Annotated in this window: 209 protein-coding genes, 3 tRNA genes, 15 pseudogenes and 1 riboswitch (1 of these 228 cut by a window edge); of the genes and pseudogenes, 117 read left to right on the top strand and 110 right to left on the bottom strand. The window is 70.5% G+C overall.

Annotated features, from left to right (window positions below):
• The 4 genes from ACZ6ZQ_RS12750 to ACZ6ZQ_RS12765 form a co-directional block, all read right to left on the bottom strand.
• The coding region (locus tag ACZ6ZQ_RS12750; RefSeq protein WP_469768556.1) for a TerD family protein at positions 1-474 on the bottom strand (474 nt) is incomplete at its 3' end.
• Between the two features lie 92 nt (positions 475-566).
• A complete protein-coding gene (locus ACZ6ZQ_RS12755) occupies positions 567-1,142 on the bottom strand; it encodes a TerD family protein (protein ID WP_469768557.1) in 576 nt (191 codons plus the stop codon).
• Positions 1,143-1,463: 321 nt separating this feature from the next.
• The gene (locus ACZ6ZQ_RS12760) at positions 1,464-1,922 is read right to left on the bottom strand and encodes a peroxiredoxin (protein WP_469768558.1); all 459 of its coding nucleotides are present in this window, start codon (positions 1,920-1,922) and stop codon (positions 1,464-1,466) included.
• Between the two features lie 113 nt (positions 1,923-2,035).
• The gene (locus ACZ6ZQ_RS12765) at positions 2,036-2,464 is read right to left on the bottom strand and encodes a DUF3052 domain-containing protein (protein WP_453658658.1); all 429 of its coding nucleotides are present in this window, start codon (positions 2,462-2,464) and stop codon (positions 2,036-2,038) included.
• Between the two features lie 339 nt (positions 2,465-2,803).
• Between ACZ6ZQ_RS12765 and aceE the strand changes: the two genes are divergently transcribed.
• A complete protein-coding gene (gene aceE, locus ACZ6ZQ_RS12770; protein ID WP_469768559.1) occupies positions 2,804-5,551 on the top strand; it encodes a pyruvate dehydrogenase (acetyl-transferring), homodimeric type in 2,748 nt (915 codons plus the stop codon).
• Positions 5,552-5,602: 51 nt separating this feature from the next.
• Positions 5,603-6,379: a potassium channel family protein gene (locus ACZ6ZQ_RS12775; RefSeq protein ID WP_469768560.1), complete on the top strand. Its 777-nt coding sequence runs from the start codon at positions 5,603-5,605 to the stop codon at positions 6,377-6,379.
• On the opposite strand, the gene ACZ6ZQ_RS12780 is transcribed toward ACZ6ZQ_RS12775, so the two are convergent.
• Positions 6,360-6,746 carry a peptidase inhibitor family I36 protein gene (locus ACZ6ZQ_RS12780; RefSeq protein WP_469768561.1) on the bottom strand — a complete coding sequence of 129 codons (387 nt, stop codon included), beginning with the start codon at positions 6,744-6,746 and terminating at the stop codon, positions 6,360-6,362. The genes ACZ6ZQ_RS12775 and ACZ6ZQ_RS12780 overlap by 20 nt on opposite strands.
• A gap of 210 nt (positions 6,747-6,956) precedes the next feature.
• On the bottom strand, positions 6,957-7,565 hold the full coding sequence (locus tag ACZ6ZQ_RS12785) for a hypothetical protein (protein WP_469768562.1): 609 nt from the start codon (positions 7,563-7,565) through the stop codon (positions 6,957-6,959).
• A 575-nt stretch (positions 7,566-8,140) separates the two neighbouring features.
• Between ACZ6ZQ_RS12785 and ACZ6ZQ_RS12790 the strand changes: the two are divergent.
• From ACZ6ZQ_RS12790 to ACZ6ZQ_RS12825, 8 genes and pseudogenes are all read left to right on the top strand, one after another.
• Positions 8,141-8,458 (top strand): annotated as a pseudogene (locus tag ACZ6ZQ_RS12790) (acyl-CoA-like ligand-binding transcription factor); the annotation flags it as partial.
• Between the two features lie 87 nt (positions 8,459-8,545).
• A complete protein-coding gene (locus ACZ6ZQ_RS12795) occupies positions 8,546-9,760 on the top strand; it encodes an alpha/beta hydrolase (protein ID WP_469768563.1) in 1,215 nt (404 codons plus the stop codon).
• An 86-nt stretch (positions 9,761-9,846) separates the two neighbouring features.
• Positions 9,847-10,734, top strand: a complete 888-nt coding sequence (locus ACZ6ZQ_RS12800) for a DUF4429 domain-containing protein (protein WP_469768564.1) — start codon at positions 9,847-9,849, stop codon at positions 10,732-10,734.
• Positions 10,735-11,009: 275 nt separating this feature from the next.
• The gene (locus tag ACZ6ZQ_RS12805) at positions 11,010-12,311 is read left to right on the top strand and encodes a sensor histidine kinase (protein ID WP_469768565.1); all 1,302 of its coding nucleotides are present in this window, start codon (positions 11,010-11,012) and stop codon (positions 12,309-12,311) included.
• Positions 12,308-12,988: a response regulator gene (locus ACZ6ZQ_RS12810; protein WP_469768566.1), complete on the top strand. Its 681-nt coding sequence runs from the start codon at positions 12,308-12,310 to the stop codon at positions 12,986-12,988. The genes ACZ6ZQ_RS12805 and ACZ6ZQ_RS12810 overlap by 4 nt, the downstream gene beginning before the upstream one ends.
• Before the next feature lie 36 nt (positions 12,989-13,024).
• Positions 13,025-13,120 (top strand): annotated as a pseudogene (locus ACZ6ZQ_RS12815) (deoxyribonuclease IV); the annotation flags it as partial.
• 205 nt (positions 13,121-13,325) lie between these two features.
• A complete protein-coding gene (locus tag ACZ6ZQ_RS12820; protein ID WP_469768567.1) occupies positions 13,326-14,366 on the top strand; it encodes an alpha/beta hydrolase in 1,041 nt (346 codons plus the stop codon).
• Positions 14,363-15,619, top strand: a complete 1,257-nt coding sequence (locus tag ACZ6ZQ_RS12825; RefSeq protein ID WP_469768568.1) for an acyltransferase family protein — start codon at positions 14,363-14,365, stop codon at positions 15,617-15,619. Before ACZ6ZQ_RS12820 ends, ACZ6ZQ_RS12825 begins: the two co-directional genes overlap by 4 nt.
• Before the next feature lie 92 nt (positions 15,620-15,711).
• On the opposite strand, the gene ACZ6ZQ_RS12830 is transcribed toward ACZ6ZQ_RS12825, so the two are convergent.
• Both ACZ6ZQ_RS12830 and ACZ6ZQ_RS12835 read right to left on the bottom strand, forming a co-directional pair.
• Entirely contained in the window at positions 15,712-16,740 is a 1,029-nt protein-coding gene (locus ACZ6ZQ_RS12830) for an aldo/keto reductase (RefSeq protein WP_469768569.1), read from the bottom strand.
• A 5-nt stretch (positions 16,741-16,745) separates the two neighbouring features.
• A complete protein-coding gene (locus tag ACZ6ZQ_RS12835; protein WP_469768570.1) occupies positions 16,746-17,201 on the bottom strand; it encodes a MerR family transcriptional regulator in 456 nt (151 codons plus the stop codon).
• A 101-nt stretch (positions 17,202-17,302) separates the two neighbouring features.
• Between ACZ6ZQ_RS12835 and ACZ6ZQ_RS12840 the strand changes: the two genes are divergently transcribed.
• Together ACZ6ZQ_RS12840 and ACZ6ZQ_RS12845 are read left to right on the top strand one after the other, a co-directional pair.
• On the top strand, positions 17,303-17,767 hold the full coding sequence (locus ACZ6ZQ_RS12840; RefSeq protein WP_469768571.1) for a GNAT family N-acetyltransferase: 465 nt from the start codon (positions 17,303-17,305) through the stop codon (positions 17,765-17,767).
• A gap of 10 nt (positions 17,768-17,777) precedes the next feature.
• Positions 17,778-18,593, top strand: coding sequence for a serine hydrolase domain-containing protein (locus ACZ6ZQ_RS12845; RefSeq protein ID WP_469768572.1), 816 nt, complete (start codon positions 17,778-17,780; stop codon positions 18,591-18,593).
• 284 nt (positions 18,594-18,877) lie between these two features.
• On the opposite strand, the gene ACZ6ZQ_RS12850 is transcribed toward ACZ6ZQ_RS12845, so the two are convergent.
• From ACZ6ZQ_RS12850 to ACZ6ZQ_RS12875, 6 genes are all read right to left on the bottom strand, one after another.
• The gene (locus ACZ6ZQ_RS12850) at positions 18,878-19,369 is read right to left on the bottom strand and encodes a hypothetical protein (protein WP_469768573.1); all 492 of its coding nucleotides are present in this window, start codon (positions 19,367-19,369) and stop codon (positions 18,878-18,880) included.
• 252 nt (positions 19,370-19,621) lie between these two features.
• Positions 19,622-20,233 carry a hypothetical protein gene (locus tag ACZ6ZQ_RS12855; protein ID WP_469768574.1) on the bottom strand — a complete coding sequence of 204 codons (612 nt, stop codon included), beginning with the start codon at positions 20,231-20,233 and terminating at the stop codon, positions 19,622-19,624.
• Positions 20,230-21,675, bottom strand: a complete 1,446-nt coding sequence (locus ACZ6ZQ_RS12860) for an ATP-binding protein (protein ID WP_469768771.1) — start codon at positions 21,673-21,675, stop codon at positions 20,230-20,232. The genes ACZ6ZQ_RS12855 and ACZ6ZQ_RS12860 overlap by 4 nt, the downstream gene beginning before the upstream one ends.
• Before the next feature lie 179 nt (positions 21,676-21,854).
• Positions 21,855-22,538, bottom strand: coding sequence for a response regulator (locus tag ACZ6ZQ_RS12865; protein ID WP_469768575.1), 684 nt, complete (start codon positions 22,536-22,538; stop codon positions 21,855-21,857).
• 31 nt (positions 22,539-22,569) lie between these two features.
• On the bottom strand, positions 22,570-24,432 hold the full coding sequence (murJ, locus tag ACZ6ZQ_RS12870; RefSeq protein WP_469768772.1) for a murein biosynthesis integral membrane protein MurJ: 1,863 nt from the start codon (positions 24,430-24,432) through the stop codon (positions 22,570-22,572).
• Between the two features lie 77 nt (positions 24,433-24,509).
• Positions 24,510-25,715 (bottom strand): lipid II:glycine glycyltransferase FemX, encoded by a 1,206-nt coding sequence (locus ACZ6ZQ_RS12875; RefSeq protein WP_469768576.1) that lies wholly within the window; start codon positions 25,713-25,715, stop codon positions 24,510-24,512.
• A gap of 200 nt (positions 25,716-25,915) precedes the next feature.
• On the opposite strand from ACZ6ZQ_RS12875, the gene ACZ6ZQ_RS12880 reads away from it, so the two are divergent.
• A complete protein-coding gene (locus ACZ6ZQ_RS12880; protein WP_469768577.1) occupies positions 25,916-27,094 on the top strand; it encodes a L,D-transpeptidase in 1,179 nt (392 codons plus the stop codon).
• 578 nt (positions 27,095-27,672) lie between these two features.
• Entirely contained in the window at positions 27,673-27,972 is a 300-nt protein-coding gene (locus ACZ6ZQ_RS12885; RefSeq protein WP_469768578.1) for a hypothetical protein, read from the top strand.
• 167 nt (positions 27,973-28,139) lie between these two features.
• Here the strand turns inward: ACZ6ZQ_RS12885 and ACZ6ZQ_RS12890 are convergent, their stop codons facing one another.
• Positions 28,140-28,796 carry a pirin family protein gene (locus ACZ6ZQ_RS12890; RefSeq protein WP_469768579.1) on the bottom strand — a complete coding sequence of 219 codons (657 nt, stop codon included), beginning with the start codon at positions 28,794-28,796 and terminating at the stop codon, positions 28,140-28,142.
• Between the two features lie 504 nt (positions 28,797-29,300).
• Between ACZ6ZQ_RS12890 and ACZ6ZQ_RS12895 the strand changes: the two genes are divergently transcribed.
• The 5 genes from ACZ6ZQ_RS12895 to fabF all read left to right on the top strand — a co-directional run bounded on the left by ACZ6ZQ_RS12895 (position 29,301) and on the right by fabF (position 34,193).
• Positions 29,301-30,497: a PucR family transcriptional regulator gene (locus tag ACZ6ZQ_RS12895; protein WP_469768580.1), complete on the top strand. Its 1,197-nt coding sequence runs from the start codon at positions 29,301-29,303 to the stop codon at positions 30,495-30,497.
• Between the two features lie 89 nt (positions 30,498-30,586).
• A complete protein-coding gene (locus ACZ6ZQ_RS12900; protein WP_469768581.1) occupies positions 30,587-31,501 on the top strand; it encodes an ACP S-malonyltransferase in 915 nt (304 codons plus the stop codon).
• A gap of 17 nt (positions 31,502-31,518) precedes the next feature.
• A complete protein-coding gene (locus tag ACZ6ZQ_RS12905; RefSeq protein WP_469768582.1) occupies positions 31,519-32,520 on the top strand; it encodes a beta-ketoacyl-ACP synthase 3 in 1,002 nt (333 codons plus the stop codon).
• 81 nt (positions 32,521-32,601) lie between these two features.
• A complete protein-coding gene (locus tag ACZ6ZQ_RS12910) occupies positions 32,602-32,850 on the top strand; it encodes an acyl carrier protein (RefSeq protein WP_453658626.1) in 249 nt (82 codons plus the stop codon).
• Between the two features lie 80 nt (positions 32,851-32,930).
• On the top strand, positions 32,931-34,193 hold the full coding sequence (gene fabF, locus ACZ6ZQ_RS12915) for a beta-ketoacyl-ACP synthase II (protein WP_469768583.1): 1,263 nt from the start codon (positions 32,931-32,933) through the stop codon (positions 34,191-34,193).
• A gap of 137 nt (positions 34,194-34,330) precedes the next feature.
• Here the strand turns inward: fabF and ACZ6ZQ_RS12920 are convergent, their stop codons facing one another.
• A complete protein-coding gene (locus tag ACZ6ZQ_RS12920) occupies positions 34,331-34,825 on the bottom strand; it encodes a DUF3145 domain-containing protein (protein ID WP_453661097.1) in 495 nt (164 codons plus the stop codon).
• A 257-nt stretch (positions 34,826-35,082) separates the two neighbouring features.
• Between ACZ6ZQ_RS12920 and ACZ6ZQ_RS12925 the strand changes: the two genes are divergently transcribed.
• Positions 35,083-36,009, top strand: coding sequence for a GDSL-type esterase/lipase family protein (locus ACZ6ZQ_RS12925; protein ID WP_469768584.1), 927 nt, complete (start codon positions 35,083-35,085; stop codon positions 36,007-36,009).
• A gap of 12 nt (positions 36,010-36,021) precedes the next feature.
• Here ACZ6ZQ_RS12925 and ACZ6ZQ_RS12930 read toward each other — a convergent pair whose 3' ends face one another.
• Complete coding sequence (locus ACZ6ZQ_RS12930; RefSeq protein ID WP_469768585.1) at positions 36,022-36,480, bottom strand: fibronectin type III-like domain-contianing protein; 459 nt, start codon at positions 36,478-36,480, stop codon at positions 36,022-36,024.
• On the opposite strand from ACZ6ZQ_RS12930, the pseudogene ACZ6ZQ_RS12935 reads away from it, so the two are divergent.
• Both ACZ6ZQ_RS12935 and ACZ6ZQ_RS12940 read left to right on the top strand, forming a co-directional pair.
• Positions 36,419-36,971: pseudogene (locus ACZ6ZQ_RS12935) on the top strand (TetR/AcrR family transcriptional regulator); the annotation flags it as partial. The gene ACZ6ZQ_RS12930 and the pseudogene ACZ6ZQ_RS12935 overlap by 62 nt on opposite strands.
• A 130-nt stretch (positions 36,972-37,101) precedes the next feature.
• Positions 37,102-38,313, top strand: a complete 1,212-nt coding sequence (locus tag ACZ6ZQ_RS12940; RefSeq protein ID WP_469768586.1) for a pyroglutamyl-peptidase I — start codon at positions 37,102-37,104, stop codon at positions 38,311-38,313.
• A 3-nt stretch (positions 38,314-38,316) separates the two neighbouring features.
• Here ACZ6ZQ_RS12940 and ACZ6ZQ_RS12945 read toward each other — a convergent pair whose 3' ends face one another.
• Positions 38,317-39,132, bottom strand: a complete 816-nt coding sequence (locus tag ACZ6ZQ_RS12945) for an EI24 domain-containing protein (RefSeq protein WP_469768587.1) — start codon at positions 39,130-39,132, stop codon at positions 38,317-38,319.
• A 98-nt stretch (positions 39,133-39,230) separates the two neighbouring features.
• On the opposite strand from ACZ6ZQ_RS12945, the gene ACZ6ZQ_RS12950 reads away from it, so the two are divergent.
• Entirely contained in the window at positions 39,231-41,780 is a 2,550-nt protein-coding gene (locus ACZ6ZQ_RS12950; RefSeq protein WP_469768588.1) for a M14 family zinc carboxypeptidase, read from the top strand.
• Positions 41,781-41,913: 133 nt separating this feature from the next.
• Here ACZ6ZQ_RS12950 and ACZ6ZQ_RS12955 read toward each other — a convergent pair whose 3' ends face one another.
• Both ACZ6ZQ_RS12955 and ACZ6ZQ_RS12960 read right to left on the bottom strand, forming a co-directional pair.
• Complete coding sequence (locus tag ACZ6ZQ_RS12955) at positions 41,914-42,336, bottom strand: organic hydroperoxide resistance protein (protein ID WP_469768589.1); 423 nt, start codon at positions 42,334-42,336, stop codon at positions 41,914-41,916.
• 61 nt (positions 42,337-42,397) lie between these two features.
• A complete protein-coding gene (locus tag ACZ6ZQ_RS12960) occupies positions 42,398-43,417 on the bottom strand; it encodes an NADP-dependent oxidoreductase (protein WP_469768590.1) in 1,020 nt (339 codons plus the stop codon).
• Between the two features lie 92 nt (positions 43,418-43,509).
• Between ACZ6ZQ_RS12960 and ACZ6ZQ_RS12965 the strand changes: the two genes are divergently transcribed.
• On the top strand, positions 43,510-43,944 hold the full coding sequence (locus ACZ6ZQ_RS12965; RefSeq protein ID WP_469768591.1) for a MarR family winged helix-turn-helix transcriptional regulator: 435 nt from the start codon (positions 43,510-43,512) through the stop codon (positions 43,942-43,944).
• Between the two features lie 176 nt (positions 43,945-44,120).
• Here the strand turns inward: ACZ6ZQ_RS12965 and ACZ6ZQ_RS12970 are convergent, their stop codons facing one another.
• Positions 44,121-44,837 carry an SCO2400 family protein gene (locus ACZ6ZQ_RS12970; protein WP_469768592.1) on the bottom strand — a complete coding sequence of 239 codons (717 nt, stop codon included), beginning with the start codon at positions 44,835-44,837 and terminating at the stop codon, positions 44,121-44,123.
• Between the two features lie 138 nt (positions 44,838-44,975).
• Between ACZ6ZQ_RS12970 and ACZ6ZQ_RS12975 the strand changes: the two genes are divergently transcribed.
• The 10 genes from ACZ6ZQ_RS12975 to ACZ6ZQ_RS13020 all read left to right on the top strand — a co-directional run bounded on the left by ACZ6ZQ_RS12975 (position 44,976) and on the right by ACZ6ZQ_RS13020 (position 55,132).
• Positions 44,976-45,524 carry a hypothetical protein gene (locus tag ACZ6ZQ_RS12975; protein WP_469768593.1) on the top strand — a complete coding sequence of 183 codons (549 nt, stop codon included), beginning with the start codon at positions 44,976-44,978 and terminating at the stop codon, positions 45,522-45,524.
• Positions 45,525-45,906: 382 nt separating this feature from the next.
• Positions 45,907-46,944, top strand: coding sequence for a rod shape-determining protein (locus ACZ6ZQ_RS12980; RefSeq protein ID WP_469768594.1), 1,038 nt, complete (start codon positions 45,907-45,909; stop codon positions 46,942-46,944).
• Between the two features lie 183 nt (positions 46,945-47,127).
• Positions 47,128-47,745, top strand: coding sequence for a LysE family transporter (locus ACZ6ZQ_RS12985; RefSeq protein WP_469768773.1), 618 nt, complete (start codon positions 47,128-47,130; stop codon positions 47,743-47,745).
• A gap of 300 nt (positions 47,746-48,045) precedes the next feature.
• Entirely contained in the window at positions 48,046-49,272 is a 1,227-nt protein-coding gene (locus tag ACZ6ZQ_RS12990; RefSeq protein ID WP_469768595.1) for a nitrate/nitrite transporter, read from the top strand.
• A 202-nt stretch (positions 49,273-49,474) separates the two neighbouring features.
• On the top strand, positions 49,475-50,932 hold the full coding sequence (locus ACZ6ZQ_RS12995; protein WP_469768596.1) for an acyl-CoA synthetase: 1,458 nt from the start codon (positions 49,475-49,477) through the stop codon (positions 50,930-50,932).
• Positions 50,925-52,298: a carboxyl transferase domain-containing protein gene (locus tag ACZ6ZQ_RS13000; RefSeq protein WP_469768597.1), complete on the top strand. Its 1,374-nt coding sequence runs from the start codon at positions 50,925-50,927 to the stop codon at positions 52,296-52,298. Before ACZ6ZQ_RS12995 ends, ACZ6ZQ_RS13000 begins: the two co-directional genes overlap by 8 nt.
• A gap of 91 nt (positions 52,299-52,389) precedes the next feature.
• Positions 52,390-52,641, top strand: coding sequence for a DUF6400 family protein (locus ACZ6ZQ_RS13005; RefSeq protein ID WP_469768598.1), 252 nt, complete (start codon positions 52,390-52,392; stop codon positions 52,639-52,641).
• The gene (locus tag ACZ6ZQ_RS13010) at positions 52,625-52,846 is read left to right on the top strand and encodes a hypothetical protein (RefSeq protein WP_469768599.1); all 222 of its coding nucleotides are present in this window, start codon (positions 52,625-52,627) and stop codon (positions 52,844-52,846) included. Before ACZ6ZQ_RS13005 ends, ACZ6ZQ_RS13010 begins: the two co-directional genes overlap by 17 nt.
• Before the next feature lie 182 nt (positions 52,847-53,028).
• Positions 53,029-53,364: a hypothetical protein gene (locus ACZ6ZQ_RS13015; protein ID WP_469768600.1), complete on the top strand. Its 336-nt coding sequence runs from the start codon at positions 53,029-53,031 to the stop codon at positions 53,362-53,364.
• Between the two features lie 514 nt (positions 53,365-53,878).
• Positions 53,879-55,132: a S8 family peptidase gene (locus ACZ6ZQ_RS13020; protein WP_469768601.1), complete on the top strand. Its 1,254-nt coding sequence runs from the start codon at positions 53,879-53,881 to the stop codon at positions 55,130-55,132.
• Between the two features lie 115 nt (positions 55,133-55,247).
• On the opposite strand, the gene ACZ6ZQ_RS13025 is transcribed toward ACZ6ZQ_RS13020, so the two are convergent.
• Positions 55,248-56,510 carry an MFS transporter gene (locus tag ACZ6ZQ_RS13025; protein ID WP_469768602.1) on the bottom strand — a complete coding sequence of 421 codons (1,263 nt, stop codon included), beginning with the start codon at positions 56,508-56,510 and terminating at the stop codon, positions 55,248-55,250.
• Between the two features lie 114 nt (positions 56,511-56,624).
• Positions 56,625-57,317: pseudogene (locus ACZ6ZQ_RS13030) on the bottom strand (GlxA family transcriptional regulator); the annotation flags it as partial.
• Between the two features lie 140 nt (positions 57,318-57,457).
• Between ACZ6ZQ_RS13030 and ACZ6ZQ_RS13035 the strand changes: the two are divergent.
• The gene (locus ACZ6ZQ_RS13035; protein ID WP_469768603.1) at positions 57,458-57,631 is read left to right on the top strand and encodes a CsbD family protein; all 174 of its coding nucleotides are present in this window, start codon (positions 57,458-57,460) and stop codon (positions 57,629-57,631) included.
• Between the two features lie 221 nt (positions 57,632-57,852).
• The gene (locus tag ACZ6ZQ_RS13040; protein WP_469768604.1) at positions 57,853-58,512 is read left to right on the top strand and encodes an NADPH-dependent FMN reductase; all 660 of its coding nucleotides are present in this window, start codon (positions 57,853-57,855) and stop codon (positions 58,510-58,512) included.
• A gap of 90 nt (positions 58,513-58,602) precedes the next feature.
• On the opposite strand, the gene ACZ6ZQ_RS13045 is transcribed toward ACZ6ZQ_RS13040, so the two are convergent.
• Positions 58,603-59,607, bottom strand: a complete 1,005-nt coding sequence (locus tag ACZ6ZQ_RS13045) for a TolB family protein (RefSeq protein ID WP_469768605.1) — start codon at positions 59,605-59,607, stop codon at positions 58,603-58,605.
• Complete coding sequence (locus ACZ6ZQ_RS13050; protein ID WP_469768606.1) at positions 59,604-60,872, bottom strand: MFS transporter; 1,269 nt, start codon at positions 60,870-60,872, stop codon at positions 59,604-59,606. Before ACZ6ZQ_RS13050 ends, ACZ6ZQ_RS13045 begins: the two co-directional genes overlap by 4 nt.
• A 345-nt stretch (positions 60,873-61,217) precedes the next feature.
• Here ACZ6ZQ_RS13050 and ACZ6ZQ_RS13055 point away from each other — a divergent pair, with 345 nt between their 5' ends.
• Positions 61,218-62,615, top strand: a complete 1,398-nt coding sequence (locus ACZ6ZQ_RS13055; RefSeq protein ID WP_469768607.1) for a CBM96 family carbohydrate-binding protein — start codon at positions 61,218-61,220, stop codon at positions 62,613-62,615.
• Between the two features lie 149 nt (positions 62,616-62,764).
• Here ACZ6ZQ_RS13055 and tgmB read toward each other — a convergent pair whose 3' ends face one another.
• A complete protein-coding gene (gene tgmB / locus ACZ6ZQ_RS13060; RefSeq protein ID WP_469768608.1) occupies positions 62,765-63,697 on the bottom strand; it encodes an ATP-grasp ribosomal peptide maturase in 933 nt (310 codons plus the stop codon).
• A gap of 7 nt (positions 63,698-63,704) precedes the next feature.
• Positions 63,705-63,893 (bottom strand): putative ATP-grasp-modified RiPP, encoded by a 189-nt coding sequence (gene tgmA, locus ACZ6ZQ_RS13065; protein WP_469768609.1) that lies wholly within the window; start codon positions 63,891-63,893, stop codon positions 63,705-63,707.
• 565 nt (positions 63,894-64,458) lie between these two features.
• A riboswitch (cyclic di-AMP (ydaO/yuaA leader) is annotated at positions 64,459-64,614 on the bottom strand.
• A 473-nt stretch (positions 64,615-65,087) separates the two neighbouring features.
• Between tgmA and bfr the strand changes: the two genes are divergently transcribed.
• Positions 65,088-65,567, top strand: a complete 480-nt coding sequence (bfr, locus tag ACZ6ZQ_RS13070; RefSeq protein WP_469768610.1) for a bacterioferritin — start codon at positions 65,088-65,090, stop codon at positions 65,565-65,567.
• Between the two features lie 11 nt (positions 65,568-65,578).
• Here the strand turns inward: bfr and ACZ6ZQ_RS13075 are convergent, their stop codons facing one another.
• Positions 65,579-66,409, bottom strand: a complete 831-nt coding sequence (locus ACZ6ZQ_RS13075) for a ZIP family metal transporter (protein ID WP_469768611.1) — start codon at positions 66,407-66,409, stop codon at positions 65,579-65,581.
• 206 nt (positions 66,410-66,615) lie between these two features.
• Entirely contained in the window at positions 66,616-67,104 is a 489-nt protein-coding gene (locus ACZ6ZQ_RS13080) for an ATP-binding protein (RefSeq protein WP_469768612.1), read from the bottom strand.
• A 112-nt stretch (positions 67,105-67,216) separates the two neighbouring features.
• Between ACZ6ZQ_RS13080 and ACZ6ZQ_RS13085 the strand changes: the two genes are divergently transcribed.
• Positions 67,217-67,897 (top strand): TetR/AcrR family transcriptional regulator, encoded by a 681-nt coding sequence (locus ACZ6ZQ_RS13085; protein ID WP_469768613.1) that lies wholly within the window; start codon positions 67,217-67,219, stop codon positions 67,895-67,897.
• Positions 67,898-68,194: 297 nt separating this feature from the next.
• On the opposite strand, the gene ACZ6ZQ_RS13090 is transcribed toward ACZ6ZQ_RS13085, so the two are convergent.
• The 10 genes from ACZ6ZQ_RS13090 to ACZ6ZQ_RS13135 all read right to left on the bottom strand — a co-directional run bounded on the left by ACZ6ZQ_RS13090 (position 68,195) and on the right by ACZ6ZQ_RS13135 (position 77,067).
• The gene (locus tag ACZ6ZQ_RS13090) at positions 68,195-69,154 is read right to left on the bottom strand and encodes a PDR/VanB family oxidoreductase (RefSeq protein ID WP_469768614.1); all 960 of its coding nucleotides are present in this window, start codon (positions 69,152-69,154) and stop codon (positions 68,195-68,197) included.
• Positions 69,147-70,628 carry a purine-cytosine permease family protein gene (locus tag ACZ6ZQ_RS13095; protein ID WP_469768615.1) on the bottom strand — a complete coding sequence of 494 codons (1,482 nt, stop codon included), beginning with the start codon at positions 70,626-70,628 and terminating at the stop codon, positions 69,147-69,149. The genes ACZ6ZQ_RS13090 and ACZ6ZQ_RS13095 overlap by 8 nt, the downstream gene beginning before the upstream one ends.
• Positions 70,625-70,939, bottom strand: a complete 315-nt coding sequence (locus ACZ6ZQ_RS13100) for a Rieske (2Fe-2S) protein (protein ID WP_469768616.1) — start codon at positions 70,937-70,939, stop codon at positions 70,625-70,627. Before ACZ6ZQ_RS13100 ends, ACZ6ZQ_RS13095 begins: the two co-directional genes overlap by 4 nt.
• Positions 70,939-71,781: an iron-containing redox enzyme family protein gene (locus tag ACZ6ZQ_RS13105; RefSeq protein WP_469768617.1), complete on the bottom strand. Its 843-nt coding sequence runs from the start codon at positions 71,779-71,781 to the stop codon at positions 70,939-70,941. The genes ACZ6ZQ_RS13100 and ACZ6ZQ_RS13105 overlap by 1 nt, the downstream gene beginning before the upstream one ends.
• Positions 71,778-72,566: a dihydrodipicolinate synthase family protein gene (locus ACZ6ZQ_RS13110; protein WP_469768618.1), complete on the bottom strand. Its 789-nt coding sequence runs from the start codon at positions 72,564-72,566 to the stop codon at positions 71,778-71,780. Before ACZ6ZQ_RS13110 ends, ACZ6ZQ_RS13105 begins: the two co-directional genes overlap by 4 nt.
• An 11-nt stretch (positions 72,567-72,577) precedes the next feature.
• Positions 72,578-73,081: a DUF6190 family protein gene (locus ACZ6ZQ_RS13115; RefSeq protein WP_469768619.1), complete on the bottom strand. Its 504-nt coding sequence runs from the start codon at positions 73,079-73,081 to the stop codon at positions 72,578-72,580.
• A complete protein-coding gene (locus ACZ6ZQ_RS13120; RefSeq protein ID WP_469768620.1) occupies positions 73,071-74,282 on the bottom strand; it encodes an aminotransferase class I/II-fold pyridoxal phosphate-dependent enzyme in 1,212 nt (403 codons plus the stop codon). The genes ACZ6ZQ_RS13115 and ACZ6ZQ_RS13120 overlap by 11 nt, the downstream gene beginning before the upstream one ends.
• Positions 74,283-74,512: 230 nt before the next feature.
• Positions 74,513-75,205, bottom strand: coding sequence for a DsbA family oxidoreductase (locus ACZ6ZQ_RS13125; RefSeq protein ID WP_469768621.1), 693 nt, complete (start codon positions 75,203-75,205; stop codon positions 74,513-74,515).
• A 76-nt stretch (positions 75,206-75,281) separates the two neighbouring features.
• The gene (locus ACZ6ZQ_RS13130; protein ID WP_469768622.1) at positions 75,282-76,088 is read right to left on the bottom strand and encodes an oxygen-binding di-iron domain-containing protein; all 807 of its coding nucleotides are present in this window, start codon (positions 76,086-76,088) and stop codon (positions 75,282-75,284) included.
• 40 nt (positions 76,089-76,128) lie between these two features.
• Complete coding sequence (locus tag ACZ6ZQ_RS13135; protein WP_469768623.1) at positions 76,129-77,067, bottom strand: DMT family transporter; 939 nt, start codon at positions 77,065-77,067, stop codon at positions 76,129-76,131.
• Positions 77,068-77,174: 107 nt separating this feature from the next.
• Here ACZ6ZQ_RS13135 and ACZ6ZQ_RS13140 point away from each other — a divergent pair, with 107 nt between their 5' ends.
• Positions 77,175-77,822, top strand: a complete 648-nt coding sequence (locus ACZ6ZQ_RS13140; RefSeq protein WP_469768624.1) for a TetR/AcrR family transcriptional regulator — start codon at positions 77,175-77,177, stop codon at positions 77,820-77,822.
• Positions 77,823-78,122: 300 nt separating this feature from the next.
• Here the strand turns inward: ACZ6ZQ_RS13140 and ACZ6ZQ_RS13145 are convergent, their stop codons facing one another.
• On the bottom strand, positions 78,123-78,761 hold the full coding sequence (locus ACZ6ZQ_RS13145; protein ID WP_469768625.1) for a TetR family transcriptional regulator: 639 nt from the start codon (positions 78,759-78,761) through the stop codon (positions 78,123-78,125).
• A gap of 130 nt (positions 78,762-78,891) precedes the next feature.
• Between ACZ6ZQ_RS13145 and ACZ6ZQ_RS13150 the strand changes: the two genes are divergently transcribed.
• The 3 genes and pseudogenes from ACZ6ZQ_RS13150 to ACZ6ZQ_RS13160 form a co-directional block, all read left to right on the top strand.
• Positions 78,892-79,506, top strand: a complete 615-nt coding sequence (locus ACZ6ZQ_RS13150; protein ID WP_469768626.1) for a helix-turn-helix domain-containing protein — start codon at positions 78,892-78,894, stop codon at positions 79,504-79,506.
• A 252-nt stretch (positions 79,507-79,758) separates the two neighbouring features.
• A pseudogene (locus tag ACZ6ZQ_RS13155) lies at positions 79,759-80,373 on the top strand (heparan-alpha-glucosaminide N-acetyltransferase domain-containing protein); the annotation flags it as partial.
• Positions 80,374-80,947: 574 nt separating this feature from the next.
• Positions 80,948-81,331 (top strand): annotated as a pseudogene (locus ACZ6ZQ_RS13160) (heavy metal translocating P-type ATPase); the annotation flags it as partial.
• Between the two features lie 166 nt (positions 81,332-81,497).
• Here ACZ6ZQ_RS13160 and ACZ6ZQ_RS13165 read toward each other — a convergent pair.
• The 3 genes from ACZ6ZQ_RS13165 to ACZ6ZQ_RS13175 are packed head-to-tail and all read right to left on the bottom strand — an operon-like array spanning position 81,498 to position 85,149.
• Entirely contained in the window at positions 81,498-82,544 is a 1,047-nt protein-coding gene (locus tag ACZ6ZQ_RS13165; RefSeq protein WP_469768627.1) for an ABC transporter ATP-binding protein, read from the bottom strand.
• Complete coding sequence (locus ACZ6ZQ_RS13170) at positions 82,541-84,130, bottom strand: ABC transporter permease (RefSeq protein ID WP_469768628.1); 1,590 nt, start codon at positions 84,128-84,130, stop codon at positions 82,541-82,543. The genes ACZ6ZQ_RS13165 and ACZ6ZQ_RS13170 overlap by 4 nt, the downstream gene beginning before the upstream one ends.
• Before the next feature lie 2 nt (positions 84,131-84,132).
• The gene (locus tag ACZ6ZQ_RS13175; RefSeq protein ID WP_469768774.1) at positions 84,133-85,149 is read right to left on the bottom strand and encodes an iron ABC transporter substrate-binding protein; all 1,017 of its coding nucleotides are present in this window, start codon (positions 85,147-85,149) and stop codon (positions 84,133-84,135) included.
• Positions 85,150-85,471: 322 nt separating this feature from the next.
• Between ACZ6ZQ_RS13175 and ACZ6ZQ_RS13180 the strand changes: the two genes are divergently transcribed.
• Entirely contained in the window at positions 85,472-88,186 is a 2,715-nt protein-coding gene (locus ACZ6ZQ_RS13180; RefSeq protein WP_469768629.1) for an AMP-binding protein, read from the top strand.
• An 80-nt stretch (positions 88,187-88,266) separates the two neighbouring features.
• On the opposite strand, the pseudogene ACZ6ZQ_RS13185 reads toward ACZ6ZQ_RS13180, so the two are convergent.
• Together ACZ6ZQ_RS13185 and ACZ6ZQ_RS13190 are read right to left on the bottom strand one after the other, a co-directional pair.
• Positions 88,267-88,359, bottom strand: a pseudogene (locus ACZ6ZQ_RS13185) (ATP-binding protein); the annotation flags it as partial.
• Positions 88,360-88,470: 111 nt separating this feature from the next.
• On the bottom strand, positions 88,471-88,701 hold the full coding sequence (locus ACZ6ZQ_RS13190) for a hypothetical protein (protein WP_469768630.1): 231 nt from the start codon (positions 88,699-88,701) through the stop codon (positions 88,471-88,473).
• Between the two features lie 88 nt (positions 88,702-88,789).
• Here ACZ6ZQ_RS13190 and ACZ6ZQ_RS13195 point away from each other — a divergent pair, with 88 nt between their 5' ends.
• Complete coding sequence (locus tag ACZ6ZQ_RS13195) at positions 88,790-89,227, top strand: cupin domain-containing protein (RefSeq protein WP_469768631.1); 438 nt, start codon at positions 88,790-88,792, stop codon at positions 89,225-89,227.
• Between the two features lie 69 nt (positions 89,228-89,296).
• Here ACZ6ZQ_RS13195 and ACZ6ZQ_RS13200 read toward each other — a convergent pair whose 3' ends face one another.
• The 4 genes and pseudogenes from ACZ6ZQ_RS13200 to ACZ6ZQ_RS13215 all read right to left on the bottom strand — a co-directional run bounded on the left by ACZ6ZQ_RS13200 (position 89,297) and on the right by ACZ6ZQ_RS13215 (position 91,168).
• On the bottom strand, positions 89,297-89,803 hold the full coding sequence (locus ACZ6ZQ_RS13200; RefSeq protein ID WP_469768775.1) for a cupredoxin domain-containing protein: 507 nt from the start codon (positions 89,801-89,803) through the stop codon (positions 89,297-89,299).
• Between the two features lie 445 nt (positions 89,804-90,248).
• Positions 90,249-90,431 (bottom strand): annotated as a pseudogene (locus ACZ6ZQ_RS13205) (IS5/IS1182 family transposase); the annotation flags it as partial.
• Positions 90,414-90,614: pseudogene (locus tag ACZ6ZQ_RS13210) on the bottom strand (DUF2267 domain-containing protein); the annotation flags it as partial. The pseudogenes ACZ6ZQ_RS13210 and ACZ6ZQ_RS13205, both read right to left, overlap by 18 nt.
• A 122-nt stretch (positions 90,615-90,736) precedes the next feature.
• Complete coding sequence (locus ACZ6ZQ_RS13215) at positions 90,737-91,168, bottom strand: Hsp20/alpha crystallin family protein (protein WP_469768776.1); 432 nt, start codon at positions 91,166-91,168, stop codon at positions 90,737-90,739.
• A gap of 129 nt (positions 91,169-91,297) precedes the next feature.
• Here ACZ6ZQ_RS13215 and ACZ6ZQ_RS13220 point away from each other — a divergent pair, with 129 nt between their 5' ends.
• The gene (locus tag ACZ6ZQ_RS13220; protein WP_469768777.1) at positions 91,298-91,921 is read left to right on the top strand and encodes a type III effector protein; all 624 of its coding nucleotides are present in this window, start codon (positions 91,298-91,300) and stop codon (positions 91,919-91,921) included.
• Positions 91,922-92,095: 174 nt separating this feature from the next.
• Here the strand turns inward: ACZ6ZQ_RS13220 and ACZ6ZQ_RS13225 are convergent.
• Positions 92,096-92,563 (bottom strand): annotated as a pseudogene (locus ACZ6ZQ_RS13225) (GNAT-like putative antirestriction protein); the annotation flags it as partial.
• Positions 92,564-93,492: 929 nt separating this feature from the next.
• On the opposite strand from ACZ6ZQ_RS13225, the gene ACZ6ZQ_RS13230 reads away from it, so the two are divergent.
• The 8 genes from ACZ6ZQ_RS13230 to ACZ6ZQ_RS13265 all read left to right on the top strand — a co-directional run bounded on the left by ACZ6ZQ_RS13230 (position 93,493) and on the right by ACZ6ZQ_RS13265 (position 104,045).
• Positions 93,493-94,371 (top strand): universal stress protein, encoded by an 879-nt coding sequence (locus ACZ6ZQ_RS13230; RefSeq protein WP_469768632.1) that lies wholly within the window; start codon positions 93,493-93,495, stop codon positions 94,369-94,371.
• A 185-nt stretch (positions 94,372-94,556) separates the two neighbouring features.
• Positions 94,557-94,961 carry a hypothetical protein gene (locus ACZ6ZQ_RS13235; RefSeq protein ID WP_469768633.1) on the top strand — a complete coding sequence of 135 codons (405 nt, stop codon included), beginning with the start codon at positions 94,557-94,559 and terminating at the stop codon, positions 94,959-94,961.
• A gap of 26 nt (positions 94,962-94,987) precedes the next feature.
• Positions 94,988-95,347 (top strand): DMT family transporter, encoded by a 360-nt coding sequence (locus ACZ6ZQ_RS13240; RefSeq protein WP_469768634.1) that lies wholly within the window; start codon positions 94,988-94,990, stop codon positions 95,345-95,347.
• Between the two features lie 154 nt (positions 95,348-95,501).
• Positions 95,502-97,187 (top strand): NAD(P)H-dependent oxidoreductase subunit E, encoded by a 1,686-nt coding sequence (locus tag ACZ6ZQ_RS13245; protein ID WP_469768635.1) that lies wholly within the window; start codon positions 95,502-95,504, stop codon positions 97,185-97,187.
• Positions 97,184-99,868, top strand: coding sequence for a formate dehydrogenase subunit alpha (gene fdhF, locus ACZ6ZQ_RS13250; protein WP_469768636.1), 2,685 nt, complete (start codon positions 97,184-97,186; stop codon positions 99,866-99,868). The genes ACZ6ZQ_RS13245 and fdhF overlap by 4 nt, the downstream gene beginning before the upstream one ends.
• A gap of 106 nt (positions 99,869-99,974) precedes the next feature.
• Complete coding sequence (locus tag ACZ6ZQ_RS13255; protein ID WP_469768637.1) at positions 99,975-102,728, top strand: cation-translocating P-type ATPase; 2,754 nt, start codon at positions 99,975-99,977, stop codon at positions 102,726-102,728.
• Positions 102,729-102,732: 4 nt separating this feature from the next.
• Positions 102,733-103,392: a potassium channel family protein gene (locus ACZ6ZQ_RS13260; protein WP_469768638.1), complete on the top strand. Its 660-nt coding sequence runs from the start codon at positions 102,733-102,735 to the stop codon at positions 103,390-103,392.
• Entirely contained in the window at positions 103,389-104,045 is a 657-nt protein-coding gene (locus tag ACZ6ZQ_RS13265) for a potassium channel family protein (RefSeq protein ID WP_469768639.1), read from the top strand. The genes ACZ6ZQ_RS13260 and ACZ6ZQ_RS13265 overlap by 4 nt, the downstream gene beginning before the upstream one ends.
• 479 nt (positions 104,046-104,524) lie before the next feature.
• Here ACZ6ZQ_RS13265 and ACZ6ZQ_RS13270 read toward each other — a convergent pair whose 3' ends face one another.
• Complete coding sequence (locus ACZ6ZQ_RS13270) at positions 104,525-105,097, bottom strand: rhodanese-like domain-containing protein (protein WP_469768640.1); 573 nt, start codon at positions 105,095-105,097, stop codon at positions 104,525-104,527.
• Positions 105,098-105,177: 80 nt separating this feature from the next.
• Here ACZ6ZQ_RS13270 and ACZ6ZQ_RS13275 point away from each other — a divergent pair, with 80 nt between their 5' ends.
• Complete coding sequence (locus ACZ6ZQ_RS13275) at positions 105,178-105,465, top strand: metal-sensitive transcriptional regulator (RefSeq protein WP_469768641.1); 288 nt, start codon at positions 105,178-105,180, stop codon at positions 105,463-105,465.
• Between the two features lie 47 nt (positions 105,466-105,512).
• On the opposite strand, the gene ACZ6ZQ_RS13280 is transcribed toward ACZ6ZQ_RS13275, so the two are convergent.
• The 8 genes from ACZ6ZQ_RS13280 to ACZ6ZQ_RS13315 form a co-directional block, all read right to left on the bottom strand.
• The gene (locus ACZ6ZQ_RS13280) at positions 105,513-106,262 is read right to left on the bottom strand and encodes a sulfite exporter TauE/SafE family protein (protein ID WP_469768642.1); all 750 of its coding nucleotides are present in this window, start codon (positions 106,260-106,262) and stop codon (positions 105,513-105,515) included.
• On the bottom strand, positions 106,259-106,621 hold the full coding sequence (locus ACZ6ZQ_RS13285; protein ID WP_469768643.1) for a rhodanese-like domain-containing protein: 363 nt from the start codon (positions 106,619-106,621) through the stop codon (positions 106,259-106,261). The genes ACZ6ZQ_RS13280 and ACZ6ZQ_RS13285 overlap by 4 nt, the downstream gene beginning before the upstream one ends.
• A 23-nt stretch (positions 106,622-106,644) precedes the next feature.
• Positions 106,645-108,042 carry a rhodanese-like domain-containing protein gene (locus ACZ6ZQ_RS13290; RefSeq protein ID WP_469768644.1) on the bottom strand — a complete coding sequence of 466 codons (1,398 nt, stop codon included), beginning with the start codon at positions 108,040-108,042 and terminating at the stop codon, positions 106,645-106,647.
• Positions 108,043-108,325: 283 nt separating this feature from the next.
• Entirely contained in the window at positions 108,326-110,929 is a 2,604-nt protein-coding gene (locus ACZ6ZQ_RS13295; RefSeq protein WP_469768645.1) for a cation-translocating P-type ATPase, read from the bottom strand.
• Positions 110,930-110,999: 70 nt separating this feature from the next.
• A complete protein-coding gene (locus tag ACZ6ZQ_RS13300) occupies positions 111,000-111,572 on the bottom strand; it encodes a fasciclin domain-containing protein (protein ID WP_469768646.1) in 573 nt (190 codons plus the stop codon).
• Between the two features lie 265 nt (positions 111,573-111,837).
• Entirely contained in the window at positions 111,838-112,503 is a 666-nt protein-coding gene (locus tag ACZ6ZQ_RS13305) for a potassium channel family protein (RefSeq protein ID WP_469768647.1), read from the bottom strand.
• A gap of 436 nt (positions 112,504-112,939) precedes the next feature.
• Positions 112,940-115,339 carry a glycoside hydrolase family 65 protein gene (locus ACZ6ZQ_RS13310; protein ID WP_469768648.1) on the bottom strand — a complete coding sequence of 800 codons (2,400 nt, stop codon included), beginning with the start codon at positions 115,337-115,339 and terminating at the stop codon, positions 112,940-112,942.
• Between the two features lie 62 nt (positions 115,340-115,401).
• Entirely contained in the window at positions 115,402-116,277 is an 876-nt protein-coding gene (locus tag ACZ6ZQ_RS13315; protein WP_469768649.1) for a universal stress protein, read from the bottom strand.
• A 271-nt stretch (positions 116,278-116,548) separates the two neighbouring features.
• Between ACZ6ZQ_RS13315 and ACZ6ZQ_RS13320 the strand changes: the two genes are divergently transcribed.
• Both ACZ6ZQ_RS13320 and ACZ6ZQ_RS13325 read left to right on the top strand, forming a co-directional pair.
• Positions 116,549-117,319 carry a CBS domain-containing protein gene (locus ACZ6ZQ_RS13320; protein ID WP_469768650.1) on the top strand — a complete coding sequence of 257 codons (771 nt, stop codon included), beginning with the start codon at positions 116,549-116,551 and terminating at the stop codon, positions 117,317-117,319.
• 87 nt (positions 117,320-117,406) lie between these two features.
• Complete coding sequence (locus ACZ6ZQ_RS13325; protein ID WP_469768651.1) at positions 117,407-118,084, top strand: CBS domain-containing protein; 678 nt, start codon at positions 117,407-117,409, stop codon at positions 118,082-118,084.
• 35 nt (positions 118,085-118,119) lie between these two features.
• Here ACZ6ZQ_RS13325 and ACZ6ZQ_RS13330 read toward each other — a convergent pair whose 3' ends face one another.
• Together ACZ6ZQ_RS13330 and ACZ6ZQ_RS13335 are read right to left on the bottom strand one after the other, a co-directional pair.
• Positions 118,120-119,112, bottom strand: a complete 993-nt coding sequence (locus ACZ6ZQ_RS13330; protein ID WP_469768652.1) for an Acg family FMN-binding oxidoreductase — start codon at positions 119,110-119,112, stop codon at positions 118,120-118,122.
• 38 nt (positions 119,113-119,150) lie between these two features.
• Positions 119,151-120,068: a DUF1918 domain-containing protein gene (locus ACZ6ZQ_RS13335; protein ID WP_469768653.1), complete on the bottom strand. Its 918-nt coding sequence runs from the start codon at positions 120,066-120,068 to the stop codon at positions 119,151-119,153.
• Between the two features lie 232 nt (positions 120,069-120,300).
• On the opposite strand from ACZ6ZQ_RS13335, the gene ACZ6ZQ_RS13340 reads away from it, so the two are divergent.
• Complete coding sequence (locus tag ACZ6ZQ_RS13340; protein ID WP_469768654.1) at positions 120,301-120,975, top strand: CBS domain-containing protein; 675 nt, start codon at positions 120,301-120,303, stop codon at positions 120,973-120,975.
• Between the two features lie 114 nt (positions 120,976-121,089).
• On the opposite strand, the gene ACZ6ZQ_RS13345 is transcribed toward ACZ6ZQ_RS13340, so the two are convergent.
• The 3 genes from ACZ6ZQ_RS13345 to ACZ6ZQ_RS13355 all read right to left on the bottom strand — a co-directional run bounded on the left by ACZ6ZQ_RS13345 (position 121,090) and on the right by ACZ6ZQ_RS13355 (position 124,098).
• Entirely contained in the window at positions 121,090-122,481 is a 1,392-nt protein-coding gene (locus ACZ6ZQ_RS13345) for a nicotinate phosphoribosyltransferase (RefSeq protein WP_469768655.1), read from the bottom strand.
• 40 nt (positions 122,482-122,521) lie between these two features.
• Positions 122,522-123,142 carry an Rv1733c family protein gene (locus ACZ6ZQ_RS13350; RefSeq protein WP_469768656.1) on the bottom strand — a complete coding sequence of 207 codons (621 nt, stop codon included), beginning with the start codon at positions 123,140-123,142 and terminating at the stop codon, positions 122,522-122,524.
• 134 nt (positions 123,143-123,276) lie between these two features.
• Positions 123,277-124,098 (bottom strand): universal stress protein, encoded by an 822-nt coding sequence (locus ACZ6ZQ_RS13355; RefSeq protein ID WP_469768657.1) that lies wholly within the window; start codon positions 124,096-124,098, stop codon positions 123,277-123,279.
• 190 nt (positions 124,099-124,288) lie between these two features.
• On the opposite strand from ACZ6ZQ_RS13355, the gene ACZ6ZQ_RS13360 reads away from it, so the two are divergent.
• Together ACZ6ZQ_RS13360 and ACZ6ZQ_RS13365 are read left to right on the top strand one after the other, a co-directional pair.
• On the top strand, positions 124,289-125,164 hold the full coding sequence (locus ACZ6ZQ_RS13360; RefSeq protein ID WP_469768658.1) for a universal stress protein: 876 nt from the start codon (positions 124,289-124,291) through the stop codon (positions 125,162-125,164).
• A gap of 103 nt (positions 125,165-125,267) precedes the next feature.
• Positions 125,268-126,743, top strand: a complete 1,476-nt coding sequence (locus tag ACZ6ZQ_RS13365) for a bifunctional aminoglycoside phosphotransferase/ATP-binding protein (protein WP_469768778.1) — start codon at positions 125,268-125,270, stop codon at positions 126,741-126,743.
• 186 nt (positions 126,744-126,929) lie between these two features.
• Here ACZ6ZQ_RS13365 and ACZ6ZQ_RS13370 read toward each other — a convergent pair whose 3' ends face one another.
• Positions 126,930-129,623 carry a bifunctional acetate--CoA ligase family protein/GNAT family N-acetyltransferase gene (locus tag ACZ6ZQ_RS13370; RefSeq protein WP_469768659.1) on the bottom strand — a complete coding sequence of 898 codons (2,694 nt, stop codon included), beginning with the start codon at positions 129,621-129,623 and terminating at the stop codon, positions 126,930-126,932.
• A gap of 277 nt (positions 129,624-129,900) precedes the next feature.
• Positions 129,901-130,890 carry an Acg family FMN-binding oxidoreductase gene (locus ACZ6ZQ_RS13375; protein WP_469768660.1) on the bottom strand — a complete coding sequence of 330 codons (990 nt, stop codon included), beginning with the start codon at positions 130,888-130,890 and terminating at the stop codon, positions 129,901-129,903.
• A gap of 270 nt (positions 130,891-131,160) precedes the next feature.
• On the opposite strand from ACZ6ZQ_RS13375, the gene ACZ6ZQ_RS13380 reads away from it, so the two are divergent.
• Positions 131,161-131,712 carry a hypothetical protein gene (locus ACZ6ZQ_RS13380; RefSeq protein ID WP_469768661.1) on the top strand — a complete coding sequence of 184 codons (552 nt, stop codon included), beginning with the start codon at positions 131,161-131,163 and terminating at the stop codon, positions 131,710-131,712.
• Positions 131,713-131,766: 54 nt separating this feature from the next.
• A complete protein-coding gene (locus ACZ6ZQ_RS13385) occupies positions 131,767-132,144 on the top strand; it encodes a hypothetical protein (RefSeq protein WP_469768662.1) in 378 nt (125 codons plus the stop codon).
• 107 nt (positions 132,145-132,251) lie between these two features.
• On the opposite strand, the gene ACZ6ZQ_RS13390 is transcribed toward ACZ6ZQ_RS13385, so the two are convergent.
• The 3 genes from ACZ6ZQ_RS13390 to ACZ6ZQ_RS13400 all read right to left on the bottom strand — a co-directional run bounded on the left by ACZ6ZQ_RS13390 (position 132,252) and on the right by ACZ6ZQ_RS13400 (position 133,578).
• Positions 132,252-132,875: a hypothetical protein gene (locus tag ACZ6ZQ_RS13390; RefSeq protein WP_469768663.1), complete on the bottom strand. Its 624-nt coding sequence runs from the start codon at positions 132,873-132,875 to the stop codon at positions 132,252-132,254.
• Positions 132,872-133,135, bottom strand: coding sequence for an SHOCT domain-containing protein (locus tag ACZ6ZQ_RS13395; protein WP_469768664.1), 264 nt, complete (start codon positions 133,133-133,135; stop codon positions 132,872-132,874). The genes ACZ6ZQ_RS13390 and ACZ6ZQ_RS13395 overlap by 4 nt, the downstream gene beginning before the upstream one ends.
• A 149-nt stretch (positions 133,136-133,284) precedes the next feature.
• Positions 133,285-133,578 (bottom strand): hypothetical protein, encoded by a 294-nt coding sequence (locus ACZ6ZQ_RS13400; RefSeq protein WP_469768665.1) that lies wholly within the window; start codon positions 133,576-133,578, stop codon positions 133,285-133,287.
• A 533-nt stretch (positions 133,579-134,111) separates the two neighbouring features.
• Here ACZ6ZQ_RS13400 and ACZ6ZQ_RS13405 point away from each other — a divergent pair.
• The 6 genes from ACZ6ZQ_RS13405 to ACZ6ZQ_RS13430 all read left to right on the top strand — a co-directional run bounded on the left by ACZ6ZQ_RS13405 (position 134,112) and on the right by ACZ6ZQ_RS13430 (position 141,330).
• Positions 134,112-134,360: a hypothetical protein gene (locus tag ACZ6ZQ_RS13405; RefSeq protein WP_469768666.1), complete on the top strand. Its 249-nt coding sequence runs from the start codon at positions 134,112-134,114 to the stop codon at positions 134,358-134,360.
• 34 nt (positions 134,361-134,394) lie between these two features.
• Positions 134,395-134,871 (top strand): hypothetical protein, encoded by a 477-nt coding sequence (locus tag ACZ6ZQ_RS13410; protein WP_469768667.1) that lies wholly within the window; start codon positions 134,395-134,397, stop codon positions 134,869-134,871.
• Positions 134,872-135,686: 815 nt separating this feature from the next.
• Positions 135,687-138,161 (top strand): heavy metal translocating P-type ATPase, encoded by a 2,475-nt coding sequence (locus tag ACZ6ZQ_RS13415; protein ID WP_469768668.1) that lies wholly within the window; start codon positions 135,687-135,689, stop codon positions 138,159-138,161.
• A 669-nt stretch (positions 138,162-138,830) separates the two neighbouring features.
• Entirely contained in the window at positions 138,831-139,724 is an 894-nt protein-coding gene (locus ACZ6ZQ_RS13420) for a F510_1955 family glycosylhydrolase (RefSeq protein ID WP_469768669.1), read from the top strand.
• A 129-nt stretch (positions 139,725-139,853) separates the two neighbouring features.
• The gene (locus ACZ6ZQ_RS13425; protein ID WP_469768670.1) at positions 139,854-140,300 is read left to right on the top strand and encodes a hypothetical protein; all 447 of its coding nucleotides are present in this window, start codon (positions 139,854-139,856) and stop codon (positions 140,298-140,300) included.
• 100 nt (positions 140,301-140,400) lie between these two features.
• Positions 140,401-141,330: a hypothetical protein gene (locus ACZ6ZQ_RS13430; protein WP_469768671.1), complete on the top strand. Its 930-nt coding sequence runs from the start codon at positions 140,401-140,403 to the stop codon at positions 141,328-141,330.
• Between the two features lie 105 nt (positions 141,331-141,435).
• On the opposite strand, the pseudogene ACZ6ZQ_RS13435 reads toward ACZ6ZQ_RS13430, so the two are convergent.
• Positions 141,436-141,869, bottom strand: a pseudogene (locus ACZ6ZQ_RS13435) (winged helix-turn-helix domain-containing protein); the annotation flags it as partial.
• 94 nt (positions 141,870-141,963) lie between these two features.
• On the opposite strand from ACZ6ZQ_RS13435, the gene ACZ6ZQ_RS13440 reads away from it, so the two are divergent.
• Together ACZ6ZQ_RS13440 and ACZ6ZQ_RS13445 are read left to right on the top strand one after the other, a co-directional pair.
• Positions 141,964-142,401, top strand: coding sequence for a DUF6153 family protein (locus tag ACZ6ZQ_RS13440; RefSeq protein WP_469768672.1), 438 nt, complete (start codon positions 141,964-141,966; stop codon positions 142,399-142,401).
• Between the two features lie 86 nt (positions 142,402-142,487).
• Entirely contained in the window at positions 142,488-143,150 is a 663-nt protein-coding gene (locus ACZ6ZQ_RS13445; RefSeq protein ID WP_469768673.1) for a hypothetical protein, read from the top strand.
• 158 nt (positions 143,151-143,308) lie between these two features.
• Here the strand turns inward: ACZ6ZQ_RS13445 and ACZ6ZQ_RS13450 are convergent, their stop codons facing one another.
• Positions 143,309-143,563 (bottom strand): hypothetical protein, encoded by a 255-nt coding sequence (locus tag ACZ6ZQ_RS13450; protein ID WP_469768674.1) that lies wholly within the window; start codon positions 143,561-143,563, stop codon positions 143,309-143,311.
• A 220-nt stretch (positions 143,564-143,783) separates the two neighbouring features.
• On the opposite strand from ACZ6ZQ_RS13450, the gene ACZ6ZQ_RS13455 reads away from it, so the two are divergent.
• Complete coding sequence (locus ACZ6ZQ_RS13455) at positions 143,784-144,041, top strand: hypothetical protein (RefSeq protein WP_469768675.1); 258 nt, start codon at positions 143,784-143,786, stop codon at positions 144,039-144,041.
• A 168-nt stretch (positions 144,042-144,209) separates the two neighbouring features.
• Here the strand turns inward: ACZ6ZQ_RS13455 and ACZ6ZQ_RS13460 are convergent, their stop codons facing one another.
• Positions 144,210-144,515: a cation transporter gene (locus ACZ6ZQ_RS13460; RefSeq protein WP_469768676.1), complete on the bottom strand. Its 306-nt coding sequence runs from the start codon at positions 144,513-144,515 to the stop codon at positions 144,210-144,212.
• Between the two features lie 1,089 nt (positions 144,516-145,604).
• On the opposite strand from ACZ6ZQ_RS13460, the pseudogene ACZ6ZQ_RS13465 reads away from it, so the two are divergent.
• The 4 genes and pseudogenes from ACZ6ZQ_RS13465 to pspAB all read left to right on the top strand — a co-directional run.
• Positions 145,605-146,363: pseudogene (locus tag ACZ6ZQ_RS13465) on the top strand (PspA/IM30 family protein).
• Entirely contained in the window at positions 146,360-146,638 is a 279-nt protein-coding gene (gene pspAA, locus ACZ6ZQ_RS13470; RefSeq protein WP_469768677.1) for a PspA-associated protein PspAA, read from the top strand. The pseudogene ACZ6ZQ_RS13465 and the gene pspAA overlap by 4 nt, the downstream one beginning before the upstream one ends.
• Before the next feature lie 5 nt (positions 146,639-146,643).
• Entirely contained in the window at positions 146,644-147,537 is an 894-nt protein-coding gene (gene htpX, locus ACZ6ZQ_RS13475) for a zinc metalloprotease HtpX (RefSeq protein WP_469768678.1), read from the top strand.
• Between the two features lie 51 nt (positions 147,538-147,588).
• A pseudogene (pspAB, locus tag ACZ6ZQ_RS13480) lies at positions 147,589-148,098 on the top strand (PspA-associated protein PspAB); the annotation flags it as partial.
• A gap of 533 nt (positions 148,099-148,631) precedes the next feature.
• Here pspAB and ACZ6ZQ_RS13485 read toward each other — a convergent pair.
• The 4 genes from ACZ6ZQ_RS13485 to ACZ6ZQ_RS13500 all read right to left on the bottom strand — a co-directional run bounded on the left by ACZ6ZQ_RS13485 (position 148,632) and on the right by ACZ6ZQ_RS13500 (position 151,241).
• Positions 148,632-148,925: a hypothetical protein gene (locus ACZ6ZQ_RS13485; RefSeq protein ID WP_469768679.1), complete on the bottom strand. Its 294-nt coding sequence runs from the start codon at positions 148,923-148,925 to the stop codon at positions 148,632-148,634.
• Complete coding sequence (locus ACZ6ZQ_RS13490; protein WP_469768680.1) at positions 148,925-150,001, bottom strand: cytochrome b N-terminal domain-containing protein; 1,077 nt, start codon at positions 149,999-150,001, stop codon at positions 148,925-148,927. Before ACZ6ZQ_RS13490 ends, ACZ6ZQ_RS13485 begins: the two co-directional genes overlap by 1 nt.
• Complete coding sequence (locus ACZ6ZQ_RS13495) at positions 149,998-150,537, bottom strand: hypothetical protein (RefSeq protein ID WP_469768681.1); 540 nt, start codon at positions 150,535-150,537, stop codon at positions 149,998-150,000. The genes ACZ6ZQ_RS13490 and ACZ6ZQ_RS13495 overlap by 4 nt, the downstream gene beginning before the upstream one ends.
• Positions 150,538-150,803: 266 nt before the next feature.
• Positions 150,804-151,241: a class F sortase gene (locus ACZ6ZQ_RS13500; RefSeq protein WP_469768682.1), complete on the bottom strand. Its 438-nt coding sequence runs from the start codon at positions 151,239-151,241 to the stop codon at positions 150,804-150,806.
• Between the two features lie 152 nt (positions 151,242-151,393).
• Between ACZ6ZQ_RS13500 and ACZ6ZQ_RS13505 the strand changes: the two genes are divergently transcribed.
• On the top strand, positions 151,394-151,543 hold the full coding sequence (locus tag ACZ6ZQ_RS13505) for a hypothetical protein (protein WP_469768683.1): 150 nt from the start codon (positions 151,394-151,396) through the stop codon (positions 151,541-151,543).
• 246 nt (positions 151,544-151,789) lie between these two features.
• Here ACZ6ZQ_RS13505 and ACZ6ZQ_RS13510 read toward each other — a convergent pair.
• Positions 151,790-151,951 (bottom strand): annotated as a pseudogene (locus ACZ6ZQ_RS13510) (multicopper oxidase domain-containing protein); the annotation flags it as partial.
• Positions 151,952-152,193: 242 nt separating this feature from the next.
• On the opposite strand from ACZ6ZQ_RS13510, the gene ACZ6ZQ_RS13515 reads away from it, so the two are divergent.
• From ACZ6ZQ_RS13515 to ACZ6ZQ_RS13560, 10 genes are all read left to right on the top strand, one after another.
• Positions 152,194-152,460, top strand: a complete 267-nt coding sequence (locus ACZ6ZQ_RS13515) for an SHOCT domain-containing protein (protein WP_469768779.1) — start codon at positions 152,194-152,196, stop codon at positions 152,458-152,460.
• 26 nt (positions 152,461-152,486) lie between these two features.
• Positions 152,487-152,729: a DUF2933 domain-containing protein gene (locus ACZ6ZQ_RS13520; RefSeq protein ID WP_469768684.1), complete on the top strand. Its 243-nt coding sequence runs from the start codon at positions 152,487-152,489 to the stop codon at positions 152,727-152,729.
• A gap of 42 nt (positions 152,730-152,771) precedes the next feature.
• The gene (locus tag ACZ6ZQ_RS13525; protein ID WP_469768685.1) at positions 152,772-153,044 is read left to right on the top strand and encodes a hypothetical protein; all 273 of its coding nucleotides are present in this window, start codon (positions 152,772-152,774) and stop codon (positions 153,042-153,044) included.
• Positions 153,044-153,751 carry a methyltransferase family protein gene (locus ACZ6ZQ_RS13530; RefSeq protein ID WP_469768686.1) on the top strand — a complete coding sequence of 236 codons (708 nt, stop codon included), beginning with the start codon at positions 153,044-153,046 and terminating at the stop codon, positions 153,749-153,751. Before ACZ6ZQ_RS13525 ends, ACZ6ZQ_RS13530 begins: the two co-directional genes overlap by 1 nt.
• A gap of 7 nt (positions 153,752-153,758) precedes the next feature.
• Positions 153,759-154,070 carry a hypothetical protein gene (locus tag ACZ6ZQ_RS13535; RefSeq protein ID WP_469768687.1) on the top strand — a complete coding sequence of 104 codons (312 nt, stop codon included), beginning with the start codon at positions 153,759-153,761 and terminating at the stop codon, positions 154,068-154,070.
• The gene (locus tag ACZ6ZQ_RS13540) at positions 154,067-154,819 is read left to right on the top strand and encodes an ATP-binding cassette domain-containing protein (protein ID WP_469768688.1); all 753 of its coding nucleotides are present in this window, start codon (positions 154,067-154,069) and stop codon (positions 154,817-154,819) included. The genes ACZ6ZQ_RS13535 and ACZ6ZQ_RS13540 overlap by 4 nt, the downstream gene beginning before the upstream one ends.
• Entirely contained in the window at positions 154,816-156,309 is a 1,494-nt protein-coding gene (locus ACZ6ZQ_RS13545; RefSeq protein ID WP_469768689.1) for an ABC transporter permease, read from the top strand. Before ACZ6ZQ_RS13540 ends, ACZ6ZQ_RS13545 begins: the two co-directional genes overlap by 4 nt.
• 169 nt (positions 156,310-156,478) lie before the next feature.
• Positions 156,479-156,883, top strand: a complete 405-nt coding sequence (locus ACZ6ZQ_RS13550; RefSeq protein WP_469768690.1) for a cupredoxin domain-containing protein — start codon at positions 156,479-156,481, stop codon at positions 156,881-156,883.
• Between the two features lie 53 nt (positions 156,884-156,936).
• A complete protein-coding gene (locus ACZ6ZQ_RS13555) occupies positions 156,937-157,338 on the top strand; it encodes a DUF6153 family protein (RefSeq protein WP_469768691.1) in 402 nt (133 codons plus the stop codon).
• Between the two features lie 88 nt (positions 157,339-157,426).
• Positions 157,427-158,065 carry a DUF305 domain-containing protein gene (locus ACZ6ZQ_RS13560; RefSeq protein WP_469768692.1) on the top strand — a complete coding sequence of 213 codons (639 nt, stop codon included), beginning with the start codon at positions 157,427-157,429 and terminating at the stop codon, positions 158,063-158,065.
• A 452-nt stretch (positions 158,066-158,517) separates the two neighbouring features.
• Here the strand turns inward: ACZ6ZQ_RS13560 and ACZ6ZQ_RS13565 are convergent.
• The 3 genes from ACZ6ZQ_RS13565 to ACZ6ZQ_RS13575 all read right to left on the bottom strand — a co-directional run bounded on the left by ACZ6ZQ_RS13565 (position 158,518) and on the right by ACZ6ZQ_RS13575 (position 158,922).
• Positions 158,518-158,594: transfer RNA gene (locus ACZ6ZQ_RS13565), tRNA-Ile, on the bottom strand.
• A gap of 177 nt (positions 158,595-158,771) precedes the next feature.
• Positions 158,772-158,844, bottom strand: a tRNA-Asn gene (locus tag ACZ6ZQ_RS13570).
• 5 nt (positions 158,845-158,849) lie between these two features.
• A tRNA-Asn gene (locus tag ACZ6ZQ_RS13575) sits at positions 158,850-158,922 on the bottom strand.
• A gap of 239 nt (positions 158,923-159,161) precedes the next feature.
• Here ACZ6ZQ_RS13575 and ACZ6ZQ_RS13580 point away from each other — a divergent pair.
• The 5 genes from ACZ6ZQ_RS13580 to ACZ6ZQ_RS13600 all read left to right on the top strand — a co-directional run bounded on the left by ACZ6ZQ_RS13580 (position 159,162) and on the right by ACZ6ZQ_RS13600 (position 165,166).
• Positions 159,162-159,461 (top strand): YtxH domain-containing protein, encoded by a 300-nt coding sequence (locus tag ACZ6ZQ_RS13580; protein WP_469768693.1) that lies wholly within the window; start codon positions 159,162-159,164, stop codon positions 159,459-159,461.
• 190 nt (positions 159,462-159,651) lie between these two features.
• Positions 159,652-161,091 carry an FGGY family carbohydrate kinase gene (locus ACZ6ZQ_RS13585; RefSeq protein ID WP_469768694.1) on the top strand — a complete coding sequence of 480 codons (1,440 nt, stop codon included), beginning with the start codon at positions 159,652-159,654 and terminating at the stop codon, positions 161,089-161,091.
• A 120-nt stretch (positions 161,092-161,211) separates the two neighbouring features.
• On the top strand, positions 161,212-162,945 hold the full coding sequence (locus ACZ6ZQ_RS13590; protein ID WP_469768695.1) for an ABC transporter ATP-binding protein: 1,734 nt from the start codon (positions 161,212-161,214) through the stop codon (positions 162,943-162,945).
• The gene (locus ACZ6ZQ_RS13595) at positions 162,945-164,870 is read left to right on the top strand and encodes an ABC transporter ATP-binding protein (RefSeq protein WP_469768696.1); all 1,926 of its coding nucleotides are present in this window, start codon (positions 162,945-162,947) and stop codon (positions 164,868-164,870) included. Before ACZ6ZQ_RS13590 ends, ACZ6ZQ_RS13595 begins: the two co-directional genes overlap by 1 nt.
• A gap of 89 nt (positions 164,871-164,959) precedes the next feature.
• Entirely contained in the window at positions 164,960-165,166 is a 207-nt protein-coding gene (locus tag ACZ6ZQ_RS13600) for a glycine zipper domain-containing protein (protein WP_469768697.1), read from the top strand.
• Here the strand turns inward: ACZ6ZQ_RS13600 and ACZ6ZQ_RS13605 are convergent.
• From ACZ6ZQ_RS13605 to ACZ6ZQ_RS13630, 6 genes are all read right to left on the bottom strand, one after another.
• On the bottom strand, positions 165,154-166,386 hold the full coding sequence (locus ACZ6ZQ_RS13605) for an RNA polymerase sigma factor (protein WP_469768698.1): 1,233 nt from the start codon (positions 166,384-166,386) through the stop codon (positions 165,154-165,156). The two genes, ACZ6ZQ_RS13600 and ACZ6ZQ_RS13605, sit on opposite strands and share 13 nt — an antisense overlap.
• Before the next feature lie 320 nt (positions 166,387-166,706).
• Positions 166,707-168,605 carry a DNA primase gene (dnaG, locus tag ACZ6ZQ_RS13610; protein WP_469768699.1) on the bottom strand — a complete coding sequence of 633 codons (1,899 nt, stop codon included), beginning with the start codon at positions 168,603-168,605 and terminating at the stop codon, positions 166,707-166,709.
• A gap of 50 nt (positions 168,606-168,655) precedes the next feature.
• Entirely contained in the window at positions 168,656-169,924 is a 1,269-nt protein-coding gene (locus ACZ6ZQ_RS13615) for an NAD(P)/FAD-dependent oxidoreductase (protein ID WP_469768700.1), read from the bottom strand.
• Positions 169,925-170,083: 159 nt separating this feature from the next.
• Positions 170,084-171,391 carry a deoxyguanosinetriphosphate triphosphohydrolase gene (locus ACZ6ZQ_RS13620; protein WP_469768701.1) on the bottom strand — a complete coding sequence of 436 codons (1,308 nt, stop codon included), beginning with the start codon at positions 171,389-171,391 and terminating at the stop codon, positions 170,084-170,086.
• Between the two features lie 36 nt (positions 171,392-171,427).
• Positions 171,428-172,465: a sirohydrochlorin chelatase gene (locus ACZ6ZQ_RS13625; RefSeq protein ID WP_469768702.1), complete on the bottom strand. Its 1,038-nt coding sequence runs from the start codon at positions 172,463-172,465 to the stop codon at positions 171,428-171,430.
• Positions 172,466-172,676: 211 nt separating this feature from the next.
• Positions 172,677-173,393 (bottom strand): hypothetical protein, encoded by a 717-nt coding sequence (locus tag ACZ6ZQ_RS13630; RefSeq protein ID WP_469768703.1) that lies wholly within the window; start codon positions 173,391-173,393, stop codon positions 172,677-172,679.
• A gap of 420 nt (positions 173,394-173,813) precedes the next feature.
• Between ACZ6ZQ_RS13630 and ACZ6ZQ_RS13635 the strand changes: the two genes are divergently transcribed.
• Entirely contained in the window at positions 173,814-174,434 is a 621-nt protein-coding gene (locus tag ACZ6ZQ_RS13635) for a SanA/YdcF family protein (protein ID WP_469768780.1), read from the top strand.
• A gap of 99 nt (positions 174,435-174,533) precedes the next feature.
• Positions 174,534-176,648, top strand: coding sequence for a molybdopterin oxidoreductase family protein (locus ACZ6ZQ_RS13640; protein WP_469768704.1), 2,115 nt, complete (start codon positions 174,534-174,536; stop codon positions 176,646-176,648).
• 41 nt (positions 176,649-176,689) lie between these two features.
• Here ACZ6ZQ_RS13640 and ACZ6ZQ_RS13645 read toward each other — a convergent pair whose 3' ends face one another.
• Both ACZ6ZQ_RS13645 and cutA read right to left on the bottom strand, forming a co-directional pair.
• Positions 176,690-177,139 carry a gamma-glutamylcyclotransferase family protein gene (locus ACZ6ZQ_RS13645; protein WP_469768705.1) on the bottom strand — a complete coding sequence of 150 codons (450 nt, stop codon included), beginning with the start codon at positions 177,137-177,139 and terminating at the stop codon, positions 176,690-176,692.
• On the bottom strand, positions 177,103-177,441 hold the full coding sequence (gene cutA, locus ACZ6ZQ_RS13650) for a divalent-cation tolerance protein CutA (protein WP_469768706.1): 339 nt from the start codon (positions 177,439-177,441) through the stop codon (positions 177,103-177,105). Before cutA ends, ACZ6ZQ_RS13645 begins: the two co-directional genes overlap by 37 nt.
• 492 nt (positions 177,442-177,933) lie before the next feature.
• Between cutA and soxR the strand changes: the two genes are divergently transcribed.
• The 4 genes from soxR (at position 177,934) to ACZ6ZQ_RS13670 (ending at position 180,770) form a co-directional block, all read left to right on the top strand.
• A complete protein-coding gene (gene soxR / locus ACZ6ZQ_RS13655) occupies positions 177,934-178,389 on the top strand; it encodes a redox-sensitive transcriptional activator SoxR (protein WP_453660119.1) in 456 nt (151 codons plus the stop codon).
• Between the two features lie 20 nt (positions 178,390-178,409).
• Positions 178,410-179,210, top strand: a complete 801-nt coding sequence (locus tag ACZ6ZQ_RS13660) for an aminotransferase class IV (protein ID WP_469768707.1) — start codon at positions 178,410-178,412, stop codon at positions 179,208-179,210.
• Between the two features lie 249 nt (positions 179,211-179,459).
• Positions 179,460-179,972: a hypothetical protein gene (locus ACZ6ZQ_RS13665; RefSeq protein WP_469768708.1), complete on the top strand. Its 513-nt coding sequence runs from the start codon at positions 179,460-179,462 to the stop codon at positions 179,970-179,972.
• 189 nt (positions 179,973-180,161) lie between these two features.
• Positions 180,162-180,770, top strand: a complete 609-nt coding sequence (locus ACZ6ZQ_RS13670) for a class F sortase (RefSeq protein WP_469768709.1) — start codon at positions 180,162-180,164, stop codon at positions 180,768-180,770.
• A gap of 42 nt (positions 180,771-180,812) precedes the next feature.
• Here the strand turns inward: ACZ6ZQ_RS13670 and ACZ6ZQ_RS13675 are convergent, their stop codons facing one another.
• Positions 180,813-181,592: a sulfite exporter TauE/SafE family protein gene (locus ACZ6ZQ_RS13675; protein WP_469768710.1), complete on the bottom strand. Its 780-nt coding sequence runs from the start codon at positions 181,590-181,592 to the stop codon at positions 180,813-180,815.
• Between the two features lie 463 nt (positions 181,593-182,055).
• On the opposite strand from ACZ6ZQ_RS13675, the gene ACZ6ZQ_RS13680 reads away from it, so the two are divergent.
• The 4 genes from ACZ6ZQ_RS13680 to ACZ6ZQ_RS13695 are packed head-to-tail and all read left to right on the top strand — an operon-like array spanning position 182,056 to position 186,934.
• Entirely contained in the window at positions 182,056-183,483 is a 1,428-nt protein-coding gene (locus ACZ6ZQ_RS13680) for an NAD(P)/FAD-dependent oxidoreductase (RefSeq protein ID WP_469768711.1), read from the top strand.
• Position 183,484: 1 nt separating this feature from the next.
• On the top strand, positions 183,485-186,013 hold the full coding sequence (gene nirB, locus ACZ6ZQ_RS13685) for a nitrite reductase large subunit NirB (protein ID WP_469768712.1): 2,529 nt from the start codon (positions 183,485-183,487) through the stop codon (positions 186,011-186,013).
• Positions 186,010-186,378: a nitrite reductase small subunit NirD gene (nirD, locus tag ACZ6ZQ_RS13690; protein WP_469768713.1), complete on the top strand. Its 369-nt coding sequence runs from the start codon at positions 186,010-186,012 to the stop codon at positions 186,376-186,378. The genes nirB and nirD overlap by 4 nt, the downstream gene beginning before the upstream one ends.
• A 43-nt stretch (positions 186,379-186,421) precedes the next feature.
• The gene (locus ACZ6ZQ_RS13695) at positions 186,422-186,934 is read left to right on the top strand and encodes a DinB family protein (RefSeq protein ID WP_469768714.1); all 513 of its coding nucleotides are present in this window, start codon (positions 186,422-186,424) and stop codon (positions 186,932-186,934) included.
• 182 nt (positions 186,935-187,116) lie between these two features.
• Here the strand turns inward: ACZ6ZQ_RS13695 and ACZ6ZQ_RS13700 are convergent, their stop codons facing one another.
• A complete protein-coding gene (locus tag ACZ6ZQ_RS13700; protein ID WP_469768715.1) occupies positions 187,117-187,605 on the bottom strand; it encodes a pyridoxamine 5'-phosphate oxidase family protein in 489 nt (162 codons plus the stop codon).
• A gap of 365 nt (positions 187,606-187,970) precedes the next feature.
• Between ACZ6ZQ_RS13700 and ACZ6ZQ_RS13705 the strand changes: the two genes are divergently transcribed.
• Both ACZ6ZQ_RS13705 and ACZ6ZQ_RS13710 read left to right on the top strand, forming a co-directional pair.
• Positions 187,971-188,744, top strand: a complete 774-nt coding sequence (locus ACZ6ZQ_RS13705; RefSeq protein ID WP_469768781.1) for an AraC family transcriptional regulator — start codon at positions 187,971-187,973, stop codon at positions 188,742-188,744.
• 119 nt (positions 188,745-188,863) lie between these two features.
• Positions 188,864-189,799, top strand: a complete 936-nt coding sequence (locus tag ACZ6ZQ_RS13710; RefSeq protein WP_469768716.1) for an oxidoreductase — start codon at positions 188,864-188,866, stop codon at positions 189,797-189,799.
• 40 nt (positions 189,800-189,839) lie between these two features.
• Here the strand turns inward: ACZ6ZQ_RS13710 and ACZ6ZQ_RS13715 are convergent, their stop codons facing one another.
• The gene (locus ACZ6ZQ_RS13715; protein WP_469768717.1) at positions 189,840-190,250 is read right to left on the bottom strand and encodes a VOC family protein; all 411 of its coding nucleotides are present in this window, start codon (positions 190,248-190,250) and stop codon (positions 189,840-189,842) included.
• 474 nt (positions 190,251-190,724) lie between these two features.
• Between ACZ6ZQ_RS13715 and ACZ6ZQ_RS13720 the strand changes: the two genes are divergently transcribed.
• Positions 190,725-191,882 carry an alkaline phosphatase PhoX gene (locus tag ACZ6ZQ_RS13720; RefSeq protein ID WP_469768782.1) on the top strand — a complete coding sequence of 386 codons (1,158 nt, stop codon included), beginning with the start codon at positions 190,725-190,727 and terminating at the stop codon, positions 191,880-191,882.
• Here ACZ6ZQ_RS13720 and ACZ6ZQ_RS13725 read toward each other — a convergent pair.
• The 3 genes from ACZ6ZQ_RS13725 to dusB all read right to left on the bottom strand — a co-directional run bounded on the left by ACZ6ZQ_RS13725 (position 191,848) and on the right by dusB (position 197,731).
• Positions 191,848-192,897 carry an ArsR/SmtB family transcription factor gene (locus ACZ6ZQ_RS13725; RefSeq protein WP_469768718.1) on the bottom strand — a complete coding sequence of 350 codons (1,050 nt, stop codon included), beginning with the start codon at positions 192,895-192,897 and terminating at the stop codon, positions 191,848-191,850. The genes ACZ6ZQ_RS13720 and ACZ6ZQ_RS13725 overlap by 35 nt on opposite strands.
• Positions 192,898-193,439: 542 nt before the next feature.
• Complete coding sequence (gene ppdK, locus ACZ6ZQ_RS13730; protein ID WP_469768719.1) at positions 193,440-196,148, bottom strand: pyruvate, phosphate dikinase; 2,709 nt, start codon at positions 196,146-196,148, stop codon at positions 193,440-193,442.
• 425 nt (positions 196,149-196,573) lie between these two features.
• Entirely contained in the window at positions 196,574-197,731 is a 1,158-nt protein-coding gene (gene dusB, locus ACZ6ZQ_RS13735; protein ID WP_469768720.1) for a tRNA dihydrouridine synthase DusB, read from the bottom strand.
• A 52-nt stretch (positions 197,732-197,783) separates the two neighbouring features.
• Here dusB and ACZ6ZQ_RS13740 point away from each other — a divergent pair, with 52 nt between their 5' ends.
• Positions 197,784-199,253 carry an MFS transporter gene (locus tag ACZ6ZQ_RS13740; RefSeq protein WP_469768721.1) on the top strand — a complete coding sequence of 490 codons (1,470 nt, stop codon included), beginning with the start codon at positions 197,784-197,786 and terminating at the stop codon, positions 199,251-199,253.
• 63 nt (positions 199,254-199,316) lie between these two features.
• A complete protein-coding gene (locus ACZ6ZQ_RS13745; RefSeq protein ID WP_469768722.1) occupies positions 199,317-199,967 on the top strand; it encodes a Uma2 family endonuclease in 651 nt (216 codons plus the stop codon).
• A 111-nt stretch (positions 199,968-200,078) separates the two neighbouring features.
• Here the strand turns inward: ACZ6ZQ_RS13745 and ACZ6ZQ_RS13750 are convergent, their stop codons facing one another.
• The 5 genes and pseudogenes from ACZ6ZQ_RS13750 to ACZ6ZQ_RS13770 all read right to left on the bottom strand — a co-directional run bounded on the left by ACZ6ZQ_RS13750 (position 200,079) and on the right by ACZ6ZQ_RS13770 (position 204,252).
• Positions 200,079-200,306 carry a DUF6243 family protein gene (locus ACZ6ZQ_RS13750; RefSeq protein WP_469768723.1) on the bottom strand — a complete coding sequence of 76 codons (228 nt, stop codon included), beginning with the start codon at positions 200,304-200,306 and terminating at the stop codon, positions 200,079-200,081.
• Positions 200,307-200,522: 216 nt separating this feature from the next.
• Positions 200,523-200,738, bottom strand: a complete 216-nt coding sequence (locus ACZ6ZQ_RS13755; RefSeq protein WP_453666052.1) for a hypothetical protein — start codon at positions 200,736-200,738, stop codon at positions 200,523-200,525.
• Between the two features lie 98 nt (positions 200,739-200,836).
• A pseudogene (locus tag ACZ6ZQ_RS13760) lies at positions 200,837-201,245 on the bottom strand (response regulator transcription factor); the annotation flags it as partial.
• Between the two features lie 103 nt (positions 201,246-201,348).
• The gene (locus ACZ6ZQ_RS13765; RefSeq protein WP_469768724.1) at positions 201,349-202,731 is read right to left on the bottom strand and encodes a glycine--tRNA ligase; all 1,383 of its coding nucleotides are present in this window, start codon (positions 202,729-202,731) and stop codon (positions 201,349-201,351) included.
• A 66-nt stretch (positions 202,732-202,797) separates the two neighbouring features.
• The gene (locus ACZ6ZQ_RS13770; RefSeq protein ID WP_469768725.1) at positions 202,798-204,252 is read right to left on the bottom strand and encodes a peptidase M16 family protein; all 1,455 of its coding nucleotides are present in this window, start codon (positions 204,250-204,252) and stop codon (positions 202,798-202,800) included.
• A gap of 109 nt (positions 204,253-204,361) precedes the next feature.
• On the opposite strand from ACZ6ZQ_RS13770, the gene ACZ6ZQ_RS13775 reads away from it, so the two are divergent.
• The 4 genes from ACZ6ZQ_RS13775 (at position 204,362) to ACZ6ZQ_RS13790 (ending at position 207,506) form a co-directional block, all read left to right on the top strand.
• On the top strand, positions 204,362-205,348 hold the full coding sequence (locus tag ACZ6ZQ_RS13775) for a metal ABC transporter substrate-binding protein (protein ID WP_469768726.1): 987 nt from the start codon (positions 204,362-204,364) through the stop codon (positions 205,346-205,348).
• A 26-nt stretch (positions 205,349-205,374) separates the two neighbouring features.
• On the top strand, positions 205,375-206,133 hold the full coding sequence (locus ACZ6ZQ_RS13780; RefSeq protein WP_469768727.1) for a metal ABC transporter ATP-binding protein: 759 nt from the start codon (positions 205,375-205,377) through the stop codon (positions 206,131-206,133).
• Between the two features lie 2 nt (positions 206,134-206,135).
• On the top strand, positions 206,136-207,029 hold the full coding sequence (locus ACZ6ZQ_RS13785) for a metal ABC transporter permease (protein ID WP_469768728.1): 894 nt from the start codon (positions 206,136-206,138) through the stop codon (positions 207,027-207,029).
• A 66-nt stretch (positions 207,030-207,095) separates the two neighbouring features.
• Positions 207,096-207,506 carry a Fur family transcriptional regulator gene (locus tag ACZ6ZQ_RS13790; protein WP_453668320.1) on the top strand — a complete coding sequence of 137 codons (411 nt, stop codon included), beginning with the start codon at positions 207,096-207,098 and terminating at the stop codon, positions 207,504-207,506.
• A gap of 57 nt (positions 207,507-207,563) precedes the next feature.
• Here the strand turns inward: ACZ6ZQ_RS13790 and ACZ6ZQ_RS13795 are convergent, their stop codons facing one another.
• Genes ACZ6ZQ_RS13795 through ACZ6ZQ_RS13810 form a run of 4 tightly spaced genes read right to left on the bottom strand, consistent with a single transcriptional unit; the run spans position 207,564 to position 209,938 of the window.
• Entirely contained in the window at positions 207,564-208,121 is a 558-nt protein-coding gene (locus ACZ6ZQ_RS13795; protein WP_469768729.1) for a YcxB family protein, read from the bottom strand.
• A 45-nt stretch (positions 208,122-208,166) separates the two neighbouring features.
• Positions 208,167-209,006, bottom strand: coding sequence for an isoprenyl transferase (locus ACZ6ZQ_RS13800; protein ID WP_469768730.1), 840 nt, complete (start codon positions 209,004-209,006; stop codon positions 208,167-208,169).
• Positions 209,007-209,036: 30 nt separating this feature from the next.
• The gene (recO, locus tag ACZ6ZQ_RS13805; protein ID WP_469768731.1) at positions 209,037-209,786 is read right to left on the bottom strand and encodes a DNA repair protein RecO; all 750 of its coding nucleotides are present in this window, start codon (positions 209,784-209,786) and stop codon (positions 209,037-209,039) included.
• A complete protein-coding gene (locus ACZ6ZQ_RS13810) occupies positions 209,783-209,938 on the bottom strand; it encodes a hypothetical protein (RefSeq protein ID WP_469768732.1) in 156 nt (51 codons plus the stop codon). Before ACZ6ZQ_RS13810 ends, recO begins: the two co-directional genes overlap by 4 nt.
• A gap of 112 nt (positions 209,939-210,050) precedes the next feature.
• Here ACZ6ZQ_RS13810 and ACZ6ZQ_RS13815 point away from each other — a divergent pair, with 112 nt between their 5' ends.
• Entirely contained in the window at positions 210,051-210,326 is a 276-nt protein-coding gene (locus ACZ6ZQ_RS13815; RefSeq protein WP_469768733.1) for a hypothetical protein, read from the top strand.
• A complete protein-coding gene (locus tag ACZ6ZQ_RS13820) occupies positions 210,323-210,733 on the top strand; it encodes a twitching motility protein PilT (RefSeq protein WP_469768734.1) in 411 nt (136 codons plus the stop codon). The genes ACZ6ZQ_RS13815 and ACZ6ZQ_RS13820 overlap by 4 nt, the downstream gene beginning before the upstream one ends.
• A gap of 4 nt (positions 210,734-210,737) precedes the next feature.
• Here ACZ6ZQ_RS13820 and ACZ6ZQ_RS13825 read toward each other — a convergent pair whose 3' ends face one another.
• A complete protein-coding gene (locus tag ACZ6ZQ_RS13825) occupies positions 210,738-210,956 on the bottom strand; it encodes a hypothetical protein (RefSeq protein WP_469768735.1) in 219 nt (72 codons plus the stop codon).
• Positions 210,953-211,168, bottom strand: a complete 216-nt coding sequence (locus ACZ6ZQ_RS13830) for a hypothetical protein (protein WP_469768736.1) — start codon at positions 211,166-211,168, stop codon at positions 210,953-210,955. Before ACZ6ZQ_RS13830 ends, ACZ6ZQ_RS13825 begins: the two co-directional genes overlap by 4 nt.
• Positions 211,169-211,289: 121 nt before the next feature.
• Between ACZ6ZQ_RS13830 and ACZ6ZQ_RS13835 the strand changes: the two genes are divergently transcribed.
• Together ACZ6ZQ_RS13835 and ACZ6ZQ_RS13840 are read left to right on the top strand one after the other, a co-directional pair.
• Positions 211,290-212,144, top strand: coding sequence for a helix-turn-helix domain-containing protein (locus tag ACZ6ZQ_RS13835; protein ID WP_469768737.1), 855 nt, complete (start codon positions 211,290-211,292; stop codon positions 212,142-212,144).
• Complete coding sequence (locus ACZ6ZQ_RS13840; protein ID WP_469768738.1) at positions 212,126-212,404, top strand: DUF397 domain-containing protein; 279 nt, start codon at positions 212,126-212,128, stop codon at positions 212,402-212,404. The genes ACZ6ZQ_RS13835 and ACZ6ZQ_RS13840 overlap by 19 nt, the downstream gene beginning before the upstream one ends.
• Before the next feature lie 42 nt (positions 212,405-212,446).
• Here the strand turns inward: ACZ6ZQ_RS13840 and ACZ6ZQ_RS13845 are convergent, their stop codons facing one another.
• Positions 212,447-213,895 (bottom strand): hypothetical protein, encoded by a 1,449-nt coding sequence (locus ACZ6ZQ_RS13845; RefSeq protein ID WP_469768739.1) that lies wholly within the window; start codon positions 213,893-213,895, stop codon positions 212,447-212,449.
• Positions 213,896-214,041: 146 nt separating this feature from the next.
• A complete protein-coding gene (locus ACZ6ZQ_RS13850; RefSeq protein ID WP_469768740.1) occupies positions 214,042-216,237 on the bottom strand; it encodes an ATP-binding protein in 2,196 nt (731 codons plus the stop codon).
• A 228-nt stretch (positions 216,238-216,465) separates the two neighbouring features.
• Here ACZ6ZQ_RS13850 and ACZ6ZQ_RS13855 point away from each other — a divergent pair, with 228 nt between their 5' ends.
• On the top strand, positions 216,466-216,972 hold the full coding sequence (locus ACZ6ZQ_RS13855) for a DinB family protein (RefSeq protein WP_469768741.1): 507 nt from the start codon (positions 216,466-216,468) through the stop codon (positions 216,970-216,972).
• Between the two features lie 33 nt (positions 216,973-217,005).
• Here the strand turns inward: ACZ6ZQ_RS13855 and ACZ6ZQ_RS13860 are convergent, their stop codons facing one another.
• Complete coding sequence (locus ACZ6ZQ_RS13860) at positions 217,006-217,725, bottom strand: TerB family tellurite resistance protein (protein WP_469768742.1); 720 nt, start codon at positions 217,723-217,725, stop codon at positions 217,006-217,008.
• A gap of 190 nt (positions 217,726-217,915) precedes the next feature.
• Positions 217,916-219,694, bottom strand: coding sequence for a 2-isopropylmalate synthase (gene leuA / locus ACZ6ZQ_RS13865; RefSeq protein WP_469768743.1), 1,779 nt, complete (start codon positions 219,692-219,694; stop codon positions 217,916-217,918).
• Positions 219,695-220,001: 307 nt separating this feature from the next.
• On the opposite strand from leuA, the gene ACZ6ZQ_RS13870 reads away from it, so the two are divergent.
• Complete coding sequence (locus tag ACZ6ZQ_RS13870) at positions 220,002-221,057, top strand: M4 family metallopeptidase (RefSeq protein ID WP_469768744.1); 1,056 nt, start codon at positions 220,002-220,004, stop codon at positions 221,055-221,057.
• Between the two features lie 127 nt (positions 221,058-221,184).
• Positions 221,185-221,451: a protealysin inhibitor emfourin gene (locus tag ACZ6ZQ_RS13875; protein WP_469768745.1), complete on the top strand. Its 267-nt coding sequence runs from the start codon at positions 221,185-221,187 to the stop codon at positions 221,449-221,451.
• Here ACZ6ZQ_RS13875 and ACZ6ZQ_RS13880 read toward each other — a convergent pair.
• Positions 221,448-222,104, bottom strand: partial view of a TetR/AcrR family transcriptional regulator gene (locus ACZ6ZQ_RS13880; RefSeq protein WP_469768746.1) — the 3' portion only. It continues 72 nt past the right edge of the window; only the last 657 of its 729 coding nucleotides appear in the window; its start codon lies off the right edge, out of view — the gene reads right to left on this strand; the stop codon is at positions 221,448-221,450. The two genes, ACZ6ZQ_RS13875 and ACZ6ZQ_RS13880, sit on opposite strands and share 4 nt — an antisense overlap.

The following is a 222,104-nucleotide window of genomic DNA, read 5'->3' on the forward strand; positions in this document are numbered from 1 at the left end:
CTCGCCGAAGATCATCGCGGTTTCGGTCGAGGCGTCCTCGCTCAGGTCGTAACGCGCGAGCTCCTGGCCGTCCGCCTGGTTGACCACGCGAATGAAGGCATTGCTGACCTGGCCGAACGTCTGGCCACGGTTGTCGGCATCGTGGATCGAGACCGGGAAGATGATCTTGTCGCAGTGGGCCGGCACCTTGGAGAGGTCCACGATGAGCGACTCGTCGTCCCCCTCGCCCTCGCCGGTGAGGTTGTCACCGGTGTGCTCGACCGAACCCTCCGGGCTCGTCAGATTGTTGTAGAACACGAACCACTCGTCACCGAGCACCTGCCCCGACTGGCAGAGCAGCGCGCTGGCGTCGAGGTCGAAGGGGGCTCCGGTGGTGGAGCGTGCGTCCCAGCCGAGCCCGACGAGGACCTGGGTGAGGTTAGGTGCGGCCTTGGAGAGGGAGACATTGCCTCCCTTGGCGAGCGTGACGCCCATGACGGTGAGTCCTCCCCTGGATGTACGGAATTACAGGCGCGTCCGGCGCCGCACGGATGGTGTGCGGCGCCGGACACAGCGGTGATGTCGGCTCAGACGTTGACGCCGAAGTCCTGCGCGATGCCGCGCAGACCCGAGGCATACCCCTGGCCGATGGCGCGGAACTTCCACTCCGCTCCGTTGCGGTACAGCTCACCGAAGACCATGGCGGTCTCGGTCGAGGCGTCCTCGCTCAGGTCGTACCGGGCGAGCTCCTCGCCGTTGGCCTGGTTCACGACGCGGATGAACGCGTTGCGCACCTGGCCGAAGGACTGCTGGCGGGTCTCGGCGTCGTAGATCGAGACCGGGAACACGATCTTCTGGACGTCGGCCGGGACACCGGACAGATTCACCTTGATCTGCTCGTCGTCGCCCTCGCCCTCACCGGTGAGGTTGTCGCCGGTGTGCTCGACCGAGCCGTCGGGGCTCTTCAGGTTGTTGAAGAAGACGAAGTTGCCGTCGGCGGTGACCTTGCCCTCGGCGTTGGCCAGCAGGGCACTGGCGTCGAGGTCGAAGTCGGTACCGGTGGTGGTACGGACATCCCAGCCGAGACCGACGGTGACCGCGGTCAGGTTGGGGGCGGCCTTGGTCAGCGAGACGTTGCCGCCCTTGCTGAGGCTGACTCCCACGAGTCCTCCCATATGGTTTTCAGGGGCAGCGCCCCCGTCGTGCGTTGGCATTCGGATCAACGACTGGATCCTAGTGACCGGTTCCCGGACGAAACAGTCTTTCGGCCGGGGGTTCCGGGGGTGTCCCCCGGGAAAGCACAGCGGCCGGGGGTTCCGGGGGGTGTCCCCCGGAAAAGCACAGCGGCCGGGGGTTCCGGGGGGGGTGTCCCCCGGGAAAGCACAGCGGCCGGGGGTTCCGGGGGGTGCCCCCCGGAAAAGCACAGCGGCCGGGGGTTCCGGGGGGTGCCCCCCGGAAAAGCACAGCGGCCCGGGGCCGGGGAGTCACAGAGTGTCGAGGGCCTTGACGTAATCGGTCAGGTCCCGCGCGTCGGGCAGGGCGTTGACCACGGTCCAGCGCACCACGCCCTCCTTGTCGATGATGAAGGTGCCGCGCACCGCGCAGCCCTTGTCCTCGGCGAAGACTCCGTACGCCCGCGAGACGTCGCCGTGCGGCCAGAAGTCCGACAGCAGCGGGTACTCCAGGCCTTCCTGTTCCGCGAAGACCCGCAGGGTGTGGATGGAGTCGCTGGAGACGGCGAGCAGCTGGGTGTCGTCGTTGACGAACCGCGGCAGCTCGTCGCGCAGTGCGCAGAGCTCACCGGTGCACACGCCCGTGAAGGCGAAGGGGTAGAAGAGCAGCACCACGTTCTTCTCGCCACGGAACTCGGCGAGGGTCACCGTCCGCCCGTGGTTGTCCTTCAGCTCGAAGTCCGGGGCCAAGGTGCCGACCTCGATCGCCATGACTCACGCATCCCTTCACTGGCCGCTCCGGCACCGGTCCGTGCCGGTGGCGTCCACCCTACGCACAAGGCCCCCGCCGACGGTCGTCGGCGGGGGCCCTCTACAGCTGCGCCTCAGCGCTTGGACTTGGGCGTGACCAGCCTGCTGCCGGTCCAGTCCTTGCCCGCATTGATGCTCTTGGTCTGCGACAGGCCCGCCGTCTGGGAGGCCTCGTTGATGTCGCTGGGCTCGACGTAGCCGTCACGGCCGGTCTTCGGCGTCAGCAGCCAGACCGTTCCGCCGTCGTCGACCAGACCGATGGCGTCCACGAGAGCGTCCGTAAGGTCGCCGTCCTCGTCGCGGAACCAGAGCAGGACGACGTCCGCGACGTCGTCGTAGTCCTCGTCGACGATTTCCTGGCCGATCACGGCCTCAATGCCCTCACGGAGCTCGTGCTCGACGTCATCGTCGTAGCCGATCTCCTGGACCACCTGTCCGGGCTCGAACCCCAGCCTCGCCGCCGGGTTGGTCCGCTCCTCCGCGTGGTCCGCGGTCGCGCTCACGGCTTGCCTCCTGATCTTGTTTCGGAAAATGCTTCAGCCGCGCGCGTACGCGAGGCATTGGCCGTAGTCCACACGGGCGGGACGGATCGCGCAAGTACCCGGCCGTTGAGACCGCCGAAACGGTGACGTTTACGGCCGTCTCGCCGCAACTACCGGCCGGGGCTCCGTCCGCCCTGGTGAGATCCACTCACCCCTTCGCCACCTTTGTACGCTTCCGAGCCCGCGGTCCGCCAATCGGGGGCGGTTGGTTACCGTTCGGTAGAGATGACGTTTTGCTCCCCGGGGGTACACGATGGTGACCGGCGAAACGACACAGCAACCGACCAGCGAAGGAACAGCGTGGCTTCCGGATCCGATCGCAACCCGATCATCATTGGCGGCCTTCCGAGCCAGGTCCCGGATTTCGATCCGGAGGAGACCCGGGAATGGCTCGACTCGCTCGACGCCGCCGTGGACGAGCGCGGCCGTGAGCGCGCCCGCTACCTCATGCTGCGTCTGATCGAGAGGGCTCGCGAGAAGCGCGTGGCCGTGCCCGAGATGCGCAGCACGGACTACGTGAACACCATCGCGACCAAGGACGAGCCGTTCTTCCCCGGCAACGAGGAGATCGAGCGCAAGGTCCTCAACGCGACCCGCTGGAACGCCGCGGTGATGGTGTCGCGCGCGCAGCGCCCCGGAATCGGCGTCGGCGGGCACATCGCCACCTTCGCCTCCTCCGCCTCCCTCTACGACGTGGGCTTCAACCACTTCTTCCGGGGCAAGGACGAGGGCGACGGCGGCGACCAGATCTTCTTCCAGGGCCACGCCTCGCCCGGTATCTACGCGCGCGCGTTCCTCCTGGACCGCCTCAACGAGACGCAGCTCGACGCCTTCCGCCAGGAGAGGTCGAAGTACCCGAACGGTCTGTCGTCGTACCCCCACCCGCGGCTGATGCCGGGATTCTGGGAGTTCCCGACCGTGTCGATGGGCCTCGGCCCGCTCGGCGCGATCTTCCAGGCCCGGATGAACCGCTACATGGAGGCGCGCGGGATCGCGGACACCTCCGCGTCGCACGTCTGGGCCTTCCTCGGCGACGGCGAGATGGACGAGCCCGAGTCGCTGGGCCAGCTGTCCATCGCCGCTCGTGAGGGTCTGGACAATCTGACCTTCGTGGTCAACTGCAATCTGCAGCGCCTCGACGGCCCGGTGCGCGGCAACGGCAAGATCATCCAGGAGCTGGAGTCGCAGTTCCGCGGCGCCGGCTGGAATGTGATCAAGCTGGTCTGGGACCGCTCCTGGGACCCGCTGCTCGCGCAGGACCGCGACGGCATCCTGGTCAACAAGCTGAACACGACGCCGGACGGTCAGTTCCAGACGTACGCCACCGAGACGGGTGCCTACATCCGTCAGCACTTCTTCGGCGACGACCACCGGCTGCGCGCCATGGTCGACGGCATGACCGACCACCAGATCCTGATGCTGGGGCGCGGCGGCCACGACCACAAGAAGATCTACGCGGCGTACTCGGCGGCCCGCGCCCACAAGGGCCAGCCGACCGTGATCCTCGCCCAGACCGTCAAGGGCTGGACGCTCGGACCGAACTTCGAGGGCCGCAACGCGACCCACCAGATGAAGAAGCTGACGGTCGACGACCTCAAGGGCTTCCGCGACCGGCTGCGGCTGCCGATCACCGACAAGCAGCTCGAGGACGGCCCGCCGCCGTACTACCACCCGGGCCGTGACTCGGAGGAGATCCAGTACATGCACGACCGCCGCAAGTCGCTGGGCGGGTATGTCCCGACCCGGGTCGTGCGGTCGAAGCCGCTGGTCCTGCCGGACGAGAAGACGTACGCGGCCGTGAAGAAGGGCTCCGGTCAGCAGTCGATCGCCACCACCATGGCGTTCGTCCGGCTGCTGAAGGACCTGATGCGGGACAAGGAGATCGGCAAACGGTTCGTGCTGATCGCGCCGGACGAGTACCGCACGTTCGGAATGGACTCGTTCTTCCCGAGCGCGAAGATCTACAACCCGCTGGGCCAGCAGTACGAGGCGGTGGACCGTGACCTGCTGCTCGCGTACAAGGAGTCCCCGACCGGTCAGATGCTGCACGACGGCATCTCCGAGGCCGGCTGCACGGCCTCGCTGATCGCCGCCGGCTCGGCGTACGCGACGCACGGCGAGCCGCTGATCCCGGTCTACGTCTTCTACTCGATGTTCGGTTTCCAGCGGACCGGCGACCAGTTCTGGCAGATGGCCGACCAGCTGGCGCGCGGCTTCGTGCTGGGTGCGACCGCGGGACGTACGACCCTGACCGGTGAGGGTCTGCAGCACGCGGACGGCCACTCGCAGCTGCTGGCCTCCACGAACCCCGGCTGTGTCGCCTACGACCCGGCCTTCGGTTTCGAGATCGCCCACATCGTCAAGGACGGTCTGCGGCGGATGTACGGCTCCGACGACGAGCACCCGCACGGTGAGGACGTCTTCTACTATCTGACCGTCTACAACGAGCCGATCCAGCACCCCGCTGAGCCGGAGGACGTGGACGCCGAGGGCATCCTCAAGGGCATCCACCGCTTCAAGGCGGGCGAGGCCGGTGCGATCCCGGCGCAGATCCTGGCGTCCGGTGTCGCGGTGCCGTGGGCGCTCGAGGCCCAGAAGATGCTCGCCGAGGAGTGGAACGTACGGGCCGACGTATGGTCGGCGACGTCCTGGAACGAACTGCGGCGCGACGCCGTCGCGGCGGAGGAGCACAACCTGCTCCACCCCGAGGAGGAGCAGCGCGTCCCGTACGTGACGCAGAGGCTCAGCAGCGCGGAGGGCCCGTTCGTGGCCGTCTCCGACTGGATGCGGTCGGTGCCGGACCAGATCTCCCGCTGGGTGCCGGGCCGCTACAGCTCGCTGGGCGCGGACGGCTTCGGCTTCGCGGACACCCGCGGTGCCGCGCGCCGTTACTTCCACATCGACGCGCAGTCGATCGTGCTGGCGGTGCTCACCGAGCTCGCCAAGGACGGCAAGGTCGACCGCTCGGTGCTGAAGCAGGCGGTGGACCGCTACCAGCTGCTGGACGTGGCGGCGGCCGACCCGGGTGCGGCGGGCGGCGACGCGTAGCTTCACGTGCGGGGGGACTTCGTCCCCCCGCACACCTTTACGATGCGCCCCATGAAGGAACGAACGGCCCAGGTCCGCTGGGAAGCGCGTACGCAGGGGCCACTGATCGTGCTCGCCGTGGTGTTCGGCGTCGCGTACGCCGTGCCGATCGTGGCGCCCGACGCACAGCGCTGGGTGCATCAGGTCTGCATCGTCGTGGAGTGGGTGGTGTGGGGCGCGTTCGCCTTCGACTACGTCGTACGGCTGACGCTGGCACCGTACAAGCGGCTGTTCGTCCGCAAGCATCCGCTGGATCTGCTGGCGGTGATCCTGCCGCTGGTGCAGCCGCTGCGGCTGCTGCGGGTGGTCTCGACGCTGCTGCTGGTGGGGCGGCGGGCCCGGATGGCGCCGCAGATCACCCTGACCACCTACGTGGCGGGGGCGGTGGTCGGGCTGATGATGTTCGGCTCGCTCGCGGTGCTGCATGTCGAACGGGACGCGCCCGACGGGAACATCAAGACGCTGGGTGACGCCGTGTGGTGGTCGTTCACCACGATGACGACGGTGGGATACGGGGACCACGCACCGACGACGGGCCTCGGGCGGGTGCTCGCGGTCGGGCTGATGCTGTCCGGGATCGCCCTGCTCGGTGTGGTGACGGCGAACATCGCGGCCTGGTTCATCTCCCGCTTCGAGCTCGACAACGCCGAGGAGCGCCGGCAGACGGCGCTCCTCGAAGCCCTGACCAGGGAGGTCCAGGAGCTGCGGGCGGAGGTGGCACAGCTGTCGGGAGCGACGCGTGCCGTGCCCGACATGCCCGGGCAGGCCCCTACGTCTCCCACACCTTGAACGCCCGCACCTTGTACGGGGATTGCGGCACCCAGGTGCCGCCGCCCGGATACGTGTCGAACTCACCCGTCTCCGCGCACTCCGCCGACTGATAGGTGGTGACGGGCCGTCCGGTGCGGTTGGCGAGGGCCTGGACGGTGGCGCCTTCGGGGAGCGCGACGCAGGACTCGATGTCGAGCCCGGACAGGTCGTACACGTGCCTGGTCCCCTTGAAGCCGGGCTCCTGCCAGAGGCACAGCTCGCCGGGGCCGCAGGCGCCGGCCGTGGCCCGGGGCGAGGCGGAGGCGGAGGCGGAGGCGGAGGCGGAGGCGGAGGGCGCCAGAAGAGCGGTCGCCGCCAGGGCGGCGGCGAGGACGGTCGTACGCATGGTGGATCAACCCCCGTGTCGTCGTGGATCACTTACCCGCACTCTGACCGGTGGTGACGGGGACGCGGAAGGGCCGCCGTGGACGGTCACCCGGATAGGCGACAGCCCCGCCGGAAGGTCCCCCTCGCGAGAGTGGTGAACTCCCCAGAAGGGGTTATGTGCACCATCCACCCAGTCCGCGACTGGTCAACCAGCCCTGAACCAGGCCCCTCAGATACCGGGACGACGGTTGCCGCCGGACGGCGCGGCGGCCTCCTGCTCAACCAGCCGCCGCTGCATCTGCCGCAGCACAGTGGCCGCACGCCGATCAAGCTCGGCCTCTGATCCGGGCTCCCCGGAAACTTGGACGTACAGGACCACTTCGTTCTTGCGACCATTCAGGGCGACGTAGGCGACGTTCAATTTTTTGCCCTCATCGTCGGTAACTTGGCTCCCCACCTCGGACACCACCTCGTCAAGGCCGGACACCTGCGGAGCCGCACCCTCGCGGATACCCTCGAAGCGCCGCTTGACTACCCGCTGAGTCGGGCATCGATGGAGCGATTCTTCGACATCATCCACGTACGCTTCTGCCATAGCCGCGTTCTCGAATACACGCGCACCAGAGACCGCATAGCTGGCGGGTTCCATACCTTCGGCGTCGCGCTGCAAGGATGCGAGTGTGCCCGGCCGGTCGGCCTTACTGATCAGCTCGCAGTCCTTCCGTGCCACCACTTCCCCAGCGGGGTCCAATTCGCCGACTTCAGCGAAGCCGGTTCCCCATTCCTCGGCTTTCGCAGGCACATTTGACACGAGCTCGCGCGCTTCCGCGATCGACATGACCTTGGAACCGGGGCCCCTCAGCAACAGCAACCCCAGCACGACCCCCGACACGACTACCACGCCAGCGACGACCATCGTCAGGAAGCGCCGCGAACGCCACCTTGACGGGCCTTGCTTGATGTCAGGGCGACTGGCGGCACCCCCTGGCGGAGGGGTGGGGGACAGCGGACCGGTGGGCGGTCCGGGCGGCGGTTCGGAAGGGGGCCCAGAAGGCGGTTTCGAGCTCACACGATTCATTACCACCAGGAGCAACAGTGCTCCGTCCGCCGATCGAGCGAAAGAAGGCCAAGGAATGTTGCTGGGCAAGTGGATGACCAAGCCAGCCAGGCGCCTGGAGGTCTCTTTCCTGCACAGGGGTCATATTTCGACCAGCCGTAGGCTCAGCCTCGGTCACCCGGCAAGACCCTCCCCGCTCCGGAGCAACTGCCGCGGCGGCGCAGCGCTCATCCGAGGACACCGCTGCGCCGTTGCCCGAGGCCCCGGAGACCGCCGTGCGCGGGAGGGGGCCTTTCGTCATGCCCTGGCAGGCCCGCTGCTCTGCGGGGCAGACCTCCCGGGCCCGAACCCCGGGGGCACTGCTCGCCGTCCATCTGCGCCGCTCCGCCGAGTCGGACGAGGAGGTCGCCCGGCTGATCGCCGACCGCGAGGGCCTCGACGTGGACTCCGGCCCCCGGCCGCGGGTCGCCGTCGCCGCGTTCACCGGAGTGATGCGGGTGACCGGCCGGCTCTGGGGCCAGGGCGAGGACCCCAGCATGGACGCCATCCGGGAACTGACCGAGAGCTACCTCGATCATCTGGCTCCCGCGCTCGCCGCGGACTGGCGTTCATCAGCCGCCCGTTCGACGGCTCCGGGCACACCAGAGCGTACGACCGGTGCACACGGAAAGTAGCCGCACGCCCCTCTCCGCCCCTCGGACGCGTGATCTGTCTCACGGTCTTCGCGAGCGTCCCCGAGCGGCCCCTAGGCTGTCCCCTCAGTGACTGCTTTCGACTCCTCCCCCACACTGAACGTCTGGCGCGCCCTCCTCGCTCTTGCCGTCGTCTTCGTGCTGCTCGCCACCACCGGTTGGACCGCCGTACGACATCAGCGCGGTCCCGGAGAGCCCAGAGACGTCGCACTCGCCGCCTGGGACCACGCCCGGATAGGCACTCGTGCGCTGCCCGACCCCGACTCGCCGCCCGCTCTGCTGGCCGGATTCTTCGCGTCCGTCAGCAAGCAGCAGGCGGCCGCGCTGGCGGACCGCCACCCGCTCGTGGTGGGCAACCTCAACGGCGCCCCGGTCACACTGCGCTACCGGGCCAACCGCGTCGCGCTCGCCCAGGCGCGCCAGGTGGAGCAGTCGCGGATGCACGACAGCAGGCTCTCCACGGACGGCCGCCGCGAGGCGGGCCGGCGGATGCACCGGTACGAGTCGCTGCTGAGCCCGGGCCGGCAGATCCTCGCCTTCGACCCGTCCGGCAAGGGCCGGGTCGCCGAGGTCTTCGGCAGTCTCGACCGCGCCCAGCGGGTCTCGGTGATCGTCCCGGGCGTCGACACCACTCTCCTGTCGTTCGAGAAGACCCGGCGCAAGTACACGGCCCCGGTGGGCATGGCGCAGTCGCTGTACGCCGCGGAGCAGGCCGCCGCCCCCTCCGTCAGTACCGCGGTCATCGCCTGGGCCGACTACACCTCGCCGGCCGGGATCGGGCTGGACGCCTCGACCGGACGGCTCGCCGCGAACGGCGCCGATCGGCTGGTGGCACTGACCACGGCGCTGCCCGGCCGCGACACCAAGGTGTCGTTGTTCTGCCACAGCTACGGCTCGGTGGTGTGCGGGGTCGCCGCCCGTGAACTGCCCGGCCGCGTCGCCGACATGGCTGTCGCCGGCAGCCCCGGCATGCGCGCCGAGAGCGCGGCCGAGCTGCGGACGAAAGCGCGGGTCTGGGCGATGCGGGACAGCGACGACTGGATCCAGGATGTGCCGAATCTGAATGTCGGCGGGCTCGGCCACGGCCCCGATCCGATGGCTCCGGACTTCGGCGCGCGGGTGCTCTCGGCGGCGGGCGCGATCGGTCACACCGGCTATTTCGAGCCGGGTACCGAGAGCCTCAGCAACTTCGCCGAGATAGGCATCGGTTCGTACCGGAAGGTCAGCTGCGCGGACGGCAACAGCGCGTGTCGCAGTGGAATTTACGGTGCGGAAGAGGTCTGACGCGCGTAGAGGACGGAAGCGGGGCGCATACGTCCGCTTTGCGCTCGGGGGCGACGCGCGGGCGCACGCCGCATACGATGAGGCGCATGGGTGATGTGCTGGCCGGAATTCATGCCGACTGGGAGTTCGAACCGGACGCCGTACTCATCCGCTTCACACGGGGGAACCGCGGCACGCCGAAGCTGTTCCAGACGCTGGGCGAACGGCGCGTCCCCCTCGAAGCGCTGGAGTCGGTGACCCTCTCCCCCGGCAAACGCGGCACGGTGGTGCTGCACGCGGTGCCGAGACCGGGCGCCGATCCGCTGATGGACGCTGCCGCGGGGCAGCTCAAGGAGGGCTGCGACCCGTACCGGCTGGTGCTGCCGGCGGACCGCGAGACGCTCGCCGAGTACTACGCGGACGAACTGCGCGCGATGCTCCCGGAACCGGGTCCCGAGCCCGCCGGGAAGTATCTGGTGTCCTCGGTCGCCGCGCCGCTGCAGTTCAAGGCGTACGACGGGAAGGCCACGTTCGACGGGGACAAGGTGTCGTTCCGCTGGTCGTGGAGCGGCGCGTCCACCGCCAAGTGGAAGGCGGGCGACCAGAGTTTCCCGGTCGCCGAGCTGAGCGGGGTCGAGTGGCGCTCCCCCGACGCCTTCGACGGCTACCTGCGACTGCTGCCGCGCTCCGGATCCAGGGCGGGGTCCGGGTCCGCCGACCGGCCCGCCCAGGCCGACCAGGACCCGGCCGCGGTCGTCTTCGGCCTGGGCTACGGCCCGGTGCACGAGTCCCTCCCCTTCGCCGCGGCGGTCCTCGAAGCGGTCCGCGGCTCGTCCCCCGCGCTCCCTCCGTCCCCGCACCCGCCCGGGTCGGTCGCGCACGACCCCGCGGGGGTCGCTGAGCGGATACGTCACCTGGGGGAGCTGCACAGTGCGGGGCTGGTGACGGACGAGGAGTTCCGGACGAAGAAGGCGGAACTGCTGGCGGAACTGTAGGGGGATGTTTTCGGGGGCTGAGGCCCCCGAACTCCCTTTGGCGCCGGAGCCCTTGATACGAAGGTGACCGGGGGGCCGGTTGCCGTCGGGACGTGCGGGGTGACCGGGGGGCCGGTTGCCGTCAGGACGTGCGGGGGTGACCGGGGGGCCGGTTGCCGTCGGGGCCGGGCCGCCGGGACGCAGCCGGCCGAGGACCTCATACCCGGGTATGACATCGCGCCCGGCTCCGCGGTATGACGCCGCCGTACCGTCGGCCGCCTACCCTTGACCGGGCCATGTCCCAGACACCCACGCCCCGTACCGACGCCCTGCTCGGCGCCGGCCGGCGCTATGTGCGGGAGGCCCTGCGGGGCCTCGCACACCCCGCGCACGCGCCGGCCGCGCTGCTCGCCGACTCCCCGAAGCGGTGGCGGCGGGTGCTGCCGTACGCCGTCGTGCTCGCACTCACGTCCGCGCTGCTGCCGGTGACGATCAATGCCCTCACCGCCCTGTACGGGATGAACGCCGGACTCGCAGGAGCGATCGCCACCGGGTCCGCCGCACCGTTGCTGCTGATCGTGCACCGGCCGCTGCAGGCCTGGTGGATCATCTTCCCGGTCGACATCGTCTGCGCCCTCAACCTCGCGGGTCTGCCGCCGCAGCCCGACACCGTCTGGCCGTGGCCCCCGCCGGTCGTCATCGGCTACGTCTTCCTGATGCTGGCCCTGGCGCTGCGCGAGCCGCGCCGCACACTGATCACGGTCTGGCTGCTGACCGGCGCGGTCGGGTTCGTCCTCGGCCAGTTGGCCCCGAAGCACAGCGACGCCAGCAGCATGTTGCTGTTCGTGCTCAGCGGGGTGGTCCTCTTCATCGGAGCGGCACTGCGCGAACGCGGCGACGTACAGCGGAAGCTGGCCGAGCAGGAGACCATCAGCGAGGCCGAACGGGCGCAGCGCACACTGCTGGAGGAGCGGGCGCGGATCGCCCGCGAGCTGCACGATGTGGTGGCGCACCACATGTCGGTGATCACCGTGCAGGCGGACTCGGCGCCGTACCGGATCCAGGGGCTGCCGGAAGCCGCCCAGGAGGAGTTCGCGACGATCGCCTCCAGCGCGCGGGAGTCCCTCTCGGAGATGCGGCGGCTGCTGGCGGTGCTGCGCAGCGACGGCTCCGAGGGCGAGCGGGCGCCGCAGCCGGGGCTCGACCGGGTGCAGCAGCTGGTCGAGGCGACGGTACGGGCCGGAGTGCCGGCCGAGCTGTCGCTCCCCGCACAGCTGGGCGAGGTGCCGCAGGCGGTGGACCTCTCGGCGTACCGCATCGTGCAGGAAGCCCTGGCGAACGTGGTGCGGCACGCGCCGGGCGCGGCGACCCGGGTGTCGGTCAAGGCCGACGACACGTATCTGACGGTGCTGGTGGTCAACGGCCCCGCGACCGGGTCGGCCGAGCCGCTGGAGACGACCGGTACGGGACACGGTCTGGTCGGCATGCGCGAGCGCGTACGGTTGACCGGCGGCACCCTGGACACCGGTCCGCTACCCGACGGCGGCTTCCGGATCGCCGCACGCATGCCGCTGAAGACCGAGGGGGACTCGACTTGACCATCCGCGTGATCATCGTCGACGACCAGGCCATGGTGCGCGCGGGGTTCGCGGCGCTGCTGGCCGCGCAGGCGGACATCGACGTCGTCGGTGAGGCACCGGACGGCCGCCAGGGCATCGACGTGGCTCGCTCCACGCACCCGGACGTGGTCCTCATGGACGTACGCATGCCGGAGCTGGACGGTCTGGCCGCGGCCCGCGAGATCCTCCAGCCGCCGCCGGGCGTCGTCCACGTCCCCAAGGTGCTGATGCTGACCACCTTCGACGTGGACGACTACGTCTACGAGGCGCTGCGCGCCGGCGCGTCCGGTTTTCTGCTGAAGGACGCCCCGCCCGCCGACCTCATCTCGGCGGTCCGGGTCGTCGCGGCGGGCGAGGCCCTCCTCGCCCCCTCGGTGACCCGCCGCCTCATCGCAGACTTCGCCGCCCAGCGCCCCGCCCCGCGCAAGGACCGCGCCTCGCTCCGTCTGAACGGCCTCACCCCGCGCGAGACGGAGGTCCTGGAACTGATCGCACGCGGCCTCTCCAACCAGGAGATCGCGGGCCGTCTGATCCTCGCCGAACAGACGGTCAAGACCCACATCGGCCGCGTCCTGGCCAAGCTCGGCCTTCGCGACCGCGCGCAGGCGGTCATCTTCGCGTACGAGTCCGGCCTGGTCACCCCGGGCGACCAGTAGCGCCGGGGCCGCGGGCGCGGCCTCGCCAGGACCGGCCTGACGTACGCCCGCGAGATCGGCGCGGAGACCGTGCAGGTCTTCGTCGCCAATCCGCGCGGCTGGGCGACACCGGCCGGGAACCCGGCGCAGGACGCCCGCCGCGGGATCGCCCCGGGGGTCGCGGTATCGCCGTGGTATCGCCGCGGGGCCACCGTCGGTATCGCCGCGGCGCGCGGGGGCCGTCGTTCACCCCCTACCCAGGTATCACCCCGGAGTTGGCTCCGGGGTGTGACGCTCCCTCAGGCACCGTCTTCCTACCTTCCTCTCCGCCACGCAGTCGGAGGAGGAAGAGGGGATCATGCGACGGTTCAAGAGGACCCTGGTCGCCGCGGCGCTGACGACGACCGTTGTCGCGGGGACCGCGGGTTGGGCCTCCGGCAATGCGCAGACGCCGGTGACCGGGCCGCCGCCGGGGGCCGCCGCCTGGGTGGCGGACCGCTCCCTGGGACGGGAGCTGCCCGACCCGGCCACCGCCGAGCCGAGCGAAGTCGCCGCCTTCTTCGCCTCGCTGACGGGAGCTCAGCAGCGGATGCTGGCCACGCGCCATCCCCTCGTCGTCGGCAACCTCGACGGCGTCCCCGTCGTACTGCGGTACGAGGCCAACGCCCGTGCCCTGCGCGCCGACCCGGCCCGGTACGGACGGCTGCTCACGGACGCCCGGCAGATACTCGCGTTCGACCCGCGCGGCCGCGGTCAGATCGCCGAGGTGTACGGGGATCTCGAGCAAGCCCGCCATGTCGCGGTGATCGTGCCGGGCTCCGACATCGACGCGGGGAGCTTCGACCGTACACATGACGTGTACGGCACCCCGGCCGGGATGGCGAAGTCGCTGCGCGCCGCGGCTGATTCCCGTACCGCCGTGATCGCATGGGCCGGCTACACCACCCCCGTCGGCGTCGGCGTCGACGCGGCCACCGGCACACTCGCCGAGGCCGGCGCCGAGCGGCTGGCCCGTCTCACCGATGGCCTCGCCGCGACCGGCGCGCCGAAGCCCGCGTTGTTCTGCCACAGCTACGGCTCGGTCGTGTGCGGGCTCGCGGCCGCCGACGTCGACGCCTCGGACATCGTCGTGTTCGCCTCGCCCGGCATGCGCGCGGACAACGTCGGGGATCTGCACACGACTGCCCGGGTCTGGGCCGCCAAGGACCCCTCCGACTGGATCTCCAAGGTGCCGAACGTCGAGTTCCTCGGGCTCGGCCACGGCAACGACCCGGCCGACCCCGCGTTCGGCGCCCGCCGCGTGCCCGCCACCGACGCCGAGGGCCACACCGGCTACTTCGCCCCCGGCACCGCCTCGCTCCGCACCTTCGCCGCGATCGCACAGGGAGAGCCCCGATGAAAACGCCGCAGACGCCGCGGACGCCGAGCACACCGAGCGCGCCGCGCACACCGAGCACACTGACGAAGACAGTCGAAAGGATCGAGTCCGCCACCCCCGCCCACCGCGACCGCGCGATCGACGGCCTGCGCGCCCTCGCGCTGCTGGCCGTGCCGACCGGGCACTGGCTGCTCGGCGGCTTCACGCTCGACACCGACGGTGCGATCCACAACGCCAGCCCGCTGTCCACGTTCGGCTTCTTCGCGCCGGTCAGCTGGGGGCTGCAGATGCTGGGGATCTTCTTCCTGGTGGGCGGCTACGCGTCGGTGCTCTCGTACCACCGCCGCCCCGGCACGACGGCCCAGTGGCTGGGCGGGCGCGTAGCCCGGCTGGGCCGGCCCGTCCTCGGGGTCACCGCCGTGTGGGCCACGCTGATCGCCGCCCTGTCCGTGGCGGGGGTTCCGGAGGACACCCTGCGCACCGGATCGACGCTGGTCGTGCAACCGCTGTGGTTCGTGGGCGTGTACGTCGTCGTCACGGCCCTCACACCGCTGTGCGTGCGCGCCGCCCGTCGCATGGGCGGCTGGGCGGCGGCTCCGCTGCTCGGCTCGGTCGCCCTCGTCGACTTCCTGCGGTACGGGCCGTACGCGGATGCCATGCCGTCCTGGCTGAGCGCGCTCAACATCCTTCCGGGCTGGCTCTTCGCGTACCAACTCGGCGTGTCCTGGGGTGAGAAGCGGATCGGGAAGCGGGGCGGGGCGCTGCTGCTGGCCGGTGGGGCGGTCCTCTTCGCCGCGCTGCTGATCGTCTTCCACTACCCCGCGTCGATGGTGGGCGTGCCCGGCGAGGCCCGCACCAACTCCCACCCGCCGTCGCTGCTGGTCCTGGCGCTCGCAGCGGCACAGAGCGGCGCGGCGATCCTGCTTCGCGAGCGGCTCGGGCGGCTGCTCGTGCGGCCGGCGCTGTGGGCTCCGGTCGTCGTGATCAACCTCTCGGCGATGACGATCCTGTGCTGGCATCAGACGGCGATGCTCGCAGCGGCGGTCCCGGGGTCGTACGCCGGCGCCGTGCCGGGCCTGACGACGGCACCGGACTCACTGGGGTGGGTCCTGGCCCGGCTGGCCTGGCTGCCGCTGTTCGCGGCGCTGCTGGTGCTCATCGGGCGGTACGCACGGGGCTTCGAGTCCCCGTGGACGCGTGCGACGACGGCGCGCCGGGCGGTGGCGGGGCTGCTGGCGGCGGGGTTCGGGGCGTTCGCGCTGGGGTTGGCGTAGCCGCGGTGTGCGGGATCCGGTGCGGGCCGGTGGGTGGGGTGTACCCACCCACCCACCGGCCGCTACGGGGGGTGGAGCCCCCCGGGGGTGGGTTACTCGCGCGCCTCGGGCGTCGACGACATGTCCAGGTACCGATGCCCCACGACCTGCTCGGCGATCGGCTCCAGCTGCGCCAGCTCGTCCGCGCTCAGCGTGATCCGGGTCGCGGCCACGTTCTCGGCGAGGCGCGTGCGCTTGCGTGTGCCCGGGATCGGGACGACCGTCACCCCGTGCACGGACGCCCGCTGCTGCACCCACGCGAGAGCGATCTGCGCGGGTGTCGCCCCGTGCGCCGCCGCGATCTTCTTGACCGGCTCCAGCAGCGCCGCGTTGGCCGCCGCGTTCTCCCCGGTGAAGCGGGGCAGGTAGCGCCGGAAGTCGCTCTCGGACAGGTCCGTGCCGGCGTCCGCGAACGCGCCGGTCAGGAAGCCGCGCCCGAGCGGCGAGTACGGCACCACACCGACACCCAGCTCCGCCGCCGCCCCCACCGCACTGCGCTCCACGTCACGGCTGAAAAGCGACCACTCGGACTGGAGCGCCGCGATCGGATGCACGGCGTGCGCCTCCCGCAGCTCCGCGCCGGTGACCTCGCTCAGCCCCAGGTGCCTGACCTTGCCCGCCGCGACCAGCTCGGCCATCGCACCGACCGAGTCGGCGAGCGGCACAGCCGGGTCGCGCCGGTGCATGTAGTACAGGTCGATCACGTCGACCCCGAGCCGCCGGAGGCTGCCTTCCACCGCCTCACGGATGTACGCGGGGTCGTTCCGTATGCCCCGGAACTGCGGATCGTCGGTCCGCACGATCGCGAACTTCGTGGCGAGCGTGATCTCGTCCCGGTGGGCCTTCACGAACGGCCTCAGGAACTCCTCGTTCACGCCCCGCCCGTACACGTCCGCGGTGTCGAAGAGCGTGACTCCCGCCTCCAGCGCCGCGTCCAGGGTGTCGCGGGCGGCGGCCTCGTCCGTGTCGCCGTAGAACTCGCTCATGCCCATGCAGCCGAGGCCCTGCAGCCCGACCTCGGGCCCTTCCGTTCCGAGCCGTACCTTGTCGAGCTTGCCGGCCGTCGTCTTGCTGTCCGTCATGAGGTTCAGGCCCTCTCCGGCGCCCTGGGGGCGTCCGCATAGAAGCTGATCTTGTGGTCGAGTACGGCGAGCGTGTCCTGGAGCTCCGCGATCCGGGCGCGTACGTCGCGCCGTGTCGCCTCCAGCAGCTCCTGCCGCTTCTCGAAGGTGTGGTCGCCCTCGCGCACCAGCTCGGCGTAGCGGACCATGTCCGCCACCGGCATCCCGGTCAGCCGCAGCTTGCCGACGAACGTCAGCCAGTCCAGGTCGCGGTTGCGGAAGCGCCGCTGGCCGGTGTGCGAGCGGTCGATGTGCGGCATCAGCCCGATCCGCTCGTACCAGCGCAGCGTGTGCGCACTGAGTCCGGTCCAGGCGGCGACCTCGCTGATCGTGTAGTGGTCCTGCCCCTCGGGCCTCGGGTGCGCCGGGGGCGCGGAAACGCAGATGTCGGTTGTCGCGGATGTGGTCTCCAGCACCGTCATGGCCTCCACGCTAGAAGGTTGGAGTGCACTCCAAGCAAGCCGGAGCGGGACCGGAAACTCCGGAGTGCCCGGGCACCCCCTCCCTACTAGCCTCCACACCTATGAGCCTCGCACGCCCCGCGGACCCTGGTGACGCCGAAGAGCTGGTACGCCTGCGCACCGTCATGCACGACTCGCTGTCCGTCACGCCGAACCCCGACACCAGTTGGCAGCCGGCCGCCGTCGAGACCCTGCGCAAGCGGCTCGCGGACCCGGACCGAACCCTGACGGCCTTCGTGGTCGACCGGCCCGGCGGGCTCGCCGCCTGCGCGGTGGGAACGATCGAGTACCGGCTCGGCGGCCCCGGCAACCCCACCGGCACCACCGGGTACGTCTTCAGCGTCGCCACCGACCCCGGCCACCGCCGCCAGGGGTACTCGCGCGCCTGCATGGAGGGGTTGCTCGGCTGGTTCGAGGAGCGCGGCGTGAGCCGGGTCGACCTGCGCGCCTCTCCCGAGGGCGAGCCCCTGTACACCTCGCTCGGCTTCGCCCGCACCCCCGATCCGGCCATGAGACTGACCCTTTAGGCTCGTACGCATGCAGAGCCTGGCGTTGACCGAGAACTGGCCCGTCCCGACCGCAGCCGCCGCCGTCGTCCGCGCGGACGGCACCGTCGCAGGTGCGTACGGCCCCACCGCGCACCGCTTCGCGCTGGCGTCGGTAACCAAGCCGCTCGCCGCGTACGCCGTACTCGTCGCTTACGAGGAGGGCGCGGTCGAGCTGGACGAGCCGGCCGGTCCGGAGGGGTCCACGGTCCGTCATCTGCTCGCGCACACCAGCGGTCTCGCCTTCGACGAGCACCGGGTGACGGCCGAGCCCGGCACCCGCAGGCTGTACTCGAACGCGGGCTTCGAGGTACTGGGCGATCACATCGCCAAGGCGACGGACATCCCGTTCGCGGAGTATCTGCGTCAGGCCGTGCTGGAGCCCCTCGGCATGACGTCCACGACGCTCGACGGCTCGCCCGCCAAGGACGGCGTCTCGACGGTCGACGACCTGGTGAGGTTCGCGGCCGAGGTGCAGGCGCCGCGGCTGCTCGACGCGCGCACCGTCCTGGAGGCGATGTCCGTCGTCCACCCCGGACTGTCGGGAATCCTGCCGGGCTACGGGCATCAGAAGCCCAACGACTGGGGTCTCGGCTTCGAGATCCGGAACTCCAAGTCCCCGCACTGGACGGGCGCGACGTCCTCGCCGCGTACCTTCGGGCACTTCGGCCAGTCCGGCACCTTCCTGTGGATCGACCCGGACGCGGGGGCCGCGTGCGTCGCGCTGACCGACCGGGCCTTCGGGCCGTGGGCGGTCGAGGCGTGGCCGCCGTTCACGGACGCGGTGCTGGCAGAGCTGCGCGGCTGACCACGGCGCCCGCGTACGGGGTACGGGTCCGGGGCGGCTGCGGGCACGGGACGAGTACGGCTACGGCTACGGCCCTATCCACCAAGGTGGGCAGGGGAATGCGCCCGCGTTCGGGTCGCGTAGGGACCGCGGAAGATGAAGACAAACCCCTGCGCGTGGCCGGCCAGATGCCGTACGGGGGCTGCGGTGTCGAGGTCAATGAGGAGCCCGGCCCAGAAAGCCCTCATCAGGAGTCTTTGCACGGGCGCGGGCCGGGCCGCTGAGCGGCCCGGCCCATCAGCGGATCAGGCGTGGACCGGACGCCATGAGGTGCACTGGCGCTCGCTGCCCTTCACGACGCACCCACGCAGCTTGTACGCGTGCCCCTCGGGCAGGTTGCCGGATACGACCTTCATGTAGATCGCCTTGTGGCCGCGCGTGGAGGCGATGCGGCCGTTGCTCAGCTCGGCCTCGACCGCCCAGCCGTCGGGGCTGATGTCCTTGGCGATGAGGGAGTCGCCCGGGATGTCGGGCGCGGGCTGCGGGTCCGCGTTCCACCGGACGAAGCCCATGTTGTGGCCGTCCCGGGGGCTGGTGATGTGGACTGTCAACGACCCGTCCGCCGACATCGCGGCACGTTCCGAGACCCCGGTCGTGGACACGGAGACGTCGCTGTCGGGCGCGAGGTCACCCGTCTCGTCGGCGCTGGCGGTTCCGGCCCCGGCCGTGAGCGCCACGCCGACGAACAGGGCAGCCGAACCGATGACCGCGCCGATGCGCTTGTGTATCGAACCCATGATTTCCTTCGTTCCCGCGCACGACGGCATACCGCCGCACGCACGTTCCCCCGCCAACCTCGAACGTCGCTGGCAGTCAGTCAAAACCACTGTACCCAGGCCCTTTTGAAGGTCTACTGGCGGGTACCTTCCGAAACAGCGGGGCGCCCCCGGAGCGGCCCCACGGGAAGAAGGAAGGGCGGGGGCGCGCCCGACAACGCAGCGAGGTGCGGGCCGAGCAGCGCGGGCCCGGCAAGATCCGGAAGACACGACCTAGCCCGGCACGCCCGTCGCGCTCGGCACCCGCGTCGGGCTCGGCACGCTCCCCGGGCGGGGTGCGCGCGAGGCGTCGACATCGGCGTCGCACTGGGCGGGCTCCAGGGCACTGTCCGTGCCCCTCAGGTGCACCAGGATCCGGGCGTCCGCCTCCTCGGCGTACGCGATCGTGCAGATCAGCTGCCGCAGCGCGGTTTCGTCGAGCTCGTCCAGCGCGATCGACAGCGTGACCTCGACCCCGCCGTCGGCCGCCGGCCCGGCCTCCCGCAGCGCACTGCCGGCGGGCAGTACGGGCAGCCCGGTGGTGAGTCCGGCCGCGCGCTCCCTCTCCGCGGGCCCCTGGAACAGCGCGGCAAGAGTCTTGGCCATGGACTTCGAATCTCTCTGCACATCCTCGAAAAGCCCGTCCGCCTGCCGGGACACGGGCAGCAGCTCGCCCTCCGGGGAGCGGAAGAAGAGCAGTATCCGGTTGCGCTCGTTGCCGGGAAAGACCTCGACGGTGGCGGGGCCGCCCGCCTCGATGACGTCGGTCTCCTGGATGCCGCAGCCGGTGAGCAGCAGCGCGGCCGACGCTGCCAGTGCCGCGGCCGCGGTGGGCAGACGTCTCATGCCGTCGCCTCCTCCGCGGCCAGGGGTATCCCGACGGTGAACACGGCGCCCACGCCCCCGGGGCCGTTCGCCGCGCGGATCGTGCCACCGTGCAGGCGTACGTTCTCCAGGGTGATCGCCAGCCCGAGACCGCTGCCCGCCGAGCGGGTACGGGCGGCGTCGGCCTTGTAGAAGCGGTCGAAGATGTGCGGAAGCACCTCGGGGCTGATCCCGGGGCCGCTGTCCGCGACCTCGGTGACCAGCAGGGCCGTACCGTCCTCGCGGGTCGTCGTGGCGAGCCGTACGGTCACGGGCGCGGCGCCGTGCCGCAGCGCGTTGCCGACGAGATTGGCGACCACGATGTCGAAGCGGCGCGGGTCGAGGCGGGCGCGGATGCCGTCGGGCAGCTCGGTGCGCACCCGGCCCGACCAGTGCCGGTTCTCCAGGGACTTGCGGATGGTCTCGGCCGCGTCGACCTCGTCGGTGTTCAGCTCGGCCGCGCCCGCGTCGAAGCGGGAGATCTCCATCAGGTCCTCCACGAGCACGGCGAGTCTTCCGGTCTCGGTGCTGATCAGCCTGACGGCCTGGGCGGTGTCGGGGTCGAGGCGGCCCGCGTCCTCGTCGAGGACCTCGGTGACGGCGAGCATCCCGGCGAGCGGGGTGCGCAGTTCGTGCGAGACGTCGGCGGCGAAGCGGCGGGCCCGCGCCTCGGCCTGCTGGAGCTCGTCCACGGAGCGTTCGAGTTCGCCCGCCGACTCGTTGAACGTACGGGCCAGATCGGCGAGTTCGTCGCTGCCCCGGACCTGGATGCGGGTGTCGAGCCGGCCGCTGCCCATGCTGCGGGCGGCCAGCCGCAGCTCGCGGACGGGCCGCAGCACACTCCGCGCGGCGAGCAGGGCGGGCACCAGCGCGATCGCGAGGCCGGGCAGGGCGCCGTCCCGGGCCGCGGTGGACAGGGCCGCGACGTTGGCCTGGGCATCGTTCATGGACATCACGGCGTACAGAACGAGCCCGGTGGGGAGCACACCGTCGACGCCGTTCCGGAACACGGCGGGCATGGCGATGGTCAGATACGGGGTGCCGTCCTTGTCGACCCGCTCGAAGCTGCCGTGGGGGTTGGACGCGGCCGCGCGCCGCAGCTCGGGGGTGATCACGGTGGAGGTGGGCTGGGTCCCGGAGGAGACCCGGAGCGAGCCGTACTCGGCGAACACCACCCATGGATGCGGCTTGCCCTTCCGGGCGATGTCGCGGAGGCTCCCCTGCAGGGAGTTCCGCTCCACGGGCAGCTCGATGGCGAGCGCCTGGACCTGGTCGCGGAACGACGCGACCGCGGTGTCCTGGGCCGTGGCGACGATGGCGTTGCGCGCCTCGCGGTAGGTCAGCGCGGCGGTGGTCCCGGCGCTGACGGCGGCGACCAGCAGGAACGCGAGCACGAGCCGGGTACGCAGCCCGAACGCGGCGATGCGTGCCCAGCCGACGCCAGTGCCGACCCCTGCACCGACGCCAGCGCCGCCGCCTGCGCCGGTGTCCGTTCCGTGCCCGGCGCCCGTGCTCGCCGCGCGGCCGGGCTTCACAGCGGCCTTCGCACCAGGCTCCTCGCCGGACTTCGCAACGGACTTCGCAACGGGCTGCTCGCCGGACTTCACAGCGGTCCGAAGCGATAGCCGAAGCCCCGCAGGGTCTGTATGTAGCGGGGGCTGCCCGGCACATCCTCGATCTTGTTGCGCAGCCGCCGTACGCAGGCGTCCACCAGCCGTGCGTCGGCGTGGTAGCTGTGCTCCCACACGTGCTCCAGCAACTGCTGTCGGCTGAAAACCTGTTCAGGGGCGGCGGAGAGATGCAGCAGCAGCTTCAGCTCGGAGGGCGCGAGGGCCAGGTGCTGCCCGGACTTGGCGACGGTGAGTCCGGCGCGGTCGATGGCGAGCTCACCGTGGAACTCGACAGCGGGCCGCCCGCCGCCCGGCTCCTCGATCCGGCGCAGCACCGCCCGGATCCGGGCCTCGATCACTTCGGTACGGGCCGGCTTGACGATGTAGTCGTCGGCACCCGCCTCCAGGCCGACGACGACGTCGAAGTCGTCGCCGCGCGCGGTGAGCATGATGATCGGCAGCTGGCTGTCCTGGCGGACCCGGCGGCAGACCTGGACACCGTTCATCCCGGGCAGCATGAGGTCCAGCAGCACCAGGTCGGGCCGGAACTCGCCGAGCGCTGCGAGCCCGGCCTCGCCGGTGGCGGCGGAACGTACCTCGTGGCCGCGACGGCGCAGGCCCAGTTCGACCCCTTCACGTACGGAGGGATCGTCTTCGATGAGAAGCACGCGTGGCATCTGTGGAGTATCCCAAGGGTGGTGGGTGGCCTCAGCGGCGGACGAGCCGTCGGCAGGCGCCGGACAGCAGTGCCTCGAGCTCGGTGAGCCGCAGGGGGCGTGCGAGCAGGGCGAAGGTCAGCACGATCGCCACCGCCCCGGCGACGGTGGCCCCGGCGGCGCCGAGCGGGGCGGCGCCCCGGGCCGCGAGGTGCCCGAGCGCCGAGGCCGGAACCGCGGCGAGCAGCAACCGGACGTGCCCGGCGAACGCGGCCGAGCGCCACGGCGACGGACCAGTCCCGCGACCCGCCCGCCCGCCCGCGGCCACCCCGCCGGTCCGGTGGGCCGCGCCGCCGGGTGGTGCGGAAACAACTTTCCTGCGCCAACCTCGGCGCCGGACAGGGGAGTCGGGGAAACTGGGCCCGTACGGGTCCGCCGGATCGCCCGCGGCCACCCCGTCGGCCCGGCGCACCGGATCGCCCGCCCCGGCCGTGGCAGCCGAGCCGGGCCGGGACTCGGAGCGCGGCCCCGGCACGGTCCCCGGCGCCAGGTGGCGGCCCGTGCCCGGTCGGGAGTTCTCCGCGCGCGGAACCGTCAGGCGGCGGTTGAGGGTGTACGCCGTCAGCGCCCACCCCGCGGCCAGCGCCAGCGAATACGCTCCGGCCATCCCCGTCACCGCCCAGCGCGTCGGCAGCAGCAGGTACGCGGCCGTCGACAGGCCCGCGTTGAGTCCCGCGATCACCAGGTTGAGCAGGAAGGGCGTGCGGGTGTCCGAGAGGGCGTAGAAGGCGCGGGAGAGGACGTACTGGCCGGAGAAGGCGACGAGCCCGGGCGCGAAGGCCGTCAGGATGCCCGCCATCACCGCCGTGTCGTCGGCGTCGGTCCTGCCGTACCCGAAGACGAGGGCCATCACCGGCTGTGCGAGGGCGAGCAGCGCGCAGGCGGCGGGGACGACGGCGGCCGCGCTGCTGCGCAGGGCGTAGGAGACGTCGCGCCGTACCCCCGCCGTGTCGCCGTCGGCCGCGGCGCCGCTCATACGCGGCATCAGGGCGGTGACCAGGGACACGGTCACGATGCCGTGCGGTACGGCCCACACCACATAGGCGTTGGTGTAGGCGCTGAACCCGGCGCCGCCGTCGATGCCTTCGGCCGCCGCGCGCTGGCCGGCGGCCGTGGCGAGCCAGGTCGTGACCCAGTACGCGAGCTGGTTGGTGAGCACCAGCAGCACCAGCCACCCGGCGGACCGCAGCGGCCGGGTCAGCCCGCTGCCCCGCCAGTCGAAGCGGGGCCGCCAGCGGAAGCGGGCCGCCCGCAAGGCGGGGAGGAGGGCGAGCGCCTGGACGGCGATCCCGGCCGTCGTGCCCCAGCCGAGCAGCGCGGTCTCGCGGGAGGTGAGCGTGCCTCCGTCGCCCGTGGCCAGGTAGAGCCCGAACACCGCGATGACGACGACGTTGTTGAGGACAGGCGTCCACATCATCGCCCCGAACCGGCCGCGGGCGTTGAGCACTTGCCCGAGCAGGGTGAACAGCCCGAGGAAGAAGATCTGCGGCAGGCAGTAGCGGGCGAAGGCGACGGTCATGGCGGCCTGGCCGCCGGTGTAGTCGGTGTACGTGCCGACGATCGCGGGCGCCGCCCAGACCGCGCCCGCGGTGATCGTCAGCAGGCCGACGACGCAGACGGTCAGCAGCCGGTCGGTGTACGCGGCACCGCCGTCCGCGTGCTCCTTGGCGGCCTTGACCAGCTCGGGCACGAACACGGCGTTCAGGGCGCCGCCGAGGAGCAGCATGTAGACGATCGTGGGCACCGAGTTGCCGACCGCGTACCCGTCGGCGACCAGCCCGATGCCGAGCGCCGCGGCGACCACGGCGGACCGTACGAATCCGGTGGCGCGCGAGACGACGGACCCGGCGGCCATGACGGCGCTGCTGCGCAGCGCGGACGGCGCCCGGCCGCCCTTGGCCGGTGCGGCGGCGGACGTGTCCGGGGGCGCGCTCACCGGCGGGCCAGATACGCCTGGAAGGCCCGGTACAGCGTGTGGTTGGCGGTCCCGCCCAATGGTTTCTCCCATTCCCCCAGCGTCTCGACGACCTGCCCACCGGTGCCGAGCTTCCAGCGCAGCAGCCCGTACGGGCGGTCGTCGGGGTCGAGGGTGGAGGGTACCCCGCGCATGTCGTAGACGTCGGCGCCCAGCGCATGGGCGTCGAGCAGCATCCGCCACTGCAGGGCGTTGGAGGGGCGGACCTCGCGGCGGTGGTCGGCGGAGGCTCCGGTCTGGTACCAGACACGGCGGCCCACCGTGATCATGGTGTGGGCGGCGAGTGTCTCGCCCCGGTGGCGGGCGAGATACAGCTTCATACGGCCCGGCTGCTCGGCGTTGAGGGCCGCGTACTGGCGCTCGTAGTACGTGAGTGAGCGGCCGAGCCGGAAGCCGTCGCGCTCCTCGGTGATCCGCAGGAGCCGGTAGAACTCGGGCAGTTCGGCGGCGCTGCCGACCACCACCTCCACGCCCTCCTTCTGAGCACGGCGGACATTGCGCCGCCATTCCTGGTTGAGTCCGCACCACAGCTCGTCGGGGGTGCGACCGGCGAGCGGCACATGGAAGACGTGGCGCGGCTGGGCGTCCCCGTCGTTCCCGTCGTTCCCCGTCCTGTCGCCGCCGCAGCGCCGCCAGCCGCGTGCCCGCAGCCGTTCCGCGACCGCCGTGCCGAGCGGGTCGACCTCGCTGGCGAGGACGTCGGTCAGGCGACGGCCGGGCCCGGTCAGCGGCTTGAGCTGGGACGCGTGCCAGCGGCGGTACGCGGGCGAGGGGCCGATGCGCACCGCGAAGGCGCCGGCGGTGCGCAGATGGCGCAGCAGCGGGGCGAGCCAGCCGTCGATGTCCGGGTCGGCCCAGTCGGCGACCGGCCCTTCGGGGAGGTAGGCGAAGTATTTGCGGGTGCCGGGGAACTGCCGCAGCAGGACCAGCGCGACGCCGGTCAGCCGGCCGGCTTCGGGGTCCGGCCCCCAGCCGAGCAGCTGTGCGCGCCAGCCCTCTTTGACGTCCGCCCAGGAAGGGCACTGGAGGAATCCGGCGCCGAGTGCCGCACCGGAGGGGGACGCGAGGAAGGCACGGTAGGTCTCGGCGGTGACGGGCCCCAGACGGATGGCACGGTTCCGTTCTTCGTGACCGCGGCCGGGCGGCACGAGCAGAGCTGACACGGTGTGAGCCTCTCTTCCTCCCCGTACTGTCGCGGGGACGCCGAGGATGCTCACAGCCGCCCATGACCGTCCCGCGCGGCGAATGTGACCGGACCATGACCGTTCCTCACCAGTCGCCGTCACATTGACCTCAAGGCGCTCACCTGGGCTTTCCCGGTTCTAGAGTCGCGGCAACTCACCTACTCCGACGGAGGATTCCGTTGCCACAGATACGTGTACGGGTCGCGGCCGCAGCGGTGCTGCTGGCCCCGCTCGCCGCCTGCTCCTCCTCCGGCACCGCTCCGGCGCGCACCGACGCGAAAGCGGCCGACGACCGCCCCGCGACCGTCTCCGTCAGCCCTCGCGGGCAGCAGGCGAAGGCGGGTGTGCCGGTTTCGGTCACCGCGGCAGGCGGCAGCCTCACCTCGGTCACGGTCACCGACGCCAAGGGCCGCAAGCTCGCCGGCAAGATCGCGGCCGGCGGCATGCTCTGGACCTCGGACCGCAAGGCGGCGCCCGGCACCGCGTACACGGTCACGGCGGTGACCCGTACGAAGGGCGGCACGACCGGCACCACCAAGGCGTCCTTCACCACCGCCGGGGCCGGCAAGGTCAACAAGGTCGACTGGCGGCCGGGCACCGGAACGACCGTCGGCATCGCCCAGCCGGTCTCCCTGGTGTTCGACAACCCGGTGAAGAACAAGGCCGAGGTGGAGAAACAGCTCAGGATCACGACCTCGGACGGCACCGAGGGGTCGTGGGGCTGGCTGGAGGACTGGTCCGGCAAGGACCGCGTGGACTGGCGGCCGAAGGACTACTGGAAGCCCGGCACCAGGGTCACGCTGAACGCCGAGCTGAACGGCACCGACTCGGGCGCGGACGGCGGCTGGTTCGTACGCGACTACACGGCCGGCTTCACCGTCGGCGCGCGGCAGGTCGTCAAGGTCGACCTCGACAGCCACCAACTCACCCTGGAGCGCGACGGCAAGGCCGTACGGAAGATCCCGGTCTCCGGCGGCACCCCCGGCGGGGACAAGCGCTCCTGGCGCGGCACCGCTGTGCTGATGGCCAAGGAGGGCACGATCAACATGAACTCCGAGACGGTCGGGCTCGGTGACGCCTACGACAAGATGGTCGACTACTCGATGCGGCTGACCTGGTCCGGGATGTACGCCCACGCCGCGCCGTGGAACGCCAAGCACTTCGGCAACGCCAACCGGAGTTCGGGCTGCATCGGGATGAGCGACGGCGACGCCGCGTGGTTCTACGGGCAGGTGCGGCCCGGCGACCCGTTCGAGATCAAGGGCGCGGACACCAAGGGCACGGTGGCTCCGGGCAACGGTTTCGGCGCGTGGAACCTGTCGTGGGAGCAGTGGCGGCAGCAGAGCGCGCTGCGCTGAAGCGGTGTTTCCAGCCTGATCTCCGGCAGGTGTTCGCCATCCGGGCAGCGGGCGCGACACGATTTGAGCGCGCTCAAATACCATCGCCGTGCAACCGACGCGACGAACGCGGGCAGCCCGGCGGAACGAGGCTCAGCGCCCGCTCGTACGCGGAATTCCCCGGGCCCGCGGGCCGGGCCTACGAACGCCTCGTCATCGGCTCCGGCGGCCACGCCGCCCTGCTGACACGTCAGCTCTACGCCCTACGCCGTCGAGCGGAGGCGTTCGAGCGGGACGCGTGAACGCCCAGCCTCGGGACCAGGAGGAACTGACAGAACACGGCTCGCGAAGTGACGAATTTCCACTCGCGGGGTCACCGTGTCCTGGCACCGCGATTCCGGTGCGGTGGAGGCGACAACCGTGCCCTCGCACTGGCCGTCGGCGGGCACCCTCAGTGGGTCAGTGCAGTGATCCTCAACAAGCGGACGGTGTCACGCCGACAATCCCCGCTGACGCCCCGTTACGATCATCAGCGCGTTGGAAAGGCACCTCGCGGCATGGCAGCGAGGCCTGCTGCGTCGTGGGAACGAGGTGTCGTCATGGCCGTTCGGGACAAGACCGCAAGCATTGGCCCCAACCGGTTGGAGCAGCTGCACCTGGCGGTGGCGAAGCAGGCCACCGTCGAGATCCTCGAACCCCGCGACACCCTCGCGCTCAGCCGACGCCTGAACGGCATCAATCTCGACCTCGTCGCCCAGGACCGCAACTTCACCGCCCTCAAGACCGGTCAGACGATCCCGTGGGGAACCATTCGCGCCTCGGGGCCTTCAGGCACGCGGATCCGCTATCGCGTGCGCACCGGACGCGACGTCACCGGGACTCCCGAGTTCCCAGTTTAGGGACAACCGCGCTCTGCAGTCGGACACGATCTCTCGCGGGCCTCGCCCGACGACTCCACCGGGCACAGGAGAGTTCACGGGAATCTCCGCAACTCGGGGCGGGATCGCCACACCGCTGCAGCCGCATTTCAGCCGCCGGGACTCGTGTCCAGCAAGGGCGCGGATTCTCACCCGCTCAACTCCCACATCAGTACTTCCGCGGCCACGGCGGCGGCGAGTTCGAGCCCGTCGGCGTCCGTGATCCGCGCCGCGTCCCCCGGCCCGAGGTCGTCGCCCGCCAGCCGCACCACCCCGCGTACGACATGCACGTACACGAAGGGCGCGTCCGGCACGGCGGTCCGCTCGTCCGCAGCGAGGCGCCGTACGTGCAGCATCGCCCCGGCCTCCGGCAGCGCGTACGGCGTGGAGTCGGCGATGCCGTGCACGATCTCGTACGACGGCTCACCGCCGGGATCCTTCGGCGCGAGCCACATCTGCACGAACGTCAGGGGCACGTCGCCGTCGTTGCGCTCGGAGTGCCGCACTCCGCCCGCCGAGCTGAGCCGCTGCACATCGCCGGGCCGTACGACGGTGGCGTGGCCCGTCGTGTCCCGGTGCGTCAACTCGCCCTCCACCACCCAGGTCACGATCTCGGTGTGACTGTGCGGGTGCTCGTCGAACCCGGCGCCGGGGGCGAGCCGCTCCTCGTTGCAGGCGAGGATCGGCCCGAAGCGCAGATTGTCCGGATCGTAGAACTGCCCGAACGAGAAGGCGTGCAGCGACTCGATACCGGCGGACGCGTCGCCGCCGTGGTAGCGCCCACCGGCGCGCCATACGGAAATCACGGGCTCCACGGTAGAGCCCGCGCGGGGGTCGCGTGACCGGTCCGGCCCGGCGCGGCCCGCGCCCGTAGACGCCTGCGGCGGGCCCACGCGGCGGAGCCGCACAGGGGGTGCTCCCCCACCCCGCCCCGTCCCGAACCGGGGCTCTGCCCTTGGCCCTCCCGCCGGTGCCGGGGTGCGAATCAAGCCCGTCCGGCGTTTGAGGACGGACACCCCGGCCCACCCGGCGGTACCGGGCACCTTCCGAGCCCGTCCTGGGGTCCCCGAGGGCGAAGCTCCGGGGGAGATTACGGACGAACACACACGAGGCGCCCCGCGCCACCGGGGACCCGACACAGCGCCCCGGCCGGACCGGACGCGGCGTCCCAGCCAGACCCGACACAGCGCCCCGGCCGGACCCGACGCAGCGTCCCAGCCAGACCCGACACAGCGCCCCGGCCGGACCCGACGCAGCGCCCCGCACCCCGCCGCTCCGCCCGGGCGTCCCGATAAGGCACTCTTGTCCCCGTGCCCCATCCCGAACCCACCCTGCCCGCGAACGCCGCCCACCCGCACTCCGCGACCCTGAAGCGTCTGGAGCAGTCCTCCGGGCGGCTGGCCGCGAACGCCATCGCCCGCATGGACGAGACGCTGCCGTGGTACCGGGCGATGCCACCGGAGAACCGGTCGTGGATCGGCCTGGTCGCCCAGGCGGGTATCGCCGCGTTCACGGAGTGGTTCCGGCACCCCGAGACTCCTCAGGCGATCTCCACCGACGTCTTCGGTACGGCTCCGCGCGAGCTGACCCGTGCGATCACGCTGCGCCAGACCGTGGAGATGGTGCGGACCACCATCGAGGTCATGGAGGCGGCGATCGAGGAGGTCGCCGCGCCCGGCGACGAGTCGGTGCTGCGCGAGGCGCTGCTCGTGTACGCACGGGAGATCGCCTTCGCGACCGCCCAGGTGTACGCGCAGGCCGCCGAGGCACGCGGCGCCTGGGACGCGCGGCTGGAGTCGCTCGTCGTGAACGCGGTGCTGTCCGGCGAGGCCGACGAGGGCGCCGTCAGCAGGGCCGCCGCGCTCGGCTGGAACTCGCCCGAGCATGTGTGCGTGGTGCTGGGCACGGCGCCCGACGGGGACAGTGAACTGACGGTCGAGGCGATCCGCCGCGCCGCACGCCACGCAAAGCTGCAGGTGCTGACGGGAGTGCTCGGCGACCGGCTCGTCGTCATCGCGGGCGGCAGCGACAATCCGCTGCATGTCGCCAAGGCGCTGATCGGCCCGTACGCGGCCGGACCCGTGGTCGCGGGTCCCGTCGTGGCGGATCTGCTCGCCGCGACGAGGTCGGCGCAGGCCGCGGCCGCCGGGCTGAAGGCGTGCTCCGCCTGGCAGGACGCCCCGCGGCCGGTTCTGGCGGACGATTTGCTGCCGGAGCGCGCCATCGCGGGCGACCCGTCCGCGCGCGAGCAACTGGTGGAGGAGATCTACAGACCGCTGGAAGAAGCGGGCTCGGCGCTCCTGGAAACCCTCAGTGTCTATCTGGAGCAGGCAAGCAGTCTCGAAGGCGCCGCCAGGATGCTCTTCGTCCATCCCAACACCGTCCGCTACCGGCTCCGACGTGTGACCGACGTCACCGGCTGGTCACCCTCCGATGTCCGCTCCGCGTTCACTCTACGGATCGCACTCATCCTCGGGCGTCTGGTAGACGGCGATCAGCAGTCCTAGGATTTTGTCGGACACCAACAATTCCCCTGACGGTTCTTGGTCCCTGTCCCCACGGGCGGCCGGGACCATCCACAAGAGAGAGTGTGAGGGTGCTCGTACTCGTCGCTCCCGGCCAAGGCGCTCAGACGCCCGGCTTCCTGACTCCCTGGCTCGAACTCCCCGGCGCCTCAGACCGCATCGCGGCATGGTCCGACGCCATCGGGCTCGACCTCGCCCACTACGGCACCAAGGCCGACGCGGACGAGATCCGCGACACCTCCGTGGCGCAGCCGCTGCTCGTCGCGGCGGGTCTGCTGTCCGCCTCCGCGCTGGGTGACATCACGCCCGGCGCCGTCGCGGGCCACAGCGTCGGCGAGATCACGGCCGCCGCGTTCGCGGGTGTCCTCGACGAGACAGCCGCGCTCGGCTTCGTACGGACACGAGGACTCGCGATGGCCGAGGCCGCCACGATCACGAAGACCGGTATGTCGGCGCTGCTCGGCGGTGACCCGGACGTCTCCGTCGCACACCTGGAGAAGCTCGGCCTGACCCCGGCGAACGTCAACGGCGCCGGCCAGATCGTCGCCGCCGGCACGATGGAGCAGCTCGCCGCGCTGGAGTCCGACATGCCCGAGGGCGTTCGGCGTGTCGTGGCCCTGAAGGTGGCCGGCGCGTTCCACACGCATCACATGGCGCCCGCGGTCGACGCGCTCGACGAGGCCGCGAAGACCCTGACCGTCGCGGACCCGAAGCTGCCGTACGTCTCCAACAAGGACGGCCGGACCATCGCCACCGGTGCCGAGGTCATCTCCCGGCTGGTCGGCCAGGTCGCCAACCCGGTCCGCTGGGACCTGTGCATGGAGACGTTCAAGGAGCTGGGCGTGACCGCGCTGCTGGAGGTGTGCCCGGGCGGCACCCTCACCGGTCTCGCCAAGCGGGCGCTGCCGGGCGTCAAGACGCTCGCGCTGAAGACCCCCGAAGACCTCGACGCGGCCCGCACGCTCGTCGCCGAGCACTCAGCCTGACGAAGGAGCCGTAGCGCATGTCGAAGATCAAGCCCAGCCAGGGTGCCCCGTACGCACGGATCATGGGTGTCGGCGGCTACCGCCCCACCCGGGTCGTGCCGAACGAGGTGATCCTCGAGACGATCGACTCCTCCGACGAGTGGATCCGCTCCCGCTCGGGCATCTCCACCCGCCACTGGGCCTCCGACGAGGAGACCGTGACCGCGATGTCGGTCGAGGCGGCGGGCAAGGCCATCGCCGACGCCGGGCTCACGCCCGAGCAGATCGGCGGCGTCATCGTCTCCACCGTGTCGCACTTCAAGCAGACCCCGGCCGTCGCCACCGAGATCGCGGACAAGATCGGCGCGGTCAAGCCGGCCGCGTTCGACATCTCCGCGGGCTGCGCGGGCTTCGTCTACGGCCTGACCCTGGCCAAGGGCATGGTCGTGGAGGGTTCCGCGGAGTACGTGCTCGTCATCGGCGTCGAGCGGCTCAGTGACCTGACCGACCTGGAGGACCGTGCGACGGCCTTCCTGTTCGGCGACGGCGCGGGCGCGGTCGTCGTCGGCCCCGCGAAGGAGCCGGCGATCGGTCCGACCGTCTGGGGCTCCGAGGGCGACAAGTCGGAGACCATCAAGCAGACCGTGCCGTGGACGGACTACCGCGACGGCACCGTCGAGCGGTTCCCCGCCATCACCCAGGAGGGCCAGGCGGTGTTCCGCTGGGCCGTCTTCGAGATGGCGAAGGTCGCCCAGCAAGCGCTGGACGCGGCCGGGATCACCGCCGATGACCTGGACGTCTTCATTCCGCACCAGGCGAACATGCGGATCATCGACTCGATGGTGAAGACTCTGAAGCTGCCGGAGCACGTCACGGTCGCCCGTGACGTGGAGACCACCGGCAACACCTCGGCCGCCTCGATTCCGCTCGCGATGGAGCGGCTTCTGGCGACCGGGCAGGCGAAGAGCGGCGACACCGCGCTCGTCATCGGCTTCGGGGCGGGGCTCGTCTACGCCGCTACGGTCGTTACCCTCCCCTAGGCAGCATCCGGATCTTCCGGTCTTCCGGTTCTCCGGGCGACGCCCAGATCAACCCTCAGCTACACACCGAAGGAGCGCCACATGGCCGCCACGCAGGAAGAGATCGTCGAAGGTCTCGCGGACATCGTCAACGAGATCGCCGGTATCCCGGCGGAGGACGTCCAACTGGACAAGTCCTTCACCGACGACCTGGACGTCGACTCGCTGTCCATGGTCGAGGTCGTCGTCGCCGCCGAAGAGCGCTTCGACGTCAAGATCCCGGACGAGGACGTCAAGAACCTCAAGACGGTCGGCGACGCCGCCGACTACATCCTGAAGCACCAGGCCTGATCCAGGCCGATCAGGTACGCCACCCAGCGGTGGCGCCGCTGATTCACGAACCCTCATTAGACCGTGGAGAAAGAATTCCTGTGAGCCCGACCAATCGCACCGTGGTCGTCACCGGTATCGGCGCAACCACACCGCTGGGTGGCGACTCCGCATCGACCTGGGAAGGTCTGATCGCGGGACGCTCCGGCGTCCGGCCCCTCGAGGGCGAACGCTTCGCCGAGCTGCCCGTCCGCATTGCCGCTCCGGCGGCGGTGGACCCGGGTGAGGTCCTGCCCCGGCCGCTCGCCCGCAAGCTGGACCGCTCGGCCCAGTTCGCGCTCATCGCCGCGCGTGAGGCGTGGGCCGACGCCGGCTACAAGGCCCCCGCCGGCGAGGACGAGAAGATCGCCCCCGAACGGCTGGGCGCGGTCATCGCCTCCGGCATCGGTGGTGTGACCACGCTGCTCGACCAGTACGACGTGCTGAAGGAGAAGGGCGTACGCCGTGTCTCCCCGCACACCGTGCCGATGCTCATGCCCAACGGCCCTTCCGCGAACGTCGGTCTGGAGGTGAACGCCCAGGCGGGCGTGCACACTCCGGTCTCCGCGTGTGCGTCCGGCGCCGAGGCGATCGGCTACGCCGTCGAGATGATCCGTACCGGCCGCGCCGATGTCGTGGTCGCGGGCGGCACCGAGGCGGCGATCCATCCGCTGCCGATCGCGGCGTTCGCCAACATGATGGCGATGTCCAAGAACAACGACGAGCCCGAGAAGGCGTCGCGTCCGTACGACAAGGCCCGGGACGGCTTCGTCCTCGGCGAGGGTGCGGGTGTGGTCGTCCTGGAGTCGGCCGAGCACGCCGCGGCGCGTGGCGCGAGGGTGTACTGCGAGGTCCTGGGCCAGGGCCTGTCCGCGGACAGCCACCACATCGCGCAGCCGGAGCCGACGGGCCGCGGTGTCGCCGCGGCGGTGCAGAACCTGCTGGACAACACGGGTCTGAAGCCGTCCGAGGTGGTCCACCTCAACGCGCACGCGACCTCGACGCCGCAGGGCGACATCGCGGAGATCAAGGCGCTGCGCAAGGTTCTGGGCGACGATCTCGACCATGTGGCGATCTCCGCCACGAAGTCGATGACGGGTCATCTGCTGGGCGGCGCGGGCGGCATCGAGACCGTCGCGACGGTCCTGGCGCTGCACCACCGCACGGCCCCGCCGACCATCAACATCGACGACCTCGACGCCGAGGTCGAGGCGGACGTCGTCCGCGGCGAACCGCGCACGCTGCCCGAGGGCACGATCGCGGCGATCAACAACTCGTTCGGCTTCGGCGGCCACAACGTGGTGCTGGCGTTCCGTACGGTCTGACGTCCGTACCGGTCTGACGTCTCTGACATGACCGAGGGCCCCATCTCCCTTGCGGAGATGGGGCCCTCGGTCATGTCGTGGGTACGGGGTGCTCCCGGCCCCCGGCGGCGCCCCGAGCCTGTCGTTCGGATCAGGCTCTAGACCACCTGATGGAGCCAGCGGACGGGCGCGCCCTCGCCGGCGTAGCGGAACGGTTCCAGCTCGTCGTCCCAGGGCTTGCCCAGGAGTCTGGCGATCTCGGCCTCGAGATCGGTCTCGCCCTGGGCCGAGCGGGCGAGGGCGGCGCGGAGGCGGTCCTCGGGGATGAGGATGTCGCCGTGGATGCCGGTGACCGCGTGGAAGATGCCGAGTTCGGGGGTGGCGCTGTAGCGCTCGCCCTCCGCCGTGGGGCACGGTTCCGCGGTGACCTCGAAGCGGAGCATCTGCCAACCGCGGAGCGCGGACGCGAGCTTGGAGGCCGTGCCCGGCTCACCCTTCCAGGAGAACTCCGCTCTCCATGTGCCGGGCGATGCGGGCTGCCGGATCCAGTCGAGCTGGACCCGCAGGCCGAGCACACCCGCGACCGCCCATTCGACGTGCGGACACAGCGCGCGCGGTGCGGAGTGCACGTACAGAACTCCACGTGTCGTCACCGGGACCTCCAGTGTGGGACGAGGTTCGCCTTCCCAGCGGCCTCAGTAAACAGCATCGGGAGTGAAACTCCGCAAACACCCGAAAAACGGACAGCATGTGACGTGATGTAATTTACCGGAGCCGGTCGGCAAAGGTGCCTCTGGTTCGACGGGGGAAAAGCTACCGTGCGTCGGCGGCCGAGGTGTGTCGTACCGCCCGGCCGGGGGGCCGTACGCACCAAGGTTTCACCCGCCAGGACGCCTACGGGGAGGGCAGGATGCGTGAAATCCGGCGGAGCGGGCGAACGGGCCTTCGACCGCGCGCCGCCGTCGCCGCGTTGACGGCGGCGGTCTTCGTCGTACTGGCCGGGCTGAGCGGATGCGACTCGCCGCCGCCCACCGCACAGAGCGGCCCGCCGAAGCGACCACGCCCCTCCCCCTCCCCGACACCGGTCTGGGACCGCAGCCCCTCGTCCGTCGCCGCCGTCGGCGATTCGATCACCCGCGGCTTCGACGCCTGCAACGTACTCTCCGACTGCCCCGAGGTGTCCTGGGCCACCGGCACCGACACGGACGTACGGAGTCTCGCGCTGCGGCTGCTCGGTAAGACTGCGGCCGCGGAGCGCGCCTGGAACCACGCGCGGTCCGGGGCACGGATGGCCGATCTGCCCGGGCAGATGACGGACGCGGCGGCCCGCCGGCCCGAGCTGGTGACGGTGATGGTCGGCGCCAATGACGCCTGCCGCGACTCGCCCGACGAGATGACGCCGGTGGCGGACTTCACGGAGTCGTTCGCGGCGGCGATGCGCTCGCTGCGGCACACCGCGCCCAAGGCCCATGTGTATGTGTCGAGCGTGCCGGACCTGAAGCGGCTGTGGTCGACCGGGCGCGGCAATGCACTGGGCAAGCAGATCTGGAAGCTCGGGATCTGCGCCTCGATGCTGGGGGACGCGGATGATCTGAGTGAGGAGGCGCAGGAGCGGCGGGCCCTGGTGCACGACCGGGTCGTGGCGTACAACCAGGCGCTGAAGAGCGTCTGTGCGAAGGATCTGCGCTGCCGGTACGACGGCGGGGACGTCTTCGACTACCGGTTCTCCGGTGAGCAGTTGAGCCACTGGGACTGGTTCCATCCGAGCAAGAACGGCCAGGGGCAGCTGGCGGAGATCGCGTACCGCAACGTCACCGCAGCCAAGCCGCCCGCGTAGGACGGACCGCTCTCACGGGAGAGCCCCGGGGTGGTTGTCAGGTGCCACCCCGGGGCCGTATCGGGTCCGCCAGACCTCCAGAGTGGCGGCCAGGCGGCGATCGTCGAGGGAGTGCGACGCCTGCACCTCGTACGAACCGGAGACGAACCTCCAGGATCCGCTCTCCTCGTCCCAGATCTCGAAGGCGCGCCGTGGCAGCGCGATCTCCACGTCCGCGGTTTCGCCGGGTGCGGCCTCGACCGTCGCGAAGCCGGCCACCTGGCGGTGCGGGCGTTCCTCGCCGTCCGCCACGGGGGCGAGATAGATCTGGACGGTCTCGCGGCCGGGACGTGAGCCGCTGTTGCGGACGCGGATCCTGGCGGTGGTGGGGGTCGCCTCCAGGGATTCTGCGAAGGAACGGGGCGAGCCCATGGCCAGGGCCAGGAGCGAGGAGAGACGCGCGGAGATCCTGCGCGCCGCGCTCGAAGTCATCGCCGAGCGCGGCTACCGGCGCGTCGCTGGGCGCGGTCGCCGAGCGGGTCGGCCTCACCCAGCAGGGGCTCGTGCACTACTTCCCCACCAAGGAGGCGCTGCTCGTCGCCGTACTGGAGGAGCGCGACCAGTGGGACACGAGCGGCGGCACCCGCTCCCCCGACAGCCGGCGGCTCGAACTGCTGGCTTCCCTGGTCGAGTACAACGCGATGCGGCCCGGCATCGTGCAGACCTTCTCCGCACTGCTCGGCGAGAGCGTCACCGAGGACCGTCCGGCGCGGGACTTCTTCACCCGCCGCCACGACCGGGTGCGTACGCAGATGGCGGCGGTGCTGCGCGCCGAGTACGGGGACCGGCTGCCGGGCGGACTGACACCGGAACGGGCGGCTCCGTTGCTGACGGCGGTCATGGACGGACTGCAGTACCAGTGGCTGCTGGACCCGGAGTCGGTGGACATGCCGGCGGCGTTCCGGGACTTCCTGACACTGCTGGAGCAACGTCAGCCGCTCTGGTCACAGCGCAACTCCTTCCCGATACTGGCGACTTCGGATTCTTCAGGGGAAGGGATACAGCGTGCGGCGGACACTGGGAGTGCTGGTCGTCTCGGCGGTGGCCTGCACGATGCTCGGTACGGCGCCGGCCGGCGCAGCGGACGTGCCGGGTGTCGCCACCGAGGAGGAACAGCGGCTGGACCGGGCCGTACCGCAGGAGATCCTGCGGCGCAGCGGATTCGACACGGTGGCACCGGAGTTCGCCCGGGCGCTGGGGGCGGCGGACTCCTACGCGGAGGCCGTGCGCGCCGTCGACCGGCACGGCTCGCGGCTGTGGCGGCGGGCCGTGGACCGGGCGCAGGGAAGGGGTCCCGCATGCGGCGAGTTGAGCCGGGACGACGACCGGCCGCTGTACTGGTCCCGGCTCGGTATGACCCGTGAACTGCGGCAGTGGCAGCCCGGGTTCGGGCTGTCCGACACCGGACGCGCCCGGCTGCTCGACCGACTGGAGCGGACCTCGCGCGGCCAGGACACGATGGACTTCCCCCGCGGCAAGGGCATCGACGGCAAGGGTTTCAAGCGGATCGTGGTGACCGGCTTCGACCCGTTCACGCTGGACCGTGACATCCGGATCAGTAATCCGAGCGGCGCGACGGCACTCGCGCTGGACGGCACCTGGATCCGTACGGCGGACGGCGGCCTGGCCCGGATCGAGACGGCGGTCTTCCCCGTCCGCTGGACCGACTTCGCCGCCGGGACGGTCGAGCGGACCCTGCGCCACCGGCTGCCCGAGGCGGACCTCTTCACGACCGTGAGCCAGGGCCGGGTGGGCAGGTTCGACATCGAGCGCACCAACGGCACCTGGCGCGGCGGGTTCCCGGACAACGAGAACGTGTCGCGCACCGAGACCGTGCCGGTCGCCGACCCCGCCTCGCAGCCGCAGTGGACGTCGACGACGCTCCCGTACGCGGCGATCACCGCCGCGCAGACGGGCCGCTTCCCGGTGTACGACAACACGTCGGTCACCGAGATACCGGCGGGCGGCACCGACGCGGTGGTCCGCCCGGAAGGACCGACCCCCGGCTCCACGGCCCGCTCCGGAGGCGGCGGCAACTACCTGTCCAACGAGATCGCCTACCGCGCGACCCTGCTGCGCGACCGCCTCGGGCTGCACGACACGCTGCCGGGCGGCCATGTCCACACGCCGGTGCTCCAGTTCGGTGCGGGCAACACGGACCCGGCCACGGGCACGGTCACCGACCCGGAGTTCGTCCGGAACCGGCTGGACATCATCGCTCAGGTCCGGGCGATCGTGACGACGGCGGTGAACACGGCTCCCTGACGGCTACCAGGACGCGGGCGAGCCGGCCGGCTTGTCGAAGGAGAGCGCGCCGCCCGTCGGCGCGGCCGGCTCCGGCTCGCCCTGGGGCGACGTCAGATCCCGCACCAGCAGCGTCGCACCCGCCACCGCGCCCGGCATCAGGAAGACCGCGACGAACGGGACGAGGAAGGCGAGGGCGAGCGGAACGCCGAAGCCGAGAGTGAGCAGCCGGCGGCCGCGCAGCAGCGCGAGCCGCTCCTTCAGCTCCACGCCGCGCCGCTGCAGCGCCACCGCGGTGAGCTCCTCGGCGAGGAAGAATCCGGAGACGCAGAAGCCGATGGCCGGGACGACCGTCTGTCCGACGACCGGGATGAAGCCGAGCGCGAAGAGGACGATGCCGTACAGCGCGACCCTCAGCACCACGCGCAGGCTGTCCCGCGCGGAGATCCACAGCTCGCGCCAGAGCGGCAGCCCGGACTCCGGGACGTCCCCGCCCTCGCTCCGGTCGACCTGTTCGGACAGGGACTCGTAGAAGGGCTGGCCGACCAGCAGCGTCACCGCGGTGAAGGTGATCACGGCGAGGAAGAGTCCGAAGACGAAGACCAGCGCGGTGAGGAAGCCCCGGAACAGCCCCTGCCACGGAGACGACCAGTCGTCGGCGAACGGCGTCGACCAGCCCACCAGGTCGTCCGCGCCGTAACCGAGCCCGATGAGGGCGCCGGCGTACAGCACGAGGGTGACCAGCCCGGGCAGCAGCCCGAAACCGAACCACCGGCCGTGCCGGCCGACCCATCGCTGGCCCTTCAACAGATAGCCGAAGCCCACCCCTAGATCACGCATGCGCCCACCCTATCCGGCGGTCCCGAGGCGCCCTCTTGTTGTCCGGGGCACGACACGGTAGACCCTGCGTATTGATCACCTCTGGAGGTTGTGTACGCATGGCGATCCGCAGACCTGTCCTGATCAGCACCGCCTGTACAGCCGTCGCCGGCGCGTTGTTCCTTGCCCCGCTCCCCGCGTCCGCCGCACCCGGCCCCGACGGACCGCGGCCGCAGCCGCACCCGTTACGCGAGGGTGCGGGCCGGGACACCGGGCGGGGCGCCACGCCGGTGGGGGGCGCCGCGCTGCGGGCGCTGGAGAGTGCGACACCGGCGCTGCGCAAGGAGGGCGGCTATCCACGGCGGACCGTGCTCACACCGCCGCCGGTCAACCCGGCCGACAAATCGACAAAACTGGGCCTGGCCCCGTACCACGCGCTGGCGCCCCGCCTGAACGCCCTGCAGAAGCTGGGCAACCGGGTCAGTGTCGAGATCGCCGGGCGCTCGGCGGGCGGGCACGAGCTGTATCTGGTGACCGTCACCGCGCCGGAGACCGCCAAGCAGGCCCGCGACCAGGAACGGATGCGCGAGCTCATCGAGAACCGGCCGGCCGCGGCCGCCAGGGACCGGCACATCAAGGCCGCGTACAAGACCCCGGTCTTCATCAACAACAACATCCACGGCGACGAGTGGGAGGGCACGGACGCCGCCCTGAAGCTCATCGAGGAGCTGGCGAAGGCCAAGGACGCGAAGACCGCGGGCCTGCTCGCCAGGAACAGGATCCATCTCAATGTGACGGCCAACCCGGACGGCCGTATCGCCGGCACCCGCACCAACGCCAACGGCTTCGATCTCAACCGGGACTTCATCACCGCCTCGCAGCCCGAGACCCGCGCGATGCGGCAGATCGCCATCGACAAGCAGCCCGCCGTGATGCTCGATCTGCACGGGTACGTCAACGGCACCCTCATCGAGCCGACGACCCCGCCGCACGGCGAGAACTACGAGTACGACCTGTTCCTGAAGAACGCCTACGCCAACGCGCTGGGCATGGAGAAGGCGGTCAACGGCCTCGGCTACACCCCGCAGAAGGACGGTGTCGAGCCCGCCGTCATCCCCTTCCGCGACCAGAAGGAGGGCTGGGACGACTGGCCGCCGGTCTTCACCCCGCAGTACATGCCGTTCCAGGGCGCGGTCGCCGCGCACACCATCGAGTTCCCGATGGCGGTGAACCACGAGGAGTACGACTCCCTCCCCGTCGCCGAACTGCGCCGCCGGGCCGCGATCAACACGGCCGTCGCGGGCGCGGCGATGCGCGCGGCGCTCGACTACACGCACACGCACCGCACGTCCGTGCTCGCCGATCAGATCGAGACGTTCCGGCGGGGTGCGGCGGGCGAGGCACAGCGGCCGGTGTCCGAGGAGACCGTGCCGGGCGTGCCCGGCATCGGCCCCGAGGACGTCTATACGACCACTTTCCCTCGGGCGTACGTCATCCCGGCGGGCAGGGGACAGAGGAACGCAACCGCGGCTGCCCGGCTGGTGGACCATCTGGTCGCCAATGACGTACGGGTGGAGCGGGCGCGCAAGGGCTTCCGGCTGGCGGGCCGTACGTATCCGGCCGGGTCGTACGTCGTCGACATGCACCAGCCCAAGCGCGGTATCGCGAATGTGATCCTCGCCGAGGGCCGGGACATCAGCGCCGATGTGTCGACCATGTACGACATCTCGGGCTGGAGCCTCGGGGAGCTGTGGGGCGCCACCGTGAACAAGGCCGTCCGGGGTGAGCTGAAGGTCGACAGCCGTCCGGTGCACACCGCCTCGCCGACCGGTCACGTGGCGCGCCATGGCGATCTGTCGCTGCGCCTGGACGACCCGAAGGAGCTCGCCGCGCTGAACTCCCTGCTGGCGCAGGGCGTGGCGGTGCGCCGCACGGCCGACGGCTCGGCGATCGTCCCGGGTTCGGCGCGTGGCAGGGCGGCGGTGCTGGCGGACCGGTACGGCGTGGCCTTCCGGGCCACCGCGGAGCGGGGCACGGTGCCGCTGAAGCGGACCAGGGTCGCGGCGGCGGTCAGCGCCGGTGAGCTGTTCGCGCTGCGCGAGATGGGCTTCGACGTGGTGCCGGTGTCGACGGACGCCCTCAACGCGGGCTTCGACTGGTCGAAGGCCGATGTGCTGTATGTGTCGGCGGGTCTGGAGTACGGGAAGCTGACGCCGACCGCGCGTGACGCGTTCCGCGCGAGCGGGGTGGGGGTCGTCGGGCTCGGCCCGGACGGCGCGGCGTTCAACGCGCAGGCCGGTCTGCTCGCGGCGAAGGCGGTCGCGGGCAACGGCGACGCCAACGGGGTCGTACGGGTCACGAACGCGGGCGGCTCGCTGACCGGCGGCGCACCGGCGCATACGTTCGTCTACTCGCCGCTGTGGTTCACGGACCTGGGCCGTGGTGTACGGGCGGACCAGTCGTACGGCGCCGGCAACCCGCTGGTGTCGGGCCACTGGCGGGCCGGAGCGGACGGCAAGGGCGGCCCGAAGGACTCCGCGGGCAAGGCGTCGATCGTCAGCGGCAGGTCGGCGAAGGGCGCCCGGGTGGTGCTGTTCGGCACGGAGCCGCTGTTCCGCGACCACCCGAAGGGCGTGTTCGCGCAGGTCGGGCGGGCTCTGCTGGGCTAGTGCCGCGACCGGCAATGTTTGCCGGGAGGGGCACTGGGTCGTGTCTTCACGGTCCCGTCTGCCCGGTGAGACGGGAGGGCCGCACCCCGGTCGGTCGGGGTACGGCCCTCAGCGTCAACGATACGTGATCAGCTCAGCCGGCGAGCTCGACCGTGATGTTGCCGCGGGTGGCCTTGGAGTACGGGCACACCTGGTGGGCCTTCTCGAGCAGGTCCCTGGCCGTGGCGGCGTCCACGTTCGGGATGCTCGCGGAGATCTTGACGATGAGGCCGAAGCCCTCGTCGTTCTTGCCGATGCCGACCTCAGCGGTGACCGTCGAGCCGGAGATGTCGGCCTTCTCCTGGCGGGCGACCACACCGAGGGCGCCCTGGAAGCAGGCGCTGTAACCGGCGGCGAAGAGCTGCTCCGGGTTCGTCCCGGCGCCGGAACCGCCCATCTCCTTGGGCGGATTGACGACGACGTCGAGCTCGCCGTCGTCGGTGGCGACGCGACCGTCCCGGCCGTTCTCCGCGGTGGCGACGGCGGTGTACAGGACGTCGGACTGCTGGATGGACATGCGGGTTTCCTTCTCTGTGCGCCGCGACTCGCGCCCACGATCGCGACGGTGTGGGTCGAGACTACCGGTCGAGAGAAACGATCATCTTTCCGGTGTTCTCGCCACGCATGAGGCCCAGGAACGCCTCGGCGCCGTTCTCGATGCCCTCCACGACGGTCTCCTGGTACTTCAGCTCGCCGGAGCGCAGCCAGCCCGAGACCTCCCGCACGAACTGCGGCTGGAGCGCCTCGTGGTCGCGCACGAGCATGCCCTGGATCCGCAGCCGCTTACCGATGACCATGGCGAGGTTGCGCGGGGCGGGGGTGGGCTCGGTCGCGTTGTACTGGGCGATCATTCCGCAGACGGTGATGCGGCCGTGCACGTTGAGCGAGGAGATCGCGGCTTCCAGGTGATCTCCGCCGACGTTGTCGAAGTAGACGTCGATGCCGTCGGGGGCGGCCGCCTTGAGCTGCTCGGCCACGTTGCCGTTCTTGTAGTTGAACGCGGCGTCGAAGCCGTACTCCTCGACGAGGAGCTTGACCTTCTCGTCGGAGCCGGCCGAGCCGATGACCCGGGAGGCGCCCTTCAGCTTCGCCATCTGGCCGACCAGGTTGCCGACCGCACCGGCGGCGCCGGAGACGAAGACCGCGTCACCCTCCTTGAAGGAGGCGACGTCGAAGAGTCCGGCATAGGCGGTGAGCCCGGGCATGCCGAGAACGCCCAGGAAGGCCGAGAGCGGGGCGGCGGAGGCGTCGAGCTTGACGGCCTGCTTGGCGTCCACGTCCGCGTACTCACGCCAGCCGAGGAAGTGCAGGACGTGGTCGCCGACCGCGAACCCCTCCGCGTTCGACGCGACGACCTCGCCGACCGCGCCGCCTTCCATGGGCTGGTCGAGCTGGAACGGCGGAACGTACGACTTCACGTCGTTCATCCGGCCGCGCATGTACGGGTCGACCGAGAAGTGCAGGTTACGTACGAGGATCCGGCCCTCGCCCGGCTCGGCCACCGGGGCCTCGCGCAGGGCGAAGTCCTCGGGCTTGGGCCAGCCCTGCGGGCGGGCGACGAGGTGCCATTCACGGCCGGACACGGGAAGAGCGGACATGGCTGCGGTGCCTCCTAGAAAAGCTTCAGATACTGAAACAACCATGCTCCTAAATATTTCATGTTGTCAAGTATCTGGGTATGCTGACAGGCATGGCCATCACTCGAACAGACCCGCTGACCCTCGAGGTCGTCGAACTCATCGGCTCCGTCGTGGCCCGCTACCACGACGAATACGAGGAGGCCGCGAGCCGGCACGCCCTCACCGGGGCCCAGGCCCGGGTGCTGGGGCTGCTCTCCGTGGAGCCCACGGCCATGCGCCGCATCGCGCAGCAGCTGAAGTGCGAGCCGTCGAACGTGACGGGGATCATCGACCGGCTGGAGGCGCGCGGGCTGGTCGAGCGCCGACCCGATCCGGCCGACCGCCGCGTGAAGATCGCCGCCGCGACGGAAGCGGGCCGCACGACCGCGCAGCAGCTGCGCGAATCCCTGGGCTTCGCGCGCGAGCCGCTCGCCGAGCTGTCGACGCAGGAGCGGACGGTGCTCCGGGACCTGCTCAAGCGAATGCTGGGCAAGCCGACGGCGTAGGGCCCGTCCGCCCGCATCCGCACCCGCCGGACGGGCATGACGCATGCCCTGTACCGACCGACCCCGTACCGACCGGCCCCGTACCGACCGACCCCGTACCGACCGGCGCGCCCGAACGGCTGCCCTCGGACACCGGACGGGCGTGAAGCATGCTCGTCGGGGGTCTCCTCATGGGCCTACGTGCACCAGAAGAGGAACCAGGTGCACGTCTCGGTCGGACTCGGCGTGGGCGCGGGCCGGGGCGGCGGTCCGGGCTGCCCGGGCGGCGTCGACGACGCCGGTTGCGACGGGTCGGCCGTACCCGACGGAGAAACGTCACTGCTCGGCTCGGGCGGGGCGGACGACGACACGGACGGCTCGGCCTGCGAGGACGACGCGGCGACACCGGGCCGTGCGCTCCCCCGGCCCACGGGTGTGCTCGACCTGGCCGGCTCCCCCGACGACGTCGTGGGCGCCTCACTCACCGCGCTCGGACCGGGCGGCGGCTCGGCGCTGCCGGTCGGCTCGGGTATGTCGTCGACCGCGATGGACTCCTCCTCGCGGACCTCGACGGACGTGCCGTCGTCGCCGCCGGACGACTCCCTCGCCAGCTCCGCCAGGCTCAGCGCCCCCGCCGCCAGCGCCAGGCCGACGGTCCCGATCAGTACCTTCCGCCCACGCTTCCGGCGCGCTCTGCGGGCGCCGGCCCTGCTGCGGTCACGGCGACCGGACGCGGGAGCACGACGGTGTCCGGCGGGCGGCCGGTCCTCACCGTGCGCACCGCCCAGCTCGATGACGACGTCGTCGTCCGTCGATGCGGGGCTGTGGTGCCGTAGCTCCTCCGCGGGAGTACCGCACCCGGCGCACGCCAAAGCCCCGTTGAGGTGTCGACGGCACTGGTAGCAGTAATTCATGGCGCCCGCAGCGTATGCAGCGATGGGACAACAGAGGTAGCCGGGGCTGTGAGGATCCTGTGTGGAAACATCACTTGCCCGGCACGTCGGCTGGCCATGGAGCCCTCCCGGACCAGGTGATACGGGCACGATGGGGGCATGAACTCCTTCGGGCCGCGCGACTTCCAGCTCGTCCTGCTGCGCCGGATGGCCGACCATCAACCGGAGCTCGTCGAGGACGCCCGCCAGGAACTGGGCGCGTCGATCGCCGACATGAGAGAGGCCAACCGCCGCTGGCAGGCGATCGTCCGCTCGCCGCGCGGCCGCGGCTCGCTCGCCCGGTACCGCTCCGTGCTCGGCACCCCCGAGTCGACGTCCCGCCGCCGGATCGGCGACCTGGAGTGCGACGCGCTGCTGTGGCCCGTACCGCTCTGGCCCGACCTTCGGTTCGAGGTCCTGGCGGCGCCCGGCGGGGCGGTGTGGAACGAGTGGCTGGTACGGGCGCCGGGAGCGGCGGGCCCGGTGCTGCGCACGGAAGAGGATCTGCGCCCCTGGTCCTGCACGGTCGACGAGGTGGCGAGGGCGTTCGCCCCGGTACGCCCGATGGAGGGCACGGCCCCGACGCGGTGGCGACTCGCGTTCACCCTGCCCGACGGACGGCCCTGCGTGGCGGAGTTCAGCTGGGGGCTGCTGCAACGGCTGATGTGACGGCACGCGGCTGGGGCGTGTTGCGAAAGTAGCGCCGTCCGCCCGGAGGGCGGGGCCCGCGGCGTCCGGTGCGTGCGATCGCAAGGCGGTGGGGGCACCTCCCAGGCGCAGCTCTGGGGGAGATCATCCTCGTACTGGACGTACCTGGATGAGTCCGACAACGCAGCGTGGGGGCACCTCCCGTGCCCGAAGGGCTACGGGGGAGTGCGTGCCAGGCGTCGCGGGCCAGGCGGGACTTTCGCAACACGCCCTGGGTCCGCCGCGCAGCTGATGTGACGTCAGGTGTCTCTTCCGGCCCACCCCCGACCGGCTCAGCTCAGCGCGCGCCACGCGCCCGGCGATCGGACGATGCGAACAGGAACCGCTCTCGGGAGGATCTGTCGTGACCGTCAGTCTTGAGCAGCTGCGTCGTTGCCATGTCGCCGTCGATCTCGGCGCCGCGAGGACCCGGGTCTTCGTGAAGGGCGTCGGGCTCGTCGTCGATGAGCCGAGCGTGGCCGCCGTCAACACCCGCAACGGAGCGCTCATCGCCGTGGGCGAGTTCGCCGAGCAGATGACCGGCCGTACGCCCGACTACATCCGGGTCATGCGCCCCGTCTCCGGCGGCAGCGTCATCGACATCGACATGGCCCAGCGCATGCTGCGCCATCTGCTCGGCGAGAAGCTCCGCCGCCACCTGCGCCGCAAGCCCCGGCTGCGCGCCGCGGCCTGCGCCCCGCACGACGCCGATCCGCTCGCGCAGCGCGCCACGGTGGAGACGCTCGTCGGCCTCGGCGCCCGCCGCGTCGAGCTGGTCGACACGCTGATCGCGGCCGCGGTCGGCTGCGGGCTCCCGGTGCAGCAGCCGACCGCCACCATGATCATGGTGTGCGGGGCGGCCACCACCCAGATCGCCGTCCTCTCCCTGGGCTCGATCGTCACGGCCGTGCGGATTCCCGTCGGCGGTGAGGCCGTCGACCACGCCGTGATCCAGTATCTCCGCCACCAGCACGCACTGATGCTGCCCAGCCAGTCCGTACGGCCCCTGCAGCTGGCCCTCAGCGGGAACGGCCTCACCCTCCAGGGGCCGGCCTCCACCGAGATCCACGGCCGTGACGTGGCCACGGGCCTCGCCCGTTCGGTGCGGGTCGACACCGCCGCGGTGCGCGACGCCATCCACACCCCGCTGACCGCCGTGCTCGACGGCATCGGGATGATCCTGCGCGAATGCCCGCCCGACCTGGTCGCCGACCTCGCCGACCGCGGGATCATGATGGTCGGCGGCAGCGCGCTGCTGCCCGGTCTCGACCAGATGCTGCGCGACGCGACCGGTATGCCCGTGCACATCGCGGAGCGGCCCGACGTCTGCGCGGTGCTCGGGCTCGGGGAGATGATGGAGGGCCGTATCCGGTCGATGATCCTCGATCCGCTCACCGCCTGAGGATGCCGCCCGGGGAGAGCACGCCGCGGCGGGCGCCGCCGGCGAAGCCGGCCCCCGGCGGAGGGGCGGTGCCAGGTCCTGTCCGGGCGGGCGGCGGGCCACGGCCGGCGCCGCTCGACTTCCCAGGGAAAATTCGGTCGCGCTTCGAGCGTCGCGCGATCGAGAGTGTGGCAGGTGAGCGGAATGTGGACGACGGCGGTCGCGGGTGCGGTCGCCGGGCTGGGTGTGGCGGTGCCCCTGGGGGCGATGGGTGTCCTGCTGATCCAGGAGGGGATGCGCGACCGCAGGCACGCGGTCGCGGCGGCCGCCGCCGTGGCGGTCGTCGACATGGCCTACGCGGCCGTGGCGACGGCCCTCGGCCCGCTGGTCGCGTCGGCCCTCTCGGGCGTCGAGGCGTGGGTTCGCCTCGTGTCGGCGGCAGTCCTGATGGTGATCGCGGTACGAGGGCTGTGGGCGTCGCGCCGCGTGACCGACGACCCCGTGTCGGCCGGGGCCGACCGGGCCGGCGGCACCGTGCGGACATTCACGAGGTTCGCCGCGCTGACCCTCGTCAACCCCACCACCGCGCTGTACTTCGCGGCGCTGACCACCGCACAGGGCGCCGCGCTCCGCGGCGGCGCGGCCGGCGCGGTGTTCGTGGCCGGGGTGTTCGCCGCCTCGCTCTTCTGGCAGCAGCTGCTCGTCGCGGCGAGCGGGTTCACGGGCGCCAGGATCGGTGCGAGCGCGCGCGCCTGGACGTTCCGCCTGGGGTTCGGCCTGGTGGCCGTGTACGCGGTGAAGATCGCTCTCCCGCTGCCGTGAACAACCGTATGCACCGTATGCCGTGAACCGTATGAGCCGTACGCCGTGAGCCGTACGGCTCAGCACCGCGCGCCTGCCCGCCCGCCGAGTGCCGCGACCGGCAATGTTTGCCCGTCAAGGAGCGTCGTCCGGTGCATGGGGTCTCCCCAGGCCCACAGGGCCGAGGGGAAGCATCGCAAGGCGGCCGGAAGTCCTTGTAGCGGAGCTACCAGGGCTTTTGGCCAACGCAGCGAGGGTGCGTGCCGGGCGGCGCGACAGGGCAAAGCTTGCCAGGAGGGGCACTAGATCTTGACTGACCTCGTGGACACCGCAGACAAGGCCTCCGCCACCGCGTACCGCAACCTCGTCGTGGCCACGATCGGCTTCGCGCTCACCTTCTGGGCGTGGAACCTGATCGCGCCGCTCAGCGGCATCTACAAGGACCGGCTCGGGCTGACGTCGTTCGAACAGTCGCTGCTCGTGGCCGTGCCCGTTCTCGTGGGCTCGCTGGGCCGGATCCCCGCGGGCGCGCTCACCGACCGGTACGGCGCCAGGCTGATGTTCCCGCTGGTGTCGGCGCTGACGATCGTGCCCGTGCTGCTGCTGATCCCGGCGAAGGCCTCGTACGGCGCGATGCTCGTGGTGGGCTTTCTGCTGGGGCTCGGCGGTACGACGTTCGCGATCGGCGTCCCGCTGGTCAACTCGTGGTTCCCGCCGGTCCACCGGGGTTTCGCGATCGGGGTGTTCGGGATGGGCATGGGCGGGGTGGCGCTGTCCGGGTTCTTCACGCCCCGCATCGCCAAGGCCGGCGAGGACCTCCCCTTCTACGTCGTCGCGATCGCGCTCGCCGTGTACGCGCTGATCGCCGCCGCCCTGCTCCGCGACCGGCCCGACCGGCCGGTGCCGACGGCCTCACTGGCGTCGCGGCTCGAACAGGCCGGGCGGCTGCGGGTGACATGGGAACTGTCGGCGCTGTACGCGATCGGCTTCGGCGGGATCGTGGCGTTCGGCGTCTACCTGCCGACGTATCTGAAGACCTGGTACGAGCTGTCACCGACCGACGCGGGCACGAAGGCCGCCGGGTTCGCGCTGATCGCCGTCGTCTTCCGGCCCTTCGGCGGCTGGATCTCGGACCATGTCCACCCGGCGTTGGTGACCGCCGCCGCGCTGGGCTTCGTGGCGCTGTGGGCGATCGTCCAGGCCTTCGATCCGCCGATCGCACCGGGCGGCACGGTCGCACTGCTGTGCACGGCCGCGGGGCTCGGCACCGCGAGCGGCAGCATCTTCGCGCTCGTCGCGCAGGTGACGCCGCAGCCGCAGGTGGGCAGTGTGACCGGCATTGTCGGCGCGGCGGGCGGGCTCGGCGGCTTCGTACCGCCGCTGGTGATGGGCGCGGTCTACAGCGCGAAGGGCTCCTACTCGATCGGCTACATGCTGTTGTCGGATCTGGCGCTGGCGGGCTGCGTGTACGCGTACGGGCGGATGCGGAACATCCGTCCGGGCGGCGACGAGACGGAGCTGGCGCGGGCGTCGGCCGCCAGGACATAGGCCTGGACCAGGCCCGGACAGCTCTGGCTCCGCAAGACACCCTCAGGCGAAGCGACCGGAGAGGGTCTCGTCCCCTCAGCGTTTATTACGCACGAGTAGCAAGCAGTGGGGAGAATGGTACCCAGCAAGATCCACCGGACAGGCCCTGGCTGTGGGCAAGGATGAACAGCCCCGTGCACGCGTGACTTGAGGAGGACGACGAGTGAGTGCTCTCTTCCCGGCCCTGGCCGCGGATGTCGAGGGATCCGGCCGGCCCGCGATGCGCTTCGGGGACCGTGCGCTGACGTACGGCGAACTCGCCGCGGCGGCCGGGTCGCTGGCGGGGCGGCTCGCGGGAGCGGGGCGGGTCGCGGTGTGGGCCACGCCGTCGCTGGAGACCGCCGTCGGGGTCGTCGCCGCGCTGCTCGCGGGAGTGCCCGCGGTGCCGCTCAACCCGAGGACCGGCGAGCGGGAGCTGGCTCATATCGTCGGCGACAGCGCGCCGGCGCTGGTGCTCGCCGCTCCGGGTGAGGAACTGCCGTCGGCGCTGGACGGGTTGGAGCGCGTGGACATCCCGGTGTCCGCCCGCTCGGGGGCCGGGGGTGCGCTGCCGCCCGAGCCGGATCCGGGCGCGCCCGCGCTGGTCGTCTACACGTCGGGGACGACCGGCCCGCCGAAGGGTGCGGTGCTGCCGCGGCGGGCGATCGCGGCGACGCTGGACGCGCTGGAGGACGCGTGGGCGTGGAGCGGGGATGACGTCCTCGTCCATGCGCTGCCGCTGTTCCATGTGCACGGGCTGATCCTGGGGATCCTCGGTCCGCTGCGGCGGGGCGGTTGCGTACGGCACCTGGGGAAGTTCTCGGCGGACGGCGTGGCTCGGGAGCTCGGGACGGGCGGGACGATGCTGTTCGGGGTGCCGACGATGTACCACCGGCTGGCCGAAGCGGCCGAGGGCGACCCGGAGTTGGCGAAGGCACTGGCCGGGGCACGGCTGCTGGTGTCGGGCTCGGCGGCGCTGCCGGTCCACGATCATGAGCGGATCTTCGCGGCGACGGGCAGGCGGGTCGTCGAACGGTACGGAATGACCGAGACGCTCATGATCACGAGCGTGCGCGTGGACGGGGAGCCCCGGGCCGGGTCGGTGGGTCTGCCCCTGCCGGGCGTCGAGCTACGGCTGGTCGAGGAGGACGGGACCGAGATCGCGGAGTACGACGGCGAGACGGTCGGCGAGATCCACGTGCGGGGGCCGAATCTCTTCACGGAGTACCTGAACCGGCCGGACGCGACGGAGGCGGCGTTCGACGGGGGCTGGTTCCGTACGGGCGACATGGCGGTCCGGGATGCGGATGGCTATGTACGGATCGTGGGACGCAAGGCGACGGACCTGATCAAGAGCGGCGGATACAAGATCGGCGCCGGCGAGATCGAGAACGCGCTGCTGGAGCACCCCGGGGTGCGGGAGGCCGCGGTGACCGGCGAGCCGGACGAGGATCTGGGCGAGCGGATCGTGGCCTGGGTGGTACCGGCGGATTCCGCACGACCGCCGTCGGCGGCGGAGCTGTCCGACCACGTCGCCGGCCAGCTCGCCCCGCACAAGCGGCCGCGCACGGTCCGCCTGCTGGAGTCGCTGCCCCGCAACGACATGGGCAAGATCATGAAGCGGGCGCTCACCCATGGCTGAACGACCGACGGCCCGCGAGGCGATCGCCCTGACGACAGACGCGTTCGAGGAGGCGAGACCCACGGCGACCGCACGGTCCGGCGACGGGCCGCTCGGGTGGGCGGGGTACGGCGCGTCGCTGGCGCGGGCGGGCCTTCGTAGCGGCGAGGAGGAGTCCGTCGTCTGGGGAACGGCACGGATCGGTGGCAGCCGGGCCGTGGTGGTCTCGTTCGAATTCGGCTTCCTGGGCGGATCGTTGGGTGAACGGACCGGCGACCGGCTGGAGGCGGCGTACGCGTACGCCCGCGAGCGGCGGATGCCGCTGGTGTCGCTGATCGCGACCGGCGGCAGCCGTATGCAGGAGGGCATGATCGCCCTCACCCAGCTTCAGCGGGTGGCCCGCGCCTCCGCCCTGACGCGCGCGGCCGGACTGCCCCAGGTCGCCGTGCTCCGCGACCCGACGACGGGCGGCGGCTGGGCCACGCTGGGCGCGGGTGCGGACGTCATCCTCGCCCTGCCCGGCGCGCAGGTCGGCTTCGCCGGCTCCCGCGTCCGCCCGCCGGACGCCGATCCGTCGGCGTACACGGCCGAGGGTCAGCTGGCGGCGGGCCACATCGACGCGATCGTCCGCCCGGAGGACCTCCGGTCCACGCTGTCGCTGTGGCTGACACTGCTGACGGGCGGCACGGACACCGGGGCCGGGGCCGGGGCCGGGACGCCGCCACCCCACGCCCTCGGGGACGCCGGGGCCGCCGCACCCACGGGCTGGGAAGCCGTGCAGCGTGCCCGGGACTCCCGCAGACCTCGCGCCGGGGCGTATCTCGACGCGTACTTCGAGGAGCGGCTGGACGTCCAAGGGGACCGGTGCGGCGGAAGGGACCCCGGGATGGTGTGCGGGTTCGGGCTGCGGGGCGGCCGGGCCGTCGCGTATGCCGCGCAGGGCGGGACCGCGACCCGGCCCGCCGGGTACCGGACGGCCGCGCGGCTGGTCCGGCTCGCGGACCGGCTGGGGATCCCCGTGCTGACGCTCGTCGACACGCCCGGTGCCGCCAATGACGCCGAGGCGGAGCGGGAGGGTGCGGGCGCCGCGATCGCCGATGTGTTCGCGGCGATAGCGTCCGCCCGCGTCCCGGTGACGACACTCGTGATCGGCGAGGGCGGCTCGGGCGGGGCCCTGGCACTCGCCGCTCCGGACAACACCTGGGCCACGCCCGACAGTTACTTCTCCGTCATCGCGCCGGAGCTTGCCGCGGCCATCCTCAAGCGCGCCCCCTCCGCGGCGCCGTCGACCGCGGACCAGTTGCGGCTGCGCCCTCAGGACCTCGTGGAGCTGGGGGTCGTACGGGGGATCGTGCCCCACGGGGAACGGCCCTCGACGCAGCCATGAGGTGCGTCACAGCAACTTAGGGTTCCCTTCCCTGGCACCCGGGCCCTCTGGTACACGTGACAGACCCCACCGCACCACCGGGAGTCTCGCCATGGACCAGGACCACGCGCCCGACCTCATACCCTTCACGATCGACCTGACCTTCGAAGAGGCCCGGCGACGGGCCGAGGTCGTCGCCGCGCTCGGGCCCGACTGGGACCCGGTGGCCGCCCTGCAGGGCGAGGACGCGGCGTACACGCTGCTCTACTCCGGCCTCGACGCCGACCAGCAGCGCACGTACGACATGCTCGTGGCCGCCGGAGTCCTTCCCGGAGGGGAGCCGGGCCGTGCGGCTGCCCATTGATCCGCAGGCGGACATCGCGCGCCGCGCCTGGGTGCCCTGCCCCGGCTGCGACGACGCACGGGACTGCGCCACCTGCGCCGACGGGCGCAACTGCGGTGCGCACTGGCGCTATCTGATCTCCAACAAGGGCACGGTCGTCCACCTCCAGTGCCCCGGCTGCACCCACACGTGGTCGCTCGACACCAGGCGCCGTACGACCACATGAACACCGGCGCGTGAGCACGGGCGCATGAACGCCCGCACATGAACACGGGCACATGAACGCCCGCACGTGAACACGGCCATGTGAACACGGGACATATGAAGCGGCCCGGTACGGCGCCGCATCGCCGTACCGGGCCTTACGTTCCGGAGCCGTCAGCGCATCACTTCACGCCGACCGCCCGGATGATCTCCTGCTTCACCGAGCCGCCTGGTCGTCGCCGGCCGAGACGATCAGCGGGAGCGGTTCCCTGCGCCGAGGCCCTGCTCGATGAGCCCGGTGACGTCGAACAGCCGCTTGTCGAGGACCCCGGCGTCGAGGTAGCCGCGGGCCTCGTCGGGTACGACGGTGATGCGGCCGTTGGATATCTGGCTGCGTACGGCACCGGTGGCGTCCTTGGGACGCTCGACGGCGACGGCTTTGCGGCCGCCGCCGAGATCGGTGACGGTGACCTCGTCGCCGGTGACGAGGGTGACGGTGTGGGCGGGGGGCCGATTCCGCGGGCGCGACGCTGCCCTTGAGGCTGTCGGGGGGCTCCGCGCCGAGGGCCTGTCCGGCCGGGAGCAGTACGAGCGAGAGCCCGGCCGCCAGCAGCCGGGCTCTCCTTCTCGCGGGCGCTCTGGTCATGAATGTCTCTCCTCAACTCCCGGCGAAGGGGTGGTTCCGGGGTGTTCCGAAGAGTCTGAGCGCTCATAAGTCGCTTGGGGCGACCAAAGGTTGGCGGCTACCTGCCATGGCGGCTACTTGCCATTCACCTGCCGGGGCCTCGGACCCCGCCATCGGCCGGGCGCCGCCGCGCGGAACGGCGGAGCGCTCGGCGGGATCCGGTCCGCGAAGGGGGACATCACCGAAGGCCTATGACGGAGCTGTATGGATGACGGGAAGTCAGCAAACCGGTGATCGCTCGGATGTCGGACCGGCACGCCACCGCAAACCTGCTAGCTGTAAGCACCAAACACATCGGACATTGCGGAAAACCGTCACGCAAAAGCCGGTTCGCCCCCCGTCGACATCCGAAAGAAAGAAAGGTCCGGGATGCCCAAAATCTTCGGCGTCGCCCTCCTTGTTCTCGCCCTTGCCGCCACGTCCCCGGCTCCCGCAGTTGCCGAAGCACCTGCGCAGTCCGGCCAGATCCCCGGCCAGTACATCGTGACCCTCAAGGACACCGCCGTAGTCGGAGAGGAAGACGCGGCCGTGGACGCGGCCGTGCAGCAGGCATCCTCCATGGGCGCCGACGTGAGGCACGTCTACCGCCACGCCCTCCACGGCTACGCGGCGTCCATGAGCGCGAGTGCGGCGGCCGCGCTGGCCGAGGACCCGAAGGTCCGGTCCGTGCAGCCCGACCGTACGGTGCGGATCGCCGCCCAGGAGGTCCCGAGCGGTGTGGACCGGGCCGAGGCCGATGCCAGCCCCACGGCCGCCATCGACGGCACGGACACCCGGGCCGATGTCGACGTCGCGGTGATCGACACCGGAGTCGACGCGAACCACCCGGACCTGAACGTCCACACCGCCGGCGCCAAGAACTGCTGGCTGCCCCAGCTCAAGCAGATGGACCTGCACGGTCACGGCACGCATGTCGCCGGCATCGTCGGCGCCCTGGACAACGACACCGGGGTGGTCGGTGTGGCACCGGGCGCCCGGATCTGGCCGGTCCAGGTGCTCAACCCCCTCGGGTGGGGTTCCACCTCGGACGTCGTCTGCGGCATCGACTACGTCACCAGCCACGCCGACCAGATCGACATCGTCAACATGAGCCTGGGCGGTGCGGGCGCCGACGACGGCAACTGCGGCGCGACCGACAACGACGTCATGCACCAGGCGATCTGCGCTTCCGTCGCCAAGGGCGTCACCTACGTCGTCGCGGCCGCCAACGACCACGCTGACGCGAAGAACACCGCCCCCGCCGCATACGACGAAGTGATCACCGTCAGCGCGCTGGCCGACTTCGACGGCAAGCCCGGGGGCCTCGGCTCACCCACGTGCCGCGACGACAAGGACGACACCTTCGCCGACTTCTCCAACTACGGCCCCGACATCGACCTGATCGCTCCGGGTGTGTGCATCCGCTCCACCTTCACGGGCGGCGGCTACTCCACCCTGTCCGGCACCTCGATGGCCGCACCCCATGTCGCGGGCGGCGCGGCCCTGTACCGGGCGACCCACCCCAGTGCGTCGCCCGGCACCGTCAAGGCGGCTCTGCAGAGCGCCGGCAGCTTCGACTGGATCGCACCCTCCGAGGACGGCGACACCATCCAGGAGCCTCTGCTCAACGTCGGTTCCCTCTGAGCGACGGGTTCGTTCCGAGGCGCCCCCACGGCTTTCTTCCGGGACGTCCCCACGACTCTCTTCCGGGATGTCCCCGCCGCCTCCTGCCGAGCGGCGCCCCCGTGGGGGCGCCGCTCTACGGCGTCGGTTCGCGGGCGTCGTACCGGACGAACCCGCGTCCGCGCAGCGCCAGCAGACCGATCGCCAGGACGCAGGCGAGCCCGCCGCCGGTGATGGCGACCGTGGGCGAGGTGAGGTCGGCGACCGATCCCGCGAGGAAGTCCCCGAGGCGCGGTCCGCCCGCGACGACGACGATGAAGACGCCCTGGAGCCGTCCGCGCATCTCGTCCGGCGCGGCTGCCTGGAGCATGGTGTTCCGGAACACCATGGAGACGGTGTCGGCGCAGCCCGCGAGGGCGAGGAAGAGCAGCCCGAGCCAGAGGTTCCTGGTCAGTCCGAACACCGCGATCGCCGTTCCCCAGGCCGCAACGGCGAGCAGGATCGCCACCCCGTGCCGCCGGATCCGCCCCAGCCAGCCGGAGAACACACCGCCGAGCAGCGCGCCGACGGCGGGGGCGGCGACGAGGAGACCGGTCGTACGGGCGTCCCCGCCGTACCAGAGCACGGCGACGGCGGGGAACAGCGCCGTCGGCTTCGCCAGGATCATCGCGCAGAAGTCGGAGAAGAACGTCATGCGGATGTTGGGGCGGGTGGCGAGGAAGCGCAGCCCGTCGAGGACCGAGGCCCGCTTCGTGTCCGTGCGGTCCCGGTCGGGAAGCATCGACGGCAGGCGCCACATGGCGTACAGCGCTGCGCCGAACGCGACGGCGTCGATGAGGTACGCGGCCTGGTAGCCGCCGTATCCGACGATGACGCCGCCCAGCATCGGCCCGATCAGCATGCCGGACGTCATCGTCATGGAGTTGAGGGCGTTGGCGGCGGGCAGCTGTTCGGCCGGCAGCAGCCGGGGGATCATCGCGCTGCGGGCGGGCGCGTTGAGCGCGGCGCACACCGCTTGCCCGGACACCACCGCGTACAGGAACCACACGTGGTGGAACTCCGCGAACGCGGCGGTGGCGAGCGCGGCCGACAGCACCGCGGACCCGGTCGCGCTGAACAGTCCGAGCCTGCGGCGGTCGACGGTGTCGGCGACGGCGCCGCCGTACAGCCCGAAGACGATCAGCGGAACGAGGGAGAAGAGCCCGACGAGCCCGACGGAGAACGTCGAGCGGGTGATGTCGTACACCTGGAGGGAGATCGCCAGGGTCGTCATGCCCTGGCCGATCCAGGAGACGGTGTTCCCGAACCAGAGCCGCCGGTAGTGGACGGAGGCGCGCAGGGGCGTGAGATCGGCGAGGATACGGCGGCGGTCGCGGACGGGGGTGCCGGTCGCGGTCATATCCGACCGGCCACGGGCCAGGGGCGGTGGGCTGGTGTGCGGGCTGTTGACGGCATGATCGCAGTATAGGGACGCAGCGGGATGGGCCCCTTACTCCGGGTGGGCGGGGCGCGTTCAGCCCGCCTCGGCGTCGGCTCGCTGCCGCGTCCGGCCACTGCCGGACGTGTCGCGAGGCGTACTGCGGGGAGTATCGCGGGACGCGTCGCGAACCGAACCGCGCAGACTGTCGCGGGACGCGTCGTGCGACGTTTCGAGGACCGTGCCGCGGAACGTGTTCCGGTAGGCCGTCGGCGCCACCCCGATCGCCGCGACCAGATGCTGCCGCAGCGACGCGGCGGTCCCGAACCCCGCCTCCTCCGCCACCCGGTCCACAGGCAGATCGCTGGTCTCCAGCAGCCGTCGCGCGTTCTCCACACGCTGCCGGGTGAGCCACTGGCCGGGCGTCATCCCCACCTCGTCGCGGAAGCGCCGGGAGAACGTACGGACGCTCATCCGCGCATGCTCCGCCAACTCGGCCAGCGACAGCGGTCGGTGCAGCTGTCCGAGCGCTCACGCCCTGGTCGGGGATGTCGTGGCGATCGTTGGCTCCGGCACGGGGCGTTCGATGAACTGCGCCTGCCCGCCGTCACGCCACGGCGGTACGACGCAGAGCCTGGCCACCCGGTTGGCGACCTCGCTGCCGTGGTCGCGGCGCAGCAGGTGGATGCACAGGTCCACCCCGGCGGCGACGCCGGCCGCGGTGAGGACGTCGCCGTCGTCGACGAAGAGCACGTCCGGGTCGACGTCGGCCAGGGGGAACTGCCGCTGGACGAAGGGAAAGATCGTCCTCACGGTCACCGGCTGAGACGCACGGCGTACGGGGCGAGCGTTTGCGCCGTCCCGTACGCAGGCGCAGGGTGAACAGGTGCGGACGTACCCCACCTGATCCCGAGAGGACAGCGATCCTGATGCAGGGCAACGCCAAGGCAAAACAGATCAAGGGCAAGCTGAAGGAAACCCTGGGCAAGACCATGGGCGACAAGACCATGGTCAGGCACGGCAAGGGAGACCAGCTGCGCGGCAAGGCACAGGAGATGGCGGAGAAGGCGGCCGAACGGGTCCGCAAGGCGACGAAGCACTGACCTGGCACTGACCAGGGACCGACCGGAACACTGGTCAAAGCGCTGACCACAGCACTGAGCAGACACCTGCCAGGTGCTGATCAGGCCCCTGGCCAGGGCGCCGCCCCACGCGAGGCCGGACCTCGCCCAAGGCCCGCTCCGATCGCGTGACGGCCTTACCCGGACCACACTGGTCTCATGGTGTCCTGGCCGGGCGGCCGCATGCCGGAAGGAAGTTCTCCATGCCCACGGACGCGCACCCCGGTCCCCTGCGGGCCCTGGTGTTCGGCGCGGCGCTACGGGCCGGGTCCATCAACGCCCGCCTGGCCTCCCTCGTGGCCCGCCTGATCGCCGACACCGGCGCCACCGTCGACCTCGCCACCATGCGCGACTTCGACATGCCCCTCTACGACGGCGATCTGGAGGAGGAGGAAGGCCTGCCGCCGGGCGCGCTCGCGCTCCGCGACCGGCTCGAACGCTGCGACGCCTTCGTGATCTCCTCCCCGGAGTACAACGCCTCCATGCCCGGAGTGCTGAAGAACGCGATCGACTGGGTCTCCCGCGTCCAGCCGCAGCCGTTCAAGTCCAAGCACGCGCTGCTGCTGTCCGCCTCCCCGTCCATGGTGGGCGGCAACCGCGGGCTGTGGTCGCTGAGAGTTCCCCTGGAACACCTCGGCACCCGCGTCTATCCGGACATGTTCAGCCTCGCCAAGTCGCACCAGGGCTTCACCGAGGACGGCCTCCTCGCCGATTCGGGCCTGCAGGAACGCCTGGCCGAGACCGTACAGGCCTTCCTCAGCCTGGTGGAGGCCGATGTGAGCTACGTGTGCCTGCAGCGCCGCTGGTACGAGTTCCTCGGGGACCGCACCGAGGCGGCCGTCACCCAGCGGGCGGAGGACTAGACGAGTCTCCACAGTCCCGTCTGCCCGGCCCGTCCCGCGCACACGATCCGCGCCGCACCAGGGGCGCCGCACCGGAGCCGCGCGGACTCGTCAGCCCAGTGCGGCCGGGGATTCGGAGTCGGGTACCAGCAGCCTGGGTGCGCCGGAGCCGTCAGCCGGCACGGACCAGACATCGGGGTCGCCGCTGCTGTCCCGCACCGTGTAGGCGAGCGTGGCGTTGTCGAGCCAGGCGGCCTGGTCGTCGATGCTGCGGGTCTCGGCCAGGGGCGTCACCCGCATCGAGGCCCGTTCGAGCACGGACAGTCGCCAGCCGCGGGTGGGATCGGCGCCGATGGCCTCCTTGAACGCGATCCGGGTGCCGTCCGGTGACAACGAGGGGCACTCCACGTTCTCCTTGAGCGTGCGGACGGTTCTGGCCGCGAAGTCGCCCTCGACCAGGTACCGGCGGCCGGCCGTGGACATGGTCGCGTAGAACCTGTTGTCGTCGGCGGCGAAGGTGACGCCCCAGAAGTTGAGGTCGGCGGCCTGGTAGGGCCGGCCCTCCCTGGTCACCGCGAACTTCTCCAGTGTGCTGACGAGCACGCCGGTACGGGTGTCGAGGATGCCGGCACGGGTGGAGAAGCCGCCGCTGTTGTAGGAGTCGCCCCCGACGAAGGTCGTCCATGCCACCATGCGGCCACTGGCCGACACCCGGGCCCGGTTGGGCAGACCGGGGACCGGGAACGCGCGCTTCTCACGGAGTTCCTGGTCGAGGACGACAAGGCGGTAGGACCACGGAGAGTCAGGACGGACACAGACGCCGGTGCCTGCCGCGGCATGGACGCGGACGCACTCCAGCGGGGCGACCGTCCTCGGGCCGCTCGGGTCGTCCCGGGAGACGGTGACGAGACGGCGGTCGCTGACCACCAGCAGACGTCGGCCGGGAGCCAGCGTCGCGCGGTCCGCGGTGGTGGTGACCCGGTCGGCGCCGGAGTCGGCACCGGCCGTGGCCGTCCGGTCGGCGGCCAGCCGGATGTAGCCGATGGCGACGGCGGCGAGCACCGCGGCGGTGGCGATGACGACGACGATCCGGGTCCGCTGCGTCAGGGCGCTCAACTGGATTCCTCCTGGATGACGGCACCGGGTCGGTGAGTGAGCAGCACGGCGGTAGCGACGATCGCCACGACGACGCCCGCGGCCGCCGCCCTGCTGGCGGTCACCGGACCCCACGCCTGCCACGCCAGCCCGAACAGGACCGAGGAGACGAGGTAGGCCAGTGCCTGGCCGGTCTGGACGACGGCGATGCCGGTGGTGCGCAGCCGTTCGGGCAGCAGCGGGCCTGCCAGCGCCATGAGTACGCCGTCGGTGGCCGCGTAGAAGATGCCGTAGAGGCCGAGCGTCAGGACGATCAGCGGCCATCCGCCGAGTGGACCGAACAGCAACAGGTAGACGGCGATCAGCGCGGTGTAGCCGCCCAGCATGACGGGCAGCCTGCCGACCCTGTCGGCGAGGGCCCCGATGGGGGCGGCGAGGAGCAGATAGCCGAGGTTGGTGCCGACCGCGAGCAGCGGGAACCAGCCTGCGCTCAGCTCTTCGCGTCGCTGCAGGAGCAGGTAGACGAAGCCGTCGCCGACGGTGGCAAGACCGAGCAGGCAAGCGGCGAGTACGAGACGGCGGACCGGCGCGGCCCGCAGCATCGACACGGCGCCGCGCGGTGAGACGGTCCCGGCCTCGGGCTGCGGGTCACGCCGGTCGCGTACGAACAGCACGAGCAGCACGACGCCGAGGACGGCAACGCAGAAGCTGGTGACGAAGACCGCGTCGAAGGACTGGCCCGCGGCGGCGAGGACCGCCAGTGCCACCAGCGGGCCGAGGAAGGCGCCGAAGCTGTCCATCGCACGGTGCACGCCGAAGGCCCGGCCGAGGGCTTCCGGTGGTGTCGACAGCGTGATCAGCGCGTCCCGGGGCGCCGTGCGCAGTCCTTTCCCGGTCCGGTCGACAGCGATCACCAACCCGACGGCGGCGACCGACCGCCCTGCCGCGAGCAGGCCCAGCTTGGCCACGGCCGAGAGCGCGTAACCGACGCCGGCCACCGCCTTGCGGCTGCGCACCCGGTCGGCGACGTACCCGCCGACGATCCGCAGCAGCGCCGTGGCGCCGGTGTAGACCCCGTCGATCACTCCGTAGGCCGCCGGGCTCAGCTGCAGGCCGAGCACCAGGTAGAGGGGAAGGACCGCGGTGACCATCTCCGCGGAGATGTCGGTGACCAGGCTTACGGTGCCGAGAGCGAAGACGTTGGCGCTGATCGCGGGCAGTCGGCGCCTGCCGGGCTCGCCTGCGTCGCCGGCCGCCCTGGACCAGCCGATTGTCGACAGGTACACGCGCTTGCGCACCTCCTGCGGCTTGAGTGGGACGAGCGGGTGGCGACCACCGGCGCAATGACGGACGCCCACGGAACCGTCGCGGACAGCGGCACTCCATGGTGATGACGACGGCCAATCGTCCGGTGCCCGCGGCGCGTGAGCCACGTACGGCAGTCGGCGGGCAGACATGCAGTCGATGAACAGACAGTGGCCTACTTACGGGTCGTCAGAACGTGTGAGCGAGCACGAACAATGCTCACTCACAGCTCGTTCGCAGTTAACCCAATCGCGCAGCGATGGCTCCGGTGCATCCCTAGGTTCCCCAGCGCCCTCCACAGGCTTCACCTCAGAAGGGATCACCTGATGGGCAACCGCCAGTTCCGGAGATCAGCGATGGCGGGAGGAGCGGTCGCACTGACGACCGCCGCCGTCGCCGCCTTGCTCACGTCCGCCCCTGCGGCAACCGCGGCCACGAACACGTTCACGCCGGTCGCCGACACCTACGTGCAGGACAGCACCCCTTCCACCAACTACGGCACCTCGACCCAGTTCGTGGTCGACAACTCGCCGGTGCGCCAGTCGTTCCTGAAGTTCACCGTCAGCGGCCTCACCGAGCCGGTGACCGGCGCCAAGCTGCGGCTCCGCACCATCAGCGGCAACAGCGGCAGCAGCAACGGCGGCACGTTCAAGTCGATGACCAGCACCACGTGGTCGGAGACCGGCACGACCTGGAACAACAAGCCGGCCATCGACGGCGCGACGCTCGGCAGCATCGGCTCGGTCACCAAGGACACCTGGTACGAGATCGACGTGACCTCGCTGGTGACCGGCAACGGCACCTTCAGCATCGGCGCGACCTCTGCCAGCTCCGACGGTGCCTACTACGACTCGCGGGAGAGCGGCGCCGACGCCCCGCAGCTGGTGATCACCACGGGAAGCGACCCCTCGCCGACCCCCACGCCCACCCCGCCCTCGGGCGACCCGGTACTGGTCGGCGCGGGCGACATCGCCTCCTCCGGTTCGGGCGACTCCGCGACCGCCAACCTGCTCGACGACATCTCCGGCACGGTGTTCACCACCGGCGACAACGTCTACCCGGACGGCACGGCGTCGCAGTTCACCACCTACTACGAGCCGACCTGGGGGCGGCACAAGGCCCGCACCCGCCCCTCGCCGGGCAACCACGACTACCACACGTCGGGAGCCACGGGGTACTACAACTACTTCGGCGCCAACGCCGGCCCGTCCGGGCGGGGGTACTACTCCTACGACCTGGGCAACTGGCACGTGGTCTCGCTGAACTCCGAGGTGAGCATGTCCGTCGGCTCGGCGCAGGAGCAGTGGCTGCGCTCCGACCTGGCTGCCAGCACCAAGCCGTGCACCATCGCCTACTGGCACAAGCCGCGGTTCACCTCGGGCGCCAACCATGCCCCGAACACCTCGACCGGACCTCTCGTCCAGGCGCTGTACGACTACAACGCCGAGGTGATCGCCACGGGCCACAACCACCAGTACGAGCGGTTCGCTCCCATGAACCCGAGCGGTCAGCTCGACAACACCCGCGGCATCCGGCACTTCGTCGCCGGCATGGGCGGTGCCAGCCACTACAGCTTCGGCACCATCCAGCCCAACAGCCAGGCACGCAACAGTGACACCTATGGCGTGCTCAAGTTCACCCTCCACGCCAACAGCTACGACTGGCAGTTCGTGCCCGAGGCCGGCAAGACCTACAGCGACAGCGGCACCACCAGCTGCCACTGAGTGATCGCCTCTCGCACCCGGCAGGGGCTGTCCGCGGCGAAGCCCCGGACAGCCCCGTCGACTTCGGTGCTGCCGATCGCCTGCGGCTTCGCCGTCCCCGAGCGGTCCGGGATACGCCTACATACGGCTGAGGACCTGCTCGAGGCGGCTCACACCGCGGTACTCGAAGCCAGCCAGGATGCGACGGCTTCGGCGATGGGCTGGCCGGTCTCCAGTTGGACGAAGCCGAACTGCCCGCCCTGATTGCACTCCAGGAACCACCAGGTACCGTCACCGTCCTCGGCGAAGTCGAAGGCGCCGTAGGCGAGCTGGGCGAGGGACATGTAGGCGTGGACGGCCTCCGCGACACGGGTGGGTACCACGGCCGGGACCCAGGCACCGCCGTCGTCGACGAAACGCCAGTCCACCTGGTCGGGGTCGGACGCCCTCCGCGCGGCGAACAGCTCGTTCCCCACACAGGTCAGCCGGACGTCCGCGCGCTTGGGCACGCGCTGCTGCAGGAGCGTGGGGCCGGCGGTCACTCCGGCGAAGTCGGCGTCCGGCTCGACGGGGGTGGTGGGCAGTGCCAGCGGCGGGTCGCTGGGATGCGCTCCCGAAACCGGCTTCACGACGAGGTCCGGGTACCGGGCTGCGAACTCCCGTGCAACCTGCGGACAGCTGGTGATCAGCGTGGGGGGTACCGCGAAGCCGCTGCGGTGGGCGACGCGAAGCTGCCATGGTTTCCAGCGGGCTTGCGTGGCGGCGACCGGGTGGTTCATCCAGCGCACGCCCGTGCAGTTCAGCGTTCCGTACAGGGCCTGTTCGGCCTCGGCGGTGAGCCATGCGGACCGATGGGCGGCGCGCGCTGCGGGACGGCCGGGCCGGCGTACCCATATCGAGCGCAGTCCCCCCATCCCCACCACGCGCCCCCCGGCCGACAGATGTCCGTCGAAGTCGCCCCCCACGTACTCGGCGGACAGGGCCGCCTGGCCCGGGAGGTCGGCGGGGTCCAGGCGTACGACCGGGACGCCCCCATCGTCCAGGGCGGACACCACCATGTCCGCGGTCACGTCCTCGGCGCAGGTCAGTACGAGCACGGTCATGGGGCCGTCAGTCGTCGAAGTGCGTTTGGGAACCGGCGGTGGACGTGGTGGTGCCACACGTCAGCAGCAGGTCGCGGTCGCTGATGGCCGGGCGCCCATCGGGCAGGACGTTCAATTGACGCGTGGGGTCATAGGCGTAAGGAATCACGACGGGCGGGGAGGCCGGGCGGGCGTAGTTCAGTGCGAACGGTTTCATCACATCTCCTCTTGCGTGCCGGACGGGGTGGCAGGCTCGGCCTGCTCGTCGGGCAGGGGTGCTGAATGGCTTGTGGCATGCGGGCATGCGTCGTCCCGGTCGGGAGACGGCGGTCGGATCGTCGACAGCAGGACGCTGCCGGTGGCTGCGCGCCGCGAACTCGCCGAGGGGACAGCGAGTACGTTCTCGCCGAGCACGACGCCGGGGGAGGTACTACCGGCCACCGGCTGCTGCACTCGTACGGATGACTGGGGTTCACGGCTGAGGTCGCACCGCACCGACCCTGCGGCGGACCGACGACCAGGGTGACGTGTCAGCTCTTCACACCGTGGTCCCGCGGCCGGTCCAGCGGGTCGCCGGCGGACGGTGTTCCGGGGTGACGCGCACCTCGAAGTGCAAGCCGGCGGTCAGGGTGCCGCCGTCGCAGGAATCGCCGTCACCGGCCGGAGCGTCGGCGGTGCCGGCGGCGCGAGGCCGACCCGACGGCGGAGGCGCGGCTGACGAGCTGCCGCGTGGGGGTCCGGGGGCATGGGGCGCGGTCTCGTCCGACTGCAGATATCACGGTGGCTCCGTACTCCGAACGCCTACGAGGTGAGCTGTCGGGTTCGGGCTGGAGAGTCGCCCGGCCGTGATTCTCACGGCTTCACCCCAAGCCGCCCGGGTACGCGTTGTCCCGTACGGCGCAAGTGGGTCCCCCGCTCCTGCCGGGCGGTGTGGTGATGTGCTGCCGCGCGCCGGGGGCAGGATTCGGCGGTCCGGCCACGCGGTGTTCGACTTGTCCGAACGCCGAGCACGTTAGAGGGACCTTGCGTTCGAGCACAAGGTCTCCACAAGCGGGCTCGCATCAACTTGCTTCTTCCACAAGAGAGTTCGTGGTAGGTAGACCCGGTACCCCCGGTAAAGGGGGATGCGTGCATGTGTTTGCGTGTCAGCAATCCAGGCTGCTATGACGGGCCCCGGATACGCACGCACGGCTGCATGACTGCGACCGCACCCGTCTGCCCGCGGGTGAGGACCACCCCGCTCACACAACGCTCACCCGAGGGACTCGGCCCGCATGATCACCCCAGCACCCGAGGCCAGCCCGTCTTCCCTGGCAGTGGGAACGGTCTGGTGAAACGATGTCCGTAGACAGCAGCCGCCGGTGCGGCGCGTCTTCGTGCCCGCCCGGCCAGGAGCAGGGAGGCGCGAGCGATGCAAGGTGACCCCGAGGTCCTGGAGTTCCTCAACGAGCAGCTGACCGCCGAGCTGACCGCGATCAATCAGTACTTCCTGCACGCCAAAATGCAGGAGAACTTCGGCTGGACCAGGCTTGCCGCCCACACCCGGCACGAGTCGTTCGAAGAGATGAACCACGCGGAGGTCCTGACCGACCGGATCCTCGTGCTGGACGGCCTGCCGAACTACCAGCGACTTTTCCATGTCCGGGTGGGCCAGACGGTCACGGAGATGTTCCAGGCGGACCGCGAGGTCGAGGTCGAGGCGATCGACCGACTGAGGCGCGGCATCGAAATCATGCGGGCCAAGGGTGACATCACCTCGGCGAACCTCTTCGAGTCGATTCTTGCCGACGAGGAACACCACATCGACTACCTCGACACCCACCTCGAACTGATCGAGAAGCTCGGTGAAGCGCTCTACCTGGCCCAGTCGATCGAGCAGCCGGAGGGCTGAGCCCCCGGGCTTCACACTCCGGCGACGGTGACCACGGCGTCGGTGGCGAAGCCCAGCAGCAGGCCCAGCAGGATCATCCAGGCGGTCAGCTCCTTCATCGCAGCTCGGCGAACGACGGCGAGCAGCTCGATGATCACGTAGAGGATGGACCCGGCGGCCAGGCCCATGAAGGCAACGCTGAGTGTTTCGTTGACCACCTGCTGGCCTACCAGGGTGCCCACGAAGGTGGGACCGCCGCCGATCAGGCCGAGCAGCGCGAGGGTCCCCCAGGAGGGCCGCTCACCCTCGGCGGCCAGCGGGGCGACGATCCCGAAGCCTTCGGTCGCATTGTGCAGACCGAAACCGATGACCAGCAGGACTGCCAGCGAGATTTCGCCTTTCGCTGCGGAGTTGCCGATGGCCAGGCCTTCCGCGAAATTGTGCAGGCCGATACCGATGGCGATCATGAAGGCGAGGCCGGCAGCCCGCGAGTGGGCCTTGGCCGCCAGTTCGGTTGTGGCTGCCGCTCCAGGTCCGTCGAACGAAGCCGTGGCGGACGCCTGGCGCCGAGAAATCCACAGGTCGTAGTACACGAGGCCGCACAGACCGACCGCGAGACCGGCGATGAGCACCGAACCACCGATGGCCGCTGTCCCCCAGTGCCGATCACTCAGTGCGGCGTCGGTCGGCTCCCATGCCTCGGTGAGGACGTCCCAGAACAGGAACAGCAGGATGCCGATGGCGACGGCGTTGAGGGCGGCGCTCAGGCGCGGGACGGGCCTGCGCAGGCGGCCGACGGGCAGACCGAGGTAGATGGTGAACCCGGCAATGGCTCCGAGAAGAGCGATCTGCGATTCAGACATGACGATCCAGGTGGAGCTGCACAGGGACCGACCCCCAGGCGCGAGATAGGTAAGCCTTACCTAATAAGCATTACCCTGTCCGGAGCCCACCCGCATCTCGGAAGGCCATTGCCCGGCCGGACGGCTCGAACGGCGACGACAGCCGCGCATGGCTGGTCAGAAGTCGTGTGCGACGAAACGACCCGATACGCGCAAGGGCGCCTCACTCAGTGCCACCCTCCACCGAGGGAATCCGGCACTTCCGGAAGTTCGAACCAGACTTCCTTGCCCCAGGGGGTGGGGTCGGCCCCCCATTTGCTCGCCATCAGGTCGACCAAATGCAGGCCGCGGCCGAATTCGTCGCCGGTCTGCGCCGAACGGAGCTGCGGCAGTTTCCGGCTCCCGTCGCGGACCTGGCAACAGATGACCTCGCGGCGTACCACGGTGAGGTGGACGGGACCGTACGCGTGAAGCAAGGCATTGCCGACCAGTTCGCTGACCAGGAGTTCTGCCGTGTCCGAAAGATGGTCCAGGCCCCAGTCGGCCAGGGTGCTGCACACCGCTCTGCGGGCCTGACCACAGGCGTCCGGAGCCCGCGGAAGCTGCCAGGGGCCGGCGACGGTCAGCTCCAGGTCGGGGGCGAAGCCCAGGAACGGGGCAGGGACGGGACGCGTTGCGGCGGTCGCGGCGGGCTGTACGAGGTGGGTGTGGTGCATGAAAGCCTCCACAAAGCCCTGGCCAGTTCTCCCAGTCAGGGAGTCGATCACAACCGCATTTACTACGGAGTAAAATGGTAATCCGGGTTTACCCGGAAGTAAAGTGGTGGACATGGCTGATCACCCGCCCGAGGCCGGCCCCGCGCCACAGCGTCCAGCGGGCCGTCGCCGCCCCCCTGCGGCACGCCCGACCGACGAAGACATGCTGGACGCGGCCTCCGCGGTCTTCAGCGAGGCCGGATTCCACGCGGCGACCATGAACGTCGTCGCCGCACGTGCGAGATCCACCAAACCCACGCTGTACGCACACTTCGGCAGCAAGGAGGACTTGTTCGGCAAATGCGCCGACCTCGCAGCCGACACCTTGGCGAGCGCGCTCTTCGAGGCCTACGCGGCAGCGGCCGATCTCCCGCTCGAACAGCAGGTGCGCGCGGGCGTGGCCTCGTTCTTCGACTACGCGGACGTCCATCCGGCGCGATTCCGGCTGCTCTTCGGGGCGCACGCGACGGGGTCGGCGACCGAGGCCCGGCAACGGCTGATGTCGGCCGCCACCCAGGAGATCACGCGCCGGATCCGGTACTTCACCAAGCGCCACGGCCGTGGCACCTGGGGAACGAGTGCGGAGCTCTGCGCCTCCTACGTCGTCGGCCTGGTCGTCGAGGGCGCGCGGTACACGCTGGTCGCCGACTCGCTGGATACGGCATCGGCCGCCGAGTTCACGACCCAGTTCGCCGTGGCGGCGCTCAGACACATCGACCCGCACCTCGCCGCCGCGCTCGACGCACGCGAGTGAGCGAAGCACGTCGGGGAGACGGCCTCCGGACGCCCGGGGGCCGGCGCGCCCGCCCTGTAGCGACACCGCCCCAAGACCGCCCCTGGCCCGGCGTCCCCTGTCGGCCGGCCGGGGCTCTGCTTCTGGCTCAGAAATTGTCGGCTTCGCCGCGACGGACGGGCCGCCCTTCCCCGTAGAGCAGGTGGAGTCACCCCCGGGCTCCAAGTGGCCCCGGCCGGCGTCCCCCCGTCGCAGGCCGGGGCCCCTTCAGTGGCTCGCGCCGGCGGGCGGCGGACGGCGCTACTTTCACAACACGCCCTAGAGGTCGAGGGTCAGGCGGGGGGATTTCGAACGGCCGACGCAGATCATCATCGTGGTGCCGGATGAGCGTTCCGCGTCGGTCAGGACCGTGTCGTAGTGGTCCGGGGTGCCGGCGAGGACCTTGGTTTCGCACGTGCCGCACATGCCCTGCTCGCAGGAGGAGGGCACCGACGGGACCGCCTCGCGCACGACGTCGAGCAGGCTTCGGCCCGCCGGGACCTGAAGGATCCGGCCGGTGCGGTGCAGTTCCACCTCGAAGGCGGCCGTGCCGGTTCGGGGGGCGGTCGCGGGGTCCGTGGGGGAGGTGAAGCGTTCCACATGCAGGGTGGCGGCGGGCACGCGCTGTTCCACGGCCTGGATGAGGCCGGCCGGGCCGCAGCAGTAGACGGCTGTGGTGTCCGGTAGGCCGCCGAGCGTGTGGTCGAGGTTCAGGAGTCCGTGGGTGTCCTGGGGGGCGAAGGTGACGTTCCCGCCCGCGAGGGCCGCGAGTTCCCGCCGGTAGGCCATGGATGCCAGGGTTCGTCCGCCGTACAGGAGCTGCCAGGGAGCCGAGGATCCTGCCGCGAGTTCGCGGACCATGGGCAGGATCGGGGTGATGCCGATCCCGCCGGCGATGAAGAGGTACCGGTCGGCGGGGACGAGGGGGAAGCGGTTGACCGGGCCGCGCACATCGAACAGGCGCCCGGCGAGGGGGGTGGTGTGGAGTTCCTCCGACCCGCCCCTCCCGTCCGGCTCGCGCAGTACGCCCAGCCGGTAGCTGCTCCGGTCCCCGGGGTCGCCGCTGATCGAGTAGTGCCGTATCCGCCCGGACGGAAGGTGGACTTCGAGGTGGGCGCCGGGTTCCCACGGAGGCAGTTCCGTGCCCCACGGGTCCACAAGCACGATCCCCAGGACGCCGTCGGCTTCGGGGACGGTCTCCCGGACCTTGAGTCGCAGCGAGGGAACGGCGTCAACCATGGGAACCTTCCGTCGGTTTCGGGGAGGGGCCGGGCCGCTGGAGCTGCCCGGGTTCGGGCCACCTGAGGCACAGCAGGGCGTACACGGCGGCCGTCAGCGCGAAGGAGACGGGCAGGCTGAGATCGACGCCGCCGGTCAGCTCGGTCAGCGGGCCGACGTAGAGCGGGTTGTTGACCCACAGCGCGCCGATGACGGATCCGGCCGCGAAGGCCGCCACCGCCCGTATGTTGACGCCGCGCGTGTACCAGTACAGTCCTCCCCCTCCGGTGGTGAAGGCGCGCAGGTCCTGGGGCCGGTAGTGGCCCCGGTGGAGGCGGTGGCCGACGGTCAGTACGGCGGCCCACGGGGCGACGACGGTCAGCAGGAGCGTCACGAAGGCCCCCATGGACTCCATGGCGTCGTACGCCACGGCCCCCAGGTACAGGACGACCAGCGCCAGCAGGGCGACCGCCGCGGTCACGACGGAACGTGAAGCCCGCCAGAACATCGAGTTCGCCGACAGGCCGGCCGCGTACAGGCACACGGCGCCCTGCGGGATGGTCCCGGCGAAGCCGAAGGCGACCACGACGACGGCGAACCAGCCCGGCACCGCTTCGGTGAGTCCTTGCAGCCAGGGCGCCTGCGGGCCGGAGAGCAGGGTGCTCACGTAGGCGCCCGTGCCCAGGGCGGCGATACTGCTGACGAACATGGCCACGCCCGAGTACCGCACCAGCTTCCCCGGCGCGGTGGCCGAGGGCATGTAACGGGTGTAGTCGCCCTGGAATGTGGCGTAGGACAGGGGGACCGTCGCCGAGGCGGTCGCCGCCAGGAACCAGGTGTGGAGCGGGCTGGCCAGAGCGTACTCACCGCCCGCGTACCCGGCGTCGAACTGGGGCGAGAGCACCAGGACCGTACCGATCAGCACGATCCCGCCGATCACTGCGGTGATCTTGTACGTGCGCACCAGTACGGTGTGCCCGCGCACCGCGACGAAGGCCACCACACCCGCGGTGACCACCATGGCCACGGTCAGCGCGGCGGGCCCCGTCGGGGTGGAGGCCATCCGGTTGCCGGCGACCATGATGGCGGTTCCGCCGGTCCACACGGCGATGGCGAAGAATCCCAGCGCGGTGACGATCGTGATGACGTTGCCGATGATGCGGCCGCGCACCCCGAAGTGCGCGCCGGAGGCTATCGGGTCGTTGGTTCCGGTACGGGCGCCCAGACGGGCGAGGGGCGCCAGCAGGGCGGTACCGATCGCGACTCCGGCCACGATGGCGCTGATGGCGCCCCACCAGCCGAGGCCGAACATGACGGGCAGGGCGCCCATGACCACGGTGCCGAAGGAGAACTGGGCCGAAGGCCAGATCCACCCGAAGTCCGCCGGCCGGGAGGTGCGTTCCGCCTCGGGTATGGGCTCGATGCCGTCCACCTCGGGCGGGGACGGACGGGGCGGCACCGCGGTCGGCGCCGCCCCTTCGTGGAGCGCGCTCACGTTCCGTCCCGGCCGGTTTCCAGCCCGTCCTGACCTGCCGATACGTCGCCCGGCCAGTCGGACAGGGTGTCCACGATCCGCAGCGGGTCGCACGCCGGCCCGGCGGTACGCGCGCCCGTGGCCAGGTCGAACGTGGAGTGGTGCAGCGGGCAGGTGATGGTCAGCCTGCCGCCGTCGACACGGGCGAACTTCAGCTTGCCCTGCCGGTGCGGGCACCGGGCCGCCGCCAGGACCTTGCGGCCCGCCACCTCGACGAGCACCAGGTCCTCGCTGATCTCTCGGATCTCTCGGATCGAACTGTCCGAACCCATCAGGAGACCTTCCGTGCCCGGGTGATGGCCGCCTCGGTGGCGTTGCCGACGATGTCACTGGCCAGCCGCACACCGGCCCAGATCTTCGCCAGATCCGGCTCCTCCAGCGACCGGATCGCGGTGCGCATGTGGTTGCTGTGGTAGGAGTCGATGTACAGGTGCTCGGTGTAGTAGGCGTCCTGCCGGATGCCCAGCCGCTTGGCCGCGCGGGCGAAGGACTGGAATCCGTAGAGCACGCTGGACTCGAAGTAGCCGTAGGCGCCCAGGAAGTACTGGGGTGAGCAGGCGCGGCTGGCCAGCCAGTGGAACATGTTGACGTAGGCGTAGCTCTCCGGTGACGTACCGGCGAGGTAGCTGTCCAGCTCGGTGCTCATCTCCAGCTCACCCAGGAGGTCGCGGTAGAGCTGGGAATGGGACTTCTCGTCGTTGCCGCAGCCCAGTTCGTCGATGAGGACCCGGAAGACCGCCATACCCGACCGGTACGGCAGCCGGGGCACGACGGGCAGCAGCGATTCGGACTCGGTCAGCCCGTCGAGCGCGAACTCCCGCACGACCACCTTGAACTGTTCGAGGCCGGCCTCATTCGCCAGGAACCGGTGGTTGTCCGAGATCTGCGCCTCTTCCGCGGCCAGGAACTCCTTCAACGCCTCCAGCAGCTCCCCCGTGGAGGAGAACCGCGGGGCGTCGGCCTCGTAGGCGCGGGCCATCGGCAGGATCCACTGTTCCTCGATGCCGAGCATGGTCCCGTAGCCCTCGAGGTCGGGCACCTGCCGGTACAGCTCGTACAGTTCCCGCTGCGTCTTGTCCCGCTGGAGCCTGGCGGCGACGGTGGTCGGGTTCATCGCAGCTCCATGTGGACCGCAGGAGTGGCGATGATGCCGCGGGCGTGCAGCTCCTTCTTGACCCACCGGTACCAGTCGTCCTTGAACACCCCGTACTTCTCGCACGTCGCGTTGACCTCGGCCTGACGCTCCGGCGAGGGATCGACGAGGATGGCGTTGCACAGGACGGGTTCGAGGTTGGCCAGCGGGCCGATGAAGCCGTTGATCCCGGAGGCTGCGGAGATCAGGTTCTCCCAGCCCTCGAAGACCGGTACGCCGGTGCCCGCCTCGGCCATCTTCACCGTGAAGGACGCGTCTCCGCTGGACTCCTTGATGCCGACGATCCCGGGCATCTCGCACAGTCTCAGCAGGGTGTCGAGCTCGATCTTGTTGCCCGAGAGGGCTTCCTCGTTGTAGAGGAAGATCGGGGCGCCGGTGGCGCTGCGGATGGCCCGGTAGTGCTCGACGATGTCGTCCTGGGTGACGCCTTGGCCGAAGGGCGTGGTGACCACCACCGCGTCGGCTCCGATGTCCATCGCGCGGCGGGCGCGCTCGATGATCGTCGCCGTGTCGGGGAGCTGGATACCGACGAGCACGGGAAGGTCGCCGGAGTGACGGACGGTGTAGGTGACGATGTCCGTCCATTGCCGCTCGTCCAGCTTCCAGCCCTCTCCTGAGGTCAGCGCCGGCATCAGCCCGTTGACCTCGGTGCGGACGTGGTCGATGAGGCGGGCCGTGCTCTGCTCGTCGACGGTGTCGTCTTCGTTGAACGGGGTGATGAGCGGGACGATCGTGCCTGAATACATGGCCGTGCTCCTCATAACGTGTGCGATGCGACGGTCAGGACGAGGGAGTGCTGGTAGAGCTTTTCGAGGTGCTCGGGGAACGTGTGCTCGTCCCGCGCCGCCGGGAGGGCGGCGACCGGGAGCCCGTCGCGGCCGGTCAGGCGGGGGCTCGCGGTGTACAGCACTCCCGAGTGGGAGACGACCTGGCCGAGGACGAGCCGTTCGTGGCTGGGCAGCCCGGCCAGCTCCGGCAGTGTGAAGGCCCGGTCGGTGTCCTCTTCGGTGTAGCCGGTACGGACGATGGTCATCTCGGTGTGCAGGACGTCCATGAACGGGTAGTACGCGTCCTGGACGGCCCGGCTGTAGCCCCACACGAGGTCGTCGCAGCGGCCGACCTGCTCCCAGCTCATCGTCACGCCGCCGGTGAGCCGGCTGGCGAAGAAGCGCTTGCAGGCCCGGCGGATCGCCTGGTCGTCGCTGTGCATTCCCATGAACACGGTGGCGTCGATGAAGACGCCGGAGGAGTCAGCGGGCATAGCGCTCAAGCACCTTCTTCGTACGGTCCATGGCGCCGGCGAACACCTCGGGGTTGCGGGCGAGGGCCATGCGCATGTACCGCTCACCGCGCGCCGGCGTGTTCCAGTAGAAGAAGGTGCCGGGCAGGACGTAGACCTCCTCGTCGAAGAGGACGGCCTGGAGCTCGGTGGCGGTGACCTCGTCGGAGAGGATCTTGAACCAGGCGACGGAGGTGCCGACCACCGGCTCCTGGAATTCCAGGATCGTGCCCTTCATGGCCTCGCGAGCCGCCGTGCCGTTGGTGGTGATGATCTCCTTCACCGAGCCGAAGTCGTCGGCGATGGAGTCCTCGACGTACTCGGTGACCATGTTGAGGACGAACGGCGAGACGTTCAGCAGGACGCTGGTGTGGAGGTTGTAGACCTCCTCCTGGATGTCCAGGCTGGAGGTGATCATGGCGCACTTGGCGTCCTGGATGGGCCAGGTCTTGCCGGTGTCCTCCATCACCATGTAGGTGACGCCGGACTCCTCCAGCAGCTGGTAGATGTCCACGCGGCCGATCGAGTCGTCACACAGCGCGAAGGAGGCGAAGCAGAAGTCCATGACCAGGACCTTCTTGTGGTCCACGCAGTAGCGCACGACCTCGCGGAAGCCCTCCAGCTCCTGCGCGAGGAGGGTGAATCCGGTCGGGTTGTTGGGGTCCACGAGGTAGATCGCGTCGGCCGTGACGTTCTCCACGAGCCGGTCGTAGATCTTCGCGGTCTCGTGGAGCGCCTGTTCGGGAAGCGGGGCGATCGGCACCTGCATGTTGCGGAGCAGGTCGACGAGGTTGTCGAAGCACGGCTCGACCAGAGCCACCGACATCTCGCGCTTCTTCAGGTACATGCCGGCGACCATGGTGGAGACGCTGGCGGAGTACGAAAGTAAGGTGCGGTCCATGGTGCGGGCGGTGGGCTGTCTGTGCAGGCGGAAGAACGCGTCGAGGAACTTGGCCTCGAAGTGGGCTTGCTGCTTGGACTCCGACTCGTACCAGAGCTCGGGGAGCCGGGCGACGATCGCGTCCTGACTGGGGGACTGGCGCTGGTGCGTGTGCGCGTCCGCCAGGTTGTACCGCGTCTTCAGCGCCTCGATCTCGTGCTGGGTGAGGTCGACGAAGGTACTGACGTCTGCCTTCCTGGAGCCGCTCTCGGACGACACAACGGTGGTCTCGTTCTCGGGCATGAGAATTCTCCCTGTGGTTACCTGCGGAAAGTTCCGGTCGCCGGGCGGATTGAATGAATCGCCTTCAGCAACGCACCGGAAACGCTACAGAGATCACCCGAAAGCATGAATCACACCCAGGTTACGAATATGATAATCACCGTAATGTTTTACGCGCGGCAAAAAGCGGCCGGGAACTCCAGAACCTGGAATTCTCGGCCGCTCTCTGAATTCTCCTGCTGTTTGCCCGCCTAGCCCGTGGCAGCCGCCAGGAGAAGGTCCTCGTAGATCTTCGGGTCATCGGATTCGATCACCGGGAAGCCGACGCCGTAGGAGCCTTCCCAACGCACGACGATCCCGGGGTTCGCCCAGTCGCTGCCGTCGGGCAGGAACAGGTGCGGGCTGCACCTGACCACCTCGGTACGGGCGACCGCGGCCTGGCCGGAGAGGGTGCTGCGGGCACGGCCGTCGTCCAGGGCCTCCGCCAGCGCCGTCACGTCGACGACGCCGGTCTCCGCGGCCACGTCCAGGATGACCTTGCGGTGGCTGACGGTTCGCGACTCGGCCCAGAAGGCCCTCCGCAGGCCGAGGTCGAGCTGTTCGGACGCCGTCAGGGACTGCTCCTTGGCGGCCTGGATCGCCTCCAGCGCGGGCAGCATGGTGGAGGGGTAGAGCCAGTCCTTGGCCTGCCAGAGCTGCCAGCCGGCCGCCGGCTCCAGACTGGCCATCCGGCCCACTTCACTGTCGGTTCCGGGGCGGGGGCTGGGCGCGTCGTTGAGGAGCTCCAGGGGGAAGGCCCGCAGGTCGAAGCTGACTTGGCTTTCGAGTCCGAGCCGCTTGCGCGTGGCGTGCAGACGGTGGATGCCGATGTGCGCGAAGGAACACCAGATGTCCGAGAAGACGGTGATGGTTCCCGGCGGCGGTGTCAGGGATGCAGCGGTCAACGGTGACTCCGAGGGGTGTCGGGGAAAGAGCGGAGTGAGTGGTTCAGGGCTCAGCAGTGGCTCAGGGCCCGGGGGTTCAGGCAGTCGGGCCGGCTTGGGCCCCGTGCGCATCCAGAGCGGCTTCGAGATCGACGTCCGCGCCCGGCAGCCACGCCGGCAGGAACGGGATCCGAGCCATGGCCTCCATCAGGGAGGTCACCATCCGGCCCTCCACCGTCGGCCCGTGGGCGGACAGCAGCCGGGCCGGGGAGAGGGAGGACACCGCCTGGACCGTGCGGAGGAACTTCTCCGCGTCGACGAGGACCGTCCACGGGGCGATCGCCCGGTTCAGGACGTCGAAGCCCTCGAAGAATTCCTTTACGTCGGCATCACCGAAGTGCTGCACGGTTTCAGGTATGACGGTGCCGAAACTGTCCGAGCTGAAAAGCGTGCCGGCTTCGTGGTCGAATACCGCGAGCGTGCCCGGCGAGTCGAAGGTGGGCGGCCGGTGGAAGCTGAGAATCCGGTCACCGATCGATATCCGGCTCCCGGGGTTCACCGTCACCACCCGCTCACGCGGGATTTCGAATTCCTCGGACAGTCTGGTGAGAGCTATCCCGTTCGTGACGACCTTGGCGCCGGGAGCGCGGTCGAGTATCCGCGCCAGGCTCCCGGTGTGGTCCCGGTCGTCATGGGTGATGGCGATCCACCGCAGATCGGCGGGGTCCACCAGCGACCACAGGGCCTCTTCGAACGCGTCCCGGTCCACGGGCATGCCCGTGTCCACCAGCATCGGCTGCTCACCGCACAGCAGGTAGGCGTTGACCGGCTGCAGGCCTAAGTCGGGTATCGGCAGTTCAGAGGGCAGTGCGTGCAGTTCGGGCCCTACGGCGTAGGTCTCCACGAGGAACAGCCTTCTCTCTCAGGGGCGTACGAGCGCGAGCTCAGACGAGTTGGATGGCCAGCGATCCGGCGAGCAGCAGGCCGAGTCCCGTCAGACGCGGCACGCTCAGCACTCGGGTCGGCAGCCGGAACATGCCCCGGTGGTCGATCAGGGCGGAGGTCAGCTGCTGGCCGGTCACGGTCAGCCCGACGGTCACCGCAGCGCCGATCTCGGGGATCAGCAGGAACGTGCCGGTGACGTAGCCCGCGGCGCAGGCTCCGCCGAGCCAGCCCCACCAGGGCATCGCCTTCAGCGGGGCCAGCTTCGGCTCGGCGGTCTTGCCCGTCAGGCGCAGCACCAGCAGGACGACGGCGATGGTGAGCGTGGCCACCGTGAAGCTGAAGGCCGCCACCGTGATCGGGGCGCCCAGACCGTGCCGGAGCTTGGCGTTGACCGCGCCCTGAACCGGGAGCACACCACCGGCGATGATGCCGAGGGCGATCCATCCGATCCGGCCCGGGCCCGACATCGTCGGGGCTCCGGGCGGGGCGGTCGCCTGCTGTCCCCGGATGATCACGATGATGCCGACGAGGACCGCGAGGGCGCCGAGCGCGATGCCCGGGCTCAGGCCCTTCTTCTCCAGCCCGAAGAGGCCGCCCAGGTCGAGGACCAGTGAGGAGAACATCTGCCCCGTGACGAACAGCCCGACCGAGGCCAGGGCTCCCAGCCGGGGGAAGAGCAGGATGCCGCTGGTGATGTAGAGGGGGCTGGCCAGGCCGCCCAGCAGATGCCACCACTCGACGTCGGGGATCTTCCCGAGCGCGCCGAGCGAGCCGGTCACCGCCGCCAGGACCACCAGGAGTCCGGTGGCCACGCTCAGTTGGACCGTGGAGGCACCGTAAGGGGTTCCCACGGCCTTGTTCAGTTGCAGGTTGACTGACGCCTGGACGGCCAGGAGGCACCCGACCAGGAGGGCTGCCGCCAGCAGCGCAGCGTTCATCTTGTTCTCCCAGACCTAAAGTGGACGGTCGTCTCACTTAACATAGGTCTGAGTATGCCAAACGGACAAGCCGTCCACTTAGTTTTCTGGGAAGTACGGTGACCCGCATGAGTAACGGCGACGAGCATCTCCCTCCGCCCGTAGTCCTCCGCGGCGATCTCCAAGCGGTGCCCCGAGGTGCCACCGCACCCCGGCAGCGCGCCGACGCGGTGCGCAATCGCGCGCAGATCCTCTCCGCCGCCGAACTGCTCTTCACCACGCACGATCCGCGCACCGTGACGATGGAGCAGATCGCGAAGGCCGCGGGCGTCGGACGCGCGACGCTCTACCGCTCGTTCCCGGACGCGCGCTCCGTCGCCACCGCCCTCCTGGACGAGCACGAACGCCGGCTACAGGGGCAGATGATCTACGGTCCGCCGCCGCTGGGGCCGGAGGCACCCCCCGCCGAACGCCTGGCCGCGTTCTACATCGCCTACCTGGACCTGCTCCAGCGGCATCTGCCTCTCGCGCTGGGCGCGGAAACCGGGCCCGCCCGCTACGTCACCGGCGCCTACGGCTTCTGGCGCCTCCATGTGCGCACCCTGCTCATCGCCGGCGGCGCCCCGGACCCCGACGCGCTCGCCGATATCGCCCTCGGCCCCTTGGCTCCGGAGCTCTACCACCATCAGCGCAACACCCTGGGCATCCCCCACGAGCGCATCGCCGAGGCCCTCTGCGTGTTCGCCCGGCGCCTCCTGGGCCCGGGCCGAACCTAGTGCCGCGACCGGCAATGTTTGCGCGACAGGGCAAAGCTTGCCGGGAGGGGCACCAGGGTGTGTTGCGAAATCAGCGCCGTCCGCCCGGAGGGCGGGGCCCGCGGCACCTGGTGCGTACGATCGGAAGGCGGTGGGGGCACCTCCCAGTGGTAGCTGGGGAGATCATCCTCGTACTGGACGTACTTGGATGAGTCCGACAACGCAGCGTGGGGGGCCTCCCGTGCCCGAAGGGCTACGGGGGGAGCGTGCCAGGCGTCGCGGGCCAGTCGGGACTTTCGCAACACGCCCTAGCAACACGCCCTAGACGGCCCCGACGTACACCTGCCCGCCCAGGATGGGAAGCAACAGGCCCCAGATCTGCTCCAGTCGCACCTGGGCCGCCCCGTCCAACGAGCCCGCTTCCCCGAGCCAAGGCTCATCCGCGGGCAGCGGTGCCCGCCGCATGGCCAGCTCCACGCCGCTGACCACATAGCTGACCAGCGCCGCCAGCGCCGTGGCGTCCGCCCCGGGCCGCAGCAGCCCTTCCGCCTCCACGTTCCGCGACAGCCGCGCCACCTCCCGCCGCCACGGGCACTCCTCGTCCGGGTTGCCCTGCGGCTTCAACTCCCTCGACAACCGCTCACCGGCCCGCACCACCTCGTCGGTCTCGAAGAGGTCGATCAGCGTGCGCGTGACGGCCACCAGCTGGTCCACGGCCCCCAACGCCTCGTTCGCCGCCGACTCGACGGCCTTGCGCGTCACCGTCCGGGACCGCTGCCTGACCGCTTCGGCCAGAGCGGCCTTCGTGCCGAAGTGGAAGACCACGGCACCTGTCGTCACCTTCGCCCGCTCGCCGACCCGGCTCAGCGAGGTGCGCTCGTAACCGTCCTCGTCGAACGCGCCGGCTGCGGCGCGCAGGATGATCTGTTTCGTTCTCGCCGCTCGCTGCTGGATTGCCACTGACACTCCCCCTGCGTCTGTAACGGTCAACTCGCCTTTATCTACACTGCGTTGCACGTTCCAGCGCAGCGAAGAATAGACCACGAGAATGAACTCCGGTGTCTAATGTATTGGACGAGACGTCTTGGACATGGATCAGCTCTCACAGTCGCTCGCCCACAACCTCAAGCACTGGCGCACCCGTCGGGGCCTCACCCTCGACGGGCTGGCCGCCCGCGCCGGGCTCAGCCGCGGCATGGTCATCCAGGTCGAGCAAGCCCGCACCAACCCCAGCCTGGAGACGATGGTCAAACTCGCCGACGCCCTCGGTGTCGACATGACGGCCCTGCTCGACTGCAACCAGGTGCCGCGCGTACGCCTCACTCCCCCGGAGCGGGCCGTCCGCGTGTGGTCGACCGAGTCCGGGAGTTCCAGCACGCTCCTGGCCGGAAACTGCGCCGACCAGGGCGCCTTCGAGCTGTGGACGTGGCGGCTCGAACCCGGCGACGTGAGCCACTCGGCTCCCCATCCCCCGGGCACCACCGAACTGCTCCACGTCACCGCGGGCGAGCTCACGCTCATCGTCGACGGAGAGATCCACCCCATGCCGACCGGCTACTCGGCGACGCTCTCCGCCGACGTCTCCCACGGATACCGCAACGACGGCGACGCCACCGTCGAGATGACCCTGGCCGCCTACATCCCCAGCACACGGCATTCCGACGAGAAACACCCCCAGGACCAACGCCGTTCAGTCAGGGCTTGAAGAGGATTGACCGGAGGGGAGCAGTATCCCGTCCTGATCGAAGAGTTCGGCAAACCCCGCGACGACTGACCGATCCCGACACCGGGCTGTGGCCGACACCAAGAACTCCGGCTGTAGTACCAGGCAACCTGAACAGCCGGCTCGTCCTCCTAGGGACCGCATGGGCGCACAGACATTCCGTCGGCATCGGTCGCAGACCGTCCCTGAACGGCCGCCCGTTGATACGAACAGACGCGGGAGCGGGCAGCAAGAATGCAGGAACGTACAGCAACCTCGGCCAACAGGCGCCTGCTCAGCGTGGACTCGGTCCGCGCCATCGCCGTGTTCGCCATGTTCGCCGCGCACATCGGCCCCCCGGCGAAGCCCGAGGGCGCAGGCTATCTGCTGGTCGCCTTCGATGGGCGCGCGCCCGGCGTCTTCACCTTGATCGCGGGACTTTCGCTGACCCTTTCCCGGGGCGGCACCAAGCCACGTCCACCGCTGACCGGCACGCTGCGCGCCACGCTCGTACGCTGCGCCGTACTCGCGGTGCTCGGCATGGCGTTGACGGAGCTCAGGTCGGGGATTGCGGTGATCCTGACGTTCTTCGCCGTGTACTTCCTGACAGCGGAACCGCTGGCCCGCCTGCGCACCCGCGCACTGATCGCGGTCGCGGCAATCTCCGTGGTGCTGGGTCCGGTCCTGTCCTACTTGCTGGGGCCGTACTTGGGACACCGCGCCGCCGGACGCGGCGGCTACCCCGGATTCGATGCGGTCACCAGCTGGTCCGGAGTCGGGGAGGCGCTCGACACGCTGCTGGTGTCCGGCGCCTACCCCTGGCTCACCTACTTTCCTTACGTCGTCGTCGGCATGGCGCTGGGCCGGGTGGCGAACCTGACCCGGCCCGGAACAGCCCGTCGGCTCATCGGCTGGGGAGCACTGTCCGTCCTGGCCGGGCACGGGCTGTCCGCGCTGGCTCTCGGGCCGGCCGGCGGGCGCGCGGCGTTGCTGGATGCCATAGCCCACAGTCACGCCTTCGCGATGAACGCCCCCGATCCGGTACAGGCCGTGCTTGCCCGACAGGCCGGGGCGATACCCAGCACCTCCTGGGCCTGGCTGCTGGTCGACGATCCCTACAGTCAGACGCCCTTCGAGACCATCGCCAACATCGGCGTCAGCTGGCTCCTCATCGGCCTCGCAGTCGCCGCCTGCCGCCTTCACGTGCTCGAACTGCTCCTGCGCCCGCTGGCCGTCGTCGGGACGATGGGCCTGTCGGTGTACGCCATTCACGTCCTCGCGCGGGCCGAGCTGCAACCGCAGCACGGTTGGCCGGCCCTGGGCGCCTTCTGCGGGGTCTCGCTGGTGGGGTGTGTCGTCTGGGCGTACACCTTCCGCGGCAGTTCGCTCAGGCGCGGGCCGCTGGAGTGGGCTCTTCAGGCGATCACGCCGATCCGGAAGGCACCCACCCCCGAGAACACCGGGCTCGCAGGTCACCGGCGCCACCGTCAACAGCCACGGACGGCTGACCGTACGTGCCACGCGGATCGGGTCGGACACGAAGCCGGCGCAGATCGCCGCGCTGGTGGAGTGGGCGCAGACCGGTGAGGCGGAGGTGCAGCGCCTGGCCGACCGGATCTCGGCGGTGTTCGTACCCGTCGTCATCGCCCTGTCGATCGGCACGTTCGGCGTGTGGATGGCGACCGGAGCCTCGGCTGCTACCGCACTGACCGCCGCTGTCGCCGTGGTGATCACCGCCTGCCCGTGCGCGCTGGAGCCGGCCACGCCCACCGCGCTGATGATCGGCACCGGACGCGGCGCCCTCGGCGTACCTGGGGCCCATCCGGAGGGTGCTTCATGCGAGCCCTCGACGTCTTACGATCCGCCCGCAAGAGCTCGGACCATCGGGGCCGCCTCGCATGCAACGCCCCCGCCGGCTGGTCGGCCGCGTCAAGGAGCGGCCGCCCGCCAGGCAGTCACGCCTCAATCGACGACACCGCCGGCCAGTCGCCCCCTCAACCGGTCGCCGGGTGGAGCGTCGCCTCTCCCGTCACGCGGATACCGGTCTGCCCGCCCGCGCGCACCGGCGCCGGGCCGGGGACCCGGACGTCGATCGGCCCATCCATGCCGTCGACGGCGACGGTGACCATGGCGTCGTGGCCGTAGAAGCGGACATCGGTGACCGTGCCATGGGCGTCCGCCGAGGCGGGGTCGGTCAGCTGGAGCTGTTCGGGGCGGAGCAGCACCAGGCCCTCGCGGAGTCCGCCGGGCGGGCCGGCCAGGGTGATGCGGCCGAGGGGGGTCGTCGCTGTGCCGCTGTCCGCGGTGCCGGTGACCACGACCGCGTCGCCGACGAAGGCGGCCACCCAGGGGTCGGCGGGGCGGTGGTACAGCTCCTGGGGGGCGCCGCACTGGGCCACGCGGCCGTCCCGGACGACCGCGACGACGTCCGCCGTCGACAGGGCCTCCTGCTGGTCGTGGGTCACCAGGACAGCGGTGGCGCCGGTGGCCTGCAGAGCGGCGCGTACGTCGGCCCGCACTCCCGCGCGCAGGGCGCTGTCCAGGGCGTTGAACGGCTCGTCGAGAAGCACCAGTTGGGGTTCGGGAGCCAGGGCACGGGCGAGGGCGACGCGCTGTTGCTGGCCGCCGGAGAGCTCGTGCGGCATACGGTCGCCGTAGCCGCCGAGCCCGACCAGGTCCAGCATCTCGTCGACGCGTCCGCCGCGCGCGCTCCGCTCCAGGCCGGTCAGGCCGAACGCGACGTTGCGAGCCACGCTGAGGTGCGGGAAGAGAGCACCTTCCTGGGGGACGATGCCGATACGGCGGCGCTCGGGCGGCAGATGCACGCCGGGAGCGCCGAGGGTGCGGCCGCCGAGCGTGACGGTGCCCGCGTCGGCGCGCAGGAAACCGGCGATGATGCGCAGCAGGGTGGTCTTGCCGCAGCCCGAGGGGCCGAGAACGGCGGCGAGCGAGCCGCCGGGGACGCTGAGGTCGAGTCCGTCGAGGACCGTGACGCCGGGGCCGTATGCCTTGGCCAGTCCCGTGATCTGAAGGTCGGTCATGTTCGGTGCCTTCCAAGCAGGTAGGACGGGACGGCGGCGAGGAGGATCAGCGTGGCGGCGTAGGGGGCCGCGGCGGCGAACGATCCGGCGCCGGTCTCCGTCCACAGGCGGGTGGCCAGCGTGTCCATGCCGGTGGGGCGCAGCAGCAGGGTCGCGGGGAGTTCCTTCATACAGACCACGAAGGTCAGGGCGGCTCCTGCGGCGACCCCGGGAGCGGCGAGTGGCACGGTGACCTCGCGCAGTACCCCCAGCGGTGAACGGCCGAGCGAGCGGGCGACGTCCTCCAGCACGGGTGGGGCCTGGAGCACGGCTGCCCGGGTGGCGGCCACCGCGACCGGCAGGAACAGCACGGCGTAGGCGCACACCAGCAGCGGCAGTTCCTGGTAGAGCGGGCGGGCGTAGCGGACCGCGAAGAACACCGTCGCAAGGGCGACAGTGATGCCCGGCAGGGCGTGCCCCGCGTACGCCGCCTGCTCCAGCAGATGCGCGGTCCGGCCCCGGTGGCGGGCCGCGATCACGCCGACCGGCAGGGCGAGCAGGGTGGTGAGCCCGGCGCCCGCGGCGGCGACGCCGAGGGTGGTGAGCGCGGTGTCGGTGAGCGTGGCGGGTTCCCAGGTCGCGGAGGAGCCCACGGCCAGCCAGTAGCCCAACGTGCCCAGCGGGAAGGCGACGGCGAGCGTGACGACGGCGCCGCACCAGCCCAGCGCGGGCAGGCGCAGCCGGCCGAGGGCGGCGGGTACCGCCGGGCGTGCGGTGCCCGTGCCGGTCCTGGAATGCCCGGCGCGGCCCCGGGTGCGGGCCTCGGCTGCCACCAGCGCCACGGTCATGATCACGAGGACGGCGCTGAGCGCGGCGGCCGGAGTGCGGTCGAAGCTCGCCCGGTACGAGGTGTAGATGCCGCGGGTGAAGGTGTCGTACCGCATCAGCGACACGGCGCCGAAGTCGGACAGCACGTAGAGCGCCACCAGCAGTCCGCCGCCGGCGGCGGCCGGGCGCAGCTGCGGGAGCGTCACCTGCAGGAAGGTACGCAGTGGGCCGTGTCCGAGTGAACGGGACACCTCCTCCTGCGCCGGGTCGGTGCCGCGCAGTACGGCGGCGACCGGCAGATACACGTACGGGAAGCTGACCAGGGTCAGAGCCAGCGCGGAACCGGCGAACCCGGCCAAGGAGGGCGCGGCGGACAGCCAGGCGAACGCGGCGACGTAGCTGGGCACGGCGAGCGGCAGCGTCACGAGCACCGACCAGGCGCGAGCACCGGGCAGCGCGGTCCGCGCGGTGAGCCAGGCCAGGGACACTCCGAGCACCAGGCACGCCATGACGACGGTGGCGGCGAGTCCGAGGCTGCGCAGAAGCAGCAGCCCGGTCCGTCCGTCGGCGACCACGTCCCACGCGAAGGCGGGGCCGCGCTCCAGCGCCCGCACGGCCAGGTAGCCGAGGGGCAGCACGGCGAGCGCCACGGCCACACAGGCGGGAAGGACCAGGAGCCACGGGGGCCGGCTCACGGCGCGCCGGCGCCCGGCGGACGCGGGGGCGCCTGCCGGGCGGGAGTCACGACGCGACCGGACGGAGGAATCCGGTGTGGCCACCGTCAGACCATTCCGAGGTCCTGGAGCATGGCCAGGGTTTCCTTGAGCGATTCGAGTCTGCCCAGGTCGATCTTCGGCGGCTGCAGGGAGTCCAACGGCGGGAGTCCCTTGGCGGCGTTGACGCCGGCGGCCAGCGGATACTCCTTGGTCTCGTCGGCGAAGTACTGCTGTGCCTCGGCGGAGAGCAGGTAGTCGACGGCCTTCTGCGCGTACGCGCTCTGCTTCTTGTCGGCGCCCTTCAGCACGCCCGCTCCGGCCACGTTGACCAGGCCGCCCGGGTCGCCCTTGGGCAGGAAGTGGATCCTGGCCGTGATCTTGTCCTCGCCCTCCTCGGCGGCCTTCGCGAACCAGTAGTAGTGGTTGAGCAGGCCGAGGGAGACCTCGCCGCTGTCGACGGCCTTCAGTACCTCGTCGTTCTTCTCGTACGTCTTGGGCTCGTTGGCCTTGAGCCCCTTGAGCCAGGTACGGGTGGCGTCGTCGCCCTCCAGGACGCGCATGCCGGTGACGAACGCCTGGAAGGAAGCGTTGGTCGGGGCGTATCCGATCCTGCCCTTCCACTCGGGCTTGACCAGGTCGTGGACGGAGTCCGGCGGTGTGGCGGCCTTGTCCGGGTTGTACGCGATGACGCGGACGCGTCCGCTGACACCGGTCCAGTCACCGGCGGCGCCGCGGTAGGCAGGCGTGACCTTGTCCAGCGTCGCCTTGGGCAGCGGCGCCAGGCGGCCTTCCTTGGACAACGCGCCGAGTGCACCCGCGTCCTGGGACAGGAAGAGGCCCGCCTCGGTCTTGTCGCCCTCCTCCAGGAGCTGCGCGGAGAGTTCGGCGCTGTCGCCGTAGCGGACCTCGACATTGGTGCCGAGGTGCTTCTCCAGCTTCTCGACGAGCGGTCCGACGAGGTTCTCGTTCCGGCCCGAGTAGATGACGAGCCCGGCCGGCTCGTCACTGCAGCTTGTGAGAGCGGGGAGGAGCAGGGTTGCCGCGGCGAGTGCGGTGAGGCTGCGGGCCAAGGGGCGTCGCATGGCGAGTGATGCCTTCCTGCCGTGCTCACCGCCGTCACCGCGCAGGGCGATGCCACGGGCGAGCGGCGAAACGGTGCCGGGAGCGGAACCTGTGAACATGGCATTGATAAGGTAAAGCTTGCCTAAGGGTCAAGTGTGTCCTGTATAACGGCTCGGCCGCAGATGCCACCGCCGAGCAGCAGGCACCCCCGCCCATTCACGTCCAATTCACCGGCATGCGCCCACAGTTGCCGCCCGCGCGGCGGACCCCGTTGCCCGCGGCGCCCGGCCGACGCCGGCAGACCCCCTTCCGGATAAGGGAAGGCTTACCTACGATGCGCGCGTGACGCTCCACCCCGCGCCGCTCACCAGCGGCAAGACGCTGCCCCTCGCCCACGACCTCGCGGTACACGGCGACCGGACTGCCCTGATCACCTCCGACGGTGACATCTCCTACCGTGAGCTGGCCGCACGGGTGGCGGACACCGCCCTGCGCCTCGGCTCCGAGCGGCGGCTCGTGCTGCTGCCCGGCGCCAACACCACCGAGGCTCTCGTCGTCCACCTCGCCGCACTGTCGGCGGGACATCCCGTGCTCCTCGTGCCTGGTGACCATCCGGAGGCGGTCGAGTCGCTGACCGCCGCGTACGACCCGGATGTCGTCGTACGGCCGGCGCGGGGGCAGTGGGTGATCGAGGAGCGCCGCGCGGTCTCCGCCCATGAGCTGCACCCGGACCTGGCCCTGCTGCTCAGTACGTCCGGCTCGACCGGATCGCCGAAACTGGTCCGTCTCTCGCACGACAATCTGCAGTCGAACGCCGAGTCGATCGCCACGTATCTCGGCATCCGCGACACCGACCGGGCGGCGACGACCCTGCCGATGCACTACTGCTACGGGCTCTCGGTCATCCACAGCCATCTGCTGCGCGGAGCAGGCCTCGTCCTCACCGGGCTGTCGGTGGCCGATTCCTGCTTCTGGGACCTCTTCCGCCGGGCCCGCGGCACCTCCGTCGCGGGCGTCCCGTACACCTTCGACCTGCTCGACCGGGTCGGGTTCGCCGACATGGACCTCCCCCATCTGCGGTACGTCACCCAGGCCGGCGGCCGGCTGGCGCCCGACAGGGTGGCGCACTACGCCGCCCTCGGGGCGCGCCGCGGCTGGGACCTGTTCGTCATGTACGGCCAGACCGAGGCAACCGCCCGCATGGCCTACCTGCCACCCGAGCTCGCGGCCGCGCACCCCGCGTCGATCGGAGTGCCGGTCCCCAGAGGGTCGTTCCGCCTCGAACCGGTCGAGGACCACCCCGGCGCGAACACCGGGGAACTCGTGTACACCGGGCCGAACGTCATGCTGGGCTACGCCGACACCCCGGACGACCTCGGACTCGGCCGGACCGTCGACGAACTGCGCACCGGCGACATCGCACGGCGCACCCCCGAGGGGCTCTACGAGATCGTCGGGCGCCACAGCCGGTTCGTGAAGATCCTCGGCCTGCGGATCGACCCGCAGCGCGTCGAAGCGATGCTCGAACGACACGGGGTCGCGGCTCTGTGCACCGGCGACGACGACGCCCTCGCCGTCGCGGCCGTCGCGTCGGGCGACTCGCGCGACGCCGGCGGGCCCGGCGCCTTCGACGAACGACGCATACGACGGCTGGTCGCGGACGAGTGCGGCCTGCCGACAGGCGCAGTCCACGTCCAGGTCGTGAACGAGCTGCCCCGCCTGCCCACCGGCAAGCCCGACTACCGGGCGGTACTCGCGCGCGCCCACCACCCCGACTGCGACGGCATCCCGAACACCCCCTCCACCGACGGCGCCGCTGAGGCCCTGTGCGAGCTGTACGCGCAGATCCTCGACCGGACGGACGTGACGGAGGACAGCACCTTCGTCGGCCTCGGGGGCGACTCGCTGTCGTACGTGGAGATGTCCATCCACCTGGAGGACCGGCTCGGCCATCTGCCGCACGACTGGCACACGACGCCGATCCGCGAACTGCTGAGGCCGCGCGAGCAGAAGCCCCCCGCCGCACGGTCCCGCTCCCGGTCCTCCCGTTCCCGAAGACGCACGCTGGAGACCGGCGTCGCCCTGCGCGCCGCCGCGATCTTCTGCGTCGTCGGCTCGCACATCGGCGTCTTCACGATCAGGGGCGGAGCCCACCTGCTGCTCGCGGTCGCCGGGTACAACTTCGCCCGCTTCCACCTCACCGACGCCGGACGGCGCGAACGCGTCCGCCGCGTCCGCCGCAGCATCACCCGCATCGCCCTGCCCAGCATGGCCTGGATCGGTTTCGCCCTCCTCATCAGTGACGACTACACGTGGGACAATCTCTTCCTCCTGCACAACGCCCTGAGGCCGCAGGACATGGGGTCGGGCATCCACACCTGGTTCATCGAGGCCCTGGTCTACATCCTGATCGCCGTCGTCGCCGTCCTCTGCGTCCCCGCCGTGGACCGGGCCGAACGGCGCTTCCCGTACGGTCTTCCCATGGCGCTCGCGGGCCTCGGCCTGCTCACGCGTTACGAACTCGTCGGCCTTCCGCAGCGCTCCCAGATGACGGACGCGGTCACCGTCTTCTGGCTGTTCGCGCTCGGCTGGGCGGCGGCGAAGTCCCGCACGGTGCCGCAGCGACTGCTGGTCACGGCGGCCGCGATCGCCACCGTGCCGGGGTTCTTCCCCGGCGAGCCCTGGCGCGAGGCGATCGTCGTCGCCGGGTTCACGCTGCTGGTGTGGGTGCCCACACTGCCCAGCCGGGAGCGCGTCAACCAGGTCGCCGGTCTCATGGCGACCAGCTCGATGTACATCTATCTGACGCACTGGCAGATCTACCCGCTCATCGACGGGTTCTCGAAGCACCTGGCCCTGCTCGTCTCGCTGGTCTTCGGCATCGCCTACGGGACCGCGGTGGTTCGGCTGATGCGGGGCCTACCCCTCTTGCCTGCGCGGACTTCCCTGTCCTCGCTGAGGTCCCTCTCCTTCCTGTCCTCGCTGGCCTTCGCGCCGTCTCCCACGCCGCTGCGGGGGCCGGCCCTCGCGCCGGCCCCGCGGCGCGTGGTCGACTGACCGGGTGGTGCCCGGTCCGCGGAGGGTCGTGTCCATCCCCTGCCCCGCCTCAGGACCGGACGGGGGAACAGGCCCTGGCACGGCAGGTCAAGCTCCGCGCGGACCGTCTTGCCGACGGGTACGCGATCGAGCACCGCCCACCCGTCGGCGAGCGCAGCCACGAGGACCAGCCAGCCCGTGACCGCCCTCCGCCGCGGGCGGCGGCGCGCCGACCTCCCGTTCTGCCACCCGGACAGACTCTTGGTGACGCACCGGCTGCGCCGGCACCCGAGCGGCACGTCACATCACAACAGGGCAAGCGTTGCCTGATACGGCACTGGATGCCCGCCGATGACATGGTGCGATGCGGTCTCGATGCCGCCGGCTCCCGGATTGTGGCGGCCGCCGACGGGAGGCAGGGTGGTCTCGAGACCGTTCGGCGAGGCAGCAGACACACGGCCTGTCACGGATGCGAGCTGTGGCGTGTCCTCATCGCGAAGCGAGTTGTGTTGGCCGGGACCGGCGAACTTGGTCACCGCCGAACGAGTGGGTCGGTGCACCGGTCCGGAATGGTGGCCAACGCAAGATCGTCCATTCCGGGGCAGGCTTACGGAGGTGTGGTACATGTCAGACAAGAACCCGGAGCACGGGAGCGCCCACGAGGTCTCCTTGCCGCCCGAAGTCAAGTTGCTGCAGGAAGTCACTCCGCCCTTCTTCCCCGAAGGTGGTTCGGGAATGACCATCCTCGTCGATTGGCCTCCCGGTCACCCCGGACTCCCTCCCCATCGCCACTCGGGCCCGTCGTTCGGCTACGTGATGGAGGGCGCGCTCCGCTTCGAGCTCGAGGGTGAGCCGGAGCGTGTGGTCGAGGCCGGTGGGACGTTCTGGGAGCCAGGCGGTGACGTGATCCACTACCAGGACGGCAACGCCCTGCCGGACGCACCGACCAAGTTCGTGGTGACCATGCTGTGCGCGCCGGGTCAGCCGATGCTCACGCTGGTCGACGAGAAGGAGCTGAAGGAACGGGCGCACCTGCGCGCCCCGCGTCCCTCCGAAGGCTGACCCGTGGTGCAGTGCATGCCCTCGACGAGCAGCACCAGCTCCGGACCGGAGTCGGCTCCGGTCTTCTTCTTACGGCTGAACAGCTTCACTACAAGGCCTTCTTGAAGTCGATGGCGCCGGTCTGCATCCCATGGCGCAGGAGAAGCGAAGCGTGCCGGGCTGACGGGTACCGAGGTCGATGCTGGTGTCGCCGTCCCGTTTGACGACCTCCTGGATCCCGAGCTCGGGAATGGTGAACGCCCGGGCGCAGCCGCCGGAGTCCTTGCCCTGCAGCACCAGCGTGGTCGGCACCCCGGCCTTCGCGGTGAACTGGGTGAGGCGTAGAAGTCCGTCACGGTCAGCGTGACGATCTGCTTGCCGGAGGCGTTGATACCCAGCCACCGCGCGGCATGGACGATGGGCTCCGCGCTGCAGGCACCACCCCGGTGAGCGCGGGCGCCTGTCCGGACGGGCCGTCCTGGGCGAGCGGGGCCTCCGGCGCCGCACACTGCTTCTCGGCCGCCGGGCAGCGCGGGCTGTGATCCACCGCCGACTCGACCACGGCCGACGCGGCAGCATCTTCCGCATGGTCTGCATGACCACGGGCCACAGCGTGCGCGGCCACGTCCACCGGCGCCGACATCGCCGTCGGCATAGCCATGGGCATGATCATCGCCATCGCGGGACGAAACCGTGACCGATCAGGGCTGCCCGGGGCCCTCAGTCACCCGAGCAACCGACAAAGCCGCAGTTCAGATCGTTTCTGCACCTGCGGTGCCCGGTGTGGCGGGTGGGACCCGAACCCACGGCCGACGGATTACGAGTCCATTTCGAATCTTCGGATCCGTCCCGGCTCTTGCCTCGTCTTTCCTATAACCGCAGGTCACAGACACTTTGCCGTTCTGGCCCAGTGCCGACTTTCCTGATCCTTCCGGGTCTTTCCGTCCACTGCGTGTCCACTGGGAGTCTCTCGAGGACCTCCCCTGGAAGCAGCTTCGGGATGCTTGACTGCATCAAAGCAGGTTGAGCGCCGCTCGAGCCGTCGCCTGCGGAAGGGGACGCGGATCGGGCAGCCTGCTCCTTGGTGCGCCTTGTCCGCCCAGCATCTGATCCCGGCATCGGCCAGAGCCTCCACGATGCCGCGCTCGCGGTCGGCGGCCAGGTCGTGGGTGGCACCGGACAGGGTGGGCGAGGCCCACAGCAGACGACCGACCCGATCGGCGACGCTGCTGAGGACGGCGCTGACGTCCCACGCCGCTGTCTGTTCCGTGGCCCCTTCGATCCACGCCGCGGTTGCCCGCACGAACCGCTCCGGGGGTAGCGGCTCGGCGCTCTGCAGCGGGTCGAGAAGGATCAAGGCGAAGCCTTCCGGCAGACGCGCCGCCAGCTGGGCGCGTACCTCGCCGACCGGGTTCCCATCGCACAGTCACGTCGGCCGCACCTCTTCCTCGGTCCATGGGGCGCGGAGGACGGGAGAGGGAGAGATCAGGTACCCGTCCTCCGCCGCTGTTCAGCCCTCCTCGGTCTGGCTCAGCCGGAGATCTCCTTGTGGCCGGATCCGACGCCGATGGAGATCTTGCGGGGCTTGGCGCGCTCGGCGATCGGGATGCGCAGAGTGAGCACGCCTGCGTCGTAGTCGGCCTGGATGTGCTCGGTGTCGAGGGTGTCGGCGAGCACGATCTGGCGGGAGAAGACGCCCAGCGGCCGCTCGGACAGTTCCATCTGCACGTCGTCGGCCTTCGTCACCGGCCGGCGCTCGGCCTTGACGGTGAGCATGTTCCGCTCGACGTCGATGTCGATCGCGTCCGCGGTGACGCCGGGGATGTCGAAGGCCACCACGTACTCGTCGCCCTCGCGGTAGGCGTCCATCGGCATCGCCGACGGCCTCGACCAGGTGCCCGGGCCCATCAGCTGCTGCGCCAGCCGGTCCAGCTCACGGAAGGGGTCAGTGCGCATCAACATCGTGAAAACACCTCCATCAGGTTCAGGCAGTTGCTGCCAATGCGCCTCACTGAAACCGTTGTAACATGTCATCCAACGGATGACAAACACTATGTCGTCCAGATGATGACAACCTGAGGGGAGGTGTCCGTGACCCCGACCGACCAGCCGTCCTCGTCCAGCACCGACGCCCGCAGCCCTACGTCGTTCCTTGCCGCCGCGGCGGCCCTGCAAGCCATAGACGACGCTCTGCGCGCGGCCCAGCACGAGACCCCCGACGCTCCCGGTCCCGGCCCGGAACAGGCCCTGGCCTCCTTGTCGCTGCTGCGGCAGGTGCGCGAGCAGCTCGCCGGATGGGAGACCGGCCTGATCGAAACGGCCCGGGACGCGGGCGCTAGCTGGGCCGACCTCGCCTCCCCCCTGGGCGTCGCCAGCCGCCAGGCCGCCGAGCGCCGCTATCTGCGCGGCCGTCCCGGCCCGGTCGGGACCACCGGCGAGCAGCGCGTCCAGGCCACCCGCCAGGCCCGGGCCGCCGACCGCAGCACCGCCACCTGGGCCCGCCGCAACGCAGCCGACCTGCGCCGCATTGCAGGTCAGATCACCGCACTCACCGACCTGCCCGCTTCGGCCCGCCTCCCGCTCGGCGAGCTCCATGCGGCACTTGCACAGGACGACCCCGCCGAACTCATCCGCCCCCTCAACGCCACCCGCCCCCACCTGACCACCACCCACCCCGACCTCGCAGCACAACTCGACAGCCTCACACCCCCCTGAGCCCACCCGTTGTCCCAAGGAGTGCGTGATCCCCGTGCCGTCAGATAACCACCCCTGTCTGCGACCGCTAAGCCGCTGATCGTCCCCACCCATCTTCGGCGGGGCGAGCCGGTTGATGTCCTCCATGGTCAGACTCCCGTCTTCGTCGTCGGGGCGCCCCACCGCTTTCGCCCACATCTGAAGGGCCTCGGCCAGCGTGTGCTTGCCCATGGCCCCCTGGTACTGAAGCTGGAACTTCCAGCCGTCCTCGTTCGACGGGCTGCGCTTGTGCAGCCGCAGCAGCCCGCGGTACTTCATCGAGACCGGGTTGTTGCTGAACGCCGTTGTCGCCACTCTCCGGATCCGCCGCGAGAACGCCCGCTGGCACAGCAACTGCGCCTCGGCGCCGGTGGCCGCGAGCACGATCAGCTTGGACAGCCGCGGGTAGTCGGTCGGCGCGACCGCGAAATCCGAGAGCACGTACGCCTCGTCCGGCGTGTAGCTGCTCGGAGCCATCGCGAACACACCGAGCACCCGCCCGCCGCCGTCCTTCACCGCGACTGCCAGGTTCGCCGCCCCTGGCGCGATCTTCGGGTTGAGGTACCGGGAGCGCAGTGCGTTGAATTGGCCCGGCTTCAGCAGCGACAACCGCAGCGGGCCCACCAGTTCGTCACCCTCGCGCAGGCGGGGGCACTTTCACCGGCTCGATCGGCTGGCGCGGAGCGACGATCCTCGTCCGGGCCTCGCTGGCGTACACGTAGAAGGGAGCGGCGCGAGGGGTCGCCTTCCAGCCGACGCGAGCCGAGGACCACCAGTCCCGCGTGCGCGGACTGCCGTACCAGGGCCTGCGCCGGATTGGCGTCTGTGATGAGCGTCGTCACCTCAAGGCCCGGCTGCCGTTCACGGGCCCGGGCCATGGCCTTGTCCAGCGCCTCGTCCCCCAGCTGACGCAAGGCCTTGTGATGTGCGGTGTCCTCCACGCCGCGCACGCGATGGGTGGCAGAACCGCGTGGACCAATTGCAGGGGGACCCCACGGCGGGCGGCTTCGTCTGTCGCCCAGCCCAGAGCAGCGTCCGCCGGGTTCACGGCGTCGATGCCGAGGACGATCGGGAGTACGTCGCTGGCAGATGTCATGGCTCCTCCACCGGTCTGCATCCCCACATGGCGGAAGCCGTCGGCTGCCTCCACCGCTCGCTTTGCACGCTACCCAGGGGAGGCCGACGCGGCAGGACCGAGTGGGCCCCGAGAATGGAGCCATTCGTCCGTGGACCGGCGCCTCAGCGGAAGCATCACCCGTCTCGCTCCTGTCACGGACCGGTTGCGGAGACGGGCCCACTCCGGAGCCATGATCCGAGCCATGCAGGTTCGATAGGTTGAACCTGAGCAATACATGATGAATGGCGCCGATCCGGGAACTGCCTGGGTATCGATTCGTGAGGCAGCAGAAGGCGGTGATCGATGCCGGGGCCGTTGGCTGAAGGTACTCCCGACCACAGGTCCCTACCGCTGTGGCCGCTGCGCCAGGAAGCCGGAACCGGTGCCACGCACACGGCCCCGAGAAGGTCCGTCCCATCCCAAGGAGGTCCGCCCGATGCCTCACCATGTGACCGTCGGCGTGGACGGGTCCCCCGAGAGCGCCGCCGCCGCCGAATGGGCGGCACAGGAGTCGCTACTGCGGGAGGTGCCGCTGCGGCTCGTGCACGCGGACGAGTGGCCGGTCTCGGCGGCCATTCCGGTCGCCGGCCCCGATGTGCGGCGCCGGTGGGCGGACGAACTCCTGACCTCCGCCGCGGACGCACTGCAACAGGAGCACCCCTCCCTGGAGGTCAGCACACGGCGGCTGTCGGGGAGGCCTGCCGCCGCTCTGTCGATCGAGGCGGCCGAGGCCGATCTGCTGGTGCTCGGTTCCCGTGGCCTGGGCGGCGTCATGGGGTTCCTCCTCGGATCCGTCGGCATGGAGACGATCGGCGCCACCGAGCGGCCGGTCGTGCTCGTACGGGTGGCGGGACAGCCGGGCGCGAGGACCGACGCCTCCCCGGGAGGTCCCTCTGACGGCGTAGTGGTCGGCGTGGACATCCATCAGTCCTGCGATCTGCTCCTGGACTTTGCATTCGATGAGGCCGCACGGCGTGGCGGCCGCCTGCGGGCGGTGTACGGCTGGTCGATTCCGCCGGTCGTCCGCGACGCCTCCGCACTGGCGGCAGCCGAGCGGGCGATGAGCCAGGACGTCGCGCGGCGCCTCACGGACATCCTGGCGCCCTGGCGGCAGAAGTTCCCCTCGGTGGAAGTCGTTGAGCGATCGCCCATCGGGGGGCCGTCACAGCAGCTGGTTCACGAGGCCGCCGACGCGGAACTGATGGTGGTCGGCCGGCGCATCCGCAGGTCGCCCCTGGGCGCACACATCGGATCGGTCGCCCATGCCGTGATCCATCACTGTGCCGCGCCCGTCGCCGTCGTCGCCCATGACTGACCGCCCCCGACAGCGGGGTGTCGTGCTCCTGTCGGCGGCCTCCGACGTCGCGGTCGTGGTCGGGTTCACCGGCTCTCGCGTGCCAGATGCGCTCATCGTCGCTCGTGTGGGGACGGTTGCCCTGTGATCACCGCTGTCGCGGTGCTGGCAGCCCTGCTTCCGCCGTCTGCTTCGGTGTCGGCTCGGTGGTTCAGCGGCAGGCAGCGCGCGAGGCGCCCGCGCGTGAATCGCTGCGACTCCGGCTTCTGCTCGACCTGGCCCGCCGACCGAAGTGGCTGGCGGGTATGGCTCTGGTCATCTCCTCCTACGTGTTGCTGGGCCTCGCCCTGGCATTCGGCCCGCTCGTCCTGGTCCAGCCGCTGGCAGCCACCTATCTCGTCTTCGCTCTGCCGCTGCTCGCCTGGCGCCGCAGAATGCCCCTGACTCGCTTGGAGGCGACAGGCATCGCCTGCGCGGCGGGGGGTGTGGCCATGTTCCTGACGGTGCTGCCGCCAGGCCCCGAGGAGACCGTAGTCCCGGCGCCGGGTGACTGGCTGCCGGTGCTCGCGGCCATCGGTGCGTGGTGGCCTTGCTCGTGCCGACGGGGCTGAGGAACCGCGGGCCCACGCGGACGGCCATGTACGCGATCTGCGCCGCGCTGCTGTTCGCGTTGCTCGACAGCCTCACCAAGAGCGCGGCGGTGCGGTTCCGGGCCGACGGCCTCGGCGCGCTGTCCCACTGGGAGCCGTATGCACTGATCGCCGTCGGTGTGACGGGCCTGATCCTGTCCCAGAGCTCCTATCAGGCCGGCTCCCTGGCCATCAGCCTGCCGATCATCGACACCCTGGAACCGGTCGGCGCCGTGGTGATCGGCGTGGCCGTCTTCAACGAGCAGCTCGCCTCGTCCACCTGGGCGCTGACCGTACAGGCGCTGGGGGCGGCCACCGCGGTGACCGGCATCCTGCTCCTGGACCGCTCGCCCCTGGCGCGGGCTTGACGGGGCTGAGAGCGGCAGGATGCAGGGCCGTCGGCCCACCATGAGCCTGGGGAAGCCCCACGCCCCCCGGCTGCCGACCACCGATGGGTCCGCCGCCGCACGCACACGCCGATGCCGGGATGCGGCCCCGTCCGGCTGCCTCCACGATGAGGTCATGGATCCCGTGGGTCCTGCGGACCGTTTCGACGCGTTTCGGGCCCTGGCCGACCGGCGTGGGCGGCCGGGAGACCGGCTGATCGAGTCGCTGGCCGAGGCCAGGGCGGGGACCGCGGACAGCCCTGAGGTCTGGGCTCCGGCTGTCGCCTCCGGTATCGGCCTGCCCGCTGCCGCCGCGCTCGGACCGGCCGGCTACTACGCGGACCTCGCCGCCCCGCACGGCCGCCGTCACGTCCGGGTCTGCGCGGCGACGGCGTGCTTCTCCGCCCAGGGCGGACGGCATCTCGCCGACGTGGAGCGTGAGCTGGGCGTCACGGCTGGGACAGTCTCACTGGACGGCGAGACGTCCCTGCAGGCCGTGCGCTGTCTGGGGTACTGCTACGCGGGTCCCGCGGCGCTCGACGGTGACACGCCGTGCACGGGCCCGACGCTGGCCGCCCAGCTCGCAGGGTGTGAGCCCCCGCAGGCTCCGGAGATCCCGGCGGTCGACGGTACTGGCGACCCCGTTCTGCTGGGGGGTGTGGTGGCCGGTGAGCCCGCGTGGCAGGTGTGGCCGCGGATGGTGACGGCGGGCACTCCTGACGAGGTCCAGCGGGAGGTGGCGGCATCCGGGTTGCGGGGTCGGGGCGGTGCGGGCTTCCGGGTCGCTGCGAAGTGGGAGGCGGCCGGCCGGGCACCCGGCACCGTGGTGGTGGTCAACGGAGACGAGGGGGATCCCGGTTCCTACGCCGACCGGCTGCTGATGGAGGAGGCCCCGGAGCGGGTGCTGGAGGGCCTGGCCCTGGCCTGCTTCGCCTGCGGGGCCCGGCGGAGTGTGGTGCTGGTGCGCTCGGAGTACCCGCGCGCGCTGACGCGGATGCGGGAAGCGGTCGGGCAGGCGTACGCCGAGGGGCACTTCGGCCCATCCGTGCACGGCACGGCCACGGCTCTGGACGTCGAGGTGGTGCGGGGGGCCGGGTCCTACGTCGCGGGTGAGGAGACCGCGCTGATCGCGAGCCTGGAGGGAGACCGGGGCTGTGCCAGGCCGCGCCCGCCCTACCCGACCCAGTGCGGCCTGTGGGATGCGCCGACCGTGGTGAACAACGTGGAGACCCTGGCGGCCGTGCCATGGATCGTCTCCCGGGGTGGTGAAGAGTACGCCCGGCGGGGAACTCCCGACGAGACGGGAACGAAGCTGGTCTGCCTGTCGGAGCGGTTCGCGCGGCCCGGGGCGTACGAGGTCGAGCTGGGCACCCCGGTGGAGCGGATCGTCACCGAGCTGGGCGGCGGTCTGAAGGACGGGGCCGAGTTGGCCGCGCTCCAGGTCGGCGGGCCGCTGGGCGGGTTCCTCGCCGCCGATGCGCTGGACGTACCGCTGACTGCTGCCGATCTCGATGCCCGGGGCGCGGCCCTCGGCCACGCCGGTCTCGTCGCCTTCGACCGGCGCGTGGCACCGGAGGACGTGCTGCGGCACGTGTGGCAGTTCGCCGCCGCGGAAAGCTGCGGCGCATGCTCGCCCTGCCGAGTGGGTTCGCGGCGCGGCCTGGAACTGGCCTCCGCCGATGCCCCATCGGGAGGGGAGTGGGAGCTGCTGGCGCGTGTCCTGGCCGAGGCGAGCCTGTGCGCCTTCGGGCGGCGGATCCCACCCGCCGTACGCAGCCTCGCCCGCGCCTACGGGCGTCAACTGGCGGGATGGGCGTCATGACCGGGTTCGAGATCGAAGTCGACGGCTCGGGCGTCGCCGTGTCCGAGGGAGCCTCACTGCTCGCGGCCGTACGGGCGGCCGGAATCGAGCTGCCCGCGCTCTGTTCCGACGACCGGCTCAGTCCTGCCGGTTCCTGCCGTACGTGTCTCGTACGGGCCAACGGGCAGATCGTGGCGGCCTGCGTCACCCCGGCCGCATCGGGAACCCGGGTCGAAACCGTCGCCGATGATCTGCAGGCCCTGCGCAGTGACGCGGTGGAGGTCATCGTCTCGGCCCTGCCGTCCCGTGCCCTCGCCGACGACAACCCCAGTGAGCTGGCGCATGTCTGCCGATCTCTGGGCATCGGCGCCGAGGCGGCGCAGGGCGCCGGAGGCCGTGGCGGGGACGGCTCCCACCCGTATGTCCACCTCGACCGGGACCTGTGCATCGCCTGCGGCCGGTGTGTCCGCATGTGCGCTGAGGTACAGGGCACCTTTGCCCTCACTCTGGTCGGCCGGGGCGCCGACACCGTGGTGGCCCCTGGTACCGGCGGGCCCTGGGCCGAGTCGGACTGTGTGGCGTGCGGCGGCTGCGTCGACACCTGCCCCACCGGTGCGATCACCGAGCCCGGCCCCGGGCGTGGGCTCACCTCCACCCGCCGCCCGGCGGCCGTAACGCGCACCACGTGCGGCTACTGCGGCGTCGGGTGTGCACTGGACGTCGTCTCCCGCGACGGTGAGGTCACTGCGGTACTGCCCGCCCGGGACGGCCCGGTCAACCAGGGGCACGCGTGCGTCAAGGGGCGCTTCGCCCACGGATACCTCACTTCCCCCGAACGGCTCACCCAGCCGCTGATGCGATGCGAGGGCCGTCTGGAGCCGGTCGGCTGGGACGAGGCGCTCGGCCATGTCGCCCGGGGGCTGCGCGAAGCCGTTGACATCGGCGGCCCGGACGCCGTTGCGGCGATCTCCTCGGCCCGCGCCACCAACGAGGAGAACTACCTCGTCCAGAAGTTCATGCGGGTCGTCATCGGCACGAACAACGTCGACAACTGCTCGCGCCTGTGCCACTCGCCGTCCGCCGCGGGTCTGACCGCCTCCTTCGGCCTGTCCGGCGGCACCGACAGCTTCGACGACGTCGAGCGGGCCGACTGCCTGCTCGTGGTCGGGGCCAACCCCGTCGAAGCCCACCCGGTGGTCGGAGCGCGCCTCCTCCGGCGCGTGCTGCACGGGGCCAAGCTCGTCGTCGCCGACCCCCGCGCCGTCGGCCTCGCCCTCCATGCCGACGTGCATCTGCGCCCCCGCCCCGGCACCAACGTCGCCCTCTTCCACGGACTCGCCCACGTCCTGCTCACCGAAGGACTGGCCGACGAGGAGTTCCTGCGCGAGCGGGCCACCGGCCTGCCGGAGCTCACCGAGTTGCTGGACGACTACCCGCCCGACCGGGTCTCCGACATCACCGGCGTACCCGCCGCCGACCTGGTCGCCGCCGCCCGGCTCTACGGGCGGGCCGAACACCCGGCGATCGTCTACGGTCTGGGCGTCACCGAGCACCTCCACGGCACGGACGGGGTGCGGTCGCTGGCCAACCTGGCGATCCTGCGCGGCGCCGTGGGCACGGACCGCGGGCACGGGGTCAACCCGCTGCGCGGCCAGAACAACGTCCAGGGCGCCTCCGACATGGGCGCGCTCCCCGACCTCCTGCCCGGCTACGGCAAGGTGACCGACCCGGCCGTACGAGCCCGGGCCGAGGCGGCGTGGGGCGTACCGGTTCCGGAACGCCCCGGCCTGCGGATCCCGGACATGTTCGCCGCCGCACGTGCCGGGGATCTACGGGCTCTTTGGGTCATCGGCGAGGACGTGTGCGCCACCGACCCCGACACGAACCGGGTTGCCCAGGCCCTGCACGCGTGCCCGCTCGTGGTGTGCAACGAACTGTTCCTGTCCGAGACCGCCCGCCACGCCGACATCGTGCTGCCGGTCACCTCCTGGCTGGAGAAGGACGGCACCTTCGTCAACTTCGACCGCCGCTTCCAGCGCGTCCGCCCCGCCGTGCCCCCGCCGGGAGCGACCCGGAGCGACTTCGACGCCGTCCACGCCCTCGCCGCGCTGATGGGAGTCGACCTGGGCTGCCCGACACCTGCCGACGCCCTGGCCGAGTGCGGACGGATCGCCCCCGTCTTCGCCGGCCTCTCCCACGACCGCCTGGACCGGGAGGGCGCGATTCCGTGGCCCTGCCGGGACCCCGGCCGCCCGGGAGAGGCCAAGCTGTACTCAGAGAGGTTCGCCACCCCGGACGGCCGGGCTCACCTGGCTGCGGCCCCCTATCTCCCACCTGGTGAACAGCCCGACGACGACTACCCGCTGGTCCTGGTCACCGGGCGACGCTGGGCCCACTACAACTCCGGCAGCATGACCCGCCGTGGCGGCAACCTCGCCCTCGATCCGGTCGACTTCCTCGAACTCCATCCCGACGACGCCGCCCGGTACGACGTGCGGGACGGAGCACAGCTCACCGTGGAAAGCCGGCACGGCCAGGCTCGGCTCATCGCCCGCATCAGCGAACAGACAGCGCCCGGCCAGGTCTTCTGCTCCTTCCACTTCCCGGCGAGCGGAGTGAACCGCCTCACCTCCGACCACGCAGACACCGTCACGTCCTGCCCCGAGTACAAGGTCACCGCGGTACGCGTCGCCGCGCCGTGACGACAACCGGCAGGGGCACACTCCGATGGGTACCGGAACCCCCGTACTGACACCGGGTAACGGGGGCCACGGACAGCCAGCCCCGAGCGGGACACCTGGCCCCGCCGTGCAGACCCTGCCAACCGGAGAGGTCTTCGCCGCGCTGGACACCTCGCCGCGCGGGCTGGCCTCGGCGGATGCAGCGGCGCGGCGGGGCCGGTTCGGTCCCAATGAGCTGCCGCCCGCAGGGCGGAGGGGACTGTGGCGCGACCTCGCCGGACAGTTCACCGACCTCTTCGCCGTCGTACTTCTCGTCGCATCCGCGATCACGTTCCTGGCCTACGTGCTCCAGGAGCCCCGTGACGTGGGCACCTTGCAGCTCGCCGTGGCGATTCTCGCTGTGGTGGTACTGAACGCGGCCATCGGCTTCGCGCAGGAGTACTCCGCCGAGCGGACGGCGCAGTCGTTGCAGGCGATGGTGCCGCACACCTGCCGGGTGCTCCGCGACGGGGAGCGGCTGGAGCTGCCCGCGCGTGACCTGGTGCCCGGAGACGTCGTCGTCCTGGAAGCCGGGGACGCGGTGTCGGCGGACTGCCGCCTCACCGAGGCGCACGAGGTCTCCGTGAACAACGCGGCCCTGACCGGGGAGAGCGACGCCGTCGGGCGGACCGGTGAACCGGTGGCGGCCGGTGCGGTGCTTCAGGCCCGCAACTGCGTCTTCATGGGCACGGATGTCGTCGCTGGCTCCGCGAAGGCAGTGGTGTTCGCCACGGGCGCGGCAACGGAGTTCGGTCGGATCTTCCGGCTCGCTGCGGCAGCCCCGCGGCAGAAGACCCCGCTGCAGCGCCAGGTCGCCCTGATGGCCCGCCGGGTGGCGGGCACGGCGCTCGCGATCGGAGCGGCCCTGTTCGCCGTGCGCGTGCCCACCGGGCAGCCGTTCGTCGAGACCTTCGTGTTCGCCCTCGGGGTCATGGTCGCACTCGTCCCTGAAGGGCTGCCCGCGACGCTGTCGGTGTCGCTGGCGATCGGCGTACGACGCATGGCCCGACGGCATGCGCTGGTCAAGCAACTGCTGGCGGTTGAGGCGCTCGGCTCGACCACCGTCGTGTGCACGGACAAGACCGGGACGCTCACCCAGGCGGAGATGACCGTTGTCCAGGTGTGGGCCGGCGGCGTGTCACATGCCGTGTCCGGCGTGGGGTACGCGCCGGTCGGCGAAGTGGTCGATCCACGACGGGTGCGCGAACTACTCCGCGTGGCGGGACTGTGCTGCAACGCCCGGCTGGTCCCTCCCCCAGCCAACGCTGGGAGGCGCCCCCAGTTGGACCGCGAGGGCTGGCGGGTACTCGGCGACACCACCGAGGGGGCGCTGCTCGTCGCCGCGGCGAAGACTGGGCTGGACCTGGCCGCCGAGGAAGCTGCCGCGCCACGGGTGGCGGAGTACCCATTCGACTCGGCCCGCAAGCTGATGAGCACCGTGCACAAGACCTCCGACGGGTACGGCGCCTACGTGAAAGGCGCACCGCAGGAGCTCCTCGCCCGCTGCACCACCATCGACTGGAGGGGTGAGCGGCAGCCGCTGACCGACGAACTTCGCGCTGCGGTGGCCGCCACCAACGACCAACTGGCTTCACAAGGGCTACGCGTACTGGCGGCGGCATCAAGGTCCCTGGCCGACTCCCACCCTGTCCGGGATCAAGTCGAATCGGAGCTCACCCTTCTCGGCCTCGTCGGCATGCTCGACCCGCCACGGCCAGAAGTCAGCGACGCCGTCAACGCCTGCCGACGCGCGGGCATCCGCGTCGTCATGGTCACCGGCGACCATCCGCTGACCGCGGAGGCCGTCGCCCGCCGCGTCGGGATCGTGCGGCACCTCGCACCCGCCATCGTGACCGGCGCCCAGCTGGACGGCATGGACGACACCGGCTTGGACGCGTTGCTCTCCGAGTCGGCGGAGCTGCTGCTGTGTCGGGTCAGCCCCGAGCACAAGATGCGGGTGGTCACCGCGCTGCAGCGGCACGGCGAGGTCGTCGCCGTCACGGGCGACGGCGCCAATGACGCCCCGGCCCTCAAGCACGCGGACATCGGCGTCGCGATGGGCGCCTCCGGCACCGACGTCGCCCGGGAAGCCGCAGTCATGGTGCTGCTGGACGACTCCTTCGCCTCCATCACCACAGCAGTGCGACTCGGCCGGTCCGTCTACCAGAACATCCGCAAGTTCCTCATCTACCTCTTCAGCCACAACATCGCCGAGCTGGTCCCCATTCTCGCCGCGACCTTCGCCGGATTCCCGCTGGTCCCGATCAACGCCGTACAGATCCTCGCGATCGACCTCGGCTCCGACGTCTTGCCCGCTCTGGCGCTCGGCGCCGAGCCCCCGGAACCCGACGTCATGGACCAGCCGCCGCGCTCCCGGCGCGAACGGCTGTTCTCCACGACCGTGATGGGACGCATCCTGTTCCTGGGCGGCATCCAGGCGCTCGGCGTGACGGCCGTGTTCTTCTGGCACATCCACGCCTCAGGAATCCCCTACGCCGACTTCACCGAGGACAGTCCCGTCTACCGCGAGGCGATCACCATGGTCCAGGCCGGGATCGTGGTCAGCCAGTTCTTCAACGCCCTGGCGGTGCGCTCCGACCGCCAGAGCGTGTTCCGGATCGGCCTGCTGTCCAACCCGTGGCTGCTGGCGGCCGGATGCTTCGGCATCGCCCTGATGGCGGCCATCAGCTACCTGCCCCCGCTGCAGGCTCTCTTCAACACCGCGCCGCTGGACGCCGCCGACTGGGCCGTCCTCGCCGGTTTCGGGGCACTGCTGCTGGCCGCGGAGGAGACCCGAAAGTGGTGGCTGCGCCAGCGTCGGCCGACGAGCTCAAAGGAGTAGGCGGATGAGAGTGATCATCGCGGGCTGTGGGCGGGTGGGATCCACGCTCGCCGTCCAGCTTGTCACCGAAGGCCATGACGTACGGCTCATCGACCGCAGTCCCAAGGCCCGCAGGCATCTGCCCGACAACTTTCCCGGCCGGTTCCACGAGGGCAACGGGTACAGCCGCGCCGTACTGGAAGCGGCCGGAATCGAGCACGCGGACGCGTTCGTCGCCGTCACCTCGGGCGACAACAGCAACATCGTCAGCGCCCGGACGGCCAAGGAGACCTATCGGGTCCCCATCGTCCTGGCCCGCATCTACGACCCCCGCCGCGCCGACATCTACCGCGAGCTCGGCATCCCCACCATCGCCAGCGTCCGTTGGACGGTGCACCAGATTCACCAGATGCTGCTGCACCGCCACCTGACGCCCGAACTCACCTTCGGCAACGGCGAAACCCTGCTGGTCCGGTCCGAGCTGCCCGCCTACCTCACCGGGCGGCGGCTGACCGAGTGCGACGTGGACGGCGAGATCCGCGTCGTGGAGGTCACCCGCGCAGGCCGCTCCCTCGTACCCGCCCACAGCACCCCCGCCGAACCGGGCGACCTGGTCACCTTCGCCGTCGCCGCCACCGCCCTCGGCCGCCTTCGCGGCTTCCTGGACAAGGAGCTCGGGTCATGAAGGCCCTCATCGCCGGCGCCGGGCGCCTGGGTATGCAGATCGCCCAGGTCCTCGCCGCCGCCCGCAACGACGTCACCCTCGTCGACATCGACGAAGACCGCATCGCTGAGCTCGAAGGCCACCTTCCCGTACGCCTCGTCGCCGGCGACGCCTGCGAGCCCGCCTTCCTCGAACACGCGGGCGCACTCACCGCCGACCTCATCATCGCCGCCACCGGCAACGATGAGGACAACCTCGTCATCAGCCTGCTGGCCAAGCGGCAGTTCACCGTCCCCCGTGTCGCGGCACGCGTCAACGACGCGGAGAACGCCTGGCTCTTCGACCAGCGGTGGGGCGTCGACACCGCAGTCCCCGCCGCCACGCCCCTCATCTCCCTCATCGAAGAAGCCACCGGCGCCACAGACACCGTGGCCCTCCTGCGCCTGAGCAAAGCGGGCGTCGACGTGATCGAAACAGCCATCACACCGCAGTCCCGCGCCGCAGGCCGCACGCTCGCCGAGATCGCCCTCCCCGCAGGCACCGTCATCGCCACCGTCATCCGCGAAGGCCAACCCACCGTGCCCACCTCCCAGATGCGGCTCCGGCCTGGCGACGAACTCCTCGTCGTCTCCCACGCCGCCACCGAACAGGAGATCCACGCCGCATTCCAGTGACGGCCGTAGGCCCCGGTCCGGGTTCACGGCTCACGGCTCACGGCTCACGGCTCACGGCTCACGGCTCACGGCTCACGGCCGAATGGTCACTTCGTAGCGCAGACGACCTCGACGAAGTGGCCCACCTGTTCTTCGGCAGACGACGCGCGAGATCCGCCTCGCTGATCATGCCGACCAGGCGATGGTTCCCTCTGCGTGGCGACAAACATCGTCGGCATGCTCTCGGTCAACGCCCGGGCCGGCGCGGTCTGGTACAACACCTGGCACGGACGCTTCATCCAGATGCAAGAGCATCCGGAGCCCCGGTAACGCACTCCTCTCCAGCGGCAGGACGGCATCTTGAGCCGCCGCGTCCTACTCGTCCTCAACGACCTGTGTGCCGCGTCGAACGCTGCTGCTGGAAAGGGCCGGGGCAGTCCGTCGGGCGTGCAGGACCGGCGCGGACTCGGCCGCCCCGACCGGGCGCCGGTCTTGTGTGTTCAGCGGCGGTGCAGGGTGGCCAGTGTGCGCTCCAGGTCGGCCGGCCGGGGCCGGTTGTGCGGCAGTTTGGCCAGGAGAGCGGCCATGCCACATGTGTTGGTGAGGGCGGAGAAGACGAGCCCGCCGGCAGCTCCGGCCGAGAGCAGATGCCAGGCCGGGTGGAGGAGACCGAGGGCGAGACCCGCCAGCACGAGGGAGCCTGCGGTGAAACGGACTTGGCGCTCCATGGACCATGTCCTGCGGGTGGGGCCGTCGGGGCGGTGGAGTTCATGGCCTTCCTCCGCCCAGGCATGCGTGCCCCCGGCCAGGGTCGCTGCGGGGACGCCGTGTTCGGCGAGAAGCGCGCAGGCGCTGTCGGAGCGGGCTCCCGAGGCGCAAACCATGAGGAGATCCACGCGGTCCGCGGCCTCCCTGATCGCGGGCAACGCGCGGTCGAGCAGATCGAGCGGGATGTTGAGTGCGCCGGGCAGGTGGCCCGAGGCGTATTCGGCAGGGGCGCGGACGTCGATGACCGTGAGGTCGTTCAGACGGTGCCGGACCTGGGCGGGGGTGAGTGCTGTGGTCGTGTTCATGTCGGGTGTCATCCTTGGGATTGGTCGGTGGAACCCCCGAGGGAGTAAATTACCCCCAGGGGTATACGTAGGGAGTGGTCGTGGAACTGGATCTCGCGGGTGCCGAGCTGCGCGCCGTACTGAACCGGCTGCGCCGGGCCCAGGGGCAGATCTCCGGCGTGATCCGGATGATCGAGGAAGGACGTGACTGCGAGGAGGTCGTCACGCAGCTCGCCGCGGCCTCGCGCGCCCTCGACCGGGCCGGATTCGCGATCATCGCCACCGGCCTGCAACAGTGCCTCACCGATATGGAGACCGGGCAGGTGAACGGGGAGGACCGGGAGCAGATGCGGGCGCGGCTGGAGAAGCTCTTCCTGTCGCTCGCCTGATGCGCATCTGACACGGACCGCCCCGCCCCTCTGCGCCACGCCGCCGGTCATGCGAAGCTGCCGATCAGCATGAGGCCGGCGACCGCCAGCAGGATGCGGGCGAAGATCCGCCGGAGCGTGTCGGCCTCCACCTTCCCCGACCAGCGTTTCCCGTCCCAGGCGCCGAGGATCGCGGCCCCGGTGAAGGGCCCGATGACTGACCAGTCGAGCGCGTCCGCCGTGCCGGTACGGGGGGCCAGAGCGGCGAGCGCGTTGACGGTGATCACCAGCAGGCTGGTGCCGACGGCGGTCCGCATCCGCAGGCCGAGCGTGGTGACCAGGGCCGGTACGGCGAGGAAGCCGCCGCCCACCCCCAGTACGCCGGTGACGACCCCGAGTCCGGCCCCGACGGCCGCCGCCCGGACCTTGTGTACGGAGCGGTCGGCTTCGACCGCCTCGGTCGGCGTACGCAGCATCCGCACCGCCGCGAGGGCCGCGACGACCGCGAACGCCCCGGTCAGCAGGGCCGGGGGCAGGCGGCCCGCGACCGCGCCGCTGAGTGCCGCAGGCACCAGGCCGGCGGCGGCGAAGAGCATTCCCGTGCCCCACCGGACGTTGCCGTCGCGAGCATGCGCGTACAGACCGGTGGCGGTGGTCGCGGCGACGATGACAAGGCTCGCAGTGGTGGCCGCCGCCGGAGTGAAGCCGAGCAGGTGGATCAGCGCCGGCACGGCCAGCACGGCGCCACCGCCCCCGAGGGCCCCGAGCGCGAGTCCGACCACGGCCCCAGCGATCAGAGCGAGGAACAAGGTACTCACGCTACCGAGCCGACCTGGCCGCGTCCGTCCACCACGGGCAGTCCCGCCCGCGCCCAGGCGGCCATGCCGCCGGTCACGTCCACGGCCGCCAGGCCGCGTGCGGCCAGCAGTCGCGCGGCGCGCCGCGAGCGGTTGCCGGAACGGCAGATCACCACGAGCGGCCGACCTCGGGCGGGTGCGGGAAGCTCGGCTCCGGCTGCGAGCGCGCTCAGCGGCAGATGGATGGCCCCCGGGGCGCGGCCCGCGACCCATTCGTGCTGCTCGCGCACGTCCAGCAGCACGGAGCCGCCCGGGTCGAGGGTGCGTTCGCGGGCTTCGACGGGGTCGACCCGGCCGGGCCCTCGGTGGAAGAGAGGCATGTCTCGCTCCTGTTGACGAGTCGTCATGAGCCGCTGATGGAGGGGCAACCGGTCCCCGGTCGACCCTCCACGACGGGCAGACCCGCAGCCCGGACCGAGTCGAAGCCGTCATCGATGGCAACCACCTCACGGCCGGCCGCGTCCAGCAGGGAGGCGGCGATCGCGGCCCGCATCCCGCCGGCGCAGTGCACCCACACCGTCCCCGGCGGAATCTCCCTGATCCGTGCTCGCAGCTCATGCAGGGGTATGTGCAACGAACCCGCGATATGGGCCTCGGCCCGCTCGGCGTTGCGCCGGACGTCGAGGACGACCGCCCCCTGGTCCGTGTCCCGGACGGCGAGTCCGGCGAAGGTGGTGCGCGGGAAGGAGCGGGGCCGCTCGCCCTCGCGTATCCAGTCGGCCGGTGAGCCGGTGGCGGCCGCTGCGGGCCGGTCGACACCGACCCGGACGAGTTCGCGCTGGGCGTCGGCCAGCTGCTCCGCCGACTCGGCGAGCAGGGTGACGGGCTTGCCCCACGGGATCAGCCAGGCCAGATAGGTGGCGAGCTGCCCGGCCGCCTCGAAGTTGAACGATCCGGCGACGTGGCCTTCGGCGAAGGCGACACGGCTGCGCAGATCGACCACCCATTCACCGGCAGCCAGTCGCTCGGCGATCTCCTCGGCATCCGCAACAGCGGGCGGGGTCAGGTCGACCGGCGCCGGCCCCCGCACATTCAGCGGACCCATGTGCGCGTAGTAGGCGGGTACGTCGTCCAGGGCGGCGAGTAGTTCCGCGACGAACGTATCGGCGTCCTTGACCAGCGCGTCGTTGGCGAACCGCTCCTTGCCGATGGTCGTGGCGGCCCCGTCAGCCTGCGCCGACGAGCAGAAGCTGCCGAAGCCGTGGGTAGGCAGAACGGACGTTTCGTCGGGCAGCTCGTCCGCCAGCCGGTGCGCGGAGGCGTGCTGGGCACGGGCCAGCCGCTCGGTGAGGCCCGGCTCGACCAGATCGGGACGGCCGACCGTACCGATGAGCAGCGAGCCTCCGGTGAAGGCGGCGACCGCCCGGTCGGTCTCCTCCAGGACGTACGCGGTGTGGTGCGGCGTGTGGCCGGGCGTGGCCAGCGCACGCAGCACGAGGACCGTGCCGATCTCCACGCGGTCCCCGTCGGCGACCGGCACCCGCTGGTACGAGACCCGCGCCCCGGCAGGCACCAGATAGGCGGCTCCGGTGAGGCGGGCCAGCTCCAGGCCGCCGGTCACGTAGTCGTTGTGCACATGCGTCTCGGCGACATGCGTGATCCGCACACCGCGGCGGGCCGCGGCCTCCAGCAACCGGTCGACGTCCCTGGGCGGATCGACCGCCACAGCGGCGTTCGCGTCGCCGGCCAGGTAGCTCCGATTGCCCAGCCCAGGGACCTCAACGGTGTCGATGAAGAACACAGCTTTGCTCCTTTCGCAGGTGATGTACCCCCGGGGGTATACATCGACGGTAGCAGAATTACCCCGGGGGGTATTCCCGGGTTTTCAGGGCGCGTACTGAACCCACCGGACCCCGCAGCGAGCCGAGGGCGCCGTTCACCCGGAAGGAGCCACATCCGAGAGGTGCTCGAAGCGTGGGGTCGAAGAGGGATTTGCCGAGACGGTCACACCGCCAGGGAGGCATCCGGCGGCCAAGACTTCAGCACCCTCGCCGAGACCGAGCCCATGACCCGAAGCAGGTGGCTCAGTGCTCCCGGGTTTTCGACGGGACCGCAGCGCGCGGTGGACGTTCCGGTCTCAGCCGCGCCTGGAGGCGCATGACGACGTGGCCGAGGCCGGACAGCGCGGCGGCGATCGCCAGGTCGGTGAGCGGAAGTGGCTCCGTACCCAGCAGGGCCCGCAGGGGAGGCAGGTAGACACCGGCCACCTGAAGGCTCAGTGCCGTGCCGACGGCGACCAGCAGGAACGGGTTGGCCAGGCTTCCCGGGCGGGCCCGGGAACCGAGTGCCACGCCGAGCTGCGTCGCGCCGAGGATCAGGAACATCATGGACTGCCAGGGGCGGCCCGTCTCCCGGGCCCAGACCCCGGCCACAAGGGTCACTGCGGCGACGAATGCCCCCATGAAAAGGATGCGCGGCCACAGGCCGGCGCCCAGCACGCTCTCCTCGGGAGGCCGCGGCGGGTGGCGCATGGCATCCGGGGCGACGGGCTCCGCCCCGAGGGCGACACCTGGCAGGCCGTGGGTGAGCAGGTTGATCCACAGAATCTGCGCGGGCAGCAGCGGCAGCGGCATCCCGAGGAAGGGGCCGAGGAGCATGACCAGGATCTCCGCAGTGCCTCCGGCGAGCGCGTAGAGCAGGAACCGGCGCACGTTGGCGTAGACCCGGCGGCCCTCCTCGACGGCCGACACGATCGTGGCCGGGTTGTCGTCGGCGAGCACGAGATCGGCCGCCTGGCGTGCCACCTCGGTGCCGCGCCGCCCCATGGCGACGCCGATGTCGGCCCGGCGCAGAGCCGGGCCGTCGTTGACGCCGTCCCCGGTCATCGCCACCACGTGCCCGTCCCCGCGCCATGCCTGGACGATGGCCAGCTTCTGCTCGGGAGTGGTCCGCGCGTAGACCCGTACGCCCGTCAGGTCGCCCGGTGCGCCTTCCCGGATCCGCTCGCCTGTGGTGACCTCCTCGTCGCGAGAGGCGATGCCGAGGCGCTCGGCCACGGCCCGTGCGGTCAGGGGGTGGTCGCCGGTGATGAGTACGGGGATGATGCCGGCTCGTTTGCAGGCGGCCATGGTCGTCTCCGACGCACTACGGGGCGGATCCAGGATGCCGACGAGGCCGAGAAGGCATAGGCCCGATTCCCATGTCGGCGGCCGCTCGGCAGGTTCATCGTGGTCGGCCGAGGCGACGGCGAGCACTCGGTACCCGCTGCGTGCCAGCGCCTCCGCCTGAGCGGCCGCCCGGGCGAGCAGGTCCGGACCGTCGGCCAGGATCTGCGGCCGGAGCATCACTTCCGGCGCTCCCTTGCACGCGACCCGCAATCCGCCCTCCCTCCGACGGTGCACGGTCGTCATGCGCTTACGGGCGCTGTCGAACGGAATCTCCTCCACGCGGGGCAGCTCGCGGTCCAACGCGGCTCGGTCCAGCCCGAGGCGGGCCCCGGCCGCGAGCAGGGCTGCCTCCGTGGGATCGCCCAGCGCGCGCCACTCCGCGTAGCGGTCCGACGGGGGCTCCAGTGCGGCGTCGTTGCACAGCATCGCGACACGCAGCAGCGCCGCCAGGTCCGGGGCACCGCCTGGGGTGACCGTCTCGCCCTCGCGGACGACCCGACCCCCAGGGTCGTAGCCCGTGCCCGTGACTGTGGCCTCTCCGCGTGGCGTCCACAGCTGTTCGGCTGCCATTCGGCCCTCGGTCAGGGTGCCGGTCTTGTCGGTGGCGATCACGGTCACGGAGCCCAAGGTTTCCACTGCGGGCAGTCTGCGGACGATGGCCTGCCGGTCCGCCATCCGCCGTGCTCCCAGTGCGAGAGCCAGCGTCACGACGGCGGGGAGGGATTCCGGAACGGCCGCGACGGCGAGGCTGATCGCCGCGACGATCATCAGCTCCACGGGCTGGCCGCGCACCAGCCCGAGAGCGAGAACCACGGCACACAGCGCCACCGTGACAGCTGCCAGAACCCGGCCGAACCTCGCCAGCCGATGCTGCAGCGGAGTCAGGCCAGGCGCGCCGCCCATCAGGGAAGCGATCCGCCCGAGCGCGCTGTCAGCTCCCGTGGCCGTGACCACCACACGCCCGTGGCCACGGACGATGACCGTGCCCGCGGACACGGTGCCGCGCGACGTGTCGCTGTCAGCGGCCTTCTCCACCGGAACAGACTCTCCCGTGAGCGAGGATTCGTCCGCCAGCAGCAACGATGCGGCCAGTACGTCCCCGTCTGCGGGAACGATGTCGCCCTCGGCCACCAGGACCAGGTCACCGGGCACCACCACGGCAGCCGGGACGGAACGTTCCTCGCCTTCCCGAACAACTCTGGCAGCGGGGGCACTCATGGCGGACAGGGCGATGACGGCCTGCTCTGCCCGTACCTCCTGCACCACGCCGACCACTGTGTTCACCGTGATCACGAGCAGAATCACGGCGGCGTCGGTGAGATCACCGGTGGCGATCGTCAGAGCGGCGGCCACGAGCAGGACCAGGATCAACGGGTCGCGCAACTGCTGCAGCACCCGCCGCCACACGGGGGTGCGCGGCTCCTCCGGCACCTCATTGGGACCGTAGAGCTTGAGCCGCCGCGCGGCCTCGTCCAACGACAGACCCGCTGTTCCGGGTGTCGTGCTCCGGAGCTCGTCCACGTCCTCATCAGGTCCTTCGGCAGCCCCTGCGCTGGTTCACTGCCTCGGCGGAGCTGCGGCACCCGCCGGGTCAGGTAGGAAGGGTGAGGAGCGCATCGATGAGGTAGACGGTGGCGTTGGCGGTGGTGATGTTGCCGCAGACGATGTTTGCCGTGTCATTGACCTTGTACGAGGCACCCGAGCCGGAGGTGGTGAGCTCGGAGCCCTCCCGCGTCTTGAACGAGCCGTTCGGCAGCTGGCTCGGTCTGATGTCGTCATCCACCACGTGGTAGGTCAGTACCTTCTTCAGCTCCTCCGGGTCCTTCAGCAGTGAGTCGCGCTGTGCCTGGGACAAGCTGTTGAAGGCGTGGTTGGTAGGCGCGAAGAGGGTGATGTTGTCCGATCGGTTGAGGGTGTTGTCCAGCCTGGCCTGCTTCAACGCCGAAGACAGCTGTGCCAGCTGGCGGCTTCCGGCCGCAGCATCCGCCACCCTCTGCTTGGCCATGGTGGCGACACTGCCTTCACCGCTCCTAGGCAGTTCCGAGCAGTCGGGGCCGAACGTTCCCGTCGGGCTGGGAGTCGGCTCCTGTGCGTAGGCCTGCGAGGCGAACGCGCCAAGCGTGAGCGGAAACGCGACCGCTCCCGCGATGGCGGCCTGTGCCATACGAGCTCCCTTGAACATCATCGCGAATCCTCCTGGGACGGAGTTTGTGAACGTGCCGACGGCCGCCCGACCGGCCATGGGACCGCGCCGTCTCCACGTAACCAGCCCTCACGGGGGAACGCACTTCGGGATCGTGGAGCCCCCGGTGACCAGGGCCCCCAGACCCCTGAGGTGGTGCAGAAATCGGGGTGACGACGGGCCGAGCTGCTCCTGTCTCATCCCAGAACGCTCCGGTGTACGCCCTTTCACTTCAGGTGCAGGGTGATCACGATGGCGTGAGGCCGCGCCCGTGGTCGGCGGCGTACGCAGTGAAGACTTCCGTCGGTGTGCCACCGGTGTGGAGAAAACGCTGGTCGAGGATAGTGGCGAGGTCCTCCAGCGCGCCGGCGAGCAGGTCGGCGGACAGACGCACATCCGGCCGTCGGGCGGCGCGTCCGCGATGGGCGAGGTCAGCGGCGTAGCCGATCGTGGCCGCGAGGGACGAGTGGTCCTCACCGTCATGGAAGTAGTAGGCCTCAGCGTACTGGGTGAAGTCGATCCGGACACGCGCCACCTCAGTGGCCAGGCTCTCCAGCAGCGTCGCGCCCAGCGTCCAGTCGAGCTGCTGGACGGACGGGGCCGAGCGTTCAAGGAGCGCCAGCCGGATCGCCAGAACCCTCCTGCGGGTGAGCGACGGGTAGATCTCAAGGACCCAAGAGACCGTGGCCGTCAGGAGGGCGAAGCCGACCAGGGCTTCCAGCGGCGAGACCACGCGAAGCCAGCCATCGGCAGGCGCGATGTCCCCGAGCCCAAGAGTGGCGACGGTGACGAGCGACAGGTAGACGGAGTCGAGCAGCGCCGGTTGCTCCAGCGCCTTGGAACCAGGCGCGAAGGTGAAGGCCCCGGGCATGTGGGGCCAGTAGATGATGGCCCAGCCCAGGATGATGATCATCGCCACATCCCGACCACGGTCACCATGGCGAGTGGTCCGACGAGCCCGACCACACGCCTGCGGGCACGGAGGTGTCGGGCCAGTCTCCACAATACCGTCATGACGAGCCTGCTCAGGCCACCGTGACGGGTTGGGTGCCAGAGCGTATGGAACAAGTCCCGCAGGGCGGCCATGACCAGACCAGCACCTGCCAGCGAGACCAACCACTCCATGCACCACTCCCATGGTCCTGTTCTGCTTCAGCGGCCCGAGTAGTACCGTCGCCGCTCCCGCCGTCCGGCTCGGTCCTCGTCTCGGAGCCTAAGCCGAAGACAACACCGCAGATCGCCCCGAATCGCCGCAACTGCGGCCTCCCGAGGACGGACAACCAGCGGCGTCAACACAGCAAGCTCGTTGCTGAGTGGGCGTCTCGTTCGGCTTCGGTCTGCCAGGCGGATCACCTTGTCGGCAGCAGGAGCGTGCAGGTTTCTCCCGGTGCGACGGTGACGGCCCGGTCGGGCAGTACCACCCGGATCGATGATTCCTCCGAGTCGGGTACACCGATCCGCAGCCGTCCGCTCTGCAGCCGTACGCCGACACCCCAGTGACCGCGGTAGCGCAACGAGAATCCGTACTCGGACAGTGCCGGCAGCGGAACGGGGTCCAGCCACAGGGCGTCCTCGCGGGTCTCCAGGCCGGTCAGGCCACGCTGGACCAGGTCGAGGGTCCCGGCCATGGCGCCGAGGTGGATGCCCTCGCCGGTCGTGCCGCCCTGGATATCGGCGACGTCCGCCTCCAGGGCTTCCTGGCAGTACTTCCACGCCTCGGCCCGCCGGACCCGGGCGAGCACCCAGCCGTGGACGAGTCCGCTGAGGGTGGAGCCGTGGCTGGTGCGCTGAAGGTAGTAGTCGACGGTCCTGCGCCAGACCTCGTCGTCCAAGCGATACCCGAGACGGCGGAACAGGTTCTGCAACTCTGTGGGCGAGAAGAGGTAGCCGAGCATGAGGACATCGGCCTGCTTGGAGGCTTGGTAGCGGTTGACCGTGTCGCCCTCGGCCTCGAGGATCCGGTCCAGCCGACGGATGCTGTCGTACCGCGCCCGGTAGGCGTCCCAGTCGAGCTCGGCGAGATCGCCGTAGCCGTCGAACTGGCTGATGACACCCTGGTGGTAGGGCACACGCAGCCGCCGCGACACCTCGTCCCACTTGGGGAGCTCGTCGCCGCCAAGCTTCACGCGCTCGAGCAGTTCCTCCCGGCGCCAGGCGGGCAGGCTTCGCAGGAGGTCCAAGGTGCGGCACAGGACCCAGGCGGCGGTGACGTTGGTGTACGTGTTGTCGTCCAGGCCGGGGCGGGCGGCACCCGGGTAGCTGTCGTGGTACTCGTCGGGGCCGACCACTCCACGGACGCGGTAGCGGCCCGTCCCGGGGTCGAAGACGGCGGTGTCCGCCCAGAAGCGGGCGATCTGAAGCAGCATCTCCGCACCCTTGGTGTGCAGGAACTCGGTGTCGCCAGTGGCCTCGCAGTACTGCCACACGTTGTAGGCGATCGCCGAGCCGACGTGATGCTGGAGCCGGGAGTGGTCCGGCAGCCAGCGGCCCGAACGGGGATTGAGATGCAGCCGCTGGGCCTCCTCACGGCCGTCACTGCCGCTCTGCCATGGGTACATCGCCCCGGCCCGACCCGCTTCCCGGGCTGCGCGGCACGCCTGCGGGAGGCGTCGGTGGCGGTAGTTGAGCAAGGCGCGGGAGACCTCCGGGAAGTGCAGGTTCAGATACGGGAGCACGAACAGCTCGTCCCAGAAGACATGGCCGCGGTATGCCTCGCCGTGCAGCCCCCGGGCCGGCACGCCCACGTCGAGGTCCGCGGTGTGCGGTGACAGTGTTTGCAGGACGTGGAACAGGTGCAGCCGCAGGACGCGGCCGGCCTGGCCCGGCACCTGGACGTCCGCGCGCCGCCACAACTGCACCCACGCGGTGACGTGAGAGTCCATCAGGGCAGGGAAGTCCGCGCCTGCGGACACCCGGTCGACCGCTGCCCCGAGCGGGTCGCTGATCGCCGGGTCGCGTGAGGTGTGCAGCGCCACGGTCTTGTCCACGATGACGGGTCGGCCCGGTGCGATGGGAATCACCAGGCGGCGGACGGCTCGGTGGCGAGCGGGTTGAAGCCGCGACGATGTCGGCGGCTGCCCGGTGACGACCGTACGGGCCGCCATGGCGATACCGATGTCCGAACTGTTGGTGCGGCAGTGGAGCCACACTGTGTCGGACTCCTCGACCCCTGTCTGTACGTGGGCCAGGTGGCTCCGGTTGAGGGACCGGTAGCGGTGCACGTTGCCGTTGACGACGTCGCCGTCGATCGCTGACTCGACTTCGATCTCTCCCGACCAGTCCTCGGCAGTGAAGACGGTCCGCAACACGGCAAGATGAGGGTCCGCCATGTGCACCACGCGAATCTGCTCCACGCTCACCACTCCGGCCTCGTCGTCCCGATAGCGGAACGTGCGAGTGAGCGTGGCGCGGCGCAGGTCCAGGGTGTGACGGTAGTCGAGGAAAGTGCGGGTGGCCGGGGTGAACCACGGGCCTGTCGATCCGTCGGCGGGGCGGAGACGGAACGTCAGGGGCAGCCAGTTCGGGAGGTTGACGAGGTCTTCGTTCACCACTGGGCGCCCCGCAATGGTGGACTCCAGGCGGTTGTAGCACCCGGCCGCATACGTCCCGGGGTAGTGCACCAGGCCCGCCCTGCTCTCGGGTACGGCCCCACGAGTGGCGAAGTAGCCGTTGCCGAGCGTGCACAGCGATTCACGCAACCGCTCGGCGGCTGGGTCGAATCCCTCGTACTCCCACGTCCACTCCGACATCCGCCGTCCCAACCCCCTCTCCGTTCACGAGATGTACGGGAGCGCGGCCCACGCGTCGGAGCTCAGTCTCGCTGAGGGATGACGGCGACGGGGCACTCGGAGTGATGCAGCAGGGCGTGGGCGACACGGCCGAGCTGCAGGCCGAAGTGGCCGTGCCGCCTCAGAGCGCCGACGACGACCAGGTCGGCATCGGCCGACGCTTCCAGGAGGACCTTGTGGGCAGGACCTTCGACCGGCTTGCGGTGTACATCGACCTGGGGGTGCTCTCGTACTGCCTCACGCAGCGCGTCGGTGAGAACGGCCGAAGCTCGTTCCTCGTGCACACGCTCGGCATCATCCGCGATGAGGGGCTGGTCCGCGGGCTCATGGGCGGGGCAGCGCCAGGCTTGCACGGCCTCCAGGGCGCAGCCGCGTGCTTCGGCTTCGCGGAACGCGAACCGTACGGCACCGGAGCTCTCGGTCGAGTCGCCTACGCCGACCACCACCCGCCCGACGGCTCCCCGCCGGCTCTGCTCCGAGCCGCGGACCACGATGACCGGGCATACGGCACGGCCCGCCACGGTGAGGCTGACCGACCCCAGCAGCAGCCCGGTCAGCTCGCTACGGCCCCGGGAGCCCGTGACCAGGGCGAATGCCTCATGTCCCTCGTGTAGTAGCGCGGACACGGCGTCGTCGGGCAGCACGTCGCCCGACACCTTCACCTCTGGATTGCGCAGCCGGGCGCGTTCCGCGCTGGACGCGATGATGTGTTCCGCCATGACCTCTTCGGCGGGACGATCGGTGCCGAAGGACGGGCGGCCTCCCTCGTAACGCTCCCACAGGGAGGCATAGACCAGGCGCGATGACAGGCCGTGGCGTGCCGCTTCGTCCACCGCCCAGTCCACCGCTTGCAGGCTGGAATCCGATCCGTCTACGCCCACGACCAGCGGGAGTTCCATCCTCCCCACCGCCTTCCTTTCCGGCCACTGAGAGCACCCCTCTGAATACCGTCGCACCGCCGAGGGTGCGCCGCGACATGCGGACCGGCTCTCAGATCAGGAGCCCGGCCGGGTTGCACCGCGCCGGTTTGCGGAGATGGTGGAGTCATGCGGCCGGTCGGCCCACCTCCGTGCCCTTTCAGACCCTGGAGCCGGGCGCCTTCTCGCCAGAGGATGGAGCTGAGCGGGACACGTGGCACACGCGGGCCACACCTGCGAGAGGGAGCCAGCAATGAAGCACAGCAAGATCGGCAACCTGATGGTGCAGGACGTCGTCTCGGTGATTCCGCAGACCCCGTTCAAAGAGATCGCCAAGCTGCTCGCGGTGCACCGGATCAGCGGCCTGCCAGTGGTCGATACCGACGACAAGGTGCTCGGTGTGATCTCCGAGAGCGACCTCATAGTCCGCCAGGCGGGCGTTTCACCCGAGGCGGAACCCGTCCGCAACGCGCGGCCGGCCTGGCGGTCGCCGCCGGCCGGCGGCGACAACACCGAAGGCGCCGCAGACACCAAGGCGCAGGCGATGAGCGCCCGGGACCTGATGTCGCACCCCGCGATCACCGTCAAGGCCAACGACACCATCGCCGTGGCCGCCCGCACCATGGCGGAGCATCGCGTCGAACGGCTGCCCGTGGTGGATGAGGAGGACCGCCTGGTGGGTATCGTGACCCGCCGCGACCTGCTTCAGGTCTTCCTCCGGCCGGACCCTGACATCCGCCGTGAGATCGTCGACGAGATCCTGGACCAGACCCTGTGGCTGTCCCTGGACACGGTCCAGGTGCATGTGATCGACGGTGTGGTCACCCTCGAAGGACAGCTGGAGCGGTTCAGCGACATCCAGGTCGCGGTCCGGCTGGCCCAGGAGGTGGACGGCGTGGTCTCCGTCATCGACAGGCTGACCTACCGCATTGACGACTCCAGCTCGCAGCCTGCCCGGAGGAAGCCACCTCCCGTACCTGAAGACGCCGGGCGCGCCGCGGTCCATTGGGAGAGGTCCCCGTGATCACGGGGCGTGGTCTCCTCAGGGCGCGGCCCCGAGGACCGGCGCCGGGCCTGAGCCCAAAAACGCTGACGCGAAAGGAGGTCTGAAGTGCCTGAGACCCCGCACATCGTGAGCGATGTGATGACTCCAAGGGTGGTAGCCGTCGGGCGCGAAGCGACCTTCAAGGAGATCGTGCGGACCATGGAGGAGTGGAAGGTGAGTGCCCTGCCGGTCCTGGAGGGCGAAGGGCGCGTCATCGGTGTCGTATCCGAGGCCGACCTGCTGCCCAAGGAGGAGTTTCACGACAGGGCAATGAGCCTCTACGAGCAGCGGCAGCGCCTGCCCGACATCGCCAAAGCGGGAGCGGTGACCGCGGAGGAGCTCATGAGCACCCCTGCCGTCACCGTGCACCCCGACGTCACCTTGGCACAGGCTGCGCGGATCATGGCCGTGAAGCACGTCAAGCGGCTCCCCGTGGTCGATGACGAGGACATGCTGCAGGGCATCGTCAGCCGTGCCGATCTGCTGAAGGTCTTCCTGCGCCCGGACGAGGAGATCGAGGAGGAGGTCCGCCGCACGGTGATCGCCTACCTCTTCCCCGCGTTCAGCCACGCCATCCACGTGAACGTGCACGAGGGAGTCGTCACCCTCCGCGGGCAGATCAGCGACACCTCGCTCATTTCCGTTGCCGCACGCCTTGTCCGCGCCGTGGAGGGCGTCGTGGACGTCGAGTCCCATCTCACCGGCAGGTCCTCCTCACGGACCGGACCCGCGGGCGCAGAGTGACAGCTCCGCCGACGCGGAACCGGCGCCACGGGTGGTCAGGGCTGGATGTCTAGCACTTTTGGCACCGGGCGGCGGGGCGTGCTGGGGCCTTCGGGGCCGTATCCAAGACGCAGCACCATCTGCGTGTAGCCCCTCCCCGACACCGGATCCCGGAGCGGCCAGCGAAGGTCGGTCCATTCGATGGCCTGGGTGGCGAAGGAGCTGGACAAGCCCTCAAGGGTGGCCAGCAGCAGGACGCGTTCCATGGCCTGGCCTGCACGCAGCCAGTCCACCGGGCGGTCGTCCGTCGTGCTGAGGATGGCCAGCTGAGGGGACTGTTCGAAGTCGGCGGAGCCACGACCGGCGACCGGCCTGGTTCCGGCGAAGTCGCGCATCGGGGCCTTGCCGCCGCGTTTGCGCGGCCCGAAGGCGTAGTCCGGGATCCCGTCAGGAGCCGTGTTGACAGACGGGGCGTCGATACGGGTCCATTGCGCCAGATCCTCGTCGCTGCCGCTGTCGGTGATGTTGCGGCGCTCGGCTTCCTGAACCAGTTCCAGCACCTCCTGCTGGTGCCATGGACCGGGAAAGGACAGCCTGGCTCCCTCACGGTCGGCGGCGTCGCTGAGGGCCGTCCGTACGGCCTCGGGGATCTCCGTCTCCTCGAATGGGAAGCGGCTGCTGTGCCGACGGTGAGTTGCCGGATACAGCGCGGCAAGGTCGCTCTCGCCGCCCCCAGCGCCGGTCAGCTGCACGGTCGCGAGCAGCGCAGGGTCGTCAGGGTCGGGAAGCAGCCGGACTGCCGGGTACCAGCCTCCGTGCACCACCGCGACCCGAAGATTCAGCAGAGCGGCGCCGCAGCCGAGGTGAAGGCCACGGGCGTCGGGGTCCGAGTGCGGCATGACGCGGTCGAAATCGGCGCGAAGGTGGAAGGTTCGGCTGCCCTGGAAGTAGCGGAACCGCCACGGCTGCGCATTGTGCATCGACGGGGCCGCAGCAGCGTCGTAGACCAGGGCCGTCACGCGATCTTCGGATGGTGCTTGTTGGATCATCGCAGCCTCTCTTCACCGAAGCGTCAGTCCTTCGCTGCTCACTGATCGGCCGGACTGATACGGCGGCCGGTGAGGCGCTGGGGCTGGATCGACACCCACATCTCGCGTTCGCCACCCGCCCATGGCTTGGTGTGAGCGCCATCGGTCAGCCGTCGCACCGCGTCGGGCTCCGTGACATGCCGCGCAGGGCCGACGACGAGAACGCTCCAGCCCTGGCTCGCGGCCTCGTCCAGATGGTCGACCTCGAAGGCGACGTCCGTACCCACGGCCGCCGCGGGCACTGAGTCGGGCGTGGTGCGGAAGGCGATCACGTCGTCGATGACTTCGTAGTTCACCGGGACGACCGCCGGGCCGTCGGGGGTCGTCACCGCGATGCGGCCCACACCGTGGGTGGACAGCCGGGCGCCGCACTCATCGGGGTCGAGGTCCAGAAGCTGAGGGTGGAGGAGGGCCTGGCCTTGGCCGGGCGGCAGATCGATGCCGCCACCGCGCAGGGCTGCGACGCTCGTTCCCAGCGCGGCCGCCAGTCGGATGAGAGTCCCCAGGCTCGGGTCCGCCGGGCTTTCTTCGAGGTACGCCAGGTAGTCCGGCGCCATTCCGGCGCGGCTTGCCGTTGCAGCCCGGGTGAGCCCCTGCCGCTTGCGTTCGGCGGCCACGCGCCGGCCGATGTCGCCGGGATTGGGTGCCCGGTCGGGCCGGGGCCTGTCGGATTCGGCTTCCGCTCCCTCCGTGCCCGGCCCGGAAGGCGCATGAGGTGTCTCGGGCTCGTGCTCCACGTGATGGATATGCGCGTCGGGCCCGGGGAAGACCAGCGTCACCTCGTCCGTGTCTGACCAGCGCACGTCGTAGGGGGGTGTTCCATCCGCATGGTGGAGTCCGACAATCTCGCCGTCGCGCCTGGTAGCGCCGGTGGTCGGGCTTTCGATGACGAGTTGGTCGCCGAGGTGAGCTCGCATGATCGCCGCCGTTTCCTCAGAATGTTGCTGTACCCAACGTGCCACGCGCAGCGTGCCGCTGCACGGGCCGAGAAGACCTGATCCGGGGCCGACCAGACCGGTCTCGAAACCACTGGCTCGGGCCCACTTGCCTCAACGCGGGCCTGAGCTGCTCACTGGTGGGCGACTGGTTCCTGACACGCTTGACACGTGACCACGACTGGCTGTCACGGACCTCGAAGGGAAAGGCGACATGCACCACCGAACGGTCGCAGAGCTCATGACCCGACAGGTCGTCCGGGCGCGGCGTGACCTGCCGTTCAAGGAGATCGTCAAGCTGTTGGCGGACAACGACGTCACCGCCGTACCCGTCGTGGATGAACTGGACCGCCCCATGGGGGTGGTGTCCGAGGCCGACCTGCTACGCAAGTCCGCGGACCAGGCCGATCCGTCCGGCCGGACACCGATTCCGCATCTGGAGGCGTGGGAGCGGGCCAAAGCCGAAGGGGCCCGGGCCGAGGAGCTGATGTCGGCTCCCGCCGTGTGCGCACGTCCGGAGTGGACCGTGGTCGAGGCTGCCCGCCTCATGGAGGTACACGGCGTGAAACGGCTGCCGGTGGTGGACGAGACGGACAGGCTGCAGGGCATCGTCAGCCGCAGCGACCTGCTGCGGATCTTCCTGCGTCGTGACGACGCCATCCGCGAGGAGATCACTCGGGACGTGCTGCAGCGGACGATGGGCCTCGCTCCTTCAGAGGTGACGGTCGACGTTCGTGAGGGGCAGGTCACCCTGGACGGATCCGTCGAGTTCAAGAGCTTGGTCCCCATCATCGAACGGCTGTGCCGGAGCGTGGACGGCGTGGTCTCGGTCTCGACGCACATCGCGTACCGGACTGACAACGCCAGGAGTCCCGCCACTGGCACATGAGCATCCAGGACCCGGGATGTGCACGGCCGGCGGAGCCGTCGGCCACTTTGTGGAAGAGACGTGCACGCGGGCCCGGTGTGGTCCAAGCAGACTCCGGCGGCCCCGCTGACCTCCTCACCTGGGTATGGACCGATGCGATCCGGATGTGCTTCGCTCCGAACTCCGGGGCCGCGCGGTAGGGGCCAGGGTCTCCTCTTCGATGCGTCGCCCGACGCGGTCGGCGAGTGCGCTCAAACGCTCGGAGACCGTCGCCCGAGGCGCTATCGGGGCTCGGATCAGCTGGGCCGTCGGCGGCAGTTCGGCCAGATCAGTGGCGAATCTCTCCCGGCACTCGTCGAGCGTGGGCCTCGCGCTGGTGCGCCGCCCGTTCTGCATCACCGTCTTCAGCAACGGCCTCGCTCCCTCAGGTGGCTGCTCGTCGGCGAGGCAGATCACGTCGGCGTAGCCGGCGCGGCGGAACACCTGCTTCGGGCCGGGTACCGTCACTTTCGCCGAGGAGAGCTTCATCACCGGGCGGCCGTCGTATTCCACCATCTTGTAGGCGGAGTCCAGATACGGGGCGTCGGCCGAGACCCCGACGCGGGTGCCGACGGCGTAGGTGTCGATCGGCGCACCGGAGCGCACGAGTTCGTCCAGGGCGTATTCGTCGAGACTGCCGCTGGCGACGATCCGTACATCCGGCAGTCCGGCGGCGTCGAGGATGGCGCGCGCCCGTACCGCCAGGTCTCCGAGGTCGCCGCTGTCCAGCCGGATCGCCGAGCCGGGCCGGCGGTCCAGATCCCTCAATACGCGCGCCGCGATGTGGACACCCGCCTCGGTGTCGTAGGTGTCCACCAGGAACGTCACCGGGCCGGGGTGGGAGCGAGCGAAGGCACGGAACGCCTTCTCCTCCGTCGCGAAGGCCTCGATGAACGAGTGGGCCATGGTGCCGACCGCGGGCACGCCTTCGGCCGTGGCCGCGGCGACATTGCTGGTCCCGGCGAAGCCCACCATCGCGCTCAGCCGTGCGGCCTGGAAACCGGCCTGGGGCCCGTGGGTGCGCCGCAGGGAGAAGTCCACGACCGGGTGCCCGGCAGCGGCGAGCACGCACCGCGCGGCCTTCGAGGCGATCGTCGTCTGGTGGCTGAGCTGGTTGAGCACATACGTCTCGACCAACTGCGCCTGCGGAAGCGGGGCCGTCACCTCGAGCAGGGGCTCTCCGGCGAGCACGATGCGCCCCTCCGGCACCGCGCGTACCTGTCCGGTGAACTCCAGGCCGAGCAGCGGCTCCAGGTCCCGCCGCGGCCGGTGCAGCGCAGCAGCGAAGGCATCGACGTCCTCGGGGCCGACACGGAAACCGGACAGGAAATCCAGTGCCGACTCCATTCCCGCGGCGACCAGAAAGCCGCGGTCGGCAGGCAGGTTGCGGACGAAAAGGCTGAACGTCGCCGGTTCGGTCATCCCCTCCCGCAGATACGACATCGCCATCGTCACCTCGTACAGATCGGTGGTCGTCGCATCGGACATCACCTCACCTCCTCGGCACCCGGTGCGGGTCCCCGGACTGTCACCGGCGGAAGCGCCCGGACCAGCGGGGCTCCACCAGGTCCCACTCGGCGTCCCACTGCGCGTACCTTCTACGGTCCAGCACGAGACGCATCCCCCGCCTCGCGGCGACCACGGCCGTGGCCACGCCGACCGCCGTCATGCTGCCCACCAGCCATCCCGTGGCCGTCGCGTTGTCCACGGTCATCGGCGGACTCCTGAGAATTCCGTCCCGGTCCAGCCAGACCCGTACGGTCGCACCCTCGGCCGTACCCGCCTTCACGCGCGCGGTTCCGGTCCTCGCCTTGCCGTCCGGGCCGGTCCAGCGGACCTGCGCCCGTTGCCAGACGTCGTCGGCACCACCCCGCGCTCCTTCTCCTACGGCTGGCGCGACCACCCGAGCGGTGATCGCCTGCCGTTCCGCCGACTGGGCCTGCACGATACGCATCGACGACTCGTAGGCCGCCAGCCCCGCACTCACCGAGGCCACCGGCAGTCCCAGGGCAAGGACGAGTATCAGGAAACGGAAGAACCAGGATTCGAAACTGTCGGACGTGCGCCTCAGCGGATTTGCCCCCGTGGACAGGCGCTCCTGGTCCGGCTGGTGAGGACCGGATGCGTACGGCGAACCCTGGGCACTCATGGCCTGCCTCCAGCTGTCGCTGGTCCGTTCCCCACCACGATCGAACGACAGCCGATCCCCGTCACAGGGCCGAAGGTCCCCGGCGGACGGCCGCCCGGGACCCGACTGACGAGTCCTCCCTCAGCCGGTGACCGTCATATCTGCGGAACGACCGCGACCGGACACGGTGCGTGATGCAGTACCGCATGGTTGACCAGTCCCAGCTGCAGGCCGAGGTGCCCACGCCGCCTACGGGCTCCGACGACCAGCAGGTCAGCGCCTGACGCGGCCTGCAAGAGCACCTGACGTGCGGGCCCCTCGACGACCTGGCGGCTCACCGGGACGCTGCGGTACTGCTCTGCGGGGCCGCGCAGTGCGTCGTCGAGTACCTGCGCCGGCGGGCGCTGGTGGGCCTCGAGGGCATACCCGGACGGGGGCGGCGGCTCGGAGAGGGCTCCGAACGGGACACTCCAGGCGTGCAGCGCAATCAGCCGACAGTGCCGCACGTGGGCTTCGCGGATCGCGAACTGCACTGCCGTGCCGCTTCCCTCCCCGTCCTCGACGCCGACGACGACGCATCCGAACCGACCCTCCCTGTACTCGGCCCCGCCGCGCACCACGACGACCGGGCAGTCGGCGCGTGCCGCTACCGCCAGGCTGACCGATCCCAGGAGCAGCCCGGCGAGGTCTCCGAGTCCTCTGGAACCGAGGACCAGCGCGAAGGCGTTGCGCCCCATGCTGACCAGGGCGGACGCGGGGTCCTCACGGAGCACCTCGCTCGACAGCCGCACCGTGGGAGCACCCTTCCTGGCCCGTTCCGATGCAGCGGCGATCAGGTCGGCCGCCTCGTGGTCCGGCGCAACCGAGTGCACGAGGTGGAGCGGCACGTCGTGCCGGAGTGCCTCGTCGGCGGCCCAGTCCACCGCCTCCAGACTCGCCTCGGACCCGTCGATCCCGACCACCAGGGGAATCGCCACGCTCCCACCTCCACCCGTGCCGGACACCACGCCCTTCCCAGCCCCGTCACGGGTGGGTCCGCATGCGCCGCGGGAAGGTTTGGGGTACTCCTCGAATGAGACGGGGCCGTGCTCGGCGTGCCGGCGCAGTTCGGACAGGCGGACTCGTTCACCGTCATTCCAAGCTTCTTACGAGACGGAGGACGTCGCCATGGAGCCGGTCATCACGGTGGGGCTCGACGGCTCACCCGAGAGCCTGGCTGCCGCACGTTGGGCCGCCGACGAAGCGGAGCGGCGCAAGCTCACGCTGCGTCTGCTGCACGCGTGGCCTCTGCTGGCGCCGGAACCGACCCGCATCCCCTCGGAGATCGATCAGAACTACTGGGCGAAGCGGATGGTCCACAACGCGCGGGCGGAGATCCAAGCCCGCCACCCGGGCCTCGCCATTGTCGGAAATCTGGTCGCCGAGGACGCCCAGGACTCACTGCTGCAAGCGGCGTCGGAGTCCGAAATGATCGTCCTCGGCTCGCGGGGGCTGACGCCCGTCGAGAGCTACTTCCTGGGCGACATCAGCATGCCCGTTGTGGCACGGGCCGAGCGGCCGGTGGTCCTGGTACGCGCCGAGAAGCGCGAAGAAGGGCCACCGCCCACTCCAGGTGCGGCAGGTGCCGTAGTGGTGGCGCTCAAACTCCACGGCCCATGTGACGACCTGCTCGACTTCGCCTTCGCCACCGCCGCGGCGCGCCGCATGCCTCTTCGCGCCGTCCATGGCCAAAGCGTGCCGCTCCATGCATACACCCCCTGGGGCGTGGACCATGACGTCACAGAAGAGATCGCACAGGACGCGCAGAAGCCGCTGAGCCAGGCCCTCCGCCCCTTGCGCGAGAAGTTCCCTGCTGTGCAGGTGATCGACGTGGTCCGACTCGAAAGCCCCGCCAAGGCCGTCGTACAGGACGCCGAGAGCGCCGGGCTGCTGGTGGTCGGCCGACGCAAGCACCGTCCCCCCTTGGCCCCACGCCTGGGTCCCGTAGCCGAAGCCGCCATCCATCACGCGCGCTGCCCCGTCGCCGTCGTCCCCCATGACTGAGCCGAGCCACGATGGGGAGCCGACGATGCCGGTACATCAGGCCGACGCATCCGTGCTCCGGCCCAGCACCGGCCTCCATGCTCCACCGCTCCCCCGCGCAGAGGTGCGCGAGACCCACACCGCGATCGTGTTCTTCGCCGGTGACCGCGCCTACAAGCTCAAGAAACCGGTCGATCTGGAGTTCCTGAACTACACCACCGTGGCGGCTCGGCGGGCCGCGTGCGAGCGGGAGGTCGCTCTCAACCGTCGCTTCGCCCCCGATGTCTACCTGGGCGTGGGAGAAATCCGCAGCCCGAACGCGGAGGCGCCCGAACCGCTCGTCGTGATGCGCCGCATGCCGGCGAACCGCCGCCTCTCCCAGCTCATACGAGAAGGCGCCGACGTCGACGACGTCATCAGAGCCGTCGCCCGCCAGGTCGCCACCCGACACGCGGACGCGCCCCGCAGTCAAGAGGTGGACGAACAGGGCACCCGGGACGCGCTGTTGTCGCGCTGGGCAGCGAGCTTCACGCAGGTCCGCGAGCTGGCCGGCGACAGCCTCCTGCCTGACGGCGTGGCGAAGGTCGAGCGGCTGGTGCGCCGCTATCTGGCCGGACGCAAGCAGCTGTTCGATACGCGCATCGAGCAAGGGCGAGTGGTCGACGGACACGGCGATCTGCTCGCCGAGGACATCTTCTGCCTCGACGACGGCCCCCGCGTCCTGGACTGCCTAGAGTTCGACGATCACCTGCGCTACGTCGACGGCCTCGACGACGCCGCCTTCCTCGCCATGGACCTGGAACAGCTCGGCGCCCCGGAAGCCGCAGCATTCTTCCTCGCCCAGTACAGCGAGTACTCCGGCGACCCCGCACCACCGTCCCTGTGGCACCACTACGTCGCCTACCGCGCCTTCGTCCGCGCCAAGGTCTCCCTGATCCAGGCACGCCAGGGCGCACCCGGCGCGGAGGACGCGTCACGGCGACTGGTCACGACGGCGGTGCGCCACCTGCGCACCTCCGCTGTCGGCCTGACGCTCGTCGGCGGCCTGCCAGGCAGCGGCAAGTCCACGCTCTCCGGCGCCCTCGCCGATCGCCTGGGCGTCACGCTGCTCAGCAGTGACCGCCTCCGCAAGGAGCTGGCGGGCATCCCGGCCCAGGAGTCCGCGGCCGCTGCCTACGGCGAAGGGCTGTACACGCCGGAGTGGACCGCCAAGACCTACGCGGCCCTCCTCGACCGCGCATCCACGTTGCTGTCCTCCGGGGAGTCCGTCGTCCTGGACGCCACGTGGTCCGATGCGGGACAGCGCGAAGCCGCCGAGCGCATGGCCGAACGCACCAGCGCCGACCTGGTGGCCCTGCACTGCCAGGTTCCCAGCGACGTAGCGGCGACCCGCCTCAACACCCGCGCCACCGGAGCATCCGACGCCGACCTCGACGTGGCCACCGCCATCGCAGCCAAGGAACCGCCGTGGACAGAGGCCGTCACGATCGACACCAGCGGCCCCTTGGAATCCGCAGTCGTCCAGGCACTGGCAGCCGTACGGCCGTGGGGCACTGGCCAGGCCCCGGTCTTCCGCCGCTCCTACATGGAGCCGGACTGAGGAGAGACACGGCGACGCGGCAGCGAGGAATCGACGAGACCCGTCATCCAACGGCCAGTCCGCCATGGACGGCGGCCCAGTTCTGGTGCCGTAGGCAACGAGTGCCTTGTGGGTCGTCGTGATCACGTCGTCATGAGGATCAGCATCACAAGCAGCGTTCGTCGTGGTTCAACGTCTGCTCCTTGTTCAGCGCAGTCGGCGCAGATAAGGGTCGTGGAGCCGCCGGGGAGTCAGCCGGACGCGGGCGTCGGCCACGGCGACACCGGACGGGCCGGCCACGACGGGGTTGAAGTCGGCCTCGGCGAGCTGCGGCAGGTCCGCGGCCATACAGGACAGGCGCAGGAGCAGCTGCTCGATTCCTTCGAGGTCCAGGGGGTCGGTGCCCCGGTAGCCGTGCAGCAGCGGAGCGCACCGCGGCGCTGCCGTCAGGTCGTGGACGTCCTCGACCGTCAAGGGGGCGAGCCGGGCCGCGTGGTCGGCCAGGATCTCGGTCGCCGTTCCGCCTAGGCCGAACAGCACCAGCGGGCCGAAGACCTCGTCCTGCACGACGCCCGCGAAGAGTTCGACGCCGTACTCGGCCATGGGCTGGAGCAGCACGCCGTCGAGCTTGTCACCGAAGCGGTCCACGAAGTCGCGGTACGCCGAGCGTACTTGTTCGTCGCCCCGCAGACCGAGCCGCACGGCGTGCTCCTCGCTTTTGTGGACCAGTCCGGGCCAGTGGGCCTTGAGGACCAGCGCGCCGTCCGGCCCCCGCAGACGCTCGGCCGCTGCTGCCGCCTCGTCCTCGGTGCCGGCCCAAGCCCAGGGCAGCTGGGGGATGCCGTAGCAGTCCAGCAGCGCCGCGCAGTCCCGGGGGGACAGCCACCCGCCGTCCGTCTCTCGGGCGAGATACGTCTCGACGACCGCCACGGCGGTGCGGGCGTCGACGCGGTCGAGGGCTGGAACGGTTCCGGTCGGCCTGGCCAGCCATTCCGCGCGCGCCGCGGCGTGCGCCAGGGCCCGGGCCGCAGCCTGCGGGTCGGCATAGGCGGGAACCGCACCGGCACCTGTGGTGAGCAACTGGACTGACGCCTCCTGGTCGGGCAGCACGGCGGCGAGCGTGCACGCAGGGTGCTCGGCGGCCTCGGTCACAGCCCGCGTGAGGTCGTCGCCGGTCGCCGTCGCGACGGCGGTGGGGACGAGCGACACCAGGACCGCGTCAACCGCGGCGTGCGCGGTCAGCGCGTCGAGGCAGTCGCGCAATTGGTCCTCCGAGACGGCGGCACCGGTGTCCACCGGGTTGGTGGCACAGGCACTTGCGGGCAGCGCGGCGAGGAGCCTCTCCACCAGCTCGGGCGGGAAGGGGGACACAGTCAGTCCGGCTTCGACACAGGCGTCGGCGGCGAGCACACCCGTGCCGCCGGCGTTGGCGACGACCACCACGCGCCGTCCGGCGGGCAGTGGCTGCGTGTGCATGAGTGCGGCGGTGTCCAGCAGTTCGGCGATGCTCCGGGTCGCGGTGACACCGGCCTGCCGAAAGAGCGCCTGGCGCGTCACGGTGGGGGATGCGGCGGCAGCGGTGTGCGAGGCCGCGGCGCGCCGGCCCGCTTCCGTACGTCCCGCGTCGACCGTGAGCACCGGCATGCGGCGGGTCACGCGGCGGGCGGTCCGGGAGAACGCGCGAGGGTTGCCGAACGACTCCAGGTGCAGCAGCGCCAGGTCGGTGCGCCCGTCGGCCTCCCACCACTGGAGCATGTCGTTGCTGCTGACGTCGTACTTGTCGCCGAGCGACACGAAGGTGGACACCCCGATGCCCAGCCGGGTCAGCCCCGCCAGCAGCGCGATGCCGACACCGCCCGACTGCACGGCGACTCCCGCGGTGCCCGGCAAGGGACGGTCGGCCGCGAACGTCGCGTCAAGCCGTACGTCCTCTTCCGTGTTGGCCAGGCCCAGGCAGTTGGGGCCAGCGAGCCGCATCCCGTGCCTGCGACAGGCGGACAGCAGCGCCTTCGCCTGCTGTCCGTCGAGGCCCGCGGAGACGACCAGCAGCGCACGCACGCCACGGGCGCCGCACTCCTCCGCGACGGCCGGCACAGCAGCGGCGGGTACGGCGACGACGGCGAGGTCGGGCGGCTGCGGCAGCGCGGCCACTGAGCGGTACGTCGGCATGCGCAGGATCACGGATGCTTCGGGGTGCACGGCGTACAGCCGCCCGGTGAAGCCGTTCGCGCGCAGGTTGCGCAGCACCGCGCGGCCGACCGAACCGGGATGCCGTCCCGGTCCGATCACCACGACCGACCGCGGCCGCAGCAGTGCCTGGAGACTGGCGACATCGGCCGTGCGGCCCCGTGCCTCGACGGCCGACAGATAGGTCTCGTCCTCGGCGAGCCGGACCCTGCAGTGCACCTCGGGGCCCTCGAAGTGCCGGGTGACGGTCAGCCCGAGGTCGGCGAAGACCTTCAGCACGTCGCGGTTCTCGGAGAGTGCGTCGGCAACGAAGGCAGTGATCCCGTCGGCGCGCGCCGTGGACACGAGGTGCTCCAGAAGCAGCGTCCCCACGCCCCGGTGGTGCCAGCGGTCGGCGACGGCCAGCGCCACGTCCGCGTCGAAGCCGTCGCCGTCGATCCGCTCGTACTGGGCTATGCCCACGACGTCGGAGCCGGTCTCGGCGAGCAGCGCGCGGGCACCGGGGCGAGCGCGTGAGCAGAGCCTTTCGGCGGCCTTCCGGGCCGAGTCGCGGCTGATGGTGAAGAACCGCAGACGCAGGTTCTCGGGCGACATCTCCTCGTACAGCCGGCGCACGGCCTCCTCGTCACCGGGCCGGACCGGACGGATGCGCACGGTGGTTCCGTCCGAGAGCAGAACGTGGACGGGCTCGGGGAGTCGGTCGGTCACGGCCATGTCAGACCTCCCAGCAGACCTCTCGAACAGGGCTCCCGTCCAGCATCGCTCCCGGGCACAGCCCAACGCACAGGGCCTTCAGGCGCACAAGCAGGACCCGTACAGCCCTCGCCCGGAGCCGCCCTGCCTCTCTCCAGGTCCGTCGAGGGGTGGCAGCGCCGAAGCCAGGCATGCCGAACTGGCAGGTATCCGGACCTGTGCGAATGGCGGTGGGGGCGGCGGAGCGTCCGCTGATCGTCGTGGTCGAGAAGGCCCGGCACAGGGCTGACCTGCGTCGTCAGGGCTGGATGTCCAACACGTCCCGCACGGGGCGACGCGGGGTCACGGGGCCCGGGGAGCCGTAACCGAGGCGGAGCACCATCTGTACGTAACCGATTGCCGACTGTGGGTCGCGGACGGCCCAGCGCAGTTCAGGCCATTCCAGGGCGTGGGATGTGAGCGAGGTGGACAGCCCGTCCAAGGTGGCCTGTAGCAGGACGCGTTCCATCGCCTGACCCGCACATAGCCAGTCAGCGGGCTGGTCGTGGGCCGTGCCCAGAAGGGCCAGCTGGGGCCTCTGCTCGAAGGTGGCCTTGCCGCGGCGCGGCACGGTGCGCCTGCCCGCGAAGTCGCGAACTGGAGCCTTGCCGTTGTACTTGTGGGGCCCGAAGGCGTACTCGGGGATGCCATCGGTCGCGCTTCCGGCGGCGTCGGAGACTCGGGTCCAGCGGGTCAGTTCCTCCGCGCTTTCGGGGTCCAGTGCATCGCGGCCCTCGGCGTCGTGGACCAGATCGAGCAGCGTCTGCACATGCCAGGCTTCCGGGAAGGTCAAATGTGCTCCTTCCAGGCGGGCCGCGCCACAGAGGGTGTCGCGCAGGGCGGCTGGTATCTCCTCCTCCGTGAACGGGTGGCGGCTCGTGTGCCGACGGTGGATCGCCGGGTACAGCGGGGTGAGATCGTTCTCCGGGAGCACGGGGCCGGTCAGCCGTACGGTCGCGAGCAGCTGAGGGTCTTCGGGGTCGGGCAGGATCCGGGTGACGGGCTCGCAGCCTGCGTGTGCTGCGGCTACGCGAAGGTTGAACAGAGCCGCGCCGCAGCCGAGGTGGAGGGCCCGCGTCGTGGGGTCGGCGTGCGGCATGGCTCGCTCAAGATCGGCGCGCACGTGGAACGTCCCAGTGCCGCGGAAGAAGCGGAACTTCCACGGCTGCGCGTTGTGCATGGACGGAGCGGCTGCGGCGTCCTCGACGACGGCCGTCACCGTCTGCGTATCGAGCGGTTGTACCGGCATCGGGCGCCTCCCTCAAGGAGCCAATAGCCCCGGCACGTCGGCCTGTTTCCCACGATAGCCAGGGCCCGTGTCCACCGCTGCCTGCCGCCCCGACACGCCCATGACAACCGCAGCCACGCGGCGGGGCTGTGCCGCAGTCCAGGCCTTGACCGGGGTGATGGAAGAGCGCGCCTCCATGGGGTCGTGGTCCATCGGCGATAGGTTCCTTGACTGAGTCCTCTCCTCGTGTCCCTGGTTCCCGTCGAGCTCTCGCCCTAGGAAGGCATGCCAATGGCCGCACCAGCTCCGGGCGCCGGACAGATGATCGCCTTGAGCTTCACCGGCCGCGAATGGTGGGCCATCATCCACGGCATGCTCCTGGGCGCCGCGTTCCTTTTCGCCTTCGCCGGCGGGCTCGCCGAGCTCTACAGCCTCAAACCCGCGCTCATGACGCGCGAAGGCGTGACGGAACGCATGCGGCGCGTCAGGATCGGCGTCACCGCCATGGCAGTGACAGCGTGGGCCACCGTGATCACCGGTACCTGGATCGTCTATCCGTGGTATCGGGAGGCGGTCCCCACCAGCCCCAGGTCCCAGCTGCTGGCCGACGCGGCCAATGCCGACTGGCACGAGTTCGGGATGGAGTGGAAGGAACACATCGCTTGGATCAGCCCGATCCTGGCCACCGCCGTCGCCTTCATCGTCTGGTACTACGGCCCAGGCCTGATCGCGCACAACCGCGTCCGCCGAACCACCATCACCTTGTTCGTCCTCTCCTTCGCCTTCGCCGCGGTGGCCGGGGCGCTCGGAGCCTTCATCACCAAGGTCGCCCCCATCCAGTAGCCCCAAGGGCTCCGGAACTCATGCTGGTTCAGCGCCGACAGGAGAACGCTGACAATGACACCCAAGAACGCGGCGAGCGCCGCCAGCGACAGGGGAGAAGGACCGGCCTTCCCCCGCAGCGAACGGGTGGAGGGGCCGATCTCCGCAGCGACCATCGCCGCGGGTGTCGGCGCCGCCGCACTGGGCCTGCTCACCACGCTCGCCGAGGCCAGCACGGGCGTGAAGGACTCGATGACCTGGAGTGGCTCGGTCGGGCCGCTCTCCGGCAAGACCAGCCTGGCCGTGGTGGTCTGGCTGCTGGCCTGGGTTGTGCTCCATGCCGCGCTGCGCAGGAAGCCGTACGAGACAGTGCCTGCCCTGACCATCAGCCTTGTGTTCATCGCCCTGGGGGTTCTGGGAACTTTCCCCGAGTTCTTCCAGCTGTTCGGCTGAGTCGGGCGGCCTGCCCGCCAGGGGCTGGCCGGGGCTCCAGGTTGCGCGGGGTCGGTCATGGAGGAGTCCGGCGGCACGCGCGCCAGGGTCGGCTCACCGCTTCGGGATTACTGGCTGCCAGCTGGTTCTCGCATCTCGATGAAGCGGCCGTGCCAGGTGTGGTACCAGACGTCCCCGGTCCGGTCGTTGACCGAGAGCATGCCGACGGTCTTCCCGTCGCGCAGGGTATGCAGCGTGTAGTAGCCGGGGAAGTCCTCGGGCTCGGCAGCGCGCAGGCCCGGCCGGTGTTCTTCGAGCCAGCGGTTGGCGATACGCGACGCCTGCTCCGGGAGGATCGTCGCGGCCCTGCTGTCGGCGCGGGCCGGCATCATGCCGTAGGCGGTGTTCCACATCATGGCGGGGCCGAACTCCGGATGGACTGTGCCGCTGGGCTCGATGAGCACTTCGGTGGCGCCCTTGCCGCGGGGATCGAGGAGTTCGGCGTAGTAGCCGTTGGTGAACCTCATCACTTCGCCGACGTGCAGGCCCCATCGCTCACCGAAGCGGTCGGCCGCTCGGTCGGCGTCCGCCAGGTTGCGCACTGGACCGTCGCGGGACGCGATTCCCGTCATTGGCCCGTGGCGGGATGGCCCGCCGGAGACTCCTGAGACCCACACGAGGGAGGCGATGAGGGCGGCGAGCGCGCCCACCAGCACGGCCAGAGGAACCCAGCGCCCCCGCAGCCAGGTCACCGCGGCCTCGGACGGTGAGCGGCCAGCCGCTGCCGTGCCTCGGTGTAGGCGTCGGCATCGATCTCGCCGGAGGCGAAGCGGCGGTCGAGGATCTCCTCCGGGGTCTCCCGCTGCGGCCACCTGTGCTCGGGGCCGTTCCCGTGGCCGGTCGGGTGGTGGGTGAGGCGTATGACCGCCCACACGACGAGACCGATCAGGGCGATCCACAGAAGCGGCATGAACGCCATCCAGGCCCAGCCGCCGCCGTCCCAGTACATCATTCTCCCCACCTCCGAAGGGCTCGAACTCTGAGGAGTCCCGTACCTGTCCACACTGATCCGGACCCTTTTAGGGCGCAAGGGTCCTTCGGTCCCGCCTGTGGGTCGCTCGGGCCCGTCGGTCATCGTGCGCTGCGGGGCTCGGCGCATGGTCAGGGCTGTGGGTGGGTTGCGTACATGCGTGCCGCCGCCAGAAAGCCAGAAAGGCCGGGGGCGGCGGTGAGTGCGGCGACGGCCCAGACCTCGGTGGTGAGACCGTAGGCGTCGGCGACGGCTCCGGCGAGCAGCGCGCCGACGTGGGGCCGCGGTCGCGTAGACGGGAGATGAGCGTGATCTTCACCGGGCGCGAATCGGCGATCACGTCCCTTGATCAGTACCGCCCCGCCGCCGTCGCGGCCCGCGAGCGGCCCGCCCTTGCGGCCGAACGGCCCGGCGGTGCCTGGCACAGGAATAGACACCGCCGTGGTACATCATCTGGAGCCGGTTGCGATCAGGCCCTCGGGCGGGGACGCGCGGCATGGGCATGCGGGTCGGCGATCGCCTGCTTGTAGAGGCCGTGGGCCCATACCTGCAGGCCGAGCGATGCCTCGATGTACTCGCGTGACGCCGCCTTCGACCCGGGCGACGTCGGCACGGCGCGGCCCGAAGAAGAACCAGCCCAATGCCACGATGAATGCAGCGGCGGCCAGGACGACGACGACATCGAGGGCACCCATGAGTTGCACGCCTCCTTGCAGCTGCCTTCCAGCCTGCCTCCGCCTACCCCCACCAGGTAGGGGCTGATCGACCTAGCGGTCGGGGTCGTCCGGCCCCAGCACCGCATGTGCGCAGGCGAGACGATGTACCGGAGACAAGAGCTCTACGGGCGCCGGAGCTCGGTCCGCACTCGGTCGGAGAAGCGGGTGAGTGGCGATGGTGTTCTGAACGTCGGATCGCCGCAGCCCCTTGCGGCCCCGCCCTCCGGTGAAGGAGGCCCACGATGAACCAGCGCAACTACGGTCTGTACGCGATCGCCGTCGCCATCGCAGTGGTCGGCGCCCTGGCCCTCGGGGTTCCCCCAAGCACCCTGGTGCTCCTGGCCGTTGCACTGGCCTGCCCGCTGATGATGGTCCTCATGATGCGCGGCATGCACGGAGGCTCCGACATGCATGATGGTCACGCCGACACGGAACGGGACGAGGACCGGCTGCACCACGACGACCACCACACCGGGCCTGGGCGGACCTGACCGCCCGGCCGCAGCCCCAACCGCGCGCGGTGAGGTGATCACCATGATCCTGGCCTGCATCGTCTACGAACTGGCGCGCCTGATCACTCCTGACGAGCCTCGCTGTCCGCCGCTCGCCCGCCTGCGGGGCCGCCGCGCCGCCCTGGAGGGCGCAGAACGCTGGTGCGTGGGGCTGCGGCTGCACCACCGCATCGACGCCGCGACCTATCAGCACCGCATGAGCGCCATCGCCCACGGGCGGCGGCGGGGAACACACCACCGCGACCCGTCGACCACGCCGCCTCAGCCGAAACAGGGTCGGAGCGGTGAGCCCTCTGCGGCTCCTTCTCCTATCCTGCGTCCCAACAGTGTCCCGAATCCGCCGTCCAGCCCCTCGCACAGACCCCTGGTGAAGCTCGCACCGACGGTGAACCGACGCATCCTCGCAGGTCAGCGAAGCGTCAACTACAAGCCGTCGAACCGCCATCGAACTCGTGAGCAGCGGATTCAGTCCGTTGGGCCAAAGTTCTGAATCCGCGCTCGCGATGAGACGTTTCTGCAGGTCACAGGCCTGTGTGGTGGGGCGGGTGGGACTCGAACCCACGGCCGACGGATTATGAGTCCTTTGAGGATCTTGGCGGCCCTTGCGTTTCCACGCTGATCCATGGCGTTTTTGCAGGTCAGCCGGGGTGAACTGTGTCAGCACACCCTTGCCTTTGTCGGTCTGTTCCTGTCCTTGTGTCCCCAACGCGTCCCCAACGGGCTCCTCAAGACGAGAGCGTAGGACCAGGAGGGACACAATGGCCTGCTCGGCAGCACGCCACGACCTGGTCCGCAGCGGATTCTCATTCCAACGCGCAGAGGCTCCCCCCTCGTATCGGGGCGAGCCTCTGTGGCCGTTGTCGCAGGCCGGACGTCTGCGGACAGACTTTCGCCGGACGGCGGACTACACCAAGGGGAAGCTGTACGGCATCCATGCGAACCCGCTTGGGGCGCGCGGTGTGGAGGATGAACCCGCCGCCGGGGGCCTTCCCGGCTTCATGGCGATCGAACGGCGGATCGGCATAGAGGCGCAGCGGCTTTATCGAGCAGTAGTGGGTTCTGGCCGCTGTGTGTGTTCTGGCGCTGCAACCTTCCGAACCGATACGACGCACACGAGGCGCACGGCATTGCCACCGCTCTCCCGGTCGGGGCCCTGCGGGCTCATGGGCTGGGCCTTGCCTGGGCTGACCGGCGGGGTTCTACGCTGCGCGCGACACTGGTGGTGTGTGCGAGCCACCGTCGCGGGTGCTCAGGTCGGGCGTACATACTCGGCCAGCGGTGCCGCGGCCGTAAGGAGCGGTGAGCATGTCCGACCTTTCAGGCGAACACCATCAGCAACAGTCTGTGGCTGGGGCCAAGGAGCGCAGCACAGCGGTGCTCGATGTACGCGGTCTGAACTGGGCGTCGCAGCAGAGCACGGTCGAATCGGTGCTCGGTCGGCGGCCCGGTGTGCTGGATGTCGAGGTCAACCCCGTTGCGCAGGCGGCCACGGTCGTCTTCGATCCGCGGCGGACCTCGCTGGCCGAGCTGCGGCGGTGGGTGACCCAGTGCGGCTACCACTGCGCGGGGCAGGTCGTGCCGTCCCACATCTGCGACCCCATGGCCGAGCCCGATCCGCCAGGGCTTCCGTCCGGTGCCACGGCGGTGAAGACAGAACCCCAGGCCCATGCGCTCCACGAACCGCCGTCGGAGGCACCTGCGGCTCCGGAGGATCTGCGCTCTCCGGACGAGATGATGGGGCACGGGGGCCACGCCGGCATGTCGATGGCGGCCATGGTCGCCGACATGCGCAACCGCTTCCTGGTGGCCGCGATCTTCTCCGTCCCGATCGTGATCTGGTCGCCGATCGGCGAGGAAGTCTTCGGGCTGCAGGCCCCGGTGCCCTTCGGTCTGCGGCAGGACGTGTGGGCGCTGCTGCTGAGCCTCCCGGTGATCTTCTATTCGTGCACGATCTTCTTCGAGGGAGCGGTGCGGGCCTTGCGCGCCCGGACGCTCGACATGATGGTGCTCGTCGCGGTCGCGGTCGGCGCCGGATGGCTGTACTCCCTGGTCATCACGTTGAGCGGGGGCGGCGACGTCTTCTACGAGGCGGCCACGGTGCTGGCGTCGTTCGTGCTGCTGGGCCACTGGTTCGAGATGCGGGCCCGGGGCGGTGCCAACGACGCGATCCGCACTCTGCTCGACCTTGCCCCGCCGCGTGCCGTGGTCGTGCGTGACGGTGAGCCCGTCGAGGTGCCGACCTCGGACGTCGCTGTCGGCGATCTGCTGCTGGTCCGTCCCGGTACAAAGATCGCCGCGGACGGGGTCGTGGAGGCGGGCGAGAGTGAGGTCGACGAGTCGACGGTGACCGGTGAGAGCCTGCCGGTGCACAAGGCCCCCGGATCATCGGTCGTCGGTGCCACCCTGAACGCCAACGGCACGCTTCGGGTCCGCGCCACCCGGGTCGGCTCCGACACCGCACTCGCTCAGATCGTCAAACTCGTCCAGGAGGCGCAGAACTCCAAGGCGCCGGGCCAGCGACTGGCCGACCGGGCCGCCTTCTGGCTGGTCCTTGTCGCCCTCGTCGGCGGCGCGCTCACCCTGGCCGTGTGGCTGTTCGCCACCGACCGGCCGTTCAGCGCCGCGATGCTGTTCGCCATCACCGTCGTCGTCATCACCTGCCCGGACGCGCTGGGGCTCGCCACCCCTACCGCGATCATGGTGGGCACGGGTCTGGGTGCCCGCCGCGGCGTTCTGTTCAAGAACGCGGCAGCCCTGGAGGCATCCGCCGGCATCCAGACCGTCGTCATGGACAAGACCGGCACGCTCACCAAGGGGGAGCCCGAGGTGACGGAGGTGGTCACCGCGCCGGGAACAGACGAGCGCGAAGTGCTGCGTCTGGTGGCGGCCGTGGAGCGCGAGTCCGAACACCCTTTGGCCGAAGCGGTCGTTCGGTACGCGCAGGCACAAGGGGTTGCGGCGGCCGGTGCGCGCCATTTCGAGAACGTTCCCGGTCACGGCGCCACCGCCGTCGTCGACGGTCACCGCATCGCGGTCGGCAACCGCCGGCTGGCACTGCGCGAGGGCGTCGACCTCGGCCCTCTCACCGGCCGCCGTGACGAACTGGCCGCGACGGGCCGCACAGTGATCATAGCGGCCGTCGACGGACGAGCGGCGGCGCTGATCGCCATTGCTGACGCGCCCCGAGAGACGTCGGCCGCCGCCGTGTCCGAACTGCACGCCCTCGGCGTCCAGGTCGTCATGCTCACGGGGGACAACAAGGCCACGGCCGAGCGGATCGCCCGTCAGCTGGGCATCGACACGGTCATCGCCGAGGTCCTTCCCGGCGACAAGGCAGCCAAGGTCGCCGAACTTCAGCAGGAGGGCAGGAAGGTGGCCATGGTCGGGGACGGCGTCAACGACGCCCCCGCCCTCGCCCAGGCCGACCTCGGCATCGCCATCGGGGCAGGGACGGACGTCGCCATCGAGACGGCCGACGTCGTCCTCATGCGCTCCGACCCTCTCGACGTGCCGACGGCCCTGCGCATCGGCCGGGGCACCCTGCGCAAGATGCGGCAGAACCTCGGCTGGGCCATCGGCTACAACGCCATCGCCCTTCCCATCGCCGCCGGCGTCTTCGAGCCCGCGACAGGACTCGTACTGCGCCCCGAGATCGCCGCCCTGACCATGTCCGGCTCCAGCATCATCGTCGCCGTCAACGCACTCGCCCTCAAACGCCTTCGGCTCCCACGGGAAGCGCCAGCCGCCGTCTCCGCACCCGCGCCCGATCCCACGCGATGACTTCGAGAAGTCGGCCCTTTACCGGCTACACCGGACCGCCTTGGCAGTGATCAGGTTGTCCGGGCAGCGCAACAGGGATCCGGCCTGTCGGCTCCCGCTCTGGTTCCGCTCGAACTGCAGCTGTCCTGCCTTCTGACCATGGCAGGGAAATCCACGCTGCCCGGCGACCGGTCTGCGCTGCCCCCTCCTCGAAGTACGGCGAACTCGGTTATCCAGCGGATCTAGATTCCGGCGTCCCGGGTCCCGCTGGGCCTGACGGTGTCCTTCGTCGCGTATGTCATCAAAGACGCGGACACACCCTGGCAGCGCATCCTCAGCGTGGTGGGGCTGAGCGTGCTCATCGCCTCCGTCGTCGCCTTCTTCGGTCTGTGACACGTCGCATCTTCCATGTCCGGCCCAGGCAGAGGGGCGGCCACAGTCACGGAACCGCGGAGGAACCGGAGCACAAGCAGGGGCACGAGCAGGAGGCGCCGCGCAGTATGCCCGCAGCGCCAGATGCACCCACCCCCAGTGGCTCCCCGAAGGAGGAGGGTGCCGGAGCAGCCACCGCGGGACACGGCGATGGCCACCGCCACTGACAGACCCGAAAGGACAGCAGGGATTCCGTCCCTCCCGTCCGGGCCCAACGACGGGTACGCTCCCATCCCCCGGCAGGACCAGGAAAGGAACATGAAGAACACACCCAAGCGGCCTCTCGCCGCCACAGCAGTTCTCGCGCTGGGGCTCGCTGTGACTGCCTGCTCCAGCGACTCCGGCAGTAACTCCGCAACCGGCACCACCACCCCGGAATCGTCCGCTGTGGTGCATGGCCACGTGCACGGGCTCGGCATCAATCCCGCCGACAGCCGGCTCTACGTCGCTTCCCACGAAGGCGTCTTCACCCTGGGAGAGGACGGGGCAGCCCAGCAGGTGGGCAACAGCAAGGACGACTTCATGGGCTTCACCGTGGCCAAGGCGAACACCTTCTTGGCCAGCGGACACCCCGCCCACGGCACCAGCGGCCACAGCAACCACGGGTTGATCGAGAGCACTGATTCCGGCAAGACGTGGAAGTCCCGCTCCCTCGCCGGGCAAGCCGACTTCCACTCCCTCGACTACGCCCACGGCACCATCTACGGCTACGACAGCACCAACGCACTGCTACGCGTCAGCAAGGACGGAGCCGCCACCTGGGTGGATCGGGCTAGCCTTCAGGCCCTGGACATCGCCGTCAGCCCCGACCACCCGGACACCGTGCTCGCCACCACTGCCGACGGCATCGCCAAGAGCACCGATGGCGGGCGAACCTTCGCCCCGGGGCAGCAGCCGATGATGGCCTTTCTCTCGTGGGTGACGCCCGAGGCGCTGTACGGAATCGACGACTCGGGCGGGCTCAGCCGCAGCACCGATGGCGGCTCCACATGGCGCAAGGCGGGCTCGGTGCCGGGCGGCCAGGCCCAGGCGCTCACTGCGGTCGACGACGAGCACATCCTGGCTGCCACCCAGACCGGCGTCTACGAGTCGCGGGACGGTGGCAGGTCCTTCACCAAGCGGTTCGCGGTCGAGGCAGGAGATGGCCACTGATCACCATGCAGTGGTGAGCGGACCGCCTGCACGGCGTACGGCGAAAGTCGCGGCCGGGCAGGTCACCGTATTCTCGATGGAAGCTGCGACCGAGCACGCAGAACAGACGTCATGAGCGAGAAGGGGCCGATGGCAGTGAACAGCGCCCGCAACGGCAGCCCGGCAGTAGCCCGGCTGCTGGCGGTGTGTGCACTGCTCGCCGGTCTGTTCCTCATGCACGGCAGCCCGGCAGCCGCTGAAGGCTGTCACGGGGACGCGGCGGGTGCCGCGTCCCCGGCAAGTGCGGTGGTGGCGCCCCATCACGGCATGAGCACCTCGGCAGTCCCGGTGGCCGGTGACTCCACCGGTCCGGCGGTTCACGCCGATATGCCGTCCCCTGCCTCCCATCACGCGGTGTGTGTGTCCACTCCCGCCCGCAGCCCTGTCCTGCTGCCCGCCCTCGCGGTCTTCGCCCTGGTCGGAACGGCCGCGATGTGGGTGCTGACCGGTCGAACGACGGGTCTGTCCGCTGCCCGTCGGCGGGCGCCGCCTGGTGGGCGTCCTCTGCTGCTTCAGGTGTGCATCGCGCGGACGTGAGCATGCCGTGCCCGCCCCCGATCGGGGGATCGGGCCACGCCGCCCTGCTCCCTTCCGCGCCGCTCCGCGGCCGCGGTTTCCCGAAAGAGACCGAATCCTCATGTCTGCACACCCTCGTCCCATCTCCTCGCGCCGTCGTGCCCTCGCGGCGGTCGGCACAGCTGGCCTGCTCGCCCTGACCCTCGCTGCCTGTGGCGGCTCGGGTGACGACTCCGTGCCCGGCATGGACCACGGTGCCAAGGCCCACGCCTCTCCCGCTCCTTCGGCAACGGGCGCGCCGGGCCACGACATGGCCGGCATGAAGCACACGGCGTCCGACGACGGCCTAGCCGCCGAGAAGAACGGCTACCGCCTCAGCGCCGCCTCACCCGTCCTCCCCGCCGGAAAAACAGCCGCCTACCAGTTCGCGATCACCGGCGCTGACGGCAAGCCCGTGACCGAGTTCCGCGTCGAGCAGACGAAGCAGCTGCACTTCTACGCCATCCGCAGCGATCTCACCGGCTTCCAGCACATCCACCCCACCATGGCGTCCGACGGCACCTGGACCGCACCACTGACCGCGCTGCAGCCCGGGACCTGGCGCATGTACGCGTCCTTCACCCCGGACAGCGGGCCGGGCAAGGGCGAGGACTTCGTCCTGAGCACCACCGCAACCGTCCCCGGCACCGCATCCAGCACGGCTCTTCCCAAGGCGTCCGCCTCCACCACCGTCGACGGCTACACCGTCACCGTCACCGGTAGGCCCATGGAGGGCATGGCGCATCCGCTCACCGTCACCGTGACCAAGGACGGCAAGCCGGTCACCGACCTGGAGCCCTACCTCGACACCTACGCCCACCTGACCGCCTTCCACGCCGGCGACCAGGCCCTGGCGCACCTTCACCCTGAGACCCAAGTCTCGGGCGGACGGGGCGGGCCCAGCCTGACCTTCCACGCCGAACTGCCCAAGGCTGGTGACTGGCGGCTGTTCCTGCAGTTCCAGACCGCCGGCACGCTCCATACCGCAGCCATCACCATGAACGTCGGCTGATCACACGCCGGGGCGGGATGCATGCGTGCTCCCGCCCCGTCGTTGGCCTCTCAGGGACTTCGCGCGGCAAGGACGACGAGCATCGAGCGCGCGGCCTTGACGAGCCTGGTGGGTGCCGTCGATCAGCGCGATGAAGTCGCGCACGCCCATGCTGCGGCGCTTGCCCTTGCCCGCGGGGCGGGTGCGCGGGCGGTGGCACAGCCGGGTGCGGGAGCCTGGCCGCATCGCGATCAGTCCGGCCACCGACAGGCGTCCCGAGCGCCTCCCGCTCACCGTCACCTGCGGTGTGCGTCCGCGCCGCCCCCTGGTGCATCCTTTGGGCGGCCGCCGGGTGACCTGCCTCGTCCTCGAAGCAGATGCAGCCTTCGCAGGCCGCCCCCGGGCTCTTCTACCTCCGCCCAAGTCGCCTCCCTCCAGGCGGTCCCGGCCTGCTCGTCGCGCTCGGCCACCCGCCACGCGGGCACCTGCGGGCTGACGCCGAGCCGGTGCATCAGCCGGGTGGCGCCAGAGACGCTGTAGGAGACGTGGAACTTCCTGCCGCGTCCACACCTGATGTGATCTTCCTCTCATCGGGGGGGTGGGGACGCCTCCTGTTGGCAATTTCGCTACCAAGCCCGCCTATGGTCGTGCCGCGTGATCTCAGTCCAGGTCCGTCGCGGCCACCACACGGGAGCGTTGCTGCTGGCAACGGTCTTCGCGGTGGTGCTTGCCGTATTCGCGATGCACGCCCTGGCCTCACATCAGCAAGCCCACAGCGGGCACGCAGCCGCGTTGCCGCTCATCGACGCAGGGGACAAGGCTCAGCACGCGCACTCTGACGTCGCCCCCGGGGACGCCACCAAAACACCGGACAGCCCGGACGGCGAATCCCCCTGCGACCACGGCGGAGCCGGGGAGATCTGCCTGGCGCTGCTGTGCATCGGCGCCGCCCTGCTCGCGTCCGCCCTCAGGCGCGGGGTCTCCAGCCGTGTCCTCTTCGTGCTCCGCCGATGGGCAGCACCCGCGCACCGCTGGACCAGCCGCACCGGCGACCCACCGTGCCTACACCGACTTTCGATCCTGCGCTGCTGAGAGCTGCACCAGCGTGACGCCGCGCCACTGGTGTCGGCGCGCTTCTGCCTGCTCTCACACACCAGGATCTGAAAGGCCTTACCCGCATGACCACCGTTCTCGAGCCCGGGCGCCACCAGACTTCCGCCTCGAAACATCGCCGCCCCACCTTCGACAAGAAGTCACTCCCGGCTCGCTACAGCGGCCAGATGCTCTACTTCATGGGCGCCGCCCTCATCGCCGGCGCCGTCGTCCACTACCCGATCGATCCGTCGCTGTACACGATCATCTGCGTCGTCGGCGCCTTCGTGTTCCTCCTCGGCACCATCGTCAACGAGTTCGTGCTGGCCGACGAACGTCCGGCGCTGAGCCAGGCAGTCTCGCTGGTCGCGTTCTCCCTACTGCTGTCCTTCGGTGTCGGCCTGGTCGGCGGCGGCATCCAGCACTTCGAGCAGTTCCCCGAGCGCAGCGCCTTGATGACCCCCATCGGCCTGCTCATGTCGTACGTCGCGTTCGTCGCCAAGGACTCCAAGGGCCGCTGGCGGCACCTGGTCAGCCCATTCGCGGCCGGCGTCGTCGTCATCTCGGCCCTCACCTGGCTGGGCATGACCGCCCTCGCCGGCACCATCAGCTCCGATGGCCACAGCCACGACCACGGCTCCACGACCCAGACCCCCGCCGAGCCGGACCAGGCTCCCGTTGAGCAGGACCCTCCGGCCAAGGCACCCGCCGAGCCGGCAGAGGATGGCCATACGTCCCATAGCCACTGACCCCGGTCCGGCGGCTCGTAGCCGGTCTCGCGGGCCCACGCGTGGACCACGCTGGGCTTGTCATGGGCCCCATGGGCGTCACAGGCGCCGCACAGCCCCCGTCCGGGCCCCGTTCGACGTAGGTCGGACGGGGCCCGCGGACCTGTTGTCGGCACGCTCTAAGTCTTGAAGCGACTCATGGCGCTTGCGCTTGCCGTCGCAGTGGGATGCGGCGTGCTCTTGCGGGCGCGCAGCTCGGCGAGGCGTTCCTCCAGCCGGTTCTGCTCGCTGGTGATCTTCCCCGGCTCACCGCGGCGGGTGCGGTCCTTGACCACGTACATGGCCTGGTCGGTTGCCTTGCGACGAGTCGCCGCGGCGAACCCCTTCTCCACCAGAAGCTCGTGGGCTTTGGTGCTGCGGGTCGCCTGCTTCACGTCCCCGGCGAGCAGTCCCCGGGGGATCGCCTCCGGGTTGGCCCGGGTCTTCAGGGCAGATGGCTGGTCTCGGAGGCGCGTTTGGGTGATGGGGTGCTGTCGGCGCACGCGGCCACTTTGCGTAACCTCGGTACCAGCGGGCACCGGACGGCTATTCCGCCACCGCTCCGTCGGTCGCGGTGCAAAGGACCCGGGGCCGGCCGTCCAGCGCCTTGCCGGCGTGCTGACCGTATACGCGGGAGTCGCCCGGCAGCGTCATGGAGGAGAGCTGGCGGCGACGCTGCATCAGGGCGCCCACGTCAGCCACGCCGAGCAGCATCTGACCCGCATCATTGCCGCCCTCATCACCGAAGGCGCTGAGGCCAGCGATCTGCGCGACGACGTACCGCCCGACGAACTCGCGTCCTACTGCCTGCACGCCGTCACCGCGGCCTCCGCGATGGCCACCGAACCGGCAGTCGACCGACTCGTCCGTTAGTCCCTGCACGGCCTGCAGCCAGTCCCCTGACATGCGAGACACCACCGTCAGCCGTGACGGGTACACCCCACTACGACGGGTGGACGCGCCGCGAACCGTCCCCCAGCAGCAGGGCGACAAGGCGTTCGGTCGTCTCCCGCGCGTCCAGCGGAGCGTCGGGGCTGCGGGTCATCGACAGGTGGTGGACCGTACCGACGAGTGCGAGCGCGGTAGTGACAGCGTCGATCCCTCAACCCATCGGCGCAGCTCGGCCAACGACGTAAGCCGCGGGTCGAAGACCACCGTCGCCGACTGGGCGCCCGGGTTGACCTCGACCTGAAGTACGCCGAGCCGCCGCCCCAGCACGGCGGCCACGGTGCTCTGCTGCGACGCCCAGGCCAGACCGCGCACATCCAGAACCGCCGTGCTGCGCTCCTTACCAGGGCCCTCGTGGTGAGGCGTGCTGTGATGGGGGTGTTCTCTCTGGTGATGCACTCTCACCCCTCCTTCGATGAGTGCGGCCGGCACCGCGGGCCGCGGTCAGCCCGTGGTGGGTGCCAGCGGCCAGTCGTTGCCCGGCCCCATGCCCGGACAACGGCCGCAGGCGGGCGGGCCGGTGAGCCCGGCCAGGATCCGCGACGCCTTGGCCAGGACCAGGATCCCGGTGGCCGGTCCGGGTGCCGACCGCAACCCGTGGGGGACCCATCGCCGGTACCGCGGTGGTGGTGAGCGTCCACAATCAGCAGCGTGCGCGCCGTACGGCAGTCGTGTCCATCTGTGGACCCTCGGGCTGGTCATCCACACCTGGACCGTGATGCGACAAGAAGCGAGCAGCAGCCCGGCGGCCGCGCCGAGGGGGAGCTCGCTTGCGCCCGTGGTTGTTGCCGGCGGCGAACACCGACAACACCAGCCCGATCAGCAGCCCTCACCAGGCGCCGGTGCTCCTTTGCCAGGGCGGCCCCGGCCGCGGGTCAGCGGCCGACCACGGTCGCGACCTGCGCAGGTCCCGAACCGATGATCGCGTTGTCTTCCATCGGGAACCTGCGGCCGGACAGGAGACCGGCCACGCGCTGTGCGGCTGCATGGGTCGGATACGAGCCGACACCGGACGGCCGACCTGCACGGTGGTCGGTGCCTGGTCATCGGAGGGCTCTCCTCGTCATAGAGGTGAGTGAGCGCACGTGGTGCACAGGAACAGGGCGCGATGTCGCGGATGACCGCAGAACGCGGGCCCCGGCATGCGGCTGGTCACCGGGCAAGGGGCTCTGCCCGGCGGTGCCAGTCGGCTTCGTCGGGCCTGCTCGTCAGGCACGGAACCGGCACAGGTCTGACCGGCCCCAAGTATGGGCCGCAGGTCCCTGCCCCCGATGGGTATCGCAGAGCGAGGATGGTTCCAGACCGAGGGCTCAACCCCTGCCTTCGCTGGCCTGCCGAAAAGGGTCCGCACGCGCCAGGGCCGAGGTTGCGGCCCAGGCCACCGGGTCGGAGCCTGAGGGTGTCCGTCGGCATGGCACGGCATGGCATGGCTGATTCCTCACCCACGTCGAGAGGAGGCGGGCCGCTGTGACCAGCATCGCCCACCGCATTGCCACCCTCTTCCGGACCAAGGCGAACAAGGCCCTGGACCGGGCCGAGGACCCGCGTGAAGTACTGGACTACTCCTACGCCCAGCAGCAGGAGATGCTGCAGAAAGTGCGGCGCGGCGTGGCGGACGTGGCCACCAGTCGCAAACGTATCGACTTGCAGATCAGCCAGCTGCAGCAATCCGGCGGCAAGCTGGAGGGACAGGCGCAGCAGGCACTCGCCGCCGGACGCGAGGACCTCGCCCGCGAAGCCCTCACCCGGCGCACCGCCGTGGCCTCCCAACTCACCGACTTGCAGGCCCAGCAGGCATCGTTGTAGGCGGAGGAGGAGAAGCTCACCCTGGCCGCGCAGCGGCTGCAGGCGAAGGTGGACACCTTCCGCACCAGCAAGGAGACCATCAAGGCCCGCTACACCGCGGCCGAGGCCCAGACCCGTATCACCGAGGCCGTCACCGGCATCGGCGAGGAGCTGGGCGATGTCGGCCTGGCGATGCAGCGCGCCCAGGACAAGACCGAGGAACTGCAGGCCCGCGCGGGCGCGCTGGATGAGCTCCTCGCCTCCGGCGCACTGGAGGACGCCACCCTCCCGGCCGGCCGCGACGACATCCAGGCCGAACTCGAGCGCGTCACCGCGGGCCAGGACGTGGACAAGGAACTGGCCCGGATGAAGGCCGAGCTCCCAGCATCCGCCACCCCGCCGCCGGCCGTGGAAGGCAAGGACACCCCGCAGGGCTCGTCCGATCAGGAGGCGACATCATGATCATGCGGATTCTCGGCGAGGGCCAGTACAAGATCGCCGATGAGCACCTGGCCCGGCTCAACGAGCTGGACTCCGCCCTGCAGTCGGCTGCCGACGCGGACGACGACGCGGCGTTCGCCACCGCCCTGTCGGCCCTGCTCGACGCGGTGCGCAGCCTCGGCACGCCACTGGCGGACGAGACGATCACACCATCCGACCTGGTGCTGCCCGATGAGGCCACCAGCCTCACGCAGGTGCAGGAGCTGCTCTCCGACGAGGGCCTGATTCCAGGGTGATGGCGATGCGCAGCCGCTTTGAACCCGACCGGCAGCTGACCGCCCGCATGGTGGTCACCATGTTCCTGCTCGGGCTGGTGTACGTGGCGTTCATCGCCGCGCTGATCGTGCTGCTCAAGTCCGTCGTCCTCGTCGTTGTGATCGCCGCCGGGCTGCTCGGTGCCCAGTACTGGTTCTCCGACCGGATCGCCCTGTACGCCATGCACGGCCGCCTGGTCACACCGGAGGAACAGCCCACGCTGCACGGCGTCATCGACCGGCTGTGCGCCACCACGGACATGCCCAAACCCCGGGTGGCCATCTCCGAGATGGACCTGCCCAACGCGTTCGCGACCGGCCGCAACGCCGACCACGCCGTGGTCTGCGTCACCACCGGACTGCTGCGCCGTCTGGAACCGGAAGAGCTCGAAGGCGTCCTCGCCCACGAGCTCTCCCATGTTGCACACCGCGACGTCGCGGTGATCACCATCGCCTCGTTCCTGGGCGTGATCGCCGGACTCATCGTCCGCTTCACCTTCTACTCCCAACTGTTCGGCGGACGCGACCAGCGCGACCAGAACACCGCCGTCGCGTTCGCACTCGTCATGGCGGTCTCCGCCCTCGTCTACGCCATCAGCTTCCTGCTCATCCGGGCGCTGTCCCGCTACCGCGAACTGGCCGCCGACCGGGTCGCGGCCATGCTCACCGCCAAGCCCTCCGCGCTGACCAAAGTCAGCGGCGACATCGCCCGCATCCCCACCCAGGACCTGCGCACCGCACAGGCGTTCAACGCGTTCTTCTTCACCCCCGCACTCGGACCCGGCACCGTGGTCGCCAGCATGTTCTCCACCCACCCCACCCTGGAACGCCGCCTGGAGGCCCTCGCGGAGATCTCCGGACAACTGGGCGAAGCGGCATGACCACCCACCACCGCACCCCGAGCCGGTATGGCCACAAGAAGCTGACGGACTGTGGGTTTCCTCGATGCCCTGTTCGGCCGGAGCAAGCCGGTCAAACCCGACCTCGACCAGCTCTTCGGCCTGCCCTCGGCGGCGATCGCCCTCCAGGCGGCCGTCGGCTTCACCCCACCGGAGCGGGCTCTGTCTGCTTCGCCACCCGAAGGCGGCGCACCAGTGGAGTTCAGCTGCGACGCCTGCGGGTACTGATGGCTGCTCTCCCGCCGAGCCCCGGACAACCTGCCCGCCCTCGTGGGCGACCTGCACGCGGTCAACACTGCCCTTCAGGACAGCGGCTTCGGACCTCAACTGCTCTGCTCCCTGGCCGCCTTCCGCCACGTGGAGCTGCGCCCCCTCGCACTGGTCCACCTCTACAAACGCGGCACGTTCCATCCCTTCGCGCCCCTGCCCGGCGAGAAACGTGACAACTCGCTCGAACTCCAGGTCAAGGCCGCGGTCCAGGACGACCTGCGCATCGAACAGGACCTGACCCGCTGGCTCCCGCTCTGGGGCGCCCCGGCCTCACCTCCCGCCCGCAGGCGGGTCTCTGCCACTGCCGGTGCGGCATCCGCTCCCACACCGGTCCGATGGCCTATGGGCCCAAGGGCGTCACCACCGCTCAGAATCCTCCGAGCGGGACCTGGTAGGCGGTGTCGGACCCGGCGTTGACGATCCGCAGCCGCAACGTCTTCCGGCGTGCCGGGTAAGACGTCTGGGTCGGCCGGGATGCGGCCGTGGACCGGGTTGATACGGGTGCTTCACATCGCTGGTGTCGCCGCCAAGCAGATCACTCTCGGCGCCCATGCGCCTGAATTTCATCGACATGCTGCCGGACAAGGCCGAGGCGGACGGGGACGCCGCATCGTCGGCCGTGCCCCCCATTGGGTGGGAGGAGTAGCTGCCGGGGTGTTGGCGACGCAGTGGTGGGTGATGTCGGCGCCGGCCCGGATAGCGGTCTGGGGGCCGGGGCACGCGGTCCATGTCGTTGCGCAGGGTGATGCCGTGCCAGTGGATCGATGTGGTGGTCCTGCCCTGCGGCTGGTTCTCGGGTTCAGCGGTCAGGGTGTCTCCGGCGGAGAGCCGGACCTCCCGGCCGGGGTCCGGCCGCCGAAGGCCCGGGTTCTTGGCCCCTGATGCCACCGCAGCCTGGGCGGGCCGGCCAGGGCCAGCCAGATCCGCGCGGCTTGGATGCTGGAGGCGGCCAGGATCAGCGTGCTGGCGCCGACGAGCAGGGCGGTACGCGAGCCGGCGGGGGCGTGCAGGCCGTGAGACAGGGTGCCCATCGCCAGGACGGCTGTCACGGTGAGCGTCCAGAACCAGCGCCGTGCGCGCCGGACGCCGGCCCCGTTCATCAGTGCCCCTTCGGGTTGTTGATCCACACCTCGATGGTGATCGCCGCAAGTGCGAGGAGAAGCAGCAGCGCGGCAGCCATGGCGGGTTTGCGCTCCTGCCAGCGGCGGCGGGGGCTGCGGTCGAGGAATGGCACCAGGAAGATCAGCGCGAACACAATGCCGATGACGATGCCGATCGAGGGGATCCCGAACCACTCCTCGAGCGGGAAGAACCACCAGAACATCCACAGCGGCCGGGTGATCTCGATGCCCTCCACCGGGGTCGGGCCGATCACGGGCGGGACGAGCACGGCGAGGACGGCCAGGACACCGACCAGGACCAGGCCGAACGCCGCGACGCGCTTGATGTGCGCGGTGAACGGCTCGGGGGTCTCCACCTCGGGTGCGGGGATCTGCGGGTGCGGGGAGATCGCGTGGCGCTTGATCAGCAGCGCGTGCAGCACGAACAGCACAAGGATCAGCCCCGGGATGATCACCGAGTGCGCGGAGTACAGCCGCAGCAGGATGGGCACGCGGTTCGTCAGCTCGGGGGTGAACCAGATGCCGAACCCGCCGAGCAGCTTGGCGACGTCCAGGTTGTGGCCGAGCGCCTCGTAGCCCTCCTGGTCCCACTTCAGGACGCTGCCGGTGAACACGGCCAGGAAGGTCAGCAGGAACATGGCCGCCCCGACGACCCAGTTGCCTTCACGCGGCTTCTTGAAGGAGGCGTGCAGGAACACCCGCAGCAGGTGCAGCAGGGCCAGGACGAACATCGCCTGAGCCGTCCAGTAGTGCAAGCCCCGGGCGAAGGAGCCCAGCCACACCTCGGTCACCAGGTCGCGCACCGACTGATTGGCCGACTCCGGGACCGGCGAGTAGAACTGCGATACGTAGATCCCGGTGACCAGCAGGGTCACGAACGCCACCGCGGTCAGCCCGCCCAGGCTCCAGCCGAGGTTGTTGGCGTGTTCGGGTACCGGATAGGCCAGTGCCTTGATGCCCATGCGCTCGTCGACCGCATCGATCGCCCGCCGCCACCATCCGGGCCGGCCGGGCTGAGGGGCGGCGCTCTCCTTGGGCGCGGGCCGGGCGGTCATCGTGTTCCCTTCGCACCGGCGCGGCGCTCCAGTTCCCGAATGGTGTGCGGGGGCCGCCACCGACGGGTCAGGTACAGCCCGGCGGCGATCGCGGCCACGGCCAGGACCAGCAGCGCCACGTCGCCGCCGTTGCTCACCCCCCGGGCGGGCCGGAACTCCTCCAGAATCACACTGGTGCCGGTCTCGGTACCCACCGCAGGCCCCGCCGTGGGGCGGCTGGGAAGCTTTCCACCGATCGCCACCAGCAGCAGCCTTCGCGCCTCCGCGGTGGCCTGCGCGCTCTCCCCCGGCCGCTCGATGACCTCGTCCGCCTCCCGGACCTTGGGCCCATCGACGCCCATCTGATCCGGTGCCTCCAGCGCGTCGTGGATGCGCTCGGCGACCCGCTCGTCACCGGCATCGTTGGCGATGAGCGCGAGGGCCTGCTCGACCAGGACAGTCGCCTGTTCACTCTCCTCCTCGTGATCCCCGTTCGCCCACACGGGCCATGCCGACGCCGCCACGAGCAGCACGGCTGCCGCGAGCAGGGCCCACAAGCCCCGCCCCGCACGACGCGTAACGACGCGGCGCGAGAGGCCCGCCCTTCGGCCTTGTCGCATCACGCAGCTCCGCATCGAAGGATCGATCCACGTACCGCGGCGCACGCCTTCAAACTCGCAGCACAGCAGGGGCGGCCGGAGGATGCCGCACCCCGATGTCCCCCGAACGGCCGAAGGACTCGTCGCTCGGTTTCTCCGGTACCGAGCTCACGCCATCGAGCCGCGACGGGATGACACGAAAGCGGGTTCCGGGGCCACCGGGTTCATCCGCTCGGCGGCGGGGCGGGAGCGGCGTCGACGTAAAGCCGGTCGCGGTAGCCGCGGCCTTCTCGGTACGGCCCGCTGCAGGTGGTCAGCACCAGGCGGGGCGGGCCAGTCGTGGTGATGAACTCGGTGGGCAGCGCGGAGCCGCGGCGTACGGTGACCGCCCGCACCTGGTAGCCGACAGTGCCCGAGGGCGTGGTGACTGTGACCGGGTCGCCGACCTCGGCCCGGCTCAGGAAGCCAAAGACGGCGGCCCCGCGCCGGGTGTCCAGGTGCCCGGCGATGACGACCGTGCCCCGGCGGCTGCCCGGCACTGCGGTGTCCTTCCACCAGCCGGCCGCTTTTCCGTCACCAGGTACGGCGAGGCGCCCTTCGGCCCCCACTCCGACGGGTACGACCACCGCATTGAGGCCCACTGCGGCCAGGATCAGGCGCACCGGCGCCCCACCGGCCACGGGCGGCGTGCGCGCAGCAGCCGGCTGGGCCGACACCGGTCTTGCCGCCGCCGCCCCGGTCAGGGCCGGGCGCGCCGGGACGCTGGCGCCCGCGAGCGCGGTGATCCACAGCAGCAATATTGGGCGAGCGGGCCATGAGGAAGTGCCTCGAGACGTTCGAGCACATGCCCGAGGAGTTCCCGCCCAAGCGGATCATGCGCGGCATCGAGGAGATCCAGCAGCAGAACACGCAGATCCTGCGTCACCTCGAAGAAAGAGGAACACCGATGGGCGGTGGCCCCTGACGCCTGCTCCGGCAGGCGGTCTGGTCGAGGGCCTGCCGTCGATGCCGGGCTCGATTCCAGTCGCTGACCAGGCCGATGGTCACGTCGGCGCACCGCTGACGGTCAGCGCCGACTCATCCACGCCGGTCCAGGGATCTGTCCTGCCTCCGCGGCACAAGGGCGCCGCTCGCATCCCTTGGCGGAATCTCCCGGGCACCGGCGGTTGGGGGGCACGCCAAGTACTTCGCATGCCACCCAACCGCGACGTCACGAACGGTAGGCGACGTTCGCCATCATCCCGGATTCGCCTTGGTAGGCGTTGTGGCAGTGCAGCAACCACTGGCCGGGGTTGTCGGCGTCGAAGAAGACCGACTGCGTCTTCTTGGGCAGGACGATCGCGGTGTCCTTGCGCGGGCCCGAACGCCCCAGCAGCGCCCGGATCGCCTCCCCGGTGCCGGCCTTCGCGCGGGTCTCCAGCAACCTGCCGAGCAGGATCAGGATGAGGTGCGCGCCTACCCGTATCAGGTAGGGGCTGACCGTCCCACCGCCCGGGACCAGTTGACCCTGTGTCCTCAGGCCAGGACGGGAGGACCCTGGAAGCACCACAAGAACGAGGCCGGACAGCGTAGGCCGTGCGCCCGCCGCCCGGGTGACCTGGGGATGTGATGGTGATGATGTTCTGGTTCGACCACGACGTCAGCGGCTGGGGCTGGTTCGCAATGTCGGCCAGCATGATCGTGTTCTGGGCGCTCGTCATCACCGCCGCCGTCCTGCTCTTCCGGGCCCTGGGCCACTCCCACGAGCACACCCACAGCCCGGCCGGTCCCTCGCCCGAGCAGCTGCTCGCCGAACGGTTCACCCGCGGCGAGATCGACCAGGAGGAGCACCAGCAGCGCCTGACCGCGCTGCGCTCCTCGGGCCCCCTCACCACACGCTGACGCCCTCCCCGGGAGGAGGCCCGGCCATGAGCACCAAGAACTACGGCCTGTACGCGATCGCCATCGCCATCGCCTTCGTCGGCGCGCTGGCGCTCGGCATACCCGTGGGCACCCTCGCCCTCCTTGTCATCGTCCTCGCCTGCCCGCTGATGATGTTCTTCATGATGCGCGGCATGCACGACGGCCGCGGCGACGGTGACCAGCACACCGACCAGAGCGATCCGCTGCGCAAGCACGACCACCACCAGCACCCCGGGGGCCGGCCGTAACCGGCCGGCTCCCCGCCTCGACGGCATGGCGAGGAGAACGCCATGAGCGCCGTGATAGCCGTGCTGATCGGCACGCTGATGCTGGCCGGCGTGATCTACGACATCGCGCGCCGGATCACGCCGAACGAGAGGCGCTGCCCTCCTCTGGCCCGCCTTCGGGGCCGTCGCGCAGCTCTGGAGGACGCTGAGCGGTGGTGCGTCGGCCTGCGCCTGCACGGCCGGATCGACGCGGCCACCTACCAGCACCGGATGAGCGGCCTCTCCCGCGGCCGGCGCAGACCATCCGCCAACCGAACGGCCTCAAGGAGGATGTGATGGCTGATGCCGCATACGGCCTGTGGCCGCTGGTGGTGCTCAACACGGCGCTCTTCGTGCTGTTCGCCGCGAGCTTCTTCCATCCGAAGACCAAGCGGGACTGGCGGGCCATGGGCGCCTACAGTGCGTTCCTGGTGGCCCTGTTCACCGAGATGTACGGCATCCCCCTGACCATCTATCTGCTGGGCAGCTGGCTCGGCAACCAGTTCCCGCTGTTGAACGACACGCACGCCGGCGGGCACCTGTGGAACGACCTGACCGGCTGGAGTGGTGACCCGCACCTGAGCCCCTTCCACCTGGCGAGCTACTTCGCCATCGGCGGCGGCTTCTGGCTGATCGCCGCTGCCTGGAAGCGCCTCCACGAAGCCGCCCAGCAGGACGAACTGGCCACCACCGGCCCCTACGCCTGGGTGCGCCACCCGCAGTACGACGGCTTTCTGCTCATCATGATCGGGTTCCTGCTGCAGTGGCCCACCATCCCCACCCTCATCATGTTCCCGATCCTGCTGTACGTGTACGTGAGGCTGGCCCGCAGCGAGGAACGCGAAGTCGCGAAGATGTTCGGCGAGCAGTGGACCTCCTACGCCGCCAACACCCCCGCGTTCTGGCCGAAACGGCCCCGCAGGGCACCGGCCGCCCGGAAGCCGGACACTTCCATCACCGCCAGGTCCGCGCGAGGGGCCCACTCACGAGCCTCGTGGAGGTGACCTGAGCATGGAAGCCCTCGTCTGGACGCTGATCATCCTCGGGGACGTGGCCACTGCCGTGTGCGCCGTGCATCTCACCCGGCGCCACCGGCGGGACGCCGCAGAGCTGGTCCGTTCCATCCACCGCACCGCCCCCATCCTTCTGGCCGCGGGAGCACTTCCTCTTCCCGCCCTCCTGGGCGCTGACGCGCCCGCCGCGGCCTGGGGCCTGTGGGGCGCCACCATGATCGCCGCCGCCCTCGTCTACGCCACCGCCGACACCTCCCGCAACCTGCCGCCTCGCACGCGGGCGGCGTCCCAGACCGGGAGCAGGCCATGAGCGGGCGGGCCCCTCGGGGAACAGCGCCCAGCGGTCTCCAGGCCGAGATCTCCTCATCCGGGCCGGCCGGTGCACCGCACGACAGCGCGACTGAAGCAGCCCGGCCGCCCGCCGACCGGGCGGTCCTGGATGCGGCCGGGATCGAGAAGGCATACCGGCGCGGCGTATGGCCGGCCCGGCACCGGATACCGGTGCTGCACGGTGTGGACCTCACCCTGGCCCCGGGTGAAGTGGTAGGCATCGTCGGCGAGAACGGCTCCGGCAAGAGCACCCTGATGAAGATCCTTGTCGGCGCGCTGGCCGCCGACGCCGGCACGGTGACCCGCACCGGGCGGCTGGGCTACTGCCCGCAGGACCCGGTCGTGTACGAACGTCTCACCTGCGACGAGCACTTCGAGCTGTTCGGCCGCGCCTACGGCCTGTCCCCGGAGGGGGAGCTGCGCTCGCGCCGCGAGATCTACACGGCCCTCGGCTTCGAACGCTACGCCGGCACCCGCGCGGACCGGCTGTCCGGCGGGACCCTGGCCAAGCTGAACCTTGGCCTGGCGCTGCTGGCCGACCCGGACGTGCTGCTACTGGACGAGCCGTACGCGGGCTTCGACTTCGACACCTACCTCAAGTTCTGGAAGCTCGTCGCCCAGCGTCGCCAGGCCGGCCGCTCCGTGCTGATCATCAGTCACTTCGTGACCGACCAGGAGCGTTTCGACCGGATCGTGGAACTGCGGGACGGCCGGGCGGTCCCCCGATGACAGCCCTGACATTCACCCGCCGGTTCCTCTTCGAAGCCGCCCGCACCCCGGTCAACCTGCTGGTGCTCGTCTTGGTACCGGTGGTGTTCGTGGTGGTGGCCGCCGAGCCGCTGGCGGATGCCGCCGAGCTGCTCGGCGGCCCCGGCGGTCCGGCGGTGCAGACTGCCACCGCCGGCTGGGCCGCTGGGTTCATCGCCGCGATCGCCATGTATTTCCAGATGCGCACCGCCCGCGCGGCCGACCGCCGCCTGGTACTGGCCGGGCTCGCCCCCTTCCGGCTGGTGGCCGCCCGCATGGCCACCGGCCTGGTACTCGCGCTGCTGGCCACGGCCGCGGCCCTGCTGGCCCTTCAGGCGCGGACCGGACTCGGGGACGATCCGGGACGGGTGCTGGCCGGGACGCTGATGTACGCGGTGATCTACCTGGCGATCGGGGCGCTGATCGGCGCGCTGGTCACCAGCCCGGTCAACGGCACCGTGCTGGTGCTGTTCGTGTGGATCCTGGACGTCTTCTTCGGCCCCGTACTCGGTGCGGCGGACCGGCCGGTGACCCGCATCCTGCCGACGCACTTCGTGACACTGTGGATGGTGGACCTGCCCTCCGGCCACGGCGGGCAGATCGGCGATCTCGGCTGGGCCCTGGCCTGGGCAACCGTAGCGACCGCCGTCGGCTGGGCGGTGATCACAGCCACCAGCCGAACCGCTCGGCCCCGCCACCACACCCAGCCCGGCTCGGCCGCCGGCCAGATCACGGCAGGAGTGCGCATGGGCCTGCGGGAAGCCGGGCGCAACCGCGTGCTCTGGGTGCTGCTCATCGCCGTACCCGTGGTCTTCGTCCTCCTCGCCGTGGCCACCACCCCCGACGAGTCCACCGCCCTGACGGTGCGCGAGCAGGGCCGCACCCTCTCCCAGCAGGTCTGGCTCCCCGACATCCACGGCGGGACCATGGCTCCCATCGCCATCGCCTCACTGGCCACGCTCGCCGGACTGTTCACCGTTCTCAACGCCCGCTCCGCCGACCAGCGCCTGGCCCTGGCCGGCTTCCGCACAGGCAGCCTGCTCGTCTCCCGGCTTGCCGTCGTCACTCTGCTGGCGCTGCTCGCGACCGCGGCCTCCCTCGCCGTCACCGCGACCGTTTTCGATGCCCGCCAATGGGGCCTCTACATCGCGGCCAGCATCCTCATCGCGCTCACCTACGGGCTCATCGGCGTCCTGCTCGGCCCGCTGTTCGGCCGCGTCGGTGGCGTGCTCATCGCCTTCCTGGTGCCCTTCCTCGACATCGGCATCGAGCAGAGTCCGATGCTGCACCCGCAGCCCCCGGCCTGGGCCCACGCTCTGCCCGGCTACGGCTCCGGCCGTGTCCTCATCGACGCAGCCCTCACCCCCACCTTCGACGAAACCGGCGCCCTGCTCCTCGCTCTCGCCTGGCTGGCCGCCCTCACCGCCGCCGCGGCCGTCCTGTTCCGCCACGCCGCCACCGCACCCCGCTGACGCCCGCACCTGCGTGAGGCACGGCTCCACCCCGACTTTCAGGTGAGCAGGCGAGCCGGACGGCCGTACCGCCGTGGCAAGCGCCGCCCTGGACGGCGAACCTGAGTGCGACGGCCGACCCGCGGCCGCGCTCTGACCCCACAGCCCTCGCCCGAAAGGTCCGCCCCGCATGTCACTCACCCATCCGCATCGGGGCCGTGCCGCTCTTGCCGTGGGAGGGGCGTTCGCCCTGCTCGCCCTGGCCGGCTGCTCGAAATACGGCAACGGCAACGGCACCGTCACCCTCAGCCCCTCACCCGCCGCGACCAGCGCCGGCCCCGCCGCAGCGCGCATCGTGATCGAGAACTTCACCTTCAGCCCGGCGAACCTTCAGGTACGCCCCGGAGCGAAGATCACCGTCATCAACCAGGACTCAGCCCCGCACACCGTGACCGCCACCGGCGACAAGACATTCGACACCGACACCATCGGAGGCGGCGCAACCGCCACCTTCACCGCTCCCTCCAAGACCGGCAGCTACTCCTACATCTGCACCATCCACCCGAACATGAAGGGCACCCTCACCGTGCGCTGACACCAGAGCTGCAAGCCCGCGCGCCAAGACCAGGCCACACCTACGATGAAAAGGTGAGCCGTGGCGAGCAGAAAGCGTCGCCGCAGCGTCGGCTGCGAGTGAAGACGCTGCTCGTGCTCACCGTGCTGGCCGGGCTGCTGGCCATGCACGCTCTGGGTTCCGCAGGCCCAGCCCTGGCACAAAGCGCCCCTAAGCACTCGGCCCACCAGACAGTGGCGTCCGCTTCCGAGCATCACTGCGTCTGCCCTGATGACGACAGCGCAGACAGGCACACCACGCATGCGGACCAGACGTGCGCTTCAGGAGCGGTTCCCGGGACCGCCGCCATCCCCGCCCCCGCCCGCGTACCGACCGCCCTCGACACCGCCGCTCACTTCCCCGCCCCGATGCCGTACGAGCCGGCCGACGGACGCGCCCCGCCCACACTGGCCCAACTCCAACTCCTGCGGATCTAGAGAATGCTCGCGCGCCGACACCCTCCCGTTGGATCCGTCGCCCCGCGCAGGCGTACCCAGACCCCATCACACACAGGAGCTGCGAACCATGAACACGACCCGTTCCCTCACCCGCCGCACCGCCACGGTCACCGCTGTGGCCACCGGCGCCCTCCTCCTGGGCGCCTACGGCGCCAACGCCGATGCCGGTGGTCTCGACACCACTACGCGCACCGCCGTCTCCGCCCCGGCACGGGCGACCGCCGACGCGCACAACCAGGCCGACGTCACCTTCGCGCAGGACATGATCCCGCACCACCGCCAGGCCATCGTGATGGCCGAGATGGCCAGGACCCACGCCACCTCGCCCGAGGTCAAGGCCCTCGCTGCGCAGATCGAGAAGGCCCAGGCTCCGGAGATCACCACCATGACCGGCTGGCTCATCGACTGGGGCGAGAAGGTCCCACAGGGGATGTCCGGCATGGACGGCATGGGCCGGGACGACGGGCACGGAATGCCCGGCATGATGGGCGAGGACCGCATGGAGCAACTGCGGCACGCTCGCGGATCCGGCTTCGACAGCATGTTCCTGACGATGATGATCGAGCATCACGAAGGCGCCATCGAGATGGCCGAGACCGAGAAGAAGCAGGGCGCCTACGGCCCCGCCAAGGAGCTCGCCGACGACGTCATCACCGCGCAGACAGTGGAGATCGCCCAGATGCGGAAGATGCTCGGCACGAGCTGACCCCGACACGCCGGGATGGCGCGACCCGGGAATGGCTCGCCCCTTGGCTCATCCACGCAGCGACCCGAGATCGTGAGCCTTAGCGTCCCGCGCACGGGCGGACAGCCCTGGATGGCTCGGCTGGGTCTTTGAGGCCCCCTGCCCTCTGCGAGCGAGGGAGGTGTGCCTTCAGGCCGTTGCTGGGACGGTGGGTGCCCCTGTGATGGGCTCTCTGCGGCTCCTTCTCCTACCCTGCGTCCCAACAGTGTCCTGAATCCGCCGTCCAGCCCCTCGCACAGACCCCTGGTGAAGCTCGCACCGACGGTGAACCGACGCATCCTCGCAGGTCAGCGAAGCGTCAACTACAAGCCGTGGAACCGCCATCGAACTCGTGAGCAGCGGATTCAGTCCGTTGGGCCAAAGTTCTGAATCCGCGCTCGCGATGAAACGTTTCTTCAGGTCAGGAGCCTGCGTGGTGGGGCGGGTGGGACTCGAACCCACGGCCGACGGATTATGAGTCCGCTGCTCTAACCGGCTGAGCTACCGCCCCTTACGGCGCGTCGCGCACATTTGTGCGCGCCGTCTGCCGCAGCATAGCCGCTCATACGATCTCCTGCTTCGGATGGTCGGCGACGCTACGACCTTGAGGACCTCGCTGCCGCCTGCCCGGTTCCACGAAGAGGGGATTACATGGAAAAAGGACCCCGAGGGGTCCTCTTCACCACTGCTCCCCCGGCTGGACTCGAACCAGCAACCCTCCGGTTAACAGCCGAATGCTCTGCCAATTGAGCTACAGGGGATCGCGCTCCCCCGACTGGACTCGAACCAGTAACCTGCCGGTTAACAGCCGGCTGCTCTGCCAATTGAGCTACAGGGGATTGCTGCGTGTGCACCGAACGTACCTACCCCGGGCGTCCCGGGCGGCGCTCGCTCGCTGCGACACATACATTAGCGCAAGCAGGGGGGTGCTCCGCCAATCGGTTCCCCCGGTGACCTCGCGGTGAGCTCCGGATGACCCTTCGGGTGATCAGGGGGTCCTGCGGGTAGGCGGGCAGCACAGCCTCATGGTCCGTATCGACACCGGCGTCCGTGACGACGCCGGCGAAGGGTGGCAGCCATGCGCTACCGGCTTACGTTCATCGCCGGACTTGCCCTGGGCTACGTGCTCGGCACCCGCGCCGGGCGCGAGCGTTACGAGCAGCTGAAGAAGTCCGCACGGGAGTTCACCCAGAATCCGGCCGTGCGCAATGCGGCCGAGTCCGCCGCGCAGACGAGTCGCGACGTGGCCGGGAAGGCGTACCACGTCGTGAGCGACAAGGTCGGGGACCGGATGCCCGACTCGGTGGCCGAGCGGGTGCGGTCGCTGCGCGAGCGGAGCCAGGGCGCCGAGGACGACTGGGGCACGAGCAACACCTAGTGCCCTGGTTCTTGCGTCCTGCCGGTGGTTCTTGCGTCCTTTCCGGCCGGACAGGACGCATGAGCCGGCCCCGGACCCGGCTCCACTGCCCCCGGCCCGGTCGGTCGTGGGCCCCAGGCCCGCCGCCCACGCCGATGCGTGAGCCGGTCAGGGCGTGACTTCGGTCCCGCGTGCGGCAGAATCTGATGACATGGGGATAGTCGCCGGGCTGGACAGTTCGTCCGCATTCACTCGCATCGTCGTCTGCGACACGGACACGGGCGCCGTGCTGCGCCAGGGATACGCACCGCATCCCGTCGAGGCGAAAGCCACCGACGTCGATCCGCAGGCGTGGCTGCTGTCGCTGGGTGAGGCGGCCGCCGGGGGGCTGCTGGAAGGCGTTCAGGCCATCGGTGTGTCCGCGCAGCAGCACGGGCTGGTGCCGCTGGACGCGGCGGGCGCGCCGGTGCGTACCGCGCTGGTCGGGAACGACAAGCGGGCGCAGGTCGCGGCGGCGGATCTGATCGAGGCGTTCGGCGGGCGGCAGGCATGGGCCGAGGCCGTCGGCTGCGTACCGCAGTCCGGACTGCCCGTGGCGAAGCTGCGCTGGCTGGCGCGTACCGAGCCGGAGGCGGCCAGGCGCACCGCGCTGGTGATGCAGCCCCACGACTGGCTGGTGTGGCAGCTGCTGGGCAGGCCCGCACGCAGGACGACGGACCGGGGTGCGGCGTCCGCGACCGGGTACTGGTCGGCGCGCACGGGCTCGTACCGGCCGGATCTGGTCGAGCTGGCGCTCGGTCACCAGGCCGCGCTGCCCGAGGTGCTGGGGCCTTCCGATGCGGCCGGGACGACGCCGGAGGGACTGCTGATCTCCGCGGGAACCGGCGAGACGATGGCCGCCGCGTTCGGCCTCGGTCTCGGGACCGGGGACGCGGTGGTGTCGCTGGGGGCTTCCGGGTCCGTGATGGCCGTGCACCACGAGGCGCTGGCCGATCCGTCGGGGATGATCACGTCCTTCGCCGACGCGACCGGCATGCATCTGCCGGTCGTGCACACACTCAATGCCGTACGGGTCCTGCGCGGCACCGCCGAGATGCTCGGCACCGAGGACCTGACCGAACTGTCCGCGCTGGCCCTGAAGTCCACCCCCGGCGCCTCCGGTCTGGTGCTGCTCCCCTATCTGGAGGGCGAGCGCACCCCGCATCTACCGCACACCGCGGGCACCCTCAGCGGGCTGCGGCGCGAGTCGATGAAGCCCGAGCATCTCGCGCGGGCGGCGTTCGAGGGCATGCTGTGCTCGCTCGCCGACGCGCTGGACGTGCTGCGCGGGCGGGGCGTGGACGTACGGCGGGTGTTCCTGCTGGGGCAGGCCGCCGAACTCCCCGCCGCGCAGGCCGCGGCGCCCGCGATCTTCGGCGCGCAGGTCGTCGTACCGCAGCCCGCCGACTACGCGGCGCTCGGAGCGGCCCGGCAGGCCGCCTGGGCACTCGGTGTGGCGCAGGGCACGCTCGCCCCGCACAGCCCGCCGGCCTGGCGGGGCGCGGCTGCGCAGGTGTTCGAGCCGGGTGAGGAGCTGGCGGTGGGGCAGGCGGTGCGGCAGCAGTACACCGCGACGCGTGAGCAGCTCCACCCGGGGGCGTTCAACGTCTGACCGCCGTCGCACGCGCGTTCTTGACCGGGCCTTGGCGAAATCCCTTGGGCAGAGGGTGGTCGAGTGTCGGAGTATGGGGCCGACCCCACGACTCGACGCCGACCCGAGAGACAGCCGCGCGTGCTCATACGACTCCTCCGGACGTTCCTCCATCCGTACCGACAACCGATCGCCCTGCTGGTGGCGTTGCAACTGCTGCAGACCGGCGCCACCCTCTATCTGCCCACGCTGAACGCCGACATCATTGACAACGGTGTCGTAGATGGAGATACCGGCTACATCCTGACATTCGGCGCTCTCATGATCGGCGTCAGCGTGGTCCAGGTCCTGTGCAACATCGGGGCCGTGTACTACGGCGCCCGCACCGCCGCCGCGCTCGGCCGGGACGTACGGGCCGCCGTCTTCGAGCGGGTGCAGTCGTTCTCGGCCCGCGAGGTCGGACATTTCGGTGCGCCGTCCCTCATCACCAGGACCACCAACGACGTCCAGCAGGTCCAGATGCTGGTGCTGATGGCGTTCACCTTGATGGTCTCCGCGCCGATCATGTGCGTGGGCGGCATCGCCATGGCGCTCAGCCTCGATGTGCCGCTGTCCGCGGTACTGCTCGCGGTCGTACCGGTGCTGGGCATCGCCGTGTCGCTGATCGTGAAGAAGATGCGGCCGCTGTTCCGGACCATGCAGGAGCGGCTCGACACCGTGAACCGCGTGCTGCGTGAGCAGATCACCGGCAACCGGGTGATCAGGGCCTTCGTGAAGGACACATACGAGCAGGACCGGTTCCGTGGCGCGAACACCGAGCTGACGGACGTGGGCCTGTCGACCGGCCGACTGATGGCGCTGATGTTCCCGGTCGTCATGACGGTCGTGAACGTGTCGAGCATCGCGGTCGTCTGGTTCGGCGCCCACCGCATCGACAGCGGCGGCATGCAGATCGGCGCGCTCACCGCGTTCCTCGCCTATCTGATGCAGATCGTCATGGCGGTCATGATGGCCACCTTCATGTTCATGATGGTGCCGCGCGCCGAGGTCTGCGCCGAGCGCATCGAGGAGGTCCTGGCGACGGAGTCCAGCGTCGTGCCGCCGGTCTCCCCCGTACGCGAACTCGCCCGCCGCGGGCATCTCGAGGTGCGGGGTGCGGACTTCCGCTACCCCGGCGCCGAGGAGTCCGTACTCCGCGACGTGGACCTGGTCGCCATGCCCGGCGAGACGACCGCGATCATCGGGTCGACGGGCAGCGGCAAGTCGACCCTGCTCGGACTCGTCCCGCGACTGTTCGACGTCACCGGAGGCGAGGTTCTCGTCGACGGCGTGGACGTACGGGAGCTGGAGCCGGCTCTGATGGCGCGGACCGTCGGGCTCGTCCCGCAGAAGCCGTACCTCTTCTCCGGGACGGTCGCGACGAATCTGCGGTACGGGAATCCCGACGCGACCGACGAGGAGCTGTGGCACGCGCTGGAAGTGGCGCAGGCCGCCGACTTCGTACGCGAGCTGGAAGGCGGGCTGAACGCGCCCGTCGCGCAGGGCGGCAGCAATGTGTCCGGCGGACAGCGGCAGCGGCTCGCGATCGCGCGGACGCTGGTGCAGCGGCCGGAGATCTATCTCTTCGACGACTCGTTCTCGGCGCTGGACTACGCGACGGACGCCGCGTTGCGCGGGGCGCTGTCGCTGGAGACGGCCGAATCGACCGTCGTGATCGTCGCCCAGCGCGTGTCGACGATCCGGGATGCCGACCGGATCGTGGTCCTCGACGAGGGGCGTGTGGTGGGAACCGGCCGTCATCACGAGCTGATGGCGGGCAATGAGACATACCGGGAGATCGTGCTCTCCCAGCTGACCGAGGCGGAGGCTGCCTGATGGCCGGTCCTGGCGGACGCATGATGATGGGCCAGTCCGGTGAGCGGTCCATGGACTTCAAGGGCTCGGGTAAACGACTGCTGCGGCAGCTCGCCCCGGAGCGGGTGACGCTGTGGGTGATGCTCGCGGCCGGTGTGCTGAGCGTGGCGCTGTCGGTGGTCGGGCCCTGGATCCTGGGGAAGGCGACCGACCTGGTCTTCGCCGGGGTCGTCGGCCGCGAGATACCGGACGGCACGACGAAGGAGCAGGCCATCGAGGGCCTGCGGAAGCAGGGCGACGGGGGACTCGCCGACATGCTCTCCGGGGTGGACTTCACCCCCGGGCACGGCATCGACTTCACCGCGGTCGGGAACGTGCTGCTGGTGGCGCTCGCCGTGTACGTGGCGGCCGGGCTGCTGATGCTGGTGTCGACACGCATGTCGATCCGGGTGATCAACAGCACCATGTTCCGGATGCGTGAGGACGTACAGGCGAAGCTGTCGCGGCTGCCGCTGTCGTACTTCGACAAGGCCAAGCGCGGCGAGGTGCTGAGCCGCGCGACGAACGACATCGACAACATCTCGCAGACCTTGCAGCAGTCGATGGGTCAGCTGATCAACTCGGCTCTGACGATCGTCGGTGTGCTGGCGATGATGTTCTGGATCTCGCCGCTGCTGGCGCTGGTCGCGCTCGTGACCGTGCCGCTGTCGGTCGTCGTGGCGACGAAGGTCGGCAAGCGCTCGCAACCGCAGTTCGTCCAGCAGTGGAAGTCCACGGGCCGGCTCAACGCCCATGTCGAGGAGATGTACACCGGCCATGCGCTGGTGAAGGTCTTCGGGCGGCAGGACGAGTCCGCGAAGGAGTTCGCCGAGCAGAACGAGGCGCTGTACGAGGCCGGTTTCCGGGCGCAGTTCAACAGCGGGGTCATGCAGCCGCTGATGTTCTTCATATCGAACCTGAACTACGTCCTGGTGGCCGTGGTCGGCGGACTGCGGGTCGCGTCCGGCACCCTGTCCATCGGCGATGTCCAGGCCTTCATCCAGTACTCGCGGCAGTTCTCGATGCCGCTGACACAGGTCGCGTCGATGGCGAACCTGGTGCAGTCCGGCGTCGCCTCCGCCGAGCGCATCTTCGAGCTGCTCGACGCTGACGAGCAGGCGCCCGACCCCGTGGTCGGAGCCCGTCCCGGGGAGCTGAGCGGAGCGGTCGCGCTGGAGAAGGTGTCGTTCCGCTACGACCCGGAGAAGCCCCTCATCAAGGATCTGTCGCTGAAGGTCGAGCCGGGGCAGACGGTCGCGATCGTCGGCCCGACGGGCGCGGGCAAGACCACACTCGTGAATCTGCTGATGCGGTTCTACGAGGTCACGGGCGGCCGGATCACCCTCGACGGCGTCGATGTCGCGACGATGTCGCGGGACGAACTGCGGTCCGGGATCGGGATGGTGCTGCAGGACACGTGGCTGTTCGGCGGGACGATCGCCGAGAACATCGCGTACGGGACCTCGCGTGTGGTCACGCGCGAGGAGATCGAGGAGGCGGCGCGGGCGGCCCACGCCGACCGCTTCGTCCGGACCCTTCCGGACGGGTACGACACCGTCATCGACGACGAGGGCGCGGGCGTCAGCGCGGGCGAGAAGCAGCTGATCACCATCGCGCGGGCGTTCCTGTCCGACCCGGTGATCCTGGTGCTCGACGAGGCGACGAGCTCGGTCGACACCCGTACCGAGGTGCTGATCCAGAAGGCGATGGCGCGGCTCGCCCATGGTCGTACGTCGTTCGTGATCGCGCACCGGCTCTCCACGATCCGGGACGCGGACGTGATCTTGGTGATGGAGAATGGCTCCATCATCGAACAGGGCACGCATGACGAGCTGTTGCTGGCGGAGGGTGCGTACGCGCGCCTGTACTCCGCGCAGTTCGCCCAGGCCGTGGCCGAGGTCGACTGACGCACGACGACCAACCCCCCGGGGGACGCCGGGGAACGACGGGGAACGCCGGGGAACGCCGGGGAACGACGGAGAAACGGGGAGACCGGATGGAGAAGAAGGCAGGCACGGGGGTGGCGCTCGGGATCTCGCTGGGCATGGCCTTCGGGGTCCCGATCGGGTTCGCTTTCGACAACCTGGCACTGGGCATCGGGATGGGCATGTGCCTGGGCGTCGCTTTCGGAGCGAGCTACGAAGCGCGGAACAAGCGCAACGCACAGCCGTCCGACGGTGACGGCGACGCTCAGTCCAGGTAGCCGCGCAGCTGGTCCGCGAAGGCGTGGTCCCGCAACTTGTTGAGGGTCTTCGACTCGATCTGGCGGATGCGTTCGCGCGTCACGCCGAAGATCCGTCCGATCTCCTCCAGGGTGCGGGGCCGGCCGTCGGCCAGTCCGTACCGGAGCTGGACGACCTTGCGTTCGCGCTCGCCGAGGGTGGAGAGCACCGCCTCCAGGTGCTCGCGCAGCAGGAGGAACGCCGCCGATTCGACGGGGGACGCGGCGTCGCCGTCCTCGATGAGGTCGCCGAGTGCGACATCGTCCTCCTCACCGACCGGCGCGTGCAGGGACACCGGTTCCTGGGCGAGGCGCAGCACTTCGCCGACCCGCTCGGGCGCCAGGTCGAGCTGGGCGGCGACCTCTTCGGCGCTCGGTTCGTAGCCGCGCTCCTGGAGCATGCGGCGCTGGACCCGTACGACGCGGTTGATGAGTTCGACGACATGGACGGGGACACGGATGGTCCGGGCCTGGTCGGCGAGGGCCCGGGACATGGCCTGGCGGATCCACCAGGTCGCGTACGTCGAGAACTTGTAGCCGCGCGCGTAGTCGAACTTCTCGACCGCGCGTATCAGGCCGAGGTTGCCCTCCTGGACGAGGTCGAGCATGGTCAGCCCGCGGCCGACGTACCGCTTGGCGACGGAGACGACGAGGCGGAGGTTGGCCTCGATGAGGCGGCGCTTTGCCATCCGGCCCATGACGACGAGCTTGTCGAGGTCGAGGGCTAGCTGGGAGTCCAGATCCGGGGCGTTGCTCAGCTTCGCCTCGGCGAACAGGCCCGCTTCGACGCGTCGGGCGAGATCCACTTCCTCGACGGCGGTGAGGAGGGGGATCCGGCCGATCTCCCTGAGGTACTGACGGAAGAGGTCGGAGGAGGGGCTGGAGCCCTGCTCGACCCGGGCCACCGGCTCGGGTGGCTCGGGGATGTCCGGAACCTCTGCTTCGGGGACCGGCGGCTCGCCGGCCTCGGGATGGTGCGCTGCCCGGCTCTGCGGCGGAACGGCCGCGACCGGATCGGCTTCTGTCAGGGTCTGGGTCTGCACGGGGGCGACCTCCACGTTGGGCGCTGCCGGTTCGGGGGCAGGCGGCAGCGGGACGGGGACGGCGGCCGGGCCGCTGTCCGTCCCGTACACGATGAGCGGATCCGCGGGGGTGAGTGGCCCACCTCTCGTGGGCCGGCCGCGCTCCGAGGACTCAGGCACCGCACCCCAGTGTGGGGTACGACACATCACTGCCACGAGGGGCGTGCGGTGACTTTTTGAGTCCGGTCCGTGACCGGGTGGTTACGGGGCCGGGGCCCACGAGGCCGGGGGTCCGGGGGTCGCCCCCCGGGACGCGTCTCAAACGCCGACGGGGCCGATTTTTCAGCCCGTCTGGGGGTCCCCCCACGCCGCAGGGCGTAGGGGGAGTTCGAGGACGGGCACCCCGGCTGCGCCGACGGGAACCGGCACGCTTCCAGGCCCCGGCGTGCGGGGGCGGAGGCCACTGCGAGGCCGGGGGTCCGCGGGCCGGGCCCCGGTGCTCAGAGCGCCTCCGCGCCCCGGTTCCGGAGCGACTGGCCGTACTGCTGGAGCACCCATAGCTCGTTCTGGACGGCTGCGAGGTGCTCCGGGTCGGCATGCGCGCCGAGCCGCGCCAGGGTGCCCTGGACATCGCGGATGCGGCGGTCGACCGCGCGGAGGCGGACCTGTACGAGCTGGAAGCCCGCGTAGGTCTCGTCGACGGTGCGCGAGTGCACCGCCTCCACGGCGAGCTCGGTGATCATCGCGCGTACGGTGTCGTTGGGCGCGGCGTCTCGGACCCTGGCCAGATAGCCGGGTGCGTCGGGGACGCCCTGCTCGGCGCCGCCCGCTTCGGCGATGGCCTGGCGTACGGCGGCGTAAGGCGGGGCGGTGAACTCGTCCGCCCCGTACGCGTCGAACGCCGGCGAGACCAGCTCGGGGTGCTGGAGGGCGAGCTTCAGCAGCTCGCGCTCGGTGCGGTGGGCAGGGCTGCGGAGGTTGAGCGCGGGGCCGCTGGGATGCGCGGCGGGGCGCCCGGTGTCGTACGAAGGTGCCTGGCGCGCGGGCGCCGGGCCCTGGCCGCCGCGATCCCGCGCCCACCGCGCGAGCTGGGCGACGCGCTTGACCACGAACTGGGTGTCGAGGATGCCGAGGAGCCCGGCGAGCTGGACGGCGACCTCGTGCTGCGACGCGCTGTTCTTGATCCGGGCGACGATCGGCGCGGCCTCGTCGAGCGCTGCGGCCCGGCCGACCGGGGTCTCCAGGTCGTAGTTCTTCACGATCTGGCGGATCGCGAACTCGAAGAGCTGGTTGCGTGGCTCCGCCAGCTCACGTACGGCCTCGTCGCCCTTGGCGAGGCGCAGCTCGCACGGGTCCATGCCGTCCGGTGCAACCGCGATGAACGTCTCGGCGGCGAACTTCTGATCGTCCTCGAAGGCCCTGAGCGCGGCCTTCTGTCCGGCCGCGTCACCGTCGAAGGTGAAGATCACCTTTGCGCTGCCGTTGTCCATCAGCAGCCGGCGGAGGATCTTGATGTGGTCGCCGCCGAAGGCGGTGCCACAGGTCGCGATCGCGGTCGTCACGCCGGCGAGATGGCAGGCCATCACGTCCGTGTATCCCTCGACGACGACGGCGCGACTGGACTTGGCGATCTCCCTCTTCGCCAGGTCGATGCCGTACAGCACCTGGGACTTCTTGTAGATCGCCGTGTCCGGGGTGTTCAGGTACTTCGGGCCGTTGTCGTCGTCCCGGAGCTTGCGCGCGCCGAAGCCGACGACATCGCCCGAGATATCGCGGATCGGCCACATCAGCCGGCCGCGGAAGCGGTCGATGGGGCCGCGGCGGCCCTCCTGGGACAGCCCCGAGAGGACGAGCTCCTTGTCGGAGAAGCCCTTCCCGCGGAGAAAGCGGGTCAGGTGGTCCCAGCCGGCCGGGCTGTATCCCACGCCGAAGTGCTGGGCCGCGGCCTGGTCGAAGCCGCGCTCGGCGAGGAACTTCCGGCCGATCTCGGCCTCCGCGCTGTCGAGCTGCTCCACATAGAACTGGGCCGCGACCTGGTGGGCCTCGACGAGGCGGATGCGCTCGCCGCGCTGGTGGCTCGGGTTGTACCCGCCCTCCTCGTACCGCAGCGTGATCCCGGCCTTGGCGGCGAGCCGCTCGACGGCCTCGGAGAACGACAGGTGGTCGACCTTCATCACGAAGGTGAGGGTGTCCCCGCCCTCCTGGCAGCCGAAGCAGTGGAAGAGGCCCTTGCTCGGACTGACCTGGAAGGAGGGGGACTTCTCGTCGTGGAAGGGGCACAGCCCCTTGAGGTTGCCGCCGCCCGCGTTGCGCAGCTGGAGGTATTCGGACACGACGGAGTCGATCGGGACCGCGTCCCGTACCGCCTTCACGTCGTCATCGTTGATCCTGCCTGCCACGCGAGGATTCTACGGGGCCGGGGGTCCGGGGGTGGCCCCCGGGAGATGCGCTACGGGGCCGGTGCGACAGCACTCAGTGGAGTGGCCGGGTTCGCCAGGGCGTCGGTGTCCACGGGCGCGCCGGAGCGGATCAGGCCCTGGATGTCCTCCGTCACATCCCACACGTTCACATTCATCCCGGCCAGTACCTTGCGGTCCTTCAGCCAGAAGGCGATGAACTCGCGCTTGCCCACATCGCCGCGGAGCACGACCTGGTCGTACGAGCCGGGCGGCGCCCAGCCCGAGTACTCCATGCCGAGGTCGTACTGGTCGGAGAAGAAGTACGGGATCCGGTCGTAGGAGACCTGCTTGCCGAGCATGGCGCGGGCGGCGGCCGGGCCGCCGTTCAGCGCGTTGGCCCAGTGTTCGACGCGGAGGCGGATGCCGAGGAGCGGGTGGTGGGCGGCGGCGACGTCGCCCGCCGCGTAGATGTCGGGGTCGGAGGTGCGCAGCGACGCGTCGACGGCGACGCCGCCCCCGTGGGCGCGGTCGACGAGGGCGAGCCCCGCGGATTCGGCGAGTCCGGTGCGCGGCGCCGCGCCGATCGCGGCGAGGACGCTGTGGGCGGGGTGCTCGTCACCGTCGTCCGTGCGGGCGGCGAGGACCATTCCGTCCTGGCCGGTGATCTCGGTGAGGCGGACGCCGAAGCGGAAGCGGACGCCGTGCTCGCGGTGCAGGTCGGCGAAGATCTGGCCCAGCTCGGGGCCGATGACCCGGTGCAGCGGGGTGGGCTCCGGCTCGACGATCGTGACCTCGGCGCCGTAGCCACGGGCGGCGGCCGCGACCTCCAGGCCGATCCAGCCGGCTCCGGCGATCAGCAGATGGCCGTTGTCACGGCCGAGTGTGGTGAGAACTTGCCGTAGCCGGTCCGCGTGGGCGAGGCGGCGCAGATGGTGGACGCCCGCCAGGCCCGTACCGGGGATGTCGAGGCGGCGCGGCTCGGCGCCGGTGGCGAGCAGCAGCTTGTCGTAGTTGACCGTGGTGCCGTCGCCGAGGCGTACGGACCGGCCGTCGCGGTCGATGGCGGTGACGGGCTGGCCGAGGTGCAGCTCGACGTCGTTCTGGGCGTACCAGGCCGGCTCGTGGACGAAGACGCTGTCGCGCTCCTCCTTGCCGGTCAGATAGCCCTTGGAGAGGGGCGGGCGTTCGTAAGGGTGGTCGCGTTCGTCACCGATCAGGATCACCCGGCCGGTGAACCCCTCGGCGCGGAGGGTCTCCGCCGCCTTGGCCCCGGCGAGTCCCCCGCCCACGATGACGAAAGTCCGATGCGCGTCGACCACTTGATGCCTCCTTGTTTACTGCCGGGGGTCCAAGGGCTGTCACCCCGGATAACACAGCACGCTACGCCGACTGGCTGCGAGCGTCCCGCACGGAGCGTGATGGGGGAAGAGGGGGACCTTGGTGGGCGTGTCGGTTCCGGCCGTTCCGCCGAGAGGGGATCACGGCCGGCGCAGTGCCGGCCGGGCGTGCAGGGTGCGGGCCGAGTCGTCCGTGAGGGACGCGATCTGGTCGACGATGACCCGCTTACGGGCGCGGTCGTCGGCCGCGGCCTCGAACATGGCGCGGAACTGCGGGTCCAGGCCCTCCGGGGCGCGGGCGACGAGCGCGTCGGCGAGCTCGGCGACGACGATGCGCTGGTCCGCGCGGAGCGCCTCCTGCTCGGCGCGTTGCATCACATAGCGGTCCGCGACCGCCTTGAGGACGGCGCACTCCAGATGGGCCTCGTGCGGGACGACCAGCTCGGCGGCGTACCGGGTGAGCCGGCCGGTGCCGTACGCCTGCCGGGTGGCGCCCTCGGCGGCCAGGCAGAACCGGCCGATCAGCTGACTGGTCGCATCCTTGAGACGGGCCTGGGCGACGGCGGAGCCGTCGTAGCCGTGCGGCCACCACTCCTGGTCGACGAGGCGGTCCAGGGCGTCGGCCAGCTCCTGCGGATCCGTGTCCTCGGCGACGTAGCGTCCGATGGCCACCGTCCAGATCTCGCTCCGCTCGGCCTCGGAGAAGAGCATGTTCGGATCGATGTGGCCGGCGTGCAGGCCGTCCTCGAAGTCATGGACCGAGTAGGCCACGTCGTCGGACCAGTCCATGACCTGCGCCTCGAAGCACTTGCGGTGGGCCGGGGCGCCTTCCCTGACCCATTCGAAGACCGGCAGGTCGTCCTCGTACACCCCGAATTTCGGCGAACCGGGGTCGGTGGGATGTCCGCCGCGCGCCCAGGGGTACTTGGTCGCGGCGTCGAGGGCCGCGCGGGTGAGGTTGAGGCCGACGCTGATCAGCTCGCCGGACGCCTCGGAGTGGACGAAGCGCTTGGGCTCGATGCGGGTGAGCAGCCGGAGCGACTGGGCGTTGCCCTCGAAGCCGCCGCAGTCCTTGGCGACGTCGTTGAGGGCCTGCTCGCCGTTGTGCCCGAACGGCGGGTGGCCCATGTCGTGGGCGAGGCAGGCGGTCTCGACCAGATCGGGGTCGCAGCCGAGCGCCGCTCCCAGTTCCCGGCCGACCTGGGCGCATTCCAGGGAGTGCGTCAGCCGCGTACGCGGACTGGGGTCCCAGGCCGCGCTGCGCGAGCCGGGCGTCACCACCTGGGTCTTGCCGGCGAGCCGGCGCAGTGCCGCGGAGTGCAGCACGCGCGCGCGGTCGCGCTGGAAGGCCGTGCGGCCGGGGCGCTTGTCCGGCTCGGCGGCCCAGCGCGCGGTGGCGGCGTCGTCGTAGTCGCAGGGGTCGGTGGTGGTGCCCGTGGTGCCTTCCATGCTCCTGACGGTAACCGCAGTCGCCGACAGCGTGGCTCAGGCGGTGACCAGTTGGCGCTGGCCGCCCACGGACGGCGCGGCCTGCGCCTCGTCGTAGCGATGCAGGACGAGCCGCGCGAGCGCGGGGTGGGCCCCGATGGGCGCGGCGGCGGTCCAGGGGGCGGCGGCCGCGGCGGCCGTGGCGAACCGCCCGGGGGCGGTGAAGTAGGAGGCGACCGCCGTCCGGTGCCGGCCACGTGCGGCCAGCGCGCGCAGTGCCTCGGGAACGCTGGGCAAGACGGCGGAGGAGGCGTAGGCCGGGACGACGGGCACCCCGCCGAGGCGCTCGCCCAGCATCGCGGCGGTGAGGCGGGCGTCCGCGGCCGACTCGGGGTCGCGCGAACCGGCGGCGGCGAGCACCACGCCGGCGCTGCGGCTGGTGCCGTCCGCGGTGCGCCACCCCGCCTCGACGAGGCGGGCGTACAGCGCCTCGACGAGCAGCGGATGCGGGCCGAGCGGCGGGGCGATCCGGGCACGCAGTCCCGGCGCGCCGGCGACGGCGGCGGGAATGTCCTGCTTCACGTGGTAGCCGCGGCCCAGCAGCAGTGGTACGAGTACGGCCTCGCGGTCGCCGAGGGCGGCGAGGGTGTCGGGCAGCAGCGGTTCGTCGAGCTCGATGTGCCCGAGCCGTACGTCGAGACCGGGGCGCAGCTCCCGGACCCGGTCGAGCAGCCTGCTGACGGTGTGCAGGGCGCGCGGGTCCCGGCTGCCGTGGGCGACGGCGACGAGGGTGGGGGCGGCGAGCGCGGGGGCAGGGCCTGCGGCAGAATCCGCGGCGAGGTCCGGGGCGAGCTTCGCGGCCGGGGGCCGGTGGGTGGCGGGCGGCGGGGGACTCGGGGTCTGTCCGGAGCCGGCTATGAACAGGTCTGCGGTGCTCTCACGGGAAGAAGTCATAGGTCTGCGCACTCCGTTGAGCTGGACATGACTGAGCTGTGCCCCGAGCTGCGCGGTGATGCGGGTGAGCAGTTGCGCGGTGGTGTCGAGGGGCGGCGTGTTCGGGGCCAGGGACTCGCGAGGGTGTGCCGACTCCGTCATGAACCGATCCTGGCGGGCGCAGGTTGCGGCCTCGTTGCGCCGGAGTGACGGGTGTTTTCCACGCCCTCACCGGCTCGAGGGCGGCGTTGTCAGCCCTGTCGGCCGCCGGGCCGCGGACATTCGACCGTGCCCGGGGCCGGGCCGCGCGCAGGGCAGGGCACCACTTCGGGCGCAGGGCCGGGCACCGCTTCGGGCCGGTTCGGGCGGCTCCTCAGCTGGCGAGCCAGACCCGCAGCGTCGTGCCCGGGACGAAGCCCTGCTGGACGGCCGCGGTCAGGGAGTCGCCGTGTTCGTAGCCGACGACGGGCATGCCGGGCCAGAGGCGGGCGACGGCGGCGAGGCAGCCCGCCCAGGCGCGATCGAGGTCTCCGTCCGTGCCGAAGAGGTTGGAGACTCCCACGACGGATTCGCTGCGGCTCACGACCGCTCCGGCAACCGTGCGGGTGCCGCGGTCCGTGGTCCCCGCGAGCAGCGTCGTGGAGCGGTCGGCGAGGAGTTCGGCACGGAAGAGTCCGGCCAGGTCCTGGTCGCCCTGTGCCCATGCCGAATCCCACTCGACCAGGTTCCGCACCGTCCTGACCGGCCGCCAGGTGACGTCGTCCGGCGCGACGGGGGCGGCGAGGACGGCCGGGCGGTGGATCCACCGTGCCTCGAAGAGCACGTCGAATCCGTCCGCCGACAGATCGAGCCGCCCGAAGCTGTCCTTGACCGAACAGCCCGGTGCCTCGCGGTCGACCTGCTCCAGCACCTCGCGCCCCGTGGCGTCCGGCGTGAGGGTCACGGCGTCCGGGTACAGCGGCGGGGTGCGGTGCTCGCTGGTCCAGGCCCGTTCGCCGAAGACCCCTGAGACCCCGTGCGCGCGGCACATGGTGTCGCACCACTGGGCGTTGTTACGGGCGGCGTGCGCATCGTGCCACACAGTGGTCATGAACCACATCATGCCGGACCCGCCGGCCGGGTTCGGACCACACCGGCACCCCGGGGCAGCCGGGCACGGCCGATTCCGGGGTCCGTGGTGCGGACGTGCCCCCGAAGAGGTGACGTGGCCAGGGCCCTCCTCCGGATCGGGCCGGATCCGCGGGCGGGGGCCCGGTGCGTACGCCGTGACGGGGTACGCACGAGTTTCGCCGATCACATCGACGTGGTGCGGTGAACCGATGCGCCTCCGACGGCGTCGGACGAGGTGAACCGAGGGACCAGGGGGTCATCCATGCGCAAGCGCTCACTGCGCACGCTCTCATTCGGCGGGCTCACGCCGCGCACGCTCTCCCCGCGCACGCTCGCGCGGCGTACGCTCGCGCTCCTGCCGAGGAGCAGGCGCGGGCAGCGGCGTGCCGTGCAGGCGGTGATGCTCGGGTGCGTGTTCGCGCTGGCACCCGCGACCTGGATGCACGCGGTCGCCGACAGCCGTATCCGTACCACCGCCGATGTGCCCGCGCGCGATGTCGCCGTCGTCTTCGGGGCGGGTCTGTGGAAGGGCCGGCCGACCCCGTATCTCGCGCACCGGCTCGACGCGGCCGCCGAGCTGTACCGCACCGGGAAGGTCAAGGTCGTGCTCGTGACCGGGGACAACAGCCGGGTCGAGTACGACGAGCCGGACGCGATGCGCACGTATCTCACCGCACGTGGTGTGCCGGACGGGCGGATCGTCAGCGACTATGCGGGCTTCGACACCTGGGACTCGTGCGTACGCGCCAAGAAGATCTTCGGGGTCGACCGGGCGGTGCTGGTGACGCAGGGCTTCCACATCAAGCGGGCGATCGCGCTGTGCGATGCGGCAGGGATCGAGTCGTACGGCGTCGGGGTCGCCGAGCCGCATGACTCGGTCTGGTACTACGGCGGGGCGCGGGAACTGTTCGCGGCGGGCAAGGCGGCGCTGGACGTCGCGTTCGAACCGGACCCGCGGTTCCTCGGCCCGCAGGAGCCGGGCGTCACGGAGGCCCTGGCCTCGGCCACCGCCGCGCCCTGAGCTGCTCACCGTGCCGGGCGACGCGGGCGGAGGTGTGCGTACCGAAGCCGTAATGCGCCGAGCCCGCCGCCGTAACACGGACGACGCACGCTGAGTGCCATGTCCCCTGCACCGGCCCCCGCCTCCGCGCTCGTTCCCACCCACTGCCCCTACTGCTCTCTGCAGTGCGGCATGAACCTGCGCGCCGAGGAGACGGGGACGGTCGAGGTCGTGGAACGCACGGACTTCCCCGTGAACCGGGGCGCCCTGTGCGGCAAGGGACGTACCGCACCCGCGGTGCTCTCCTCCCAGGTGCGGCTGACCGGGCCCCTGGTCCGACGCCCCGCCACAGGCAGGCTCGAACCGGCCACCTGGGAGGAGGCTCTGCGGGCCACGGCCGACGGACTGCGGCGGACCCGCGCGGTGCACGGCGCGGACGCCGTAGGGGTGTTCGGCGGCGGGGGCCTGACGAACGAGAAGGCCTACGCGCTCGGAAAGTTCGCCCGCGTCGTGCTCGGCACCTCGCAAATCGACTACAACGGCCGCTTCTGCATGTCGTCCGCGGCGGCCGCGCACCAGCGGGCGTTCGGTCTCGACCGGGGGCTGCCGTTCCCGCTGGAGGACATTCCGCGCACCGGGTGCGTCGTCCTCGTCGGCTCGAACCTCGCCGAGACGATGCCGCCCGCGCTGCGCTATCTGACGGAGCTGAAGGAGAACGGCGGCACGCTGATCGTCGTCGATCCGCGCCGTACGAGGACGGCCGAGCAGGCCGATCTGCATCTCGCGCCGCGGCCCGGGACCGATCTGGCGCTCGCGCTCGGGCTGCTGCACCTGGTGGTGGCGCAGGGCCGTACGGACGAGGAGTTCATCCGGGAGCGTACGACCGGGTGGGAGGAGGCCAGGGCGGCCGCGATGGCGCACTGGCCCGAGCTGGTCGAGCGGCTCACCGGGGTCGGCGTGCCGCAGTTGCGCGAGGCGGTACGGATGTTCTGTGACGCGCCCACCGCGATGGTGCTCACGGCGCGCGGCCCCGAGCAGCAGTCGAAGGGCACGGACACGGTCGGCGCATGGATCAATCTCGCCCTCGCGACCGGGAAGGCGGGCCGGCCGCTCTCCGGCTACGGCTGCCTGACCGGGCAGGGCAACGGGCAGGGCGGCCGCGAGCACGGCCAGAAGGCCGACCAGTTGCCCGGGTACCGCAAACTCGACGACCCGGCGGCGCGGGCGCATGTGGGGCGGGTGTGGGGTGTCGACCCCGACTCGCTGCCCGGCCCGGGGCGCAGTGCGTACGAACTGCTCGACGCGCTGGGCCAGGACGTGAAGGCGCTGCTGCTGATGGGTTCCAACCCGGTGGTCTCGGCGCCGCGCGCCGCGCACGTCGAGGAACGGATGCGGGGGCTCGACTTCCTCGCCGTCGCGGACGTGGTGCTGTCGGAGACGGCGGAGCTGGCGGACGTCGTGTTCCCGGTGACCCAGTGGGCGGAGGAGACGGGGACGACGACGAACCTGGAGGGGCGGGTGCTGCTGCGGCGCCGGGCGATCACACCTCCGGTGGGGGTACGGAGCGACCTGGAACTGCTGCACGGACTGGCCGGGCTGCTGGGCCATGAGAAGGGCTTCCCGACGGACGCGGAGGAGGTTTTCGCGGAACTGCGCCGGGCGTCGGCGGGTGGGCCTGCCGACTATTCGGGCATCAGCTACCGGCGGCTGGAGGAGGAGAACGGCGTCTTCTGGCCGTGCCCGGAGGCGGCGGCCCCCGTCCGGGACACCCACCCCGGGACCCCGCGGCTGTTCCTGGACCGGTTCGCGACGCCGGACGGCCGGGCGCGGTTCGTGCCCGTGGTGCACCGGGCGGCCGGGGAGGAGACCGACGCCGAGTATCCCGTCGTACTGACGACCGGACGGGTCGTCGCGCAGTACCAGTCCGGGGCGCAGACCCGGCGGGTCGCCGAGCTGAACGCCGCGGCGCCGAGGCCGTTCGTCGAGCTGCACCCGCATCTGGCCGCGCGTGTGGGGGTGGCCGACGGGGAGCCGGTGGCCGTCGTGTCCCGCCGGGGGCGGGCGGTCGCACCGGCCCGGGTCACCGACGCGATCCGGCCGGACACGGTCTTCATGCCGTTCCACTGGCCGGGCGAGGGCCGCGCCAACACGCTGACGAATCCGGCGCTGGACCCGACGTCGCGCATGCCGGAGTTCAAGGTGTGCGCGGTGCGGCTGGAACGAGCTGGGGGCTGAGTTCCCAGACTCCTGTGCGGCGGGGGCGGGGAGGGGAGACCTCAGCCCACCGCCGACCAGTCGCCCCCGGGGATCACCGTCCCGTGTGCCCGCAGCTCGCCCGCCACCCCCTCCGCCGCCACGTACACCCACGCCGGGACGGCGCCCGCGGCCGTGTGGACGTCCCGGGCGACCCGTACGTACAGGTTGCGGGGGTCGCCGGGGCCGAAGTACTCCTCCAGATGGTCGAGTACCGCTATCAGCTCGCCGTAGTGCCCCGGCGCCGCCGTGACGAGTTCGCCGGTGACGGTGCCGTCGCCCTCGACGGCGTACGGATAGCCCGGCCCCTCGTACAGCACCGCGCCGCTCAGCCGCGCGGGCTCCTCGGTGGCGGTGCGGCCGCGCAGGAAGCGGTCGTGGTTGTGTTCGCCCGCGCGGAGCGTGCCGTAGACGAAGAACGGCAGTGGCCCGCCCGTCACGGCGCCGTCGCCGTCGTCTCCGCCGCGACCCACTCCAGATACGCGGCACTGCCCCGCACCACCGGCGTCGCGATGATCTCCGGGGTGTCGTAGTCGTGGTGGGCCCGCACATGCGCCTCCAGCGCTTCGTAGCGGGCCGCCGTGGTCTTGAAGAGGATCTGCCACTCCTCGCTGGTCTCGATGGCGTTCTGCCAGCGGTAGACGGAAGTGACGGGCGCGGAGATCTGCGCGCACGCGGCCAGTCGCGCCTCCACCGCGCCGCGCGCCAGCTCCTCGGCCTTCTCGGCGCTGTCGGTGGTCGTCAGGACAGTCAGGACGGTCAGGGCGACGGTCACGGACACTCCTCTCGAGTCGTGCGGAAACAAGGGCCCGAACCAGGGCCGGAACCAGGGCCGGAACCAAGGACAGGACCAAGGACAGGACCGAAGTCGGCTGCCCGCCGGTCTCCCCCGGGCACCGCACGACTGTTTTACAACGGCGTCAGCCCGTGTAGGGGCGCCGGCTCCTGGCGTCCCGCAGTGCGATGGCCCACCAGGCGATCTGGTCGAGCATCGTCTTGACGGCGCCGACGGGCGCGGCCGGGGCCTTGTGCTGTCCGTCGGCGTCGAAGTGGGTGCCGGCGTTGTGGAAGGAGACGGGTGCGAAGAGTCCGAGGGGCTTCAGCAGGGTCAGTGAGCGGCGTGGGGTCGGCGGGGCCCGTGGGGTCGGCGGGGGTCGTGGGGTCGGCGGGGGTCCGGGAGTCGGTGGTCTGCACAGAGGTGGTGAGGTCCATGCCTCCGAGCCTGTTACTTAAACCATGGTTGAGGTCAAGCGGGTACTCTGGGCACATGACCCATCTCGCCTGGGACGCCAAGGAAGCCACCGTCGGTGAGCTGGCAGAACGCAGCGGTGTCGCCCCGTCCGCACTGCGGTTCTACGAACGCGAGGGGCTGATCAAGAGCCGCCGTACGTCCGGCAATCAGCGGCGCTACAGCCGGGACACGCTGCGGCGCGTCGCCTTCATCCGCACCTCCCAGCGGCTCGGCATCCCGCTCGCCACGATCCGCGAGGTGCTCGGCCTGCTGCCGGAGGACCGCACGCCGACCAGGGAGGACTGGGCACGGATCTCGGAGTGCTGGCGCGACGACCTGGACAAGCGGATCCGTACGCTCCAGCGGCTGCGCGACAATCTCTCGGACTGCATCGGCTGTGGCTGTCTCTCACTGGACCGGTGCGTGCTGTCCAACCCGTGCGACGAGCTGGCGTCGCACGGGCCCGGGCCACGGCGTCTGATCGAGGACTGACCCCGGCATACGGTATGCCCATGACGACTGCTCCCGCGGTGTACATCGAGATCGACGGCAGACCGGTGGCCGAGGCGGATCCGGATCTGCTCCCCGTACTGCAGGGTGGCTACGGCCACTTCACGGCGATGCAGGTACGCGGCGGCCGGGTACGCGGTCTCGCGCTGCACCTGGAGCGGCTGGACGGCTCGACGCGCGAGCTGTTCGGCACGGCGCTGGACGGGGAGCGGGTGCGTGCGCGCATTCGGCAGGCCCTCACCGCGACCGGCAGGCGGGACGCCTCCGTGCGGGTCCACGTGTACGCGACGTACGGGGCGGGCGGGGCGGGCGGGGACGCCGAGCCGATCCTGGTGGTGACCGTACGGGGGCCGCAGGAGATGGGCGAGGCGCCGCGGAGCCTGATGTCGGTGCCGTACCAGCGGCCGCTCGCCCACATCAAGCACGCGGGCGGTGTCGGCCAGACCTACTACGGCATGGCCGCGGTCCGCGCCGGCTTCGACGCCGCGCTGCTGACCGGGCCCGGCGGGGTGATCTCGGAGGGCCACATCACCAATGTCGCCTTCTGGGACGGGACATCGGTCGTCTGGCCGGACGCGCCCGCGCTGCGCGGCGTCACGATGGCGCTGCTGGAGCCGCTGCTGCCGTCGGTGCGGCGCGAGGTGACGCTGGCGGATCTCGCCTCCTACTCGGCGGCGTTCCTCATGAACTCACAGGGCCTCGCGCCCGTTCGCAGGATCGACTCCACGGAGTTCGCGGTGGACGAGGGCCTGATGAAGCGGGTGCGGGAGGCGTACGAGGGCGTCCCCTGGGCCGAGATCTGACGCCCTGACCGGGGAGGAATCCCTCACCCTTTCGGCGTGGCGGCCGAAGCTATGCGGCCAATGGCGGAGCACACCCCGCGTGACCTGCGGTGACGCACCACGAGCAAGGCGACACACCGTGTGGTTCGAGCGAATCTGATCGCCCATCAGCAGGCGTGGGCGGCCGACTGCCTCTTACCTCTGAAGTGAAACGAACCGCGGTCACGCCTTCGGCGCGGCCCCTGGCGGTCCATCGCTCCGGAGGACGACATGCGCACCACCGCCCGCCTGCTGACCGGCCACGTTCTCGCGGCCGTCTGCCTCGGCGTGCTCGCCGCACCGACCTCGTACGCCGAAGACTTCGAACCGCTGGAGATCACGCCCTCGGTCGTGTCCCCCGGGGCGAGCGTCACGGTGAGGGCCACCGGCTGCGGCAAGGGCGGCCACGGCACGGGTGACGCCCAGTCGCTCGGCGCGGGTGACTTCAAGCTGTCGCCCTCCGCACGGAAGGAGGCCGTGGCCGGAAAGTTCACCGTGCCGAAGAACGCCAAGCCGGGGAACTACGGCATCGCCGTGCTGTGCGACGACGGCAAGGAGGCCACCGGGGATCTCGTGGTGCAGTCCCAGGGGCAGCAACCGCGCGGCCATGTGAAGACGGGCGTCGGCGGCAGCGTCGGCCCCGACACCACCCAGATCGCGGCGGGAGCGGCCGTCCTGGCCGCAGCCGCCGTCGGCGGGACCTGGCTCCTGCGTCGCCGGGCGAGCGGCGCGCAGGGCAGCTGACGGGGAGCGGCATTCGCTCAGCCTCCACCGTCGCTCGTACCGCCGTCTCCGCCCCCGTCATGCTTCGTCCGGCTGACGGGGGCGGAGAGCCATATCCCGGACCAACTCCCGGAACCCGGGCCATCTCCCGGAACGGACCCGGAACCCGGACCCGGAACCCGGAGCACCGGAGCACTCCCGGAGGAGTTCATGAAGACCAAGGGCTGGCTGATAGTCATCGCCGTCTGCGTCGGCGTATGGCTGGTCCAGAACGGCTCGAAACGCATCACCCCGCCCGTCCCCTCCGTCGCCGAGGCATTCGCGGCCGGACAGCACACGGACGCCGCCGCCGATCCGCTGCCGCCCTCCGAACCGGTCCGGTTCCGTATCCCGAGGATCGGCGTGGACGCCCCGGTGATGCGGCTCGGGCTCTCCCGGGACAACAGCCTCAACGCCCCGCCCGCGGGGAACAGCAACCTGACGGGCTGGTACGCGAACGGCACGCCCCCGGGCGGCAGAGGCACCTCCATCGTCGTCGGCCATGTCGACAACGCGCGGGGCCCCGCCGTCTTCTACAGCCTGGGCACGCTGAAGAAGGGCCACCGCATCGAGGTCCTCCGCGAGGACGGCCGCACGGCTGTGTTCACGGTCGACGCCGTCGAGGTGTACGAGAACGAGGACTTCCCGGACCGCAAGGTCTACGGGGCCACGGACCGGGCCGAGCTGCGCGTGATCACCTGCGGCGGCAGCTTCGACAACAGGACCGGCTACCAGGGCAATGTGGTGACGTACGCGCATCTCATCGGCGTACTCGAGTAGGCGCCGCTCCGAGGGGTGTCAGGTGCAGGGGCGGGACAGGACCTAGGCGGACCACTGGTCGAAAGCGAGCTTCGCGACCAGCGAGAAGACGACCACGAGCAGCACGCCTCGGACGAACTCCGCCCCCTTCTTCAGCGCCATCCGCGCCCCGAACATGCCACCTGCCAGATTGAACACCGCCATCAGCGCGGCCAGGTGCCACAGCACGGTGCCCTGGTAGGCGAACATCGCGAGCGCCCCGGCGTTGGTGCATACGTTGACGATCTTGGCGGTGGCGGAGGCGGTCACCAGGTCCAGATGGAGCACCGCGGTCAGCGCGAGCACCAGGAAGGTGCCGGTGCCGGGTCCGAACAGCCCGTCGTAGAAGCCGATCCCGCCGCCGACGAGGACGATCGCGGTGACGACCCGGGCACGGGTGGCCGGGCCCCGGTCCAGGTCGGTACCGAAGGACGGGCGCAGCATCACGAACGCCGCGACGCCCAGCAGCACCACCATGATCACCGGACGGAGCACATCGCTGCTGATGCCCGCCGCGAAGAACGCCCCGCCCATGGACCCGGCGAGGGCAGCGAGCCCGATCCGTACCGCCGTCCTCACCTGGACCGGGGCCTTGCGGACGTAGGTCACCGCCGCGCCCGAGGTGCCGACGATGGCCACCGCCTTGTTGGTGCCCAGGATGTGGGCGGCCGGGACCTGCGGCATCCCGAGCAGCAGCGCGGGCAGGAGCAGCAGCCCGCCGCCGCCCACCACCGCGTCGATCCAGCCGGCAGCGGCAGCGGCGAGACACAGGAACACGAGGGTGGTCAGCGATATGTCAGGCATGACCGCGACCCTAGGAAGCGGATACGTGTGCCGTCCATCATTTCCCGGGAGAGTTGAGCAACGTCTGAGGTTCCGCCGACGGGCACCGGGTCGGGGGCGGGCGGGGGCGAGACGCGCGGCGGCGGCAGCAGGTCGGTGCGGTGTTCCGTGGCCTGGATCGTCACGACGCCGACCTAGTGCCGCGACCGGCAAAGCTTGCCGGGAGGGGCACTAGAGCCGTCGCAATCGGGAAAGAGGCTGGTCAGGGGCGTACTGGAGATCCTTGAGGCGGCCTTGAGCAAGGCCTGACCACGGGTTGAGCCATGGGCTGGGCGACGCGGTGGGCGACGGGTACGTGTGCATCCCTCACACACACCGGCCGATGCATCCCTCACACACCGGCCGACCGGGCGCTGAGGGCAGTGTTCCGCGCGGGAAACAACCGGGATGCCATCGGGTAACACCCGCGCCGCAGGCTACGTACATGGATTCGAGGATCGTGGTGATCGGCGCCGGGATGGCGGGCGCGCGGCTGGCGCGACAGCTGGCCCCGGCGTGCGACGTCACGCTGCTCGGCGAAGAGCCGCACGCCCCCTACAACAGGGTGCTGCTCGCCGAGGTGCTCGCCGGCCGGTACGGCCCCGAGGTGATCGCCCTGCCGCCGGTGCCGGACGGTGCGGACACGGTGCGGCGCGGGGTCCGGGCGGTACGGATCGACCGCGAGGCACGGACGGTGCACTGCGCGGACGGTTCGGCGGTGGCATACGACCGGCTGGTGCTGGCGACCGGATCGAACCCGGTGCTGCCGCCGCTGCGCGGCATCGGCGGGCAGCTGCCGGACGGCGTCCACCCCTTCCGCACCCTCGACGACTGTCTGGCCCTCGCGGCCGTGGCCCGCCCCGGCACCCGTGCCGTGGTCGTCGGCGGCGGACTGCTCGGCGTCTCGGCGGCCCGGGCGCTGGCGGAACGCGGCGCGGACGTGGTCCTGGCCCATCAGGGGCCCTCCCTGATGGACCGCCACCTCGACCCGGCGGCGGGCGCGCTGGTCCGGCGCCATCTGGAGGACCTGGGCGTGGAGGTCCACACCGAGTGCCGCGCCCGGGGTCTGCGCCATGACGAGGCGGTCACCGGCGTCGAACTCGCCGACGGGTTCGTCCTCGACGCGGAGTGCGTGGTCCTCGCGTGCGGGGTCCGTCCGCGCACCGGACTCGCCGCGGACGCGAGCCTGGAGGTCCGCCAGGGAATCGTGGTCGACGACCAGCTGCGTACGTCCGACCCGTACATCCACGCCATCGGTGACTGCGCCGAACACGCGGGCACGGTCTACGGCCTGGCAACGGCCGCCGTGGAACAGGCGGACGTCCTGGCGGCGATCCTGTCCTCGGACCTGCTGCCCGGCCCGGGCTCTGCCCCGGACCCCACAGCCTCCGTCGCCGGCGACGCTCCTTCGCAGCCCGTTGGGGATACCTCCCAGGCGAAGCTCGGGGGGAGTTCGACGACGGACACACCGGCCCGCCCGGCGGTACCGGTCCCCTTCGAAACCCCCACGGCCCCCACGCCCGAGCGGCTGCCCGGGCTCGGGGACGAGCCCGGACCGGCGGCCCGGGGGCCGCAGAGCCCCCGCTACACCGGCACACGCGCCCTCACCCGGCTCACCCTCGGCAGCGCCGGCAGCTTCGACGTCGCCGCGTTCGGGGAGCCGTCGCCGCAGCCCGGCGACGACGTCGTGCAGCTCGCGGACGCCACCCGCGGCGCCTACCGGAAGGTCGTCGTCCGCGGTGACCGGCTCGTCGGGGGCGTACTCCTCGGGGATCTCGCCACCGTCGGCGCGCTCGCCCGGGCCTGGGAGGGCGACGAAGCCCTGCCGCCCGCCCCACTGCTCCACCTGCTCACCAACGATGGAGGCTCCTGAGATGGCCACAGCGGACACCTCGTCCACCCCCACGATCGTGCTCGTCGGCCACGGGATGGTCGGCCAGCGCTTCCTGGAGGCCCTCGCGGAGCGGGGCGTCACCGGGCGGGCGCGGGTCGTCGTCCTCTGCGAGGAGCCGCGGCCGGCGTACGACCGGGTCCAGCTGACCTCGTACTTCTCCGGCCGTACCCCGGACGAGCTCTCCCTCGTCGAGGAAGGGTTCATGGCGCGGCACGGCATCGAGCTGTTTCTCGACGACCCGGCCGAGCGGATCGACCGCGAGGCGCGCACGGTCACCTCGCGTGCCGGACGGACGTTCAGGTACGACACCCTCGTCCTGGCGACCGGCTCGTACCCGTTCGTGCCGCCCGTGCCCGGCAAGGACGCCGAGGGCTGTTTCGTCTACCGCACCATCGAGGATCTCCTCGCCATCGAGGAGTACGCGATGACCTCCCGCACCGGCGTCGTCGTCGGCGGCGGACTCCTCGGCCTGGAGGCGGCGGGTGCGCTCAAGGGCCTCGGCCTGGACACCCACATCGTGGAGTTCGCGCCGCGACTGATGCCGGTGCAGGTCGATGACGGCGGCGGTGCGGCGCTGCTGCGCACCATCGAGGGCATGGGGCTGACCGTCCACACGGGCGTCGGCACCCAGGAGATCGTCACCTCCGAGGGCACGGCCACGGGGATGAAGCTCTCCGACGGCTCGGAGCTCAGCACCGATCTCGTCGTCTTCTCGGCCGGTGTCCGGCCGCGCGACCAGCTCGCCCGCGACATGGGCCTGGACGTCGGTGAGCGCGGCGGCATCGTCGTCGACGAGCGGTGCCTCACCTCGGACCCCTCCGTGTACGCGATCGGCGAGTGCGCCCTCGCCTCGGACGGCCGCGTGTACGGGCTGGTCGCGCCCGGCTACGAGATGGCGACGACCGTCGCCGACGTCCTCGCCGACGAGACTGCCGAAAGCTCCTTCACCGGTGCCGACATGTCGACGAAGCTGAAGCTGCTCGGTGTGGACGTGGCGTCGTTCGGCGACGCGCACGGCACGGCCGAGGGTTGCCTGGACGTCGTGTACTCCGACTCACGTGCGGGGGTGTACAAGAAGCTCGTGGTCAGCCCGGAGGGCGCGCTGCTCGGCGGCGTCCTGGTCGGTGACGCCGACTCGTACGGCATGCTGCGGCCACTCACGGGCTCGGTCCCGCCCGTCTCGCCCGAGCAGCTGGTGCTGCCCGCCGGCGCCGGCGCCCCCGTCGCCCTCGGCCCGTCCTCGCTCCCCGACGACGCGGTGATCTGCTCCTGCCACAACGTCACCAAGGGCGCGATCTGCGAGCACACCTCGCTCCCCGAGGTGAAGAAGTGCACCAAGGCCGGGACGGGCTGCGGCAGTTGCGTCAAGGTCATCGGCCAGTTGTTGCCGCAGTCCGCGGACAAGGGGCTGTGCGGCTGCTTCTCCTACACCCGCAGCGAGCTGTACGAGATCGTCCGCACCCTGCGGCTGACGTCGTACGCGGCCGTGCTCGACTCGCACGGCCGCGAGGAGGCACGGGGCGGCGACGGCTGCGAGATCTGCAAGCCCGCGGTGGGGTCGATCCTCGCGAGCCTGGGCAACGGTTACATCCTCGACGGCGAGCAGGCCGCGCTCCAGGACACCAACGACCACTTCCTGGCGAACCTGCAGCGCAACGGCTCGTACTCGATCGTGCCGCGCATCCCGGGCGGTGAGATCACCCCCGACAAGCTGATCGTGATCGGCGAGGTGGCCCGGGACTTCGGCCTCTACACGAAGATCACGGGCGGCCAGCGGATCGACATGTTCGGCGCGCGGGTGGACCAGCTTCCGGCGATCTGGACGCGCCTCGTCGACGCGGGCTTCGAGTCGGGGCACGCGTACGGGAAGGCGCTGCGGACGGTCAAGTCCTGTGTGGGGCAGACCTGGTGCCGCTACGGCGTCCAGGACAGCGTCCGCATGGCCATCGACCTGGAGCTGCGCTATCGGGGGCTGCGGGCCCCGCACAAGCTGAAGTCGGCGGTCTCGGGCTGCGCCCGCGAATGCGCGGAGGCCCAGTCCAAGGACTTCGGCGTGATCGCCACGGCCTCGGGGTGGAATCTGTACGTCGGCGGGAACGGCGGCGCCACGCCCCGTCACGCGGACCTGCTCGCCCAGGATCTGTCCGACGCCGAACTGGTGCGGCTGATCGACCGGTTCCTGATGTTCTACATCCGTACCGCGGACCGGCTGGAGCGCACCTCCACCTGGCTGGAGCGCCTGGAAGGCGGCCTGGACCATCTGCGGGACGTCGTCGTGCACGACTCGCTCGGGCTGTGCGACGAGCTGGAGTCGCTGATGGCGGAGCATGTCGCGGGCTATCGCGACGAATGGGCCGAGACGCTGGACGACCCGGACCGGCTGCGCCGCTTCGTGTCGTTCGTGAACGCACCGGACGCGCCGGACCCGTCGGTGCGGTTCATCCCCGAGCGCGACCAGATCAAGCCGGACCTCACCATCCTGACTCTGGAAGGGACTTCGACCCGATGACACTCCAACTCCAGCTGGAGGGAACCTGGTTCCCGGTCTGCGAGATCTCCGGGCTCACTCCCGGCCGGGGCATGGCAGCGCTGCTCCCCGACGGCCGCCAGGCCGCTGTCTTCCTGGACCGCGCGGGCCGCGCGTACGCGATCGACAACCGCGACCCGTTCACGGGCGCCCAGGTTCTCTCCCGCGGCCTGCTGGGGTCCGCGGAGGGCCGGGTGTTCGTCGCCTCGCCGCTGCTGAAGCAGCGGTTCGACCTGGAGACGGGTCAATGCCTGGACGACGACGGGGTGTCGGTGCGTGCCTACCCTGTCCGGACGTCCGCGCGGGCGTCGGCCACGGCCCCGGCCAGGGAACGGGCCGACGCGTAAATGCCGTGCGGCGTCTCATGGGCCTCCGGTACCGTCCGGGCCCATGACGCCTCCCCGCATACGTCCTCCTTTCGTGGCCGACGAGCGGACCCAGCTCGTCGGCTGGCTCGACATGCAGCGCGCGATCGTCCACTACAAGTGCGAGGGACTGTCCGAGGCGGACGCGCACCGGTCCGTGCTTCCGACGTCGCCGCTCATGACCGTGGCGGGCATCGTCTCCCACATGCGCTGGACCGAGCAGGTCTGGTTCGAGGTCCTCTTCCTCGGCCGACCGGCCGACGGGCCGCAGTTCGACGACAAGGTCGAAGACGCCGACATGATGGTCGACGGCGTCCCGCTCGAGCAGCTGCTGGAGGAGTACGAGCGGCAGTGCGCGGTGTCGAACGAGATCATCGCCGCCCACTCGCTGGATGAGGCGGGCCGCCACCCGGACTTCAAGTCCGCCGCCGCGTCGCTGCGCTGGATGCTGATCCACATGGTCGAGGAGACGGCCCGGCACGCGGGTCATCTGGACACGATCCGGGAACTGCTCGACGGCGAGAAGGGCTACTACTGACCCACGAGGCGGTCGGCGAGTCCGGCCGGCCTGCTGAGGGCGACGAGATGGCCGCCGGGGATCTCCTCGATGTCGAGGCCGAGGCGCTCACGGCGGTGGCGTCCCACCACTCCCCCGCCGATTCGCCCGGCGCCGGCACGCCCGGCCGTCGGCACCGGGGATCGGCACGAAGGTCGTCATGGTCACCGCCCGGGGGCCGCGCCGGGGAGGCGCCGCACGAAGTCGAGGACTCCCACCCAGGTGGGCCGCAGCGCGATGCGCGCCATCCGCACGCCCGGGACCTCGACCTCGGCGACGTTGCGCGCCCCCTGCTCGGGGCCGTAGTAGCGGCGGTGCGCCAACGCGTACTCCGGCACGATCCCGTCCACTTCGGTGACCTCCACCGGCCCGCGCAGGAGCAGGACCTCGGGCGGTGGCCCGGGCGTGTCGATGGTGACGGCGACGGCGGGGCGATCCCGGAGGGAGACGATCTTGTGGGCGCCGACGAAGGTTGCGAACACGAGCTCCTCGCCGGTCCAGTGGAACATCATCGGCATCACGCGAGGCGTCCCGTCCCGCGCCACGTAGGCGAAGCGGGCCAGCTCGGTGGAGCCGAGCAGGCGCCGGGCCATGTCGCTGTGGATCAGTCGTACGTCGCCCTGCGGCAGGTCCATCGGGCCGGTGCTCGCCATGGCAGCCTCCTCGCCCCCGCTCCCACAGATCCTAGTGCCGCGACCGGCAATGTCTGCCCGTCGAGGAGCGTCGTCCGGTGCATGGGGTCTCCCCAGGCCCGCAGGGCCGAGGGGAAGCATCGCAAGGCGGCCGGAAGTCCTTGTAGCGGAGCTACCAGGGCTTTTGGCCAACGCAGCGAGGGTGCGTGCCGGGCGGCGCGACAGGGCAAAGCTTGCCGGGAGGGGAACCAGGTCGTGTCTTCGAAGTCCCGAGCCCTCGGCCGCGCCGGGTCCAGGGCACCGGAGGAGACACTGGAAGGGTGACGACCGCACCGCATGACGGCTGGGCCCGCTACTGGAGGGACCCGGAGCGCCCGCTGGAAGCCATGCACGCGCACTTCTCCACTCATGTGTACGCGCGGCACAGCCACGACACCTACTCCTTCGGCTTGACCGAGGCCGGCGCCCAGCAGTTCAGCTGCCGCGGCGGGGCGCACACCAGCGCCGCCGGACTGCTGATGGCGTTCAATCCCGACGATCCGCACGACGGACGGGCCGCGACCGAGCTCGGTTACCAGTACCGGATGGTGCACATCGGGCCTCAGCTGGTGCGGGACGTGCTCGCGGACGCGACCGGCGGGCGCGGCACCATGCCGCTGTTCACGACGCCCGTGCTGCACGATCCGGTGCTGCGCGGCACGCTGCTGCGGCTGCACACGGCGCTGGCCGGCGCGGCGGATCCGCTGGTGCAGGACGAGCGGCTGACGGCCGCGGTGACGGCGATGGTGCGCCGGGGCGCGTCCGGAACGGTCCGGGTGCCCGACGCGCCGGGCGGCTCCCGCGCGCGGGCAGCCCGCCGGGCGCGCGACCTGCTGCGGGAGCGGTACGCCGAGCAGATCCCCGCACAGTGGCTGGCGGACGCGGCGGGGCTGAGCCGGTTCGCGCTGTACCGGGCGTTCCGTGCCGAGTACGGGATGACGCCGAGCGACTACCAGCGGCTGCTGCGGCTGCGGCGGGGGCGGGAGCTGCTGGCGGGCGGGGTGACGGCGGCGGAAGCGGCGGCCGTGGCGGGGTTCGCGGACCAGTCCCACTTCCACCGGTGGTTCGTGCGGTACTACGGGCTGACGCCCGGCACGTATCAGCGCGCGGGCGTTGCTTGAGGTCACCGACCGAGACGGGAGCGGAAAGGCGGGCACCCCCGACCATACGCACCCGTACGGTCGGGGGGTACGCTGGCAGCACAGGTCTTTCCTGCCGACACGTACCGGAGGAGCCCGCCATGCCGACGAAGACCGGCTGGACCACACGCGACATCCCCGACCAGAGCGGGCGGACCGCCGTGGTCACCGGAGCCAACAGCGGAATCGGACTCGTCACGGCCCGTGAGCTCGCCCGCCGCGGCGCACGGGTGCTTCTCGCGTGCCGCAGCGAGTCCCGCGGCAAGGAGGCCGAGGAGCTCGTCAAGCGGCAGGTTCAGGGCGCGGACGTGGAGTTCCGGCCACTGGACCTGGCCGACCTCGCCTCCGTACGGCAGTTCGCGAAGTCGTACGAGCCGGAGACGCTGGATCTGCTCATCAACAACGCGGGCGTGATGGCGCTGCCCTACGGCACGACCGCCGACGGTTTCGAGACCCAGTTCGGGGTCAATCACCTGGGGCACTTCGCCCTCACCGGACTGCTGCTCCCGAAACTGCTCAACACGCCGGGCGCCCGTGTGGTCAGCGTGTCCAGCGGGATGCACGCAATCGCCAATGTCGATATGGGCGACCTCAACAGCGAGCACCGCTACCGCCGTTGGGTGACCTACGGCCGCTCCAAGACGGCGAACCTGCTGTTCGTCCACGAGCTGGCACGCAGGCTGCGGGCCGCGGGCTCGGACGTCGTCGCGGCGGCCGCACACCCCGGCTACGCGGCGACCAACCTCCAGACCGCGGGCGCGAAGATGGAGGGCCGCCGGACGGCCGAGCGGCTCGCCGAGCTCGCCAACCGGATCATCGCCCAGCCGGCCGAGATGGGCGCGCTGCCGACGCTGTACGCCGCGACGGCGCCCGGTGTGCAGCCCGACTCGTTCACCGGACCGAGGATCCAGGGACTGCGGGGCACGCCCACGAAGTCCTGGCGGGCCAAGTGGACGCTGGACGACGTCACCGGTGAGCGGCTCTGGGTGGCGTCCGAGCAGCTCACCGGCGTGCCGTACGAGAGCCTGAGGTCCTGATCAGGAGTGGCCCACAGCAGTCCTGGTCAGGATGTCCTGGTCAGGAGTGGTCCACAACGGCCTTCGGGTCCATCCACACGACTTCCCAGATGTGGTGGTCCGGGTCCTGGAAGGAACGGCCGTACATGAAGCCGTGGTCCTGGGGCTCGTTCGCCGGCGACCCGCCGGCCCCGAGGGCCGCGTCGGCCAGCTCGTCGACCTTCTCCCGGCTCTCGGCGCTGAGCGCGATGATCGCCTCGGTGGTGGCGGCCGCGTCGGCGATGTCCTTCTTCGTGAAGTCCTTGAAGCGGGGCTCGGTGAGGAGCATCGCGAAGATGGTGTCGCTGAAGACGAGACAGGCGGTCTTCTCGTCGCTGAACTGGGGGTTGAAGGAGTAACCGAGCTTGCTCCAGAAGGCCTTCGACTTCTCGAGGTCCTTCACCGGCAGGTTCACAAAGATCATCTGGGTCATCGCTGTTCTCGCTCTCGTCGTCGCGTTGCTGTGGTGTCGGCTTTCGGGGGGTAGACCCACGGGCCGCGCGGAACTCATCGCCGCCGGGAGAGAAATTTTCGCGCGCCCGCCCGGCTCCGGTTCCGTCGCCCGGCCGCCTGCTCCAGCCCCGACGCCCGGAAGACCGCCCCGCCTCGTGCTGGTCCCAGCAGCCGTGCCGGTACGTCCACAGGGTCTCGCCGTCCGCCCCGACGGTGACAGGGGCACCGAGGCGAGCAACTGTGCGGGAACCGATGGTGTGATCGACATGTACGCCAAGGTAACGACCCCCACTGACAGCGCCCGGCGTACCCCGACAGCCACCGGCCGGAACCGACGTTTCCACTTCACCGCCCGTTGATGCCGCGTCAACTCCCGACCCCTAGGTTCCGTTGGCGCGCGACCCCGCTCGCTGCCCGGCGGCGCGGGGCAAGTCACGACTCTCCTGGAGTGACAGTGGAACGACGCAGCTTCCTGCGCGGTGCGGTCATCGGCGGCACGGCCGCCGCGTTCGGCGGAACGCTGATGCACGGGGCGGCCTACGCGGCGCCGGCCCAGCCGGGCCCGAGCCCCTACGGGCCGCTCGGCTCGGCGGACGCGAACGGCATCATGCTGCCCAGCGGTTTCACCAGCCGGGTGATCGCCCGGTCCAGCCAGACGGTGTCCGGTACCTCCTACACCTGGCACAACGCCCCTGACGGCGGCGCGTGTTTCGCAGACGGCTCCGGATGGATCTACGTGTCCAACTCGGAGATCAGCCCCGGCGGCGGCGCCAGTGCCGTGAAGTTCAACTCGTCCGGCACCGTCACCGGCGCCTACCGCATCCTGTCCAACACCCGGCGAAACTGTGCCGGCGGCGCCACCCCGTGGAACACCTGGCTGTCCTGCGAGGAGGTCAGCCTCGGCTACGTCTACGAGACCGACCCGTGGGGCGGCACCGCCACGCGCCGGGACGCCATGGGCAAGTTCAACCACGAGGCGGCCGCCGCCGACCCGGTCCGCCAGGTCATCTACCTGACCGAGGACGAGAGCAGCGGCTGCTTCTACCGGTTCATCCCCACCACCTGGGGCAACCTCGCCTCCGGCACGCTCCAGGCCCTGGTGGCCGGTACCGGCACCTCCGGCTCGTTCTCCTGGGCGAATGTGCCCGACCCCGACGGCTCGCCGACCGCGACCCGCAACCAGGTCTCCGGCTCGAAGAAGTTCAACGGCGGCGAGGGCTGCCACTACGCCAACGACACCGTCTGGTTCACCACCAAGGGCGACAACCGCGTCTGGCAGGTGAACCTCGCCAGCAGCACGTACGAGCTGGCCTACGACGACTCCCTGGTCCCCGGCGGCGGCGCACCGCTGACCGGCGTGGACAACATAACCGGCGCCTCCTCCGGTGACCTGTACGTCGCCGAGGACGGCGGCAACATGGAGATCTGCATCATCACTCCGGACGACATCGTCGCGCCGTTCCTGCGGATCACCGGCCAGTCCAGCTCCGAGATCACCGGACCGGCCTTCTCGCCGAACGGCTCGCGGCTGTACTTCTCCAGCCAGCGCGGCACGAGCGGCAGTTCGTCCGGCGGCATCACCTACGAGGTGACGGGACCGTTCCGCTCGTAACCGCCCCCGGGGTCGCCGGCCCGGCCGGCACCGTCGGCTCCCGCTGAGTGCCGCCCCTCAGCAGGGCGGCGCCCAGCGGTGTCATCGTGTGGAGCACCGCGTTGCCGTTCCGCAGGGTGACCACGAGGCCGGCATCCCGCAGCACACCGGCGTGCTGACTGGCGGAGGCCAGCGACACGCCGGCCCTGCGGGCGAGTTCGCTCGTCGTGCAGCCGTTGCCGATGGACTGCATGACCGCCGAGCGGGTGTGGCCGACGAGCCGGCCGAGCGACAGCCCGTCCCGCTCGGAGCCACCCGAGCAGCCGGTGTGCGTGACGGGGTAGACGAGGGTGGGCGGCAGCGCCGGATCCCGCCGGACCACCGGAGCGCCGCGGCAGAAGTACGACGGCTGCAGCAGCAGCCCACGCCCTTCCAGATGCACATCGCGGTCGACCGGATAGTCGGCCTCCAGGACGGGCGCGGACCAGCGCAGCATCGGCGGCAGCGAGGCGAGCAGCTCGTCCGCGCCGCCGTCGAGGAGGGCCCGGCCGCGGACGGCCCGGTCGGCCTCCACGGCGGCCTGGATCTGCGGCCAGTACGGCTCGACCGCGGCCCGGTGGTAGCTGCGCAGCGCCCCGATGAGCCGGGCCATCGGCTCCGGGGAGCCCTCGGCGAGCCCGGCGAGCCGGCCGGGCAGCCCGGCCTGCGGGCGGTCGGCGACGAGCATCCCGAGCTCGGCGCTCAGCCGTCGCGCCGGCGTCGCACGCACCGCCTCCAGGCCCTCCTCGAGGCCGTGCAGTCCCTCGGGCGGAGTCAGGAAATCCGGGAAGTAGCCACGGGGCGGCACAAGCGCGGCCAGTAGCCGCGTTTCACCGTTCAACCGGGAGCGGGTTTCCGCACGCCATTCCCCGAAGACGCCGGCGCCGCGCCGGTCTCGTAAACGGTGAAAACTCAGAATCGTCTCCCACAAAACGTCCGGTCTGACCGCCATACGCACCTTGGCGAGGTCATCTCCGGTGAAGTGGATTCGCAGCACGGAACCCCCACTGTTGCATCCGCAATCGCCCCCGCCACTGAGTATGCATGCAATCACAGGACGTTACCACGGTGTTTCAGCCACAGTTGAAACGCATCGCGGATGACCATGCCGAACCGAAAAGCTGTACGACGTCGGGCACGAAACCTTCGGGTACCGAGGGGCGAGGCAAAGACCGTGGGGGGCTTTCCACGCCTGGCGGCGGTCGGCGGAGGTTGCGGCTCCGTGTCCGGCATTGGTAATGGGGCGCGGCCGGTGGGTGGGGATCCGCCGACCGCGCCCCGCCTGTTCTTTGCTCAACGAATGGCGAAAATCCAGCTTCTGTTAATCCGCACTACTGGTCCGCCATTCAACAGGATTCACCGAACTCGCAACAGGACTCAGCAAAAGGAAACGAGCGGGACGGACACCTCCGCACAAGGTGTCCGTCCCGCTCGTCTCTTGGTGCACCGGGGCCGCCGGCCGGTCGGTGAGGGTCGGGGACCACCGACGGCCCCGGAGTCGGGGTGCGGGGCGGCCCAGGGGGCCGGCCCCGCGACGGATCAGCGGCTGTCGCTCCCGGAGGCCTGCGCCGCCGCGCGGCCCGCCTCCAGGCGTGCCACCGGGATCCGGAAGGGCGAGCAGGACACGTAGTCCAGGCCCACCTCGTGGAAGAAGTGCACCGACTCGGGGTCGCCGCCGTGCTCGCCGCAGACGCCGAGCTTCAGGTCCGGACGGGTGGCCCGGCCGGCTGCGACCGCGTTGCGTACGAGCGAGCCGACGCCGTCCTTGTCGATGGTCTCGAACGGGCTGACGCCGAAGATGCCCTTCTCCAGGTACGCCGTGAAGAAGCTGGCCTCCACGTCGTCCCGGCTGAAGCCCCACACGGTCTGCGTGAGGTCGTTCGTTCCGAACGAGAAGAACTCGGCGGCCTCGGCGATCTGACCGGCGGTCAGCGCGGCGCGCGGCAGCTCGATCATCGTGCCGAGCGCGAGCTTCAGCTCGACGCCGGTCCTGGCCTCGACCTCGGCGATGACCTGCTCCGCCTCCTCGCGGACGATCTCCAGCTCCTGGACGGTGCCGACGAGCGGGATCATGATCTCGGCGCGCGGGTCGCCCTTGGCGTTCTTGCGCTCGGCCGCGGCCTCGGCGATGGCCCGTACCTGCATGGTGAACAGGCCGGGGATGACCAGCCCGAGGCGTACGCCGCGCAGACCCAGCATCGGGTTCTGCTCGTGCAGCCGGTGCACGGCCTGGAGCAGCCGCAGGTCGTTCTCGTTGGAGTCCTTGCGGGCCTCGGCGAGGGCGACACGGACCGACAGCTCGGTGATGTCCGGCAGGAACTCGTGCAGCGGCGGGTCGAGCAGCCGCACGGTCACCGGCAGCCCGTCCATCGCCTCGAAGAGCTCGACGAAGTCCTTCTTCTGCAGCGGCAGCAGGTTCTTCAGCGCGTCCTCGCGCTCGTCGTCGGTGTCGGCGAGGATGAGCTTCTCGACCATCTCGCGGCGCTCACCGAGGAACATGTGCTCGGTACGGCACAGGCCGATGCCCTGGGCGCCGAAGCGACGGGCGCGCAGCGCGTCCTCGGCGTTGTCGGCGTTGGCCCGTACGCGCAGCCGGCGCACCCGGTCCGCGTACGCCATGATCCGGTGCACGGCGGCGACCAGCTCGTCGGCGTCGTCGGCACCCGCGTGCATACGGCCCTCGAAGTACTCGACGACCGGGGACGGCACGACCGGGACCTCACCGAGGTACACCTTGCCGGTGGAGCCGTCGATGGAGACGACGTCGCCCTCCTCGATCACCGTGCCGTTCACGGTCATCCGGCGGCGCTTGGTGTCGACCTCCAGCTCCTCGGCGCCGCAGACACAGGTCTTGCCCATGCCGCGGGCGACGACGGCCGCGTGCGAGGTCTTGCCGCCGCGCGAGGTGAGGATGCCCTCGGCCGCGATCATGCCGTCGAGGTCGTCCGGGTTGGTCTCGCGGCGGATCAGGATGACCTTCTCGCCGGAGCGGGACCACTTGACGGCCGTGTACGAGTCGAAGACGGCCTTGCCGACCGCCGCGCCCGGAGAGGCGGCGATACCGCGGCCGATCTTCTCCACCTTGGCCGACTCGTCGAAGCGCGGGAACATCAGCTGCGCGAGCTGGGCGCCGTTGACGCGCTGGAGCGCCTCGGCCTCGTCGATGAGGCCCTGGTCGACGAGCTGGGTGGCGATCCGGAAGGCGGCACCGGCGGTGCGCTTGCCGACGCGGGTCTGGAGCATCCACAGCTGGCCGCGCTCGATGGTGAACTCGATGTCGCACAGGTCCTTGTAGTGCGTCTCGAGCGTTTCCATGATCTGCATCAGCTGGTCGTACGACTTCTTGTCGATCGACTCCAGCTCGGCGAGCGGCACGGTGTTGCGGATACCGGCGACGACGTCCTCGCCCTGCGCGTTCTGCAGGTAGTCGCCGTAGACACCCTGGTGGCCGCTGGCCGGGTCACGGGTGAAGGCGACGCCGGTGCCGGAGTCGGGGCCGAGGTTGCCGAAGACCATCGAGCAGACGTTGACGGCGGTGCCGAGGTCACCGGGGATGCGCTCCTGGCGGCGGTACAGCTTCGCGCGGTCGGTGTTCCAGGAGTCGAAGACCGCCTTGATGGCGAGGTCCATCTGCTCGCGCGGGTCCTGCGGGAAGTCGCGCCCCGCCTCGGCCTTGACGATCTTCTTGAAGTTCCTGACCAGCTTCTTGAGGTCGGCCGCCTCGAGGTCGGTGTCGACGGTGACCTTCTTGGCGCCCTTGGCCGCCTCGAGGGCGTCCTCGAAGAGTTCGCCGTCGACGCCGAGGACGGTCTTGCCGAACATCTGGATGAGCCGGCGGTACGAGTCCCAGGCGAAGCGCTCGTCGCCCGCCTGCTTGGCCAGGCCCTCCACGGACTTGTCGGAGAGCCCGATGTTCAGGACGGTGTCCATCATTCCGGGCATGGAGAACTTGGCGCCGGAGCGTACGGATACAAGCAGCGGGTCGTCGGCCTGGCCGAGCTTCTTGCCCATGCGCTGCTCCAGCGCGTCGAGGTGCGCACTCACCTCGTCACGCAGTGCCGCGGGCTCCTCGCCGCTCTCGAGGTAGACCTTGCAGGCCTCGGTGGTGATGGTGAAGCCCGGGGGGACGGGCAGACCGAGGTTGGTCATCTCGGCGAGGTTCGCGCCCTTGCCACCGAGGAGGTCCTTGAGGTCCTTGTTGCCCTCGGTGAAGTCGTAGACGAACTTCTGATCTTTGTTTTCCGACACGGGTCTCGACTCCTCGAGGACTCGGTGGCTGCCCTGACGGCGAGGAACATACCCAGATCGAAGGCGCCTGGGTACGTCCACTTGTCTGTCATTCGGCCGTAACCACCCGTCCGCCAGCAGATCGCAGGTTACCGATGCGTAAAGCCGTTCGCTCCAGCATCTTCATCCCTCGAAGAGCGCTTGACTCAAAGCAGGCAATCCCCGCTCAGACGAGCGCCCTCCAGGGCATTTGAGTTCAACTAATGAACACAGAAGGGGTGGCACTCAGTGCCACCCCTTCTGAAGTCGCAACCACCTTGCTTGCGCTCATCTGAGCGCATCCCTTATCAAGGGTGGCGAGAATCACGCCGCTCAGGAGCGCCGGATTCCACGATCCGGACCCTCCCGCACCCGGTTCCGGACCGGTCGCTCCCGGCGTCCGACGGTCAGCCGCCGGACGTGTCCAGCTCCGCATCCTCGCTCACACCTGCACAGTCGTACGGATCCTTCAGCCAGCCGTCCGGCAGCACGACCCGGTTGTTCCCGGACGTACGCCCCCGGGGGCCGTCCGCACCCACCGGCCACGGCTGATCCAGTTCCAGCTCGCTCAACTGAGCGCTCAGCTCGTCCAGCGACGAGGTCACCGCGAGCTTCTTGCGCATCTCGGAGCCGACCGAGAAGCCCTTGAGGTACCACGCCACATGCTTACGGAAGTCGATCACGCCACGGGACTCGTCACCGATCCACTCCCCCAGCAGCCGGGCGTGACGCACCATGACGTCCGCGACCTCCCGCAGCGACGGGCGCACATAGGTGTCCCCGCCCTCGAAGGCGGCGACCAGATCGCCGAACAGCCACGGCCGGCCCAGGCAGCCGCGCCCCACGACCACGCCGTCGCAGCCCGTCTCGCGCATCATCCGCAGCGCGTCGTCCGCAGACCAGATGTCGCCGTTGCCGAGCACCGGGATCTCGGGCACATGCTCCGTGAGGCGGGCGATGGCCTCCCAGTCCGCCGTGCCGCCGTAGTGCTGCGCCGTCGTGCGCCCATGGAGAGCGATCGCGGTGACACCCTCGTCGACCGCGATCCGCCCCGCGTCGAGGTAGGTGATGTGGTCGTCGTCGATGCCCTTGCGCATCTTCATCGTGACGGGCAGAGCCCCGGCGTTGCCGACGGCCTCGTTGAGGATCGCCCGCAGCAGGTTCCGCTTGTACGGGAGGGCCGAGCCGCCGCCCTTGCGGGTCACCTTCGGGACCGGGCAGCCGAAGTTGAGGTCGATGTGGTCGGCGAGGTTCTCGTCCACGATCATGCGGACGGCCTTGCCGACGGTCACCGGGTCCACTCCGTACAGCTGGATCGAGCGCGGCGTCTCGGTCTCGTCGAAGTGGATGAGCTGCATGGTCTTCTCGTTGCGCTCGACCAGCGCCCGCGTTGTGATCATCTCGCTGACGAACAGCCCCTTGCCGCCGCTGAACTCGCGGCAGAGGGTGCGGAACGGCGCGTTCGTGATGCCGGCCATGGGCGCGAGCACCACCGGGGGCTGTACGGCGTGCGGGCCGATCTTGAGCATGGACGTCACGGACGTCGACGGGGCGAGCGTGGTCATTCGCCTATTGTCGCGCATTCCCTGGTTCATTAGTTAGGCATACTATGCATGCATGCCTGTGTCCGAGCGCGAGCCCGAGCCGAGCCGCCGGCGACGACTCCTGATCCTGGCGATCTGCTGTATGAGCCTGCTGATCGTCAGCCTGGACAACACCGTCCTCAACGTCGCCCTGCCCTCCATACGCCAGGAACTGGACGCCACGGTCGCCGGTATGCAGTGGACCATCGACGCCTACACCCTCGTCCTCGCCTCACTGCTGATACTCGCCGGGTCCACCGCCGACCGGATCGGCCGCCGCAGAGTCTTCAAAACCGGGCTCGTCCTCTTCACGCTCGGCTCCGTCCTCTGCTCGCTCGCACCCAGCCTCGAATCGCTCGTCGCGTTCCGCATGGTCCAGGCGGTCGGCGGGTCGATGCTCAACCCGGTCGCCATGTCGATCATCACCAACACCTTCACCGACCCGCGCGAGCGCGCCCGCGCCATCGGTGCGTGGGGCGGCGTCGTCGGCATATCGATGGCCGCGGGACCGGTCGTGGGCGGCCTTCTCGTCGAGACGGTCGGCTGGCGCTCCATCTTCTGGATCAACGTCCCGGTCGGCCTCGCCGCCCTCCTGCTCACCTGGCGCTACGTCCCCGAGTCCCGCGCCCCGAAGCCGCGCCGCCCCGACCCGGTCGGCCAGCTCCTCGTCATCGCGCTCCTCGGCTCGGTCACGTACGCGATCATCGAGGCTCCCGCCGAAGGGCTCGGTGCCGTGCTCCCCTTCGCCGCGATCGCCGTGACCGCCCTGGCCGGGCTGCTGCTGTACGAGCGCAGGCGCGACGAACCTCTCATCGACATCCGGTTCTTCCGCTCGGCGCCGTTCAGCGGGGCGACCGTCATAGCGATCACCTCGTTCGCCGCGCTCAGCGGCTTCCTCTTCCTCAACACCCTTTATCTGCAGGACGTACGCGGACTGTCCGCGCTGCAGGCCGGCCTGTACATGCTGCCCATGGCCGCGCTCACCTTCGTCTGCGCACCGCTGTCGGGCCGTCTCGTCGGCAGTCGCGGCCCGCGGCTGCCGCTGATCGTCGCCGGGGTCTCCATGGCCGCGTGCGGGCTGCTCTTCGCCGCGTTCGAAGCCGAGACGACCACGGCGCTCCTCTTCACCGGCTACGTCCTCTTCGGCCTCGGCTTCGGCATGGTCAACGCCCCCATCACCAACACCGCGGTCTCCGGAATGCCCCGCTCCCAAGCCGGCGTGGCCGCCGCGGTCGCCTCCACCAGCCGGCAGACCGGCGCCACCCTCGGAGTCGCGGTCATCGGCTCGGTCCTGGCGGCGGGCACGAGCGCCGCCGCGCATGCGACGGGCTTCGTCGAGGCGAGCCGCCCCGCGTGGTGGATCATCATGGGCTGCGGGCTGTCGGTGCTGCTGGTCGGACTCGCGACGAGCGGGAGTTGGGCGCGCGCCACCGCGGAGCGCACCGCACGGCAACTGGAGTCGGCGGCGGTGCGGGTGCCGGTGGACAGCCGTATGTCGTCCTGATTTCCGCGAACCGCGGATCACTGTCACACCGGGTCACTACGCTGAGTGTTCAGAACATCACGCGTGGCTGTCTGGCCCGTGCACATGGGAGGGCGCATCATGACACTGATGCTTGAGCGACCGATGACGATAGAGATTCCCCACGGTTCACCGCTCTTCGAGGCGCTGTGCCAGACCTTGCTGACCATGGAGGTGCCCGACGGCTACCGGGCAGAGATCGTCGGGGGAAACATCGTCATGTCGCCGTGGTCGAGGGGCTTCTACCTGCCCATCATGCGGTCCATCCGCTCGCAGCTGGAACCGCACGCACCCAAGGGCCACTTCGTTGACCATGCACCATTTCTGTTCACCTTTCCCGGTATGGAGCGGGCGTACGGCCCCGACATTTACGGTGCCGCTGAATCCGCCTTCCAGGGCGAAGGCCGATATGTCGACGGCGAGGCCCTCTCCTTCGTCTGTGAGCTGACCTCCTCCTCGACCCGGCTCGTGGACTGGCAGGACAAGGCTCCGGTCTACGGCAAGTCGGGCGTGCCCGTGTATCTGCTGATCGACATGCAGGAGGAGACCGCCTCGGTGTTCTGGGGGCCGTCCTCGAAGGGTTACCTGTCACGCACGACGGTCGCGTTCGGCGGCAAGCTCGAGATTCCCGACCCGTTCGGCTGTGAGCTCGACACGTCGACGTTCGCGGTACCCGCCGAAGCCACCGACGGCTGAAGCCCGCCAGCGCGGCGTCGGCGATGAGCGCCCGCAAGTCGCACGTGCAGGGAAGGCCGAGGGGCCCGGACCACATGAAGTGATCCGGGCCCCTCGTTCGATGAGTGAGCGTCAGCTCTGCGCGTCGGCACCGCCTTCGGTGGCCGGCTGCGGCTGCTCGGCCTGATCGGCCTGCTTGCCCTGCGCGCGCTCGCGCATCTTGCGCAGCAGCTCCTGCTTCTGGTCGGCGGTCGCCTTGCGGTCGGCGTTGCGCGCCGGACCGTTGCCCTGCTGGTCGGCGCGGGACAGCTTCTTCCGCTGTCCGCCCACGCCGAGGAGGTTGTTACGGCTCTTGGCCACGGGATTCTCCCATCGTGGTGAGAAGTGGTCCTGGTGTCAGCTGGTGGGGGCGGTACGGAGCCGCCACACTCTCACTCGTAGATCTGGAAGAAGGAGGACATGGGCCGACGGTACCGGGCCCCGAGCCGGGCGGGCATCCGGATTTCCGTCGTGTCGAGGGCGCACCCCGCGCATGCGCCGAAGCGGCATCGGCCCGCCCGTCGGCCCGCCGGCCCGTCAGTCCGTCCGGTCCCGCGCCGGGTCGACCGTCGCCTGGTGCGCCTCCGCGAGGTGCTCCTCGGCCTTGAGCCACGGCAGGAACTGCGTGCCCTTGCGCCAGCCGCAGGTGTCGCAGGTCAACGCGCGCTGCATGCCGGACTTCTTGACGTGCACGACATGCTCGCGGCCGTGCTGATCCCATCTGCTGACCTTGCTGGTGGTCATGGACGGCATCGTTCCTCCTGGTGACGAATGCGCCCAGTGTGCAGCAGGACCAACATCAACAGCACTACCTTGTCGTGCTGTTCTCCCGGGCGTCGCCCGCCGGGCACTCAGCCGCCGCGCTCCAGGAAGCGCGGCACCGCGAGCACCCTGCGGTGGTCGGCCTCGGCGCGCGGCAGATCGAGTTTGCTGAGGATGCTGTTGATGTGTTTGGCGACGGCGCTCTCGCTGACGACGAGGCGGCCGGCTATGCCGGCATTGGACCGCCCCCCGGCCATCAGGGCCGGCACTTCCCCCTCGCGCTCCGTCAGCCGTTCGAGCGGATCGCTCTGCCGCCGCACCAGAAGCTGTGCGACGACCTGCGGGGCCAGGGCGGTTCCGCAGTCGGCGACCCGCCGCAGCACGTCGATGAACTCCCCCACATCGGCGACGCGTTGTTTGAGGAGATGGCCGATGCCGCTGGTGCCGGCGGCGATCAGCTCGGCGGCGCAGCTCCTCCACGTACTGCGACAGCATCAGTGCGCGGCTCTGGCGATACGGGGGTGCGGGCGTCGGCACTCAGGCGTGGACGCAAAAAGGCCGGCCGGGCTGCGGGCCCGGCCGGCCCTTTATGGGGCTCGCGTCAGCAGCCGATGAGACGGGTCGCGAGGTAGCCCTGGATCTGGTCCAGGGAGACGCGCTCCTGCTTCATGGTGTCGCGCTCGCGCACGGTGACCGCGTTGTCGTCGAGGGTGTCGAAGTCGACGGTGACGCAGTACGGGGTGCCGATCTCGTCCTGGCGGCGGTAGCGGCGGCCGATGGCACCGGCGTCGTCGAACTCGATGTTCCAGTTCTGCCGGAGGTCGGCGGCGAGGCCCTTGGCCTTCGGGGAGAGCTGCGGGTTGCGGGACAGCGGCAGCACGGCGACCTTGACCGGCGCGATGCGCGGGTCGAGGCGCATCACGGTGCGCTTCTCCATGACGCCCTTGGCGTTCGGCGCCTCGTCCTCGTTGTAGGCGTCGAGCATGAACGCCAGCATCGTGCGGCCGACACCGGCGGCGGGCTCGATGACGTACGGGGTCCAGCGCTCGCCGGCTTCCTGGTCGAAGTACGACAGGTCCTGGCCGGAGGCCTTGGAGTGGGCGTTCAGGTCGTAGTCGGTGCGGTTGGCGACGCCCTCGAGCTCGCCCCACTCGCTGCCGCCGAACTGGAAGCGGTACTCGATGTCGGCGGTGCGCTTCGAGTAGTGGGAGAGCTTCTCGGCCGGGTGCTCGTACCAGCGCATGTTCTCCTCACGGAGACCCAGGCCGGTGTACCAGTTCCAGCGCTGCTCCATCCAGTACTCGTGCCACTTCTCGTCCTCGCCGGGCTTGACGAAGAACTCCATCTCCATCTGCTCGAACTCGCGGGTGCGGAAGATGAAGTTGCCCGGCGTGATCTCGTTGCGGAAGGACTTGCCGACCTGGGCGATACCGAAGGGCGGCTTGCGGCGCGAGGTCTGCTGGACCTGGGCGAAGTTGGTGAAGATGCCCTGGGCGGTCTCGGGCCGCAGGTAGGCGACGGAGCCGGAGTCCTGCGTGGGGCCGAGGTGGGTCGAGAGCAGACCGGAGAACTGCTTGGGCTCGGTGAACTGGCCCTTGTTGCCGCAGTTGGGGCAGTTGATGTCGGCGAGGCCGTTCGCCGGGGTGCGGCCGTGCTTCTCCTCGTACGCCTCCTCCAGGTGGTCGGCGCGGAAGCGCTTGTGACAGGAGGTGCACTCGGTGAGCGGGTCGGTGAAGGTCGCGACGTGACCGGAGGCCTCCCAGACCTCGCTGGCAAGGATCACCGACGAGTCGAGACCGACGACGTCCTCACGCGAGGTGACCATGTAGCGCCACCACTGGCGCTTGATGTTCTCCTTGAGCTCGACACCCAGCGGCCCGTAGTCCCAGGCGGCACGCTGTCCGCCGTAGATCTCGCTGCACGGGTAGACGAACCCACGGCGCTTGCTCAGGTTGACGATCGTGTCGATCTTGTCGGCGGCCACGGTGCTCTCTTCATTACGACGACGAAGTGCGAATGCTTCAGATTACCGGCGCCCACACCCCCCGTATCAAATCGGTCCGCCCCTGCACTCCCGGAAGCGCAGATGCGGGGCCACCTGCCGGGATATCCGCTCATGGATCTCGGCCCCGGACCGGTACCAGTCGGGGTGATACGTGATCGAGGCACCGCTCTCGCCGTAGAGCGTGCAGGTCCCGGAGTCGTCCGCAGAGAGGCCCGCGACAGCGTGCCAGGGGATCGTGATCGCCCCGGTGGGCCACCACCGGGTCACGCCTTCATCGCCGATGAACAGGCGGGATCGCCACGGCGCCGGTCCGCGCAGCCTGGGCCGGTACTCGTCGGCAGTGGTGAGCAGCCCGGCGGGGACCGGAGGCAGGGGGGTGAAGGGCGCCGCCGGATCCGGCTCGCAGTGGTGGGGCATGCCGAGCAGTACGGAGCCGGGGTAGTCGGCGAAGGCGCTGTGGACGGTGTCCGTGGTCAGGGCGTGAAGGGCGTCGCGCAGTGCGGCCCGGTCACGGGCGTCGAATCCGGCGAGGTGGTCGCTTGCGGCAGCGTCGACGAGGTCCTCGGTGACGGCGGTGTCGCCGAGGGCGGTGAGGGCGTTCGCGCGGACGGTGTCGACTTCCCGGGCGGTGGGGCCGTGCTCGGCGAGGTCGCGCAGGGTGGTGTCGAGCGCGGCGGCGGCCCGGGGTGCGCCGGGTGCGTCCGTTTCGGCGGTGACGAGGGCGATGCTGCGCCCGTCGCCGGTGGGGTGTGCGTTCCAGGCGAGGTCGCCCACGCTGCCGTCGGCGGTTCCTTCGTGCTGTTCGACGCGGCTCAAGGCGATGAGCAGGCCGTACACGGGTTCCGTGGTGGCCATGTGGAAGGAGAGCCCGACGGTGTCCCCGGCCCCGCACGGCCGCTCGTACCAGGTGCCGCCGACGTAGAGGGCGGGCACCTGGCGTGAGCGGGTGTTGCGAGGGCCGTCGGGGAGGGACAGGCGCAGCCCCTGGGGCGGCCGGCCGGTGAGGGAGAGTGCCGCGTTGCCGCGGACGAAGAAGCGGGCGGTCCAGTCGCGGATGTCGTCGGCGGTGAGGTTTCCGAGGCAGGGATCGAAGGCCTCTCTGCCGTAACCGCGGAACCCGTATCGGGCGTGGTGGTGCTCGACGAGGATGCCGGGCCAGGTGCTGTCGAGCTGGGCCTGGAGGCGACGGGCCGTGCGTGGCAGGACGTCGACGGGAGGGTCGCTGAGGGCGTGGCACGCGGCGGTGAGGGCCTCCGCGACGTCCTCGGGTTCGCCCTCGGCCCGGAAGTCGGTCTGGTGGAGGCTGGATCCGCAGTCCCATGCGGCACGTAGGTCGAGTGAGGAGAGCGCGGAGGCGACGAGGTCCTGGAGGAGCTGGGTGATGCCCCGCCGTGCGAGCGTCTCGTCGGCGGGACCCACATGGAAGGCGAGCCGGGCGGTGAGGGGGCCCGGGCCTTCGTCCCAGAATGCGGGGATGCCGTCGATCTCGGTGCGCTGCATGGCGGCACTGTACGGGGCTGATCACCAAACGTCGCAGGGGGATTGCGAGGAGGTCACGGGGCGCTGATTTTATTGACAATCGTTTCCAGGTTTGTTGAAAATGACTGTCATGAACGTACGACGCCTCATACCCGCCACCGCCGTCTCCGGAGCGGCTGCACTGTCCCTCGTCATGCTCTCCGCGTGCTCGGGGTCCTCCGGTGCCTCGACCGGTGGCAAGAGCGACGGCAAGCTGGATGTGGTGGCGTCCTTCTACCCCATGCAGTATCTCGCCGAGCAGATCGGCGGCGACCATGTCGAGGTCACCACGCTCACCAAGCCGGGCGTCGAGCCGCATGACCTGGAGCTGAAGCCCAGGCAGGCGTCGGAGCTCCGCCAGGCCGACTACATCCTCTACCTCAAGGGCGTCCAGCCCGCCGTCGACGACGCGATCGCAGAGGCGGGCGTCGAGAACACGGTGGACGCCGCCACCCTCACCAAGCTCGAGAACCACGGCGCCGAGGTCGGCCACGACCACGGCCACGAGGGCGAGAGCCCCGAGGAGCACGCCGGGCACGAGGGCGAGGAGAGCGGCACCGGAGACCCGCACATCTGGCTGGACCCGGTGAAGTACGCCGAGGTCGCCAAGGGCGTCGGCGCCTCGCTGGAGAAGGCCGACCCGGCCCACGCCGCGGACTACAAGAAGAACACCGACGCACTGGTGACCAAGCTGGGCGGTCTCGACACCAAGTTCGCGCAGGGCCTGAAGAACACCGACACCAGGACCTTCATCACCACCCACTCCGCGTTCGGCTACCTCGCCGAGCGCTACGGCCTGGAGCAGGAGGGCATCGCCGGACTCGACCCGGAGAGCGAGCCGAGCCCGGCCCGCGTCAAGGAGCTCCAGACCGTCGCGAAGCAGGACAAGGTCACCACCGTCTTCTTCGAGACGCTCGCCAGCGACAAGACCGCGAAGACCCTCGCCAAGGACACGGGCCTGAAGACGGACGTCCTGGACCCGCTGGAGGGAATCACGGACCAGTCCAAGGGCGATGACTACATCGCGGTGATGGAGTCCAACCTCGCCGCGCTGCAGAAGGCCCTCGGCGCAAAGTGACCGCAGCAGCATCGGAGGCGCAGTCCATGGAACCCGTCATATCCGTCCGTGGGGCCAGGGCCACCCTCGGCTCACGCCAGGTACTGCGTGGCGTCGACCTCACCGTGCACCACGGTGAGGTCGTCGCGCTGCTCGGCGCCAACGGCTCGGGCAAGTCGACGGCCGTACGGTCGGTGATCGGCCAGGTGCCGCTCACCGAAGGCACCGTCCGCCTCTTCGGCACCGAACTCCGCCGCTTCCGCGAGTGGTCGCGCGTCGGGTACGTACCGCAGCGCACGACCGCGACGAGCGGGGTTCCCGCGACGGTCCGCGAGGTCGTCTCGTCAGGTCGGCTGTCCCGTACGAAGCTGCGGTGGCCGTCCCGGCAGGACCGCGCGGCCGTGGAGCGCGCGATCGAGCTGGTGGGGCTCACGGACCGGGCGAAGGACTCGGTGAGCGCACTGTCCGGCGGACAGCACCAGCGTGTGCTGATCGCCCGGGCGCTGGCCGCCGACCCCCAGCTGCTGATCATGGACGAGCCGATGGCGGGAGTGGACCTCGCCAGCCAGGAGATTCTCGCCGGGACGCTGCGCGAGCAGGTCGCGGCCGGAACGACCGTGCTGCTCGTGCTGCACGAGCTGGGTCCGCTGGAGCCGCTGATCAACCGCGCGGTGGTGCTGCGCGACGGCTGCGTCGTCCACGACGGTCCGCCGCCGGAGGCCGTCGGCCAGCACGCACTGCCCGGCCACGACCACGTACATCCGCACGCGGCCGACGAGCCGCTCCGCACGGGACTGCTCACCTGATCATGGAACTCCTCCAGGACCCCTTCATGCAGCGGGCGCTGCTGGCCGCCGTGCTGGTCGGCATCACCGCGCCTGCCGTCGGCATTCATCTGGTGCAGCGCCGGCAGGCGCTCATGGGCGACGGCATCGGCCATGTCGCGATGACCGGCGTCGGCCTCGGTTTCCTGCTCTCCAGCAATCCCGTGTGGATGGCGACGCTCGTCGCGGTCGTCGGCTCGGTCGCGATGGAGCTGATCCGGGCATACGGGCGTACGCGCGGCGACATCGCGCTGGCGATGCTCTTCTACGGCGGTATGGCGGGCGGCGTCATGCTGATGAACCTCAGCGGCACCGGCTCGAACGCCAAGCTCACCTCTTATCTCTTCGGCTCGCTCTCCACGGTCTCCGACGAGGACGTCACGGCGATCTGCCTGCTCGCGGGCTTTGTGCTGCTGGTGACGGTCGGGCTGCGGCGGCAGCTGTTCGCGATCAGCCAGGACGAGGAGTTCGCCCGGGTCACGGGTCTTCCGGTGCGGGCGCTGAATCTGCTCGTCGCCGTGACCGCCGCGGTGACGGTGACGGTCGCGATGCGCGTGGTCGGTCTGCTGCTCGTCAGTGCGCTGATGGTGGTGCCGGTGGCCGCCGCGCAGCAGATCACCCGGTCGTTCGCGGTGACGTTCGTCGTGGCCGTCGCGATCGGCGTCGCGGTCACGCTTTCGGGCACGGTCGCCACGTACTACCAGGACGTGCCGCCGGGCGCGACGATCGTGCTGCTGGCGATCGCGATATTCGTGCTGCTGACGGTGCTGGCGGCACCGCTGGCCAGACGGCGTGCGAAGGCCCTGGACGCGGCCGCGGCGGAGTGCGATCTTGATGTTCCGGCCAACCGCCGCCCGGCCGACGACGTCAACGTCTGACCGGGCTCCGAGTCCCGCCTGGCAGAATGGCCCGACGAGGAGCGGGCGGAACGTAAGGAGGCACCTGTGGCGACTGCTGGACCCCCCGTACGCGGCCGGTCGACGCGGCAGCGGGCCGCGGTGGCGGCCGCGCTGGACGAGGTGGACGAATTCCGCAGTGCGCAGGAGCTGCACGACATGCTCAAGCACCGCGGTGATTCCGTCGGCCTGACCACCGTGTACCGGACGTTGCAGTCCCTCGCCGATGCCGGCGAGGTGGATGTGCTGCGCACCAGCGAGGGTGAGGCGGTGTACCGGCGCTGTGCGTCCGGTGAGCACCACCACCATCTGGTGTGCCGGATGTGCGGCAAGGCGGTCGAGGTCGAGGGCCCCGCGGTGGAGCAGTGGGCGGAGACGATCGCGGCGCAGCACGGCTATGTGAACGTGGCGCACACGGTGGAGATCTTCGGTACGTGCGCGGAGTGCGCGCAGAAGTGACCCGAGGTACGTGAAGGGGCCCGCACCGGATGCCGGTGCGGGCTCCTTTCGCGTCCGTCAGACGCGGGTGGTGTGCCGGTCCAGGACGGCCCGCAGGCGGTCGGCGTCGCCCGGCGTGCTCAGCCCCTCCTTGGGGAGGACCTCCAGACACATGATGTTGGGGTCCCGGCTGAGGAGGACGAAGTGGCCGGGTGTCTCCCGGTAGCCCTGGAGGACGGACCACTTCTGGATCAGCGTGCTGTGGTCGGTGCTGCAGGTGATCCCGGCCGCGGACACGGTGGCGCGGTACTCGCCCTGCCACCCGACGATCTTCTGTACATGGGCGGCTTGTATCCGCGGATAGCCCCACACCAGCAGGACGACGAACAGGAGCACAACGGTCTGGCCCGGGTCGACGCTCCCCCGGCCCATGGTGGTCAGCAGCCAGAACACCGCCCACAGCGCGAGGAACGCGCCCCGCAGCCACAGCCCGGTCCGCTTGATCCGCTCGCGGACCCGCAGCCCGACCAGTGTGTCGGCGGGCTGGGGCCGGTAGACCAGCTCCACCTGCTCATCGCTCGCGCCATGGGCTCCGTGCCCACCGCGCTCGTCACTCAAGCCCTGCGCTTCGGTCACGGCCCCTCCCCCTGTCCTGGACGAGCCGTGATCGTAGCGGGCGGGTCAGGCAGCCGGGTCCTTGCCCTGCATCGCGAGGATCTCCTCGTTCGGGATCGCGCCGCCGAAGCGCCGGTCGCGCTGCGCGTACTCCAGGCAGGCCCGCCACAGGTCGCGGCGGTCGAAGTCGGGCCACAGCACGTCCTGGAAGACCATCTCGGCGTAAGCGCTCTGCCAGATCAGGTAGTTGGAGGTGCGCTGCTCGCCGCTCGGGCGGAGGAAGAGGTCGACGTCCGGCATGTCCGGGTAGTACAGGTACTTCTGGAGGGTCTTCTCGTTGACCTTCGACGGGTCGAGCCTGCCCGCCTTCACGTCCGCCGCCAGCGCCTGTGCCGCGTCCGCGATCTCCGCGCGCCCGCCGTAGTTCATGCAGAAGTACAGCGTGAGCCTGTCGTTGTCCTTGGTCTGCTCCTGCGCGATCTGGAGCTCCTTGGCCACCGACTTCCACAGCTTGGGCATCCGGCCCACCCAGCGCACCCGGATGCCGAGTTCGTCGAGCTGATCGCGGGTCTTGCGGATGAAGTCGCGGTTGAAGTTCATCAGGAAGCGCACTTCGTCCGGGGAGCGCTTCCAGTTCTCGGTGGAGAAGGCGTACAGGGAGATGTTTCCGACGCCCATCTCGATCGCACCCTGCAGCACGTCCAGTACGCGCTCGGCGCCGACCTTGTGTCCCTCTGTGCGCGGCAGGCCGCGTTCCTTGGCCCAGCGACCGTTGCCGTCCATCACGATCGCCACATGCTCCGGCACGAGCTCACCGGGGATCTTCGGCGGGCGGCCCCCCGACGGGTGCGGCTCGGGGACCTTGTACTCGCGGCGGGAACGTCCCAGGATTCCGCGTCGTGCCATGGGGGTCACACTCTCCTAGCTTTCGCTTCCCTAGCTTTTCTCTACGTACCGCAGTGAGCGCAGTCCGCGCTCAAGGTGCCAGTGCAGATAGGCGGACACGAGTCCGCTGCCCTCCCTCACGTGGCGCGCCTCGCACGCTTCCGCCGTGTCCCAGTCGCCCGTCAGCAACGCGCTGAGCAGTCCGACGGCCTCAGCAGAGGGTACGACGCTGCCGGGCACCCGGCAGTCGGCGCATATGACTCCGCCCGCCGCGACCGAGAAGAACCGGTTCGGGCCGTGGATACCGCATTTCGCACAGTCCTCGAAGCTGGGCGCGTAGCCGTTGACGGCGAGGGAGCGCAGCAGGAACGCGTCGAGGATGAGGTGCGGCGGGTGCTCGCCGCGCGAGAGGGAACGGAGCCCGCCGACGAGCAGCAGATACTGCTGCACGGCAGGCTCGCCCTCGTGGTCGGTGAACCGTTCCGCCGTCTCCAGCATGGCGGTGCCCGCGGTGTACCGGGCGTAGTCGGTGACGATCCCGCTGCCGTACGGAGCGATCGTCTCGCTCTGCGTACACAGCGGCAGCCCGCGCCCGACCAGCTCACTGCCCCGCGCGAAGAACTGCACGTCCACGTGCGAGAACGGCTCCAGCCTCGCGCCGAACTTCGACTTGGTGCGGCGCACGCCGCGGGCGACGGCACGGATGCGGCCGTGCCCGCGGGTGAGGATCGTGATGATGCGATCGGCCTCGCCGAGCTTCTGCGTCCGCAGGACGATCCCGTCGTCCCGGAAGAGACTCATCGCACGCCCCCACGGGTGTCCGGCCGGGGGTTCGGGCCCGCGGCGGAGCCGCAATGGGGAGCAGCTCCCCCGGAGAAGCACAGCATGATCCGGTCCGCTTCACCCAGCTTCTGGGTGCGCAGCACGATGCCGTCGTCGCGGAACAGGCTCATGGGGCCATTGTCCCGTACGGCGACGGGGCGGTGGGCGGGGGTCGTCACTCATGGGGGTGAGCCAGATGCTGCGGCGTGGCGCAACATGGACGCTGTCGGTAAGACTCAGGGTATGAGCCTTGAACGCGTCACCATCACCATTCCGGGCGAGACGCTCGAAGCCGCGAAACAAGCTGCGGAACGGGAGGGCCTGAGCGTCTCAGCCTGGCTTTCTCGGGCAGCCGAAAAGGCAGCGAAGATCGAGGTCGGTCTCGCGGCGGCCGAGGAGGTCCTGGCCGAGCTCGGCCCGCCGACTCCGGACGAGCAGGCATGGGTGGATTCCGTCATGGAGATGGTCACCCGCCCGGCGCCTGCGGCATCCGCGGACTCAGACCACGAGGCGGCGTGACTGTGACCATCCTGCGATCTCTGGTGTATGACGCCGGGGCTCTGATTGCCGCCGAGCGCAACCAGCTGGTTCTCTGGCGCATGCACCGCGCCTATCTGAACGCGGGAGGTGTGCCGGTCGTGCCGTCGCCCGTTGTCGCGCAAGTCTGGCGGGATGGCGCCCGTCAGGCTCGCTTAGCCCGTTTACTGAATGGTTGCGATGTTCTCCCACTGGAAGCAGCGTTGGCCCGGCGGGTAGGAGAACTCCTCGGGCGCGCAGACGTCGTGGACCCTGTTGACGGAGCTGTCGCGGTGGTCGCCGCAGACGCCGCGGCGGGAATCATCACTTCGGACCCCAAGGACATCCAGCACCTCCTGGACCATCTGGGCCCGTCCGGGAAGCGTGCAGAGGTAAAGGCTCTGCGCTGACCACTCACGGAACTTCGCCGCGGCTACGGGCGTTCGCGTGCGCCGTCGCCGCACGGAGGCGCTCCGTCGCGGTGGCGATGCGCAGCACCTCGGGGACGCAGTCCCATTCACGGCCGCCGCCGATCGGCCTGAGCTGGGCGTACGGCCCCACGTACGCCATGACTCTCCCGACCCGGCCGGTGCTCGTGTCGATCACGTACGACCCCACGGCCGGTGCGCTCATCGGTCCGTCGCCTCTCCCGGCAGCGCGGCGGCCATGCGCCGCGCGGTCTCGACGGTGCACCGGCCCAGCTCGACCAGCACCCTCGGGTCCCCGCCGGCACAGGACACCGGGTCCAGTCGCAGCGACGGCAGGGTCACTCCGACCCGGGCGAGCGCATCCCGCAATTCGGCCACTGCTGCCTCGGCGTCTTCGAGACGGTCCAATTCCTCCACGGCTCTCCTTCCTCGTCCCCCGGTACTTTTCTCTCTTCCCATCTCGAGTGTGAAGACACAGACCTAAAATCGACAGACATACGCGCGCTACAACTGCACGGCAGCACAAAGGAGTTAATCCATGGCCAACGCAGGTAAGGGGCGGTGGGCGGGTTCCAGGCAGGCGGCCTGGGAGTTCTTCGGCCTGGAGCTCAAGCGGAGGCGGGAGGCGGCGGGGCTGACGCAGGGGGAACTGGGGCACCGGGTATTCGTATCCGGGGGCTACATCGGCCAATTCGAACAGGCTATTCGGAAGCCTCAGAAGGATGTGGCGGTGCGGCTCGATGAGGTACTACAAACCGATGGCTTTTTCGAGCGGATGTGGCGAAAGCTGATCGACAAGTCGCCGTACGCGGAGTACTTCGCGGAGGTGGCAGAGCTGGAGGCGCTCGCGACGAAGATCTGCGAGTTCGCGCCCACGGTCGTGCCGGGTCTGTTGCAGACCGCCGAGTACGCGCGGGCGGTCACGCTTGCGGCCAACCCGTTCGTCATCGAGGAGTACGTCGAGGAGAAGGTCACGTCCCGGCTGGAACGGGCGCACATCCTCAAGGACGCTACAAGGCCAGAGTATTGGGCGACGCTGCACGAGAACGCCTTACGCGTCCCCGTCGGTGGCCCGGCCGCGATGGCCCGGCAGTTGGAGCACATCGCGGCCACGGTGCGGGAGCGCAAGGCGCTGGTGACGGTGATCCCGTGCTCGGCAGGGGCACATGCGTACATGACCGGGACTCTGAAACTCATGGAGTTCGAGGACGCGCCGCCAACCGCCTATACAGAGACGTCGTTTTCAGGGACTCTGCTGGACGATCCGGCAGTGGTGAAGCGCGCACAGCGCGCATACGATCTGCTCAGGGTCGCCGCGCTGTCGCCGGAGGCGTCCCTGGCCCTGATCGAGTCGGCGGCTGAGGACTACAGACGATGCCCGAGTACGACCTGAGCAACGCCCGCTGGCGCAAGAGCAGCTACAGCAACGGCGAGGGCGGCGACTGCGTCGAAGTGGCGTACGACTTCCCTGGCGCCGCCCCCTGGCGCAAGAGCACCTACAGCGGCGGCGACGGCGGCGAGTCCTGCGTCGAGGTCCTCGACGACATCCCCGGCGTCGTCCCCGTCCGGGACTCCAAGAACCCCACCGGCCCTGCCTTGATCGTCCCGGCCGCCGCCTGGGCCGCTTTCGTGGACGGCGTCGTCAAGGTCTGACAGCGGTCCGGTCCCGGGCCGGGTGGCCCGGGACCGGGAGCGTCAGGCGACGAGCTTGCCCTTGCCGCTGGCGAGCGGCCATTCGCGGTGGAGGCTGCCCAGCGGGATGCGCTTCTGGAAGATCGGCGTTCCGAAGATGGAGAGCTGGAGCTGGAGGTTTCCGCTCAGGTCGAAGCCGCCGTGGACGGCCCAGGAGCCGGTCACGCTCGCGGTTCCGTCCGTCGACGCGGTGGCAGTGACCTCGCCCTCGCCGCGGACGTAGGGGGCGAAGTCGGCGGCGAGGCCGACCATGCCGTACAGACCGACGGACGCCTCGGCGCCCATGGCGGCCTTCGCGCGGCCCGCGGCGGTGACGGTCGCCGTCACCGGAGTGCCCTTCACCTCCGAGGTGGAGACCGGGGTCCAGCCCTTGAAGGGCGCGTAGCTGCCGCCGACCCGGAAGTCTCCCTTGACGCTCTGCTGGACGTCGAGGGTGATGCGGCCGTCGGCCTCGATCTGGAGGTAGCAGGTCAGGTCGAGGTTGACGACGACGGGCACCGGGCCGACCTGGATCACGGGGTCGGCGTGGAGCTTGGCGAAGGGGATGCGCTGGGTGGCCTTCGCGGAGGCGCGGCCCTTGAGCGCCCACTGCGCGCTCCAGTCGCCGCTCATACCGAGGAACGCGCCGTCGGGGCCGGCCTTGCCCGCCTGGCCGTTGGCGCTGCCGTCGTAGGAGAACTCCACCTGCGGTGCCAGCTGGACGTAGCCGGAAACGGATGCGGCGGCGGACACGGGTGCGTCCTCGGGGGTGGCCAGGGCCGCTCCGACGTCGAGGCGCAGGCTGCCGAGGGGCAGCTTCGCCCCGCTGGGGCCGAACGTGGCTCCTCCGGTCTTGGCCCAGGAGAGCTTGACGCCCTTGACCAGTGGCTCGACGTCGAAGGTCGACGGGTCGACGGGGACTTCGCCGTCGGCCTTGTCGTCCGCGAGGAGCGCGCTGAGCGTGGCGGGCTTGGTGGAGACCTCAGTGCCCTTGTCCGTGCTGCCGACGACCTCGGTGACCTCGGCCAGCAGACCGTCGGGCGCGCCCGGTGCGGGCGCGCTGGCGATGACGTCGCCGGTCTTGACCGGGGCGTCCGCCGACGGGCCGGCCGTGGGATCGGTGGTGGGCGCGGTGGTCGGCGCGGCCGTGGGAGCGGTCGAGGGGCTCTTGCGCGGGCTGGATATGACGGCGCGTCGGGTGCGCTTGTCGTAGGCGGCGACCTTGAGCGCGCTCTTCTTCGCGCTTGTGCCCCTGCCTGCCGGCCGGGCCACGGCCGTCGGGGTGGGCGCTCCTTGCGGTGCCGCTTCGACGTCGAGCTGTTCGCTCCCGCCGGCCGTCGCCGCCGTGGCGGCGGCGGGGGTGGGCCCGGCTGCGGGGTCGGCGGCGTGGTCGGGGGTGGCCGAGCATCCGCTCGCGGCGAGCGCGAGCGAGGTCAGCGCGGGGACCAGGAGTCTCCTGGTGAGCTTACGCACGGGGGTGTCCTCCGGCGATGAAAGATGAGGGGGGTGGCAGCTGCTTACTCGTAAGTAACAGCGGCGGAATCATGTCACGCGAACACCCGTCCGTCACATTGACGTGCAGTCAACACCCAGGTGAGCGGGGATGGTTGAGGCATTGATCAGCTGCTGAGCTTGCGCCGCACCTCGGCTTCGCGGACGTGGTCGCCCAGTTCGCCGTAGACGGTCGCCGCCCGTCGGTACTCCGCGTCGGCGCCCAGCTCGTCGCCCTGCGTAAGCAGGTTGTCGCCGATCGCCTCCGCGGCGCCCGCAATGCCCATGCCGTAGCCGATGCGGGCGAACACGGCCAGCGCAGCGCGGTGATGCTCGGCGCCGGACCCGTACGCACCACGACACTCCTCCAGGTGGCCCAGCTCGCACAGCGTCCAACCCTCCCCCACCGGCCGGCCGTTGCGGCGGTAGATGGCGAGCGCCGAGCCCAGACACCGCTCGGCGGGAACGAAGTTGCCGGCCTGGACGTAGGCAGCGCCCAGATGTCGTTCGGCGTCCGCGAGGTACGCGGGGCTGCCGCTGCGACGGGCGAGGGCGGCCACAGCCGTCTCCAGGCAGTCGATCGCCTCGTCGGGCCGGCGCCGGCGCAGATGGAGGGCGCCGAGGCTGCTCAGGACCTCCGCCTCGCCCATCTCATGGCCCATTTCCCGGTAGCCGTCCACGGCTGTCCGGAACTCCCGCAGTGCCTCGTCATAGCGCCCGGCGCGGCCGAGGGCGTCACCGAGCAGCCGGCGGGTCTTGATCTGTTCGGCGCGGGTGGCGGAGCGCTGCTGCACGGCGACCGACATCCGCAGATGATCCACGGCCTGGCTCAGCCGTCCCTCGTGCAGATACGCGGCGCCCAGGCCGCGCAGCGCGTACGCCGCCCAGGCCTGTTCGCCCGCCCGGCGGGCCACGTCGAGGATCGTGGCCCACATGGCGAGGCGCGGGAGCTGGCTCGGCTGGTCCCACAGCCATCGGTCGGCGGCCATCGCGAGCCGGTAGCCGGAACGGTGGTGGCCTTCGCGCACTGCCGCGCGTACGAGAAGAGAGATCGTGGCCTGCTCGGCGCCGCCCCAGGCATGGCTGCCGTGCCGCTCGGCGTCCTCGGTGTACGCGGTGAGGATCCGTTCGAGGACGGCGCGGCGGTCGGCCGGGGCGGTGTCGCGTTCGAGCCGCTCGGCGGCGAACAGGCGGATGAGGTCGTGGAGGCGGTAGCGGTCCGGGCCGACGGGCTGGACGAACTGGGCGTCGGCGAGGCGTTCAAGTCCCGCCCCGGCGGCGGGCGGCGACCGGTCCGCGGCCGCCGCGGCGACACGGGCGGTGAGGCGGGAGCCCGGGTATGCGCCCAGGCTGCGGAACAGTTGGCGGTCCTCGTCGCTCAGCGCGTCGTAGCCGGCTTCGAAACTCGCGCGGACGGCGAGGTCGCCGACCCGCAGCTCGTCGAGGCGGCCCCGCTCGTCGGCCAGGCGGCCGGCCAGTTCGGACACCGGCCGGCTGGGGCGCGAGCGCAGTCGCGCGGCGGCGATGCGGACGGCGAGAGGCAGCAGTCCGCACGCGTGGACGATCATGCGGGCGGACTCGGGCTCCGCGGCGGTGCGGTCGGCTCCGGCGACGGCCGCGAGGAGGGCGAGCGCCTCGCGTTCGGTGAGGGCGCCGAGGGGGACCGTGGCCGCTTCGGGGAGATCGAGGAGCGCGTTGCGGCTGGTGATGAGGGCGAGACAGTACTCACCGCTCGGGAGCAGCGGACGCACCTGGGCCGCGTCGGCGGCGTCGTCGAGGACCAGCAGGACGCGGCGGCCCGCGGTGCGGCTGCGCAGACGCGCGGCGAGGGCGTCGGGCTCGCCCGACTGCTCCTCCTCGGGTGCGCCGAGGGCGGCGAGCAGGCGGGCCAGTACGGCGGCGGGCGCGGCGGGCTCGCCGCGGCCCGCGCCGAGGGCCGCGTACAGCTGGCCGTCGGGGTAGAGGGGGCGGAGCTCGTGGGCGAGGCGGACCGTGAGGGCGGACTTGCCGAGGCCGGGGGCGCCGGTGACGGCGATGGCCCGGTGGCCTTCGCGGACGAGGCGGAGCAGGGTGCCGATGTCGTGGGTGCGGCCCGCGAAGTCGGTTATGGGGGCCGGGAGTTCGGCCGGGTCGGGGGCGCCGGGGGCCGGGGCGGCCGGTTCCCGCTCTGATGGCGGTCCGTGGGCCCATGACTGGTGCACGGCGAAGAGGGCCGTACCGGCGGCCAGAACGGCCACGAGCGGCCAGGCGAGCGGCGCGAGCGGCTCCAGGGCCGCGGGAAGGGTGCCGCCGGTCGCCACGTTCACGGCAACCGCGAGCAGCACCGAGAGGAGAGTCGATCCCGTGGCCAGAACGGCCGTTGCGCGAGTGCGCCGCACAGTGCCCCCGTCCCCCGCCGACGTACGCGTGTGTCCATTGTGGCGCACCGACACCTCAACCGCTTTCTGGCGAAGCCCGGTTGGAACCATGAGGAGCCATGAGGAGCGATGTGGAGCCACGAGGAGCCACGAGAGTCGGACACTTCGTATCGTCCACCTCGTATCGTCCCTGTCATGACCACTGAACGCATCGCCCCTCCCGTGATCGCGAACGAACGCGAGATGCTCCGGGGCCATCTCGACTTCCACCGCGCCACGCTCGCCATGAAGTGCGACGGGCTGTCCGACGAGGAGCTGCGCAGGCAGTCGATGCCGCCGTCGACGCTGTCGCTGCTCGGTCTGGTACGGCACATGGCGGAGGTGGAACGTACGTGGTTCCGCCGTGTGATCAACGGGGAGGACATCCCGCTGGTGTGGTCGGACGAAGGCGACTACCAGGTCGCGTACGACGCGCGCACGGCGACGCGGTCGGAGGCGTTCGAGGCCTGGCGGACCGAGATCGATCACGCCCGCCGGATCGAGGCGGAGGCGGAGTCACTGGACGTCACCGGGTACCAGCCGAGGTGGGGCGAGGACGTGTCGCTGCGGCTGGTGATGCTGCACCTGATCCACGAGTACGCCCGGCACAACGGGCACGCCGACTTCCTGCGCGAGGGGATCGACGGGACTGTCGGCGCCTGACCGCCGGGCCGCACGCAGTCGCAGGCGGCCGGCCTACGGCGACGGCGTACGCGCCGCCGCCAGCAGCCGCGCCGTGTCGTCGGCGCGCAGCTGCAGCGCGTTACCGACCGTCGTCAGAACGTCCCGTTCGGCCGGGATGTACGGGCCGTCGGCGAGCGCGATGCCCGCGCCCTGCAGCAGGATCGATTCGCGGCCGGCCGGGGCCAGATGCGGGGTGAGCGGCTCCAGGGCCTCGTGGAGTTCGATGGCGAGGGCGGCGCCGCAAGGGCCGATGTCGGTGATGAAGCGGCCGGTGTCGGCGGCCAGGGCCTCGACCATCGTGGTCAGCTGGTCCTCGGTGCAGTCGCTGAATCCGGCGGCACGGACGGCGGCGACGGCGGTCTGCCGGACCGAGCGGGAGGAGGTGCCGCCGGCGGCGAGAACGGCGAGGGCGACGGTGTGCACGGCGTCGCGGAGCATCGCGGAGAAGCGGGCGGTGGTGGGGTGGTCGAGGGCTTCCGTGCCGAAGTGGGTGTGGCAGGCCGCGCATTCGACGACCGGGCCCGCGTAGCCGCGTGGCAGGACGGGGACGCCGAGCACGGTGAAGCGTCGGCGGCCGGTGCGGCGGCGGTAGTTGCGGTCGCCTCCGCAGTCGGGGCAGAAGAACTCGCCGTCGCCGATCGTGCTCCAGGACGTACGCACACCGAAGACGCGAAGGCCACGATTACCGTGGATGCGCGGTTTTCGGCCGCTTCGTCCTCGGGCTGGCAGCACGTCGCACCTCCGTGAATCCTCCGTGGCCCGTCGGGCACGGGTGGTGCCCCCACGGCAACGTCGCCGCATTGACGTGATGTTAGCCACATCGATGATGTGGCGTCAGTACCCATGCGTCACTTCGCCCGGACATGGCCGAACCCCGCCCCTGTGACAGGGGCGGGGTTCGGGTACGGAGGCGGCGTCTGCGTCAGCGGGCCGCGCGGTTGACGGCCGAGATGACCGCCTTCAGCGAGGCGCGCGTGGTGTTGGCGTCGATGCCGATGCCCCACAGGACCTTTCCGTCGATGGCGCATTCGATGTACGAGGCGGCCTGCGCGGAGGCGCCCTCGCTCATCGTGTGCTCCTGGTAGTCCAGCAGACGGGCATCCACGTCGATCGCGGCCAGTGCGTCGAAGAACGCGGAGATCGGACCGTTGCCGGAGCCGGTCAGGACGGTGTCCACGCCGTCCACGACCGCCTCGACCGTCAGGGTGTCGGTGCCGTCGGTGTCCGACGTGGTCTGGCCGGAACGCAGCTGGATCCGGCCCCAGCGGGCCTCGGCGTCGACCGGGTTGGGCAGGTACTCGTCCTGGAAGACCGACCAGATCTCCTTCGGCGTGACCTCGCCGCCCTCGGCGTCGGTCTTGGCCTGAATGATGCGGGAGAACTCGATCTGCATCCGGCGCGGCAGGTCCAGCTTGTGGTCGTTCTTCAGGACATAGGCGATACCGCCCTTGCCGGACTGCGAGTTGACGCGGATGACCGCCTCGTAGGAGCGGCCGACGTCCTTCGGGTCGATCGGCAGGTACGGGACGGCCCACTCGAGATCGTCGGTCGTCACGCCCTGGCCCCGGGCGGCCGCCTCGGCCTCCATGGCGTCGAAGCCCTTCTTGATGGCGTCCTGGTGGGAGCCGGAGAAGGCGGTGTAGACCAGGTCGCCCGCGTAGGGGTGGCGCGGGTGGATCTCCATCTGGTTGCAGTACTCGCTGGTGCGACGGATCTCGTCGATCTGCGAGAAGTCGATCTGCGGGTCGACGCCCTGGGAGAACAGGTTCATGCCCAGGGTGACCAGGTCGACGTTGCCGGTCCGCTCGCCCTGGCCGAACAGGCAGCCCTCGATACGATCCGCGCCCGCCATGATCGCCAGCTCGGCGGCGGCCACGGCCGTACCGCGGTCGTTGTGCGGGTGGACGGACAGGCAGACGTACTCGCGGCGGGTCAGGTTCCGGGACATCCACTCGAAGCGGTCCGCGTGCGTGGACGGCGTGGAACGCTCCACGGTGGCCGGCAGGTTCAGGATGATCTCGCGGCCGGGACCGGGCTGCCAGACGTCACAGACGGCCTCGCAGACCTCCAGGGCGAAGTCCAGCTCGGTGTCGGTGAAGATCTCCGGGCTGTACTGGTAGCCGAAGGTCGTCTCGGGGCCCAGCAGCTTGTCGGCGTACTCCATCACCAGACGGGTGCCGTCGACGGCGATCTGCTTGATGTCGTCCTTGGAGCCGCGGAAGACGACCCGGCGGAACGTCGGCGCCGTCGCGTTGTACAGGTGCACGGTGGCGCGCTTCGCGCCGACGATCGACTCGACGGTGCGCTCGATCAGGTCCTCGCGGGCCTGGGTCAGGACGGAGATGGTCACGTCCTCGGGGATCGCACCCTCTTCGATGATCGAGCGGACGAACGCGAAGTCCGTCTCACCCGACGAGGGGAAGCCGACCTCGATCTCCTTGTAACCCATTCGGACGAGCAGGTCGAACATCTCGCGCTTGCGCGCCGGGCTCATCGGGTCGATCAGCGCCTGGTTGCCGTCGCGCAGGTCGGTGGACAGCCAGCGGGGCGCCTTGGTGATCCGCTTCTCCGGCCAGGTACGGTCCGGGATGTCCACGGCCTCGTACTGCCCGTACTTGTGGATCGGCATGCCGGAGGGCTTCTGGGTGTGCGTCGTGTTGGTGATCGGGGTGGGGCGGCCGATCCACTGCGACTGTGACATTGCGTAGGGCTCCTCGGGGTCCTGCTGGGGCGGGACGGCCGACTTGGTCGCACTCTCTCGAAGCAGCACCAGACTCCGCGGGGAGGGGGTCGGCCTACGACTACAGGCCCTCGCCGCGGCAGCTAAGGAGAAGCAGCCCGAAACGCATGATGCGGACGAGCCTAGCTGAGCTTTGGCGGAAGTGCCGGTCCCGTTTCAGTATGCGGGACGACCGATCGGTAACGGGCAAATGTGAGCTATCACCCTATTTCACTAACCATCGTCGCAGGTAGTGACAGCGGCATGACCCACTGCCACATTGCCACACATGGATTCCTTCACGCCTGTCTTCTGCGGCATCGTGCCGCCGCACCTGCTCGACAAGCTCGCCCAGGCGGACGACCCCGCGATCGCCGCGGCCGCCCGCCGCACCCTGATCGCGGACGCCGGGCACCGCACGGGCCGCCGGCTGACCACCGTCGTCGGAGCGGCCGCCCCGGCCGGCCGGGAGACCGGGGCGAAGCCCCGGCGCACCCTCTACGACGCGGAGCACAAGACCGCGCTGCCGGGTACGAAGGTGCGCTCCGAGGGCGACGAGCCCGGCCAGGACGCGACCGTCAACCGCGCGTACGCGGGCCTCGGCGCGACCTTCGAGCTGCTGCTCTCCGCGTACGGGCACAACTCCGTCGACGGCAACGGCCTGCCGCTCGACGCGACCGTCCACTACGACGAGAACTACGGGAACGCCTTCTGGAACGGCGAGCAGATGGTGTTCGGCGACGGGGACGGCGAGATCTTCCTCGACTTCACGGTGCCGGTCGATGTCATCGCCCATGAGCTGGCACACGGCTTCACCCAGTACTCGGCGAACCTCACGTACTTCGGCCAGCCGGGCGCGCTGAACGAGTCGGTGTCGGACGTCTTCGGCTCGCTGGTGAAGCAGCACACCCTCGACCAGACCGCCGACCAGGCCGACTGGCTGATCGGCGCCGGGCTGCTCGCCCCGGGCGTGACCGGGGTGGCGCTGCGGTCGATGAAGGCGCCGGGTTCGGCGTACGACGACGACGTCCTCGGCAAGGACCCGCAGCCCGCGACGATGGACGACTACGTCCGTACGGGCCGGGACAACGGCGGTGTCCACATCAACTCCGGCATCCCCAACCACGCGTTCTATCTGCTCGCCACTCAGCTCGGCGGCAAGGCATGGGAGCGGGCGGGGCAGATCTGGTACGACACGATGACCTCGGGGAGCCTTGAGGTCGACGCCTCGTTCACGGACTTCGCCAAGGCCACGGTCGCGGCGACGGCCGCGCGGTACGGCGAGGGCGAGGAGCACGAGGCGGTGCTGAAGGCCTGGTCGCAGGTCGGGGTGGCCACGGCCTGAGGCCTGTCCTGACCGCCCTGGCTGTCCTGTCCGCCCTGGGGCCTGATCCACCGGGCAGGCCCCAGGACAGGAGCCAGGTGGGCCGCCGACGGAGGCGGATCCGCCCGTGACAGGCTAGACAGGACCCATGCGTATTCAAGTGCGACGCACAGGTGGTTTCGCCGGCATCGAGCGGGTCTCCGAGGTGAACACCGCGAACCGGCCCGACGCCCAGGAGTGGCATGCCCTGGCCGAGCAGGCCGTGAGCGATGGACGGGGCACTCCGCCGGTGGGGGTTCCGGACGGATTCCAGTACCAGATCACGGTGGACGACAAGACGGTGTACTGCGCGGATCCACGGCTTACGGAGGCGCAGCGGTCGCTCATCTCGCGGGTGCTGAAGGAAGGGTCCTAGTCCTTGCAGGGCGCCGGGTCCTTGCAGGGCGCCGGCTGCGGCTCCGGGGCAGGGGCAGGGCTCGGGGGTGGGGCTCCGGGGCGGCGCCTCTCTCCGGGCGTGCCGAGGCCCGTCGCGACCGAGGCCGCAGCGGGGCCCGGGGCGTCGCCCGCCGCGACGGCGAAGTCGCGGAGCGCGCCCGCCAGCACCTGATCAGGCGTGTACTCGCCCATGATGTAGCCGGTCCGGGCGAGTTGGGCGAGGCCGTGCATCTGGGCGAAGAGCTGGCGGACCAGGAGGTCCGGGTCCGCCTCGCGGCGGAAGCGGCCTTCGGCGACACAGCGCCGGATCGCGTCCCGGGGCAGGCGCAGGACGGACACCCCCATGCGGCGGTCGTCCTCGGTGAGTACGAAGCCGGCGAGGCCGGCGCCGCCGAACAGCACGGCGTAGACGTCGGGTTCGGCGCGCGCGAAGTCCTGGTAGCAGCGGCAGAGTGCGGCGAGTTCGACGACCGGATCGGGGTCACCCGTCATCGACTCGGCGCGGGCGCGGAAGCGTGCGAAGCCCTCGCGCATCAGCTCCCGTACGAGCTCGGGCATCGAGCCGAAGTGGGTGTAGACGGCCATCGTGGAGGCGCCGACCTCCTTGACCAGGCGACGGGCGCTGAGGGCACC

The organism is Streptomyces sp. NPDC053673 (genome assembly GCF_055585225.1).

Coding starts and splice junctions, on each gene's coding strand:
- ACZ6ZQ_RS12760 (WP_469768558.1), bottom strand. CDS start 1,922: ATGGCGATCGAGGTCGGCACCTTGGCCCCGGACTTCGAGCTGAAGGAC.
- ACZ6ZQ_RS12775 (WP_469768560.1), top strand. CDS start 5,603: ATGAAGGAACGAACGGCCCAGGTCCGCTGGGAAGCGCGTACGCAGGGG.
- ACZ6ZQ_RS12780 (WP_469768561.1), bottom strand. CDS start 6,746: ATGCGTACGACCGTCCTCGCCGCCGCCCTGGCGGCGACCGCTCTTCTG.
- ACZ6ZQ_RS12785 (WP_469768562.1), bottom strand. CDS start 7,565: ATGTCGATCGCGGAAGCGCGCGAGCTCGTGTCAAATGTGCCTGCGAAA.
- ACZ6ZQ_RS12800 (WP_469768564.1), top strand. CDS start 9,847: ATGGGTGATGTGCTGGCCGGAATTCATGCCGACTGGGAGTTCGAACCG.
- ACZ6ZQ_RS12805 (WP_469768565.1), top strand. CDS start 11,010: ATGTCCCAGACACCCACGCCCCGTACCGACGCCCTGCTCGGCGCCGGC.
- ACZ6ZQ_RS12820 (WP_469768567.1), top strand. CDS start 13,326: ATGCGACGGTTCAAGAGGACCCTGGTCGCCGCGGCGCTGACGACGACC.
- ACZ6ZQ_RS12825 (WP_469768568.1), top strand. CDS start 14,363: ATGAAAACGCCGCAGACGCCGCGGACGCCGAGCACACCGAGCGCGCCG.
- ACZ6ZQ_RS12830 (WP_469768569.1), bottom strand. CDS start 16,740: ATGACGGACAGCAAGACGACGGCCGGCAAGCTCGACAAGGTACGGCTC.
- ACZ6ZQ_RS12835 (WP_469768570.1), bottom strand. CDS start 17,201: ATGACGGTGCTGGAGACCACATCCGCGACAACCGACATCTGCGTTTCC.
- ACZ6ZQ_RS12840 (WP_469768571.1), top strand. CDS start 17,303: ATGAGCCTCGCACGCCCCGCGGACCCTGGTGACGCCGAAGAGCTGGTA.
- ACZ6ZQ_RS12845 (WP_469768572.1), top strand. CDS start 17,778: ATGCAGAGCCTGGCGTTGACCGAGAACTGGCCCGTCCCGACCGCAGCC.
- ACZ6ZQ_RS12850 (WP_469768573.1), bottom strand. CDS start 19,369: ATGGGTTCGATACACAAGCGCATCGGCGCGGTCATCGGTTCGGCTGCC.
- ACZ6ZQ_RS12855 (WP_469768574.1), bottom strand. CDS start 20,233: ATGAGACGTCTGCCCACCGCGGCCGCGGCACTGGCAGCGTCGGCCGCG.
- ACZ6ZQ_RS12865 (WP_469768575.1), bottom strand. CDS start 22,538: ATGCCACGCGTGCTTCTCATCGAAGACGATCCCTCCGTACGTGAAGGG.
- murJ (WP_469768772.1), bottom strand. CDS start 24,432: ATGGCCGCCGGGTCCGTCGTCTCGCGCGCCACCGGATTCGTACGGTCC.
- ACZ6ZQ_RS12885 (WP_469768578.1), top strand. CDS start 27,673: ATGGCCGTTCGGGACAAGACCGCAAGCATTGGCCCCAACCGGTTGGAG.
- ACZ6ZQ_RS12905 (WP_469768582.1), top strand. CDS start 31,519: ATGTCGAAGATCAAGCCCAGCCAGGGTGCCCCGTACGCACGGATCATG.
- ACZ6ZQ_RS12910 (WP_453658626.1), top strand. CDS start 32,602: ATGGCCGCCACGCAGGAAGAGATCGTCGAAGGTCTCGCGGACATCGTC.
- ACZ6ZQ_RS12925 (WP_469768584.1), top strand. CDS start 35,083: ATGCGTGAAATCCGGCGGAGCGGGCGAACGGGCCTTCGACCGCGCGCC.
- ACZ6ZQ_RS12930 (WP_469768585.1), bottom strand. CDS start 36,480: ATGACTTCGAGCGCGGCGCGCAGGATCTCCGCGCGTCTCTCCTCGCTC.
- ACZ6ZQ_RS12940 (WP_469768586.1), top strand. CDS start 37,102: ATGCTCGGTACGGCGCCGGCCGGCGCAGCGGACGTGCCGGGTGTCGCC.
- ACZ6ZQ_RS12945 (WP_469768587.1), bottom strand. CDS start 39,132: ATGCGTGATCTAGGGGTGGGCTTCGGCTATCTGTTGAAGGGCCAGCGA.
- ACZ6ZQ_RS12950 (WP_469768588.1), top strand. CDS start 39,231: ATGGCGATCCGCAGACCTGTCCTGATCAGCACCGCCTGTACAGCCGTC.
- ACZ6ZQ_RS12955 (WP_469768589.1), bottom strand. CDS start 42,336: ATGTCCATCCAGCAGTCCGACGTCCTGTACACCGCCGTCGCCACCGCG.
- ACZ6ZQ_RS12960 (WP_469768590.1), bottom strand. CDS start 43,417: ATGTCCGCTCTTCCCGTGTCCGGCCGTGAATGGCACCTCGTCGCCCGC.
- ACZ6ZQ_RS12965 (WP_469768591.1), top strand. CDS start 43,510: ATGGCCATCACTCGAACAGACCCGCTGACCCTCGAGGTCGTCGAACTC.
- ACZ6ZQ_RS12970 (WP_469768592.1), bottom strand. CDS start 44,837: ATGAATTACTGCTACCAGTGCCGTCGACACCTCAACGGGGCTTTGGCG.
- ACZ6ZQ_RS12975 (WP_469768593.1), top strand. CDS start 44,976: ATGAACTCCTTCGGGCCGCGCGACTTCCAGCTCGTCCTGCTGCGCCGG.
- ACZ6ZQ_RS12985 (WP_469768773.1), top strand. CDS start 47,128: ATGTGGACGACGGCGGTCGCGGGTGCGGTCGCCGGGCTGGGTGTGGCG.
- ACZ6ZQ_RS13000 (WP_469768597.1), top strand. CDS start 50,925: ATGGCTGAACGACCGACGGCCCGCGAGGCGATCGCCCTGACGACAGAC.
- ACZ6ZQ_RS13005 (WP_469768598.1), top strand. CDS start 52,390: ATGGACCAGGACCACGCGCCCGACCTCATACCCTTCACGATCGACCTG.
- ACZ6ZQ_RS13015 (WP_469768600.1), top strand. CDS start 53,029: ATGATCTCCTGCTTCACCGAGCCGCCTGGTCGTCGCCGGCCGAGACGA.
- ACZ6ZQ_RS13020 (WP_469768601.1), top strand. CDS start 53,879: ATGCCCAAAATCTTCGGCGTCGCCCTCCTTGTTCTCGCCCTTGCCGCC.
- ACZ6ZQ_RS13025 (WP_469768602.1), bottom strand. CDS start 56,510: ATGACCGCGACCGGCACCCCCGTCCGCGACCGCCGCCGTATCCTCGCC.
- ACZ6ZQ_RS13035 (WP_469768603.1), top strand. CDS start 57,458: ATGCAGGGCAACGCCAAGGCAAAACAGATCAAGGGCAAGCTGAAGGAA.
- ACZ6ZQ_RS13040 (WP_469768604.1), top strand. CDS start 57,853: ATGCCCACGGACGCGCACCCCGGTCCCCTGCGGGCCCTGGTGTTCGGC.
- ACZ6ZQ_RS13055 (WP_469768607.1), top strand. CDS start 61,218: ATGGGCAACCGCCAGTTCCGGAGATCAGCGATGGCGGGAGGAGCGGTC.
- tgmB (WP_469768608.1), bottom strand. CDS start 63,697: ATGACCGTGCTCGTACTGACCTGCGCCGAGGACGTGACCGCGGACATG.
- tgmA (WP_469768609.1), bottom strand. CDS start 63,893: ATGAAACCGTTCGCACTGAACTACGCCCGCCCGGCCTCCCCGCCCGTC.
- bfr (WP_469768610.1), top strand. CDS start 65,088: ATGCAAGGTGACCCCGAGGTCCTGGAGTTCCTCAACGAGCAGCTGACC.
- ACZ6ZQ_RS13075 (WP_469768611.1), bottom strand. CDS start 66,409: ATGTCTGAATCGCAGATCGCTCTTCTCGGAGCCATTGCCGGGTTCACC.
- ACZ6ZQ_RS13080 (WP_469768612.1), bottom strand. CDS start 67,104: ATGCACCACACCCACCTCGTACAGCCCGCCGCGACCGCCGCAACGCGT.
- ACZ6ZQ_RS13085 (WP_469768613.1), top strand. CDS start 67,217: ATGGCTGATCACCCGCCCGAGGCCGGCCCCGCGCCACAGCGTCCAGCG.
- ACZ6ZQ_RS13090 (WP_469768614.1), bottom strand. CDS start 69,154: ATGGTTGACGCCGTTCCCTCGCTGCGACTCAAGGTCCGGGAGACCGTC.
- ACZ6ZQ_RS13100 (WP_469768616.1), bottom strand. CDS start 70,939: ATGGGTTCGGACAGTTCGATCCGAGAGATCCGAGAGATCAGCGAGGAC.
- ACZ6ZQ_RS13105 (WP_469768617.1), bottom strand. CDS start 71,781: ATGAACCCGACCACCGTCGCCGCCAGGCTCCAGCGGGACAAGACGCAG.
- ACZ6ZQ_RS13110 (WP_469768618.1), bottom strand. CDS start 72,566: ATGTATTCAGGCACGATCGTCCCGCTCATCACCCCGTTCAACGAAGAC.
- ACZ6ZQ_RS13115 (WP_469768619.1), bottom strand. CDS start 73,081: ATGCCCGCTGACTCCTCCGGCGTCTTCATCGACGCCACCGTGTTCATG.
- ACZ6ZQ_RS13120 (WP_469768620.1), bottom strand. CDS start 74,282: ATGCCCGAGAACGAGACCACCGTTGTGTCGTCCGAGAGCGGCTCCAGG.
- ACZ6ZQ_RS13135 (WP_469768623.1), bottom strand. CDS start 77,067: ATGAACGCTGCGCTGCTGGCGGCAGCCCTCCTGGTCGGGTGCCTCCTG.
- ACZ6ZQ_RS13140 (WP_469768624.1), top strand. CDS start 77,175: ATGAGTAACGGCGACGAGCATCTCCCTCCGCCCGTAGTCCTCCGCGGC.
- ACZ6ZQ_RS13150 (WP_469768626.1), top strand. CDS start 78,892: ATGGATCAGCTCTCACAGTCGCTCGCCCACAACCTCAAGCACTGGCGC.
- ACZ6ZQ_RS13165 (WP_469768627.1), bottom strand. CDS start 82,544: ATGACCGACCTTCAGATCACGGGACTGGCCAAGGCATACGGCCCCGGC.
- ACZ6ZQ_RS13175 (WP_469768774.1), bottom strand. CDS start 85,149: ATGCGACGCCCCTTGGCCCGCAGCCTCACCGCACTCGCCGCGGCAACC.
- ACZ6ZQ_RS13195 (WP_469768631.1), top strand. CDS start 88,790: ATGTCAGACAAGAACCCGGAGCACGGGAGCGCCCACGAGGTCTCCTTG.
- ACZ6ZQ_RS13200 (WP_469768775.1), bottom strand. CDS start 89,803: ATGCAGACCATGCGGAAGATGCTGCCGCGTCGGCCGTGGTCGAGTCGG.
- ACZ6ZQ_RS13215 (WP_469768776.1), bottom strand. CDS start 91,168: ATGTTGATGCGCACTGACCCCTTCCGTGAGCTGGACCGGCTGGCGCAG.
- ACZ6ZQ_RS13230 (WP_469768632.1), top strand. CDS start 93,493: ATGCCTCACCATGTGACCGTCGGCGTGGACGGGTCCCCCGAGAGCGCC.
- ACZ6ZQ_RS13240 (WP_469768634.1), top strand. CDS start 94,988: ATGTACGCGATCTGCGCCGCGCTGCTGTTCGCGTTGCTCGACAGCCTC.
- ACZ6ZQ_RS13245 (WP_469768635.1), top strand. CDS start 95,502: ATGGATCCCGTGGGTCCTGCGGACCGTTTCGACGCGTTTCGGGCCCTG.
- fdhF (WP_469768636.1), top strand. CDS start 97,184: ATGACCGGGTTCGAGATCGAAGTCGACGGCTCGGGCGTCGCCGTGTCC.
- ACZ6ZQ_RS13260 (WP_469768638.1), top strand. CDS start 102,733: ATGAGAGTGATCATCGCGGGCTGTGGGCGGGTGGGATCCACGCTCGCC.
- ACZ6ZQ_RS13265 (WP_469768639.1), top strand. CDS start 103,389: ATGAAGGCCCTCATCGCCGGCGCCGGGCGCCTGGGTATGCAGATCGCC.
- ACZ6ZQ_RS13270 (WP_469768640.1), bottom strand. CDS start 105,097: ATGAACACGACCACAGCACTCACCCCCGCCCAGGTCCGGCACCGTCTG.
- ACZ6ZQ_RS13285 (WP_469768643.1), bottom strand. CDS start 106,621: ATGCCTCTCTTCCACCGAGGGCCCGGCCGGGTCGACCCCGTCGAAGCC.
- ACZ6ZQ_RS13300 (WP_469768646.1), bottom strand. CDS start 111,572: ATGGCACAGGCCGCCATCGCGGGAGCGGTCGCGTTTCCGCTCACGCTT.
- ACZ6ZQ_RS13305 (WP_469768647.1), bottom strand. CDS start 112,503: ATGATCATCATCCTGGGCTGGGCCATCATCTACTGGCCCCACATGCCC.
- ACZ6ZQ_RS13310 (WP_469768648.1), bottom strand. CDS start 115,339: ATGTCGGAGTGGACGTGGGAGTACGAGGGATTCGACCCAGCCGCCGAG.
- ACZ6ZQ_RS13315 (WP_469768649.1), bottom strand. CDS start 116,277: ATGGAACTCCCGCTGGTCGTGGGCGTAGACGGATCGGATTCCAGCCTG.
- ACZ6ZQ_RS13320 (WP_469768650.1), top strand. CDS start 116,549: ATGAAGCACAGCAAGATCGGCAACCTGATGGTGCAGGACGTCGTCTCG.
- ACZ6ZQ_RS13330 (WP_469768652.1), bottom strand. CDS start 119,112: ATGATCCAACAAGCACCATCCGAAGATCGCGTGACGGCCCTGGTCTAC.
- ACZ6ZQ_RS13335 (WP_469768653.1), bottom strand. CDS start 120,068: ATGCGAGCTCACCTCGGCGACCAACTCGTCATCGAAAGCCCGACCACC.
- ACZ6ZQ_RS13340 (WP_469768654.1), top strand. CDS start 120,301: ATGCACCACCGAACGGTCGCAGAGCTCATGACCCGACAGGTCGTCCGG.
- ACZ6ZQ_RS13345 (WP_469768655.1), bottom strand. CDS start 122,481: ATGTCCGATGCGACGACCACCGATCTGTACGAGGTGACGATGGCGATG.
- ACZ6ZQ_RS13350 (WP_469768656.1), bottom strand. CDS start 123,142: ATGAGTGCCCAGGGTTCGCCGTACGCATCCGGTCCTCACCAGCCGGAC.
- ACZ6ZQ_RS13360 (WP_469768658.1), top strand. CDS start 124,289: ATGGAGCCGGTCATCACGGTGGGGCTCGACGGCTCACCCGAGAGCCTG.
- ACZ6ZQ_RS13370 (WP_469768659.1), bottom strand. CDS start 129,623: ATGGCCGTGACCGACCGACTCCCCGAGCCCGTCCACGTTCTGCTCTCG.
- ACZ6ZQ_RS13375 (WP_469768660.1), bottom strand. CDS start 130,890: ATGCCGGTACAACCGCTCGATACGCAGACGGTGACGGCCGTCGTCGAG.
- ACZ6ZQ_RS13380 (WP_469768661.1), top strand. CDS start 131,161: ATGGCCGCACCAGCTCCGGGCGCCGGACAGATGATCGCCTTGAGCTTC.
- ACZ6ZQ_RS13385 (WP_469768662.1), top strand. CDS start 131,767: ATGACACCCAAGAACGCGGCGAGCGCCGCCAGCGACAGGGGAGAAGGA.
- ACZ6ZQ_RS13395 (WP_469768664.1), bottom strand. CDS start 133,135: ATGATGTACTGGGACGGCGGCGGCTGGGCCTGGATGGCGTTCATGCCG.
- ACZ6ZQ_RS13405 (WP_469768666.1), top strand. CDS start 134,112: ATGAACCAGCGCAACTACGGTCTGTACGCGATCGCCGTCGCCATCGCA.
- ACZ6ZQ_RS13415 (WP_469768668.1), top strand. CDS start 135,687: ATGTCCGACCTTTCAGGCGAACACCATCAGCAACAGTCTGTGGCTGGG.
- ACZ6ZQ_RS13420 (WP_469768669.1), top strand. CDS start 138,831: ATGAAGAACACACCCAAGCGGCCTCTCGCCGCCACAGCAGTTCTCGCG.
- ACZ6ZQ_RS13425 (WP_469768670.1), top strand. CDS start 139,854: ATGGCAGTGAACAGCGCCCGCAACGGCAGCCCGGCAGTAGCCCGGCTG.
- ACZ6ZQ_RS13430 (WP_469768671.1), top strand. CDS start 140,401: ATGTCTGCACACCCTCGTCCCATCTCCTCGCGCCGTCGTGCCCTCGCG.
- ACZ6ZQ_RS13445 (WP_469768673.1), top strand. CDS start 142,488: ATGACCACCGTTCTCGAGCCCGGGCGCCACCAGACTTCCGCCTCGAAA.
- pspAA (WP_469768677.1), top strand. CDS start 146,360: ATGATCATGCGGATTCTCGGCGAGGGCCAGTACAAGATCGCCGATGAG.
- htpX (WP_469768678.1), top strand. CDS start 146,644: ATGCGCAGCCGCTTTGAACCCGACCGGCAGCTGACCGCCCGCATGGTG.
- ACZ6ZQ_RS13485 (WP_469768679.1), bottom strand. CDS start 148,925: ATGAACGGGGCCGGCGTCCGGCGCGCACGGCGCTGGTTCTGGACGCTC.
- ACZ6ZQ_RS13490 (WP_469768680.1), bottom strand. CDS start 150,001: ATGACCGCCCGGCCCGCGCCCAAGGAGAGCGCCGCCCCTCAGCCCGGC.
- ACZ6ZQ_RS13505 (WP_469768683.1), top strand. CDS start 151,394: ATGAGGAAGTGCCTCGAGACGTTCGAGCACATGCCCGAGGAGTTCCCG.
- ACZ6ZQ_RS13515 (WP_469768779.1), top strand. CDS start 152,194: ATGATGTTCTGGTTCGACCACGACGTCAGCGGCTGGGGCTGGTTCGCA.
- ACZ6ZQ_RS13520 (WP_469768684.1), top strand. CDS start 152,487: ATGAGCACCAAGAACTACGGCCTGTACGCGATCGCCATCGCCATCGCC.
- ACZ6ZQ_RS13525 (WP_469768685.1), top strand. CDS start 152,772: ATGAGCGCCGTGATAGCCGTGCTGATCGGCACGCTGATGCTGGCCGGC.
- ACZ6ZQ_RS13530 (WP_469768686.1), top strand. CDS start 153,044: ATGGCTGATGCCGCATACGGCCTGTGGCCGCTGGTGGTGCTCAACACG.
- ACZ6ZQ_RS13535 (WP_469768687.1), top strand. CDS start 153,759: ATGGAAGCCCTCGTCTGGACGCTGATCATCCTCGGGGACGTGGCCACT.
- ACZ6ZQ_RS13540 (WP_469768688.1), top strand. CDS start 154,067: ATGAGCGGGCGGGCCCCTCGGGGAACAGCGCCCAGCGGTCTCCAGGCC.
- ACZ6ZQ_RS13545 (WP_469768689.1), top strand. CDS start 154,816: ATGACAGCCCTGACATTCACCCGCCGGTTCCTCTTCGAAGCCGCCCGC.
- ACZ6ZQ_RS13550 (WP_469768690.1), top strand. CDS start 156,479: ATGTCACTCACCCATCCGCATCGGGGCCGTGCCGCTCTTGCCGTGGGA.
- ACZ6ZQ_RS13560 (WP_469768692.1), top strand. CDS start 157,427: ATGAACACGACCCGTTCCCTCACCCGCCGCACCGCCACGGTCACCGCT.
- ACZ6ZQ_RS13580 (WP_469768693.1), top strand. CDS start 159,162: ATGCGCTACCGGCTTACGTTCATCGCCGGACTTGCCCTGGGCTACGTG.
- ACZ6ZQ_RS13585 (WP_469768694.1), top strand. CDS start 159,652: ATGGGGATAGTCGCCGGGCTGGACAGTTCGTCCGCATTCACTCGCATC.
- ACZ6ZQ_RS13595 (WP_469768696.1), top strand. CDS start 162,945: ATGGCCGGTCCTGGCGGACGCATGATGATGGGCCAGTCCGGTGAGCGG.
- ACZ6ZQ_RS13600 (WP_469768697.1), top strand. CDS start 164,960: ATGGAGAAGAAGGCAGGCACGGGGGTGGCGCTCGGGATCTCGCTGGGC.
- ACZ6ZQ_RS13620 (WP_469768701.1), bottom strand. CDS start 171,391: ATGGAAGGCACCACGGGCACCACCACCGACCCCTGCGACTACGACGAC.
- ACZ6ZQ_RS13625 (WP_469768702.1), bottom strand. CDS start 172,465: ATGACGGAGTCGGCACACCCTCGCGAGTCCCTGGCCCCGAACACGCCG.
- ACZ6ZQ_RS13630 (WP_469768703.1), bottom strand. CDS start 173,393: ATGACCACTGTGTGGCACGATGCGCACGCCGCCCGTAACAACGCCCAG.
- ACZ6ZQ_RS13635 (WP_469768780.1), top strand. CDS start 173,814: ATGCTCGGGTGCGTGTTCGCGCTGGCACCCGCGACCTGGATGCACGCG.
- ACZ6ZQ_RS13640 (WP_469768704.1), top strand. CDS start 174,534: ATGTCCCCTGCACCGGCCCCCGCCTCCGCGCTCGTTCCCACCCACTGC.
- soxR (WP_453660119.1), top strand. CDS start 177,934: ATGACCCATCTCGCCTGGGACGCCAAGGAAGCCACCGTCGGTGAGCTG.
- ACZ6ZQ_RS13660 (WP_469768707.1), top strand. CDS start 178,410: ATGACGACTGCTCCCGCGGTGTACATCGAGATCGACGGCAGACCGGTG.
- ACZ6ZQ_RS13665 (WP_469768708.1), top strand. CDS start 179,460: ATGCGCACCACCGCCCGCCTGCTGACCGGCCACGTTCTCGCGGCCGTC.
- ACZ6ZQ_RS13670 (WP_469768709.1), top strand. CDS start 180,162: ATGAAGACCAAGGGCTGGCTGATAGTCATCGCCGTCTGCGTCGGCGTA.
- ACZ6ZQ_RS13675 (WP_469768710.1), bottom strand. CDS start 181,592: ATGCCTGACATATCGCTGACCACCCTCGTGTTCCTGTGTCTCGCCGCT.
- ACZ6ZQ_RS13680 (WP_469768711.1), top strand. CDS start 182,056: ATGGATTCGAGGATCGTGGTGATCGGCGCCGGGATGGCGGGCGCGCGG.
- nirB (WP_469768712.1), top strand. CDS start 183,485: ATGGCCACAGCGGACACCTCGTCCACCCCCACGATCGTGCTCGTCGGC.
- nirD (WP_469768713.1), top strand. CDS start 186,010: ATGACACTCCAACTCCAGCTGGAGGGAACCTGGTTCCCGGTCTGCGAG.
- ACZ6ZQ_RS13695 (WP_469768714.1), top strand. CDS start 186,422: ATGACGCCTCCCCGCATACGTCCTCCTTTCGTGGCCGACGAGCGGACC.
- ACZ6ZQ_RS13700 (WP_469768715.1), bottom strand. CDS start 187,605: ATGGCGAGCACCGGCCCGATGGACCTGCCGCAGGGCGACGTACGACTG.
- ACZ6ZQ_RS13705 (WP_469768781.1), top strand. CDS start 187,971: ATGCACGCGCACTTCTCCACTCATGTGTACGCGCGGCACAGCCACGAC.
- ACZ6ZQ_RS13710 (WP_469768716.1), top strand. CDS start 188,864: ATGCCGACGAAGACCGGCTGGACCACACGCGACATCCCCGACCAGAGC.
- ACZ6ZQ_RS13715 (WP_469768717.1), bottom strand. CDS start 190,250: ATGACCCAGATGATCTTTGTGAACCTGCCGGTGAAGGACCTCGAGAAG.
- dusB (WP_469768720.1), bottom strand. CDS start 197,731: ATGACCACGCTCGCCCCGTCGACGTCCGTGACGTCCATGCTCAAGATC.
- ACZ6ZQ_RS13740 (WP_469768721.1), top strand. CDS start 197,784: ATGCCTGTGTCCGAGCGCGAGCCCGAGCCGAGCCGCCGGCGACGACTC.
- ACZ6ZQ_RS13755 (WP_453666052.1), bottom strand. CDS start 200,738: ATGCCGTCCATGACCACCAGCAAGGTCAGCAGATGGGATCAGCACGGC.
- ACZ6ZQ_RS13770 (WP_469768725.1), bottom strand. CDS start 204,252: ATGCAGCGCACCGAGATCGACGGCATCCCCGCATTCTGGGACGAAGGC.
- ACZ6ZQ_RS13775 (WP_469768726.1), top strand. CDS start 204,362: ATGAACGTACGACGCCTCATACCCGCCACCGCCGTCTCCGGAGCGGCT.
- ACZ6ZQ_RS13780 (WP_469768727.1), top strand. CDS start 205,375: ATGGAACCCGTCATATCCGTCCGTGGGGCCAGGGCCACCCTCGGCTCA.
- ACZ6ZQ_RS13785 (WP_469768728.1), top strand. CDS start 206,136: ATGGAACTCCTCCAGGACCCCTTCATGCAGCGGGCGCTGCTGGCCGCC.
- ACZ6ZQ_RS13800 (WP_469768730.1), bottom strand. CDS start 209,006: ATGGCACGACGCGGAATCCTGGGACGTTCCCGCCGCGAGTACAAGGTC.
- recO (WP_469768731.1), bottom strand. CDS start 209,786: ATGAGTCTCTTCCGGGACGACGGGATCGTCCTGCGGACGCAGAAGCTC.
- ACZ6ZQ_RS13810 (WP_469768732.1), bottom strand. CDS start 209,938: ATGAGCCTGTTCCGCGACGACGGCATCGTGCTGCGCACCCAGAAGCTG.
- ACZ6ZQ_RS13815 (WP_469768733.1), top strand. CDS start 210,051: ATGAGCCTTGAACGCGTCACCATCACCATTCCGGGCGAGACGCTCGAA.
- ACZ6ZQ_RS13825 (WP_469768735.1), bottom strand. CDS start 210,956: ATGAGCGCACCGGCCGTGGGGTCGTACGTGATCGACACGAGCACCGGC.
- ACZ6ZQ_RS13835 (WP_469768737.1), top strand. CDS start 211,290: ATGGCCAACGCAGGTAAGGGGCGGTGGGCGGGTTCCAGGCAGGCGGCC.
- ACZ6ZQ_RS13840 (WP_469768738.1), top strand. CDS start 212,126: ATGCCCGAGTACGACCTGAGCAACGCCCGCTGGCGCAAGAGCAGCTAC.
- ACZ6ZQ_RS13855 (WP_469768741.1), top strand. CDS start 216,466: ATGACCACTGAACGCATCGCCCCTCCCGTGATCGCGAACGAACGCGAG.
- leuA (WP_469768743.1), bottom strand. CDS start 219,694: ATGTCACAGTCGCAGTGGATCGGCCGCCCCACCCCGATCACCAACACG.
- ACZ6ZQ_RS13870 (WP_469768744.1), top strand. CDS start 220,002: ATGGATTCCTTCACGCCTGTCTTCTGCGGCATCGTGCCGCCGCACCTG.
- ACZ6ZQ_RS13875 (WP_469768745.1), top strand. CDS start 221,185: ATGCGTATTCAAGTGCGACGCACAGGTGGTTTCGCCGGCATCGAGCGG.